Genomic DNA, 230,686 nt, shown 5'->3' on the forward strand with positions numbered 1-230,686 from the left:
CGACCCCGTGAAAATGCAGCAGAACATGGATGCGCGCTGCGACGATACGCTGGCAGCCGAAACGCAGCGCGCTGCCATCCGTCAGGCGATCGCAGCCAAGGTCTATGAATTCGATGCCCACGGCGTCGAAATGAACCAGCGCTATCGCTCGGATGCCGTTCTCGCCGACGGTGAGCCCGAGCCGGCCTTCGAGAAAGATGCGGAGCTGCACTACCAGCCGACCACCTGGCCGGGTGCGCGGCTGCCGCATGCCTGGATCTTTGCCGATGACGGTGCCAAGGCTTCGACGCTCGATCTTTGCGGCAAGGGCCGTTTTACGGTGCTTACCGGCATTGGCGGCCGCGGTTGGGTCGAGGCAGCGAAGCTGCTCGGCCGTGAGCTTCGCCTCGACATCGAGGCCCATATCATCGGGCCGCGCCAGCATTGGCAGGATCTGACCGGCGACTGGGCCAATCTGCGCGAGGTCCGCGACAGCGGCATCGTTCTGGTGCGACCCGACCAACATGTCTGCTGGCGTCGCGAAACCATCGCGCAGGATCCCGTGGCGGAGCTTCGTCGCGCGCTGTCCTTTGTTCTAGCTTTGTGAGATTTTCGCTATGGAAACGCATGAAAAGGGATTTTTCACGGAGGAGAACTCCGTCGAGGTCGTCACCGGGCGCAATGCCAACGCGCGTGATCCGCGGCTGAAGCAGGTGATCGAGGTCATCACGCGCAAGCTGCACGAGGCGGTCAAGGAAATCGAGCCGACGCAGGATGAATGGTTCAAGGCGATCATGTACCTGACCCAGACCGGTCATCTCTGCAACGAGTGGCGGCAGGAGTTCATCCTGCTTTCGGACGTGCTCGGCGTGTCCATGCTTGTCGATGCGATCAACAACCGCAAGCCGTCGGGTGCGTCGGAATCGACCGTGCTTGGACCGTTCCATGTCGCTGACGCGCCCGAATTGCCGATGGGGGCCAATATCTGCCTCGATCAGAAAGGCGAGGATATGGTCATTCATGGCCGCATTCTCGATATCGACGGCCGACCCGTTGCCAATGCCGTGCTCGACGTCTGGCAGGCCAACGACGAAGGTTTCTACGACGTGCAGCAGAATGGCATTCAGCCCGACTTCAATCTGCGCGGCGTGTTCCGCACCGGCGAGGACGGCCGCTACTGGTTCCGGGCGATCAAGCCGAAGTTCTATCCGATCCCCGATGACGGTACGGTCGGCAAGCTCCTGGCGGGACTCGGCCGCCATCCCTATCGCCCGGCCCACCTGCATTTCATCCTCAAGGCCGACGGGTTCGAGACGCTGACGACACATATATTCGACCCCCACGATCCCTATATCAACTCCGACGCCGTCTTCGGCGTCAAGGAAAGCCTGCTGGCCGAATTCAAACGCGTCGACGATGCGGCGCGGGCTCACGAGCTGGAGTTTCCGGGCTGGTTCTGGGAGGTCGAATACGATTTCGTGCTGGCACCCTCGAAACCGGGCTAGGCTTTGCCGGCGACGCGAAAAGGCCGGAGCGCGACAACCTGTGCTTCGGCCTCACGCAGCCGATTGCGGCGACGGCCGCTCGGGCCGGACCCTTTCATTCACGCTCGGCCATGAAAGGGCCGTGGGCCCAGCGGATTTCCTGCTCGTGCTTTTCGACCGACCGGCGCAGCTCGGAGAATTCGCGCCGCAGATGTCCAATAAGCTTGCGGGCGGCCGGATTTGAATAGGGCTTCGTTCTCGTCATAATCCCGAGCGCGCGCTGCGGCTGCGGGATGTCAAGCGGAATGACGCTAATCCTGTTTTCACACCGGAACGAGTGAGCGACGGAAAGCGGCAGGATTGCCAGGGCGTCCGTTCCGACCAGATAGTTCAAGACGCTCATCAGGGAGCCTCCGGCGTAACGGATCGAAACTTCCTCAATTCCCAGCGTGAGCAGAATATTGTGCAGGTCCAGTACCAGCGGCGAGCCGGGGAGAGGAGCGACCCATGGATAATTGAGGATGTCCTCCGTTGCCAGATTGCGTTTGCGCATCAGCGGATGGCCCGCACCGCAGGCCAGCACGTTTCGCGCAGGCAGCAGTGGTTCGAACTGCTGGTCAGCGCGAAGGTCGGTGGAGCCCGTCGGTGTAACCGCGACATCGATCTGGCCGGATTCGAGCTCGCTTACAAGGTCGGAATAGTTGCCGTAGGACTGGTGCACCATGATCCCCGGCTCATCGTGCTGGAACGAGGCGATCATGGGCGAGACAACCGCATCCATGAAGAAAGGAACGCCGCCGATCCGCACGCGGCCGAACGAACCCGACTTGAAGCTGCGGATGATCTCCATCGCCTTGCGCGAGGACGCGAGAATCGCCTTGCCTTGCAGGCCAAGCTGTTCGCCAAGGGGCGTCGGCTGCATCGGCCGGCGCCCGGAAACGAACAGTGGCTCACCTACACGCTTTTCGAGGATGGAGATGGTCCGCGACACGGCCGACTGTGTCATGCCAAGCATGGCGGCGGCCTCCGTCACGCCTCCGGTTTCGATGACGGCGGCAAGCTGAACAAGGTGATGTTCCACAATCTTCATAGCAAAATGCTATAGTATTTATGAAAAATCTCATCAACAGTCGTTTTAGATCGGCTATATTTGCAGGTGTTGAGTGGTTGGCAAGCGGCTGAGAGCCTGATTGCCAATCGACGGGGAGAAAGCGGAGGAGGGCCGCGGCCCGGGACGATCGATTGTTTCACGGGAGGAGAACGATGGCACTTGTCAGCGGCTATCATCACTTGACCCTTTGCACCGATGGCGTGCAAGAGGATTACGATTTTTATACCAAAGCGCTTGGCCTTTATTCGGTCAAACGCACCGTGCTGTTCGACGGCACCATCCCCGTCTATCACCTCTATTACGGATCCCGCAGCGGCGAGGCTTCGACGATCATCACGACCTTTCCGTTCCGCAAGCCCGCCGTTTTTGGCCGCCGTGGAACGAACCAGTCGAAGATCATCCAGCAGGCGATCCCTGCCGGCGCGTCCGGCTATTGGGTCGAGCGGCTCAATGCCCGTGGTATCGAGGCTGAGAAAATATCGCGCTTCGGTATCGCGCGCGTGGCCTTCAAACACCCTTGCGGCATTCCGCATGAACTTGTCGAAAGCCCTGCAGACAACCGGCCGCCCATCGTCAACGAGGCGCAAGGGGTCACGGCGGAGCACGGTATCAAGGGCATTTACGGCGCGGCGATTGCCGTGTTCGATCGCACCGCCATGGATGACTTCCTGACAGTTGGCCTGTCGATGAAAAAGGAGGCTGACAGCAATGAGGGACTGATGTTCTCCGTCCCGAACGCAAACGGTCCCAACAGCATGGTCGAAATCCTGCATGAAGCAAATAGCCCGCAGGGCACCTGGACGCTTGCCGGCGGTACCATTCATCATCTGGCGCTGAACACTGGCGACGAACAGAACCAGCTGCAGCTGAAGGCGCATCTGGAGGGTTTGGGGTTCACGGACGTTTCCGACCAGAAGGATCGTAACTATTTCAAGTCCTGCTACGTCCGCTCACCGGGCGGCGCGCTGTTCGAGATCGCCTGGTCGGTCGAGGGCGGCTGGGCGCTTGACGAACCGGCCGACCGGATCGGTACCACGCTGGTCTTCCCGCCGTGGTTCGAGAACCGTCGCGAAGAGCTGATCGCCGGCCTGGAACCGGCCAACTTCTGAGCCGGAGCGATGGCGATGCATCATGAACCTCTCCTGCTCGGCGCTACGCCCGAGGAGGCTCAAGTCCACTGCGTCTTCATTCATGGGCGTACCCAGTCGCCTGAAGACATGCACGAGCAGGTGATTGGTCGGCTTAAGCCGTGGGGCGTGGCTTTTGTGCTGCCGCGTGCTGCCGGCAGAAGCTGGTACGGAGCGCGGGCGACGGAGCGGCTGACGCCAGCGACGCGAGAGGAACTGGAAGGCTCGCTGGCTTATATTCGCGGCATTGCCGACGAATTGACCCGTCGTCGCCACGCGACGCCTTTGTTGATCGGCGGCTTCAGCCAGGGCGCGTGCCTGGCTTTGGAATATGCGATGAAATATGGGCCATGGCGGGGTGCCATGGTCAATCTTACCGGCTGCCGAGTCGGCACCACGGAGTGCGACAGACCCTTTGCTGACCTTGATCGCATGCCGGTTTATCTGACCGGGTCCGACAAGGATCCTTGGATCCCTGTCGACGCTTTCGCCGATGCTGCCGAAAGTCTCGCGCGGGCACGAGCGAGTTTGCGTTGCGACGTCGTGCCCGACCGCGCGCACGAGGTGTCGGCCCAGGAAATTGGTGAGTTTGAAAACATGCTCTCGCAGATTGCCGGCGGTGATCGCGTAATACTTTAGAATGCGATCTTTCGATCTTCGTCAAGCACCCCTCGCTCAGTACTCTGGTTGATGAGATAGCCGCGCTTGGTCCCTTTATATTCCTTGGCGCTCCAATTGATCTTGGAATTGGAACAAGCCCATGCCTTGCGGGCCTTAGGGAAACTACAAGTTTAGGGAAACTCCAAGGGCGAAAAAGCGTTTTGATGCTGTGACCCTCATCGGAAGGAGACAGCAATGGCGGACAACAGCACCACAACGATCAGAGCCACTTTCCAAACACGTCAGGCAGCCGATCTTGCCGTCGAGCATCTGGTTCAGCAGCATGGAATTTCGAGGCCGGACATTTTCGTTCAGTCGGCAAGCGACCGCAACACTGCAGGTTCAGCGCCCTCGGGTGGAGATGCCTCGCATGATGAGGGGGCTCGCGGTGACGCACTGCTTGCAGGCGAGATCGAGGTCTCGGCGGATATCGCCTCAAGCCAGGCCGCCACCGTCAAACGCAGTCTCGCAGATGCCGGTGCACTGCATGTATGGAGCCGCTGAGCATAGCCGGCAACCCCAATCCAGGGCAGCATCGCTCCTCACCGATTGTTGAGCAGCTTACGTCCTGTCTGTGGATCATTGCTTTTCCTGCATTGGTTTGATGACGACCTCCTCTGCATGACAGCATGTACTCTCGATGACCCAGATCGTATCGCACCCGCGGGACGCTATAGGGTCGAAAGCAGACTGCTGTGGGCAATGTACGGCGACGGCTGGCCTGAAGAGGAAACGCGCGAACGCTTTTAGCCAATCTATTGTGAACTGAAGTGAAAGCACGTTCGTCTGAATGGGGAACGATGCGCCTTTATGACTGGGTTGTTCAAATGGAAGTTGCTCGATTGGAGGGAACAAGCAAGTCGTTCGATGGTTGGTCTTGGTATCGCCGGGAGGGACAATTTATTTCCGCCTGATGCGTGGAGAACAGACTGATGACGTTTGCAGCCGAGTCGGCCGGGGCGTTTAGCCATCCGCGGATCTATTATGTAAATCCGTTGCTCCTAACTGGGCGAGACCAATGGAGCGAAGCTTTTGATCATGCAAGCACGCTCGGTTTCGATATCGTGCTTTCCGCCCCGCCCTTCCTCGACACGAGGAGTGCCGGTCTTTGCTCCACAGAGAATTATAAGCGATCGGATGCAGAGGCCAGACTTGAAGACGAAGTGAAGGAGGGTCTTTTCGCCCTGGCAAAAGATGCGCGCGAGCGGGGTGTAGCGCTTATGCTCGATCTCGCGGTAAAGCCGCGCGATGTAAGAACAGGGGTCTCGACCCCTCTCGACCCCCGGCGATCGCCGGGCTCTCCATCTCAGTCCCGCGCGCCATATTCGAGCGAGGTGACCGGCGAATGGGAAACGCACCTCGCAGACTTCGCGTCCTGCGGGATCATGGGGTATCGGGTCATTGGCCTTGACAGCCTGCCTGCTGAGGGTTGGCGACGATTGATCGCCAGCGCAAAGATCGCCGATCCGGAAACGAGATTCTTTGCCTATACCCCGGGAACTGATTTCGCTTTTCGTTCAGAATTGCAAGACTGCGGGTTCGATGGGGCCTTTTCGTCGCTTGCTTGGTGGGATCTGCGCGAAAGCTGGTTCCTCGAGGAATATCGCCTGCAGCTCCCTTTCGGGCCACAGATTGCCTTTCCGGAAGCGCCGTTTGGAAGGCGACTGGCGCATGGCACCGAAAGCAGGGAAATCCGCGAGCGAAAATCACGCCGTGCTCTCCATCTTGCAGCCGAACTCGGCGACGGATTGCTTGTGCCGATGGGATTCGAATTCGGCGCCACCCTGCCGCTCGATCCGACATATGGTCATGGGAAGGGTTTGCGTGTCCTCAAAGCCGAGGGAGCCTACGATATCTCGGCCGATATACGCGACCTGAATTCCGTTCCACGTGCGTCCACCCGATGGGTGCTCCTTCAATGTGACACAACGAGCCAAGTCACGGTGATCGCGCAGGCCGATCGGTCCACATTGCGGGAGGCAGCGCATGCGCGGCTTCTCGCTGTCAACAGAGATCTGCGTCGTGTCGCGGAACTCCCTGACGACATCATGCATCGCTTGGCCTCGCCTTTCCTGCCTATCGAGGTGTCCGGCGGCCGCAGGATCGCTCCCGGTGCCGTATGTGCCGTTACAACGCAGGCCCACTCTATTGTTACGGCTGACGAAGGGGAGCTGTCCCTCGCAGAAGCGACAGCCTCTCCGCGCATCGCCATCGAAAATATTACGCCGCAAGTGGATGACGGACGTTTTGCGGTCAAGCGCATCGTCGGCGACACCGTGATCGTCGAGGCGGACATCTTTGCCGATGGCCATGATCTGCTGTCGGCCGCCCTTCTTTACCGCGCTCGCGATGAGCTTGAGTGGCGCCGAGCGAGAATGGTCCTTTCCGAAAACGATCGATGGCAGGGGTTCTTCCTGCTCGATCGCCTCGGGCGTTTCGATTTCCAGGTCGAAGCCTGGAAAAATCCCTTCGCTATCTTTCGCTACGAGCTTTTCAAGAAGAGCGAAGCGCGGCTCGATCTGCGGCTGGAGCTGATCGAAGGCGAAGAATTGATCCGGGATGCTGCAGCCGATGACGGCATACCGATGACAGACGAAACCAGGACAGAACTCGCGGCGCTGCTTGCCGAGCTTGAAAGGCGTGATGGGCCAGGCAAGCTTGAATTGCTGCTTGCCACACGAACAAACGAACTCATGGCGCTCGCCGACCGCCGTCCCTTTGCCTCGCACTCGCGGACCTATGGTATCGAAGCCGAACGACGCGAGGCGGCCTTTGCAAGCTGGTATCAGATATTTCCACGCTCGCAGAGCGGGGACCCCAATCGCCACGGCACTTTCGAAGACGTCATCGCACGCTTGCCGGCCATCCGCGATATGGGTTTCGACGTGCTTTACTTCCCGCCGATCCACCCGATCGGCCATACCAACCGCAAGGGCCGGAACAATTCTCTTATCGCCGCTCCAACTGACCCGGGCAGTCCTTACGCAATCGGTTCGGAGGATGGCGGGCATGAGGCAATCCACCCCCTGCTTGGAGGATTCCATGACTTCGAGCATCTGATTACGGAAGCCAAGCGGTTCGGATTGGAGATTGCGCTCGATTTAGCGATTCAAGCCTCCCCTGACCATCCGTGGCTAAAGGAGCATCCGGGCTGGTTCGACTGGCGCCCCGACGGCACGATCCGCTATGCGGAAAATCCACCGAAGAAATACGAAGACATCGTCAATGTCGATTTTTACGCGCCGGAGGCGGTGCCGGCACTTTGGGCCGAACTTCGCGACATCGTCGAAATGTGGATCGAGGAAGGTGTCGACATCTTTCGCGTCGATAACCCCCATACCAAGCCTTTTCCCTTCTGGGAGTGGATGATCGGCGACATCCGCGCGCGTCATCCGAAGGTCGTGTTCCTTTCGGAAGCCTTCACAAGACCGAAGGTGATGTACCGGCTGGCAAAGGTCGGCTTCTCCCAGTCCTACACCTACTTCACCTGGCGCAACACAAGGGCGGAGCTGGAGGAATATCTGACCGAGCTTACTCGAAGTGAGGTCAGAGAATTCTTTCGCCCGCATTTCTTCGTCAACACGCACGACATCAACCCGGACTTCCTGCAGAACGCGCCGCGCTCTGCCTATCTCATCCGGGCCGCGCTGGCCGCCACACTGTCCGGGCTTTGGGGCGTCTATAACGGTTTCGAGCTTTGCGAAGGACGTCCGGATGCCAAGCGCAAGGAATATGCCGATAGTGAAAAATACGAAATCCGCGCCTGGGATTACGACCGACCGGGCAACATCAAGGCGGAGATCTCGATGCTCAACCGCATTCGCAGGGATAATTCAGCGCTGCATTCGCATCTCGGCCTGACCTTTCTGCCCTCGTCGAACCCCAACGTCATGTTTTTCGAGAAGGCAAGCGCCGGACGCCACAACGTTCTGTTTGTCGCCGTGACGCTCAATCCGCATGCGATAGAGGAAAGCAATGTCGAATTTCCGCTCTGGCGGTTCGGCCTGGCAGACGATGGCACAATCGTTTTCGAGGATCTCGTCAGTGGCCAAAGATTCAGCCGTACCGGGAAGTGGCAGATGATCAGGCTCGATCCAGCTCATTTGCCCTTTGCCATCTGGCGCGTCAGGGCAGGGGAGGTCTGAGATGGACACTGTTCACATGGCCGAGAGCGATAAACTTGCCGACGACCCACTATGGTATAAGGATGCGATCATCTACCAGCTGCACATCAAGTCATTTTACGATGCCAATGGCGATGGCATCGGCGACTTCGAAGGCCTGTACCAGAAGCTCGACTATATAGCTGCACTCGGCGTGAATGCCATTTGGCTCCTGCCGTTCTTTCCCTCGCCTCGGCGCGACGACGGTTATGATATCGCCGATTATCGCAACGTCAGCCCGGACTACGGGACACTCGAGGATTTCCGGAAGTTCGTGGCAGCGGCGCATGAACACAATATCCGCGTGATTATCGAGCTTGTCATCAATCACACCTCGGACCAACATCCCTGGTTCCAGCGCGCGCGGCAATCGCCTGCCGGAAGCCCCGAGCGAGACTTCTACGTCTGGTCGGACACCGACCTGAAATTTTCCGAGACCCGTATCATTTTTCTCGATACGGAAAAGTCGAACTGGACATTCGATCCGACGGCGGGCGCCTATTACTGGCACCGCTTCTATTCGCACCAGCCAGATCTCAATTTCGATAATCCGCTGGTTATGAAGGAAATTATCGATGTCATGCGCTTCTGGCTTGAGACCGGCATCGACGGCTTCCGCCTCGATGCGATCCCCTATCTTGTCGAACGCGAGGGCACCAACAACGAAAACCTGCCGGAAACCCATCTGATCCTCAAACAGATCCGCGCGGCGCTCGATGCGACACATTCCGGCGTGCTGCTCCTTGCCGAGGCAAACCAGTGGCCGGAGGACACGCGAGAATATTTCGGCGACGGCGACGAATGCCACATGGCGTTCCACTTTCCCCTGATGCCGCGCATGTACATGGCGATTGCCAAGGAGGACCGCTTCCCGATCACCGACATCATACGTCAAACGCCGGAAATCCCCGAAATCTGCCAATGGGCGATCTTCCTCAGAAATCACGACGAGTTGACGCTCGAAATGGTCACCGACGCTGAACGCGATTATCTGTGGGAGACCTACGCCTCCGACAAGCGCGCCCGCATCAACCTTGGCATCCGCCGGCGGCTGGCGCCATTGATGGAACGCGACCGCCGCCGTATCGAGCTCATGAATGCGCTGCTGCTGTCCATGCCGGGAACGCCCATCGTCTATTACGGCGACGAGATCGGCATGGGAGACAATATTTATCTCGGCGACCGGGACGGGGTACGCACCCCGATGCAATGGTCACCCGATCGCAATGGTGGCTTCTCGCGCGCAGATCCGGCACGGCTCGTATTGCCGCCGGTTGCCGATCCGCTCTATGGCTTCGAGGCATTGAATGTCGAGGCACAGGTGGCGGACGCGCATTCCCTGTTGAACTGGACGCGGCGAATGCTGGCGCTGCGCGGCCGCCACAGCGCCTTCGGCCGAGGCTCATTGCGCTTTCTGACACCGGCCAACCGGCGGATTCTGGCCTATTTGCGTGAATATGGTGACGAGGTCATTCTTTGCGTCGCAAACCTGTCGCGCGTTCCCCAGGCGGTCGAGCTTGATCTGCAGCAGTTCGAAGGGCGGGTTCCGGTGGAGTTGACGGGCATGTCGCCGTTCCCGCCGATTGGGCAACTCACCTACCTGCTCACATTGCCCCCTTATGGTTTCTTCTGGTTCCAGCTGAATGCCGACGCCGACGGACCAGGCTGGCGCACGGCACCGCCCGAGCAACTTGTCGATCTGGTGACGATCGTTATCCGGCGCAGCCTGACGGAGCTTGCCGAGCTGCCGCATCACACTGCGGTGCTGAGCAGGGATATCCTGCCGGCCTATCTTGCGAAGCGCCGTTGGTTCGGCGCCAAGGACCAGGCCCTGCAGGAGGCGAGGCTCGTTTCCGCGACGCCGATACCCTTTGCCGACGGCGTCGTGCTCGGAGAGATCGAGGTCGTGCTGCCGGATCATGTGGAAAGCTATCAATTGCCGCTCGCAGCTGAATGGGACGATACGGCGACCAACGTGCTCGCCCAGCAGCTTTCCCTTGCCCGTATCCGGCAGGGCAGGCGGGTTGGATTCCTGACCGATGGATTTGCCGTCGAGATGATGGCGCGCGGCATCCTTCAGGGCCTGTGCGACCGCTCGACGGTCAGCGGACGCACAGGCATGATCGAATTCATTGGTACCGATCGGCTCGATTGCCTGGCCTTGACCGAGGATATGCCGATCCGCTGGCTTTCGGCCGAACAATCCAACAGCTCGTTGCTCGTGGGCGACTTGGCAATGATCAAGCTGATCCGCCATGTCTTCGTCGGCGTCCATCCGGAAGTCGAGATGACGCGCTATTTGACGGAACATGGCTATGAGCATACTGCGCCTCTTCTGGGCGAGGTCGCTCGGACCGACGGCGAAGGTCGCCGATCGACGCTTATCATCGTGCAAGGCGCGATCCGTAACCAGGGTGATGCCTGGAATTGGATGCTGTCCAATCTGCGCCGCACCGCTGACGAGATCGTGATCACCGAGGCTGCAGTCGAGTCAGCCGATGAGCAGCTGCAGCCTCTTCTGCATTTCATTTCCATGGTCGGCGAACGCCTCGGAGAATTGCATGTCTTGCTGGCGCAGCCGACCGACGACGAAGCTTTTGCGCCACGTCGTGCGGATACACGCGATATCGCCGGCATTCGCAAAACCGTAACGGGCGAGATCACCTATGCTTTTTCCAAGCTGACCGGCCTTGAAGATAATGTCGAGCCGGAGATCGCAGAGCAAATATCCTTGCTGCTTGCCGAACGCGACAGGATCATCGAGCTTGCCAGTGCGCTGGCGGACCAGGCGAAAGGCACTTTGCTGACGCGCGCGCATGGCGATTTCCATCTTGGCCAGATCCTGGTGACCGAAGGCGATGCCGTTATCATCGATTTCGAAGGCGAGCCGGCGCGCAATCTCGCCGAGCGTCGCGCCAAGACGAGCCCGCTGCGCGACGCTGCCGGCCTGCTGCGGTCGCTCGACTATCTCTCGGCAACCGCCATGCTCGAAAACGACGCTATTTCGGATCATCATGATGCCCGCCGCAGACAGGTGATCCAGCGCTTCGCGGAAAATGCGGAGCTCGTTTTTCTGACGTCCTATATCGAGGCATTGGCGGCTTCGCCCGATTTGCCGAAAACGCCCGCCGAGGTGCGGCGGATCATCGATATCTTTCTTCTGGAAAAGGCCGCCTATGAGATCGCCTACGAGGCACGAAACCGTCCGAAGTGGCTACCGATCCCGCTGAACGGACTTGCCGCCATCATAGCCCGACTTTCGGAGAGCCGCTCATGAGCGACGTTGCCGACATTCTCAGCGGAGTGGATGCGGGTTCGATACATGCCCTGGTGGAGGGGAGGCACGGAGATCCCTTTTCGATCCTCGGCATGCACCAAGGTGTGGACGGCCGCTACAGCGTCAAGGCCTATCTTCCGGGGGCTTTGCGCGTTGAAATCCTCGATCGAGACAGCGATCGCGTTCTGGCATTGGCCGATCTCATCCATCCGGCAGGCTTGTTCGGCGCGATGCTTGCCGACCGCAACGCCTATTATCTGAGAATTCAATGGCCCGATGCGGTCCAGGTGATGGCCGACCCCTACAGCTTCGCGCCGTTGCTCGGCGATCTGGATCTCCACCTGATCTCGCAGGGCACGCATTACAATCTCAGCGAAGCTCTCGGCGCCAATCCGATGACGATCGACGATGTCGCGGGCGTGCGCTTTGCGGTTTGGGCGCCGAATGCAAGCCGGGTGTCCGTAGTCGGTGACTTCAACGCCTGGGACGGACGCCGCCATCCGATGAGGCTCCGGCCGCAGGCAGGTGTCTGGGAGATATTCATTCCGCATATCACGGACGGCGAACGCTACAAGTTCGAGATTCTCGATCGCTTCGGCACCCTGCTTCCGCAAAAGGCCGATCCGGTCGCGCGGGCCGCGGAGCCGGCGCCATCGACGGCGTCCGTGGTGGCTTCGGCCGAGCCTTTCCGCTGGAACGATCATGGCTGGATGGACAATGGCCGAAGCACCGATCATTTCGCCAAGGCGCTTTCGATTTATGAGGTCCATGCCGGCTCCTGGCTGCGCAACATGGAAGATGGCGGCCGCGCGCTGGATTGGATCGAACTCTCGCAGCGGCTCATTCCCTACGTCCGCGAAATGGGTTTCACCCATATCGAGCTGTTGCCGATCATGGAGCATCCTTTTGGCGGATCGTGGGGCTATCAGCCACTCGGCCTGTTTGCGCCGACCGGGCGCCACGGCACGCCCGAAGATTTCGCATATTTCGTCGATCGCTGCCACCAGGAAGGGCTCGGTGTCATCCTGGATTGGGTGCCGGCGCATTTTCCGACGGATGTCTGGGGATTGGCGCGTTTTGACGGCACCGCGCTTTATGAGCACGAAGATCCGCGAGAGGGCTTCCATCGCGACTGGAACACGCTGATCTATAATCTCGGCCGCAACGAGGTCAAAGGCTTCCTGATCGCGAGCGCGCTCGAATGGCTTGAGCGCTATCATGTGGACGGATTGCGCGTCGATGCCGTCGCCTCCATGCTCTATCGCGACTATAGCCGCCCGGAAGGCGAATGGATCCCGAACCGCTACGGCGGGCGCGAAAACCTGGAAGCCATCGAGTTCTTCAAGCATCTGAACAGCATCGTTCACGAACGCTGTCCGCATGCACTGATGATCGCCGAGGAATCGACCGCTTTTCCGAACATCACAAAACCCGTAGCGGAAGGTGGGCTCGGCTTCGACATGAAGTGGAATATGGGATGGATGCACGACACGCTCCATTACATGTCCGACGACCCAGTCTATCGAAAGTATCATCATGGTTCGATGACCTTCGGCATGATCTATGCCTATAGCGAGCGCTTCATCCTGCCGTTTTCGCATGACGAAGTCGTACATGGAAAGGGCTCGATGCTCGCTAAGATGCCCGGCGATCAGTGGCAGAAGATGGCCAATCTCCGCTCTCTTTTCGGCTTCATGTGGGGGTACCCCGGTAAGAAGCTTCTCTTCATGGGCGGCGAGATCGGTCAATGGTCGGAATGGAGCCACGACAGTTCCGTGGAATGGGATCTCCTCGATGAACCGTCTCACGCCGGCCTGCAACGGCTGGTGCGCGATCTGAACCGGATCTACGGGTATTTTCCCTGTTTGCAGCATGGCGATACCGTGCCGGACGGCTTTGAGTGGGCGGTTGCAGATGATGCCGAACAGTCGGTTTTCGGAATGCTGCGTTTTGATGCCGGGCGGCGGTCGGCCATTCTGATCGTCTCGAATTTCACTCCGGTTTTCCGGGGCGGATACAGGGTAGGCGTGCCTTTTTCCGGCCTCTGGCGGCGGATACTCGATACCGATGACCCTGTTTATGGCGGAGCAGGTATCGGCTCTGGCGATCGTGTTGCCGGCGATTTTCCTGCGCATGGGCGCCGCCAGTCTCTTCTCCTCGATCTCGCGCCCCTTTCAACGGCGATGTTTGTCTTTGATCCCGAAGAGGCGACGAGGGGAGGTGAACAATCCTGAAAGTCTGCTGTCTTTGGAGGTTGGACAATAGTGTCGCGGAGGCGCATTCGACGGAACTGTCGGGTAGCGGACACCATCTTTCTTCCAATTTGATCTGTCTCTTGTTGCACGAGGAGGTTGCTAATGAAGATCATGATCGTCGAAGACGAGCCCTTGGTGGCACTCGAATTGGAGCGTATTGCTATCGAAGCCGGCCACGAAGTCGTAGGTCCCTTCATGACGGCGGAGCAGGCCCTGGCCTACGCGTCAAAGGCACGGGTGGCTTTCGTGGATCTCGGCTTGGCCGATGGCCATAGCGGAGCGGGACTCGCCCGCCGATTGACGGATCGGTTCGGGATAAAAGTCATCTTTGTGACCGGCAGCCCCGAACGGGTTGGATACGGCCTCGAAGGAGCAGTCGGAATAGTTGGCAAGCCATTTACCGACAAAGTGATCCTCGACGCCTTGGAGAAGGCGGAGCGCCTACAAGTCTAAACTCGCGGACCTCTAAGGTTTTCGAAGAGCGGCGCAAGCTTGTCGTTCAACTTGAACGTGGCTCAGGACAGGCTCCAAACAACGGCCCACGGTCCCAGCCGGTTGTCGGCTGTGCTGCCCGACGAGAAAAATGCTTGTCCCTCGGTCGGTCTTTTCAAAACGACTGGCGCGTTCGACAAGTTGGCTGCCAAATGAAGGTGTGTGGACCCCGTTTGCCAGCGCACTCGGACGGGAGAGGCGTCCGGATCATAGGTGGCCGGGCAACTATGCGCTTCAGCAAGGAGCGGCACGATTATTTCATGTCTGAGCCTTAGCAGCTGCCGGTAATAGTGGCCAATTCCCGGGTTCTCATTCATTTTATCCCAGCGCAATTTCGCGCTTCGGAAGGTAGCTTCGGCCGTCGGGTCGCACACATCCTCCGCTTCGAAGCCGGGCAGGCGCTTCAGTTCCTCCTTGCGGCCAAGCCTGATCTTGGCGTTGAGCTCCTCATCGAAGTCGCAAAAGAAGGGAAAGGGATCGGCAGCGCCCCATTCCTCACCCATGAACAGCATGGGGATCTGCGGCGAGAGAAGATAGATGGCTGCAATGGCCTTTATCGCCTCGATCGGATGGGAGGAAATCATGCGATCGCCGCGTGCCCGATTGCCGATCTGGTCATGGTTCTGGATGAAAGAAATAAAAGCCGATGGTGACAAGCCAGCGCTCGGCGATCCTCTTGGCCGGCCTCGATACTGCATATGCTCCCCCTGAAACGCGAAGCCTTCGGCAAGCGCGCGGCTCAGGCGTGGTCCCCAATCGGCATAGTCTTGATAGTAGCCGAAGATCTCGCCTGTGGCCGCTACATGAAGAGCGTGGTGGATGTCATCATTCCACTGTGCCGTAAAGTGGCGCGGCTTACCGTCTTCGCCGCGAGAGAGGAGAGCCGCGTCATTATCCTCGTTCTCGACGATCAGATGGACATAGCGTTCAGGGAAGGCGCTTCTGACGCGACCGGCAAGTTCGAGAAGGATATGCGGATCGCTGTCGTCCTTCATCGCGTGAACGGCGTCGAGCCGCAAACCATCCATCCGAAACTCGCTCAGCCAGTAGATTGCATTTTCGATGACGAAATCGCGGATGAAACGACTGCCTTCGCCATCGTAGTTCAGGCCCTTGCCCCAGACGCTTTCGTGCCGGTCGCCAAATATCGGCGCGTAGCGGGGCAGATAGTTCCCGTCCGGCCCGAAATGATTGTAGACCACATCGAGAAAGACGCAGATGCCACGCTCATGGGCTGCATCGACGAGCATTTTTAGATGCTCGGGACGGCCGTAGCTGCTATCCGGCGCATAGGGTAAAACACCGTCGTAGCCCCACCCATATCGGCCGCGAAAATCCGAAAGCGGCATGAGTTGAATGGCTGTTATACCGAGGCGTTGCAAATGGTCGAGCTTTTCGACGGCCGCCAGAAATGTGCCAGCTTCCGTGAAGGCGCCGACATGCAGTTCGTAGATGACGATTTCCTCCCAGCGGCGTCCCTTCCATCCCTGCGTTTGCCAGGCGAACGTTGGATCGATCAGCTCGCTCGGGCCGTGAACGTCTTCGGGCTGAAAGCGCGAGGCGGGATCCGGCACGGCAAACCCATCGGCCAGCACGAACTTATAGCGATCGCCGATCTGCGCATCCTTGACTTCGACGGCATGCCACCCGTCCTGGCTCCGCCGCATGGCCCATTCCCCGCGCTGCTCGATGCGGACGAGCGCGCGCTCCGCCAAGGGCGCCCACAGGCGGAACAAGACCGCATTTTCGTTGATTTGTGGTCCAAATGCGAAGCCTTGCTGCATGACACCCTGTCCGTCGATGACGCTGAAATTTTCCTGCATTCCAACACATCTTGACGGGAACGGTTCCTGAGGTGGGAACAGATCTCTTTCAGTTCCGTTCTTCAGAGCCCCCCGACGCAGCGAGGAAGCCATGACCGTCTTAACGTCCACCTATCGCCTGCAGTTTCGCGGAGATGTCACCTTTGACAAGGCAACGGAGCTGGTTCCCTATCTGAAAGATCTCGGTATCAGCCATGTCTATGCCTCGCCGATCCTTGCAGCGAAAAAGGGATCGACGCACGGATATGATGTCACGGATGCGAACGAGATCGACCCGGTGCTTGGCGGTCGCGAGCGGTTCGATGCTTTCTGCATGGCCTTGCAGCAGGCGAGCATGGGCTTGATCCTCGATATCGTTCCCAACCATATGGCCGCTTCCGTGGAAAACGCGTGGTGGCGGGACGTGTTGCAGCGAGGATCGGGCAGTGCCTATGCCGGCCATTTCGATATCGACTGGCGACGCAAGCTTACCTTGCCGCTTCTGGGACACCCATTCGAGGAAAGCCTGGCCGGGGCGGACTTTGATCTTCGCTACGAGCCTGCGGATGGGCGCATCTATTTGGCCTATTTCGACAATCTGCTTCCGCTCTCGGCTGAAAGTGCCGAGCGGCTGGCAGCGGACATAGGAATGGATGCGGAGCGGTTGCGCGCATTTTCGAGGGATGCGGCCGCGATGAGAAAACTGCTCGCGGAACAGCATTGGCAATTGCTCTATTGGAAAGATGCCGCCGAAAACCTCAGCTATCGGCGCTTCTTCGAGGTGGCGGGTCTGGTCGGAATGCGCGTGGAGGACGCGCGGGTCTTCGACGACACGCATCGGCTGATCATCGAATTGGTTCGCGCCGGACAGGTCCAAGGATTACGCGTCGACCATATCGACGGACTGGCCGATCCGAAGGGTTATCTCGAGCATTTGCGGCAAGCTGTCGGCCCGGACACGTTCATCGTAGTCGAGAAAATCCTTGCCCCTGGCGAGACGCTGCCGGCGGATTGGCCGGTGTCGGGAACGACCGGCTACGAATTCATCGCCGCCATGGCCGATCTCTTCGTGAACGAGGAGGGATTGCGCAAGCTGGATGAAGCCTACAGGTCCGTCAGCGAGGAGGATGCCGACTTTGCCGCAGGTTTGCGCAGGGCGAAGCTGTTGATGGTCGAGCGCAATTTCGCCGACGAGACGAGGCGTCTGGCGAGCCTGGCATGTTCGATTTTTCCCGATTTCGACACGGAGGAAATAGCGGCGGCGCTTCGCGAGCTGCTGGTCGCCTTCCCGGTTTACCGTACCTACGGCTATCGGGGAGCTGCATCGTCCGATGACGTGGCGGTCATCGAGAGTGCCTGCGAGAAGGTCCGAAGCCGATTGCCGACCATTGATGCCGTTAATGCGCTTGGCCGCCTTCTGAAAGGGGATGTTGCTGCAGCCGAAGCTCTGGAGTTTCGAGCCAGATTCCAGCAGCTCAGCGGTCCGATCATGGCAAAGGCAGTCGAGGACACGCTGTTTTATCGGTATAACCGCCTGATCGCATTGAACGAGGTCGGAGGCGAGCCGCATACGCCGCCGGGCTCGGTGGCGGCCTTTCATCAATTCATGACCGATCGATTTCGGCGACAACGCCGCGGCCTTTCCGCGACCTCGACGCATGATACCAAGCGGGGAGAAGACGCCCGCGCCCGCCTCTACGGACTGACGCAGGATACTGATGCCTGGATTGCCGGTGTCGAGCGGTGGCGCAACATGAATTCTCCTTTTCGTTCCAGCCTTGCCGATGGACCTGCGCCTGAGCCCAATATCGAATGGATGCTTTACCAGGCGCTTGCCGGCATCTGGCCGCAGGACATCGAGAGGGCCGATCGGAGCGCACTGAAGGAACGGTTTTGCGCCTATGCCTTGAAGGCCATCCGAGAAGCCAAGCTCCGGACGGATTGGATGGATGAAAATCCTTCCTATGAGCATGCGGTCCAGGCCTATGCCGCCGCCTCGTTTTCGGAGGATAGTCGGGAGTTCATCCGTGATTTCGACCGGACGCTGCGCCCTTTCATGGAGTTTGGTTTCCGCAATAGCCTGGCTCAGTTGCTGATCAAGCTCACGGCTCCCGGTATTCCCGATATCTATCAGGGTACCGAGGGTCTTGATTTCAGCTTAGTCGATCCGGACAATCGAAGACCGGTCGGCTATCTATGGACTGACACGGAAGCGGCCGGTCCCCTCGCGTCGGATGCGGCTTCCTTGAAACGGCACGTCATCCGTAAGGTGCTACGCTATCGTAATCAACATCCCTTGCTTTTTCTCGAGGGCGAATATGTGCCCTTGGAAACCAGCGGGCCACGAGCGTCCAATCTCGTGGCTTTCGCGCGCGTTCATGAGCGTGGGATAGCGATTACGATCGTGCCGCGCCTGGTCGATATGCCTTCATCGGATTTCTGGAAAGACACCGCTGTGACGATGCCGCGAGAGCTCAAGGGGCCGCTATACGATCTCCTGACGGATAAGCCTTCTGCAGCCGGCAATCTTCTGGCAGCGCAGCTGTTTGCCGATCATTCCCTATCGCTTCTCGTGGGAGATCGGTGACGATCCCGGCGTCTATACATGTGTAGTCCAGCTTCAAGGCCGGAACAAAGCGCTGCACGGGGTGTTTCTGCTGCGCAGCAACATCACGAGGATTCCATGACGGAAGGCGGCAAGAGGCATGCGATCGAGCCTGGAGATTACACACGCCTGGGAGCGAATTATGATGGACGAGGTGTCAATTTCGCACTTTTCAGCGCCTATGCGGAAAAGGTGGAGCTTTGCCTTTTCGACGAAAGCGGAAAGCAGGAGATCGAGCGGATCGCTCTGCCGGAATATACCCATGAAATCTGGCATGGCTATGTGCCTGGATTGAAGCCGGGTGCCTTGTACGGCTACCGCGTGCATGGCCCGTTCGATCCGTTAAATGGTCATCGCTTCAATGCGAGCAAATTGCTCGTCGATCCCTATGCCCGCGAGCTTGTCGGCAACATCGAATGGTCGCAAGCCCAGTTCGCCTATGGTCTGGATGATGAGCAAAAGGATCTTTCCTTCGACGAGACCGACAGCGCCGGACAAATGCCCAAATGCCGTGTGGTCGACCTCAAGAATGAAGCGCCGGATAAAAGGCCGTCGATCGCGTGGCCTGAGACCATTTTCTATGAGGCGCACGTCAAGGGAATGACGATGCTGCATCCGGCAATTCCGGAGCCGTTGCGTGGCACCTTTGACGGCCTGGGGCACGGGGCGGTCGTCGATTACATCAAGAGCCTCGGCGTCACCTCGATCGAGCTCCTTCCCATCCATTTCTTTCCCGATGACAGTCACTTGCTCGACAAGGGCTTGCGCAACTATTGGGGCTACAACACCCTTGCCTTCTTCGCGCCGGCAACTCGGTATTACGGGCCGAAAGGCCTTGAAGGCTTTCGCGACATGGTGCGTGCCTTCCACGATGCCGGTATCGAGGTCATCCTCGATGTCGTCTACAATCATACCGCGGAGGGCAATGAACTCGGTCCGACCCTTTCATTCAAAGGCATCGACAATTTCTCCTATTACCGCACCCTGCCGGACCAAGCCCGCTACTACATCAACGACACCGGCACCGGTAACACGATCAACACGTCGCATCCGCGCGTGCTGCAAATGGTGACGGACTCGCTGCGCTATTGGGTCGAAGAAATGCATGTCGATGGCTTTCGTTTCGATCTCGGCACCATTCTTGGCCGCGAACCTCAGGGTTTCGATCAGCGCAGCGGTTTCTTCGACGCGGTCGGCCAGGATCCGGTGCTTGCGAAAGTCAAACTTGTCGGCGAGCCGTGGGACATTGGTCCCGGCGGTTACCAGGTTGGGGGATTTCCGCCGGGTTGGGCGGAATGGAATGACAAATATCGCGATACGGTGCGGGATTACTGGAAGGGCACACCCGGCATGACAAGGGATTTTGCCGCCCGCATCTTAGGGTCGGGCGATGTTTATGATCTTCGCGGCCGCCGCTCCTGGGCGAGCGTCAATTTCATCGCCGCCCATGACGGCTTCACGCTCAATGATCTCGTCTCCTATAACGAGAAGCATAATGAGGCCAATGGCGAAGACAACAATGACGGCCATAATGACAACCGCAGCTACAATTACGGCGCTGAAGGTCCGACGAATGATGAAGCCATCAATACCGTTCGAGAGCGCCAGAAGCGCAATTTTCTCGCGACCCTCTTTCTATCGCATGGTACGCCGATGCTGCTCGCGGGTGATGAATCCGGCCGCAGCCAGATGGGCAACAACAATGGCTACTGTCAGGATAACGAACTCAGCTGGCTGCATTGGGACGATCGATATGGCAGCGCTGAAGCGCTTTATACCTTCGTCAAACGGCTGATCGCCTTGCGTCAGGCACATTCCATCCTCAGACGAGAAAATTGGCGCGACGGTCTGGTCGTCACCTGGCTCAATCCGAGCGGCGGCGAGCAGACGGATGAGCAATGGGACGATGAAGCAAATACGGCGATCGGCCTGCGCCTGTCGCGTAAGCAGCCCTTCGAAGAGGGCTGGGATGATGTTCTACTCCTTTTCAACCCCCATGACGGAGATGGCGATTTTACCTTGCCGGATGACAAACGCTGGGCCCTGGAGCTGTCGACATCCTGCCTCGATGAGCAGGGTCGAAGCGCAGTTGAGAAGAAAACTCTAAAACTTGAAGCCCGCAGTCTCTCACTTTTGCGGCCAGCCTGAAACAAGCGTGGGTGAAATGACAATGCACGTCGCAGTGAAGGAGAGATGTGCCGGGCATGTTTCAATGCGCGGCGATCCTCGCTGCCAAGATAGGAATACGACGACAATCGTTAGGAACGTTTCACTCGGCGGCAGCATGACTGGCCGTTGACGGGCGAAAGAAAGCGCCCAGTTCGCCCACTGCTTCCTCGATGCGTTTGGTCAGTTGTCCTGACGAGACGGTGTAGTCAGTGAAATCCCTTTCCGACGCATAGATGGCGGTCGGCAATGTATGTGCCATGAAGCACCCGAAAAGTGGGCGAACGCGGGCAAATCAAAGCGCCACCCCACCGGCAACGACGGAGCAGATCTCGGCGATATCCCTCGTGCCCGGTTGACGACCTTCGAGCGCAAGCCTTGCCGCCGCCTGCTGGAAGGCTGCATTGAGAGGAGCCGCTATGCCATGGATGCGCGCGAGCCTGACGATTTCGCCGTTCAGGTAATCGACCTCGCTTGAGGCGCCACGGGTGAAACTCTGCCAGGTCGATTGCTGGCCGGGCTTTATGCCGCTCTCGGGTGCGACGCGCCAGGACGAAATATCGATCGTCCATTCCGACGGTGCGGCCGGATCATAGCCGGCAGCCACCAGAACGGTGCGTGCCTCTTTCGCCAGGCTTGCTGCCGCCTTTGAATGAAGCTCGGGAGAACCGGCGAACAGCTCGACCGCATTGGTGACGTTATGCTCCAGCTTGGCAGCCTTCCATCGCCGGATGTCCGGACGCGCTTCGGCAAGATAGCCAGCCTTCGCAAGATCGGCGACGATCGACAGGGCCGTATCGTCGAGCCCCGCAGGGTAGCATCCAAGGGCGACGATGCCGACATTCGGCTCGCCCCCAACGACGACCTCGCCCGTGACCGTGTAGCGCGCCGGAATGCGAATACTGGCCGCATAAACGCGATCAAAGCGCCGCAGAGCAGTATCTTCCGCCGCCAGTCCATTCTGCAGCGTCACGAGCGGCAGTTCCGATGCGAAACCTGACCCCTCGACATCCCTCCAGGCCCAAAACTCGGTCGTGGCCTCGACATCCTGCACCTTGACTGCGAGGACGAGGATATCGCCTTGCCGGAGCGCCGGCGGTGCGGCGGTATCGGCGGTGTTGAGCCGCACGATCCTGTTTTCCGCCGCGCGGCAATAGGAAAGGCCGTGCCTGGCAATATGTGCGATCTGGGCGCCGCGCCCGACCAGGACATAGGGGATGGCGTGCGTTTCGAACTCGGCCGCAAGGCTCGCGCCAACCGCACCGGCGCCGATGATGATGTAGCGTGTCATGATCAGGCCGTTTTCAATACGGTGAAATCGAGCGGAGGAGCCGAAGGCGTGTCCTTTTCGCTCTTCCAGCGTTCGAAAGCTGCGCGCCCGAGGATGGAGATGGATGTGTCCTCCTGCGGGGCATGGACGAGCACCGACTGAATGTCACGGAAGTGGCGCTCCAGTCCCAACTCGTTTCCGAGACCGGGATTGCCGATTCCGCGAACGGCAACCTGAACCGCGTCGCGCAGCTGCCGGCCCGCGATCAACCGGGCCCTTATATGCTTCTCGGCATCGGCATGCTTGTCCTTCAGCGCATCGAAAATAATCTGCCGGGCACCGGACACCAGCAGATCGATCTCGCCGGAGAGCGTCACGAAGCGTTCCGTGCGGGCGATCGGATGGCCAAGGTTGGTTGGAACCCGCTCGTGGGCAAAGTGGATGAATGCTTCCTGAGCGGCCTCGGCCACCCCGAGATAAAGCGCAGTCAGTGCCAGCGTGATTGCTGCATGCGCGCGATTGTCCTGCTGTGCAACGGATGGATCGACGAGGTCGATGACGTTCTCGAGCGGGATCTCGACGTCGGTATAGTCGACGTCGTGGGAGCCGGAGGCGCGCATGCCAAGGCTGTTCCAGTTCTCGATGACGCGGATGCCTGGAAGCTTGTTCGGCACGACAAATGTTCCGACGCGGGCCGGCGTTTCATCGGTGTGCGCCCAGACCAGAAAATGCGTCAGCCCGTGGGCACCGGTGACGAACCGCTTGCGGCCGGTGATCGACCAGCCGGAGGCGGTGCGGCGGGCGAGTGTCGCCGGCAGGCCGCCGCGGGCGGGCGAGCCGAGCTCGGGCTCGACGCGTGCGGCGTTGATCAGCAGCGGATGCTCTTTGGCCTGCGCAAGCAGGCGCTTGTAGAGATCCTCCGGCCAATGGCTTTTCGTTGCCTGGCCGAGATGGTTGAAGATCGTCATCGCGCTGATGAGCGCGACCGACGGATCACCCCGGCCGAGCGCCGCGAGAATCGTCGCGACCTCGTATAGGGTTGCGCCGGCGCCACCATATCTCGCTGCGACGGTGCTTTCGAGCAGGCCGCTTTGATGAACCGCACGGATGCCGACCCATGGGAAGTCCCCCGTCCGGTCCGCCTCGGGGGCAGCGTCCGCAAGAGCACGCGTCGTCGCCCTCAGCAGGCCTGGATCGAAAGGCGTGTCATGGGCGATCATCAGGCCGCGGCCTTCTTCTTTGCCTCTTCCCGTTCGCGTATGCCCTCGCGCACCAGCGGCAGGATGTAGCGGCCGTAGTCGACGGCGTCGTTGAAGTTGTCGTAGCCGCGGATAGAGATCAGGTCGGCGCCGAGATCGATATAGTCGAGGATCGAATCGGCAATCGTGCGCGGCGATCCGACAAGCGCGGTGGTTGCCCCGGAGGCATTGGTCGCCGTAACCGTCGGATACCACAGGGCGCGATCATGGACGTCGCCGCGTGCGGCAATGTCGAGAAGCCGCTGCGATCCGACATTGGCGGGGCGAGGGGCGGTGGGCGGCGCGCGATGAAGGCCCCTTTCCCGGTTTTCCTTAAGGCGATCGAGGACCCGGTGAGCTTTTTCCCAGGCCAGTTCGTCGGTCTCTGCAACGATCGGGCGGAAGGTCACCCAGATTCGAGGCCGATCGGTCCTACCGGCCTTTGCTGCCTCGGCATAGATCCGCTCGATCTGCTGCTTGGTTTCCGCCAGAGGCTCGCCCCACAGTCCGAAGATGTCGCAGAGAGAGCCGCCAATGCGGTAGGCGGCGTCCGATGATCCGCCGAGCGAGATCGGGATCAGTCCGTGCGTCGGGCGAACGGCACTGCGAAACTGCTTGAACTGGTAGTATTTGCCGTCGAAATCAAAGGGCTCCGTTGAGCTCCATGCAAGCCGCAGGATACGGATATATTCCTCCTGCCGCTCGTAGCGCTGCTCCTTGTTGAGGAAGTCGCCCTCGCGCGCCTGCTCGTCATCGCTGCCGCCGGCAATGAAGTGGACGACCACGCGCCCGCCGCTCAACTGGTCAAGTGTGGCAAGCGATTTGGCCGCAACTGTCGGATAGACGGTATTGGGCCTGAGCGCGACGATGATCTTGATGTTCTTCGTATGCGCAAGGACGGTGGCGCCAATGGTGAATGGGTCGAAGGAGGAGGACGAGTAGGGGATCAGCGTATAGTTGAAGCCGTAGTCATCGAGCGCGCGTGCATAGCGCTCGAGATAGCTGGGATCGACCGGAGCGTCCGGGATGGGATTGAGATCGTTCGAGGCGTTGGGAAAGCTAACGCTGATGAATTCCGCGGACATGGGAGCTCCTCTGATTGTCGAATGTTGGACAAAGTTAGGCGGCAGCTAAGGAGTAAGGAAGACAGGTCTTTCTATTTCCATTGAAACTATAGAAAATATTCCCTAATCGCTCCCGCGGAAGATCTGGCCGGGCGGCGGCCTTACCAGTCGGGCGACCAACCGAGGCTTGGAGCGACGGTTTCAGCAAGATCGGTGAGCAGCCGGATGTTCTCGGCAAGGTCAAAGGCAGGCGGCAGAAAGAGGACGACTTCGTCGGCCGCGGCAAGGCCGGGATCACTGAGCACCGCTTCGATGACCTGGTCCGGCGTGCCGTGAAAGACCGGTGAGATCTGGCTTCCTGGCGGCTGGTTGGTCCGCGAGCTCGGCTCAAGCGCGCCCTTCGGCCGCGATGCCGCAATGCCTTGGGTGCGACGCTCGAGATCATAGGCGGCGTATTTTTCGCGAAGGTCCGGCGTGGTGCCGACCAGGATCGACGCTGCCACAGCAACAGGCGGCGGCTCGCTTGTCCGTTCCCTCCGCCAGGTGGCTCGGAAAGCCTCGATGCAGCGCGCCTGATAATCTCCGAAGCTCTCACCTTCGGCGTGGTCATGCTGTACGGTTCCGGCGATCAGCCCGATGCCGAGTTCGGCGGCTTGTATCGCCGATCCGAAGCTGGCGGAGCCCTGTCTGATGCGTGAACGAAGGGTCGGACTATGCGGCGTCACTCTGAGTTGGCTGCCCTCCGCGGCACCCTGGCCGGGTCCTGCGATGGTGTGCAGAACTTCGCCTGCGATCGCGGAAAGAAAACGGGCCTGACGGCGCTTGGCTTCCGTCCGGGCATCGGTATCGACCGTGCCGAAGACCGCATCGAAGGCGGCGTTGGAGCCGGTCGAGATCGCCAGTTCCAGCCGGCCGCCGATCAGGAGATCTGTCGTGCCTGCGGCTTCCGCCAGCAGGATGGGATCCTGATAGCGCATCGGAATGACGGCCGAACCGAGAACGATATGGCTTGTGTGCTGGCCGGCTGCGGCAAAGAAGGGGAGCGGCGAGGACAGATAATGGTCGAAATGGCGCTGATAGGCCCAGCCCGACTGGTAGCCCAGGCGTTCGGCCGCCTTGAAAAGTTCGATGCCCTCCCGCAAGCCGTGAGCAGGCCCGGTCTCGTCGTTGAACGAGACGCGCGTGTTGAAGCCAAGCCGCTTCTTCGGACGGAATGACGCGGACGGCGCCGCGGCGGGGGCGATGACGGTCATGCAATCTTTTCCTTGTTGAATATCTGCCGGTGCTGCGGGGGGTGGGTGCGTGTGAAACGTGCAGCACCCGAAGGGATCGATTCCAGCAGCGAGCGCGTATAGGCCTGGCGGGGGGTGTCGAAGATCTCACCCACGGTGCCATGCTCGACGATGCGTCCGCGCTGCATGACCGAGACCGTGTGGGCAAGCTGGCGCACGAGCGCCAGATCATGCGACACGAAAATATAGGTAAGGCCAAGCTTGACCTGCAGCGACAGCAGCACCTCGACAATATCGGCCTGAACGCTGACGTCGAGCGCAGAGGTAGGCTCGTCAAGCACGATCACGTCAGGTTTCAGGACAAGCGAGCGGGCAATGGCGACGCGCTGGCGCTGGCCGCCAGACAAGGCGGCGGGCTTGCGGGACAGGAGATGCTCTCCCAGCCCGACGTCCGCAAACGCCTTGCGCACCGCAAGCGCCCGCTCCTGATGGGTCCCGATCTTGAAGCGGTCCAGCGGCTCGCGCACGAGCCTCTCGATGTTCCAGGTCGGATCGAGCGATGTGAAGGGGTTCTGGTAGACGAGCTGCAGGTGCCGCCAGACAGAGCGCAGCTGTTCGGGTGAGCGACCGTTGACCTGTTCGCCGCCGACCGCGATCTTCCCGGCGTCGGGCTGCTCAAGCCCGAGCAGAAGCCGGATCGCCGTTGTCTTTCCGGATCCCGATTCACCGACCAGCGCATGCGTCGTTCCCGCCTGAACGTCGAACGAGACGTCGTTGACGGCGGTCAGCACCTTGCCGTCGACGGTGAAGGTCTTCGTTACGCCGCTGACCTCGATCTTCGGTGTCTTGTCACGCAGCGCGCCAAGATGCCGGAAACCGGGCTCCCGCAACGGCCGGTACCGGTCCGGGTTGAGTGCCGGCACGTCGCCGTGAAGTTTTCTGGCGTAGGAGGAGGACGGCGCGGAAAATATCGTAGCGGTACTGCCAGCCTCCTGGACGATGCCGTCCTTGAGGACCACGATGGAATCCGCGCGCTCGGCTGCGATCGCCAGGTCATGGGTGATGAGGAGAAGGCTGATCTGCAGTTCCTCCTGCAGCTTCGACAACAGGTCGAGAATACGCTTCTGGATCGTGACATCGAGCGCGGAGGTCGGCTCGTCTGCGATCAGCAGCGACGGCCGCGGCAGAACGGCGAGCCCGATCAGCACGCGCTGGAGCATGCCGCCGGAAAGCTGATGCGGATAGGAGTCGTAGACGCGCTGCGGATTGTCGAGCCCGACCTGTGCGAATGTCTCAAGAACGAGTGCCCTGCGAAGTGCCTTGTCCGCTTCGTCCAGCAGTGCGGCCGCTTCCATTGCCTGCGCGCCGATCGTGCGGACCGGGTTTAGGGAGTTGCCGGGGTCCTGCGGCACGAAGCCGATCCTGCGTCCTCTGAATGGACGGAAGCGGCGCTCCGGAAGCCCCAGGAGCTCCTGGCCCTCGAATTCGACGCGGCCCGTGGCGTGTCCCGCTGCGGGAAGCAGTCGCAGGGCGGCGCGGGCGATGGTCGACTTTCCCGATCCGGATTCGCCGATCAGCGCGAGACCTTTGCCGCGTCCAAGCTCGAAGCCGACATTGCTGACGACCATATGGGTGCCGTAGGCGACCGACAATCCTTCGGCCCGCAGCAGCGGGGTCGATGGGCGGTTTGAAAGCATGGTCAGTCTGTCTTGCGGAGCCATCGGCTGATCCTGTTTACAGAGAGGACGGTTGCGATCGTGACGAGGGCCGGGGCATAAACCAGCCAGGGCCATTTGAGGTAATCCTTGCCGATCGAGATCAGCAGACCCCAGTCGGAAGCCGGCGGCGGATCGCCGTAGCCAAGGAAGGCAAGGCTGGCGATCACCAGAATGGAATCGCCAAACTGCAGGACGGCAAGCGGCAGCACCGATCGCGATGCGTTCGGAAGCACGTGGCGCCATAGAATGTGCCAGCGCGAGCCACCGAGGAGGAAGGACGATTCGACGAATGTGGCCTGTCGGGTCTTGATGACTTCGGAGCGCATCACCCGGGCAAACAGCGCAACGGCTGAGACGCCCGTCGCGATTGCCGCATTGGTCGTGTCGAAACCGATTGCGGTGACGACGATGACCGCCAGCAGGAATTTGGGGATGGCCAGCAACACATCGACGAGACGGGCAAAGACCGTATCCACCCAGCCGCCGAAGAAGCCGGCCAGCAGTCCGATAATTCCGCCGGCGACGACGCCGATGACGACTGCAATCAGTGCGCTCGCCACCGAAGAAGCCGTGCCATAGACGACGCGTGTATAGAGGTCGCGGCCGAGATGGTCAGTACCGAACCAGTGTGCCGAACTTGGGCCGAGCAGCTTTTGGGCGGGAGTGCCGTTCACCGGATCGTAATGGGTAAACAGGCTGGGTGCCAACGACCAGCCGATCGCCAGAGCAACGACCAGGAACGAAAGGATGACGACGGGCGGCACGCGCAGGCCCGTCAGACGGCTGAGCGCGGTCGTGCGGGGGGCGGAGGAAACAGAGGCAAGTGTCATTGGGTCACCCCCTTGGAGATGGGGAGAGAGCTGTCGTCGGCGGTCGTCGGAAGGCGGTCCTGCCCGCCGAGAAGTTTGACGCGCGGATCGAGCAGCGGATAGGTAAGGTCGGCGATCAGGTTGACGACTACAAAGACCACTGCGGCAAGCGAGACGACGGCTTGCAGGACCGGCAGGTCCTGCGTGCTGACCGACCGCTGCACCAGGCTGCCGAGCCCGTTTCGGCCAAACACCGTCTCGGTGATCAGCGAGCCCCCGAGCAATTCGCCGATCGTCAAAGCGACGACCGTGATGACCGGAAGCGATGAGGGCTTGAGCAGGTGCATGACGAAGAGACGCATCTGGCTGAGCCCGCGTCCACGTGCGACGGCGGCATAATCCTGACTGGATTCATGGTCGAGATTGGCAATCAGGACTTCGGCGATCTGTGCCGAGATCGGAATGCCGAGGGCGATCGCCGCGAAAAGCGTTGCCCAGAAACTGTCGGGCTGGATGACGCGAAAGACGCCGAGCTGAAAACCGAAGAGATGAATCAGCACCAGGCCCATCACGAAGTTCGGAACCGACAGAAACAGCGATGGGAAGCCGCGGAGCAGTCCCTGGCCAAACCGCCGGGGCAGAAATTGCGTGCCGTAGGCGATGATTGCCGCCAGGAACAGCGCAACCGCGAGCCCCGCCGAGGCAAGCACGAGTGTCGACGGCAGAACCTCCGCAATCAGCGTCGCCACCGGCCGGTTGGTTCGCATCGACAGACCGAGATCGCCGGTCACGAAGCCGGAGAAGGCGTTCCAGAGCTGCACGGGGACCGGCTTGTCCAATCCCTGCGCGGCGATGATTTCCTTGATCTCATCCGGGGTGAAGCCGTTCTGCGGGTTGTTCAGGACGTTGGTAATCGGATCGCCGGGCAGGATACTGACGACGACAAAGGTGAAGACATAGGACAACAGGATCACGACGATCGCCTGCAGGAGCCGCTTTCCGGCATACTCGAAATAGGCTTTTCTCATGCCCATCACCTCTGTGTCTGTTGAACGGCCGGACTATTCGCTTTTCGTGGCGGTGTAGTAGCTGGCATAGGCGACGCCGTTGTAGACCGCTCCCTTGAGCTTGGGCGACTGCACATAGATGCGCTGGACGATCTGTGTCCGCGGAATGAAATAGCCCTGGTCGAGGACGTATTTCTGCAGTTCGTCGAGCAGCGGTTTGCGCGCTTCGATGGAGGCGGCGCCGGCGATCTTGTCGCGCAGGTCGTTGAGGGTCTTGTCGCTCTCGTCGAGCGCAAACCAGTTTTCGCCATTGTTCGCATTCGTCAGGATGCTGGCGACGGTGCCGGCGTCGATGAAGGAGCGCGTCACCTCATATGCCGGTACGCCCGCGCCGCCATACTTTATCTTCTGCCCGAAGGTGACGACGTCATAGGCACGGATATCGACCTTCCAGCCGATCTTGCCGAGCTGCTGGGCAATCAGTTCGTCGATCGATTTCGATGTCGCGAGGTAGGGGTTGGAATTCAGCGTCAGCGACAGCGGCTTGCCATCCTTGACGCGAATGCCGCCCGTTCCCTTCTTCCAGCCTGCCTCGTCGAGAAGCTTCTCTGCCTTCTCAGGATTATAGGCAAGCAGCGCACTCTGGTCGGTCGCACCCGGAACGTTGCTCTGGATGAACGACGTCGCAAGCTTCCAGTCGGGCGTATAGACCGTGTCGATGATCTCCTGGCGATTGATGCCGGCCTGAAGCGCTTGGCGAACCTTTACATCGTCATAGGGCGCAAGCTTGGTGTTGATCGCCCAGCCGTTGACGAAGCCGAGATAGCGAGGCGTCGCTACCGTGAGGCCTTCCGACTTGAGAGACTCGAGCTCCTGCGGCGATGCGTTGTAGGCAACGTCGGCCTGGCCGGACTGCACGGCTGCGACGCGCAGCGACGGTTCCGAGACGAGCTTGTAGGTGATCGTATCGAGATGGGCGGGACCGGTCTGGCCGACCGCGGCAGGACCCCAGTTGTAATCCTTGCGCTTGGCAAGCTTGACGTAGTCGCCTTCCTTCCAGGACTCGACGACATAGGGGCCGCTGCCGGAGGTCTTGCTTAGATCGGCCTGGCTGCTCGCCGGCGATGCGATGGTCTTCGGGGAGATAAGGATCGAGCCGTGATAGCCGAGCGTCGGAATGAAGCCCAGCGTCGGCTTCTTGAAGAAGACCTTCACGGTTGTCGCGTCGACGGCTTCGGCATGATCATAGGTCTTGGGGAACAGGCCGATCGGGTTGATGCCCTCGCTCTTGCGTCCGGCATACCAGATGTCGAGATTGGCAACGACGGCTGCTGCATCGAGCGGGCTCCCGTCGGAGAAGGTCACGCCGCTCTTGAGATGCAGGGTGAATTCCGTCGCATTGTCGTTCTGCTCCCAGCGCTCGGCGATCCACGGGCTGACCTTGCCGTCGGCATCGACATAAAGAAGCTTGTCGGTGACATGGCCCCAGATATGGCCCTGAAAGCTGGAGATCGCGCTGTTGTTGGGAATCCAGGTGTCGCCCAGCGAATCGATCAGGAAGACGACATCTCCGCCATCATGCGCGCCGTCCTCAGCCAATGCCGGGGTTACATTCGCTGTTGCGACCAGAGCGGCAAATGCCAGCGCAGAGGTGGCGGTCAGCAGACGACGCCGGGAAAGAAGAAGGCGAGGAGAACGGTCGTTCATGAAGCAGTCCTGTTTGGTTGCCGGGCTAATGACGAACAGGAGCCTATGTGAGCGGATCGGTTTCGAGAAAGACTGGTTGTTCTTTTTCTATCAAATTTGTAGATTATTTTGTCAGCGCAATCTGAAGCACGAGGATCAGGATTTCCGCCGGCCGAGTGCCCATCGAGCGAGATTGCGTGACGACGGTCTATCCGACGATAAACGTCATTCCATCGAGAATGCGTACGGGCGGCAGTTCACCGGTAAAGCGCTCGACTTCGACCTTCGTCAGCTGGCCCGTCGAGCCTTGGGAAAGCTGCGATGTGCCGGCGTCACGGGTGAGGATGTTCGGATTTCCATGAACGCACATGGCCATCGCAGCTTCAGCGTTATCGGGCTCGAACCATGCGCCGGTGGCAAGCTGCATGACACCCGGGCTTACATCCCTGCTGATGACAGCGGCGGCGAGGCAACTGCCGCGGGCGTTGAACAGCCTGACGATATCCCGGTCCGAAATGCCACGCTCTGCCGCATCGGCCGGGTGCATGCGCACCGGCTCCCGGCCACCGATCTTGGTGGAACGACTGAAGTCACCATAGTCCAGCTGGCTGTGAAGGCGCGAGTGGGGCTGGTTGCAGACAAGATAAAGAGGATAGGGGCCCTCCGCCGCCTCCGTCTTCGGGTCCGGTCCATACCAACGTGGATGGCCGCGACAATCGTCATAACCAAAGCTCTCTATCGTGTCGGAGAAGATTTCGATCCTGCCCGATGGCGTCGGCAACCGATTGACGTCCGGATCGGTTCGGAATGCGCGCGCAGGCCCGCCATCGTCAGGCCTTACCGGCAGCAGCAGCTCTCCCTTTTCCCAGAACGTTTCGAAATCCGGCGCGGGATGACCGGCGGCGGCGAGTGCTGTTCGCGTGGTCTCGAAGAGCAAAGCGAGCCACTCACGGCTTGACCGGTTTTCGGTGAATTCAGCGCGCTTGCCGAGGCGCTCTGCAATATCAGCGAATATCTCGTAGTCGGAGCGTGCTTCGCCGACCGGCTCGATCAGCTTCTTCATCGCGATCATCATCGGATCGCGGTCGGCCGCACCGATATCGTCGCGCTCGAGCGTCGTGGTTGCGGGCAGGACGATATCGGCGTGGCGTGCAGACGACGTCCAAGCCGTCTCGTGCACGATAATCGTCTCCGGCTTCTTGAACGCCTGGCGAAGCCTGTTGAGATCCTGATGGTGATGGAACGGATTGCCGCCGGCCCAATAGACCAGGCGGATGTCAGGATAATGCAGGGCCTGACCATTGTAGTGGAACGGTTCGCCCGGGTTCAGCAGCATGTCGGCAATCCGTGCGACGGGAATGAAATCCGGCACTGGATTGTGGAACTGCTTGAGCGTCGGCAGGGGCACTGCAAGCTGGCGCTTGCCGATATTGCCGAGGGCGCCGAGCGAATAGGAAAAGCCGCCGCCATCCAGGCCGATCTGGCCGAGCATGGCCGCCAGCACGATCCCCATCCAGACCGGCTGCTCGCCGTAATCGGCGCGCTGCAGGGAATGGCTGACGGTGATCAGCGTTCGGGCATTCGCCATGCTCCGCGCCAGACCCACGATCGTCTCGGCGGCGATACCGCAGATGCCGGCTGCCCATTGCGGGCTCTTCTCGACGCCATCCTCGCGTCCCAGCAGATAAGCCTCGAGGCGTGGATAGCCTGTCGTATAGCGGTCGAGAAATTCCCGGTCATGCCGCCCCTCGGCGACGAGAACGAAGGCGATTGCGAGCATGAGCGCGACATCGGTTCTGGGGATGACTGGCAGCCATTCCTCATCGAGATCGGTGGCAATATCATCCTTGAGCGGGCTTATGAGAACGAAGCGCGCACCACGCGCGTGGGCACCGTTCAGCGCAGGGCGCACAACATGCCGGCTGATGCCGCCGCCATGGACATCGGTGTTCTTGACCGCCATGCCGCCGAAGGCGACGATCAGCTCGGTGCTGCGCTCGATCGCCTCCCAGGTAACGCTCTTTCGGTCGAAATGATCATAGGGGCCGAGCACATGCGGAATGATGACCATCGCCGCGCCCGAGCTGTAGGTATTGACCGATCTTACATATCCGCCGAGCACGTTGAGGAAGCGGTGAACCTGGCTTTGGGCGTGATGAAATCGTCCGGCACTGGACCAGCCGTACGACCCGCCGAAGACGGCCTGCGGTCCGGCCTCGCCGTAAACACGGCGAAGCTCGTTGGCGACCAGATCGAGCGCCTCTGGCCACGTTACCTCGACATAGACGTCGCTTCCGCGCTTTTCCGCATGATCGGGCCTGCCTTCAAGCCAGCCTCGTCTGACGGCAGGGCGCCGGATGCGGGCAGGGCTGCGGGCAATTGCTGGAAGATTGCCGAGCAGCGGAGATGGATGCGGGTCGTCGGGATGGGGACGGATTTCGAGCTCGTTTCCCTCGTGCCGTCCATAGAATGCGCCCCAATGAGAGCTGTGAGGTTTGAAGCCGTCCATCGCACCGTCTCCCGTGGTAAGGGTGGAAAATCGGCAGCACTTACGCCGGCAGGATCGTGCCGGGGTTCATGATGCCTTTGAAATCGATGGCGTGAAGATGTGCAGCCAGCCACTCGGTAGAGATGGGCAAGCCCGGCAGGGAAGGAGACATGGAGAACTCCGGAATACAGCCTGGAGAGATCAAGTGCGCGTTCCGGCGCAGACATGGCTGCGCCGGTCCGACAAGACGGCGATCAGGCAACCAGCTTTTCGCCGTTCAGATGGCGCTCAAGGAACGGCAGGCTGTCCTGTCCCCAATAGAGTTCATCCTCGAAACGGAAGGTCGGAAAGCCGAAGACGCCCGCGGCCTTGGCAATCCCGATGTTCGATGTCCAGATCGATTGAGCCGCAGGGCTCTCAGCAAAAGCTTCGAGCGCTGTGGCGTCCAATCCTGCTGCATCGGCAATCGCCCGGCGAACATCGGCCTTGCCGATGTCCTCGCCGCGCGTCCAGAAAGCCTCCTGAAGGGCGCCGGTGAGTTTCAGCCAGTCGGCGCCTTTTTCGATGGCGGCGATGACCATCATGCCGGCCGGCGTCGGATCGGAAAGGCCTGAGCGATTTTCAAGGTTTAGCACCTTGCCGCGCAGGGCCGCCCAACGTTTCAGATCCTTGGTCCAGTAGGCGCGCCGTGCCTCCGGCCGGTTGCGAGAATAGATCGCTCCATTGTCCTCGATCAGCGAGATCACATAAGGGCGGATCGTTGCATCGTGTCGGGCAGCGAGGGCCGCAAAGGGCTCGAGGCCGATATAAGCCCAGGGAGAGCCGATGCCGAAGAAGTAGTCAATTGTCTTTGCCATGGCCTAAGCTTTCAAGGCTGGGGTCGAGGAAACTGCCGCATCGAATGCGAGGAGGGCGCAGTCACGGGCGGTGAGAACAGCCTGCGGATCGCGCGCCACGGCGACGGTCGCAAGCGCGCCTTCATAGAGAAGGGAAAGATGCGCAGCGATCTGATCGGTCTTGACGTCCGCCTTCGACACGATAGTGCGAAAAATGTCGCCGACCGCTTTCTTATGGGTTTGTGCCACTGCGACGACACGATCGGAATCGCCGTGTTCTGCAACCGCAAGGGCAAATGCGCAGCCTCGAAATTCCGGGCTATCGGCTTTCTCGTGCAACCGCTCGAAGATTAGCTTGATCTGGTTCCGTGGACGCTCCATCGTATCCAGAACCTCGTGCAGCGAGCGGACGACTCGTTCGTGTCTCTCGCGCAGGTAAGCTGCGACAAGATGGTCCTTCGAGGGAAAATGTCTATAGAGGGTTGCCTTGGCAACGTTCGCCTCTTCGATGATCCGATCGATACCGACGGCACGGATGCCTTCACGGTAAAAAAGCGTTCCAGCGGATCTGATAATATGGTCGGATATGGGCTCTTTCATTGAACTGCTTTAGGTTGGAGATCTCGCGGGTCAGCAAGCCTTTTTCAAGGACGGGCGCTGGCAGGCTCGGCTTTTGAAGGGTGGACAGGCTACTCGGCGCTTGAGAAGTCAAGCAGAGGAGGGATATCTGCGCGTGCGCCTCCAGCGAATTGTTTCAATTTTTGTACCTTCTCGCAGCGCGTTTAACTGGCGTCGCCAGTTGTTCCGAAGTCGTTCCGAAACTGCCTTCGACGCTTGAAAGGCTAGATCATCGAGCGCATGAGAGAAAGACAGGTCGTTCCTTTTCTTCAATATTTGTGGAAAATGTTTCGCCGAATATGTTCGGGAAGGATCAACTTTTTTGGGATCGAATAGGGGAGGCGCGAAAATTCAACCATTTGAAAAAGAAATGCGGATTGGCCGCCATCGCACCGCTCTCATCGTGGGCTCGCCCTGGCGCCATCGTCTCGATCCCTTGACGCGGCTCAAGTGAAATCCGATCTCGATCCGAACGGTCGGTGCTGCTTGTCAAGAGCTCCGCCTGGCAGGACAATTACGACGGCGAGCGACCGCTTGAACAGGCGATCAAACGCCTCGGAAAAACACGGCGCGCAGCGTGATCCCGCAAGGATATTTTCAGGCGATGCCATATGGACGAAGCAACGAAGAATACGGCCGAACCACCCGCGCGCGAGGGCGCAACCACGGACCTGCCGCATGATCGGGTGACGGTGGAGCGGTTTCGGCAGGCGTTCCCGCGTGCCCGGTGGAACGACAGGCTCAATGCCTGGTTTGTGCCCGGCAGCACTGCCCAAAAACGCATCGGCCGCTGGTTCGCCGAGATGGAGGCCGAGGCAGACAGGTTCGCGGACGAGAAGGGCAGGGATGCCTTTGCCTTCGAGCCGATCGAAAGCCGGTACCTGGAGGCGGCACCCGCGGCCCTCCAGATCCGGACACCTTACTCACGGGCCGTTCTTGACGAAATCCGCGAGATTCCGCATGCCCGCTGGGACGCCGACCGCCGCCTCTGGACCGTGCCTTACCGTTCGTTTGCGGAACTGCGGCAGCGCTGGGCGGTCATAGAGGCAGCAGCCAAGCGCAGCGAGCCGGAAGCGCGGCGCGCAAGGCGCGAGGCGACCAAAGGGACGGAGGAAGAGGAGGCGTCCAAGGGGAGGATGAGGGAGCGCCGGCAGAAGCGATATCCCGTCCCTGCTGATGATCCGCCACCCTTCGACCGCGCGATCGGCACGCATATCGGGATCGTCTTCTTTACCAGGACTGAGGGTGAACTCGCAGATCCGGCGTCAGTCACCGCTTTCTACTTTGCCGCGGCGGATGGCGAGGATTATGTCTGGGCATCATGGCGGCGCGGCACGCTGGAAGAATTGGTGACGACGTGGCCGGCGCGGACGCCACCCGATCAAGGCGAGAGCAATCGCGGCTGGTGGATGCCAACTCTTGACGAGTTGCGCATCGCCCGGCGCGACGCCAGATCCAGGCGGCGGGCCAAAGAGCGTAAGGAAAAGGACAAGCCATCCAGTGAACGACCAGCAGACAGTGCTTGAGAAATTCCGGCACTTGCCGCCGATCGCGCCGCGCGAACTCGTCGGCCTGTGGAAGGGGCACGGCATACCGGCGAACCATCCATTTGACGGCGTGCTCGAAAATCTCGGCTGGTACGGCAAGCGCTTCATGCCCAATATGCGCGCCGACGCCTTGCTGTTTCGCTCAGGCGAACACCGTCTCACGGCAATTGATCCGAAATATATACCGCTTCATTGGGCTCTGCGTCTCGATCAGCTCGGCCGGACTCGCATGGCGAGGAACCTGTTTTCCTATCTGCAGCGCCGGCTTCGGGCGAACGGGCCGGTCGCAGCCCTGAAAACCCTGCCGTTTGACGGTATCGAAAGTGCTGCCATGGTCTATGACGCTCAACCGATCGTCGATTATTTTCGCCGGCTCGATGAGCTGAGGCTCATGGGTGCGATGACGATCAGGGGTGACGAGCGGATCTATTTCTTCGAGCTTCAGCGTGTCGATGAGCCTTGAAAACCGCTCAGCCACACATCAGTCAGCGTTCACCACCCGTATTGATGATCGCCTTTGCGGCGCAGCCTGTCTTCCGCGCGGTCGCGGCCGATCCTCATGCCGAAAGTCCGGAAACCGCCTTCGTCGGCTTCACCCGACTTCCAGCAGTTGGGATCGAAAGATGAGCTGCTTAAGGTCCCCTCGTGGCCTCGCGCCCCAGCAGGTCCTTGTACGCTTCAAAGTTCTGATCCTGAAACGCTTCAATCTCCGTCCAGATGCGTTCGCGGTCCGTCACGGCTATTTCCGCCGCAGAGAGAACGCGGGACAAAATCGTGCAAAGCCGATTGATCCGAACTATCTGATTTCCCAACTCGTCAGCGGTGACCGCTCGCAACCGCTTGTCGGAGTCCAGGACAATGCTTTCAGGGCCGAAGTCATTTGCTTCCCATTTCGCCATTCAACTCACCTTTCCGTTAGGAATCCATCGCGCGCGAGCGGCGATTTCGTTGCGTTTTCCTTGGCCTGCAACCGACCTTGTTATCCAGGGGCTGACCAGAACCACGGTTTACCGCTTTCGCTGGATTTACGCACATTAAGAGAGATGATGGTATAGGCGAGCATGGAGCGCTGGTGCCCCTCTATCGCAGATGTAAGTTCGCAGGCATTGCGTTCGCTACGGCTGGATGCGGCTGGCTAAAAGTCGGCGATTTGGTCAAGCAAAGGGAGTGAATGGATGGTTTCATTCATCGGAGTTGGGGCGCCCATCACCCGCTTCGCGGTAAAATTTCGCTAGGAAGGGAGCCGGATGACCATCGACGATCAGCATCGCGTACGTGTTCAGAAGGGCGGCCGTATCGTGCTGGCAATCGGCTTACTCCTGCTGGTGCCTGGCATCCTGTCCTTCGTGCACAGCCTGGGTTTCGTGATGCAGGCGCAACGGACTGAGGCCACCTTCGAGGGTGCTATCGAGCGCAATACCAGCTACGGGGTCATGTACTATCCGAGGTTCACCTTTCGCACGACGGATGGCCGGGAGGTGTCGTTCACATCCGGCGTCGGTTCAAGCTCTCAGCAATATGCGCCCGGATCCCGGCTGGCGATCCTCTACGATCCCGCTCAGCCAAACCATGCGCAAGCGGACTCGCTCTTCGGCGTCTGGCTACAGTGTGTCGTCCTTCTGCCGCCGGCATTCCTTGTCATCCTGATTGGGACTGCCATCTTGCTCCGCTGGCACTCTTATTTCCTGAAATAGGGCCTCGCAATTTCTCTTATGCGGTGCGCAGTAGAGGCCGTTTCGGCTGGTCGTAGAGACTAAGCGAACTTCCGAATGTCTTCTGATGTTGTCTTCAAGAAGCTTAAGCAGAGGGTCATGGGTTGGAGCCCTGACTGGCCGCACCTATGCGACCGCGAGCGGCAGTTTCTCCAACCGTGTGCCTGCGTGATCCGCCAGCGGCACAAACGTCACACCACTTTCGTTTGGTTTAAATGGCAAGCGTCATACCAACGACTGCGCATACCGCGTCCGTTGCCGCGGCAGCATGCAATACGGACCGTTATCCCGTTCATGCGTTCCTTAGCGGATAGTTTGAGGGCGTATAGGGCGATCGCGCTCTATCCTCAGGGCTTTAAGAAGTTCGGCCTTTTCGAGCCGTCTGGCGACGTCCCCGGTGGTAATCGGCCGGAAGACTGTTTCAGTCTTCTCGCGAATTGGGCAGGTGAAATGCTTTGGATGTTTGAGCATGATCATATCCAAAGGTGAACTGATGGGAGACTGATGCTCAAAATGGCAGCGGTTCCAGCGACCAAAACGGAAGTTTCAATCAGCATGCGTGTCAACCGGTGGAGTGTGTTGGATAAAATACTATTTTTCATGTTCGCTCCTTGTTATAATTATTTTCTATGGAGTGGGCACGATATCACGGTTCTTTGGAAAAGTTTCATAATTTTTATAAATTATTAATTTATGTATTTCGAAAACTTCGGTTCGCAGCAATATGGGTCTCGTCAGCGATGTCTGCATTGCTTTTGTGGAACAGCGGTAAAAGCCTTAGGTCGAGGTGCCGTGACGGCATGCCATGCTGTTAGAATGGTGCCCGCAGTTGATCGCAGAGCTTTCTGCATGTTCCTTGTTACCGGCGTCATTGCCTGGTCCCAGCGATTGGTTGCGACAAGGAGAGAACTCCTACGCAATTCTCACTTAAAAAGTTTCTCATTGTAAAATCAAAAATTGAGCTTATATGTTGCCTATCGACCATTGCTTGTGATGTCGGCTGGGAGCTTATCGCTCCTCCTCGGATTCCCTCTCAAAAAATCGATCTAATCTCGCAAGGTAACGCGGGAACAACAACGATTGCTTTGAAAGGAAATCGTTATGAACACTGGTACCGTCAAGTGGTTCAATACCGCCAAGGGCTTCGGCTTCATTCAACCCGACAACGGCAGCACGGATGTCTTCGTGCATGCTTCAGCCGTCGAGCGAGCCGGAATGCGTTCGCTCAGCGATGGGCAGAAGATCCGCTACGACATTGTGCAGGACGGCAGGTCCGGCAAGAGCTCCGCCGATAATCTCCAGGCGGCTTGAATTTGTCATTCGCACGCGCTGACCACGGATGTACTGGCAGTGCGAACGGATGATGCTGAGAGGTCGGGGTAACGCCCGGCCTTTTATTTTGCCTAAAAAGGAGAACGGCATGCAGAACCCGCGATACCGGATTGGTGACACGATCATCTTGAAACGTGGTATTCTTGGGAACTCCGGCCCTCTCGGGAGGTGTCAAATCATATCGTACTCACCGGAAGCAGACGGTGCCGCGCAATATCGAGTGCGGTTTGAAGGCGAGAAGTTCGAACGACGCGTTCTCCACACTGACATCGATGTCGAAGCATCGCCGGCGCTACCACCGAACATCGGTTTCCCATCGGGCGCGAAGCCTTCCGGCTGGGTTCATTCGATAGCAATCAGCGCCAGAAAACGATAACAGAAAGAGCAATCTTGCAAGTAGACGTCAGAGATAACAACGTCGATCAGGCGCTGCGCGTCCTGAAGAAGAAGATGCAGCGGGACGGGCTTTTCCGCGAAATGAAGGCTCGTCGAGCTTACGAGAAGCCTTCGGAAAAGCGCGCTCGAAAAAAGGCCGATGCCATCAGGCGCAGTCTCAAGTTTGCCCGCAAACGCGCGCAGCGAGAAGGGCTTCTTCCCGCCCCAAAGAAGAGGGTCGCACAGTCGCGCTGATATCCCTGCCATCGATCACCAGGAAACATTATGACCGTCACAAAAGAGAAATTTTTCAAACAGGGTAGGCAAACTCTTCAGGATAAGGCATCGGCGACTGACACAGCGGCCAAGCAGATCACGGCCACCGAAAATGCCGATCGAGAGAAAAAGACCGAGAAACTCCGCGCGCTTCGATTGGCGCAGCCTGAGGCAGAGCCGATCAAGCCAGCGACGAAACGCCGGCATAAGACGAAATAAGGGAAGCGCTATCGCCAAAACATGGTGCAGTCGGTGAGTGATCCGGTTTTCCGGAGGACATGAATGGCATTGGGTAACCCGATTGACGGAAAGCATGTGCTCGTTGCGGAGGATGATTTCATTCTCGCGATGACGTAGTGGATGACCTTCAAGAGCATGGTGCCTCGGTCGTTGGGCCCATTGCGAGCCGCGCAGCCACCCTCCAGGCATTCGAGATGGAAATCCCATTTGATTTAGCGATCTGGATATAAATCTGCTGGACGCTACGGTTTACGAAGCAGCGGAGTTCCCATGGAAATGCACGTCGGAGCGAGGGAACCACTATTGCACGCGGTGGAATAGTGAACTGCCAAACATGATTATTCAGCTTGCTGATCGTTCGTTGCATCTTGCGATTACGGATCGGGAATGGACCCGGCCCAAGATCCAGGAGCGATCACATGAAACTCTATCACCATCCGCTATCGGGACATTCCCACCGCGCCCGGCTGTTCCTTTCCCTGATTGGGCTCCCCCACGAACTCGTCGAAGTCGATCTCAAATCGGGCGCTCATAAGAAGCCCGACTTCCTGGAAATGAACCCGTTCGGTCAGGTTCCCGTCCTGGCGGATGGCGATGTCTTCATCTCGGACTCCAACGCGATCCTGGTCTATCTCGCCAAGAAGAGCGGTCAGACTGCATGGCTTCCCGAAGACGCGAAGGGTGCGGCCGACGTTCAGCGGTGGCTTTCAGTCGCTGCGGGGGAAATCGCTTACGGTCCGGCCGCGGCGAGACTGGTCACGGTGTTCGGCGCCAAATTCAATCCGGAAGAAGTGATTGGCCGCGCGCATACCATCCTCGGCCGGATCGACAATCACCTCCAAGGCCGTGAGTGGCTGGTCGGCTCGGGTCCCACCATCGCGGACATCGCGATCTACAGCTACGTGGCACGCGCTCCCGAAGGAAATGTCGATCTAGCCGGGTATCCGGCGGTGAAGGCTCTCCTGCACCGGGTCGAAACCCTTCCCGGCTTTGTCGATTTCGCCCGGACGCCGGTCGGCCTTGCCGCATGATCCCAACAATATCGGGTGTGCCGGCCGGCGCGCCCGAATTTTCCCGTTTCCGGAGAACGCAGATGTCCATGAACCTCACGAAGTTGCCGACATGGCATGAAGGCGAGATCTTTATCCAGGAGAAACTTGGGATGAAGGAGCGGATGGCCTCTGTGGGGCAGCGCGTCGTGCGCGATTTCATGCCGGACCAGCACCGCGATTTCTATGCCCAGCTTCCCTTCATCGTCCTTGGAAGTGTCGATAGTCGCGGCGACGCCTGGGCGACGTTCATTGAAGGTCAACCAGGGTTCATGTCGTCACCGTCGCCTGTGGTGCTCGAGATCGCAGCGACAAGAGATCCAAGTGATCCTGCGAGCGAAGGGATGGCGGATGGTCTGCCGATCGGCCTCCTCGGCATAGAGATGCACACGCGTCGCCGAAACCGCATGAATGGATTTGTTTCAACGATCGACGGCGGCTTCCGCGTCGATGTCGACCAAAGTTTCGGAAATTGTCCGCGCTACATTCAGTTGCGGGATTTCTCGTTCGAGCGCCAGCCGGGAGAGCCGTTTGCAGGCACGTCGGAGGATCTGATCGAACTGGACGAGGCGGCCCGTGCGACGATCCGCGGAGCTGACGCGTTCTTCGTTGCCTCCTATGCCGACCGCAAGGAGAGACGACAGGTGGACGTGTCCCATCGCGGCGGGAATACGGGCTTTGTTCGTGTCGGTGACGACGGTGTCCTGACGATCCCGGATTTCGACGGCAATCTCTTCTTCGCAACGCTCGGCAATATCCTTCTCAATGGAAGGGCAGGACTTCTCTTCGTCGATTTCAAAACGGGCGACATGCTGCAGATGACGGGGAATGCCGAAGTCATTTTCGATTCACCCGAGATCGCCGCCTTCCAGGGCGCGGAACGGCTTTGGGCATTCAAGCCGACACGTATCGTTCGTCGCCGTAATGCACTGGCGTTGAGATGGGCTTTTCAGAAGGACGGCTGGTCGCCGAGCTCTCTGATGACAGGGAACTGGCAGCAAGCGGCCGATCGTCTCCACGCCACAGAGATTTCCGCAACCTGGCGGCCAATGAGGATCACCGCGATCGTCGATGAAAGCGCGACGATCAAATCTTTCCATTTGCAGCCAGATGACGGGGTGGGATTGCTGCCGCACAAAGCCGGTCAACACCTCCCGATCCGGCTGAAGCTGCCGGACCAAGAAAAGTCGACCATTCGGACTTACACGCTCTCGGTCGCGCCGTCCGACGGTATCTATCGCATCAGCGTCAAGCGAGACGGTAGGGTGTCGCAGTTCTTGCACGACACTGTTGCCGTCGGCGATGTCATCGAGGCGCGTGCGCCGGCCGGCGAGTTCACCATCGACGCCCGCTCGATCCGCCCAGCGGTTCTTCTTGCAGGAGGCGTCGGCATTACGCCGCTGCTCGCGATGCTTCGGCACGTCGTATACGAAGGGCTTCGCAAGCAGCGTATCCGTCCGGTCACGCTGTTCTACGCGGCTCGCTCGAAGGCTGATCGACCGTTCGACAACGAGATCGCCGACTTAATCGATGCGGCGAAGGGCGTCGTGCGATTAATCAGGATCCTCAGTGACACGACGGATGCTGAAGAGGGCAGGGACTTCGACGCCGCAGGGCGGATCGATATGGCGATGCTGACGCGATTCCTTCCCTTCAACGACTATGACTTCTATCTCTGTGGTCCTGCCCAGTTCACGCAGGCCCTTTACGACGGGCTGCGAAGCTACAGCATCGCTGACGATCGCATCCAGGCTGAAGCCTTCGGTCCGTCGTCGCTGATCCGCACGGGGGATTCCAAGGTCGCTGCTGTATCTCCCGGCGCGCAGCCATCGGAAAAACCGGTGTCGGTCGTGTTCGCGAATTCCTTGAAAGAAGCTCGGTGGACGCCTGGTTCCGGCACTCTCCTGGAATTTGCCGAGGCGCGTGGCCTCGAGCCCGAGTTCAGTTGCCGGGAAGGCAATTGCGGGACGTGCCGGATCAAGCTCGTCAAGGGTGCCGTCGCCTACGTCAAGAAGCCCACGGCGAAGATCGGCGCCGATGAAGTCCTGCTCTGCTGCGCCGTTCCCGCCGAACAGGAAGGCGGCCTGCAGCTCGCCGTTTAAAACCTGGATTGCTGCGGCCAGCGTACCGCCCGCTGCATGACACGACAGTAAGGGCGGCATCAGCTGTGCCATCCCTTATTCCGCGCCTTTCTCACACCAGCTCCAGAGGAGTCATTCAATGTCCCGTCCGCCACTCCCACCATTTACCGAACAAAGTGCCATCGAAAAGGTCCGCCTTGCCGAAGACGGCTGGAACAGTCGTGATCCCGCCAAGGTGGCGCTTGCCTATACGCTCGATACGCGTTGGCGTAACCGCGTCGAATTTGCAAAATGCCGCGCTGAGGCCGAGGCCTTCCTGACCCGCAAGTGGAACAGGGAACTCGATTATCGCCTCATCAAGGAGCTGTGGGCCTTCACCGGCAACCGCATCGCAGTCCGATATGCCTATGAATATCGCGACGACAGCGGCCAGTGGTTCCGCGCCTATGGCAATGAAAATTGGGAATTTGCCGAGGATGGCCTGATGCGCGAACGCCACGCGAGCATCAACGAGCACCCAATCGCCGAAGCGGATCGCAAGTTTCGTTGGCCGCTGGGCCGCCGACCGGACGACCATCCAGGGCTGAGCGATTTTGGTTTTTAGGCGGCCGACCGAGAGGATGGAAAAATGGCCGGCTCGTCAATCGATCCACGGGTAAGGCTCTCGATAGAGCTTGCTCTTACCGCGACAAGCGCCAGCCCGTCCTTACTCGCCAAACAGGAGGAAGCCGGTCGCGCCTTGGGTATGACCGGCGCCGAGATGGATGTTGCTAGGCAAGGCTCCAGCTTCGATTTCAAGACCTCGATCGCGGTCTCGCTTGCGCTGGATGCCCGCCAGGAAAGCCGCCAGCGCGCATTATACGCTGGCCTTTCCGTGGAAGCCTGTGCGGAAATAGAACGCATTGCTCAAGCCATCCACGCCAACCCAATGAACCCTAATGTTTGGCGCGACGCCACTTGAGGCTTCGGTTTCGAGCCCTTAAAGTCCTGGAAACACAAGTGCTTTGGGGGAACGGATGGACCGTTGGCAGGCGATGCGGATTTTTGTGAAGGTTGCTGAAACCGAGAGTTTCGCAGATACCGCTCGCCAGATGTTCATGAGCGCTCCAGCTGTCACTCGTGCCGTCGCTTCTCTGGAAAATCTCATCGGGGCTCGTCTTTTCGTCCGAACAACCCGTTCAGTGAAGATGACTGAAGCGGGAGCGCGTTATTTTGACGATTGTCGGCGGATACTGGCCGATATAGCAGAGGCAGAGGCGGCGGCCGGCGGTTCGTACGCCACGCCGACAGGGACTCTCTACCTCACAGCATCGGTTTTATTTGGTCAGATGTACGTCCTCCCGATCGTGACGCACTATCTCGACACATACTCCACGATGAAGGCAAAAACGCTTTTCGTCGATCGGCCTGTCAATATCGTGGATGAAGGGATCGACGTGGCCATTCGCATTGGTCATCTCCCGGATTCAGGCCTTACCGCTATCAAGGTGGGAACTGTTCGCCGCGTGATGTGTGGCTCGCCCAAGTATTTCGAGCGCTACGGTGTCCCGCAATCGCCAGCCGATCTCAAAGACCATCGCATTGCTGCATCGACAGCCGCTTGGGCATCGCCTGAGTGGCGGTTTGCCGATGATCAGCGTGTGACGGTTGATCCGGTTCTGCAATGCAATACCAACGAAGCTGCTATACATTCAGCACGAGAGGGATGGGGCCTCACAAGAGTTCTTCACTACCAGATTGGACCCGCACTCATGGCAGGAGAGTTACAGATCATACTCAGCGAGTATGAAGAACCGCCCATGCCCATTCACATACTGCATCCCGAGGGCCGGCATGCTCCTGCGAAGGTCCGGACATTTGTTGATATGGCTTCGGCTAGCCTCCGCGAGAACAGGCTTCTTAATTGACCCCTATATGGCAACGGGGTTGGAAAGCGATCCGCCAATCGAAGGTGCCCGGGCGAAAATCCCGCGCGTCAAGTTGGGATGCTCATCGACCTGCTGGTCGAGGAATTTTCGACAGTCAGCCTGCGTAATCGTCGGCGGTGGAAATGCTTCTACCTCGACTGGAATTCATATCGGTCACTGTAACAATCTCTTTCCAATTACATGCATTCTCGTCTCCCGGTGAAAGAGCGATGTTGGCTGCAGGCAATAAGCCTGTCACCCCCACTGAGGAGAAACATCATGGCCCGCGCTCTTGTCACCCTGCTTCTCGCTTCCGCCAGCATCTTCGCCCCCGCTTCCGCCACGATCGCCTTTGCCGAAAAACCCGCAATCGTTCAGCAGGTACCTGCGACGGTCCACTATCGCTCCGTAAAGATCGATGGCGTGAACGTGTTCTATCGGGAAGCAGGCCCCGCAGACGGCCCCGTCGTCGTCCTGCTTCACGGCTTTCCGACATCGTCTCACATGTTCCGCAACCTGATCCCGCTGCTTGCTGACCGCTACCGGGTCATCGCCCCTGATTATCCGGGCTTCGGCCAGAGCGACGCACCCGATCATACGAAGTTCGAATATTCGTTCGGACACTATGCCGATATCGTCGATACGTTGCTGACCAAGCTCGGTGCCGCCAAGTATTCGATGTATGTCATGGATTACGGCGCACCGGTCGGCTACCGGCTGGCGCTCAAGCATCCGGATCGCGTCACCGGACTGATTGTCCAGAACGGCAACGCATATGACGAAGGCATTCGCGATTTCTGGAACCCGATCCGCACCTACTGGAAGTCGGGGGCCAAGAAGGACCGGGACGCGCTTTCTGTTCTCGTTGCACCGGAAACGACCAAATTCCAGTATACCGATGGTGTCAAAGATCTGACGCGGATCAGCCCCGACAATTGGGTTCACGACCAGGCGCTGCTCGACCGGCCGGGCAACAAGGATATCCAGCTCGACCTGTTTTACGACTATCGCACCAATCTGCCCCTCTATCCCCAATTCCAGGCATTCTTCCGCGAACGCAAGCCGCCGACCCTCATCGTCTGGGGCAAGAACGACCAGATCTTTCCGGAAAAAGGTGCGCATCCTTATCTTCGCGACCTTCCCGAGGCCGAAATTCACATGCTCGACACCGGACATTTCGCGCTGGAAGACAAGCTGGATGAGATGGCGCCGTTGATCCGCAGCTTCCTCGACCAGAAGATCGCGAAGTAATGAACGATAAGCTCCCTGCGGCAGCCTGAAGGTCGGCGCAGGGAGCTTTCAACTTGGAAGGAACCTGACGAGCCTCGAAATCCGAGCGTCGATGGTCGAAGACGGCATCTACCCCGCGGTGGGAATAACGGTCAACTGCGTCGGCTTGGAAGTCAATTCCACTTGCCGAAGCGTTCGATGTGAAAGTCCTGCAGCGGAATATCTGTTTTCCCTGTCGCCATGATTTCCGCCATGACGTCGCCAACACCGGGTCCGAGTTGGAAGCCGTGGCCGGAAAAACCGAATGCGTGGAAGAGCCCCGGTGTCGTTGATGACCGTCCCATCACCGGAAGACCGTCCTCGACATAGCCCTCGCAACCCGACCAGGTGCGTATCACGGCAACTTGTTTCAGCGCCGGCAAGATCGGCAGCAGAGAACGAAGCTGGCCCGGCAAGCGCGCCGGGTCCGCCCTGGCGTGGCCGGTATCGAGTGAAACGTCGGTGCGCTCGGCGCCGCCACCGAAGACGATGTTGCCTCGTTCCACCTGCCGCAGGTAGCCACCGCCGTGATCATGGGCCCATACACCGACGACCGGGAGAATGCGATGGGGGAGAGGTTCGGTCACTCCCATTTGCGGGCCTTTGGCAACGATCGGAACCCTCTCTCCGAACAGGCTCGCGACCCGCGCACCCCAGGCACCCGTCGTGTTCAGCAACATCGAGGCTTCATGCGAGCCCTTCGACGTTTCGACCTGAAATCCATAGGCACGTTTTCTGATGGCCCCGATGCCGACATTTTCGACGATATTGGCGCCTAGCTTTCGGGCAGCACTCGCAAAGGCGGGTGCGATCAGACGCGGGTTGCCGCTTCCATCGTTCGGCGAAAAGGATGCGGCGATCGCCTCAGGACCAAGACCAGGAAAGCGCGACCGTACTTCCTTTGCGGTCAGCTCCTCCAGCTCCAGTCCCCATGGCCGGGCATCCTCGATGAAGGATCGCATCGCCACTAGTCCTTCCTGGCTAAATACCAGCCGCAGGTGGCCCGTCGCGCGGAATTCGACGTCGCGGCCGAGCATGGCCTCGGCCTGTCGCCACAGAGCGAGCGAGCGGTGGGCAAGCGGCAATTGCGGAATATATCGGCCGCTTCGCCTGATGTTGCCGAATGACGCCACCGTGGCGCCGCTCCCGACCCGGTTGCGTTCGATCAGCGTCACGCGGACGCCGCGCCGGGCGAGAAAAAAGGCAGAGGCGGCTCCCATGAGCCCGCCGCCCAGCACGATAGCGTCCATCGAGGATCTCCAGAGGCTGAAAACAACCTCCACCTTGTCCGAGCCAGCTTGCCGCTGTCAAAGTCGGGATTACGCTACGCCTATAAGTCCGGCCTATGGGTTTTGCCGATCGTCAGAGCATAAGTCCGGCTTATGACCTCTAGCATTTTCGCTCTTGGACCTTGCCGATCCGTCCATGCCAGTTTCGTCACAGGCAAAGGAAAGGAACGGACATGACGGATGCGGCAAGGCAAGCAGCAGAGGCTTCGCAGCAGGACTGGAAGATCGGTGTCGATATCGGTGGCACCTTCATCGATTTCTGCGCCCTGGAAAGCCGCTCCGGCCGCATTGCTTCGCTGAAAGTGCTGACCACACCCGATGATCCGGGTGCGGAATTGATGACCGGGCTTTCGTTGCTTGCCGAGCGCGAGGGATTGGCGCCGGAGGCGATCAGTCGCTTCGTTCACGGCACCACGGTCGGTATCAACACCGTCATTCAGAGACGCGGCGTATCGCTTGCGCTCCTGACGAATGCCGGTTTTGAAGATGTCATCGAGCTCGCTCGGCTGAGAATGCCTGACGTCTATTCTCTCTTCTGCTCGCGGCCGGAACAGCTGATCGCACGGGACATGATCTTCGGCATCCCCGCTCGCTTGCGGGCCGATGGCAGCGAAGTACAAGCGCCGGATATGAAGGTGGTTGCCACCGCGGTCGCAGCGGCAAAGGCCAAGGGCGCAGCGGGCATCGTCATATCCTTTCTGCATGCCTGGCGCGACGATGCCCAGGAAACCGCGGTCAAGAACGAAATCGAAAAGCTCGCACCCGATCTCTTCGTCTTCACATCCTCGGAGGTGTGGCCCGTCATTCGCGAATACGAGCGGACGACGACCGCGATCCTCAATGGCTACGTCCATCCGAGGGTTTCGGGCTACCTGACGGCTCTCGAAGACAAGCTCGCATCGCGCGGAGTGAAGGCGCCGGCCCTGTTGACGAAATCGAATGGCGGCGTGATGAACGCGGCCGAAGGAAAGCGCTCCTGCGTTCAGATGCTGCTTTCCGGCACGGCCTCGGGCGTGATCGGCGCCGCCTGGCTGGCGCGCCTTGCCGGTGAGAAACATGTTCTTACCCTCGATATCGGCGGCACCTCGGCAGACTTCGCGTTGATCATCGATGGCGAGCCGCAATTCGGGACGGGCGAGCTGATCGGCGAGTTTCCGCTTCACATCCCTTCGGTCTCCGTCAGTTCCATCGGCATCGGCGGTGGTTCCATTGCCAGCGTGGACGCCCATGGCATCTTGCGGGTTGGGCCGGAATCAGCCGGTTCGACGCCTGGTCCCGCCTGTTATGGCCGGGGCGGCACGCAAGCGACCGTGACCGATGCCATGGCGGTCTGCGGCTGGCTGGGGCACAGCGAGATGGCCTACGGTCAGTTGCGGATCGATGTCGGGCTGGCGCGCGCGGCCGTCGCAACGCTTGCCGAGCGTATCGGGCGCTCGGTTGAAGAGGTGTCCCAGGCCATTCTCGACATCGCGATCTCGGAGATGTTCGTCGAGGTGGAAAAGCTGGCGTCGCGTGCTGGAGTCGACTTGCGGGAGTTTACCCTCATGCCGTTCGGTGGCGGTGGCCCCATGCTGGGCGCGTTCCTGGCTCGCGAATTCCGCATGGCAAAAGTCATCGGGCCGCCGCGTCCGGGCGTGGTTTCGGCACTCGGCGGTCTGGTCGCGGATCTGCGCGGCGACTTCATCAAGACGGTCTTCACGCATCTGTCGCCGGAAGCCCTGCCGTTGCTGCGCGGTTCTTCGGAGGCGCTGTCGGATGAAGGGCGAAGCTGGCTCATCAAGCAAGGCCATAAGGGGCCTGCCGAGCTGCGGATTTCCGCCGACATGCGCTATGTCGGCCAAAGCTTTGAAATCGAGGTTCCGCTGCGGGCGGCCTGGGTGGCGGAAGGCGATCTCGCCGCAATGGAAGAGGCGTTCCATGCCATGCACGCTCGCCTCTATGATTTTGCCGACCGGGACGGCAGGATCGAGATCGTCAATCTCCGTCTGTCCGCGATCGGCGCCGGACCGGCGCTGCAAACGACCGTCGGTCTCGAAGAGATTGCCGGGATGGCCGAACCGGAGCGCGAAATACCGGTCTATACCGGCAAGGCGTTCGAATGGATCGGACTATACCGGCGGGACCAGCTGCGTCCAGGCGGCCGGTTCAGCGGCCCTGCCGTCGTGGCCCAGGACGATACGACCTTCGCCATTCCCGCCGGCACGCAGGTGACGATCGATCGCCACCAGAACCTTCATCTCACCTTTTCGGAGTAGTGGCCCATGTTCGACCGTTCGAACCTTCAAGTGTTTGCCAACCATACCAGGGCTGCCGCCGAAAACATGGCCTATACGCTGCAGCGGACGGCCCATTCGGCCTTCGTCAAGGAGACGGAGGATTTCACCGTTATGCTCATCAATCGCAAGGGCGAAACCTTCGGCGTTCCGATGGGCCTCGGCGCGACATGGTATCCCGGGCTTACCTATACCCGAGCCATCGAAATGATCGGGGACTACAAGCCGGGCGACGTTGCCTTTACCAACGATCCCTATTCCTGCTTCGTGGCCACGCATGCGCCGGACACGCATCTCTGGAAACCGGTTTTCTATGACGGCGAGATCATTGCCTGGACCGGCGGGCATATCCACAACACCGACATGGGCGGTGCCGTGCCGGCTTCCCTGTCGCGCGCGCTGACCGAGATCCATCAGGAAGGCATTCGATTTCCGCCGATGAAGCTGGTCAATGAAGGTATCTTCGACGAAGACATCCTGAAAATCATGACCACGAATGTCCGCAAACCAGACCTCAATATCGGCGATATCAAGGCGCTCGTCGGGGCGCTCAACACCGGTGAGCGCAAGATCCTGGCCATGGTCGAGAAATTCGGCAAGCAGGCATTTCTCGAAGGCGCAGACGTGCTTCTCGATCACGCCGAAGCGCAGGCGCGCGATCTCCTGCGGGCAATGCCGGATGGCACTTGGGAATTCGTCGATTATGCCGACGAGGATTCCGTCGAGGCCAATCCTTGCCGCCTGAAGCTGACGTTGACGATCAGGGGCGACGAGGCGATCCTCGATTTCACCGGATCCGATCCGCAGCTCGGCTCGTCGCTCAACGTTCCCTCTGGCGGCGATCCGCGCCACACCATGCTGCTGGTCGGCGTCTATTATATTCTCTACACGCTGAACCCCAAGATCCTGCTCAACACGGGCCTGACCCGTCCCTTTACCTGCATCGCGCCGCAGGGGAGCGTTCTCAATCCGGTATCGCCGGCTGCTGTCGGCATGCGTTCGCTCACCTGCGCGCGCCTGCGGTCCGTGATCTTCGGCGCCTTCTGCCAGGCGGTTCCCGAATTGCTGCCTGCCGCGCCGGCCGGCAACAATTGCATCGTCAACGTCATGACCACTGACGAACGGACGGGCCGCAGCGTGATCGCCGCCGTCAATCCGGTGGTTGGCGGCGGCGGCGGGATGCCGCATCGCGATGGGACCAACGGTTCGGGCGCCGATGCTGCCTATCTGAAGAATACGCCGATCGAAATCACGGAAACCGAAGTACCGATCGAGTTCGTCAAATACGGGCTTGCCAGAGACAGCGGCGGTGCCGGCCGCTGGCGTGGGGGGCTCGCGACCGAAATGGCGTTCCGCGTGTTCGCGCCCGGGAGCCGTATCACGGCCCGCAACCGCGACCGCAGCTTCTTCCGCCCCTGGGGGCTGCTCGGCGGCAAGGCGGCAGGGCTCTCCGATATGGTATTGAACCCCGGGCGCGAGGACTTTCGTCGCCTCGGCAACATCGATACCGCTGTCCTGCAGCCGGGAGATGTGCTCGAGATCCGTTCGGCCGGGGGCGGCGGCCGCGGAAATCCACTTGAGCGCGAGGACTGGCGCGTGCTGCGGGATGTGGAGCGCGGCTATGTTTCCTTGGAAGCGGCCGAGCGGGATTATGGCGTGGTCATTCGCGACGGCAAGGTGGACGAAGCCGAAACGTCCCGTCTCAGGGTATCGCGCACAAGTCCAACCGCCCATTTCCATTATGGCGCGGAGCGAGACGGCTACGAGGCGCAGTGGACACCCGCAGCCTACAACCTGCTCACCGATATTCTTGCCTGTCTTCCCATCCATTGGCGCTTCTTCACCAAGACGGAGATTTTCCGCCGAATGAAGGGACGTGCGGGACGTGAAGGCGTTGCCGCGGCTTTTGCCGATGTTCGCGCCCGGTTCCCGGAAATGCCGGAAGTTCGTCTTCAAATCAAAGAGGCGGCCGAATGAGCAAGGGTGCGCGTCCGCCTGGAGAAACGGGGCGCATCGTCCGCCTCGCCGAACAGGGCCGTGCGCCTGTCCGCTTCCTGCTCGACGGCATCGAACGGGAAGCACTGGCCGGCGACACGGTACTGACGGCCATGCTGATATTTTCTCCCACTCTTCGGCAATCCGAATTCGGGCCGGAAGGGCGGGCGGGCTTCTGCCTGATGGGTGCCTGCCAGGACTGCTGGGTCTGGCAACAGGATGGAACCCGCCTGCGCGCCTGTTCGACCTTCGTCGGCAATGGCATGTCCCTGATGACACAAGCGCCCGGAGGCTGGCCATGACGATGGCGGGTGAACGGAAAGTAACGGTAATTGTCGGCGCCGGTCCGGCGGGCATACGCGCAGCCGAGCTTCTTATGGCAGCCGGTATCCGGCCCGTCGTCATCGATGAGGGAATGAGGGCCGGCGGCCAGATATATCGCCGTCCCCCGGAGAGCTTTACGCGGTCAGCCCAGCAGCTCTATGGATCGGAAGCCGGCAAAGCCCTTGCCCTTCACTCTGTCTTCGATCGCATGGTGGCTCGCGGCGAGGTCGAATATTATGCTCGAAGTTCAGCGATGGCGCTCGCCGACAATATGCTGCAGGTGCTGACGCCCGCCGGCCGCCGGGAATTCGCCTATAACAGGCTGATACTCGCAACCGGCGCGACCGACCGGCTGGTGCCGCTGCCGGGCTGGCAAGCTCCCGGCGTCTATAGTCTCGGTGCAATGCAGATCGCGCTGAAGGCACAAGGGGTCGCCATGGGGCGAAGGATTGTTCTAGCGGGCTCCGGGCCTCTGCTGACCCTCGTTGCGTTCCAGCTTTTGAAGGCCGGGGCAAATGTTGCGGCCGTTCTCGATACCTCTTCTGTTCGAAACCAGATCCTTGCGCTTCCGGGCATGATGGCAAGGCCGGTCCTGGTCTTGCGGGGTCTGGCGATGCGGGCGAAACTCGGCCGCCTATATCGCGCAGGGGTGTCGCTGACGGAAATCGTCAGCGACAAAGGCGGCCCGGTGGCCGTTCGTTGGCGGGATGCCGGCGGGTGCGACCATCATATCGAATGCGATGCGGTCGGCATTGGCTGGCACCTGAGAGCCGAAACGCAGCTTGCAGGCCTAGCCCAATGCAGTTTCGATTACGATCCGGGCTGGGCCCAATGGCTGCCGCAGGCGGATCGGATGGGCCGATCTGCCGATGGCGTCTATCTTGCCGGTGACGGCTTGCGGATTCTTGGCGCCGATGGCGCGGAAGTTGCAGGGCGGCTTGCCGCGAGCGCCTGCCTTGCCGATATGGGATTGCCCTATCCAAATCCGGCACGGGATCTCCGGCGGCTTGCCCGCTACGAACGCTTTGCTCGCGCCATCGCCCGCGCCTTTCCCTGGCCCGCCGGCATGGTCCGATCCATTCCCGATGAAACGATAGTCTGCCGCTGCGAAGGCATCAGCGCCGGCGATCTGCGTGAGAGCGTCGACTATGCCGGAGGTGAGGCAAACCGGGTGAAGTCAATGGTGCGCGTGGGTATGGGACGATGCCAGGGACGGTTTTGTCAGCTCACCGGCGCCGAATTGATTGCGGAGCGTGCGGGAATCCCGGTTTGCGAGGTCGGTCGCCTGCGCGAGCAGGCGCCTGTTCGTCCGCTGCCGATCGGATCCTGGATGGACGACGACACGTGACCAAGCTCGGTTCGGCTATGCCGACGCGATTTTACTCCGGCACGGCTTCGCCATCCTTCAGCGCCCCGGCGCAGGCCTGGCGCAGATAGTCGCGCATCGTCAGGTGGCTGCCCGTCAGGGGACGGTCCCGGCTGGTCAGCAGCGCGATCGGGACGGTCTTTCGCGGCAGAAGCGGCCGGCGCACAAGGCCCGGAAACTGTTCCCACGGCAGCAGACCATCCACGATCGCGACACCAAAGCCGTTGCGGACAAAAGGCAAGGCGGTGATGGAGATATCGATCTCGATTGCGGGATTGAACGCCTGGTTTTCCGAGGCTGCGGCATTGGCAAGCAGTTGGCCGGGGAAGGTATCAGCGCGGTAGGAGATCAGCGTCTCGTTCTGAAGATCGGCGAATGTGATGCTGTCGCGCGGGGCAAGATGGTGTCCCTCCGGTACGATGCAGATGAGTTCGGCATATCCGAGCGTTTCGACATCGATGCCGGGCCGCGCAATGTTGTTCATGACGATGCCGAGCGGAGCATCGCCATTGCGGATCATATCCACGACATTGATCAGCGGTGCGATCAGCGATCGGACGACGATATCCGGATAGGTCGTTCTGAAGGCGAGAAGCGCCTTGGGAACGATCGACATGGCTGGCGGCGTTGTTGCGGCGATCCGGATCAGCCCCGTCCGCCCGAAGCGCATGTCGGTCGTTCGGCGCCGAAGCGCCCCGAGCTCGGAAAAGATGCGCTCTGCTTCCGGATACAGTTCTTCGGCCTCGCGGGTGGGGACCAGCTTGCCGCGCACGCGATTGAAGAGTTTGAACCCCAGCTGGTCTTCCGCATGCAGCAGGATCTGGCTCAGCGCCGGCTGCGTGATGTTGAGCATGGCGGCGGCGCCGGTCACCGTTCCCGATCGCATGAGCATGCAGAAGACTTCGAGCTGACGGGCCTGCATCAGGAAAATCCGTAGTGTCTGGTTCGGTTGCCGGCGAAGTCTAGCACGGGCGGTCCTTTTCAGAAGTCGGCCACCTTGCCCCATGCGGACTGCAGGAAGCGGTCGGGGTGATAGGGTTTCGGGTCGACTATCGGCGTGGCACCGGTGACGATATCGGCGATCAGGTGGCCGGCTCCAGGACCGATGCCGAAGCCATGGCCGCTGAAACCGGCGGCCAGCACGAAGCCTGGAATGGCAGCGATCTCGCCTATGCCGGGCACGCCGTCCGGGGTCGAATCGATGTAGCCGGCCCAGCTTGCGGTAATGCGTCGGTTTGCGATGGCAGGCAGCAATTCGACCGCGCGGTCATAGGTGAGCCGGATCGTGTTTCTGTCGACCGCCGGATCGAGGATGCGCATCCGCTCCATCGGCGTTGGCCGATCCAGGCGCCAGCGCGACAGGTTTTCGTGGCCGCTGCGAAAGCCCTCGAACCCGCCCAGGGAAAGCGCGCGCCATCGGCGAATGAACATCGGCAGAAACTGTGCCCCGAAGCGCATGGTCTGCGGCGTGGGATCGACGCGGCCACGCCCGCTGATCGCGAGCGTATGGCCGCCGTCGCCTCTGCGGGTGACGGAAACATGTGCGGTATGCAGAGCGTCCGGGAGGTCGCCGGCGCCGGCGCTGACCGAAAGGATCGACGAGCGGATCGACGCCTGCGGGAAACGGACGCCAAGCTGTCGGCAGAAGGATGATGCCCAGGCGCCGCCGGACAGGATGGCAATCCTCGTCCTGATCGTGCCTTCTTCGGTCACGACGGCGGAGAGCTTTCCGCCTTCGGTCTCTATGCCGCGAGCCGCGCAATTCTGGCGCAGACAGCCCCCCCGCTTCATCAGGGCGCGAGCGACCGCCGGTGCAGCGTTGGCCGGATCGGCAATACCATCCGTGGGAGAAAAGACGCCGCCTTTCCAGATGCGGCCGGTCGCCTTGCCGCGCTCGCTGGCTTCAGCGCTATCGAGCATATGAGTGGTCACACCGACGCTGCGCGCAAAGTCACGCCAGCGTGCCCATCCGGCGAGTTCTTCCTCGCTATTGCTCAGATAGAAGAGGCCGCAGCGACGAAAGCCGGTGTCCTCTTCCGTTTCTGCGGCGAATTGGTCCCAGAGCTCGAGGCTTTTCGTCGCCATCGGCAGCTCGCGAGCGTCGCGGTTCTGCTGCCTGCACCAACCCCAGTTGCGGCTGGACTGCTCGGCGCCGACGCGGCCTTTTTCGAGGAGAACGACTTTGAGGCCCCGCTTTGCCAGATAATAGGCGGTAAAAACGCCGACAATCCCAGCCCCGATGACGACGACATCGGCGGACGTCGGCAATTCGGGAGTGTTTTCGACAAGGGTAAGCGGTGCGGGCATGGATGCGGGTCTCCTATCGAGCCGACAGCATAGCGAAATGATCGGACATGAAGCTGCCGCACAACTACGCCATTCGGCATAAGATTCTGCTCATGACGAACCAAGCGGCTGATTGTGCCGGCTGTAGTCGTACAGAATGAAATAGACAAGACGAACCATGGTGTTATGCTCGATCTTGGAGAATTCGCGGCATAAAATGCTGCCTCATATGGGAAAGATTTGCCGATGAAGCTCGACCGTATCGACATCAAGATCCTGTACGAACTTCAGAAGAACGGACGCATCACCAATGTCGAATTGGCGGAACTGGTCAACCTGTCGCCAAGCCCCTGTCTGATGCGGGTCAAGAAACTGCAGCAGGAAGGCTATATCGAGGGATATTCTGCCCAGATCAATATCGGTAAGCTGGGTCAGACGCTGACAGTCTTTACGGAAGTCACGCTCAAGAACCACCGGCAGATCGACTTCGCGCGTTTTCTTTCGGCAGTGGAGAAGGTCGATCAGGTCATCGAATGCCACCTCGTCTCAGGTGGCTATGATTATATGCTGAAGTTCGTGACGGCAGGTATCGGGGAATATCAGACGATCATGGAGCGCCTGACCGACCTGGATATCGGCATCGACAAGTATTTCAGCTTCGTGGTGCTCAAGTCGCCGATCGTCAAGGCGCATATGCCCCTGACCAGCCTGTTTCCCATGTAGCGGTGTCCAACGGTATTTCCAGGCTGTATCGGCTAGCCATGGCCATATTCGCGCTTGAGTTCCGGGTCCTGAACGAGATTGTCGAGCCAGGTCGGATCAAGCTTGGGAACAGATCCGAACAGCAGCTGGGAATAGGGATGGCGGGGCGCATCTGCCGCCTCGCGCGTGATCTGCTCAACTTTCTTGCCGCCATACATCACGACGATCTCGTCGCAGATTGCTTCGACCACCGATAGATCGTGGCTGATGAAGATGTAGGACAAATGCAGTTCACGCTGCAGTTCCTTGAGCAGGTCGATGATTGCCGCCGCGACCACCGTATCGAGCGCCGATGTGATTTCATCGCAAATGATCAGGCGCGGCTCGGCTGCGAGCGCGCGAGCGAAATTCACGCGCTGCTTCTGTCCGCCCGACAATTCCGACGGATAGCGATAGCGAAGCGCTCGGGGCAATCGCACCATATCGAGCAACTCATCGACCTTGGCCGCTCGAGTCCTGCGGTCCATACCATGGTAGAAGGCCAGGGGCCGCTCGAGAATATCGGCGATCGACTTTGCCGGGTTGAGTGCGGTGTCGGCATATTGAAAGACGATCTGCATTTCCCGCAATTGATCGCGCGAGCGCAACTTTGCGGCACGGTTCATCTCGCTGCCATTAAAGCCGATAGTGCCTGATACCGCCGGCAATATGCCGGCGATTGCACGCGCCAGTGTCGACTTTCCGCATCCGGATTCACCGATGATGCCCAGATTTCTGCCTTTCTCCACTTCGAGGCTTACGGATTGAACCGCACAAACCGCCGGCAGGCCGTTGGGCTGCATATCGCCATAGCCTGCCACCAGATTGTCGATCCTGAGCACGGATGCAGTCGCCCCGCTTGTTTTGCTGTCGCGAGCAGTCTGTTTCGGCTCGAAGGCGGCCAGCAACTCACGCGTATAGGGATGGCTCGGCTGCGTCAGGACCGCTTCGGTTTTCGCCAGCTCCTGGATTTCGCCGCCCTTGAGCACAGCAATGCGATCGGCGATCTGGGCGACGACCGCCAGATCGTGTGACACATAGACGCCGGCAATATCGCCGGTGCGGATGACCGACTTGAATGCCTTCAGCACATCGATCTGCGTCGTCACGTCGAGCGCGGTCGTCGGCTCATCGAAAATGACAAGCTTCGGTTCGCCGATCAGAGCCATGGCTGCGGCCAACCGCTGCAACTGGCCTCCCGAGACCTGATGCGGATATCGCTCGCCGATGGTTTCCGGGTTCGGCAGCGATAACGCACGGAAGAGCTCGATCGCGCGCCGGCGCGCCTGTTCGGGCGGCATCAGCCGGTGGATGCGAGTGACCTCGATCACCTGCTCCATGATCTTCGTCGCCGGGTTGAAAGCGGCTGCGGCACTTTGCGGAATATAGGCGACTGTTGTGCCGCGGACCTTCGAGCGTTCGTTTTCGGAAAGGGCGGCCATGTCCTGTCCATCGACCTGGATCGTACCGCCGGAGATGCGACAGCCCTCGCGCGCATGCCCCATGAGCGTCAGCGCGATCGTCGTCTTGCCCGAGCCGCTTTCGCCGATGAGCGCGACAATCTCGCCCTTGGCGATATTGAAACTGACGCCCTTGATGATCTCGACGATGCGACCGGAGTCGGTCTTGGCTTCGACTCTCAGATTTCTGATTTCAACCAGATTGTCCATCGTCATGCGCTCCTGTCCCTGATCTTGCGCGGCAGGTTGTCGATCAGCAGGTTGACGCTGATGGTGAGGCTGGCAATGGCAAAGGAGGGCACGATCACGGCAGGTGCTGCGAAGGGCAGGCCGCCGATATTTTCGCGAACCAGGGCTCCCCAGTCGGCATAGGGCGGCTGCAGGCCGAGGCCGAGGAAGGAAAGACCGGACAACAGGAGAACGACGAAGACGAAGCGTAAACCGAAATCCGCCAGAACGGGACGGATAATGTTCGGCAGAATTTCCGAACCGATGATGTAGCCGACCCGCTCGCCGCGGGTGCGGGCAACCGTGATGAAATCCATCGTGTTGATATTGACCGCGAGCGCGCGGGCAAAGCGATAGGCGCCGGGCGTATAGATGACGGCGAGCGTGATGATCAGCACCGGAATGGACGAGCCGACGGCGGCGACGACGACCAGGCCGAAAAGCTTGCTTGGAATCGAGTTCAAGGCGTCAAGAAACCGGCTCAGGATCGTGTCGAACCATCCACCGACAACCGCGGCGATCATGCCCAGCGTCACGCCGCAAAAACAGCAGAGCGCCACCGCGGCCAATGAAATGCCGACCGTATAGCGCGCACCCATCAAAACGCGCGAGAACATGTCACGGCCGAGATAGTCCGAGCCGAGCCACAGTTGTCCGCTTATAGGGCCGAAATAGTCGGTATCGACGATATCGCCGACCGAATAGGGGATGATATAGGGCGCGAACAGGGCGACAATCGTCCAGCCAAGGATGATGGCAAAAGCTACGATGCCAACAAGGCTGACATTGTAGCCGAGAAGGGATGGGGTATGGGAAGCCAAGCTGTTCGTGGTCATCGCAGCCTCGGATTTGAGAGGATTGCGACGATATCGGCCATGGTGATCAGCATGAGATAACCAAGGCAGAAGATCATCGCGCAGCTCTGGATGAGCGGGAGATCGCGGGTCGCGACGGCGTCTACCATCAATTTGGCGATGCCCGGATAGTTGAAGATAGTTTCGACGATGATCACGCCGCCGACGAGATAGGAGAGCGACAGCGCGACTGCGTTGACGATCGGCCCCAGCGCATTCGGCAATGCGTGCCTGAACACCATGCGGCCGCGCGAGGCGCCCTTCAGCAGGGCCATTTCCACATAAGGCGTCTTCAGCGTCTCGATCAGAGCCGCCCTGGTCATGCGGATCATTTGGGCTGAGATGACGAAGGTGAGCGTGATGACGGGCATGGCGTAGATCTTCACAAGATCGAAGACCGTATGCGCCTCGCTGATGGAGGAGAGCGCCGGCAGCCAGCGCAGATAGACGGCGAATAACAGCACCGCAAGCGTTGCGACCATGAATTCGGGCACCGATATGACGCCGATGGAAATGATCGTGACGATCCGATCGTAATAGGAGCCGCGAAGCATGGCCGAAGTAATGCCAAGCAGAAGTGCAAGCGGCACCGAGACGAGCGTCGTGATGGCGGCAAGCTCCAGTGTTGCCAGCAGGCGGCGGCCAATCAGCTCCGCAACGGGCATATTGTTTGCGTAGGACGTGCCGAGATCGCCCTTTACCAGGCCCAGCAGCCATTCCAGGAACCGCAGGATCGCCGGCTCGTCGAGATGCATTGCCTTGCGCAGGCCGGCGACCGCTTCAGGCGTCGCCGCCTGGCCGAGCAGGATGGAGGCCGTGTCTCCCGGCAGCATGCTCGTTGCGAAGAAGACGGCGAATGACACGATCAGCAAGGTGATGAGCGCGATGAAGAGCCGGTTTAGGATAAGAATGGAGACCTCGGATCTCAAAGGCAATGCTCCTGCGGCGATCTACGAAACGAACGGCGTTTGCGAGACGGAGGTCCCTGGACGACTTTGCGCCGTCCAGGGAGGTTCAGCGGCCGCTAGGCATCGAGCCACAGATACTCCGCCATTGCGTAACCCATCATGCCACCGAGCGGGTTGGCTTCCAATCCGTGCACCTTGCTCGAAAACGCATCCACATTCGAGATATAGGCCGGGATGATGGTACCGGCTTCTTCCGCGATCATCACCTGCATTTCGGCGTAGATCTGTTTGCGCTTGGCCTGATCGAGCAAGCCGCGCGCTTCGATGAGCATCTTGTCGAATTTTTCCGACTTGTACTGGCTCTCATTCCAGGGCGCGTTCGAGGCATAGAGGAGCGAAAACAGGATGTCGGGCGTCGGGCGCGGATTGATGTTGCCGAAGTGGATCGGCGCCTTCAGCCAGTAATTATCCCAATAGCCGTCGGAGGGAACGCGCTGAACGTCGAGCTTCATGCCGATATTGGCGCCGGCCGCCTGGATGATCATCGCCATGTCGATCGACGAGGTTGCAGCGTCGGAGGCTATCACCGGAATGGATTGTCCGAGCACGCCGGCCTTCTGGAAATGGAACTTCGCCTTGTCCGGATCAAAGGCCTTCGGCTTCAGATCGTTGTTGTGATAGATATTGGCGGGGGAAACGGGCTGGTCATTGGCAACCTCGCCGAGGCCGCGCAGGGCCGACTTGACGATCTGCTCGCGATTGACGAGCGACTTCATGCCATCGACGAAGTCCTTCTTGTTGCCCGGCGTCATGTCGAGGCGCATGTTGAGATTGGTATAATTGCCGCTCGTGGTCTTCGACAGCGTAAAGCCCGACTGGCCGTCGATCAGCTTCATGGCGCGTGGATTGATCGAAGCGGCGTAGTGGATGTCGCCCGAAAGCAGCGCATTGACGCGGGCATTATCATCGCTGATCGCAAAGAATTCGAACGAGTCGAGATAAGGCTGTCCGGACTTCCAGTAGTTCTTGTTCTTCACCACGACCGAGCGATTGCCCGGGTCGAAGGTTTGGAGAACGAAGGCTCCGGTACCATTGCCCTTGGAGAAATCGGTCGTGCCGTTGGCGACGATCATGAAGTGATGCAGGGCGAGAATGGTCGGCAGGTCGGCATTCGGGTCGGCGAGCGTGATTTCGACCGTCGACTTGTCGACAGCCTTGAAGCCGGTCATCTGCGCGGCGATCTTGGCGACTTTCGAGCCGACACCGGGATCGAGATGGCGCTTGAGCGAGAAGACGACATCATCGGCCGTCAGCTCCTTGCCGTCGTGGAATGTCACGCCCTTGCGCAGCTTGACTGTCCAGGTCTTGGCGTCCTTGCTTTCGATGCTTTCGGCGAGCTCCATCTGCGTCACGCCGGCTTTATCGATGAAGGTCAGGCGATTGTAGAGCGAGCAACAGCGCACATAGTCCGTCGACAGCGATGCCTTGGCGGGATCGAGCGTATCGGCGGTCGAGGACGACCAGCCGGCTGCTTTCAGATTGCCTCCGGATTTGGGTGTTGCCGCGACGGCATTCGATGCCCGGCCGAGCACCAGACCGCCCGCCGACATGGCGACGCCGCCTGCCAGAAGCATGGTGAGAAGTTCGCGGCGGGTGGCGCCTCGACGAATGGCGTTCTCGACCATTGCGTCATCCGAGGCAGTCCAGTTCATGATCTTGTCGTTCATGTCATTCCCCTTTTTCTGGTTGGCAGTCTGTTTTTCTTATTGGATGCGACGAGGATGACGGCTGATCATGCCGCCTCCAGCGCTTTCACCGCTTGGGCAAGCTCGGCCATGGATTTGAAGTGGAAATCCGGCGTGGTGAATTCGGCCGGTTCGATCGTGCCGCCATATCCGGCCTGCGCGTGACGGCGCTGGATCCAGCAATTCGTTATCCCCAATTGCCGGGATACGCCGATATCGTGGTACTGGCTCTGCGCCACGTGAAGAATATCGTGCTTGCTGGCATTCTCGCCGCCCACGAAGTCGAAGACCTTGTGAAAGAAGGCCGGATCGGGCTTTTCGGTGCCTGTGTCGTCGGCGGTGAAGGCAGCGTGGAACGGATGCCCCAGTTCTGCCGAAAAATGTTCGAAGGCCCAGCGGCGGGCGTTCGTCATGGCGATCAGCCGATATTTGCTGGCCAGCTGCGCCAAGGCTTCCGCGCTGTCGGGAAAGGCTTTCCACTGCCTGGCGGAATCGCGCAGGCGCCGACCATAGGCCTCTTCGGCCGGCAAACCGAGTTTTGGGGCGATGGCGAGATAGACACGCACGAGATCGTCGGGAAACAAATCGGCATCGTCGGCGTAGCGCGCGGCGCGATAGAGCGCCAGCGCCTCCTCGCCGTCGATCGTCACCTTCGCTTCAGCTGCAATTTCGCTGAGGCAGGTTTTCAGTCCGCCTTCGAAGTCGATCAGCGTTCCGACAACATCGAAGCTCATATATTTGAATTCTGCCAATGACTTGGTCATGTCTTACCCCAGTCTGCTTGTCGGAGGCGCCGGGCGCCTGCCTTGCGGAAGATTATGCTGTTCCGAGGTCCACTTGTTTTCTGACGCGCCCGAATTTGCCGGGATGGACCTTCATTAAGAATAAGTTTGGCACTTCGACCGCGCCGATTGCGCCGAATCGGACCAGTGATGCGGCACAAAATTCTGAAAAACGCCTGCGCGCGGTATATCGATCCTTGCCTTGGCGGGCTCAATCCTTGAGCGCCCGACGGACGTCGGGATCTTCGAGCGTCTGATCAAGCGTCCTTTCCGTTCGTTCGATGATCGCGTCGATGTCGGCGTCCGTGCAGCAAAGCGGCGGAGCATACCCCAGCACTCCATTGGCGAAGGCGCGGACCACCAGGCCGTTTTCCCAAGCCCGGTCGAAAATCCGGCGTGAAGGCTGTGCCTCCGCCGGCAGCGGCGTTTTTGCCGCCTTGTCCACCACCAGCTCGATCGCAGCCAGCATGCCGCGCCCGCGGACATCGCCCACCAGGGGATGATCTCTCAGGCTCTCGAGGCCCGCCATCAGCCTCGCGCCGGCCTTTATGCCGTTTTCGAGCAGCCCGCCTTCATAGAGTTTCAAGACTTCCAGCCCGACGGCCGCGCTGACGGGATGGGCGGAATAGGTGTAACCGTGCCCCACGGCGGAAGCTCCCGCCCCATCGGCAATGACCTGATAGACGTGATCCGCCATGAAGACTGCGCCCATCGGAACATAGCCGGAGGTGAGCCCCTTCGCCGTTGTTATGAAATCTGGAACGATCTCGTCTTCGGAACAGGCAAAAAGCGGTCCCGTCCGGCCGAAGCCGGTGATCACTTCGTCTGCGACGAAAAGAATGTCGAGTTCCTTGCAGAGGTCTCGCATGGCCTTCATCCATCCTTTCGGCGGGACGATCACCCCGCCCGAACCCTGGATCGGTTCGGCATAGAAGGCGGCGATACGGTTTGCTCCAATCGCGTCGACCTTCGCCCTGAGTGCCGCGAGAGACGCTTGGATGATGGCGTTCGCATCCTGCCCGACGGGATTGCGATAAGGATAGGGCGACGGAATTTTGTGCTGCCAGTCGAGCGGAACGCCGAAGCCGGCATGGAAGTTGGGAAGGGCGGTCAGCCCGGCGCCGACCGTCGAAGAGCCGTGATAGCCCTGCTCGATCGAGATGAACTGATCGCGTTGCGGTTGGCCGCGCGCAAACCAGTAGTACCGGATGAAGCGGACGGTACTGTCGATGGCGTCAGAACCGCCCAGCGTGAAATAGATATGGTTGAGGTCGCCGGGGGCTCGTTCGGCTAGCTCGGCGGCAAGGCGGATGGCCGATTCGCTGCCAAGGCCGAAATAGGCTGTCGCATAGGGAAGCTCGCGCATCTGGCGAGCCGCAGCCTCCACGATCGTTTCATGACCGTAGCCGGCGTTGACGCACCAAAGACCCGCGAAGCCATCTATCAGCTGACGGCCTTGAGCATCGGTGATCGTCGCTCCCTTGGCGGATGAAAGCACCCGCACGCCTTGCTGCTCATGGCCGCGATAGGAGGCGACCGGATGCACCAGATGGGCGCGATCGAGCTCGATGAGGGAATTGCTGTACATGGTCTTCTCCGGATCAGCCGAACGCCTGGTTGGCGAGGGCGAAAATGGTGACTGTCGAGGGATTGCTGCGGTTGATAATGGGGCTCGCCATGGCGATGCCGCCTCCGACATGGACAAGCGAATGGCTGGCGAGCCACGGTCCGAGACCAGTTTCCGCGCCGGTGTCGACGCGCAGGAATGCGCCGGTTTTCCGGCTCATGAAGTGGGACAGGAGCGATTTCGCGTCTTCGATATCCGGTGCGACGACAGGTCCCACGACCTCGCCCCGGCCGAAGGAACGAAGACAGGCGTAGGCTGCGACTTTGCCGTCACGGCGGATAATCGCGAATTCGCCCAGATCCGCTAATCGCGCAATCAGCGCGGAGCGATCGGCGCCGAAAGCCTCGCGGTCGAGCGCTGTGATTGCCGGGATATCGGCCTTGGTCGCCACTTCGGTGTTTGCCGGTTTCGCGACCGCCGCGACGAGGCCTTGGTGCTGAACGACGGCGCCGGTCTGGCGAAACCCCAGCTTTTCATAGAGGGGTAGGCCATCGGAGGTCGCGGTGAGGCGTAAGGGGCGGCCATCCGCCAGAGCCAAAGCGGCCTCCATGAGACGGCGTCCCAGACCGCGTCCGCGCATGCTTGCAGAGACAATCACCATGTTGATCGTCGCGCAGTCCGTTTCGTAAGGTGTCAGGAGCGTGGTGCCGACGACCTCGTCATCAGCGGCGATCGCAACGACACCTTTGCTCAGGTCGAGGGCGACTTTCCAGTCCTCCAGGCGATGAGGCCAGCCGGCCTCCTGCGACAGGCGGACAGCTGCATCCAAATGTTCGGAACGGAAAGGTCTGATTTCTATCTGTCGCTCCCGCATGGCGCTCCTCGAATTTCTTTTGTCCAAGTGTCGGAGCGTCGGGGCCGGAAGATTATCTGAAGGCGATGTCCTTGACGGTATCTTTCGCCGTTGCGGCTCGCCCTTGCCGCATCTTATGCCGTCACCTCGCTAACGGCGGTCGCGAAAGTGTAGGCGGAAGGCGTTCTCATTGGCGGTTCTTGCAAGCAAATGCCAAACGGGCGCCCCTATACGAAACTTTCTGCTCCGAACCTCGCAAAATCAGTAGGCTCCAGTGCCGAAAGCAATCCTATTATCGTGTTCTCCACCAATCGCCTCGAGGGGCAGCACGTAAGGACGAAGCGCATGACCACCTTCCGGCCGAAATATATCACCTTCGATTGCTATGGCACGCTGACCAATTTCCAGATGGCGGAAGCTGCCCGGGACCTCTATGGCGATCGTCTCGATGAGCCGGCCATGTTGCAGTTCATCAAGAATTTCGCTGCCTACCGGCTCGACGAGATCATGGGTGACTGGAAGCCTTATGCGGATGTCGTGCACAATTCGCTCGAGCGGACGTGCAAGCGCAACGGCGTTGCCTTCAGGGAGGAAGACGCCAGGATGGTTTATGAGCGCGTTCCCACCTGGGGACCGCATGCGGACGTTCCGGCAGGCCTTGCCAAAGTGGCGAAGGAAATTCCGCTCGTCATCCTGTCGAATGCGATGAACAGTCAGATCATGTCGAATGTCGCAAAGCTCGGCGCGCCCTTCCACGCCGTCTATACGGCCGAGCAGGCCAATGCCTATAAGCCGCGCTTCCAGGCCTTCGAATACATGTTCGACATGCTGAGCTGCAGCCCGGAAGACATTCTGCACTGCTCGTCCTCCTTCCGCTACGACCTCATGTCGGCTCATGATCTCGGCATCAAGAACAAGGTCTGGGTCAACCGCGGTCACGAGCCGGCCAATCCCTATTACGGCTATGTCGAAATCGCCGACATTTCCGGTCTGCCGGGCGTCGTGGGGCTCTGAGAAAGGGCAGCCAGATGAAATATTCCTCTTATTGGCACGACACGGCGCCCCGCTTTGCGGGTGCGGCGGTCGGCCCTGTCGAAGGGCACTACGACGTCGTCGTGGTGGGCGGCGGCTTCACCGGGCTTGGCGCCGCCCGGCAGCTTGCCATGGCGGGTGCGAAGGTCCTTGTTCTGGAGGCTGAGATCGTCGGCTTCGGCGCTTCCGGTCGCAATGGCGGTCATCTGAACAATGGCCTGGCGCATAGTTACATCGCGGCAAAGGCGGAGTTGGGCAAGGAGCGGGCGATCGCCCTCTATCGCGCACTGGATGCTTCGATCGACACGCTCGAAGCGATTATCGCGGAAGAAGGGATCGACTGCAATTTCCGCCGCGCGGGCAAGCTGAAGCTTGCCTCCAAGCCACAGCATTTCGAAGGGCTCGCCAGGAATTTCGAAGCGGTGCATGCCGAGGTCGATCCCGATACCGCGCTGCTGTCCGCCGCCGATCTCAAGAATGAGATCGGTTCGCCGTTTCATGGCGCGATGCTGTCGAAGAAGAGCGCCATGATGCATATGGGTCGCTATGTTGTCGGATTGGCAGAGGCTGCCAAGCGACGCGGAGCGGTCATCGTGGAAGGCGCTGCCGTGACGGAGCGTAGCCATTCTGGTGGCAGGCACGTGCTGAAGACCGGCAAAGGCACCGTGACGGCAGACCAGGTCATGATTGCGACCGGCGCCTATACGACAGCCAATTTCGGTTACTTCCGCCGTCGCATCATGGCGGTCGGCAGTTTCATCGTCGCGACCCGGCCCTTGACGGACGCGGAAGTTACCTCGGCAATGCCCGGCAATCGCACTTGCGTGAACACGATGAATATCGGCAACTACTGGCGCCTGTCACCGGATAACCGGCTGATCTTCGGAGGGCGGGCTCGCTTCTCCGCAACATCGGACCAGCGTTCCGACGCCAGGAGCGGCGCGATCCTTCGTGAAAGCCTCGCCCGCATATTTCCCCAACTCGCCGAGGTCGAGATCGACTATTGCTGGGGCGGTCTCGTCGATATCACCAAGGATCGCTATCCGCGTGCCGGCTATCATGACGGTATCTGGTACGCCATGGGCTATTCAGGCCACGGCGCGCAGCTTTCCACGCATCTTGGGATGACCATTGCGGATGCGATTCTCGGAAGACCCGACCGCAATCCGCTCAAGGGACTCGATTGGCCGGCCGTTCCCGGCCATTTCGGCAAGCCCTGGTTTCTGCCCTTGGTCGGTCTGTATTACAAAACGCTCGACAGATTTCAGTGATATAAGCAGGCGGCGGGCCTCAACGAAATCGGCAGCATAAAAAGAGGGGCCGCGCTTGCGACCCCTTTTCCGATCTGAGACGCCACACCTCAGTTAAGGCCACCGATGTGGAAGGCCTTTGTTTCCAGATATTCCTCAATGCCGAGCTGCGAGCCTTCGCGCCCGAGGCCCGATTGCTTGACGCCGCCGAACGGTGCGACCTCCGTGGAGATTAGACCGGTATTGAGGCCGACCATGCCGAATTCGAGCGCTTCGCCCACCCGCCATGCGCGCTTCAGGCTTTCGGTGTAGAAATAGGCCGCAAGCCCGTAGGGCGTGCCGTTGGCAACAGTGATCGCCTCTTCCTCCGTCTCGAAGCGGAAGAGCGGCGCAACCGGTCCGAAGGTCTCCTCGGCGGCGAGCTGCATGGCGGTGGTAGCCCCGGTCAGGACGATCGGCGCGGTATATTGCGGGCCGGCCGGCAGATCCCGCTTGGTCGTCACGATCGTTGCGCCCTTCGAAAGCGCGTCTTCGACATGGCGGTTGATCTTGGCGATAGCCGCCTCGTTGATCATCGGACCGATCGCAACGCCGGCTTCGGTGCCCGGCCCGACCTTCATGGCATCGACGCGGGCGGCGAGCTTCTTGGCGAAAGCATCGTAGACGCCTGCCTGGACCAGGATGCGGTTGGCGCAGACGCAGGTCTGGCCGCCATTGCGGAACTTGGAGACGATCGCACCCTCGACGGCAAGGTCGAGATCGGCGTCGTCGAAGACGATGAAGGGAGCGTTGCCGCCGAGCTCGAGGGAAAGCCGCTTGATACTGGGCGCGGCGCCGCGCATCAGCAGCGAACCGACGGGGGTGGAGCCGGTGAAGGAAATCTTGCGTACCGTCGCATTGGCAAGAATCTCGGCCCCGATCTCGGAGGGCATGCCGGTAACGATATTGATGACTCCAGCCGGAATCCCAGCCATTTCTGCAAGCACGCCGAGCGCCAGCGCCGAGTAGGGGGTGAATTCGGAAGGCTTCACCACGACCGTGCAGCCGGCCGCAAGCGCCGGCGCGAGCTTACGCGTAATCATCGCATTCGGGAAATTCCAGGGGGTAATGATGCCGCAAACGCCGACGGGCTCTTTCAACACGAGAATGCGGCGGTCAGGGGTCGGCGAGGGGATGGTTTGGCCGCCGATGCGGCGGGCTTCCTCGGCAAACCATTTGACGAAGGACGCGCCGTAACGGATTTCGCCACGGGCTTCGTCGAGCGGCTTGCCCTGTTCGGTCGTCAGGATCAGCGCGAGATCATCGATATGCTCGAGCATCAGATCATGCCAGGCCTCCAGCCGCGCCGCGCGCTCGGCGTGCGTGCGCTTCTTCCAGGGACCATAGGCCGCCTCGGCCGCCTCGATTGCCGCCCGGGTTTCATCGCTGCCGATATCCGGCACCGTTCCGATGGTGGCCTGTGTCGCCGGATCGATCACGGCAACGGTCTTGCCCGAAGGGGCGGAAAGCCAATCGCCACCGATCAGCGCCTGCTGGCGGAACAGGGATGGCATTTTCAAATTTTGCATGTTCATATCCTCGGTGGGACTTCAGATTGCGGCGAGCAGCGCGGTCGTGATGGCATCGGTCCGATCTTTGCCCGGAACCGTGCCGATGCCGCTTGCAGTTGTCGCTTCGATCGCCGCCATGACGGCATTTGCCGCATCCTGCTCGCCCAGATGTTCGAGCATCATGGCACCGGACCATACCGTTGCGATCGGGTTGGCGATGCCGAGATGGGCGATGTCAGGCGCGGACCCATGCACGGGTTCGAACATCGACGGAGCGTTCCGCTCCGGGTTGATATTGGCCGACGCCGCGAAACCGAGGCCGCCCTGGATTGCTGCGCCGAGATCCGTGAGGATATCGCCGAAGAGATTGGATGCGACGACGACGTCGAGGGTTTCCGGCGCCATCACCATGCGGGCGGCCATGGCGTCGATGTGATAGCTCGTGACCTCGACGTCCGGATAATCTTGCGCGAGCTGCCGCGTGACTTCGTCCCAGAAGACCATCGAATGCTTCTGGGCATTGGATTTCGTCACCGAAGCGAGCTTACCGCGCCTGGCTCTCGCCTGTTCGAAGGCGAAGCGCAGAATGCGCTCGACGCCCTTGCGGGTGAAGATCGAAGTCTCGACCGCGACTTCGTCTGATGTACCTTGATGGATGCGGCCGCCCGCGCCGGAATATTCGCCCTCGGTGTTTTCGCGGATGCAGAGAATGTCGAAAGCCGATGCCTTGAGCGGTCCCTGGACACCCGGCAGCAGCCTGTGCGGGCGGATATTAGCATATTGCACGAAGTTCTTGCGGATCGGCAGCAGCAGCCCGTGCAGGGATACCGCATCCGGCACTTCGGCCGGCCAGCCGACGGCTCCAAGCAGGATGGCATCGAAACCGCGCAGCGTTGCGATGCCATCTGCGGGCATCATCACGCCGGTTTCCTTGTAGAAGGCACAGGACCAAGGAAATTCAGTGTCGTCGAGCAGAAAGCCGCTGTTGCCGGCTGCCTTTTGCAGAACCGACCAGGCAGCGGCGGTCATGTCGCGACCGATGCCATCACCCGGGATCAATGCGATCTTGTAGGTTTTCATGTTCCTCGTCCCTCAAAGACTGATCAAAACGCTCTTGCTCTTGCGATTGGCCTGGAATGCCTCGCGGCCGAGATCCTTGCCGATACCCGACTGCTTGTAACCGCCGGTCGGCAGGATGTGGTCACGTGAGCGACTATAGCGGTTGACCCAAATGGTTCCGGCTTGCAGGCGGCGGGTCAACCGGATGGCCCGTGAGAGGTCGCGGGTAAAGAGGCCTGCGGCGAGCCCGTAGCTCGGATGGTCGGCAAGCTGCAGGGCTTCCTCTTCGTGCTCGAATGTCTGGAGCGTCAGCACCGGACCGAAGATCTCCTCGACGATTGCTGGAGAATTCTGATCGACTCCGGCCATCAGCGTCGGGCTGTAGAAATAGCCCGGTGCGTCCATGCGCGTGCCACCGGCAAGGCATTCTGCGCCGGCTTCGATGGTGGCGGAGACGATCGCATCGATACGCTGTCTCTGCTTCTCCGAGATGATGGGGGAGTAGCGGCTCGCTGCATCCCAGGTGGGACCGGGAGCAACGCCCTTCATCCGCTTCCGGATGGCGTCGATCAGTGCGGCCGCTATATTTTTCTCGACGATGAGACGCGATCCGGCGACGCAGGCCTGGCCGGCATTGCCGACAATACTGGCCGTGATGGCCGCGGCCGCCTTGTCGAGGTCCGCATCGGCAAAGACGATCTGCGGGCTCTTGCCGCCGAGCTCCAGCGTCATCGGCTTTATGCCCGTCCGGGCAATGTTCTCCATGATGGCCGATCCGGCCCGGGTCGAACCGGTAAAGCTGATCTTGGCGATTTCGGGATGGCCGGTGATCGCGTTGCCGGTCGTCACGCCGTCACCCAGCACCACATTGATCAGCCCGGCGGGAAGGCCGGCGCGCACGGCGAGCTCTGCCAGATAGATCGATGAAAACGGCGTCATTTCCGACGGCTTCAGGACGACGGCATTTCCGGCAGCCAGCGCCGGGCCAAGTTTCCATGCAGCCATGTTGATCGGAAAATTCCAGGGCGTGATGGCACCCACCACCCCATAGGGCTCCGTCATGATCATGCCGATATTGCCGTCGTCGGTCGGCACGAGGTCGCCGCCTTCCTTGTCGGCGAATTCGGCGAAGAAGCGGATCTGCTCCGCCGAAATCGCGATATCGCCCTCGACAAGCTGGCCGACGGGTCGCGTCGACGCGACAGCCTCCAGCCTCGCCAGCGTTTCGGCTTCCTCTTCGATGAGATCGGCCCACCGATGCAGGACGTTCAGGCGCTCGCGCGGGCGGACGCCGCCCCAATTGCTTTGCTTCAGCGCGGTCTTGGCCGCCTGAACTGCCTGGTCGACAACGGAAGCGTCCGCGATTGGGCACTCCGCAAAGGCCTTCCCATCGGAGGGGCGATGCATCGGAATGACACCACTCGCAGCCCTGAAGTTCCCGCCGATGAAATGGCCGACAGGAAGCGAAAGACTGTCGGGATCGAAGCTCAGGTCCATAATGATACCTCCGGTCAATTTACCGAGATGCTATAGGATCGGCGAAGTACCTTGATCCGATCGCGTCGGCTGCCACGGCGGAAAACGCCGTTTTGAGATGATCGGGCAGCGTATTCTTTGGCAAGGCTGCACAGCGCGCTCGGAAACCGCGCCGTGCTGGGGATATCAAGGGGTGACGGTCACGTAGATCTTCCGGACCGTTTCGATCGTCTTCCAGATTCCGACGAAGCCCGGTTTCATGACGAAGCTGTCGCCGGCTCTATAGACGACGGGCGCGCCGCCTTCCGGCGTCAATTCGACGACGCCGGAGAGAATATGGCAGAATTCGAAGGTTTCACCCTTGATCGAACGGCTGACACCGGGTGTGGCCTCCCATACGCCGGTGTGCACCGTCTCGTTGCGGGCAACGTCCTGCGCCCAGGTCTTGAGTTTCGGATCGCCCGAAATCAGCCGCTCGGCAGCGACAGTGTTTTCACGCGGCGCAAAGGAGGGGTTGGGATCAATTGTCTTGAGGAGGGACATTGGGTTCCTTTCGGGTTGGCGATCAGTAGCCGCGGCGTCGGTCGACGAGGCCAAACGGGTCCAAGCCCGCGCGGATTCGCTTGATATTGTCGATGACGGCGCGTGCTGCGCTATGGGGCTGAGTGACGCTTGCAACATGCGGCGTCAGAAGTATGCGGTCGTGGCTCCAGAATGGATGTCCGGCCGGCAGCGGTTCGGGATCGGTGACATCGATCACGGCGCCGGCAAGCCGACCGCTGTTGAGCGCATCCAGAAGGTCTTCCGAAATGAGCTGCGGTCCACGGCCGACATGCACGAGACCTGCGCCCCGCGGCAGTTTCTCGAAGAGATCGGCATTGAGAAAGCCACGGGTTTCGTCGGTCAGCGGCAGAAGGCAGATCAGGATATCGGTCGTGGAGAGCATGGCCTGGAGTCCTGCTTCGCCGGCAAAGCAGGCAACGCCTTCCAGTTCGTGTTGGCTGCGGCTCCAGCCGGAAAGCACAAAGCCGAACGGCTTCAATCTTTGGAGCACGGCCTGGCCAAGGCTCCCGAGCCCCAGCACACCGATGCGGCGTTCGGCCGCCTGAACCTGTGGCAAGGCATTCCAGACCTGACGGCGCTGCTGGCTGAGATAGGAGGGCAGATTGCGGTGGAGCGCGAGGACGCCAAGCGTCACATATTCCTGCATCATGCGGGTAATGCCGTCTTCGACCATCCGCACGACTTTTACGTGATCGGGGACATGGGCCGTATCGAACTGGTCGATACCGGCGCCGATTGAAAACAGAACTTCGAGATTGCGGTAGCGCGGCAAGTCGTCCGGAACCGTCCAGGTGATCAAATAGCGCACGGCGTCAGGGTCGACGGACGTCGGATCCATGGAGAAGGCGAGATCCGGCAGCTCGCGGGCGAAAGCTTCCTGGAAGATATGACCTCGACGGGCATCCGAATTGAAGAGGAACGTCATGGGCTTCTATCCTTCGGCTTTGTCCCATCACACCATGCAACGACGGCCGAGAGCCTCGATCATGGCCTGGCAGGAGGTGAGTTCGTGCGTGAGGATGAATTCGTTCGGTTTGTGCGCGCGAGCGATGTCGCCAGGACCGCAAATGATCGCCTCAAGGCCGGCGCGCTGGTAAAGTCCGGCTTCGGTGCCATAACTAACAGCTGCCAGCGGCTCTGTGCCTATCAGCTCCGTCAGCAGACCGGCAAGGGGAGCTGTCTGCGGAAGGGAAAGGGCAGGATAGGAACTCAACTCCTCCCATTGGATCTGAAAACCTCGACGCTCAAGTGCGGCAGCGGCCTCGTGCACCGGCAGGAGCAGTGCTGCCGGGTCTGCACCGGAAATTGCCCGCGCTTCGACTTCGAGCGTGCAGAGATCCGGAATGATATTGAGGGCTTGCCCGCCGTGAATGGTGCCGACCGAGATCGATGAATAAGGCGGCTCGAACTCCGCTTCGAATGGCCCCCGGGCAAGAGAATGCGCGGCCGAAACGGCGGCCTGCAAAACGTCTGCGGCGGCATGGATTGCGTTGAGACCGAGGTCGGGCCGCGAGGAGTGACCGGAGCGTCCTTTCAGGATGATGCGGGCGGCTGATTTCCCCTTGTGTGCGAGGATGGCCCGCATGTTGCTGGGTTCTCCGACGATGACGCCGAGCGGCGTCTCGCAAAGCTCCGGCAGGCGCGCAATGAGATGCGGTACGCCGCGGCAACCTGCTTCTTCGTCATAGGAAAAGGCTAGATGTATCGGCCGGAGGAGAGTGCTTGCCGCGAGCATCGGCACAGCCGCCAGAGATGCGGCCAGAAAGCCTTTCATGTCGCTGGTGCCGCGGCCATACAGTCTCTCTCCATCGGGCCGCAGCACGAAGGGGTTGCTCTCCCATCCCGCCTCGTTGGCCGGCACCACATCCATGTGACCGGAGAGGACATAACCCGGTTCGCCGCGGGGACCGATGGTGGCAAAAAGGTTCGACCGGTCACCCTCGGGGCCAGCGAGAATATCAACCGTGGCGCCGAAGGACTTCAGGTAGGTGCTGATCCACTGCACGATTTCAGCATTCGGCGTCCCGACGATGGAATCGAAGCCTACCAGTCTTGCCAGAATGTCCGCTGCCTGCATTGCTGTTGCCAATCTCCGATTGCCGTCCTCGCCCGTGCAAGGGAGGTTTCGATCAAAGGAAGGGTAAGCCTCCGCCAGAGGAATACCTGCCGAAAGCGCGGCGCATACGGTCAATTCTTGCGCCGGTGTTTGCATACGCAGTGAAATGTTTCGCGCGGTCTCGGCTAAGCTCGCCAAACATGATGCCGGCTTGCGCGAATAAGCAGCAGGAAGATCGAATGGCGGCTGGATTACGAATGGATACAAAAGTACCCGAAAAACTGCATGTCGATGCATTCGAACTGCGCTTTGCCGACATCTCAGAAGTCTCTCTGTCTCAACTTCAAGCTCTCTCGATGTCGGTCGGATGGCCGCATCGATCGCAGGACTGGCAGCATCTACGGGATGTCGGCCGCGGCTTCGTGGCGCTTGACGAAATCGGCAGGGTTTCGGGCTCGACCATGTGGTTTCCACACGGAGAGAATTTCGCCACGTTCGGCATGCTGATCACCGCGCCGCGTCTGCAGACGAATGGCACGGCCGAGTGGCTTGTCACCCGGATGCTGGCCGAATGTCATCAGGAACGATTAAGGCTCAACGCGACAAGAGCGGCACGCCGGATGTGCGCAACACTCGGGTTCATGCCGCAACAGACGGTCTTCCAGTGTCAGGGTGAGGTTCTATCCGTGCCCAAGATCGACAGTATCAAGCCGGGGCTTCAGCTGCGGCGGCTCGAGCGCGGCGATCTGGATGTGGTTGCGGCCCTGGACGAGCCCGCTTTCGGCGCTCCGCGCCACCAGCACCTTCAACGATTGTTTGAAAGCTCCATCTGCTATGGCCTTTATGACGGCGAAAAATTGATGGCTTATTCCATGCGCCGCCGCTTCGGCCGCGGTCATGTGGTTGGTCCCGTCGTTGCTTATTGCGAGGAAGATGCGATTTCCGTCGTTCATCCGCATGTCGTCGCGCATGTCGGCAGTTTTCTCCGGCTCGATACCCATTTCGGTACCGGCCCATTCGCCGGTTTCGTTCAGCAAAGCGGCATGTCCGTCTTCGATACGGTGACAACAATGGTTTCGTCTGAGAGGGCCGCTTATGGGAGCCCGAACACAGGTTCTCCGATCGTATTTGCCCTTGCGTCGCAGTCTTTCGGCTAACCGCAAAGGATCCCCTTAGTTATCAATAGCCCTGCCGGTGGACGATGCTCGCCGACCTCAGGCATATAACGCCGGGATCGAACTTATGAAGTCCATCGACCTCATGTATTTATGCGTTCGTTCCGGGCAGGCTGTAGGCCTGTTGGAAATAACGGCGGAAGGCAAGCATTGGCGGGCTGAATTCGACGTTGGCCCGCCAGGCCAGACCGACATCCATCGGCGGAACCGGATCCTGGATGTTCACGGTCTCGATGCGGCGCCCCTCGAGCGACCAGGGACGATGCACCATATCCGAGAGGATGGCGACGCCGAGCCCATTTGCCACCATCGACCTGACAGCCTCGATCGAACTGGTGCGCAGAAGCACCTTGGGCTGATAGGAGCTTTGGCTCCAGTATCGTAGGGAGGAATGGGCCGCTTCATCGACCGTCAGCATGATGTAGGGCTCTTCGGCGATCTCGCGCAGGCCGATGCCGGCGCGGCGCTGCAGGTCGTGACCCGCCGGAAGCCAGAGGCGTCTCACCGAGCTTAGAAGCGTTTCGGTCGCCAGCATCGGATTGAGGATGTTCGACGTCAGCAGCACCGAAATGTCGTAACGATTGCTGAGCAGACCCTCCTCGATCGATTCGCGATTGACCTCGTAGAGCTGGATTTTCAGTTTCGGATAGAGACGGCGGATGCGCTCGATGTGAAGCGGCAGGAAATAGCCGATGACGGTATAGGTGGCGGCAACGACAAGCTCTCCCTCGATATCGCTGCTGACGAGATTGAGATGGGTCGCCTCATCGACCTTGGCCAGAATTTCATAGGCGTGGGACAGGAATTGTCGTCCGGCCGTCGTCAGTTCCATGCCTTGCGGCGTGCGGTTGAACAGCGACACGCCCACCGTCAATTCGAGATCCTTGATCGCAGCGGTGACGGCAGATTGTGAGATCGACAGGTTTACGGCCGCATGCGAGATCTGCCCATATTCGGCCGTTGCGACGAAGTAGCGAAGCTGCCGTAGGCTCAGGCCCATGATGTCTCCCCCATCGATTTATCTGCAAATTGCTGTACTGAATCAGATTTACGAGACTTAAAACGTGCGGCTTTTCGATTTAAATTTGCGCACGATCTATATCATATTGATAAATTTATATAATTTCTGGCGCCATTTTAAGCTCTGATATCAATTTATCAGATAATGATGCTTTGAAAATTGTATTTTTCAAGAGGCGCCTTTCTCTCTAGCGTCCTCATACCGCTCCTGATCGGACCGCATATATCTGAGGAAATGCATGAAGGAAGCTGTCGATATTAATTGCGACATGGGGGAGGCCTTTGGCCGCTGGCGGATCGGCGACGCGCATGACGAGGAGCTTATCTCGCTCATCAGTTCGGCCAATATCGCGACCGGCTTTCATGCCGGCGATCCCAATCTGATGGATGAGACCGTGCGGATCGCCGCCGCCCACGGTGTCGGCGTCGGGGCTCATCCAGGCTACAACGATCTCCAGGGCTTCGGACGACGCAAGATCAACGGCACCAGCCGCGAGATCGTCAACGATCTGATCTATCAGGTCGGTGCGCTGCGGGAGTTCGCCAGACGCCATGGCGTGCCCGTCCAGCACGTGAAGCCGCATGGCGCCCTTTATATGGAACTGGCGGCGAACACGGATCTCTCGCAGATATTCATACAATATATGCGCACGGCAGCGCCAAACATGTTCGTCTTCTGCATGGACGGTTCGGCGACCTGCCTCGCCGCTGAAGAGGCCGGCCAGCCTGTTGTCCGCGAGTTCTACGCCGATCGCGACTACGGCGACGCGGGCTGGATCGTCTTTACCAGGGATGCGGGTCGCCCCGATCCCAAGGCAATTGCCCGCAAGGTCGTGAGAGCTTGCACCGAAGGCGTCGTGCGCACCGTCAACGGTGTTGATATTCCGATCGCCTTCGATTCCATCTGTTTCCATTCCGATACTTTGGGTGCGCTCGATATCGTGCGCCACATGCGCGAAGCGCTCATTGCCGAGGGTATCAGGATTGCACCCGTTTCGCAGATTTTGAACAGCGACGCAGCGCGGAGGTCCCATGAACAAGCTTGAGATCAGATCACCCCTTCCGGGAACTTTCTACAGAGCCTCTTCTCCGGATACACCGCCCTTCAAAGCCGAGGGCGATGCCGTTGCTGCGAGCGATACGATCGGGCTTATCGAAGTCATGAAAACCTTTCAGCAGATCTCGGCCGGGCTCGACGGCAAGAACATCACCTTCCTCGTCGACAATGAAGAGCCCGTCATGGCCGGCCAGGTCATCGCGGAGGTGGACCCATGACGATCCGCTCTGTGCTGGTCGCCAATCGCGGCGAGATCGCCGTCAGGATCATAAAGGCCGCTAAAGCGCTCGGCATCCGCACCGTGCAGGTTCATAGTGCCGCTGATGCCGACATGTTGGCGGTCAAACTGGCGGACGAGGCGATCAACATCGGCTCGCCGGCCCCTAAGAAATCCTATTTGAACATCGAAGCCATCGTCTCGGCGGCGCGGTCGGCGGGCGTGGATGCCGTTCATCCGGGCTATGGGTTCCTGTCCGAAAACGGAGATTTCGCCGATGCCGTCGAGGCGGCGGGCATGATCTTCATCGGGCCGAGCGGCGAGGCCATCCGGCTGCTCGGCGACAAGGTGGCAGCCCGCGAGATTGCGAAACGGGCCGGCGTCCCGACGGTGCCGGGAAGCGACGGCCGCGTGGCCGACATTGCGGCTGCCGAGGCGATTGCCGAACGCATCGGCTTTCCCGTCATGATCAAGGCGGCAGCCGGCGGCGGTGGACGTGGCATACGTATCGTGCAGTCGCTCGCCGAGCTCAGGGAGCAGTTTCCGCTTGCCTCTGCAGAGGCGGCGGCCGCTTTCGGCGATGGCGGCCTCTACATGGAGAAGGTCATCACCCGCGCCCGCCATATCGAGGTGCAGATTTTCGGCGACGGACGGAATTTCGTCCATTGTTTCGAACGTGAGTGCTCGCTGCAGCGGCGGCGTCAGAAGGTGTGGGAGGAAGCGCAGGCTTTTCTTCTTCCTGATGACATCAGGCAACGCCTTTGCGCCAGCGCCGTGGCCCTTGCCACCGAAGTCGGTTATCGCGGCGCGGGCACGGTCGAATATCTCTACGATGAGGATCGCAGGCAGTTCTATTTCATCGAGGTGAATACCCGCATCCAGGTCGAGCATCCGGTAACCGAAATGATTACCGGCATCGATCTGGTGCAGGAAATGTTCAAGGTGGCGAGTGGCGCTCCCTTGTCGCTGGCGCAGTCCGATATTCGGGCACGCGGTCACGCCATCGAATGCCGGATCAATGCCGAGGACCCGACCAAGGGCTTTCTGCCGGCGCCGGGAACCGTGACGCGGCTTTCCATTCCGGAAGGCGAGGGCATCCGTTTCGATACGATGCTCTATGCCGGCTATACCGTGCCACCTTTCTACGACTCTCTGCTCGGCAAGCTGATCGTTTGGGCAGACGATCGCGATGCTTGCCTCGACAGGCTGCTCGCCGCCCTTTCAAGTCTGACGATCGAAGGCTTGCCGACGACGATCCCTCTGCATCTTGCGCTCGCCCGCGACCCGTCGGTGCGCAAGGGCGCATTCCACACGCGTTTTCTCGAAACCTGGCTGGAGACCGATTTTTCAGCGGTTAACGGCGTATCGGCGGAGGTTGCCTGATGCCTGGTCGCTTTACGTTCGGAGGTGACGAGCATCTCTTCGTCGAATGCAGCGACGAGATGTCCCTCGAAGCCTTCTTCAAGAGCCTGTCGATGACCAAGGGGATACGCGAGAGCGCGATTAAGGGCGTGACCGAAATCTGCCCTGCCAACGCCTCCTTTCAGATCAAGTTCGATCCCGACATAATCAAGCCGAACGATCTCTTGCGCGAGGTCAAGGCGATCGAGGGCGCCGCCGAAAAGGCCGAGCCCGTCATTACCACCCGCATCGTCGAAATCCCTGTTTTCTACAATGATCCCTGGACACATGAGACGCTGATGCGCTTCCGCGAGCGGCATCAGGAGCCGACGGGGACCGATCTCGACTACGCTGCCAGGATCAATGGCTATGATACGGTCGAGGACTTCATTTCGGCTCATGCCGGCTCGCCCTGGTTCGTCTCGATGGTCGGCTTCGTTGCCGGCCTGCCGTTCATGTATCAGATGGTGGAGCGGCAGCGGCAGATCGAGGTGCCGAAATATCTGCGCCCGCGAACCGATACCCCGCGGCTGACTGTGGGCCACGGCGGCTGCTTCGGCTGCATCTATTCGGTGCGTGGGGCAGGCGGCTACCAGATGTTCGGCATCACGCCGATGCCGATCTTCGATCCCGCGCAATCGACGAGCTATCTCCGCGATTTCATGGTGTTCTTCCGTCCGGGCGACGTCGTGAAGTTCCGGCCGATCGATCGCGACGGCTACGACCAGGCGGTCGAGGATGTCGACAAGGGTCGCTTCGCTCCGCCGATCCGCGAGGTCAGTTTCGATCTCAGGCAATACCAGGCCGATATCGACGGCTACAACGCCAAGCTGGAGGGCGCGCTGCATGGCCATTAAGGTTCTTCATCACGGCCTTTCCACAACCGTTCAGGATCTCGGACGGCCCGGCTATTTCCATCTCGGCATTCCCATCGGCGGCGCTATGGATCGTTACGCCATGCGGGCGGCAAATCTTCTCGTCGGCAATGATGAGGGTGCGGCCGGGCTTGAGGCCGTCTTTATGGGTCCCAAGCTCGAATTTCTCGACGATGCGCTGATTGCCGTGACCGGCGCCGACATGCCCGTCAGGATCGGCGGCGAGCTCCAGCCGGGATGGACGGCGCTCAAGGTCAGGGCAGGGCAGACCGTAAGTTTCGACTTTCTGAAGTCCGGTGCGCGGATCTGCATCGCGGTATCGGGCGGCATCGATGTTCCCGAAGCGCTGGGTAGCCGATCGACCTATGTGATCGGCGCCCTCGGCGGTTTCAACGGCAGGCCGATCGCTGCCGGAGATGAGCTTCCCGTTGGTTTCGGCTCCCTGGATAGCGCGGGCAGATCCATTGCAGAGGAACTACGACGCAAGCCGGATACCCCGGCCGAGCTCCGGGTTTTGCCCGGGCTCTATTGGGACCGGTTGACCGAACAGACAAAGAGCAATTTCTTTGCCGACCAATGGAAGGTGGCGCCGGAGGCCGATCGCATGGGGTATCGCTTCCGCGGCGGCCGCAAGCTCGAATTCGTTGAGCGCAAGCAGCCCTTCGGTGCAGGCTCGGATCCGTCGAATATCGTCGACAGCTGCTATCCCTATGGCTCGATCCAAGTGCCGGGCGGAACCGAGCCGATCATCCTGCATCGCGATGCCGTCTCCGGCGGCGGTTATTTCATGCTGGGAACGGTGATCTCGGCCGACATGGATCTGATCGCCCAACTGCAGCCGCATACGCCGACGCAATTCGTGCAGGTCTCCATGGATCAGGCGCTGGCGGCGCGGGCGGACCGGCAGGCATTGCTTGCGCGCCTTCGCGCTGCTCTGGCGTAAGGGATCAAGCGGATGGCTGCCCCTTCGATGCCTCGTTTCCGGCACAGATGGAATAGGTCAGGGGTCGCCTGCATCTCACTCGAGAACGCGGGTCAGGTAGGCGGCCGTCACGCCGGGACCGGGGATGATCGCGACGATCTTCATTTGCGCGATCGTGCGATCGACCGAGGCTTCGAGATGGTTCTCCATCATCGCCGCCGCCGCCTTGACGGCGCCGCGCAGCAGCAGTTCCGCGATCAGGCGGAGCTCCGTAATGATGGCGGGGTCGCCGGGCAGACCGAGGCGCCGCAGCAATCGCTCCGTTGCCGTGACAGGCAGCAGGTTATTGCGGATGGATTCCTTCAGCCGCTCGTTCGGCGTCGCAAGGATGCAAATCTCGATGAAGTCCGCCTGGATCGCTTCGATCGTTGCAAGATGATCCGCCGGTTCGTGGCGCTCCAGCTCGGAGAGGCGCTGGAACAGATCGCCCAGTCGCTCCCGATCGACACGGTTGGCTCCGGCGACCAGTGCCTGCGGCTCCAACATGCCGCGCAGACCGTAATGATCCTTGATCATCTGTGCCGTCAGCGGGCCGGCGATCCAGTGGGACGATTGGTTTTTGCGCACGAGGCCACGCTCGCGCAGCCGCGTCAGCACATCGCGGACGACGGTGCGGCTGACGTTGAAGTGATCGGCAAGCTCGATCTCGATGATGCGGTACTGGCCGAAGACGACGCAGCCGGCGACGTCGGCCTCGACGGTATTGTAGATGCGCTCCCAGGAGGCGCGGCTCTGCAAAGCCTCGTCCGCATGGCGCGGAATGGTCAGGCCGAGGGTCTTGATATCGGTGCGCTTCGGCTCGATGCCCTGGCCGGCTGGACCGACGAGATAGCCGCGTCCGTTGAAGCGATGCACCAGTCCTTCGCTCTCCAGCGTCTGCAGCGCCCTTTGCACGGGCGCGCGCGAAATCTGCAGGATATCGGCGATTGGTCCTTCGAGCAGCACCACGCCCTGCGGCAGCGTGTGGTCCTCGATATTGCCACGCAGAACATCCTCGGCGATCTCGTAGCGCTTTTGTGCATTGGGGCGCGCACGGTTTTCGGTCATCTGATGCAATGGACTCACGTCGTTCTGATGCCTCACTCTTACGCGTTTTGTAACTCTAACATAGCGCAAAAATAAATGACTATTGAATACAAAATATATTTTCGACTCACAAATGCAGTGAATCTCTTTTCGCTGATTGTTGACGCCTAGCGCCCCGGTTGGCGCCTATTTGCTGAATGATATCGGGTGCGGCGCGTTACGCTGTGGCGGCCGCGATAGCTGTTTTGCCGCCAATTCTACGCGTAAGACAAGGATGCTCGCCGATATCGCTGCCTCCGCCAGTCGCCCCTCAATCATTTGTGACATCGGGTTCGGATTTTTCAGAAAAAGTCTATTGAATACAAAAATCATTTATGTAATGCTCCCAACATCAAGGCGCTCGTTAGAAGCGCCGCAGGTGGAACTCTTTGAAACGCCAAGGAACATCTCTTTGACGCGCATGTGATCATGCGCGAACGCAGGTCGACGTCTGAACGTCCGGATCGATGCGATCCAGGCGAAGGCGGAGCTCTGCCCGAAGGATGGTCCTTGCCTTGAAACTGGTGGGAATTCGGTGTCGACCGTTCTTCAGCTCAGCCAAGTCACCAAGTCCTATGGCGCGGCGCCCGCGTTGGACAGGATAGATTTCTCTCTGCCCGACAATGCCTATATCTCGCTGCTAGGCCCGAGCGGCTCGGGCAAGACGACGCTGCTGCGCGTCATCGCCGGCTTCGAGGAGCCGGATGCCGGCTCGATCCTCTTCCATGGCAAACGGCTTGATGGCGTCGAGCCGCATGATCGCGGCATCGGCTTCGTTTTTCAGAACTTCGCTCTGTTTCCGCATCTTTCCGTTGCCGAGAACGTTGCCTTCGGCCTGCGCAATCGCAAGGTCGATCCGGTGACGGATGCGCGCGTGCTGGCAAAGCGGGTTCAGGACATGCTGTCGCTGGTCGGCCTCAAGGGATTGGACGACCGCGCCGTCACGCAGATCTCGGGCGGACAGCGCCAACGCGTCGCTCTGGCACGCACATTGGTGACGGAGCCGAAGATGGTGCTGCTGGACGAGCCGCTCGGCGCGCTCGACGCCAATCTGCGCGGCCGTATGCGCAGCGAACTCAAGATCATCCGCGAACGCTGCGGCGTGACCTTCCTGCATGTCACCGGCAGCGAGAGCGAAGCCTTGGCGATGGGGGATCTGGTCCTCGTGCTCGATCGCGGCCGCATCGCGCAGGCGGCCGCCTCGGATGTGGTCTACAATAGCCCGGCAACGGCCTCGGTCGCCCGCTTTCTCAATTGCTACAACCTCTTTACCGGCGATATCGCCAACGATGCTTTCGTCGCACCGGCGGGCCGGTTTCCACTGAATGCATCGCGCAGGAAAGCCCTGCAACCGGCCTATGCGATCCGCTACGACCGTATTTCGATCCGCGCCCGCGATGCCGCGCTATCGAATGACGAGGTGCGCATCGAGGGTGATTTCATCGCCAGCGAATATTCCGGTGCGGCGGTCAATTCCTTCTTCGCGCTCGATGACGGGCAGGTCTTCGAGGTCGAATCCCATCTGAGCCATGCCCGCCCGCCGGCCTTTGTCGAAAAGGATCGCTATGCGCTCGTCTGGAAGAAGGAGGATGCCCTTGTCTTCGGCTGATGTGACTTTTTCCAACCCTTCCGCCGGCCCTTCCAAGGAGAGCGAGACATGACCATGGCTGCGACAAGCGAGGAAGCCGTGCAGCAAGGCGCAACCGTGCGCCGGAGATCGAGCAAGACATTCTGGCTTCTGGCGCCGGGCATGATCTGGATGATTGCCTTCCTCGTCCTGCCGATGCTGATGATGGTCTATGTTTCCTTCTGGACGCAGACGACCTTCAAGATCGAGCCGACGCTGACCTTGCAGAGCTGGGTCAGCTTCCTGACGAGCCCCACCTATCTCGGCGCGCTCTGGACGACGATCCGCATCTGGCTTCTGGTGCTGGTATCGACGCTCGTCGTCGGCTATCCGGCGGCGCTCTTCGTCGGGCTTCTCATCAAGAACAAGACGCTGCAGACCGTGTTGCTCGTGCTCTGCGTCATCCCGTTCTGGACCTCCTTCCTGATCCGTGTGCTCGCCTGGCGGCCGATGCTCGGCACCGAAGGCGCCATCAATATGATCCTGATGAAGCTCGGCATCGTGCAGCAGCCGATAGAGGTGCTGCTGTTTTCGGAACTGTCCGTCATCATCGGCATGACGCAGATCTACTGCGTCTTCATGGTCGGGCCGATCGCCTTCATGATGGGCCGCATCGACGCCTCGGTCATCGAGGCAGCGCAGGATCTCGGTGCCGGCTTCTGGCGCATCTTCCGCACCATCATACTGCCGTTGTCCATGCCGGGCGTGGTCGTCGGCGCGATCTTCGTCTCCGTCATGGTTCTCGGTGAGTTCGCAACGTCCGCTGCCCTGTCCGGCCGCAAGGTCAATCTGCTCGGCAACATCATCGTCACCCAGGTCGGCTCGCTGAAATGGGCCTTTGCCGCGGTCGCAGGCGTTGTCCTGACGATCGTCATGGGCGCTGTTGTCGCAGCCCTGCTCAAGGTCGTCGACCTCAGAAAGGAGCTCTGATCATGAATGCCGGCGGCATCAAGCTTGGCCTGGGCGTCTATACGACCCTATTCTTGATCTTCCTCTACGGACCGCTCGTCGTCCTGGCGATCCTGTCGTTCCAGACCGGACCGGAGGGCGGTCCGCAATTTCCGATCATCGAATGGTCCACCTACTGGTACCGGCATCTCTTCGGCCTGACGCCGCCGTCGCGTATCGCGCCCCTGCCGATCGACCAGGCGCTGATCCGCTCGCTTTTTCTAGCGCTGATGACCATGATCGTCTCGACGGTGCTCGGCGTCATGTCTGCCCAGGCCTTTCGCCGTAAGTTCCGCGGTTCGGGCGTCGCGTTCTATCTGATCGTTCTCGGCATGATGGTCCCGGGCGTGCTCGTCGGCCTCGGCATGGCGCTTGTCGCCAATGCCTTCGGCATCGACCGTCACTGGTGGAGCACCGCCTTCGTCCTGCACGTCGTCTACACCTTCCCCTTCGCCTTCCTCGTCATGCTCGCCATTTTCAATAGGTTCGATCCGAGCATGGAGGAGGCCTCATGGTCGCTCGGCGTCACGCCGGCGCGCACCTTCCGCAAGATCACGTTTCCGCTGATCTTCCCGGGCGTGCTTTCGGCCATGCTCTTCGCCTTCACGCTCTCCTATGACGAGTTCTCGCGCACCCTGTTTGCCTCCGGCCGCGAGCTGACGCTGCCGCTTGCGATCTACGGCACCTTCTCCGTCGAGGTACATCCGAACGTCTTCGCCTTCGGGGTGCTGACGACGCTGTTTTCCTTCGCGCTCCTCGGCACCTACGCGATCCTGATGGGTCTGTCGGTCAGGCGCGCCAAGCGTGTCCGCATTCAGGAGGATGCATGATGGCTGAGAAGGCTTCCGCCCTGATCTCCGCCCCCCTCTCTGCCATCGTCACCGGTGCCGGCTCCGGGATCGGGCGCGCCATTGCGCTGCGCCTTGCCGCCGACGGCTGTGCGGTTCTGGTCAACGATCTCTCGGGCGAGCGGGCCGAGGCTGTCGCCTCGGAAATCACCAAGGCGGGCGGTGCGGCGGCGGCGGTCGCCGGTGATGTGGCGCGGCCGGAGGATGTGGCGGCGATCCATGCGGCTGCCAAGGGCTCGCACGGCGACGTCGCCCTTCTCGTCAACAATGCCGGCATTGCGCATCAGGCGGCATTCGAGAACCTCGATCTGGAGGATTTCGACCGGATGTTTGCGGTGCATGTGCGCGGCACCTTCCTGATGACCAAGGCCGTCATGCCGTCGATGCTGGCACGCGGCGAGGGCGTGATCGTCAACGTCGCCTCCCAACTGGGGCAGATCGGCGGCATCGAGCTGGTTCATTATTCCGGCGCCAAGGCCGCGATTATCGGCATGACCAAGGCACTTGCCCGTGAGGTTTCCAGCCGCGGGGTGCGGGTCAACGCCGTAGCGCCGGGACCAATCAACACGCCGCTGGTGCGCGGTCTTTCCGAAGAATGGCGCGAACGCAAGAAGCGCGAATTGCCGCTCGGCCGCTTCGGCGAACCGGAAGAGGTGGCGGCGACCGTGGCGTTTCTGGCCTCGCCGGCAGCGAGCCTTTTCGTCGGCCAGACGCTCGGGCCGAATTCCGGCGATGTGATGCTCTGAGGGAGACAAGCAGATGGACAGTGTGGAAAAGCGGATCGTCATCGTCACGGGGGCGGGCATCGGTATCGGCCAGGCGACAGCAAAGGCATTTGCAGCGCTCGGCGACCATGTCGTCGTCACCGACATCCTCGAGAAGGAAGGCGAGCAGACCGTTCGCGATATTCTCGCCGCTGGCGGCTCTGCCGAATTCCATCTCTACGACGTCCGCTCGACGGATACCGCGAACCGGCTTGTCGCCAATGTCGAGGCACGCTTCGGCAAGATCGACGTCATCGTCGCCAATGCCGGCATCGCCCATCGCACGCCCCTCGACAAGCTCACCGATGACAAGTGGGACCTGACCATGGATGTCGACCTGAAGGGCATCTTCAAGCTGGTGCGTGCCGCCGTACCGGGCATGCGAGCCCGCGGATCGGGCAGCATCGTCGCACTCTCCTCGATCATGGGCGTCGCCTATGGCTGGGACGAGCATGTCCATTATTCGGCGGCGAAATCCGGGGTCGTCGGACTGGTGCGCGGGCTCGCCGTCGAGCTGGCGAAGGACGGCATCAGGGTCAACGGCATTGCACCGGGCTATATCCGCACCGCCCAGCTTCTTTCGGAAGAAAATTCGCTCGGCCCCGCCGGCGCGGAGAAGGCGGCCGAGTTCATCCCGATGGGCCGGCTCGGCGAGCCGGAAGACATCGCCGACGTGATCGCATTCCTCGCCTCGAAGGACGCGAGATACATGACCGGCCAGGTTCTGGTCGTGGACGGTGGCCTCCTCGTGGGGCGGTACTGATCGTCATCGTCCCGGCAACGACCGGGTGAAGGGCGATACGGCAATAAAGAGGTCCAGCAAGGGCCAAGGGAACAGCAATCAGCACTGGAGAACAGAAATGTCCAAAATGGAAATGAACAGACGCTCTCTGTTGAAGCATTCCGCCGGCGTGATGGCGCTCGCGATCGGTGGCGGCACGCCGTTCCTGTCGTCGCGGGCGGCCTACGCGCAAGCCGCCAACCTTGCCAAGGAGCAGCTGCGCACCATCGGCCTTTCGGTCACCGTTCAGGAGCGTATTCTCGACAATTTTCGCAAGGCAAGCGGCGTCGGGCAGACCTCCGGCACGGCAGCGACCTTCCCGGATGCACAAACCAAGATCCTTTCCGGCTCCAAGGATTACGATTGCTGGGAGATCATCGGCGAGCGCCTGCCGTCGATCGTCATGACCAACAATGTCGAGCCGGTTCCGGCCGCTTCCTTGAAGAACTGGGCCAATATCCGCGACACCTTCACCACGCCTTCCGACAAGTGGGAGCCGAAGCAGCAGATCGTCGGCCAGATCTGGGCCGATGATGCCAAGACCACGCTGAACATGGTGCCGGCGGTCTATAATTATGATTCCATCGGCTACAATCCGGACGTTCTCTCCGCCGAGGAAGCCAATACCTGGGCGGCGATCTTCGATCCGAAGTTCAAGGGCAAGTCCGGCCTCAACACCGATCCGCTGATCGCTTTCGGTCAGGCGATCATGGCGATGAACACGCTTGGCCTTCTGAACGTCAAGAATCCCGGCAATCCGAGCACGGCCGAAATCGACGAAGCGGCGAAGTTCCTCGTTTCCAAGAAGAAAGACGGGCAGTTCCGCGCGCTGTGGGGTGACTTCGGCGAGCTGGTCAATCTGATGGCATCGGGCGAGATGGTCGTCTGCGACGCCTGGCAGCCGGCCGTCATGGCGGTCAAGGCTCAGGGCAAGGCGTGCAAATATGCCGTCCCGAAGGAAGGCTATCGCGGCTGGGCGATCGGCCCGTCGATGATCGCTGGCACGCCGAACAAGGAAGCCGTGATCGCCTATGCCGATTACTGGCTTTCGGGCGAGCCCGGCATCACCGTTTCCGAACAGGGCTATTATTCGCCGTCGACCAATATTCAGAAGGTCATGGCGCCGGACAAATATGCCTTCTGGTACGAGGGCAAGCCGTGGGTCGGCGCCGCCGAGCGCGGCATCAAGGAAGGCGACCTGCGCGACGGCGGCTCGCTGGTGGAGCGTGCCAAGAACGTCGCCTACTGGCACCAGTGGCCGGACGAATACGACCATCTCGTCCAGAAATGGGATGAATTCCTCAATGCCTGATCCGATGGCTGCTGCCAGCCATCCTATGCCGCGCGGGGAGGCGATGTCCGCCTCCTCCTCCACGCCCGGAGATCTCTCGTGATATATGATTTGGAACTCATCGATGTCGGCAAGGTCTATGACAATGGCACGCCCGCCGTCATCGACTTCAACCTATCGATCAAAAAGGGCGAGTTCATCGCCTTCCTCGGCCCGTCGGGCTGCGGCAAGACGACGACGCTCCGTATGATCGCAGGCTTTGAAAGCATTTCCTCTGGCGACATGATGATCAAGGGCGAGCGCATGAACGATGTCCGGCCGCAGAAGCGGCCGACATCGATGATCTTCCAGAACTATGCTTTGTTCCCGCATATGACCGTGCGGCGCAATGTTGGATACGGTCTTGAGGTCAAGGGCATGGCGAAGGCCGAACGGGATGCCCGGGTCGATCGTATTCTCGCGACCCTCGGGCTGGAGGATATAGCCGAGCGCAAGCCGGACAAGCTTTCCGGCGGCCAGCGCCAGCGCATCGCGCTTGCCCGCGGCCTCGTGGTCGAGCCGGATGTGCTGCTTCTCGACGAGCCGCTGGGTGCTTTGGATGCCAATCTGCGCAAGGCGATCCAGAATGAGTTGAAGCTGCTGCAGAAGAAGCTCGGCGTGACCTTCGTCTTCGTCACGCATGCCCAGTCGGAGGCGCTGGCGCTGTCCGACCGCATCGTCGTCATGAACCAGGGCAGGGTGGAGCAGATCAGTCCGCCGGCTCAGCTTTATACGCGTCCGAATACGCCTTTCGTGGCGCAGTTCATCGGCCGCAACACCATCTTCGAAGGTGAAGTTGCCGGCACACAGGCCGACAACACTTTTGTCTCGACATCCTTCGGCACGCTGTCGGGCTGTGCCAATGGCGGCCCCTCCAGCAAGGTCAACATCGTCATCCCCTCGGAGGCGATCGAGGTTCATGCGGCGGGCGGCTCGGCGCGCGAAAATCTCGCCCGAACTTTCGGCGGCAATGTGGTCGGCGCACGTGTCGAGCGCTTCGACGTGGTCGGCCATATCTCGCAGATCGGCATCAGCCTGCCCGACGGCCGAGGCCTGGCGCTGGAAGCCCATGTCGACAAATACCGGTCCGGCGCCTTTCCCTTAGGCGCCGAGGTCATGCTTACCTGGGATCCGGCCGACGCGACCGTCATCCCGGCTCACTGATTACAGAAAACTCAAATTGAAGGAGGTCATCCCATGGCGAAGGAAATCTTGTGCAGTTTTGGCGTCGACGTTGATGCCGTGGCCGGCTGGCTCGGCTCTTATGGCGGCGAGGATTCGCCCGATGATATCTCGCGCGGCCTTTTTGCCGGCGAAGTCGGCAGCCCGCGGCTAGTGAAGCTCTTCGAGCGCTTCGGCATCAAGACGACTTGGTTCATTCCCGGCCACTCCATCGAGACCTTTCCCGAGCAGATGCAGGCTGTGGCCGATGCCGGCCATGAAATCGGCATCCACGGCTATAGCCATGAAAATCCGATCGCCATGACGCGCGAGCAGGAGACGGAAATCCTCGACAAGTGCATCGAGCTGGTCACCAAGCTGTCCGGCAAGCGCCCGACCGGTTACGTCGCACCGTGGTGGGAATTCTCCAACGTGACGAACGAGCTGCTTCTGGAGCGCGGCATCAAGTACGATCACTCGCTGATGCACAATGACTTCACGCCCTATTATGTTCGTGTCGGTGATAGTTGGACGAAGATCGACTATTCCCGCAAGCCGTCGGACTGGATGGTGCCGCTGAAACGCGGCCAGGAGACCGATCTGATCGAAATCCCGGCCTCGTGGTACCTCGACGACCTGCCGCCGATGATGTTCATCAAGAAATCACCGAACAGTCATGGCTTCGTCAATCCGCATCACATCGAGCAGATGTGGCGTGACCAGTTCGACTGGGTCTATCGCGAGATGGATTATGCCGTCTTCCCGATCACCATCCATCCCGACGTCGCCGGCCGGCCGCAGGTGCTGATGATGCTGGAGCGGCTCTATGCGCATATGGTCAAGCATCCCGGCGTCAAGTTCGTTACGATGAATGAGATTGCCGACGATTTCGCAGTCCGCTTTCCGCGCAAGAAATAGCCGGCTAGGCTGAAGTATCGAAGCATCAGGTTGGAGGCGATTGCCATGTGTTCACTGTGTGGCGTGCTCGGCGGCAATGAGCATTGGACGGATGCCGCGGCACGGCCAGGTGTGTTCACGCGCAATCATGCCAGCTTTGACCGGCGGCGTGAGCGTGCCGAGCGCGTGCGCGCCGCCAATGAGATGCTCTCGGGCTTCGGCCTTGTCCTCTCCGATTGGCAGGGCGCATCCTTCGTCTTGTCGACCAGAACGGGCAGGAGCGAGGTCATCGAGGATCTCGGTCATCTCTGGCCGGCGGCCGAAAGGCTCGTCGGCCGGCCTTGCGATCCGCTCGACGTCACCTTCATCGCCCGGATGGAGGCGCGGCATGTCGATTGAGGTGGGTGGCTTTCTGCCGGTCAATCTTTTGACTGGCTTTCTCGGTTCCGGCAAGACGACACTGCTCAAGCGCATCCTGGCGGATGCGGCCTTCGCCGATACCGCCGTGCTCATCAACGAATTTGGCGAGATCGGGCTGGACCATGATCTCGTCGAAAGCGTCGAAAGCGTCGAGGGCGAGATGGTGCTGCTGCGCTCCGGCTGCGTCTGCTGCACGGTGCGAGACGACCTTGCCACAGCACTCAAGGAACTCTACTCCCGCCGCGAGCGCGGGCTGCTGCCACCATTCCAGCGCGTCATCATCGAAAGCACCGGCCTTGCCGATCCTTTCCCCGTGCTCTCGACGATAAAGGCCGATCCGGTCCTTCGTCATCACTTCTGCGCCGGCAACGTCATTACGACCGTCGACGCGGTGAATGGGCTGCACCAGCTTGACACCTATATCGAATCCAACAGGCAGGCGGCGATTGCGGACCGGTTGATCGTCACCAAGACGGATCTTGAGGTGGATCGTAGCGAAGACGACCTCCAAGCTCGCCTTCGAACGCTCAATCCCGATGCCCCGATCCTGATCGCGGCCGATCCGGATCTCGATCTCTCCTCGCTCGTCGCGGCCCGGAGCAACGTCTCAACAAGCAGTCTATCGCAAAGCGGTTTTTACTGCGAGGACCCGGTGCAGCTCGTCTCATCGGACGGCACTCCGCATCAGGCCGCCATTTCCTCGATTTCGCTCGTCATAGACAGGCCTGTCGATTGGACCGCTTTCGGGCTCTGGCTGACCATGCTCCTCAATCGCCATGGGGAGCGTGTGTTGCGGGTAAAGGGCATCCTCAATCTCAGCGGCGAGGAGCGCCCGGTTGCGGTTCATGGTGTCCAGCATCTGGTTCACACGCCGGTGCATATGGATGGATGGCCCTCGGAAGACCGCATTTCGCGGCTGGTCTTCATCCTGGATGGGCTCGACGGCACTCTCTTGAAACGCTCTTTCGAAGCCTTCACACTGGCGCACGTACCTGCCGCGCCTTACCCGATCGCTGCGGCGCGATGAGACAATCGGTGTCTTTATGAACAAGCATGAATCCGTCGCTAAAAGCATGTCCGCTCCCGCCCTGCATCTGAAGGGCCGGCCGCGCCTGCGTGTGCTCGGCACCGCGATTTCGCTGCTCGAGGAACTGCGCCTGCGCGCGCAGGACGATCTCGGCATCGATGTCACCTTCGACAATAACGACTTCCTGACAACGCAGTACAAGGCGGCCCGCGAGCCGGAAACCTACGATATCTACGACCAGTGCTTCCACAATCTCGATATCGTCTGGCATTGGCGCGCAATCCAGCCTGTGGACACCCAGCGCATCGTGCTTTGGGATGAGGTCAATGATCTCACGAAGACCGGCCATATCGGCCCCAATCCGCGAATGGGACTTGGCGATGTGCCGGCGAAAAAGCTCTTCGTGCAGCCGAACCTCGCTCTCGGCGACACGCCGTCACGCTTCATCTCGATGCTGCCGACGACGCATAATTTCGATAGTTTCGCCTATCGGACCGATCTGGCACCCAATAGCATCGGGATGCATTCCTGGGGCGCGCTTTTCGACGAGCGCTGGGCGGGCAGGGTGGCGCTGGTGGACGAGCCTGCCATTGGCATCTTCGATGCGGCACTGGCGGCGCAGGCGGCCGGCCTCATGTCCTTCGACGATATCGGCAATATGTCCATTCAGGAGATCGACCAGCTGATCGATCTCCTGGAGGAGCGCAAGAAGGCCGGCTTCTTCCGGGATTTCTGGAAGACCGCCGAGGATGCGGCACGGCTGATGATCGCTGGCGAGACCAGCGTCCAGAGCATGTGGTCGCCCGGCATCGGTATCCTGAACTCGAAGGGCGTGCCGGTCGAGCAGGCGGTGCCCGCCGAAGGCTATCGCGCCTGGCATGGCGGCTTGTGCCTTTCGAAACACTTGAGCGGTCGTCTTCTCGATGTCGCCTACGATTATCTGAACTGGTGGATATCGGGCTGGCCGGGTGCCGTCGTGGCGCGGCAGGGCTATTACATTTCGACGCCGCAGCGCTCGCGCCAGTTCATGACGCAGGCTGAATGGGACTACTGGTATGAAGGTGCCGCAGCGACGGAAGACCTGCCCGGTCCCGACGGTCAGATCCGGATCAAAAAAGATTCCGTACGCAGCGGTGGATCCTATTGGCAGCGTGCCAATTGCATTGCCGTCTGGAATACGACAATGGATGAGCACAATTATCTCGTTCGCCGCTGGATGCAGCTAGTCGGCTGAGAAGGAGAGCAGGGACTATGACGCAGACACATCTCGGCAAATCGATCGCGCAGCTCTCGGTCCTGATCCAGTCCGGCAGTCTCGATCCGGTCGCGCTGGCCGAGGAGACCCTCGACGCGATCCGGACCTACAAGGATCAGGCGATCTTCACACGACTGTTGGAAACGCGCGCGAAGGAAGAGGCGGCGGCTTCGTCCCGACGGCTGCGTGAGGGGCGTTCGCGCGGGCTGCTGGATGGTATTCCGGTCGCCTGGAAGGATTTGTTTGCAATCGCCGGCCTGCCGACCACGGCCGGGTCGATCGTGCTTGCGGATGCAGAGCCCGCTCAGGGCGATGCCGAGGTCGTCAAGGCGTTGAAGGCTGCCGGCATGATCGCCGTCGGCCGGGTCAATATGAGCGAGTTCGCCTTTTCCGGCCTCGGCCTCAATCCGCATTACGGCACGCCGCTAAACCCGCTGGCAACAGACGCCGCGCGGATTCCGGGCGGTTCGTCCTCGGGGTCTGCCGTCGCGGTTGCGGCAGGTCTCGTGCCGGTCGCGATCGGCACGGACACGGGCGGCTCGGTGCGCATACCGGCTGCTTTCAACGGCCTTGTCGGCTATAAGGCAAGCCATGGCCGCTACAGCATGGGCGGGGTCTTTCCGCTGTCGACGAGCCTCGACTCGCTCGGTCCGCTGTGCCGCAGCGTCCAGGATGCGATCTGGATCGATGCCGCAATGCGTGGGCGCTTTGTCCCCGAGGTGGAGCACGCCGAAGCCGCCGGGCTTTCCATCGTGGTCCCGACAAATATCGTCATGGATGATGCGCAGGATGGTGTTCTTGCAGCTTTCGAGGCGACACTGGCAAGATTGAGTGCCGCTGGTGTTAAGATCCGGCGAGTTGCCTTTCCAGCTTTCGAAAGGCTCTTTGAGCTGATGGCCGAGTATGGGCCGCTGGTTACTGCCGAGGCCTTCGTGCTGCATCACCGCCGTCTGGCAGGACCGGAAGCCGCTTCCATGGATCGGCGTGTCGTCGCGCGGACACGCCTTGGAGAGAAGACGACGCTGGTCGGCTATCTGGAAACGCTCAAGGTGCGCGAGCAATTGGTGAAGGAGGTTGCCGCAACGCTTGGGCCGAACGAGTTCGTCGCCTATCCGACGGTTGCCCATGTTGCGCCAGCGCTTGGCCCCCTGGAAGCCGATGACGAGCTGTTCGTAAAGATCAATGGCAGAACGCTGCGCAACACGGCAATCGGCAATTTCCTCGATTGGTGCGGCGTCTCCCTGCCTTGCGGCACGGGTGAAGCAGGCATGCCGGTCGGCTTCCTGCTGTCGGCTCCCAAGAACCACGATGAACGATTGCTGGGGGCCGCTCTGGCGCTGGAAGAGGCAATAACGACTGTAGACCGTTCAAAGATATACTAATGAAACAACTGGCGCCGGGACGACCGTGGTGCGATACGTCGCGATCGTCGCTCCAGCTGTGATGTGTTCAGTCTTGGTGGTACAAGCCGCGATCGCCGCGGCCATTGCTTCTGAGCAACATCCGCCTTCACAGCTTCCGTCAGGATTAGCGAAACCGCAACGGGACATCTGCGATCTGCTCGCGCCCTATGCTGCCCGAATAAGAGGACACTGAACATGTCGGCAATTTCTGCTGAGAAACCTGCAAACGGCGGGGTGGTCTCGTTCGACTTCACAACGTTGAGCGCCCATGATCGTTACAAGCTAATGATCGGCACGATCATCCCGCGACCGATCGCGCTTGTGACCACGGTGGACGAAAATGGTCGCATCAATGCCGCGCCGTTCAGTTTCTTCAATTGCCTGTCCGCCGATCCGCCGATCCTTGCGCTTGGCGTCGAGAACAATCCGGACATGTCGTTCAAGGACACGGGCCACAATATCCGAATGACCGAGGTCTTCACAGTCAACATCGTCTCCTTCGCGATTGCCGAGGCCATGCATGTTTGCGGGGCCAAATATCCGCGTGGCGTCGATGAGTTGCAGCAGGCCGGACTGACGGCCATGCCCGGCACGAAAGTCGCATCACCTTGGATCGCCGAAGCGCCGGCATCGTTTGAATGCAAACGACATGTGACGCTGGAGCTCGGCAAGTCGCGCCAGATCATCATGGGCGAGATCGTCTATGCCCATTATCGTGAGGGGGCGGTCGACAACCGACTGCACGTTGATCCCGGAACGATCGACGCTATAGCACGATTGGGCGGCGACACCTGTTCCACGATCCGGGATCGTTTCGACATGCTGACGCCCAAATTGTAGATCGAGCGATGGCTGGTAGAGCACTTCAGTTTTTCACCGAATCTCCGAACCGCTCTCATTCAACTATGCGCGGAATCGCCGGGTATTGGCTGCGCTGCGAGCTTGCAGCTCGGCAGGTCGCCGGGCTTGCGCCGGGGCGACACCATCTCGGTCATATAGTGAAACTATACTATAATACCATGGTCTAGCGTGGCATAAACGAATGTTCGATAGTGGCGATTACTCAATCTGTCCTACTGTTATCTCGTCAATCAACGAAGGATATTGAGAGATGACCTACAATCACCACAGTCATGACCGAAGCCTTTCCATGACGGCCATTTCGGCTGCATCGCGTGTTGCAATCGTGATCATCGCAACAGTAGGGTTGGCGCCGGCGGCGTTCGCTGGCCAAACGTGTGCCGGGCTAAAGCAGGCGATCAACTCGGACGGAGCCTATTTGTATCACTATAGCGATAGGCGGCAGCCGGAGTTGGACCTTTATATCCGCTATGTAAGTTCAGACAGCAAATGCGATCCAGGCGAAGAGCTCCAGTCCCGCCTGGTTCCAAATCTCGAGAACTGCTACGTGCCCACATGCGTTTTGGGACCCGGCGAAGACGACCGGTAATAGCGACGCCAGAGGCGTGAGAGATCACGCCTTTTGAAATCTCGATCGGACGATGCCTCGTACCGCCTTTAGTCGTGCACAGGAAGTTCAGATTGACCAATTGTCACTCACTGCCTGTGACATTCTCACTTGATCGTCAAAATAATGAGACGGCGTTCCCTCCCGTTTCAGTTGAAATCTGGCCGCTGACGTCCGGTAATTTCAAGCGAAATGTATCCCCAACGATCCGATCGACCGAGCTGACGCCCGGCCGGCGATATACTGCGCCGTGCCTTAATGTGGAAAAGACCGTCCCCTTGGACAAGGGGACGGTCTTGGACGGACCGGGTCCGCCGACTTCGATGGAGGGGAGGACATCGAAGCTGAACGACCGGGAGGGCCGTTCGCCTTCGGACGGGGAGGCAATGCTCAAAGTAGCGCTGGAACGTTTTGAGAACCACTATACTTAGGTGTAGCGGGATCTAAACCTGAATGCGAGGAAGTCGATGTAACGCCGCGTCGCGTTGTCGTGCCGGAACACAATCTCCCGGATTCTTTCCCGGCAATTCCCCGGCGCTCGATGTTGCTGATGCAAGGGGCTGCAATATCGAACCTGGCTCGTCGACGGCATCGGCGGGCGGAGTAGTTTCAAGCTCGTCCGATCTCCCCTCGTCAAATGCCAAGGAAGTAGTTGCGGCTGGACGGCGGGCCGCCGGGAGCGAACCAGCGTGACTGCCACTGATCATTCAGGCGAAGGAAGCCCCCGGAGTTGGAAACCGGTTCTTTTCCAGTCGCAATCAGCGCCTTGCGTCTTTCGTCCTCCAACCTCGCGCGCATGACATAGTGATCATAGGTGTCGAGGACATGAACGGCGTAAGCGATCGCGAGCGCCTGGTTGCCGCGGATGATGAGTAAGTTCTCGTCATTCTGGTAGGATGCTTTGTATCCGAGATTGTGGCTGCCGGTGATCACCGTGCAATTGGTCGGATGCAATGGATCGATGACAATGATCTTGTCGTGGATGATTGCATGGCCTGCGCTGAGAAGCTCAGGACGAAGGTCTCCCGTTCGGATTGTCACCGCGGAGGCACGGATCATCGCAACCCGGCTATCATCGCCCCCTGGCCACCAGATGGATGGTTGCGGAAGTTTCTTCTCTTCCCCGGAGGGTGTCTTGTAGGTGGTTGGCGTGCCGGTTTTGGCCGGTGGCAGAGCTTTCGGATTGCTGATTGCCCCCTGCACGAGGAGCTCGGGCCGTTTCGCCGCCAGATCGGCCGCAGTGCCGACGATATTCTGCTCGCCTCGAACACCGGGATAAAACGTCAGGAAGAAGATTGCATTGCTTGCGTGCTCCATGAGCGAATACACTCGGGCGAGATCAATTGGCGTCGGTGAATTTTTATCCTTGGTTGGTTCCTTGGTGTTCGGAGAGAAGAAGATCTCGACTTTCGACCCGCCGGCAACGGCGATCTCCGGCTTGAGTTTCGCGTTGGCGGATCGAAGCGTATCTGACTGCACCGCTTTGTTTGCGGCAAATCCTGTTGCGGTTTTTCTGCCTGCCTTTGCGGTCAGCGGCACTCCTGCGGGCTGTTGGTCGGCCAGAAGGTCGTTCCAGAAACCCAGATATCGCTGGGCAATCGCCTCGTCATCAAGCAGGATCACGTTGTTCGACTGCGTGCAGAGGCCGGTTTCGGTCCAGTTGGTGCTGCCTGTCATAACGGTTTGAGGTTTGCCGTTTTCGACGAAGACTGCGAACTTGTTGTGACCGATATGATCGTCATTATTGAAAAGACGGTCGTGGACGTTCGAGCTGTTGGCCGCATGCAGGCGCAGACGTGCAGGGTAGTTTTCCACGTCCCACACAATCGGCTGCTTCGGAGGCGGCGCGCCCTTCGGATTCACATCAGCTGAGCTCGCCGTGGAGAGGATGACGCGAGCTTTGCCTTTCTTGACGAGGGCTTCCAGGCGGTCGATCAACTCGGGGTCATGAAGCTCATAGAGCGCCAGATACAGTTCGCCGGTCGCGGACTGCTCTGTCCGGTCGATCAGATGCAAAAGGAAACTCAAAACGTCGGCGGTCAGGAAGAGACGGATCTTGTCGTTCTTGATCGGGATATGTTTCTTGAGCGTCGCCAAGATACCCTTGGCCTTGCCATTGTCGATCGGGCCGGCGGCTACCGCCTGCGGTTTCTTGCCCTGGATCTCTTCGAGCTGGCGCAAAAGATTCTGGGTTGAAAGAATTCCGTTCGTGAAGGTCGCCTTGATCGAGCCTCCGGATGGAAAATCATGGGTGACATCGATTGTCGGCGTCGAAATCGCTGGTCCCAGCGCGAACAGCGCTTTTTGTGGTCCGACGTAACGCGGCTTGCCCTGTTCATCGAGGTAAGGTGCGGTCGCCGAAGGCGGCAACTTGTCTTCTGCCTTACCAGCCAAACCGACCGGGACCACCTCGTAATGGACCTTGAAGTCTATCGGCTGGACCTCGGCGGTGTTGCGTGATCGTCTCAGCGTCAGGTCTCGCCACTGATATTGCTGAATTGGCCAGACCGAACTGTCCTGCTCCAGCCAATCGGGATTGGATTGGTCGGTGAAAGCGATCCAGGTTGGCAGAATTCGTTTTGTGCCGGCATCCTGTCCGGTCTCATGGACCCTGGTCACCATGAAGCCGATGCAGCCGGCGATCGGACCGTCGGCCGCCCATGCGACATAGGCAACCTCGCCATTACACCATGCATGCGCTCTCGTCAGTTTGCCCATTGTTCCCCCCAATGATGCGAGCCGATGCGTTGTTCGTCTGATGGAAGCCAACTTCCCATCGGGAAGATCGGCCTCGAAAATTTCAGATAGGGTGTCTCGCCGGATTCAGCGGCAGGCTGTCGATGCAAACAGATCTGCTTGGCGTGATCGGTTATGCAATGATCCAGGCCGCAACACGGTGATCGTGGAAGCGGACCCGAAGGATACAGGCGTGCGCGAGAACTTCGCGTAATACTATATTATCTTACCCTGCTAGGGTTGCAAGAACCTACATTCCAGAGCGACGCTCCGGGCGTAGTCGAGTGTGAATATTATACCTCTGAGGTGTGGCAATGGTATGAAACGGTGTTGCTCGCGAAGAGCGCGTCCTTGCAATATTACGCATGAACGCGGCCTTTCCTCCCCGATGACGGCACATGCAGATAATCGTTCCATCGCCTCATGTCATGTCAAGGCCGCTTCGCCTTCTCACGCTACCTGCGAACGCACGATCTTGACTGGAACGCCCTTGTAGGCGGGCGTCCCTGATCTGTGATCGTAGTGACTGAGCGCAACGATGGCATTCATTTCCGGATAGTATCCGCCGACCGAACCCTGGGGAAGATCGTAGGCGACTGCGGTATATCCGCGGACCGAGCGTTCAGGGCCTGTCGTAACTGCATGGACATCGATGAGATCGCCATCCTCCAGGCCGCGCGCCTTGAGATCTGCAGCACTGATGAAGATGATGTCGCGCCGACCGAAGACGCCGCGATACCGGTCGTCCAGGCCGTAGACCGTCGTATTGTACTGGTCGTGGCTGCGCATCGTTGCCATGACCAGCGTCTCGGGGTCCTTCAGCCTCGGATCCTCGTCCAGGCCGCAGGAGATGAGAAAGTTCGCTTTGCCCGTGGCCGTGTGCCATTCACGATGGGAGGCTGGAACATTGAGCCGGAAGCCGCCGCGTACGCGCACCCGCTTGTTGAAGTCCTTGAAGTCGGGGAAGACGATTTCGATCTTGTCGCGGATCCGATCGTAATTTTCGATCATGCCCGCCCAGTCGATTCCATACCGATCCCCGAGTGTTGCCTGGGCGATGCCGGCCAGGATGGCGGGTTCGGACTTGAGGAAAGGGCTCGGCGGATTGAGGAAGCCACGCGAGGCATGGACCATCGACATGGAGTCCTCGACCGTCACCGATTGCGGACCGGATGCCTGCGTGTCGAGATCGGTTCGACCGAGGCACGGTAGAACGATGCAAGTTTTTCCGGTCAACAAGTGAGACCGGTTGAGCTTTGTTGAAATGTGAACCGCGAGATCAAGCTTGCGCATGCCTGGGAACGTCACCGTCGGGTCCGACATCGCGACCGCCAGATTGCCGCCGAGGCAGATCAGGGCCTTTGAGCGGCCTTCAGCGATCGCTTCGATCGCCTCGATTGCATTGTGGCCCTTTTCGCCCGTCGGACGGAAGCCAAAAGCGCGTTCCATGCCATCGAGAAGCGCGGCATTGGGGATTTCCGTGATCCCGACTGTACGGTCGCCCTGGACGTTCGAATGGCCTCGAATCGGGGAGATACCGGCGCCCTCGCGTCCGAGATTGCCGCGCAGCATCAGGAGATTGGCGGCTTGCTGAACGTTATGCGTGCCATTCGCATGCTGGGTCAGCCCCATGCCGTAGCAGAGGATGACATTCTTGGCCTTCAAATAGACGTCGACAGCGCTTTCAATCGAAGCACGCGACAGGCCGGAATAGTGGAGAATATCGTCCCAGCTTGTCTCTTCGACATCACGGCGCAACTCGTCGATGCCGAGCGTATGTTCAGCGATGAAGGCGCGGTCGAGGACGCCGGCTCCGCCCTTGGCGAGATCCGCGGCATCCCGTTCGAATATCAGCTTCATCATGCCCTTGAGCGCGGCGAGGTCGCCGCCGGTGCGGACCTGATGATAGGCGGATGCGATCTCGGTCGAGGAGAAGGTCGCCATTTCGATCGGATCCTGGGGGGCGGCGAATTTCTCGAGCGCCCGTTCCTTGAACGGATTGAAGACGACGATCGGCGTGCCTCGGCGGGAGGCCTCGTGCAGCGTCGTCATCATGCGCGGATGGTTGGTGCCCGGATTGTGCCCGAAGCTGAAGATCGCGTCGCAATGGTTGAAGTCCTCGAGTGTGACCGTTCCCTTGCCGACACCAATCGATTCCGGCAGCCCGACACTGGTCGCCTCGTGGCACATGTTGGAGCAGTCCGGGAAATTGTTGGTGCCGAAGGCACGCACGAAGACCTGATACACGAAAGCCGCCTCGTTTGAGGCACGGCCAGACGTGTAGAATTCGGCCTGATGCGGGCTTTCGAGGGCGTTCAGCTCCTTGCCGATAAGGGCAAAGGCTTCGTCCCATTCGATCGGCTGGTAGCGGTCGCTCTTGGCATCATAGATCATCGGGTGCGTCAGGCGCCCCTCGTTCTCCAGCTCGTGATCGGTCCATTTCCAGAGCTCTGCCACCGTATGGTTCGCAAAGAAATCGGGGCTGACGCGCTTGGCGGTGGATTCCCAGGTGATCGCCTTGGCGCCGTTCTCACAGAACTCGAAGGATGACGTATGCTTTGGGTCTGGCCAGGCGCAGCCGGGACAATCGAAACCTTCCGGCTGGTTCGCCTTCAACAGGGTCGCCGTGCCCTGAGCGATAACCTGCTGTCTGGCGAGCGTTTCTGCGACGGCCTTCAGGGCCCCCCAGCCACCTGCCGGTTCATTATATGCCTTGATGCCGTCCGGGCGCTTCTTCGTCATCGGGAGTCTCCGCCATTGGTCTCTTGTAAGACTAGCAGCGCGCGCAGGTATCCGAAGCTATACTCAAGCATAGGTACGGCATACGCCGGTTTCATCTCGCTGGACTGGATGACCCGCCTCTTCGTACTTTGAACCTCCTTGTGGAATTGCGGATGAAATGCGCTCAAGCCTGTCGCACGCGGCGACGCAGGGCGTGTCATGGGAAAGGTGCCCCGAGATCACTTCAAACCCGATCGTCGGGTTTCGTGTCCCCTTGCGCCTGATGTTGGAATTCGGGGTGAAGCGGCCCATAGGGCATGGAAACCATGAAGGCCGCAATCAGCAGGCCGAATATTGCCGCCGAACAGGACAGAACGAACAGATCGCTATAGGCAAGGACCATCGCCTGGCTCCGGATCTTGCCGGCGACCGTCGAGAGGCTTTCAACGTGAGCGCGCGTGCCCGTACCGAAAACGTGCTGCAGCTTGCTCAGCAAAACGTGGAGCTGTTGTGATGTCGCGGCTACCGGCCCGTTTAAAATGTCTGAGTGATACTGTTCGCGGTGCCGTTGCAGCGTCGCGAGAGCGCTTGTCGCAAGTTCGACGCTTCCAAGCCGTACGACCTGAATATAAGCGGACACCGCAGTGGAACGAGACGGGTCCGAATTTCCGATCAGATAGACAACCGTGGCAAAGAAAGCAAAGGATTGCCCCGCCGTCTGGAAGATGATGGTCGGAAAGAAATTCCATGGCGCCCAGGCGATCGTCAGCTTCGATCCGAGCTGTGAACCGAGCGCCATCAGCGCCAGGCCGATGACGATACACAAACGCGCATCGAAACGGCGCAACAGCAGCAGCGCCACGGTGATAAACAGAAATACCGGGATCACGGCCCCGACGAGGTATAGGGTCGAGATCGAGATCGGCCGCAGTCCGATTACATTCTGCAGGAAGCCGGGAATAGCGATGGAGGCGCCTGCGCTTGAAAGCGCGTAGCAGACGATAATGGCATAGCCGAGTCCGATGTTCCGGCTCATGATCACGCTGAAATGCGCCCAGGGATGGTCGACCATGCTTTCGTTGATCAAGAAGCCCACCGCGAGGATAAATCCACCCGCCAAAAGCGCGATGATCGTCCCCGACGCAAACCAATCGAGTCGGTTTCCCTGATCCAGCCCGATATACAGCATTGTCATCGACGAGCCGAGCAACATCATCCCACCCCAATCCGCCTGCTTCAGAAGGCCGAAATTGATCTCTTCCTTCGGGGCGGCGATGAAGAGCAGGAGCGCGATCAATGGTGCAACGATCACATCCTGCCAATACATCCATTGCCAGCCGAGATAGTCGCCGTAAACGCCGACAAGGACGAAACCGAGATTCTGCGACAACGGAGCCCGCAACGCGTAGATGGCGATCCCGACCAGCCAGTAGCGTTTGTCGAGGTTGCGGAAGATCACCATAATCGTCGTGGGAATGAAAACCCCCAACAGGAGGCCTCTGATCGCATGCAGAACGAAGAGCAGGGGGCCGTCGTTGACCATCGGGATTTCAAGCGAAACGATGGCATAGACGAGAGCCGCCGGGATCATGATCAGCCGGACGCCGAAAACCGTGGCGAGCCAGGCAACACCCGACGCGATCAGGATCTGAGGCGCGTTAGCGATCGTGCTCAGCCACGATGCTTCGTCGACGCTCAGCGAATAGGCGGCCCGAAGGTCCGGCAGGCCGACCGCAAAGACGCGGGTGTCGAAGCCGACCACGAATGAGGCAAGGAGCAGAGCAGCGACGATCAGCAGTGGCCGGCTGGCCGTCGTGCCGTGCGTGACCGGACCGAACGAGCGAATGGCGGTCGTCATCGGCCTGCTTCACCCGGTGTGTCGATGGTGACGATCGCCGACATGCCCGGGCGAAGTTCGGTCAGCAATGGCTGGTCCGCGTCTATGGCGATTTTCACGGGTATGCGCTGAACGACCTTGGTATAGTTCCCGGTCGCGTTGTCCGGAGGCAGGAGAGCGAAGATCGAGCCGCTTGCCGGTGACAGGTCGACCACCGTACCGCGCAAGATCTGGCCGGGGAAGGTGTCGACCCTGATTTCCGCCTTGTCGCCAGCTGCCATCCGGGACAGCTGTGTTTCCTTGAAATTCGCCGTCACATAGACGTTCGGGAGCGGGACTTCGGAGAAAATGCCTGTGCCGGCGGTGACGAAATCTCCCTCGTGGACGAGGCGTTTGCCGAGCATTCCGTCGAAGGGGGCGTAGATCCGGGTATAGCCCTCGTTGATCTTCGCCGTATCAAGGTTGCCCTGTGCCGCTTCCACCTGAGCGCGCAAGAGCGGTTGCTGGCCTTGAAGCACTTTCAGCTGTGCCTGTTGCTGTGAGGTTGCAGCCGCGGTGGACCGTACGGAGGCTGCCGCTTGGACGGCGGCAGCTTCGGCCTGTTGGACTGCTTGCTGGGTCGTTGCGCCGCCCAGATCCGTCTGGCGGCGATATTCCTCATCCGCTTGTGTCTGTTGCGCAAGAGCAGAGACATGCTGTGCCTCGGCGGCATCGATCACGGCCTTCTGCAGATCGATCTGATTGGCAAGGTTGGCGAGGGTGGCGTTTGCCGATGCAAGATTAGCCGATGCAACCGCGACCGCCGCTTGATAGGTGCGAGGGTCGATTTCGGCGAGCAGCGTGCCCTTGGTGACCTTCTGATAATCAGCGACCGGGACGCTCTTAATGGTCCCGCTGATCTGCGCGCTGAGCGTTGAAATATCGGCGTTGACGATCGCATCGTCGGTCGACTGATGTGCCGCGCCAGCGATCCAGCTATCCCAGTCGATGATGACGGAAGCAACCGCCGATCCGACAATGACAATCGCAAGGAAGGGGATGGTCACACGCCGGATCGTCGCCATGACGGGGGAGGGTGGCGGCGTGGGCACAGCCGAAGCGTTGTTCCCGGTGGAAATCTGGTCGGTCATGGTTATCGGAACCCGTCGTGATCGATGCAAAAAGATTCTGCACGAAGGGTAGCAAGGCGGCTTGAGGCCCGACACTATACGCATGAATAGGTCGAACATCTTCCGGGTTGGTTGCAACTCGGTCGAAGATTTCACAGTGCCGGCTGGACGCACGCCTTCAGCCGGCTCTCGGCAGGTCCGTGCCGGGGGATTTGCGCCGGGAACGAGATAAAATCGGAGTCGCAGCCGATGGACTCATTGGCCAATGCAAGGCTTCTTTCGCCCGACTTCTCCGCATCCGGAGCTTTTATCGCCGTCATTCCGCCACGGGCCAATCGGAGCGTACTTGTTGCGCACCCGTGGGAAACGGAAGCTGTGCCCTGCCGCAGCTCACAAATCAGCAGCGTTCATGGGGTGCCACCCTCTGCCGTCTTATGTCTTGCGCCTATCGACTGCCAGCCCATTTCTTTAAAGGAGACGGCCCTGTTCCCGCCTCTGCTCCGCGCAAGCTTTCCAGCCGGAACGACATTGCGAAGGCCGCAGCGGCGATCACAACAGTAACGGTGGAGGCGATCACGAGGATGCCTGGGCTTTGCGCAAACAGAAATCCCGAAGCGACGGGGCCGCAGGCGAGCCCCAATTTCGAGGCGAAGCCGCCAAGCACGGTGCCGTACCCATCTTCGCCGCTCGTCGCGCATGCTGCCAGCACATAGGGCAGAGCAACGGCCATGGTCAGGTAGATCGCGGTTACACCCAATGCGAAGCCGGCAGGCGTCGTCCCGACCAACACCCCTAGCTTGACCAGACCCGCGATCAACAAGGCCGGCACCACCGGCCGCCAGCCCAGTCTGCGGCTCAACCAGATCATGATCAGCGATCCTGGAACACCCGCAGCCAACCCAAGCCCTACGACAAGGCCTGCAAATGTCTGCGATTGTCCGAGATTCAGGGCAATCCCGATGAGAAAGGCGCCAAGCCCCAGATTAGCGGCCTGAAAAAGGAAAATTCCGATAACTTTCAGCAATAGTGGCTTTGACATCCACCGCGATGTTCGGCCGGACCGAGAGTAGGAAGCACCACCGGGTTGCCGAAAGTCGGGAAGAAAGGGCACGAGGGCAGCGGCGATAAAGCCAAACGCCGCCAGTATGCCGAATACGATACCACGGTGCAGCATGTCGGCGAGCAGCGACGACATGACGATGCCTAGTCCACCGAGGCCGAAGTGAAAGACAAACAACACACCGAAGCTGCGCCGAGCGTCAGGCGTCTGCGACATCAGGGCATAGGTGACGCCGACCACGAGGCCTCCCGCAACCCCGTGAATGAATCGAATGCCGAGCAGCCATGTGTAATCCCGCGCTGCCATTGTTGTGAGATCGGCAACTACCAGCAGTGCGAGCAGGCCAAGCAGAAGGGCTCGCCAGGGGATTCGCGAGACTAGAAACAGCGCCAAGAGTGCGCCAACCATCGAGCCATAGCCGTTGGCTCCGGCCACCAGTCCTGCCTGATCCGGGCGCAGTCCGTACTCTGTACGAAGAGTGGCGATCACGGCAGGCATGATGTCGACGTAGAGAGGCCCCGCCATCGCCACCAACGCAAGAATGATATCGACCGGGAGCGTGCTGCGACGTATCGCGTCTTTTCCAGTCGTCAAGGCAATCGTTGTGGCGCCATTATCGGTCAAGCGGTCATCTCCTATTCACTGCACCTGCGTCGGGACGACTTTTGTGATCTGGCGACGCTCGATCCTACGGTCCGGCTCGAGAGCGACAGGCTCCGTGGTATCGCTTGTTTGGGAGAGCCTCAACGCCGTTTCTCTGCAGCGAATTTGCCAAGCGACCATCTTGTTGCGTTCTGCAATCGCCTGGGCTTGCCGTAGACAGGCAAACGCATCCTGCGGCCGTTCAGGGTGCATCAGCTCCGCCTTAACCCGCAGCAGTTCGGGCAGATGCCATGCCTCACCGCTTTCGGCGCACATCGCCAGCGCGTCGTCGATTCGGAGCAATCCTTCGTCTCCGCGACCGCAGCCCAGCAGAGCCTGGGAGAGAAGGCACAGAAAGAGCGAGCGTCGAACCGGCCATCGGGTACGCTCCAGTTCGTCAAGTCCGCCCGAAAGTTGCTCGACTGCGTCACCATGTGTACCGCGACTAAGGGAAAGGGCGCCGCGAAAGCAACGGCCCCAAGCTCGCCACGGTCCAAACGCTTGCCGCCCAGACGTATATTGCAGCAGATCCACTCGCTCTTCCATCACCGCCAGTGCGCCGGCAAAGAATGGCACCGGGCACCCTGCCTCGGCCAACACGAGCGAAAGGGTGGACGTGTGCCCACGCGCCAGGGCATCATCGACGCAGTTCGCGGCAGATGCGAGAGCCTCCTCCGGCTTACCCAGCAGCCACAACGTCATAGCTTTATAGGCGCTCGCGCTCGCGCCTTGATCGTACTGCATCCGTACGATCGTGCTCAACGCTGGTGGCTGGCTACTGATAAAGCGCTCAAGGCTGTCATACGCCTGGGTGATATGCCCCAGATAAAGTTGCGAAATGCCGATCAGCCGCTCTCCGATCTTTGCTCCCGGGGCTTTCTCCGCCCCGACATATGCCACTTTCCGGAATGATTCGGCGGTCGCCAGCGAGCGGCGATATTTGCCTGCAGCAAGTTCGGAAAGCCAATTGCCATACAAGGCGTCGAGCTTCAGAGATGCATCACCCGAAGCCTCGGCGAGCCGCGCCGCCCTGGTCCACAGCGTCTCGATTTCGGGCCCAGGCCCAATCGTATAGACCAGGGCCGTTCCCAATGAACTCAGCAGCGATATCAGCCGGGCAGGGTCGGCTTGACCGCGTTCCTCAAGTGCTGCTGCTGCACGTTCGAAATAAACACGGGCTTCGCTGACAAGCGAAAGCTCAAACCAGACAGTGGATGATGCTGTCGCGAGTTCCACCCCGAGTTCGGCGTCACCATTCGGACCGAAGCACCAGGCCAAGCAGGCACGAAGATCATCAACCAGGCCCGCAAAACTGCTTGTCCGTTCTGGGCTCTCCGCATGCGCATCATGCCGGTCGAAACTTTCCAACTTCGTCCTGACGTAGGTCGCATGGCGTTTACTCAGACGGTCGAATTCTCCACGTTCGCGAAGTTTGGCCCGGGCATACACCCGCGTCGTCTCAAGCAGCCTATAGCGTGGTACCGCCTGTGTGAAATCGGCGCTGATAAGCGATTTCATAACGAGACTGGCAATGTCTTCGGTCGTACTCCAGATCGGCTCGGCGATGGAAGCGACCTCCGCGCCGGCGTCGAGAGAGAAAAGACCCGGGAATACCGCCAGTCGGGAGAAAGTAGTCTTTTCACTGTCGGATAGCTGGTCATAGCTCCAGTTGAGGGCGGCCTGTAATGTCTGATGGCGCGGTAGCGCGGTGCGTTGGCCGAAGGTCAGCAACTGGAAAGCATCGTCGAGGTGCTGCCCGAGACCGTGGACGCCGTAAGCATCAACGCGTCCCGCCGCCAGCTCGATCGCCAATGGCATTCCATCAAAGCGTCGACAGAGCTCGACAATAACAGGAACGTCCGCCGGGCGCGGGACATAGCTGCCCAGCACAGCCGCAGCCCTTTCCACGAAAAGACGGACAGCCGCAAAGCTGAGAAAGTCGATGGAAGAAGCATCGTGGTCAGCAGGGGGTACCTCGAGGCCGGAAAGGCGGAAGACATATTCACCGGCCGCCCGTAAAGGCTCCCGGCTCGTTGCCAGAACCTTGGCTTGCGGTGAACTTCGCAATAACTCCTCTGCCGCCTGCGCGGTCGCCTCCAGAAGATGCTCGCAATTGTCCAGGATGATTAATGGGTCTTTGACTGGCAGGGGCTCTGACAACGGTTGCTGCGCGATTTTGAGCGTCGTAGCGATCGCCGCCTTTATCGTGCTCTCGACGTGCAAAGTGTCCGAAATCCGGGCAAGATCAACGAGAATCACGGCGCCGTGCAGAGGGAGAGAGCCGCGCCCTACTTCGATTGCCGTTGTCGTCTTTCCGACGCCACCGCTTCCCGCGATCGTGACCAGACGCCTTTCGGCTAAGTGAGCGGCTAATGCGGCGACAACCACGTCGCGACCGATCACGATTTGCAGCGGGCTGGGAAGATTGTGAAACGTCAACAAACTCTTCGGTTGCACCAGCGGCAAAATTTCGGGTGTCGAGACCGTCACCCGGCCCGAGAAGACATATCCTTGTCTCGCGACGTTTTCGATATAGCTCTGCCCCTCTTGACCGTCGCTCAATATGCGCCGGAGAGCCGTAATCTGCACGCGAAGGTTGGCCTCTTCGACAAACAGTTTCGGCCAGGCACTTGCCATCAGATCTTGTTTGGACACGACTTGGCCGGCTTGTTCGACGAGGGCGATCAGGATGTCGAGAGCGCGTCCGCCCATCACAACTTCCTTGCCGTCTTTCGTGAGCTGCTTGGCTCCAGGCGACAGGCAGAAAGGACCGAACGAAATCACGGAGCGATCGACGTTATGATTTGACAAGGGTGGACCCTTAAAGTCGCCACATTATAAAATGCTCTCAATATCTGCACAGAATCACGCGGCTACCCCTCCAGTCTAAAGGGATATTCCGCGTCGGAAACCGAGACTTTCTTGTTCTGCGTTGCAGCAATTTTGCTCTACCCCTCCGTTGAGGTCAAGAGGCGGCGTCGAGCGTTGTATCTCATTGATGCCGCTGAAATCGCTCGACTGTTTCGTACTTGCTTTCACAGGAGCACCTGGCGTTTCCGGGATGTCATTCGGCAGTTTCAAGTCGGGCGGCAAGAAGACGAGCGCGGGCACCATCGCCCAGTTCAACTATTATGCTCGCTCGTATTTTTGAAGGCCGACATTATCGAGGATGCGATGCTTCTCGGCGATAACGTCAAGCCGGATCTCGAAGGCTTTCTGTTCATTGCACCAACGGCATGGAGAAGAAACTCGGCCGCTGGCGCGACGTCCCCTTTACACTCGACATCAAAAATTTTGCAGTTTTTTACACCTTCGTCCGAGATAGATGGGCTATTCCTGTTGCATCCATCCGCGACGGAGAATCCCATGCGCGATACCGACTGCAACAAATTTCACCCGCCTCCGTCAGATGAGGTGGAGAGTTCTGCGGTCATCGATTCGCAAAGTTATCACCTTATCCATCAAGCCCTGATCGAGGCGCTGTCTCTCGGCGTAGACTACGAAGTTGAGCAGATGGTCCGGGCCAAGAATGTTCCTGCCGTACGCCAGCGGGTACAGGTGCAATTCGGTTACGACGGACACGATAGGATTTCAGCGTTACGAGCGACATTCGAGCGGGATGGAGAAGTCGTATGCTGTTGGCTAATCCAGAGCCAAAACGAGATACAACAATTGATTTATAATATAGAAGGAAGGGGCGCGGACGAACTGGCTGATCTCTTCACCGTGATTTGTATTAATGCGCATACAGCGAAGCGGTATGTAAAGCTGGAAAAAGTTCGCGAAACGCAAGCGGTGATAGACAAAATGATACCTAAGCTGAATGATTTTTGGCTTAGATCACAGGACTATATTAGACGACGCAACATTGTGAAATTGCTAATGGGAGCGTCACAAGCACCGACCACCCCGTATAAGCAACGATAATATTCATAGACCTATCCGCGCCACCCGCGAACTGACATCTTTCGGAATATTTATCTGCCGCAATCGGCAATCGCCAGATACAGTACCGGTCGACGCACTCATTTTCTTCTAAGGGCAGTTATCCAGTTGGCCCATCAAGAGTTGCCGCTCCTATCTCGGCGGGGATAAAATACACTGCCTCAGCAATCGCAGACGACCGGCCCTCCGCGGGCGATACGTTACGGCGCGTCCATTCAATCCCGGTTCGTCCGGCGCAGGTGCGCCCGAAAAACCTTCGTACCGGGACGCGACCGGCCAATATCGCGCTCTCAAAGTTCAGTTCGCTCGCGATGTCAGGGCCGTCGCCTCTCAGTTGTGCCCTCGCGGCAGAGAAGGCGCCATGTGCAGCCTACGACGAAGCTATGCGAGCAGACAGCTGCGCCTGGCTGATCGATTTTGTCCCGAGGAGACATTGAGCCAGGCCGTATAACCGCGTTGAGGGCTAATAAGAAGATATAGCTAAGCTATACTTACGTTTAGTTGCGGCTCGGACGCCCTCCAGTGAATGTAATGCAGACGCTCGTCGATGAGCGATCGACATTTTGATCCGCCTTCACTCATTCACGCGAAGGAGAACCTCGATGCTGGGTTTCAGCGCATTGGAACTTGCGCGACTACAATTCGCCTTCACTGTTTCTTTTCATATCATTTTTCCGGCCATTACCATCGGCCTTGCCAGCTATCTGGCGGTACTCGAAGCATTGTGGCTGATCCGGCGCAATCCGGTCTATGTGGAGCTCTATCACTTCTGGTCGAAGATCTTCGCAGTCAATTTCGGGATGGGTGTCGTCTCAGGACTGGTCATGGCCTATGAGTTTGGCACGAACTGGAGCGGCTTTTCGCAGTTTGCCGGCGGTGTTACCGGCCCACTTTTAACCTATGAAGTCCTGACCGCCTTCTTTCTGGAAGCAGGCTTTCTCGGCGTCATGCTGTTCGGTTGGAACAAGGTTGGTCCAGGGCTGCACATGTTCGCAACGGCCATGGTCGCGCTTGGCACGCTGATCTCCACCACCTGGATTCTGGCATCCAACAGCTGGATGCAGACCCCGCAGGGCTTCGAGATCATCAATGGCAGGGTCGTGCCGACCGACTGGCTCGCGGTCATCTTCAATCCCTCATTCCCCTTCCGATTGGCCCATATGACGCTTGCCGCCTATCTTTCGACAGCGCTGTTCGTCGCGGCGGCGGCGGCTTGGCATTTGCTGCATGGCCGTTCGACGCCAGCGATCCGCAAAATGTTCTCGATGGCGCTGTGGATGCTGCTTTTCGTGGCACCGATCCAGATGTTCGTGGGCGACGCTCACGGTCTCAACACGCTCGAACATCAGCCTGCGAAGATCGCCGCCATCGAGGGCCATTGGGAAAACGATCCGAACGCCACAAGCCTGCCGCTTATCGCCTTCGGCATTCCCGACATGAAGGCCGAGGAAACGAAATATGCGATCGAGATCCCATATCTCGGCAGCCTGATCCTCACCCACACCTTGCACGGCAAGATCCCGGGGCTCAAGGAATTTGCGCCGCAGGACCGACCGAACTCGACGATCATTTTCTTCACCTTCCGCATCATGGTCGGCCTCGGCCTTGCCATGCTTCTGCTTGGGGTCTGGGGTGCATATCAGCGCTGGCGCGGCACGCTCTACCAGACCAGGCTTTTCCTGCTATTTGCCCTCTGTATGGGACCGACCGGGCTGGTCGCGGTTCTTGCGGGCTGGATCACCACGGAGGTCGGTCGCCAGCCGTGGGTGGTCTACGGAATCCTGCGTACCCAGGATGCGGTCTCAAACCATTCGGTCCTGACGCTGAGTGTCACGCTCGTCATGTTCATCGTCATGTATTTCCTGATCTTCGGCACTGGCATCGGCTTCATGCTGAAGATGGTTGCGCAAGGTCCCTATGAGGGTCGCGGCAGCACGAGCCCGCCGGATGGTGGCAAGATCCAGCGCCCTGCCAGACCGCTCTCGGCCGTTCCCGACAACATCACACCCACGCCGCTGCGCGAAACCACGGAGGTTTGAGATGGGTATCGATCTTCCGCTCATCTGGGCAGTCATCATCGCCTTCGGCGTCATGATGTATGTGATCATGGATGGTTTTGATTTAGGAATCGGGATCCTGTTTCCCTTCGTCTCCGACCGCCAGGAGCGCGACGCCATGGTCAACACCGTGGCGCCGGTCTGGGACGGCAACGAGACCTGGCTCGTGCTGGGCGGTGCCGCTATGTTCGCCGCCTTTCCGCTCGCCTACGGCTTCCTGCTCAGCGCCCTCTACCTGCCGCTGATGTTCATGCTCGCTGGTCTTATCTGGCGGGGCGTTTCCTTCGAGTTTCGTTTCAAGGCACCCGATAGCCGCAAGCCCTTCTGGGATAGGGCGTTCGCAGGCGGCTCCTATATTGCGACGTTCTCGCAAGGCGTGGCGCTCGGAGCGTTCATCAACGGCTTCGAACTTGACGGCACGCGTTTTGCCGGCACAGCCCTCGAGTGCTTCACGCCCTTCAGCATCTTCACCGGCTTCGCCCTTATGGTTGCCTATGCGCTTCTTGGTTCGACCTGGCTCATTATGAAGACGACCGACGACCTGCAGCGGCGAATGCGCGATCTTGCACAGTGGATCGCCATCGCACTCCTCGTCGTAATCGCCATCGTCAGCGTCTGGACTCCCCTCATGCATCCGCAGGTCGCAGCGCGCTGGCTGAGTTTCCCGAACCTCTTCTACTTTGCCCCGGTCCCCGTACTGGTTCTGGGGGTGACCTGGCTTCACCTGCGGGTGCTGCGAAGCCGCAAAGTTCACGCAGCACCATTCGTACTCGCACTATTGATGATCTTCCTCGGCTATACAGGACTCGCAATCAGCATGTGGCCATACGTGGTCCCGCCATCGATCACGATCTGGGCCGCAGCGGCCCCGCCGGAAAGCATGGGCTTTGCGCTCGTCGGTACGCTCCTGATCATCCCGATCATCCTCGTTTATACGACCTGGTCCTATTACGTGTTTCGCGGCAAGCAGACTGTTGGCGAGGGGTATCATTGATGGTGCTCCAGAGCCTCGTTCACGGACCGGTCAAGCGGCTCGGATGGATGGTTGCCATTTGGTCCCTGTCGGTTGTCACCCTCGGCATCTTCGCCATGGGCTTTCGCATCATCATGTCCCTGGCGGGACTGACTGAATAATCCCGCCACGACGTCCCTCGACCCTACGATCTTTCACGCCGATCGCCGGCGCGAGCATCCCGCGGAACTCACGGCGCTCGACATCTTAAACTAACCATCAAGGAGTGTATCATGGCCAAGAAGGCAGCAGACGTCATCACCGAAGTCCTCCATAGCGCTGGCGTGCGCCGCATCTATGGCGTTGTCGGCGACAGCTTGAACGGGCTGACGGAATCTTTGCGGGTTCGCAAGGACATCGAATGGGTTCATACCCGGCACGAAGAGACAGCGGCCTTCGCCGCCGGTGCCGAGGCTCATCTGACCGGTCAGCTTGCGGTCTGCGCCGGCAGTTGCGGGCCGGGCAATCTTCATCTGATCAACGGCCTCTTCGATTGCCATCGCTCGCGCGTTCCGGTTCTTGCGATTGCCGCCCAGATACCCTCGGCGGAAATCGGACGCGGCTATTTTCAGGAAACCCATCCGGACCAGCTTTTCCGGGAATGCAGCCATTTCTGTGAAATGGTAAGCCACCCGGACCAGCTCCCCGGTGTGCTGGAATCGGCGATACGTGCGGCGGTCGGCAAGCGTGGCGTAGCCGTTATCGTCATCCCGGGCGACGTCGCGCTTTCGGAATTCACGGGCAAGATCTCCCAGCCGGCGGCATTCGCGCTGCCACAGCCGTCCGTTACACCGCCGCCGAGCGAAATTAGCCGTTTCGCCGACATCCTCAATGGCAGCTCGAAGACGACCTTGTTCTGTGGCCGTGGCTGCCAAGGAGCCCATGCCGAGCTGCTGAAGCTCGCCGAACGTCTCAATGCACCGATCGTCCACGCGCTTGGCGGCAAGGAACATGTCGAATGGGACAACCCCTATGATGTCGGCATGACCGGCCTGATCGGCTTTTCTTCCGGCTACGCCGCCATGGAAGATTGCGATACGCTCGTCATGCTGGGCACCGACTTCCCCTATCGCCAGTTCTTCCCCTCGCAGGCCAAGGTCGTGCAGGTCGATATACGTCCGGAAAATCTCGGGCGGCGCGTGCCGCTCGACCTTGCCCTTGTTGGCGACGTCAAATCGACGATCGAGGCGGTCCTCCCGCTGGTCGAGCCAAACTCGAACAAGGCCTATCTCGACTATTGCAAGGAGCGGTACGTCAAGGCGCGGGCCGGGCTGGATGATCTGGCGACCGGCAAGGCCGGCCGAACGATCCACCCGCAATATCTGGCAAAGCTTGTCAGCGATCACGCCTCTGAAGACGCCGTCTTCACCTTCGATGTCGGGACGCCCACGATCTGGGCCGCGCGTTATCTAAAGATGAATGGCAAGCGCCGGATGATCGGGTCTCTCGCCCACGGGTCGATGGCCAATGCCATGCCGCAGGCGATCGGTGTGCAGTCGGCTTATCCCGGCCGGCAAGTCATCAGCCTTTCGGGCGATGGCGGCTTCGCGATGCTGATGGGCGATTTCCTGACACTCGTGCAGCAGGACCTGCCCGTGAAGGTCGTCATCTTCAACAACTCCACGCTTGGTTTCGTCGCCATGGAAATGAAGGCGTCAGGCTTCATTGAAACAGGGACGACGCTGAAGAACCCGAACTTCGCCGAGCTCGCGCGGGCGGTCGGTGTTCATGCGCTTCGGGTTGAGGATCCGTCGGAACTGGAAGGCGCGATCAAGGATGTGCTGGCCCATAACGGGCCGGCCTTGCTTGATGTCGTGACGAACACCCACGAGCTTTCCATGCCGCCGCAGATCAAGGCGGAGCAGGTCAAGGGCTTCAGCCTCTGGGCGTTGAAGACGGTGATGAATGGCCGCGGCGATGAGCTGATCGACCTCACACTCACCAATTTTCTCAAGCGTTGACATGATCCTTGAAGGAGCGCTTGAGCACCTGATCACGATCACAGGATGGACGCTCCGCTCGGAGCGTCTTTCCGTTGCTGGTGCCTGACCTTGGACAATGGCAATGGGAACTAGCGGCGTTGGGAAGACTCCTTGAGCCAAAGGCGCCAGCCACTTTTCGCATTTGGCTGGCAACACCCCTCTTATCGTCCAAAGCATTTGGAACGAATATTCATTCAGACATCCACCTGATCGAGCCACGTTCGACAACGTCTGTGCGAGGGACGGCCGCGTCGCTATCGCTCGCACGCTCGCCGTGGAGCCGGCGGTTGTCCTGTTCAACGAGGTGACGAATATGCTGAACCCGCGCTGATCAAGTGCGTGCTCAATCTTATGGTCGATCTCGGAGATGCGGCGTGAGGATGGTTGTGGTCATGCACCAAGTGGGTCTCACGCCACCGGCACCTAAATCAGGTCATCGTCATGGACGAAGGGCGCGTGGTGAAGGCACGCACCCTGACGCGATAATCGGCAATCCTCAGAGCCCGCGCCAAAGGCGGTTACTTGCCGGAGCGCTCTGGGTAAGGAAAGAAACGGGGATGAACGCCATAATGGCGCGTGCTCGGCTGGGCAAGGACGGTTGCGAAGACCGGTATGTCCGCTATCCAGTCCAGCTCTTGCCTCGGAGTATTGAGCTCGCCCTTAGAACTTCCTCACCGGCCAGGACCGTCGAGCAGCCGATCTCGCGCGGAACATGGAACCCTTCGGTCTGTGGCACGAGGCCAGCGCCCCTTCCGGTCAGTCCGGATGACAAGCGTTCGCAGGTTCTCACGTCGTGGCCGTCTGCCTGCAAGAGGATAGCAGTGAAAAGGCCGGCGAACGAGCCGCCGGCAATATGGAAAAGGTTTGGCGTCGGACACTGTGGCAACGCCGATGATGAAGGCATGCGAAGGCTCACCCCGGCATGATGCCTGGCTGGTTTGCGGGGAATTTCGCCGTGTCCTCGATGCTGATGTTGAGATGCTGGGCCACCAGCGCCGGCGGCGTGTGTGTCAACCAGGAAGACAGGCTGACCTCCTGGTATTCGGCAGTCTTGAAGACCGCGACGAATTGCAGATCGGTATGACCGGTATTTTCGATGATGTGGCCCTGGCTTCTTTTCACGTAACCAATATCGCCTGCACGGAAATCGCCGGTCTGGCTGCGTGGGCCCGCGTCGAACACGGTCATCCGGCCTTGACCCTTGATCCAATATTGCCATTCGTCCGCATTCGGGTGCCAGTGCATCTCGCGCACGCCGCCCGGCTTGATGGTTTCGATAGCAGCGGCGATGGTTTTGGACACTGTAAAGGCGCTACTGTCTGCAAGACGAATAACGCCAGCAGCATTTTCCTTCAGCGGTTTTGATGCCGCAAGTTTATAGGTGAAGGGGAAAGGGGGAAGACCGGCGCCGGCAACGGCTTCCTGATCCTTCGACAATGGGCCTGGTTCCTTGCCCTGGAAAATCCAGAGATCCTGCAGGGGGATATTGCGAAACACATCTTGTGGCACGCCGAAATTCTTGGCGAGCAGTTCGGGTGAGGTGTGGGCCAGCCAGTCCGTCAAAAGCAACGTGCCATATTCGGACTGGTCGCCTTCGTCGAAAACGATGACGAACTCGCATCCGTCGGGACCAAGCCCCTGCAGCGAATGGGGGTAGCCGGCCGGAAAATACCAGAGATCACCGGCCTCGACGTCCTGCACATAGGCGCGACCCTGTGTATCGAGCACGGTGATGCGGCAACGGCCATTGGTCATGATCGCCCATTCCGCGGCACGGTGCCAGTGCATCTCACGAATGCCGCCCGGTCCCAGCCGCATGTTGACGCCGGACACGGCATCCGAAATCGCGAAGTCCGACTTGGTCACCTGACGTGCCCATCCGCCGTTCTGGATACGTTTGGGGGCGTTGTTGAACGAGCCCCAGAAGAGCTGCATGTCGCCCACGTCGGTCGCCGGCGGGCTCTGGAAAGAGGGAAACTGCTCGTTGATCGCCGGGTTCTTCGGGCCGGGATCGCTCAGTCCCGCGGCATTGGCATTGATTGCTCCTTCGGCAGGCTGGTCGGGATTGCCGAAAGATGCTGCTCCTGCTGCGCTGGCGGCAAGGGCGGTGCCGCCGACCGCGCCGATTGCGAGGACTGCGCGTCTGGTGAACGTTTCCATTTCAGAACTCCTTGTTCATGGCGAGTTGGGATGAGGGGTGGATAAAGCGGGTTTGGGAACCGAGCCGCAGCACCTCCATGCGGTAGATCAGTTCAGCATAGAGAAGCCGGCGCTGAAGCTGGCAGAAGGCTTGGGGCTGGAATGGATCGTGCCGATCCGTTTTCCTGCTGGCGCGGGTGGCGATGCAGGAGGCCTTGTCAAAAGCGGGAGGAAGTGCCGTGGCGGCTGTGTCGTCGCTGCCGGCAGGCAAGGGAAGGGCGACATTGCTCGATTGGTCGACCGCCTTCGGCGTCAGAATTCGAAACGCATCGGCTGCGGCCACTTGCTCAGGAGCGGCAAGCGCCGGCTCGGTGGCCCGGATCAGAATGGCACTGCCACCGACAAGGGCGAGCGCGCCCAACGACAAAACGACGGCGATTCTAAGCTTGCGCGGTTTGCGCGGATGCACATTTTTGCTGATGGAGGTCATGCCGTGCCTCGTGAACTGGTGATGGTGTCTTCAGCGCACCTCCCTTGCAGGGAGAGGCTGATCTGGGGAAAAGGCTATGGCGAGATGGAGGTTTCGGCATCTATACAGAGGTCTAGTTTGTCTCTGCAGAAGGTGTTAGCAGCCACTAAGGCCGGCAGCAGGCGGCCCGATATCGGCACCCGCCGGAAGGTGGGAGTGTTGAGAGATCGGGAATGGCGCAAACGTTACAGGAGGGGCGCCGAGACGCGATGCGAACGGCAGATGGTCGCAAGATGCTGACAGCACTTCCGACGGTAATGCTGTCGGCGTTAGGTCTGCCCGGCGAGAGCGGATTCCAGGCATTCCATGAGATTGCCGACATTGACCGGCTTGCGGAGAAAGGCGAAGGCGCCGCCGCTCAGGGCGGCATTGCGGGTACGATCGTCCGCATAGGACGTCACGAAGATCATCGGAGGATGTCGACCGCGCCGATTGAGCTCGCTCTGCAGCTCGATACCGGATAGTCCGGGCATCTTCACATCCACGACGATGCAGTCGATCTGCGCCTGCGTATGGGAGTCCAGAAACTCTTCCGCAGAAGCAAACAGGCGGCTTTCGTAACCGAAGGACATGATGAAGTCATCCATGGCTTCACGGATGGCCTGGTCGTCGTCAACGACGGCAATGATGGGAACGGAGGACAATCAAGTGACCTTTTCTGTTGTTCTTATGTCTCTATGCGCTCATGCCCGCTTGAAAGATACCATACTAAGATACAGGTGGCCGGAGCTTATCGTCGATCAGTTCCGCTTTCCGCACGAGGTCGGCGACCGATCTCGCCTCCATTTTGCGCATGACATTGCCCCGGTGCAATTTCACGGTGACTTCGCTGATGCCAAGCTCGTAGGCGATCTGCTTGTTCATCAGGCCGCGGACAACGGCGCCCATGACCTCGCGCTCGCGTGGCGTCAGCTGCCCGGCAAGGGAGGCGACGGCCTCGTTCTGCGCGTTTTCGCGTCGTCGTGATGCATCCCGCTCCATCGCAGCCGCGACGGCATCGAGAATGTCCTGTTCCTTGAAGGGTTTGGTCAGAAAATCCACCGCGCCCGCTTTCATCGCCCGAACGCTCATCGGAATATCACCGAAGCCGGTCATGAAAATGATCGGCATCCTGTTGCCGACGCGTTCCAGCTGCGTCTGAAAATCAAGGCCGCTTACGCCTGGAAGCCGCACATCGAGCAGAAGGCAGCCGTGCCGGTTCAGATTGGCTTTTTCGAGAAAGGCCGCGGCACTGTCGAAAGCTTCGGCATCGAATTTCATGGAGCGGAAAAGATCGGTGAGTGCCTCCCGCATCGACACATCGTCGTCGACGATGAACACGATGGGCGACGGCGGCTCCTTTGTTGTCTTGCGCGGCTCAGGCATGTTCCATCTCCTGGCTGATCGGCATTGAAATGGTGAAGACCGCCCCGCCGAGAGGATGATTGTCACCGGTTAGCCTGCCGCCGCGTGTTTCCAATGTCGTGCGGCAGATGGAAAGCCCCATGCCCATTCCCGTCGCCTTGGTCGTGAAGAACGGCGAAAACAGCTTTTCCTTCATCTGCACGGGGAAACCAGGTCCACTGTCCTGAACGGTGATATAGATATTTTCCCTGTCTTCGCGTTCCTTCCGCACCGTGATGGTGCGATTTCCGGTACCCGCCTCGTCCATGGCCTGAATGGCATTGGTAAGGAGGTTGATGAGGACCTGCTGCAATTCGATCCTGACGGCCGTTATCGGCGGCGTGGCCTCTTTTTCCACATGAACTGTAACGCCGCTGCGCTCCAGCTCATGTTCGAGAAGGCTCAGCGTTTCATCGATGAACTCATCGAGGTCGAAGGTTTCCATCTTACCCCTCGTATGGGCCAGCAAGTCGCGCGTGTTCTGGATGATTTCACTGGCGCGCTGGCTGTCGCGGATCATGCGCTCGGCCGAGCGGCGGGCGGCGGCAAGATCCGGCGGATCGCGGTCCAGCCAGCGCAGCAATGTCTGCGCATTGACGATGATGGCACCGAGCGGCTGGTTCAACTCGTGGGAGAGAGACGCGGACATGGCTCCCACGGTGGCTGCCTTCGAGGCTTTTGTCAGTTCCGCCTGGGCTTCAGCCAGCGCCTTCAACGCCATTTCGCGCTGGGTGATATCCACCATGCTGACCACCACGCGGTTGAAGGAGGTCGCCTCGGCGGGAAAACTGATGGAAAGAAGTACAAGCTTGTCTTCGCCGCTGTCGGTGCGCACTACCACTTTGTCTTCAAAGACACGCTGATTGTCGATGATCGCCTGCAGCACATCGACGAACTTGCCGGACGAGGAAACGACCGATCGCTGAAGAGTGCCGCGGATCGAGGAGTCGTAACCCAGCATTTCCTTTCCGGCTTCATTCGAAGCAACGACCGTGATGAGATCGATGCATTGCTGCGTAAAACCTGGATTGGCGCGGGCATGGGCCTGCATGTCGGTGATGCCCTGCTGCTTAAGGCTCATCAGCAGGGTATGAAGCTTCGAATAGTCGCGTTCCCAGAGTGCCACCCGCGTGCGGTCGAAGATGGAGCGATAGCGCTCCTCGCTTTCCTTGAGCGCCGTGTTGACGGACAGCAGCGCCAGTCTGTTGGTCTCTGTTTTGACAAGCAGCATGGTCGTGACGGTCAACGCCGCGAGTGCAACGATAAGCCTGAGCCCGGATTGAAGATCGACATCCTGTGCATGGGTCAGGGCATAGGATAACAGGGAAAGAATGGCACAGGCGCAGGAGATCGCGATGAGTCCCGATCGGCTTACCGCCTGCGCGGCCAAGAGCACGGCGACGACATAGAGCACCGCGATCGCGCCTTTTATGTCCGTATAGGTATCGACATAAAATACGACGGCCGCCAGCGAAAACGCCCCAAGACCGAACGCCATATGCGCGCCGCCTATCGGCTCGCGCGCTCGAAATATCATAGACGCAATCGACATTGTTCCCCCGATGCGATTTTTGCCGACAATACGGCTTTTTCGACACCATCTGACCTATACATAGGTCTTAGTTGCCACCGCCGTCGAGGCATCAGGATAACGGCAAATAAAGGCGGCGCTAATGAAAATCCTCACATCCGATTTGGCGCCCACCGGGCCGGCCGGCTACACGCTGTTCGACGGAGCAAAAATCTGCATTCATTGCCTGGGTCTGCACGCCGTACGCGATCCTTTGGCTAAGGATCGTGATCGGAAAACGCCCTCACAGGAGCGAATAGATTGCCTGGATGCCGGAGGCGAAAGAAAAAGGCCGTCTCCTGCGGCAGGAGACGGCCTTGGCGGATTGGGAGGGAATCCGCGGCTCCGGGGGAGGGGATACCGGAGCTTCTGGCTGAGCGCCAATCGCCTTTGGGCAGAGGCGATGGACAAAAGCTAGCTCAAGGCGGAATCTGCCGAAACTACACTTAGGTATCGGGTCGACTGTACAAGCAGCCGATTTCTCCGGCTCCATACTTCTCCCTATCCTCAGCGCCGATCAGACAGCAGCCGCAGGTCGCTCAGCACTGAGCGGCCGGCTGCAACAAGGAGAACGATCATGGATACGACCACCGCTACCAGAAACCGCAAGCTTGCCCTTGCAACGCCGACCGACCTTGGCGCCGAAGCGCCCCGCGACATCGCCGCCGCGCTGACCGCGCTTCTGGCGGATGTTTTCGCGCTCTACATCAAGACGAAGAATTTCCACTGGCATGTCTCCGGCCCGCATTTCCGCGATTACCACCTGATGCTCGACGAGCAGGGTGAACAGATCTTCGCCATGACTGACGATATCGCCGAGCGCGCCCGCAAGATCGGCGGAACAACCATTCGCTCCATCGGCCATATTACCCGGGTGCAGCGTCTCCTGGACAACGACGCGGATTTCGTCACTCCCGACGACATGCTGGCCGAGCTTCGCGAGGACAATCTGCAGCTCGTGGAAATCATGCGCCAACTGCACACGCTGACCTCCTCCCACAACGACCACGCCACCACCAGCATCCTTGAAAACTGGATCGACGAAACGGAACGCCGAGCATGGTTCCTGTTCGAAACGACCCGCCGTGCGCGCTGAGCCCTGTTGCGAAGAGGATCATCCGATGAAAACCACCATCTTTACCATGCTTGCAGCCGGCATGCTCCTGGTCCCCGGCGTTTCCCATGCGGAGCGCGCCGAGGTCGGCCAGCTGGACTGCGACGTTTCCGCCGGGATCGGCGCCATAGTCGGCACCCGGCAGGACCTGGCCTGCACCTTCACCCCGAGCGGAAACGCGCCGGTCCAGCACTACATTGGCAATATTACGGAATTCGGCCTTGATGTCGGAACTGTGGACAAGGGCCGCATGGTCTGGCTGGTCTACAACGCCACCCGCGAACCGGTGGGCGGTTTGCAGGGCACCTATGACGGCGTGACCGCTGGCGCAAGCCTCGGGGTAGGCGCTGATGCCGAAATCCTGGTCGGTGGAAGCTTGAAGAGCCTGTCGCTACAGCCGCTGGCCGTCGATGGCGATACCGGACTTAACCTTGCCGTCGGCGTCACCTCGCTCGAGCTGCGGCTCGCTCCGTAAGCTCTCGCTCGCCGTGCGATGGCCATGCCGTCGCTCGCATTTTTCAAGATCCATTCCATCCTGCATTGAAGGAGCATTCCAATGACCGAATCATTCGTAAAAACCAAGGACGGCGTCGATATCTATTTCAAGGACTGGGGTCCGAGGGATGCCCAGCCGATCGTCTTCCATCACGGCTGGCCGTTGTCCTCCGACGACTGGGATGCGCAGATGCTGTTCTTCGTCCAGAACGGTTATCGCGTCGTGGCACATGATCGCCGCGGTCACGGCCGTTCCCAGCAGGTCGGCGACGGCCACGACATGGATCATTATGCAGCCGACGCATCCGCCGTAGCCGAGTATCTCGATCTCAGGAACGCGGTTCATATCGGTCACTCGACGGGCGGTGGTGAGGTCGCGCGCTACGTCGCCAAATTCGGCGAGCCTCAGGGCCGTGTTGCCAAGGCTGTGCTCGTCTCCGCCGTTCCGCCGCTGATGTTGAAGACCGAAACCAATCCGGGCGGCCTGCCGATCGAAGTCTTTGACAGCTTCCGCAAAGGCGTTGCCGAAAACCGCGCCCAGTTCTTCCTCGACGTGCCGACCGGTCCGTTCTACGGCTTCAATCGCCCCGATGCCAAAATCTATCCCGGTGTCATCCAGAACTGGTGGCGTCAGGGCATGATGGGTAGCGCCAAGGCCCATTACGACGGCGTCAAGGCCTTTTCCGAAACCGACCAGACGGAGGATCTGAAGGCGATTACCGTGCCGACGCTCGTTCTCCACGGCGATGACGATCAGGTCGTGCCGATCGCAGATTCAGCGGAATTGTCGGTCAAGCTCCTGAAGAACGGAACACTGAAGGTCTATAAGGGCTACCCCCACGGCATGCTGACGACCCATGCGGACGTGATCAATCCGGACCTGCTGGCCTTTGTGAAGGCTTGACGGGCTGAAGCGATCCGCCGCCCGCAAAACTCGGGCGGCGGGCCGATCCTTCGAGCATTTCAGGCGAAAACAGCAGTTCCTTCAATGCTCTATCACCTTGTTTTCACGCAATTCCGTACGCAAACCACTTTTGTCGAAGTTGCTTTACCTCAGGAGGTCATGCCGATGAGGTTGCCAGCCCTCCCGAGATGGAAGACCTGCCGCCGGTGGCCGGCTAGTGCCGATCTTGCCTTGCGACATTTCGCGCCAGGAAAGAATGGATCTGCGCAATGACGGCCGCCCCTTCACCGACGGCGGCGGCGACCCGCTTGGTGGAGCCGGCGCGTACATCTCCAACGGCAAAAATGCCAGGGCAGCTTGTTTCCAGCGGCAGTCGCTCGCCATCACCGTTGCGTTCTCCTGTGAGCACGAAGCCGTTTCCATCGGTCGCGACACAGCCGTCGAGCCAGCCGGTGTAGGGATCGGCGCCGATGAACAGAAAGAGGTGGCGCGAGACACATTCCTCGGTCTCTCCGGTCCGGATGTCACGGAAGGTAGCGCCAGTCAGGCCTGTCTCTCGATTACCATGCAGGCCCATAATCTCGATACCCACATGGAGTTCGACATTGGGCAATGCCGCTATCCGGTCGATCAGATATTGGGACATGGTTTGCTCGAGCGGTCGCCGGACCACGAGGTGCAAGCGTCTTACCTGGGGTGCGAGGTAAGCAACGGCTTGGCCCGCCGAGTTTCCGCCGCCGACCAGAGTGATTTCCTCTCCGGCGCAGAGGCGGGCCTCGATCGGAGATGCCCAGTAGGAGACGCCAGCTCCCTCCAGCTCTTCGACATTGGCAATATTGGGCCGACGGTAGCGCGCTCCCGACGCGATCACGATGGAACGTGCGCGTGCAGTACATCCATTGCTAAGCTCAAGGGAGAACGGAGCTGCCGCATCGGTTCCGTGACAGCTCAGCTTTCCGACGGTCAGCGGGATCGCAACCTCGGCGCCGAATTTCGTCGCCTGATTGAAGGCCCGACCTGCAAGAGCCTGTCCGGAGATGCCCGTGGGAAAGCCAAGATAGTTTTCGATCCGGGCGGATGCGCCCGCCTGGCCGCCGAAGGCCCGCGAATCGACAACGAGAACGGACAGTCCCTCAGATGCCCCATAGACGGCAGTGGCCAGCCCAGCCGGGCCCGCACCGACAACTGCCACGTCATAGACATTCTTCGGATCGAGATCCGGCATGATGCCGAGACAAGACGCCGCGTCTGCGTCGCTCGGATTTCTGAGCAGTGTCCCGTTTGGACAGATCATCAATGGCAGATCTTCCGGTGCGATGCCGAGCCGTTCGACCAACTCGCGTCCCTCGACTTCGCATGCGGCGACGAGGGCGTGGGGATAGCCATTCCGGGTGAGAAATCCAGACAATCTCACGATGTCGGGGGCATCCCGGCGCCCGACCAGAATCGATCCGGCGCCCCCGATCCGCCCTTCTTCGATCAGCGCAACGCGACGGAGTATAAAGGCGCGCATGATTGCCTCACCCACATCCGCCGACCCGATCACCAGTGCACGCAGATGCGGCGCATCGAAAGGTATAGCCAATACGCCCTTATCGCCCGCGACGACCGATGCCAGGGTTGCATGGCCAGACAATTGATTGGTCTCGCCGGTGAACTGGCCGGGACCATAGGTGCCGATCACGGATGACCTCCCAGTCGCGCCACGGTGAATTGCATCGGCCGAGCCTTCTAGAACTAGCCAGGCAGGAACGTTGCGAGCGCCGATCTCATAGAGGATATCGCCGGGGCCGAAACAGCGCGGTTCACCGCTCGCGAAGCGCCGCGCCGCGCCGATTTGAAGAGCTGAAAGCGTTGGATATGTTTGCTCCCTCCGAGCATCGCTGATCGCCATGATGTGAACTCCGTATCGGCCTATGCTTGTATGACAACATCCGGAACAGTTCGCCAGTCCACATTGCGATTGCGCACCATCAAAGCCAACTCTTGGGGCTCTGCCAGCGGACATTCATACCTCAATTGCTTCCTCTTGCGCGATACCGGGAAGAACAACCAGGAATTCCTCGCCGGCGTAGCTTGGCGGCCTCTTTTTGCCCGCTTCGCAACCGAGACGGTGGACTTCAGACGGCGATGATTTCATGCTTCGCCAAACTTTTATTGGATCCATCAAACGTGCGGGTTTCCCTGACAGTTTCCAAAATGATGCCGCTCTTCAGCCTGGTGGCTCTCGCCCCCGTGCTCGCCTCTATCGGTTTTGCGACGCAAGACGTCGTCGCACTTCGGCAGGCCGACATGAAAGCCATGGCAGCCGCCGCGAAGACGATGGCGGAGATGTTCCGCGATCCCGGTCGCTATTCGTCGATGGAGTTCGAGAGGGCTGCCGCTGCCATCAGCGCCAGATCGGGTACGGTGCTGGCTGCTCATTTCGCCCGAGGACTGGACGATCCGAGCTCGAAGGCCAGCTCCGAGATCGGAGCGGAACGCGAGCGTTTCGGCGGTCTGGCGAATGATCTCCGCGATTATGCGCGGGCGCTGGAGGCGGCCGCTGTCGAAAACCGCGGAGCCATGACAGAGAGCATGCGGATGAAGCCTGGCGAGGCGATGGGCGGAGGCCCGTTCGGGGTTCACGTCCAGAACAAGGCGCAACTGGCATCCGTTCCTGCCGAGCATATCTTCCACCTGATGCTGCAGACCTGCACGACTTGCCACGCAGGGTTCAGAATGAACCGGTAAGATGTTGGTCGCGACAAGTGGATAGGCTGTAACCTTCCCGGGCCTCCGATCGGCAATCCACTGCCGGTGCTCGACCAGCTTTTCTGCTGACCTCTTGCGAGAGCGCCCTGATTGATGAGGGCGGCACACCCGGAACGGCCAATACTCGTAACGGTCGCCCTTCCTGCAGCCGCCGGTGGACGGCCTCGAGCGGCACATGTCCGTCGAGGTATTGGTCCTCGATAATAGCACTGTGACATCCCTCCAGATCGGCAGGTACGGCCAACCGCTGGGGGTGCCAGCGCGGAAGTCGCCATTGCGACGAAGCTTCTCCCGTGCATCGTCTCCACTCCTCACTCGCTGCCGCCCGGACGTGGATCCGGGCGGCAGGAGTTGGCCTACTTAACTTCAGTGACGGTCAGCTTGCCATTCACACGTTCGGCGACGAACTCGATGCTGGAACCTTCCTTCAGCTTCGTGAGAAGAGCCGGATCGTCGACCCGGAACACCATCGTCATTGCAGGCATATCGAGGTTTTTGAGCTCCTCATGCTTGATGGTGACCTTCTGGGCCTTGGCATCGACCTTGTTGACGACGCCCTTGGTGAATTCCTGCGCGAAGGCGCCCGCGGCTGAGCCGAACGCCAGAGCAGCGGCGAGGGCGATCTTGATAACGTTCTTCATGTTGCTGTTCCAGATGTCGAAAGGTTACTTGGCAGCGACGGTCACGTCGCCGTGCATGCCGGCTTCGTAGTGGCCGGGGATCAGGCAAGCGAACTTGAACTCGCCGTCGGACGTGAACTTCCAGACGATCTCTCCGGATTGACCGGCCGGAAGGCGGATGGAATTGGCGTCGGCATGTTCCATTTCCGGGAACTTCTCCATCACCGCCTTGTGCTCCAGGATCTTGTCTTCCTGGTCGAGCACGAACTCGTGGTCGGTGCCACCAGCATTCTTGATCGCGATCTTCACCGTTTGACCCTTCCGGACGTTGATGACGGCGGGCTGGAACAGCATCTTGCCGTCCTCGGTTTCCTTCATCGTCACCCGGATCGTCTGCGTCACCTTCGTCTTGTCGCCGGGCTCGCCAACGGCCATTTTCTCATCATGGCCGCCAGCGTGATTGCCGGAAGCGAGCGTAGGGGTTGCGAGAGCGACGAATGCCAATGCCAGTATATAATTCTTCATGCGTAGATCCTTTTTGATGTGAGGTATCGAGCTTCAGCCGTTCGTCGGCTTGGGTGTGATTTGCGTCTTTGCATCTTTGACTTTGGTCGCGTCCGGCAGTTCGCCGGTCCATTCCCAGGCCTGCGTTCCGGGTGGGTTCTGGTACCAGCCCGGATCGGAGTAGTCGTCCGCGGAGATGCCTTCGCGGACCTTCACGACAGAGAACATGCCGCCCATCTCGATCGGGCCGTGCGGCCCCCAGCCGGTCATCATCGGGACGGTGTTCTCCGGGATGGGCATTTCCATTTCGCCCATGTCGGCCATGCCCTTGGTACCCATGGGCATGTAGTCCGGCTGAAGCTTCCTGATCTTCTCGGCGAGCTTCGACTTGTCCGCACCGATGAAGGTCGGGATGTCGTGGCCCATGGCGTTCATCGTGTGGTGCGACTTGTGGCAGTGGATCGCCCAGTCGCCGAGATACTTGGCGTCGAATTCGTAGGCGCGCATCGCGCCGACCGGGATGTCGATGCTCACCTCCGGCCACCGGGCTTCCGGGCGGACCCAGCCCCCATCGGTGCACGTCACCTCGAAGTCGTAGCCATGCATGTGGATCGGATGGTTTGTCATGGTCAGATTGCCGACCCGCACCCGTACCCTGTCGTTCTTGGAAACGACGAGGGGACTGATGTCCGGAAACACCCGGCTGTTCCAGCACCACATGTTGAAGTCGGTCATCTCCATGACACGCGGCACGTAGGAGCCGGGATCGATGTCATAGGCGTTGAGCAGAAAGACGAAGTCCCGGTCGACGCGCATGAACGTCGGGTCCTTCGGGTGGACCACGAAGAAGCCCATCATGCCCATCGCCATCTGCACCATCTCGTCGGAATGCGGGTGGTACATGAAAGTGCCCGACTTCACGAGGTCGAATTCGTAGACGAAGGTCTTGCCGACGGGGATGTGCGGCTGCGTCAGCCCGCCGACACCGTCCATGCCGGACGGCAGGATCATGCCGTGCCAGTGGATCGTCGTGTGTTCCGGCAGCTTGTTGGTGACGAAGATCCGGACCCGGTCGCCCTCGACCGCCTCGATCGTCGGCCCCGGAGACTGTCCGTTATAACCCCAGAGATAGGCGGTCATCCCGTCGGCCATTTCCCGCTCGACGGGCTCGGCGACAAGATGGAATTCCTTGACGCCGTTGTTCATACGGTAGGGCAGGGTCCAGCCGTTGAGTGTCACGACCGGCTGGTAATCCGGACCGGATGTCGGATGGATGGGTGGCTGCATCTCCGCCGAGGCCATGGTCGGCGCGTCCGGCAGACCCATGGCCGATGTTTTGGTCCAGGCGCCGGCGGCGAGCAATGCCGCTCCTGCTCCGAACAACTGTCTTCTGTTGAACATGGTGGCTTCCTTTCTCAATGGCCGCCGCTGCTGCCGCGGGAGGCAGCGGCAACTTCGGTCTCTGCCGATGCGTTCGTCGCGCCGCCGCCGTAGATCGCCGGCGCAAGGCTGGCTTCGGCGAGCCAGAAATCGCGCTTGGCGTTGACGGAAAGCAGGATGGAGTTGATCTTGTCCCGGGTGTCGGTGAGCAGCTCGAACGTGTTGGTGATCATGCCGTTGTAGGTCAGCAGCGACTGCTCCTCGACCTTGGTGCGCAGCGGCACGACATTGTTGCGGTAGTGACGCGCGATGTCGTAGTTCGAACGATAGGCCTCGTAGGCGGAGCGTGCTTCCGAGCGGACATTGACGGCCTTCTCGGCAAGCTGGTTCGCCGCCCGCATGTATGCCAGCTCGGCCTTGCGCATTTTCGCCTTGCCCGTGTCGAAGATCGGGATCACGAATTCGAGCTCGACCTGGGCCGTGGTCCTCGTCTTCTTCTCTTTGTCCTCGACTTCCCGTTCCGTTTCGAAGCCCGTCAGGATTTCGAGGTCGGAGACATAGCGCGTCGCCTCCGTGAGCCCGTAGGACCTGGCTGTCGCCTCCAGGTCGAGCTTCGCCACCTGCAGGTCGATGCGGCTCTTCAGGGCCTCGGCCTCGATGGTATCGCGTCTTATAACGGCTTTGGGCAGCGGCGGCAGGCTGTTCGGAACTTGATAGTCCAGGTCGGATCCCCAGAGACCCATCAGCCGCGTCAATTCCTCCTTGGCAAGGCGAGCTGCGAGGCGGGCCTTCGCTGTCTCTCCGGCGAGCTCGGCGACGAACACATGTTCGCGCGCCTGAGCGCCCTTCGTCATCGCCCCTGTCTCCCCGAGCTTCTCTGCCAGCTCGGAAGCGGCGTCCGCCGCCGCCTGGGCGCGCTGTAATTGCCCGACGTTCTCCCACGCCGCCACCGCGCTGATCCAGGCGCGGCGGGTGTCGGCGGCGACCTGAAGCGTTCTTATGGCGGCGGTCAGTTGGGCCTGCCGGAAACGGGTATCGGCGATCGCCATGCCTCGGTTCCGCGTGGCGAGTGCCAGGATGTTCGTTGTGATCATCCCTTCGATGGTCTTGAACGCCTCAAGTTCCGGCGTGCCCATACCGGTCGTCCCGATGGATGCTGTCGGATTGATAAGCATCGTCGTCTGCCAGGCATCGGCAGCGCTGTCGCCAAGATCGGCGTAGGCGGCCTGGAGGCCCTTATTGTTGAGCAGCGCGATCTGGACGGCCGTCTCGGCGTAGAGGACCTTCTTTCGCGCGAGCAGGCTTTTGACCTCAGCGGCGGCCGACCGGGCCTGGTCCTGGTTCTGAATCCAGGCCGTCTGCTTGCCTGTCGCGATGGCGGTCTTGCTGGCAACGGAAGCAAAGCCTGCATCCTTGCCGGAATATTCGGCGCCCGTGACACAACCACTCAGCACCAGTGGGAATACCAGCGCGGCCATCGATTTTCCAAGGCCGATCATGAGGCGCCTCCATCGACTCGAGACTGGAGATCATTCTGTTTACGCCACGACCTGGGATCGACGGGTTGCCTGGGCACATAGCCCGAGATCGGCGACCGGTGTGCGATCGGGTGCAGGGAAGGCTGTTCGACCGCAGGGGAAGACGCCACTACGTCGGGAGGAAACGTGGATGCGCAGCCGCCGACAACAAGCGGCAGCCCCACCACGAAAAGCGAGTGTTTCATTGGAAGAATCCGAATAGGTCACAGTATGACACGCAAGCCCGAAGGTGGGCACGCGGCGACTAAGCTCGACCAAGCGAGCGCTGTGTCACTTAGATATTCGGAGGACGATCAAGGGCCGGTAGCTCTCCGGAGGTTCTCTGATCATCAATGAACTGTCTGATCGAGGTCACGATAGGCCCACCGACATTTTGGCCTTCGTTTACAATTCCAAAACCACCGCAGAAATCTTTGCAGCATTCCTGCTTGACGAGCTTGCCATCGCTGTCAGCAGCACCGCTATGCTCATGACTGCGATCAGAAGCCTTAGTCATGTCATGCTTGCTTTGGTGCGTCAGCGACGAGGCGTCTTTTTCCAGATTGGGAATGATCGTGCCGTGCATCGCTGCGCTAGCGTAGGACACATTGTATCCAGCCAGTGATACCATGATCACCAGCCGCACAAGAAAGAGCATCTTGCTCAGTGCGATTCGATACATTTTGCCCACAGCACCCAGCTACTATCAAAAGTGGCGGATTTCAATATCAACATAACTCCATGCGATTCGCGTCGATTGTGTGACGGTGAAGGCAAGTTGCCCCTTTGATAAAGTCGCCGGAAATCAGGGAATCGGTGTCATGCCGTCACGGGGCACAACCAGAAAAGTCAGCCTGCCCAGCCATTTCATGCCACGTTCGATGATGGAAGGATCTCCAACGATTTTATTGCAGGGTCTACAGCTGCAGATGGATTCGTACATTCAAAATATGGGAGAGTCTTTCGGCCAGGGTAGGTGGATACTTCCTTTGGACCTTTGCTAAGTCCTGTTTGTCGAATTGAGCGATGTGTCGGTGCACCCTAAAAGTTGTGCATGACGAAGCTGTGGATCTCATTTTTTCAAAGGTGTTTCGTGCTTGCCGGCATCTTGGCCATTCTGGCGCTTGCGCTGTATGTGCCCGATGCTCCGTTAGCGCCTGAACACCGCCAACTTTACCGGAGCGCTGCCACAGCCTTCGATCTCGACTCGTCCCGCGATTTTAATCAGTTCAGTCGAGACAAAGCCAAACAAAACCACCACCAACGTGACGACCGAAAGTGCCGCAAAGCGACTAGCTCGGTAGTCGCCGTGTTGAGCGCAAATTTCGATATCCGAAAACCAGATGAACCGGGCATGCCGGTTGCAATGAATTCTCCAGCCCTATTTCCTTCCGACCCGCGAAGCCTTTATCGTCCTCCGAAGAGCGCCTTTTGAATTTGGCGAGCGGTCTTTATGATCGTCGAGTGTTTTGGCGCGATCAAGCATTCCCGCGATCATCAGCGAATTCGAAGTGAGTGTTATAGCTCGCCCGGCCTCCGGCTATCGCTGCGTTGCGAAGATGGCCTCTGGGCAGCTTCCATGGGTTTCCATGCAGCCCGTGAGATAAGACAAATTCCGCTCTGCCACTCGCGTTTTTCCACCCTGATCCAATTCGAGCCCCCTTGCTTTCGTTCCACATAGGAGCTGACGGCACATTTAAAGGAGTTTTCGATGTCGACCACAACGATCGGTTTTGACGCCATTCGTCAGGCGCCTCGGCGCATTTGTCGCACGGTTTGGGAAACGATTCCAAGCCCCGTGCGGCAGACGCCGCTCATGTTCCGTGCCGGACGATACATCTATCGGAAGTTCACCAAAAACACGCAACGTATTCAAACGCACTATACCCATTTCATGCGAAACCCGCCCCTACTGGCTGTCCTTGCTGAACTCGCGTCAAACTACCCGGAGAACAGCAATGTCAAGGTCGCATCCATCGGCTGTAGCACGGGAGCGGAGCTATATTCGGTCCTTTATGCAATGAGGATGGCCCGTGCCGACCTGAATATTGCTGCACACGGTATTGATATCTCAAGCGCTGTCGTGGCAGTCGCGAAAAGCGGAATTTATCGCCCAGACGTTCCGGCCGCAGAACCTGGTCCATACGGGCGAGCGGAAGTCGCGAGTGAAGATGTCCCGCAACTCGCAGATATCTTTGAACCTCTCCCGGACGGGTCGCTGAGGGTTAAAGACTGGCTTAGACAAAACACGACTTGGCTCACGGCTGACGCGACCGGGGACGAGCTGCTCGATCTGATTGGAACGCAGCATTTCCTCCTCGCCAATAATTTCATGGGGCCGATGGAAGACAGGCTCGCCGAACGTTGCCTCAGGAACATGATGCGATTGGTTGCATCTGGCGGCTACTTGGTCGTGGATGGAGTCGATCTTGATGTCAAAACCAAAGTCCTAAAAGACTCGGGCTTCCATCCTGTTTTGATTAATCAGAGCGAGATATGGGCATCGGAAGCGGCGAAACGCGGCTGGCCCTGGTTGAGATGGGCGAGAGAGCCCCTTGATCGCGATGAGCCGGATTGGCCTTGGCGATATTCCGTTGTCTTCCGTTTCGGAGATCGCTGACAAACCAGATTTCCAAGTCCGGCCGCCGATCCAATGACGAGCAGGGTTCGGCGGCCAGAACTGCGACAGCGGATCTATGACGATGGTCTCACCTACAAAAGATACAGCCGCAGGAAACTCTCGGAATCGGCTATCGCCCCGTGAAACCCCGAGGCCTCGATGGATGCCATCGATCATGGCCGATGGCATTTGGATTACAACGGCGAAAATCATCTCACAACTCACCCAAATCGCGGCCTTCCTCCTCGCCGCACGAGTGCTGAGCCCGGCTGAATTCGGGCTATTTGCCTTTGCGTCCGCCATTGCCGTCCTGCTGGTGGTAATCGCGGAAGGAGGATGGGCCGAGTTTATAATGAAGGCTGGTGACGACGAGGATTGCTTCGATCAGGTCGCAACAGTTTCACTTGTCAGCGGTTGCCTTCTGACCACGGCCGGCCTGATCGCAGCGGGAGCCTTCTATCTTTTTACCGAAGATGAAGCACAGAGTGCGCTTGTTGCGTTGTTCAGTTGCTGGATGCTGCCCGCTGCTCTGACGGCGACTTATGACGGGACCCTGGTAGCTCGCGGCCAATTGCGACAGCGGGCAGTAATTCGGATCGTGGCGGAGGCGATTGGTCTCGGTACGGCGGCCGCCTTACTTCTCCTTGATGGGCATGCATGGGCTTTGGTGATAAGCAAAATCGTTTGCCAGCTTGTTCTTCTCCTGGGAGCTGTCTACGTCGTGGCGCATTTGCCGCGTCTGCATTTAACGAAGCATATGTTCGCCTGCGTCATGGAATTTTCCCGACACATTGTCGGAAACCGGCTGGTCGCTTTTATCGGTTCGTATTCCGGTACGCTCGCGGTTGGGAGCTTTCTGGGTATTGCCGATGCGGGCTACTATCGTGCGGCAGAGCGTGTCGTCGCCGCCATTTCGGAGCTGCTGGCCGAGCCAACGCGGTCGTTGAGCTGGATCGTTTTTCGGAGCGCCCAACGACAGTCGAGTGTTTCCGGGGGCGCCGTCGCTCGCGCGGGCGTTCGCTTCATTCTTGTCCTGCTCGCGGTCGCCGTCCCGATGTATCTTGGGTTGATGCAGATATCCGATGCTGCCGTCCGCCTGTTGCTTGGCGACGTCTGGCGCCCTGCGGCCGCTTTAATTCCATTCTTTTGCGTGCGGCAAATACTGTATCTACCGGGCTATATCAACGAGCCGCTGCTCTCCGTGGTGGGGCAGCTCCAGCGTCGTTTACCAGTAACGCTGTTGAACGTAGCTGTCTCGCTCCTCGTTATTGTTGCCGCCGCAGGGTTTGGGCTATGGCAGCTTGCGTTGGCCCAGTGTTTTAGCGCCATGTTTGTGCTGGCGACCGTCATCAGACTGCAGTCGAAGTTCGCGGGGCTGGATTGGCGGGAGATTTCAAAAGGCGTCCTCCTGTTGATTGTACCGGCGAATTTGGCTATGGTGGCAGCTGTGACAATGATACGGTGGCAGGATCTTTTTCCGGAATTGCCGTGGTTTGGGACCGCTGCTCTGCAAGCCATTATCGGTGCAATGATTTATGCTGGTGTCTTGGCTATCGCTGTTCAGGCAGCCCGGCGCCACTATTGGTCGCCAATCCTATGAGCGAGTTGTTAATCGCTACGGCTAACGTATCGTGTGCATCCGCAGCCCTCTTGGTTGCGGAGCGAACGCTGTGATCTCTCGCAAGGTGGGGCTCCGTGCGAGTTCCAACAGATATCAGGTTCCGATCTGAAGGGCCAACCGCTGATGATTCATTTTGGCAAAGTCACGCCTGAGATCTCCTCACAGATGGTAATGAGGCGGTCTTGAAGCGCTGGCTCATGAGCCTGCGGGTTCGCGGTCCGACGCTTCAGATGATAGAAGTATTCTCCCGTGACATCCGCCTTCGGGTCGTCGCCGGCTGCCAGCCAGGCTTGAGTCAGATGGGCCTGTGCCATATCGTCAGGTGCGCCAGGGCCGCCCATCTTGGTCGGAACCCATCCGGGCTCCAGCGAATTCGAGAACACGTCCTTCCAACGTCGCGCGATCGCGAATGCGAGCATTGCATCGTGCAGCTTGCTTTCGGCATAGGCCTCTGATCCGTTCCACCGGCGCTTTTCCCGTAGAATATCGTCGAGATTGGCATCTGCATGATGGTGCATGCCGGATGACAGGTAGACCAGTCGCTTCGGTGGTTCGAGGAGTGCGGTCAGGATGTAGGCCGATAGTGTGTTTATGGCGAAGACATGCGGCAGCCCATCGGAGGTGAGGCGATGAGCTTCGCGATAGCCGACAGCGGCATTGTGGATCACCGCATCGAACCGGCCGAGTCTGTTGACTTCGGCAGCGACATTCTTTGCACCGGCGATGGTCTCGAGATCGCCGATCACGACCGCCTCCGCCTTCGGGAGGGCGCGGCGGGCATCATTGGCGCGAGCCGGATTGCGCGCATGAAGCACGACCTGGTGACCTTGTTCGGCTAGATGTTCAGCCGCCATAAGGCCGAGACCTGTGGACGAGCCGGAAACGAAGATGCGAGACATGGAAATCTCCTTTGGTAGCCGGTGAGCAAGTCTCACAGGCAATGTGGAACAACGGTCAGGATTGTAAAGAGCGGGCGGTCTGGACAAGCGCGGCACCGGCGAGGGCGCAGATCGCGCCGAACAGGTAGACGGCTGCATAGCCGAACTGTCCGGCGATGGTGCCCGCGACCGGACCGGAAATGCCGTAGGCGATATCGAGAAAAGCGACGAAGGCGCCCATGGCGCTGCCGCGATTGGCGGCAGGCACTCGCTTCAGCGTTTCGACGCCGAGAGCGGGAAAGATCAGTGCACAACCGAGCCCGGTGACCAGGGCGCCGGCAAGCGCCATCCATTCATTAGGCGCCACCCAGATCAGCACCTGGCCGGCTGCCTCCATCACCGACGACCAGAATGCAATGCGATAGCCGCTCATTCTGTCGGGCAACGAACCGAAGACGATGCGCACGAAGATGAAGCCAATGCCGAAGGCAGTCATGACCAAACCGGCATTGTCCCAATGGCGGGCTGCGAAGTAGAGGGATGCAAAGGCGGTAAGACCCGACAGACCCACTCCTTGCAGCATCAGCCCAGCCCCTTCGCGCCAGATTTGGCCGATGACCTTGTAAAAGGGCAGACGCGGGCCTGCCAGGCTCGTATAAGAGGTCGACCGAAATGCGATAGCGACTGCGAGAAGCGGAGCAAGGATGCAGGCGATCATTGCGGTCTCCAGGCCATAAGACTGATACAGAACCATGCCGACCGGCGCGCCGATGGCCAGTGCCGCGAACATGGCAATGCCGGTCCACGACATCGACATGCCTGCGCGCTGCGGTCCGACCGAGGCAATCGACCAGGAGACGCAACCGGTGACGAAGAGGCTCTCCCCAAGACCGGCAATCAGCCGGCCGACAACAAGAATTGCAAGGCTGACGTCCGGCGGGAGAATGGGCATGGCCGCCGCCAGATAGAGCAGGCCCGCGGTCATACTGATCGCGGCACCTTGCAGGGCGGAACGCTTACCACCCTCGAGATCGGTCAAGCGCCCCGCATATCCGCGACTGAGCACGGTGGCGAGGAATTGGATGCCGATCGCGAGGCCGACGACCAGATTGTTGAAGCCGAGCTTGTCGTGGATGAAGAGCGGGATAACCGGAAGCGGAAGTCCGACCGCGAGATAGCCACAAAAGAGCGCGGCAATGATCCCCGGGGCAGGACGAGAAAGATATGCGGGAGCGGCCTTCGCTTCGGCCGCATCATTGATGGCAGGTGCTGACATGACAGCCTCCATTCTGAAAGTCTGTGGGGTGGCAGCGCCGCCGAAAAGCGGCGGCACCGATTCAGGCCACTTCCTCGGAGGCGGGTGCGCCGAAGCGGTCCAGGTGATAGCCGCTCTTTTCCAGCAGGTGGTCGCGCGACGCGGTGATATCAGCTGACAGCTTGATCAGATCGGTGCCTACCAGCTTTCCGCCATGCTTGCGGATCTTGCCGGCGACCATGACCGTATCGACATCCGAGCGCTCGACAGCCTGGACGATCGTGCCGACAGCGTTGTTGACCGGCATGACGGCGACACCGTTGGTGCGGACCATGATGATATCGGCCTGCTTGCCGGGCGCCAGCGAACCAACCTCGCTCTCAAGTCCCGCGGCGCGTGCACCGTTCACCGTTGCCGCCTCAAGGACGCGCTCGACGGTGATCGGCAGGGGCACATTATCTTCGTCCCGGAATTTGCGGTAACGTATGGCCGAGCGCTGCTGCAAAAACAGGGCGTGCATCTCGCCGAACATGTCGCTGCCGAAGGCAGTGTCGAGATCGATGCCGACAGCCGGCGTTAAGCCATGGTCGACGGCTTGCTGATAGGCGAAACTCTCGTCATCGAAACCGAAAAGCGCATCGGAACGCGGGTTGACGGTGATGTTCACGCCGGCATTGGCAAAGAGGCGCCACGTCTCCTGCGGAATGCGGGTGCAATGATTGAAGATGTTGTGCGGGCCGAGCACGCCCTCTTCGGCAAATTCCGGGCCGAGCTTGGCGAGATCGCCGATGAACTCGGTCAGAATGCGCATGTCAAGGCCGCGGGCGACCTTCCACCAATCGAGATTAAGCTGGCCGAACAGGCCGACACGCACAAGGCCATCGCCCTGGTTCCAGTTCTCTGCAAGCCGCTTTAGATCGCCCGGCAGGTGGGCGGCAGACGCCTTTTTGTCCATGGCGGCGCCGACCATATGCAAGGCGCGGATGCCGCTGCCGTCGAGGGCGTCGAGCGCTGCGTCCGTGTGTTCGGGGCTGCGGGAGGAATGGCAGGCATCGATGATGGTCGTAATGCCGGCGTCAAGGCAGGCGAGTGCCGTAAGCCGGGTGCTGAGATACATGTCGAGCGGGCGATAATGGCAGCCCAGCGTTTCGGCGACCACATCGATATAGGCAAAGAGGTCGTGCACATCCGGCATCATGCGGCGCATGGCGCCCAGCCACATATGATGATGGGCGTCGATCAGACCCGGCATGACGATGGTGTCAGAGGCGTCGATGATCGTTGCATCGGTAACGGCGAGGTTCGGTCCGATGGCTGCTATCCTGTCGCCTTCCACGAGCAGGTCGCCGCTGGCAAGATTGCCGACCGTTCTGTCCATCGTCAGGATGGTGCCGCCTTTGAAGAGCGTGCGGGAATGGCTGAGATTGCTCATGACTGGGTCCTTTCAGGTTTAAAAGCGCAGGACCGTTATCTCTCTGGAACGCTCTTGAATTAAGTGCGCTTATGTCAGATGCTTCCTGATCAAAAGTCAGGAGTTGATGCATGTCGTTCGATGGACGGATTCTTTCGGGCGTGAGCGTGCTTGCGGCCGTCGTTGAAGGCGGGAGCTTCGTCAAAGGCGCTGAACTGATCGGCATCACCGATTCCGGTGTAAGCCGGGCCATTGGCCGTCTTGAGGCGCGCCTTGGTGTGCGCTTGCTCGATCGAACGACGCGTTCGGTGACTCTAACCGACGAGGGCCGGCGGTTCTATGAGGAGGTGAAGCCGCACTTGAATGCGATCGAGGACGCTGCCGTGGTCGTGTCCGGCTCGGCGTCGGCGGTGCGCGGCCGCTTGAAAGTGGATATCGATCCATTCTTTCTGCCCCTCGTGCTCGCAGGCCGGCTTGGTGGATTCTGCGAACGCTATCCCGATCTGTCCATCGAGTTCGTGACCAGGGAGCATGTCGGCGATCTTGTTGCAGAGGGTATCGATCTCGCAATTCGGTTCGGCCAGCCGCGCTTTGCCAGCCTGGTTGCACGAAAACTGATAGAAGCACCAATTCTGACCGTGGCGTCACCTCGCTATCTGGAGCGCCATGGCCGTCCGGCGCATCCTCGCGACCTCTCCGCTCATCGCTGTCTGCAGTTTGTCGACCCCTACACCGGGAAGCCATTCGAATGGGAATTCATCCGGGGAGACGAGACCATCGATGTTCCGACGAGCGGACCGTTGACGTTCACCGACCCGAAGACAATGCTCGACGAATGCCTCGCCGGAACCGGTATTGCGCAGGTGATCGGTTGGGGCATCGGGCAGGCATTGGCGAGAGGGTCGCTGATCGACCTCTTTCCAGACTGGCACGGTGAGCGTTTCCCGCTCTTTGCTTTCCATCCATCGCGCAAGCACCCGCCAGCAAAGGTGCGCGCATTTGTCGATTTCTGTGCCGACATCACTGACGAACTCGAGCGTTAGGTCGCGGGACGCCGTATGCCGCCAATTGATATTGCGGGCCGCTCAACCGCCAACTCGCCGGTCCGCGCGTCGCAGGCGGTTCTCTTTCAACACACGTTGGAAATTCATATCGGTTTGCGCGTGCTGAGCGAGATCGTCGAGGAATTCGGCGACGTCTCGAACTGTCTCGACGACAATATATCGCAGGCCGCCGCCTGCATCGACGGCATCATAACTGATGCTGACACCAAAGCCACCAGTGACCTTTCGGAACCATGCCGACCGCCATTTCTTGAAACCTGCGGGATCCGCCTGAAACTCCGCAAGCAACGCTTTCTGCTTTTCAATCCGAGCGAGGAATGCCGCAACGGCATCCCTTGGGCCTGCCTTTTGCTTTTCGGCTTTCCTCGCGGCCCATTTTTCAAGGAAGCGCGATTTCGGCGGCAAGGTTGCTACGCTATCGGCAACGATTGCGGGTTTCAGTTCCGATGGAACCGGACCGGGTGCAGGAGCGGCCGAGCGGATCCGCTCTTCGTTCTCCGGTACCAAGCTCTGTTTGAGATCGGACGCGAATGCCCCCCAAATGGATTTCGTCTGTTCGACCAATCCAGCCTTTTTGCGGCGGGAGTTCTTGATTTCGAAGATGAAGGGTTTTGTCTGCTTGGGCATGATTTTCGAGGGTTAGGGTGTGCGGTGTGCCGCTGCCGAAGAATGATCAGCGCCGACGGGATTGGGCAATATTTCTAATATTTCCAGATCTATAAACTGCAATCGTTTGCGATCTATGTAGTCCGTTGATTTATATCAGGCCAGTTGACCAAGCAATATAAAATGCTGAGAGCAATCGTCGTCACGCGATCCCGGCCGTCCTTGATGTTTTGTCGATGAGTGAACGCGATAGTTTTCGGAGTTTATTGGTAACCAGCCTGGAAGCGCGCTTCAGTAGCCAATCATTCGGGCTCTTTATCAGAATGGCGACGCATTATTTGCGGAGCACCTTTTCTTAGCTTTCCGTTATCCGCTTGTCTTTCTCGGACTCGGCCGCCAGCTGCTGCCAGTCCAGGTCCTCTTGCAACTCCAGATACTGCGTCGCGCCAATGAGATCCGCGTCTCTAAGTTCATCGAGGCGCTGGCGCTGAGCTAGGGTCGCAGCGCGCAATAGCCCGCGGCGTCGATCGTCGGACAGGCCGCCCGGGTCCGCTGCGGTCTGGGCATACACAGCAATAAGAGCTGCGGCTTCGGGTCCTTCTTCTGAGGCCAACCTTGCGATCGCAGCTTCAGCAAGGTCGACTCTTGCCGCATCGGTCTCCTTTCGAACCGCCTCCTGGCGCCCTAGCTGGAGAAGATGGATCATCGGAGCCAGAGTTGCGCCTTGGATGACAAGCGTCGCAAGCACAACGGCAAACGCTGCGAGTACGACCAGGTTGCGCTCGGGGAAATCCGATGGGAGAGCGAAGGCAGTCGCGAGAGTGACGAGGCCACGCATCCCGGCCCATCCCACAAGCATAGTCTCTCCATGTCGGAATGGCGCGAGGTAGCCTCCTCTGTCGTGTCGAAAAGTGACTACCGCGTGAAAGAGAAAAGCAATGGCAATTCTGCAAGCAATCACTCCGATGACGACAATCGTGGCAAAGCCGATGGAGCGAGCCAGCTCATCAGGGGACATTGTCTGAACGATGCTTTTCGCCTGCAGGCCCATCAGCAAGAATGCTACCACATTCAGGAGGAAGACCACGGTCGTCCATACAGCAAACGAATGGACGCGCATCCGCGGCGAGTCGTTGACCGTTGCCAGCGTCGCGATCGTCATGGCGCTCGCAACAGTGGCCAAGACCGCCGACAGATGGAGCCTCTCGGCGATTATCCACGTTGCGAACGCATAAACGAACTGGAGAAGCGTTCCGCCTACCGTGTTTTCCGTCAGTGGTCTCACTCTGGACAGAAGATAACCAAATGCGATGCCGAAAAGAATTCCACCCGGTGCCGCAATCGCAATCTTGACTATGGTCGCCGACCCCAGGCCACCACTGGCTTGGATGCTCAGGGCCGCACTGAACAGCAGAAGGGCGGTCGCGTCGTTGAACAGGCTCTCGCCCTTGAGCAGAGTATCCACTCTGCGGTCGACCGGTAGCCCCGACAGAACCGCGGTAGCGGCCGCAGCGTCCGGAGGAGCGACGATCGCGCCGAGAGTAAGGGCGACGATTATAGGCAGACCAACGGTCAAAGCGCTGATGAGGACGACTACGCCGGTTGTAGCGAGAACGGCGACTACTGCGTAAACAAAGATCGGCAGGAGCATGCGTCTTGCCGCCGCTAGAGGAAAATCGTACGCGGAGTCAACGAGCACAGGCGCAATGAAAAGCGCCAATGCCGTGTGGGGATCAATCGGGATGTTAGGCGCTCCGGGAACCATCGCGACCGCTACGCCAGCCGCGGCAAGAATACCTGGATACGGCAGGTGGACTCGCCGGGTGATCTGCAACAGAACCACGGCGACCGCCAGAAGCGCAACGAGGGTTTCGAAAAAGCTCATGATGTACAATAACAAAGATCTTTAGGCGTTATAGTGTCTGTAGCCTGATTCAAGAGCATCCGGCTGTCAATTTCACCAGAATTAACGGAGCGCGTTATGGACTTCGAGGTGGCTATAATCGGCGCTGGGGCGGCTGGGATTTCTGCTGCCCGTATGCTGGCCTCGCTAGGCCGCAAGATAGTCGTCATCGAAGCAAGCAGCCGCATCGGCGGCCGAGCCTGGACGAACGAGATCTATGGTCTTTCGATCGACATGGGTTGTGGCTGGTTACATTCTGCCGAGCGCAATCCACTGGTCGATCTGGCAAGGGCTGAAGGCTTCGATGTCGTCGAAGGTCGCACTGCCTGGCAAGATCAATGGCGGGATCTCGGATTTACTCCCGATGATCGAAAAGCTGCTCTTGAGGCTTGGTCGGTCATGTCCGAACGAATGGAAAGAGCCCCACCAGCCTCGGACCGGGCTTCGGACGCCCTTGACCCAGGTGGGAAGTGGAACGCTTACTGTCAGTCTCTAAGCGGATACCTTAATGGTGCACCGCTCGATCGTCTCTCAGTCGCGGATTTCCTTGCTTACGACAAGGCTGCAACCCAGTCAAACTGGCGGGTGCGTGAAGGATATGGAACGTTGCTGGGAAGGAACATGCCGGCTGTTCCTCTATACGTATCCTGTCCTGCGAGGAAGGTGCGGTTCACCCGGTCAGGCGTTCGGGTCGAGACCGATCGCGGGGCAATCGCTACCCGGGCGGTGATCGTGACTGTCTCGACAGGCGTGCTTGCGAGGGGCCTTATCGAATTCGATCCGGAAATCGACGATCACCTGCAGGCAGCTGCGAACCTGCCGCTTGGCCTCGCGGACAAGCTTTTCTTCCACTTGGATGACAATGACGGTCTGGAGGCCGAGACCCATCTTCTGGGAAACCCCGCCAATGATAAAACGGGCAGCTACTACATCCGACCGCTCGGTCGCCCGGTCATCGAGGGATTTTTCGGCGGGCTCGGCGCAATCGCGATCGAAGACGCCGGAGTTCTCGACGCTTTCGCCTTTGCCATCGAGGAGTTGACAGCGCTGCTTGGCAGTAAGATCCGGACACACCTCAAGCCAATAGCCGCCTCTTCATGGTGCAATGTCGACTGGATCCATGGCTCATACAGCCACGCATTGCCCGGTTGTGCTCGAGACCGCCGGAGATTGGCAAACCCCGTCGGCGAGCGACTGTTTTTCGCGGGCGAGGCGACAAGTCAATCAGACTTCTCGACAGCTCACGGAGCATGGGCAAGTGGCATCAGGGCAGCTCAAGAATTCACGCAATGCCATCCTCGATCGTAGCGGGAATTGCAACGCGCGACATCCCGATATCCAGTTCGTTTTGATGTTTCCGTAGAACTGCGTGTCATTCCGTCTCGAAAAGCTCGCGATAGCGATTGGGCTGGGAGCGAAGATACTGCTTTGGCACACGAACTTTACCCCCTAGCGCCGCAGCAGCGTGCCATGGCCAGTTCGGATCGAATAAAATGGTTCTCGCCAGTGCCACCATGTCGGCATCACCGGTGCCGATGATCATTTCGGCTTGATCGTAGCCGGTAATCAAACCGCCCGCGACGACGGGAACGTCGACAACCCTCCGTACCTCTCGAGCCAACGGACCTTGTAGCTAGCCCTGGTACTCGCCTCGTCTGTAGCCGTCGCCATGTCAGCAGCCTCAGCATCCGCTTGGCGTAACCGTGTCAAATTCTCTTGACAGGTACGCGATTGTCATTGAGTGTTAGTAAAGCGTTTTACTAAAGCGGTTTACAAGCGAAATGGCAAAGGGACACACGCCGGGATTGAAAGATGTCGCGAGGGCTGCCGGCGTGTCGGTGACAACCGTCTCCCGCATGCTGAACGGTTCCTTGGACCTGCCCATGCTCACCAAGCGGCGGATCGAAGACGCGATCGCCTCCCTCAAATATCAGCCGAACCCGCATGCCCGGCGGCTGAGCCGAGGCCGCTCCGATACGATCGGTCTCGTCGTGCCCGATATCGCCAATCCGTTCTTCGCGACCATGGTGGCGGCCGTCGAAGAGGCGGCCAACGACAAGGGCTTGGCCGTATCGCTCTATGCGACCCTCAACCGGACCGGCCGCGAGGTCGCCTATCTCAGGCTGATCGAGCACAATCATGTGGACGGATTGGTCTTCGTCACCAACCATCCCGATAGCGGTGAACTCGCCGCTCTCATCAATCGAACGGGCAAGGTCGTCGTCGTCGACGAGGACGTTCCGCTCGCGACCGTCCCGAAACTCTTCTGCGACAATCGGCAGGGCGGTTATCTCGCGGGCCGCCATCTGGCTGAATTCGGCCATCGCGACGTGCTCTATGTCGGCGGCCCCGATACCATGATCAGCACGCAGCGACGCTTCAACGGATTGCACGAGGGTTTACGGGAGCGCTTCGGCGACGACGTCTCGATCCGGCGCTACAGCGGCGAATATACGATTGCCTGCGGACGGGAGATGGCGCTGCGGTTCCTGGAGGAAGGCATGCCGGCAACCGCGATCTTCGCCAGTTCGGACGAGATCGCCATCGGCATGATCGAAGTCCTGCGCGAGAAGGGGATTTCGATACCGGATGACCTGTCCCTCATCGGCTTCGACGATGTCAGTCCGCTGCATCTTTTTGCGCCGCCCCTGACGGCGATCCGCCAACCGGTGCGCGCCATCGGACAGCGCGCCCTTTCCCTTCTTCTCGAGACAAACTGGCAGGAAAGCAAATCGCTTGCCACCGAGGAACTCGTGCCAGTCGAAATCGTCGTGCGGAATTCCGTTGCACCGCCGTCGACCCATAACAAGCAACGATAACGAAACCAGAGGATGAGAACATGGAACAGATCAGACGTCGGGCGTTCAACGTCGCCCTTGCCTTTACCGCGTTAGCGGGCGTGACCTTTGCAGCTCCGTTGGCGCATGCCGCCGGCAAGACCTACGCGCTGGTGCAGATCAACCAGCAGGCCCTTTTCTTCAATCAGATCAACGAAGGCGCCCAGAAGGCGGCCGATGCCTCGGGCGACAAGCTCGTCATCTTCAACGCCAATAACGACGCTGCCGCGCAGAACAGCGCCATCGAAACCTATGTCCAACAGAAGGTCGATGGCCTGATCGTCGTTGCCATCGACGTCAACGGCATCATGCCGGCCGTCAAGCAGGCTTCGGATGCCGGCATTCCGGTCGTCGCCATCGATGCGATCCTGCCGGAAGGCCCGCAGAAGTCGCAGATCGGCGTCGATAACGGCAAGGCCGGTTCCGATATCGGCGCCTACTTTCTCGACTACGTGAAGAAGAATATGGGTGGCAAGGCCAAGGTCGGCATCGTCGGCGCCCTGAACTCCTATATCCAGAACCTGCGCCAGAAAGGTTTCGAAGACGCGATCAAGGGCGGCAGCATCGAGACGGCTGGCGTTGTCGATGGACAGAATATCCAGGATAACGCCCTTGCCGCCGCCGAAAATCTCATCACCGGCAATCCCGACATGACGGCGATCTACGCCACCGGCGAACCGGCCCTGCTCGGCGCCATCGCCGCCGTTCAGAGCCAGGGCAAGCAGGACAGCATCAAGGTCTTCGGCTGGGACCTAACGGCACAGGCGATCGCCGGCCTCGATCAGGGCTATGTCGTCGCTGTCGTCCAGCAGGACCCGGCAGGCGAGGGCAAGGCCGCCGTCGAGGCCCTAGCGAAGCTGACCGCCGGCCAGAGCGTCGAAAAGAGCATCTCCGTGCCGATTACGATCGTGACGAAGCAGAACGTCGATCCATACCGGGCCGTCTTCAAATGATGACGGAAAACCGGCCTGTTCATGCCGGAGCCGGGGAGGCGCAAGCCTCCCGGCATTCCTCCGGCTCGCCGGCTGTGACCCCGGCGGTATCACTGCGCGGCATCCGCAAGACCTTCGGTTCGCATCAGGCGTTGCGCGGCGTCGATCTCGATCTCTTTCCCGGTGAATGCCTCGGCCTCGTCGGCGACAATGCCGCTGGGAAATCAACGCTCACCAAAATCATCTCCGGCACCTATCTGCCGGATGACGGAACCATCTCGCTGAACGGCGAGGAGGTCAAATTCTCCGGACCCGCCGATGCGCGCGGCCGGCACATCGAAATGGTCTTCCAGGACCTCAGTCTGTGCGATCACGTCGATGTCGTCGGCAATCTTTTCCTCGGGCGCGAAATCACCAGAGGCCCATTCCTCGATCGCCAGAGAATGCTGACCGAGGCCCGCAAGATGCTGGATGCGCTCGAGATCCGCATTCCGCGCCTATCGGCCAAGGTGGAGAAGCTGTCCGGCGGCCAACGCCAGGCGATCGCGATTGCGCGAGCGGCCTCATTCAGCCCCAAGGTGCTGATCATGGACGAGCCGACCTCGGCGCTTGCTGTCGCCGAGGTCGAAGCCGTTCTCTCGCTCATCAATCGGGTCAAGGCGACCGGCGTTTCCGTCGTCCTGATCACCCACCGCCTTCAGGATCTCTTCAGGGTCTGCGACCGGATCGCCGTCATGTACGAAGGCACCAAGGTCGCAGAGCGCGATATCGGCAAGACCAATCTTGAGGATCTCGTCAAGCTCATCGTCGGGGGAGAGAGACATTGACCGTCTACACCGAACGCAGCAAAGGCTCGCCGATATCAGATTTCCTGAGTGAGAACGCTCAGGTCCTGTCGATCGCCTTCTTCTTCCTGGCATGCCTCGTCTTCTTCTCGCTGACGACGACGACCTTCATGACGATGGGCAACATTCTCAATGTCGTGCGCCAGGCAGCTCCCATCCTTGTCGTGGCGATCGCCATGACGCTGGTCATCGTCACAGGCGGGATCGATCTTTCCGTCGGCTCCATGCTGGCGCTCATCAATGCGGTCGCCGCCATTACGCTGGCGACGGGTATACCCTGGCAGTTGGTCTCGATCGGCATGCTCGCCTTCGGCGGCATCGTCGGCCTGCTGCAGGGCTGGTTCATCGCCTACCAGAATATTCCTGCCTTCATCGTCACGCTCGCCGGTCTCTCCATCCTGCGCGGCGTCGCTCTCTATCTGACCCAGGGTTATTCCATCCCGATCAACGGCGATCCGGGCTTCTTCTATATGGGACGCGGCGAACTGGCCGGCTTTCCCGTTCCGGCCTTGATCGCGATCCTGATCGCGATTGCCGGCTATGTCGTCATGGCCTCAACGAAATACGGGCGCCAGATCGTGGCGGTGGGATCGAACATGGAGGCGGCGCGCCGTGTCGGCATGCCCGCCAAATGGATCGTCGCTTCGGTCTATCTGGTCTCGGGGGTCGCATCTGCGCTGGCCGGGCTCTTGATTGCCGCGCGTCTTGGCTCCGGCTCATCGAATGCGGCGGTCGGCTTCGAACTTCAGGTGATTGCCGCCGTCGTGCTTGGCGGCACATCGCTGATGGGCGGGCGGGGCACGATGATCGGCACGGTTCTCGGCACCATGACCATCGCCGTCATCGGCAACGGCCTGATCCTGATGCATATCTCGCCCTTCTTTACCCAGATCGTTACCGGGGCGATCATCCTTGTCGCCATCTGGCTGAACACGCGCATCTTCACCACCAACTTCCGACTGACGGGGAGGAGGAAGAACTGATGGCAACGGATGAACTTTCACCCGGTCACCTCCGGTCCGGATATGTGATGACCGTCTCGGGACCGGTTCCGGTCTCCGACATCGGCATTACCCTGATGCACGAGCATATTCTCAACGATTGCCGCTGCTGGTGGCACGCGCCGAAGACGCCGGACCGGCAATATCTTGCCGAGAGCTTCGTCTGCATGGAAATCCTTGGCGAGCTGCGGCAGGACCCTTTCGTCAACAAGCACAACATCACGCTGGATGACGAAAAGCTTGCCGTGACGGAGCTCGAAGATTTTGCCGGGCTCGGCGGCCGGACGGTTGTCGAGCCGACATGCCAGGGCATCGGCCGCGATCCGCTGGCTCTGCGGCGGATTTCCAAGACGACGGGATTGAACATCGTCATGGGCGCCGGCTTTTATCTCGGTTCGTCGCATCCGGCGAGGGTTGCCGATATGTCCGCGGCTCAGATCGCCGATGAAATCGTGTCCGAGGCAACCGCGGGCGCCGATGGCACCGATGTGAAGATCGGTCTCATCGGCGAGATCGGCGTCTCGTCCGATTTCACGGCCGCGGAGGAAAAATCGCTGCGGGGCGCAGCGCAGGCGCACGTGCGCACCGGCCTGCCGCTGATGGTCCATCTTCCCGGCTGGTATCGCCTCGGCCACAAGGTTCTCGACATCGTAGCAGCGGAGGGTGGCGATCTCAGGCATACGGTGCTGTGCCACATGAACCCGTCGCATGACGATCTCACCTACCAGTCGGAGCTGGCTGCCCGCGGCGCTTTCCTCGAATACGACATGATCGGCATGGATTTCTTCTATGCCGATCAGCAGGTGCAATGCCCAAGCGACGAGGAGGCGGCTCGCGCGCTCGTCAAGCTCGTCGAGAAGGGACACAAGGATCGGCTCCTGCTCTCGCACGACGTCTTCCTGAAGATGATGCTCAAGCATTACGGCGGCAACGGTTACGCCTATGTCCTGCGCCACTTCCTGCCGCGCCTGAAGCGCCATGGATTGGACGATGCAACGCTCGACGTCTTCATGCGCGCCAATCCGAGATCGGTCTTCGAGGCCGACGCAACGCCATAAAAAGAAATGGAAACATCATGACAAAGAAGGTTCTTCTCGTCGGCGAAAGCTGGGTCAGTTCCGCCACGCACTATAAGGGCTTCGACCAGTTCGGAAGCGTCACGTTCCACCTTGGCGCCGAGCCGCTCGTAAAAGCGCTCGCCGGCAGCGAATATGAGCTCACCTATATGCCGGCCCATGAAGCGGTCGAACAACTGCCCTTCGACATGGCCGGGCTGGATGTCTATGACGCCATCATTCTTTCCGATATCGGCGCCAACTCGCTGCTTCTTCCGCCGGCGGTCTGGCTGCATTCGAAGACCGTCCCGAACCGGCTGAAACTGCTCAAGGCCTGGGTCGAAAAGGGCGGTGGCCTGTTGATGGTCGGCGGCTATTTTTCCTTCCAAGGGATCGACGGCAAGGCCCGCTGGCGCCGCACCGCCGTCGAGGACGTGCTGCCGGTGACCTGCCTGCCCTATGACGACCGTGTCGAAATTCCCGAGGGAACGACGCCTGTTATCGTCAAATCCGATCACGCGACCGTCGCCGGCATCCCGAGCAAATGGCCCTTGCTGCTTGGCGTCAACGAAGTCGAGGTGCGCGAGCGGGACGATGTCGAAGTAATCGCTAGCTTGCCCGACGATCAGGGCGGGCATCCGCTCCTGGTGACCGGCCGCTTCGGCAAGGGCCGGACAGTTGCGTGGACCTCGGATATCGGCCCGCATTGGCTCTCGCCCGCCTTCTGCGAATGGGAGGGCTACGGCCGCCTTTGGAAGAATATCCTCGGTTGGCTGACGGAGGAAAAGTAAGCGTCATTCGCCGGCAAGAATGCCGGCGAGATCCGCTTTGCTCGGAAAGGCTGCGCGTGTTCCCCGGCGGCTGACGGTGATGGCAGCGGCCGCTGTTGCGTGATGAATGGCTGGGGCGTCGAGCCTTGTACGCCGCAGTGCCGCCGAGGCGAGAGCAACCGCCATGAAGGTGTCGCCGGCGCCCGTTGTGTCGACGACTTCGGTCGCGAGCGCTGGGACAGTCGCAATCACCTGGCTGCCGCTGGCAAGGATCGCGCCGGCGCCGCCGAGGGTCAGAACAGTCTGCGCAACACCGGCTTCGGCCAGGTGTTGAATAGCGCTCTCGCCGGAGGAACCGGTCAGGCTTTCGGCTTCGCCCTTGTTGAGAAAGGCGACGTCGATCAGCGGCCAAAGCTCGGCAAAGTAGGGCCGCAGCGGGGAGGGGTTGAAGGCGGTCGTCAGGCCACGATGTCTGGCGTCGGCAAGAATGCCGCGGGTGACGCTTTCGCTGAGATTGCCCTGCAGCACGACGAGATCGCCGGCTGTGGCATCCGCGAGTGGAGCAAGCGCCTCGGCAAGGGTCAACGCCTCGGCCGAGGCCGTCGTCGTCACGATGGCATTTTCGCCGTCTGGCGTGGTGAAGATGATGGAGAAGTCGCTGGAGCGGTCGGGATGTCCCACAAGGTGAGCGTCGACCACTTCTCCGGCAAGCTGGTCGCGGATCGTCTGGGCGCGAAAATCCTTGCCGACGGCGGCGACAAGCGTCGTGGAAAGGCCCGTCCGGCCCATTACGACCGCCTGATTGGCGCCCTTGCCGCCAAGGTCGCGGGTCTCCTCGCGGCCGAGGATCGAGGCGCCGGCTTCGGGCATGGACAATACGGATATGGTTTCGTCGATGGCGACGTTACCGATGACATAGGCACGCATGGCAGACTTTCAGAAAGGAAAGAGAAATGCAGCAGATATCGGATAAGGCCTCGAGCGCCATACGGGAAATCTTCGGTACTGACAAGGCGCTGATCGGCATGATCCATTGCCCGCCTTTCCCTGGTGCCCCGCGCTATCGCAGCGCAGCGATGGATTCCATTTATGACACCTGCATGCGCGACGCCGAAGCGCTCGTCAAGGGCGGAATCCATGGCCTGATCATCGAAAACCATGGGGACATTCCCTTTTCGAAACCCGAGGATATCGGCCATGAAACCGCAGCCTTCATGTCTGTCGTGACGGACCGTATTGCCCGCGCCGTCGGCGTGCCACTCGGCATCAATGTGCTTGCCAACGCACCGATCCCCGCCTTTGCGATTGCGATGGCCGGAGGCGCACGCTTCATCCGCGTCAATCAATGGGCAAACGCCTATATTGCCAATGAGGGCTTCATGGAGGGACGCGCTGCCGAGGCCATGCGCTATCGCTCGCTGCTGCGCGCCGAACATATCAGGGTCTTTGCCGACAGCCATGTGAAGCACGGCGCACATGCCATCACCGCCGACCGGACGATCGACGAGCTGACCCGTGACCTCGCCTTCTTCGATGCCGATGTCGTCATCGCCACCGGCCAGAGGACCGGCAACAGCGCGACGATCGAGGAGATCGAGGAGATCGGCGCCGCCACGCATCTGCCGCTGCTGGTCGGCTCCGGCGTCACCAAGGACAACATCGTCGAGATCCTCAAACGCACGAACGGCGTCATCGTCGCTTCGTCACTGAAGGAAGGTGGCGTTTGGTGGAACCCGGTAGAGCCCGCCCGTGTCGCAGCCTTCGTCGAAGCGGCAAAACCCGGCCTGGAGGCGTGAGGACGATGGCACAGACCCTGTCGGAGCAGATGCTTGACGAAAACCGCGATGTCTTTGAGGCGATGGTTCGCCACCACTTCGTCGAGGATATCAAGGCCGGCCGCCTCCCAAGCGAGGTGTTCGAGCGTTACCTCGTCTTCGAAGGCGCCTTCGTCGACACGGCGATCGCGATCTTCTCCTATGCCACTGCGAAGGCCGGGACCATCGCGCAGAAACGCTGGCTGATCGGCGTACTCGACGCCCTCGCGAACCAGCAGATCGCCTATTTCGAAAAGACCTTTGCGGCGCGTGGCATCGATCCAGCCCGATACGACACCGCCCGAGAAGACGTCGCCGCCTTCCGCGAGGGAATGCTGGCGATCGCCCGCGACGGCACGTTTCTCGATACGATCGCCGCCATGTTTGCCGCCGAATGGATGTACTGGACCTGGTCGGTCGAAGCCAACCGGTCGGCGATCCACGATCCCCTGCTGAAGGAATGGGTCAAGCTTCATGCCGAGCCCGAATTCGAGGCGCAGGCGCGATGGCTTAAGGCCATGCTCGACCAGGCGGGCGAAACCATGCGTGCTGACCAGCGCAAGCGGCTGAGCGCCATTTTCGGTGAAGTGCAGCGCCTGGAAATCGCTTTCCACGAGGCCGCCTATCCCTGATCGCTGGCCCGGTTATCTGCTACGAGCAGGGGAGGGGCCGGTCGGGGTTCGAATACATAAAAGAAATGAATCGAACCGGGTCGACCGATTCAAAACACTCGTTGGACCCCGCCGGCTGGATCAAGCATCCTGCCGGCATGCTTAGTCAACCTTATCATCTCTACATCGAACGCACGGATGTCACGCGGAACATGGCGCGTTATTATGCCCTGGAGATATCAACGACTTTGTTCGGCGACACATGCCTGACAAGAAGATGGGGCCGCATCGGGTTCGGCGGGCAGACCATGGCACATCACTTCGCCGATGAAAGCGATGCCGTCAGGATGTTTCTCACATTGGCCCGGCAGAAACGGGCCAGAGGATACCGGCCGCGATCCTAGAGCAATTCCAGGAAAAGTGCGCAGCGGCTTTCCGTTGAACAGGGCTTGCTCCGGCGATCCCCACCAAAAGCGTGGTAACTGAAGCCGTAGCTTTCTTTCCAATCGCCAAGCCTGGGTATCTGGAACGGCAGCTCAACGGAGCGCAACGGACCTATCGCGTTCGATGTGAAAACCCAGCTTCTCCGAAATTTCGTTGGCGGCGGCTGTCAGGCTTTGCAGATAAGTGCTGCGGTTGCGCAGGCCATCCTCGCGCGGTGCGACGAGGCAGAGGGTAGCGATGCAAGCTCCGCCAGCCTGATAGATCGGAACGGCGAAGCAATGGGTGAAATTTTCGACTTCACTGTTGAAAGTAAAGAAGCCGTCACGACCAGCCTGGCGAACCTGGCCGATGAACTCGGACGGCTCCATCTGCCTCCCGTTGGGAAGGAGAAAATCCTCCGGCGGGATCAGATCGATGATTTCCCGATCGGTCAGATGCGACACCAGCAGGCGTCCCGACGCCGTCCAGGGGATCGCAACCGGTTCGCCGACATTTGAGGAAATGCGAAAAGGCCGGACACCCTCGCGCATCATGGCGACCGTATATTTCCTGCCTTCAAGCAGGCACATCTGCGCCGTTTCGCGTGTTTCCTCGGCCAGTCGCACCAGCATGCGGTCACATTCGCGCATCCAATCGAATTGTTCGGCATAGGCTGTTCCCAGAAAATACAGGCGGCGGCCGAGATAAACACGGCCGTCATTCCCCTGGTAATCGAGCATGCCATGGCGGAGTAGAAGATTGACCAGTTCATAGACCGACGACCGAGGCGCCCCGATTTCGGAGGCGATTTCGTTCGGCCGCATGGGCTGTCGTTTCACCCGGAGAAATTCAAGAATCTCGAAGGCGCGGTCCAGTCCCCGGGTGCGTCGCGATACCGCATCGCTTACGGCCTCGGTCATGCTCTCTCCAATCCTTGTCAGGCGCGATCGGCGCGGTAAGCCACGCAATCAACCTCGACCTTGCAGTCGACCATCATGCGCGATTGAACACAAGCGCGAGCCGGCGGGTTCTTGCCGAAATACTCGGCATAGACACCATTGAAGCTCCAGAAATCGCGTGGATCGTCAAGCCACACGCCGATGCGCACGACATCTTCCGAGCTGTAGCCGGCTTCATTGAGGATCGCAATCATGTTTTCGATCGCCTTGCGGCTCTGACCAATGATGCCGCCAGGCACGATCTCGCCCTTTTCCATCGGCACCTGGCCGGACACATAAAGCCATCCCGCAGCTTCGGTGGCACGTGCAAATGGCAGCGGCTGGCCGCCTGCGCCGGTTTCACCCGCACCATAACGCTTGATCGTCATATTCTTCTTTTCCCTTTTAGTTGAAGCTTGAGGTTTTCAGGAATTCGGCAAGCCGCTCGGTTTTGGGCCTGACGAACATTTCCTTCGGCTCGCCCTGTTCGCAAATCACGCCCTGGTTCATGAAGATGACCCGGGACGAGACTTCATAGGCAAAACGCATTTCGTGCGTGACAAGCAGCATGGTCATTCCATCCGCGGCGAGACCCTTGATGACCTGCAGCACTTCACCCACCAGCTCCGGATCGAGTGCGGAGGTCACTTCGTCGAAGAGCATCAGGCGCGGCGACATCGCGATCGCACGAGCGATCGCCACACGCTGTTGCTGACCGCCGGAAAGCTGGCCGGGATAGTGATTGGCGCGCGCCGAAAGACCGACGCGGTCGAGCCAGCGCTCGGCGATGGCACGCGCCGCGGCCTTCTGCATCTTCTTCACCTTGATCAGGCCAAGCATCACGTTTTCGGCCGCGCTCATGTGCGGAAAGAGATTGAACTGCTGGAAGGCCATCCCCGTCAGCGCGCGCTGACGGGCAATCTCCTTTTCACTCTTGCGCCGGCGGGAACTGCCCTCGATGTGATAGCCGATCTCCTCGCCGTCGAGACTGATCGTGCCGTCCTGAAACTCTTCCAGCATGTTGACGCAGCGCAGCATGGTCGTCTTGCCCGATCCGGACGACCCGATGATCGAAATAACCTCACCCTCGGCAACCGAGCAGTCGACGCCTTTGAGAACCTCATGATGACCGTAGGTCTTCCGCAGGCCCTTGATTTCAAGAATTGTCTTGGCCATGGCTTGGCTTCCTCACGATGGAAGAGCGGTCTTGCGCTCGATGAACTGACCGAAGCGTTCGATCCCGAAGTTGACGACGAAATACAGAGCGCCTGCGAGAAAATAGAATTGCAGGCTCATGAAGTTACGGGAGATGATCTCCTGTGAGCGGAGAAGCAGCTCGGCCACCCCGATGACGGACAGCAGGGTCGACGCTTTGACCATCTCTGCGGCGGTGTTGACCCAGGCGGGGAGACATTGGCGCAGTGCCTGCGGCCAGAGCACCGAGGTGAATGTTTGCGAAAAGGTCAGCCCGATCGCCTTGGCTGCCTCGGTTTGCCCTTTCGGGATCGCCTGCAGCGCGCCGCGCACGATTTCTCCGACATGGGATGAGCAGAAGACGGCCAATGCGAGGACACCGGCGGCAAAGGGTCCGAGGTCAAGCCCGACGGCGCTCGACACATAATAGCTTGCAAGCACCAGGACGAGGACAGGCGTTCCACGGATTATATCGGTATAGGCACGTATGATGAAACGGAGGACGGCATTGCCATAAACCAGGCCAAGTCCGACAAGGACGCCAAGGCATGAGCCACTCAGAATTGCCAGCAACGATATGGATACGGTCATTACCAGGCCATTCATGATGACATAGCGGGCGATCCAGAGCTGGTCCAAAAAGGTCTGTGACATCGGCTTACCTCGGCAATGCCAGCCGGCGTTCAACGAAGCGCATGACTGAAGCGATTACGAAACACGTTGCGACATAAAGCGCCGAGGTAACCATCCATGTCTCGATCACGCGGAAACTTTCGACATTGATCTTGCGCGCGGCAAAAGTCAGTTCCGGGACAGCAATGGTTGCGGCGAGCGAGGTATCCTTGAACAGCGATATGACCGTCGACGACAAGGAAGGCAGAACGTTGCGCAGCATCAGCGGCGCGACGATCGATGTACGGATCTGCATTCCGGTGAGCCCGATCGCAAGCCCAGCTTCCGTCAACCCCTTGGGAATGGACAGCAGACCGGCCCGGAATACTTCCGCGAGATAGGCGCCCGAGTACAGGGACAGGACGAGGACGAAGCTTTTTATCTTATCGAGCCTGAAACCGATTTGCGGCAATGCGAAAAAGGCAAACAGCACAAGCACCAGGATCGGCAGATTGCGGATAAGCGTGACGTAGCAGCGGGCCGGCACTGCGGCAATTCGCTGCTTCGAGATGAGCGCAAAGGCCACCAGAAGACCAAGCACGGCACCAATCAACAGCGAGATCGCGGCAAGCCCAAGGCTCAGCATCAATCCGCTCAAAAGAAAATCGAAGTTGCGCCAAACGGCGCCGAAATTCAGCGTGTAACCCACGACAGGCCGCCTCCAGAAGAAGGAACGGGAGATGCTCCCGTTCCTTTTTACCAATTACTTGAATTCGACCGGAAAGCCGATCTGCGGAGGTGTCAGGTCTTTGCCGAACCAGGTTTTGTAGGACTTCGCATAAGTGTCGAACTCGACGCCGGTCATCGCCTCGTGGAGGGCGGTATTGACGAAGTTCAGCCAATCCTGATCGCCGCGCTTGACGCCGCAGGCATAGGTCTGCGGGTTCCATCCATAACCGGCATCCTTATACTTGCCGGGGTTCTGGGTCATGTACCAGGCAAGGGAAGACTGATCGGTAGCAGCGGCATCGGCCCGGCCGGACTCAAGCGCCTGGTAGATCAGGTCGACGGAATCGTACTGGTCGACGGTTGCTTCCGGAAGAGCTGCATGGACCATGGCTTCCGCATAAACATTCTGAAGCACCGAAATCGTCACCGAAGAGCCCGCCGCCTTGAGTGCGGCATAGTCGGCATATTTGCCGTCTGCCTTGAGCATGAGGCCGACGCCCTCGCGATAATAGGGAATCGTGAACGCGATCTGCTGAGCACGCTCGCCTGTCACGGTCATGAACTGGCAGGTGATATCGACCTTGTCTGTCGTGATGTTCGGAATGCGCGCGTCCGACGACTGGTTGACGTATTCGATCTTGTCCGGATCCCCGAAGAGGGCCTTGGCGATGATGTGACCCATGTCGACGTCAAAGCCCTGGAGTTTGTCGTCCGCACTCTTGAAATGCCAGGGCGCGTTGGTGCTGCCGGTTCCCATGACGAGGTGGCCACGGGCGAGCACCTCGTCAAGCTTGCTGCCAGCAGCCAGTGCCGGGCTGCATAGAATTGCGGTCACGGCCAATGAGATCAGGCCGGTTCGAAGTGAAATCGTCATTGTAGTTCCCCTTTTTTGTAGAGCGTCGTTCCCGATGTCCTGTATAGTGGACATGTATCTGCTTTAATGGACTCCTACATCAAGTCCTATGAGGAACAAGTTGTCAATAGGCGCTACCGAAGGCAGTCCGGCGCCAAAGTGCCCGCGAATTGCTGCCCGTCGTGTGGTGTCGCGTTTGTGCAATCGGAAATCGGCGCTCGAGCCAGCGGCTGCACTGACCAGGAGGGAAGGGCAGGGCAGCCCGCCGCCTGCATCGATCGGATAAAATTGTGAAATATCGAGACCAAATCGGCCGCTTTGCGCAATCGGAAGTCGTCAGTTGCCGTCTCGCTTTCGCGCACCGCCCCATCGGCAACGACTGCGAAGGGATGGCTTAGCGTCGGATTTCATCTGATTGGCTTGCCCGAAGTGTCGATCACCTCGATCGAATGAGCGATCAACCGCCGTCGTCCACTGGTGAGCAGCTCGAGATCGCCGCGCTGATTGATGAGATCGCCGACGAAATGACCAAGAGAGGCGTTGGAGCGGCCATAACGGATCGTTACGCCGCACTATCCGACGGCATCCGAGATGAGGAGGATGAGTATAAATTCAATCTGTTCGGTGTCATGACCGCAGTAGCGCCATGGAGATGGTCGCTCATATTCCGGAGATCACGATAAAGTTCATAGCCATATGAAAAGCGCACGAAAGAAGTATTCCACCGCTAAAATATCGTATAATCCCAAGAAAAAATCCAATTAGTGAATAGTCTAAGAATGCCGACAAACTATTAGGAACGTGCGGTATTATGTATAAAACTGTCGTGCAGAAAACGATCAATTTATCGTTGTAGTGATGATTCCGGAGCTTCAGCCATAGATAACCACGAAAAAATAGCTCCTCGCAGATCGGTGCGATGATGCAGGTCGTAAGTATGAAAAGAACGCTTGTAGCCGAAAAGCTGTAGCTTGCCTGGTCCAGACCCTGCCAAGCGGACTTTAAGAGCAGCAAAACAAGGCCCGTCACAAACGCATAGAGCCGCGAGCGATGTTCGCGATCCGGTTGAGCAATCTCTCGAATACGCAGTAGGATCGACCCCAAAAGCACTATGTCAATTGTCAAGATCGGTACGACAATGGCTATTTCTGTTCGTGCCGTCCCGGTAACGTCCGATGCGGACAGGACGACGCCGGCAATATTGGTAATCAGAAAAGCCACGAATACTGCGCTTATGATAATTCCGATGTCACCCGCGCAGACGAGAAAAATCATACGACAGATAGTTGTCACCGCTACGAGAAACCGCTTCCAGAACTGTGCCATGAACTAAAAGCCGCCTAGCCACCTGAATTTCAATGAATGGTTGGGGTCATCGCTGCCTAAACAATGGACTAATGAGGAAGTCCCATATCAAGAATGAGATAATTGGAGAGAGAAAGGCGAAGTAAATGAAATGATCTCCGATTCCCCGTAGGCCGAAGGGGAACAGAAAAATCAACAGGGGATTTATGATGGCAAGGGGTATGAGAATGTTAAGATATTTCAACCGTTACCTCCCCAGTATCGGACATAGACCCCGACGAGAACCAGAATCTATGTCCTTTGCCGCCGGTTCCGAGAACTATCTATGGCTTCCGGAGCTGCTAATGCCTCTACCACCGTCGGATGCGGGGCCTCCACCGTAGTCACCCATCGCGGTATAGCCACCATAGTCGGGTGAGGCTCCGCTGTTAATATTATTCTCTACGGAGTTGCCGATCGCATAGCCAGCGAGCCCGCCGCCTGCAGCGCCGATCCGCCCGCCCATGGGGCCAGCCGCAGATCCAGCCGTTCCCCCGACCACGCCGCCGACAGCAGCACCTATCCGGCCGCCCCATCCGCTGTTTGAACTACTATCAGATGAACCACCCATAAAACTTCTCCTATCTTGCGCTTTGGGTTGAAATTTCATTATGTGATGCATCACAGATAGTATTATCTGTGCCAGATGTGGCTATAATCAACCCTAAAAGTCGCGCCCAATAGGAAAACAACCATTGGATGAAACTCCAGCATCATTTTCCTGGTTCACGAAAACAACCGGGAAATACACTGGCCACATAGTTGAACTTTCAATCATTTCTATTGTCCTGCGCCTTCTCGGGCTTGTTCAACCTTTTGTTTTTCAGGCGCTTATCGACAGAATTCTCCCATTTCAGCGGGAAGATAGTCTTTATATTGTTGTTGCACTGCTCGTTGTCGTCGCTTTGTTTCAGAGTGCATTCAAGTCGGTGTCGACGTATCTCGGCGGTGATCTGGTCAATCAACTGACACGCGAGTTCAGCAGGCGTATTTACGAGCACGTTCTCCATTTGCCGCTCCGCACCCTGCAAAAATGGCAAGTGGGCGAGTTGTTCGCACGCATGGGTGAAATCGAAACTATTCGACGGTTTCTGACTGGAACCATCTCGGGTGTGATCATCGATATCGTGTTCTCATTTGTGTATCTCGGCGCTCTTTTTTCGATCAGCCCATCTCTTACCCTGATCATCGTCGTCATCCTGCCCATGCAGATGGCCGCAATCGCGATAGTCGGTCCGTTCCTGCGTCGTCGCTTGAAGCAGTCGTTCCTCGCAAACTCAGCTCATCAATCCCGTATGATCGAGACCTTCAGGAATGCTGAGACTGTGAAGGCCCAGGCCGCCGAAGAGCGCTATGCCAGGCGTCTCGATGGAACGATGTCCGCTTCCCTCGATCTGGGGTTCAAGATCACCAGGTTGCACATTGTGAACGGAATCATCAGCGATGCGTTCAGCAATGCTTTTGATATCTTGATCGTCTTTTTTGGCGCGATGCTCGTTCTGGATAACTCCATCACCCTTGGACAACTTGTAGCGTTTCATTTGCTGGCCGGACATGTGTCGGCACCCATCCTTGGACTGGCGTCGCTGTGGGAGCACTGGCAGGGCATCAAGATCGCTCGTCTTCGTCTCGGGGATGTCCTAAACGCCCCCTCGGAAGTCAAAACGGGTAAGCAAAACCTCATTTTAAAAGGAGCAGCAACTTTGCGCCTGGAGGCCGTTTCGTTCGGATACACTTCGGAGCGTCTAGTTCTCGACAATCTGAACCTGACGATTTCACCTGGAAAACCGACCATTATTGTGGGGCGCTCAGGCTTTGGAAAATCTACCCTAGCGAAGGTTCTGAGCGGATTGTATCCGCCAGACTCTGGTACCGTCTTCATCGACGATCAGGTGATGGATAGCTTCACCCCCGAAAGTATCAGGACCAACATAGCCTACCTGCCACAGGAAGCGGCATTATTTGCTGGAACGATCAGAGAAAATCTCCTTCTCGCCAAGGAAGATGCCACCGATGATGAGATGCAAACGGCGTTACGGGATAGTGCTTGTGCAGAAATGATCGAGCAATTTCCGGATGGAATGGAGACGAATGTTGGCGAGCACGGATCTTCACTCTCAGGCGGCCAGCGACAGCGATTGGCGCTGGCCCGCCTTCTCCTGCGTAACCCCAACATCCTGATTGTCGACGAACCCACCAGTGCCTTGGATGAGCGGTCCGCGTCCATTATCACGCGAACGCTGAATGACCTCGCCAAGTCTCGCACCGTCGCCATCGTAAGTCACCGGCCAGAACTGTTTGGTGCCGAAGCGGATGTCGTCGATCTCGAAAAACTCCAGGTGCGACCATGACCGGGGTGTCGCCATCTATGGCACGAGCTTCGCCGACGGTCCGAATAACGACTTGGCTTCTTCTTATCCTCTTCGCAGTCATCCTTGGCGGGAGCATCGTTGCCAAGACAGAAGTCGTGGCGCGTGGCTCTGGAAAATTGGTTCCGATATCGCGTGTTCAGGTGGTGCAGCCGCTCGCCGACGGCAAGATCATCGAGTTGAACGTCAATGAGGGGCAGACAGTTGCTGAAGGCGAGGTCCTGGTCAAACTCGATCCCACCGCAGCCCAAAGTGATATTCAACGGATCCAGGCCAATATCGAGCAACAATCGCTCGATGCGGATGTGGCTGATGCCATTGTTACGCCACTTGCCTCACAAGATCCTGCAAATCCCGGCTTCGTCGAGGCTGGCGTCCAGAAATTCCGTCAGGACTGGCCTGCTAGCTCCGAGAAGGAGCCAGAAGGCGAGGCGCTTGTCCGTGCAACACTCGTTGCCTTGCGCGATCAAATTTTGCAGACCGATGCTCAACTGAAACAATTGGAGTTGCAGCAGGAGGCGCAGAATGCCCGCATAGAAAAGGCCAAGACTGATCGTGACATCGTTTCTCAGAAGCTTACCTCGGCGGATACTCTACTGCAGCAGGGGGTCATGAGCCGCAACGAACACCTCGATAGGCTTCGAGAGTTGAGATCAATCGATAGCGATGCGCGGGTAGCCGAAAGCGAACTTTCTGCCCTGGTGGCATCGACGGAAACGACGAGACGTCAGCGGGCATCTGCGATCTCCGACAATCTCGCCACGCAGCGTCGCCGTCTCAGGGAATCGGAGATCGCCCGAGACAGTTCCAATGCTGCATTACGCGCTGCGCAGGAAAGGCTGAACAATCTCACACTTCGTTCACCGGTCGCCGGACGGGTCGAAAATATGACGGTTCACACGGTGGGCGGCTACGTGGAGGCAGGAGCGACCTTGATGGGTGTTGTGCCGACTGACGGTGGCATGGAAGTGGAGGCCTTCTTCGATAACAGAGACGTGGGTTTTTTGCAGAGCGGACAGAAGGCATACGCAAAGTTCGACGCCTTTCCATCTGAGCGCTTCGGCGTCGTTCCTGGCCACGTGACCAGCATCGGGGCGGATGCACGGGAAAACGGCGCATCCAAGTGGGTATATGCCGTGCGCCTCCGGCTCGATAAGTCTGGATTGTTGGTGGACGGCAAGGACATTGGCTTTTCACCAGGGATGACGGTGACCGTCGATGTCGTCACGTCAACACGCAGGCTCATTTCCTACTTTTTCGAACCTATTACGAAGGCGCTACAAAATGGGTTGAAGGAGCGATGACACCAATGGATACGACTTCATCGGTCAGAAAATTGGGTGCGATGGATGCGCTCGGGTGTATGGCGTTCTTGGCACTTCAATCTCCGCTTCACCGACGCTGGTTGGTCGCCGACATGGAAACGAACTTCGTTCCCGCACTCAAGGCGGGCCAATGCAAGATTTACTTTTTTGGGCCGGACAATCCCAAGGCCTTCGTGACATGGGCACTCGTCGACGAAGAAAGGCATCTAAAGCTGATGAGCGATGGCCTTACGCCTCATGAATCAAAATGGGCGTCAGGAGACAACCTTTGGTTCATCGATGTTGTCGCGCCTTATGGCGACGCGGCAATGGTCATTCGGGATATGCGACAAAATCACTTTTCCGGACAGAACGGATATTCGATCAAACGCAACCCCGATGGCTCAATTAATCGAATTAAGAAGTGGCGTAACATTCGTTGAAATTGAGCCTCGTCTCTCGCATGCTTTGCTTTAATCGCCAGCCGGGGAGGTTGCGATGAACCGAAGGAGGGATTCCCCATGACAACATCTGACGCGGAATTCCTTCACCCAAGGTCAACTTGCCGTAATCTAAAGCCTGCCGTGAAACACATTGGAGATCAGCTTATCGGCAGGTTTGCTCCGGCTCCACAGAGAGTGTTGTCAGGGGTAGCCATGTAAGTTCCATAAGATAGATTATCTGATTTTTGCATGCGGAAAGGTACATTCTATTTCCAAGTGCGGCATGCGAATGACGCCAATGGGTTATCACTCGGAAGGAACACGCAATGAGGCGCACCTACTCGCAGATTGGATTGGACGATCGTCGCTTCGCTCACTTGTCCGGCGCGAGGGCCGCCTCCACCCTGCGCAGCAGGCTCTTCAGCTCCGGCTCGCGGACCTGAGCGGCCGCTTCATTGGGCGAAAACCATTGCAGTTGGCGTTGGCCACGCTCTGGAAAGCGATCGGCCAATTCGGCGACTTCGAGAAGGTGGACTTGAACGATAGAGGGCACGGTCTCGCCGGTGCCGAGGACTTTGAGATAGGTATAGTAGCCGAAGCGCTTCTTCCTCGCCTTTCCTCTGACACCCGCCTCTTCCCACGCCTCGCGTTCGGCGACCTGATGCGGAAGCTTCTTGTCCATCGGCCAACCCCTGGGAATGACCCACCGGCCGCTTTCGCGCGATGTGATCAGCAGGATTTCGACATTCTCCCGTCCCTGCGACCGCCGGTAGCAGATCGCGCCATATTGTTCGATGGACCGGCCGGCGAAGAGTTTATCCGCTTCGCCGGCCAGACGGCCGAGATAGGTCTTTTTACTCATTGGCGGTCACGGCCGCCTGCGGCATCGGGCTCGGCGTCCGGCTCTGCAAGAGTTCACCGCGCTCTTCCAGAACGGGATAGGCGGCAGCGGCGACAAGATGGGAGTTGATCTGCTTGAGGTCGCGCAGCAGATCGAGGTGAAGCGAACTGGTCTCGGCGGTCTCGATGCCCCCTTGCCGCAGGCGCTGGAAATGGGCTTCCGTTCCCTCGCGCTCCGCCTTGCGGAAGATGACCTTTTCCTCCGCCAGCATGCGGGCGGCGCTCTCGTTCTGTGTCATGAACAGGGCTGCCGTTGTCCGCAGGTTCGATTGCAATCGGTCGAACAGCCTTGCCAGTTCGAGCTGGCCCTCCTTCGAGAAGCTCAAGCCCCGGCGCAGACGTTTGGCCAGATGCGGCAGCAGGTTCTGGTCGAGAACATCGCCGGCATGCTCCATGTTCATCGAAAACAGCAGGATTTCATTCAAACGCCGCCTGTCGGCTTCGCCGAGTTCGTCGGGATCGATCGAAGTCAGATAGGTCTTAACCGCCGTGTTGAGGCTGTCGAGGATGTTGTCCAGCGACCGCAGCCGCGCCAATGCCCGCCGGTCGGTGTCCGACAGCGCTGATTTCGCGCCGGCGAGCATTTCCGACAAGACGTCGACCAGTCTCAGCGCCTCTCGCGCCGCAGCTCCGAGGGCAACGACAGGCGTCTCCTTGGCGGCCGGATCGAGATATCTGGGGCGTGTCGGATCGGCTTCGTCGATCTTCTGCGGCAGCAGTTTCGTCAAAAGATCGGCATAGGGCCGCAGCAGCGGCATGAAGACCACCGCCAGAACGACATTGAAGGCACTATGAAAATTGGCGACCGCACGGCCGCTGTCGCTGTCGACCATCGCCGACAGGCGCGTGGCGGGCTCCAAGAGGCCGATCACCGCGATCACCCCGACAATGCGTGTCAGCATGTTGCCGATCGGCAGCCGCTTGACGGATAGATCGGCGCCCGACTGCCCTTCGATCAGCGGGTTGATCGCGGTTCCCAGATTGGCGCCGAGAACGAGAGCAAAGGCCTGATCGAGATCGACAAGACCCTTGCTTGCCAGGGACATGATGAGCAGCACCACGGCAACGCTGGAATGGGCGGCCCATGTGAGGATCGCCGCCAGAAGCATGCTGAGCACCGGTGTTGCGGCAATCGCATCCAGCACATAGGCAAGCGCCTTAGACCCTTCATATTGCGTCATCAGATCGAGCAACTGATGCAGCGCCAGAAGCATGAAGCCGAGCCCGATCATGACGCGCCCGAGATCGTGAATGCGCGAATTCGCGACCCGCCGAAACATCAGGACGCCGATAAGGATGAGCGCTGGCGAAGCAGCCGCGACATCGAAGGACAGCACCTGCACGATCAGCGTGGTTCCCACATTGGCGCCCAGCATGACGGCAAGCGCCGGCACGAGATCCACCAGCCCGCCGGCTGCAAAGCCCGACGCCATCAGGCCGGTTGCCGTGCTGCTCTGCAGGATTGCGGTGACGCCGATCCCGGCGAAAAACGCCTTCATGCGATTGCTCAAGGCGCGGCCGAGAAAAGAGCGAAGATCCGGGCCGAAGGCGCGTTGAATGCCTGTCTGGACCATGCGCGTGCCCCAGAGCAACAGGGCAATGTGGCCGGCCAAAGCAACAAGGCCGAAAATAAGCGCCATAGCGGTTCTCCGTATGTCAGCAATGCCCGGACGAATGCCGAACATCAGTATCTCGACTAACCAAACTTTTATTAGCCGACTATGTTTCTTTGCCTTTATGCCTTTTGCAAGACCAGATTGTCATAAAAACGAACGGGAGAACAATTTTACTGTTTAAAATCATGGTGATGAAATGACGTAAATCCCGTCATCATCTAGGATAAATATTCATTTCGTCTGGAAAGGTCCGTCTGAAAACGACGATTTTCGGTCCGCAACGCTATTATCCGATGGCATTGCCGCTTTTTCGATTTGATCCGTCCGACGTCTGGCCAATATAGCATAAAAATCAGCATAGACCTTTGGCGCGCGGGGTCCCCTGCCCGCAAGCCTGGAAGATGGGAAGACAAGCAGCCGAGGGCTTCAAGATGACGTGTTTTATCTGCATCACATGCGGCACGCAGTTCCGCGAAAGCGGCGCACCACCTCCAACCTGCCCGATATGCGAGGACGATCGTCAATTCGTGCCCCAATCAGGGCAGGAATGGACAGATATGGGAGCACTTGACCAAACCCATAGCGTGACCTGGAATAAAGAAGCGGAAGGCGTTCACAGCCTGCAGATCTCGCCTTCTTTCGGCATAGGCCAGCGCGCATTTCTGATCGAAGGTCCGGCCGGCAATATCCTCTGGGATTGCCTCAGTCTCGTCGATGAGCCCAGCAAAACCCGGATTGTCGCCATGGGCGGCTTGAGCGCGATTGCGATCTCCCATCCCCATTTCTATTCGTCGATGATCGAGTGGAGTGCGGCCTTCGATAACGCACCGGTCCATATCCACGCCGATGATGCCAAATGGGTGCAAAGATCCGGCCCCGCCCTGCGCCTCTGGACCGGTGAAACGCTGCGGATCGGCCAGGCGACCATGATCCGCTGCGGCGGTCATTTCGATGGCAGTTCCGTGCTCCATTGTCCCTGGCTCGAGGGTGGCCGAGGCGCCCTTTTCGTCGGCGACACCATGCAGGTCACCATGGACCGCAAATTCGTCAGCTTCATGCGCAGCTATCCGAACCTCATCCCCCTCGCCGCCAAGGCGGTCACGGCAATTTCGCAGGCCGTGCAGCCATACCGGTTCGAGGCGATCTATGGCGCATTCCCCGGCCGCACCGTCGAGAGCGACGGCAACCGCGTGGTGGAACGCTCGGCTGAGAGATATGTCAAGGCGATCGCAGGCTAGAGTGCCCCTACTCCCGATCCGCGTGCGGGATCGATCCGGTACGGATATGCACGTCATCCGGGGATTATCGCCGTCAGCGAAAATCTGCCGGACCGTCCACGCCAGCCGGCGCGGAAGATCATGCCATGATCGTCGAGCGCAGCTTCAATGCGAGATCGGGGCTATCCGAAGTCAGGCTGCCGATCCCCCGCCCCAGCCAATGGCGGAGGTTTGCCTCGTCGTTGATCGTCCAGACGCAGAGCCGTTCCAAAGGCAGCCGATTGCGGATCAGATCCCATTCGGCTTCCATAAGCTCGTGGTGGATGGCGATGATCTTCACCAGCTCATCCACCCGGTCGATGAAGGCGGCAAGCCCGCCCTGCCTTTCAGCCCAGGCGGCGTTGACGGAAACGAGACGCGAGATTTTCGGAGCATGATGGCGGCAATCCTCCAGGACCGAAAGGTCGAAGGAGGTCAGATAGGAGCGCTCCTCGATGCCGAAGCGGGCTAGCTCGCTTGCGACCCGCGCCGCAATATCCGGGTAAGGGGTTCCATTCCCGTCGACCTTGATTTCGACATACAGGTCGATGGCTTCGTTCGGTGCAAGCACCTGCAGCACTTCGGCAAGGGTTGGAATGGCCTCATCCGTGCCCTTCAGCCGCGTCGCCTTGCGGCCCTCGATCGACAAATCCTGTACGGGACCGGCGCTCTCGGTAGTGCGTTCAAGGGTCGGATCGTGAATGACGACGAGCTCGCCGGCCAGCGTCAGATGGACATCGAATTCAACGGCGTTCACACCTAGCTGGGCAGCATTGCGAAAGCCGGTGAGCGAATTTTCGGGCCAGAGGTTGCGGGCGCCGCGATGGCCGGTAATCAGGGTCATGGAGCATGTTTCCTATCGGATCGTGGGATCGAGCTTGTCGCGCAGCCAATCGCCGACGAGCGAAATGGAGAGCGTTGTCAGCATGATGACGATGGCGGGCGCCAGCATGATCCAGGGAGCGCGCGTCAGATACTCCCGGCCGAAGCCGACCATGTTGCCAAGGCTGGTTTCCGGCGGCTGTACGCCGAGGCCGAGAAAGGACAGACCGCTTTCCATCAGGATGATTTCAGGGAAAGTCAGCGTCATGGAAACGATCAGCGTCGAGGCGACATTGGGCAGGATATGGCGCAGGTAAACCCGTGCCGGTGTCGCGCCGAGCTGCACCACCGCGGCGGCATAGCCCTGAGCGCCAGCGGCGATGGCAAGCCCTCGCGCGATGCGCGCATAGCGCTCCCAGCCGTAAAAACCCATGAGACATACGAGCAGCAGCATCGAGGAACCGAAGAAGGCGAGCACCGCCAGCGACATGATGAGGAAAGGCAGCGCCGCCTGGAAATCCGCGAGCATCAGGACCAGATGCTCCACGAAACCACGGAACTGCGCCGCCAGGAAGCCGAGCAGTGTGCCGAAGATCGAAGATAGCAGCGTCGCGCCAAAGGCGATCACAAGCGAGACCCGGATCGACTGAATGAGGCGCGAAAGCACATCGCGGCCGAGTTCGTCGGTGCCGAGCAGATGCTTGGCCCCGCCCGGCGCAGACAGCCGGCTGGTCAGATCCATGGCGGTGATGTTGAAGGGGCGGATATGATCGGCAAAAATTGCGGTCGCGACCATGGCCGCAAGCCATAGCAGGCAAAGAGCGACCGAAAACGGCACGTTGCGACGCAGGAAGGAAACGAGGCCGCCCTGCTTTCGGGAGACCGGCGTTTCGATAAGATCAGCAGTAGCCATCATATTCTCCTCAGTGTCGCGCCGCATGCGAGCGAAGGCGCGGGTCGAGCCAGCCATAGAGCAGGTCGACGACGAGATTCGACACGACCATGGCGGCGGCGATGATGAGCAGGATGCATTGAACGACGGCAAGGTCGCGGTTGCTGACCGAAACCACCAGCAGGCGTCCGATGCCCGGCCAGGAAAAGATCGATTCCACCACGACCGCGCCGGCAAGCAGCGAGCCGACCATGAAGCCGACGATGGTGACGATCGGCACCGCCGCATTCGGCAGGGCATGCTTCCAGACCACATCGCGCCATGTCAGCCCCTTGGCGGAAGCCGTGCGGATATAGGGCTGCCCCATGACCTCGATCATGGCGCTGCGCGAGAAACGCGCGAGGATGCCGATCCCGCCGATGCTCATGGTCAGCGTCGGCAGGATACCGTGCATCCAGGTGTCCTGTCCGCCTGAGGGCAGCCAGCCGAGAATGACGGAGAAGATCAGCACGAGCACCAGCCCCATGACGAAAGAGGGAATGGTAAAGCCGAGCACGGCGGCAAGGATGACGCCGCGGTCCGTAAAGCTCTGGCGATGCAAGGCGGCATAGACACCCGCCGGGATGCCGAGGACGAGCTTGAGAACGAGGGCTGGGATCGTCAGCTGCAGGGTTGCGGGCACGCGTTCCAGCACCAGATGCAGCGCCGAAGCCTTGTCGCGCATCGAGACGCCGAAATCGCCGGTGAAGATCGATTTGATATAGGCGATATATTGAACCCATAGTGGCTGGTCGAGACCCCAGGACTTGCGGAAGGCATCGACCGCTTCCTGCGGCACATCAGGCCCGAGCATCACCAGGGCCGGATCGCCCGACATGCGCAGCACGACGAAAGCGAAGGTGATGACGGCCAGGATCGTCAGTGCGGCACGGAAGAGGCGGACGAGAACAAAGCGAATCATGATGGCCCCTATGCCGCGACCGGCGTGGTTTCACCCGTCACGACGTGACAGGCGGCAGTGCGTCCATCGCCAATCTCGCGCAGTTCCGGTGCGGTGGAGCGGCATATGTCGCGCGCCAACGGGCAGCGGGGATGGAAGGCGCAGCCGGATGGGCGGCTTGCGGGGTTTGGCGGCTCGCCTTGCAGGATGACGCGATCGCGTAGCGGCTTGCCGGGCACGGGAATGCTCGAAACCAGCGCCCTGGTGTAAGGGTGCTGCGGCGAATGGAAGATGACGTCGGAAGAGGCCTCCTCCATGATGCGGCCGAGATACATCACGGCGACGCGGTCTGCGACGTTGCGCACCACCTTCAGATCGTGACTGATGAAGACCATGGCGATGCCGTTCTGCTCCTGCAGGTCCCGCATCATGTTGATGACCTGTGCCTGGATCGACACGTCGAGGGCCGAAACGGGTTCGTCGCACACCAGAAGCCTCGGTCGCGAGGCGAGCGCCCGGGCAATCACCGCGCGCTGCCGCTGACCGCCGGAAAGCTCATGGGGATAGCGCTCCGCCTGGTCGCCACGCAGCCCCACGGCGGCCATGAGCTCCGCCACGCGCATGGCATGATGTTCCTTCGGAATGAGCTTATGGATCTCGAGCGGTTCAGCGATCTGGGCGGCGATCGTCAGGCGGCGGTCGAGGGCTGCAAGCGGATCCTGGAAGACGAGCTGCATTTTCGCCCGCAGTCTGCGCCACTCCGCGCTGCCGCGTTCGGGCATCGGCCGACCTTCGAAATGAATTGCGCCTTCCTGAGCGTCATCGATCCCAAGGAGCATGCGCCCGAGCGTCGACTTGCCGGAACCGGATTCGCCGACGATGCCGAGCGTCTCGCCGGGCGCGACCGCCAGCGACACGCCATCGACGGCGCGCACCGAGCTTGGACGGCCGAAGAGGCCGCTGCGCATGCCATAGATGCGCACAAGGTTGCGAGCTTCGATGAGCGGGGTCATTGCAACAGGCCCTCCGGAATATCGGACCGGATCTCGGAAGCCCCTGCTGCTGGCACGGGCCGCAGACAGGCAAGCTTGCGTCCGTCTTCGAGCGTAACAAGCTGCGGCCGCTCGTTGCGGCAGTCCTCGACGGCACGCATACAGCGCGGCGAGAAGGAACAGCCCTTCGGCAGATGTTTCGGATTCGGCACGGTGCCGCGAATGGGGATCAGCCGTTCGCGGCCACCATCGATGCGGGGAATGGCGTCGAACAGGCCACGCGTATAGGGATGCCGCGGTTCGGAGAAAAGCTGCTCGACACTGCCCTCCTCTACAATGCGCCCCGCATACATGACGCAGATGCGCTCGCACACCTGGCTGACGGCACCCAGATCATGGCTGATGAAGACGGTCGCCATGCCGGTCTCGGCGCGAAGCTCGATCAGCAGATCGAGGATCTGCGCCTGGATTGTAGCGTCGAGCGCCGTCGTCGGCTCGTCGGCAATCAGAAGATCGGGTTGGCCGGCAAGTGCCATGGCGATCATCAGGCGCTGGCACTGGCCGCCGGAAAATTCATGCGGATAGGAATCGAAGCGGCGACGCGCGTCGGGAATGCCGACCATATCCATCAGCCGTATCGCCTCCGCTCTTGCGGCCTCGCCGCGCAGGCCGCGGTGGGCAGCGAGCGCCTCGGCAATCTGCCGGCCGATGCGCAGCACCGGATTGAGGGAACTCGACGGATCCTGGAAGATCATGGCAATGCGCTTGCCACGCACGCTTTCGAGCACGGCACGCTGCCCGCCGATCAGCTCGCGGCCTTCGAGCTTGACGGAGCCGGCAACACCCGCCTTGGCGGGCAACAGGCCAAGTGCCGCCAGCCAGGTCACCGACTTGCCGCAGCCGGATTCGCCGACAAGGCCGAGCGCCTCACCCCTGCCGACATCGAGATCGATGCCGTGGAGAACCTGCACCCCGTCGAAGGCGACCGTCAGATCGCGCAGTTCCACAAGGCTGGAGCCGGTCGTGCCCATGTTTCATCCCCGCATTTCGTTCGAAGCAAAAGACGGCCCGCGGCGGGCTTGCCACCGCCGCGGGCCGAAGCGATGAGCTGGTCAGATCAACCAGTTGGTGGAGCGGAAGTCCATGGCGAAAGCCGGAGCCGCCTTCCACTTCAGCGATGACTTCATGCCGGTGAAGACGGCATTCTGATGCAGGACCTGGTAGGCCGGGTCTTCGCGTTCGCAGATCTCGAGCATGCGGGCGACGGCCTTCTTGCGCAGCTCACGGTCGGTCGAGGTTTCCATGACGACGGAGAGCTTGTTCATCTCCTCGTTGCTCCAATCCTTCTTCTGCTGGACTTCGCCGTTCGGGCCGAACTGCACGACCAGGGGCGTGATCGGGTCGTTGATGCTGTTGCCGGCCGACCAGTCGCGAACGCCCTTGACGCCGGCCGGATCGTGGATCTGGGCCCAGTTTTCCTTCATTTGGATCTCGACGTTGATGCCGACCTGCTTCCACATCTCCACCATGATCTGGCCGTTGGCCGTCTGGTTGGTGTAGTAATTGTTCAGCAGGCGGAACGGTATCGCATCGCCTTTGTAGTTCGCCTGCTTCAGAAGATCCTGGGCAAGCTTCGGATCATATTCCGGAACCTTCCAGCCTTCGATGAACATGTCGCTGGAACGGAAAGAATCGAACTGCAGGCCGGCCGGGACGACGGTCTTTCCGCCCCAAAGCGCGTCGACGATCGCCTGACGATCGATGGCATGCGTCATGGCGCGACGCACCAGCGGGTTGGCAAGGACGGGATTCTGCACGTTGAAGACCGAAATGCGATGGTTCCAGATCATCGAGTTTTGAACTTCATAGCCCGGAGCAGCCTGGACCGTGGCAATCTGGTCCGGCGGCAAGTCGCAGGCGAAGTCGTATTCGCCCGAAAGCAGGCCATTGACGCGCGAGGCGACTTCCGGAACCTCGACGAAACGGATCTGCTCGAGCGGCGGGCGGCCGCCCCAGTATTGGTCGAAGGCGATCAGCGTCAGCGAAACGTCGGGCTTGAATTCGCCGACCATGTAGGGACCGGTGGTAATGGGCTTGCGAGCCCAATCGGCATAGGCGGCGGCCTCATCCCAGCTGCGGCGGTTGGCAATCTGACTGCCGAAGGAATACAGACGGCCTTCCATCGTCACGTCGGGCGTCGCGTTGTGGAAACGAACCGTATATTTATCGACGATCTCGACCCCGGCGAGCGCCGGCCACAGACGGCGGCCGATGCCGGGAATGGTGGCCGGCAATTCCTTGACGGTTGCGGGCTTGTGATCGTCTTCGAAGATCGTTTTGCCGCCTGCGGGCTCGGTATTGCCGAACAAGCGCTCGCGCGAGAAGGAGAAGGCGACGTCTTCGGCGGTGAGTTCATCCCCATTGTGGAACTTCACGCCCTGGCGCAGCTTGAGTTCGAGCGTCCTGTCGTCGAGGCGCTTCCACTCGGTGGCAAGGCCCGGAACCGGCCCCTGGTTGCCCATCCAGTCGCGCAGGATCAGGCCTTCCCAAAGGTTCGGGAAGAAGACGCGCTCGCCGACGTTGGACTGCTCGTTCCATATGTCGAGCGTGTTGTTATTGGTGATCTTCTGGACCGCGATGGTGATGGACGGACGCTTGGCCTGGCTGAAAGCGAAGCGCGGCAGCATGAGCGTGCCGGCGGTTGCGCCGAGCAGGCCGAGCGCGCCGCGTCGATTGATCGAAAGCATCGGAAACTCCTCTTGTGATGACCCACGAGCCCCCCGGAGCCGCGCGGCCTTGCCTATTAAGATCGCTTGCATGTCGCCAGGTTGACGGCTTCATGAAGTTTCGGTTAACGCGCCCACCGCAGATGCGGCGAGGAGCGGTTTCGTCGCGCGAAATATCCGCGCGCCGAGATCATCTGGCGGCCGCATTCCTGGATGCAAAGGCGCCGGGCGCTCCGCTGAAAACGTGCAGGAAGCGACGGTGGACCTCTTCGCTCATGGAGACGCCGGCCTCTTGAAGCGCCCGAGCGAGCGTGCCGCCGGATATTGGCCCGCTGTCGATTGATGCCGTGTCGCAATCGGAAATCAGAAACTCTATCGTCATGCCGATGGCATTACGTTACATATGTTACACCTATGTGATGTTTGTAACTTTTGGGCATGTGGGCAGGCGAAATATGGAAGTGCACGAGATGAAGATCCGGGCGGCATGGCTCTACCACGTGGAAGGCCTGACCCAGGCACAGATCGCGGAGCGGATGACCCTTACCCGCCGGCGGGTGAACGAGTTGCTCGCAGCCGCCGTGGAGGAAGGGATCGTCAGGGTGAGCTTCGCCTCCCCGCTCACCGCCAGCATCGAGCTCGAATCGCGCTTATGCGAGCGCTTCGGCCTCGAAGGCGCTGTCGTGGTTCCGACGCCGGCCGATTCGCGCCTGCTCCATCAGGCAATCGGCCGCGGTGCCGCGGCCTATCTGGGTCGGCTGATCCAGGCACGCCGGCCGCGCTCGATCGGCGTTGGCTGGGGCGCGACGCTGCGCGAAACGGTGAGCCATATGACACCCGCGAGCGAAACGCAGATCGAGGTGCGCTCGATGATGGGCGGGCTGGCGCGCGGCTCTGAAATCAACACGTTTGAAATCGTCCGAGGCTTCGCCCAGGTGCTGAAGGCGGAATGCCACTATTTTCTCGCTCCGATCTACGCGGAAAGTCCGCAATCGCGAGAAGCGATCATCTCCCAATCTGTCTTCGAAGGAATTTTCCGCAAGACCTGCGAAGTGGATATTTCCTTCCTGAGTGTCGGCGACATGACCCGGCAATCGCTCCAGGTGCGCTATGGGCTGCCGGCCGGCACGGATGTCGAAACCCTTGCCATGGCCGGCGCAGTCGGAGATCTGCTCGGCCATTATCTCGACGCGGACGGCGCTCCTGTCGACCATCCGCTGAACGGAAAGGTGATCGCCCCTCCTCTCGCCGATTATCGCGGCATACCCTGTCGCATCATCGCTTCCGGCGGCCTGCACAAGCAGGCGATCCTGCGCGCGGCGATCCGGGCCGGACTGGCGACGTCGCTTGTCACGGACGAGGAGAGCGCAAAGCTGTTATTGTCCGCCTGATGATATCGGGCAGCAAAAGCGTTCCTCGAACGACTTCAGACTTCCGGTGCCATTTGCTTGTCCTTGACCAGTCGCGCCGGCAAAGTGACGGTCACAGACAATCCACCGAGATCGGAGCGGGCGAGCGTCAGCTTGCCGTCATAGGCCTCGGCCAGATCCTTGGCGATCGCAAGACCGAAGCCGGTTCCGGCGATGCTTTCGTCCAGTCGCCGGCCACGGCGGATGAAGGCGATCTCCGCATCCTCGGGCAGGCCGGGACCGTCATCCTCGATGAGCAACCTCACGCCTTCGAGTTCGGGCTGCAGCGACAGACGAACCTCGACCCTTCCCGCTGCCCACTTCCTGGCATTGTCGATCAGGTTGCCGGTAATATCGGCGAAATCCGCTTCGTCCACCGCCAGCCACATCTCGGCGGGTGCCGTGAGCTCGAACTCGATCTCCCGATCCGCCGACAGGCGCCGCATGACGGAGATGATCTTCTGCAGGTCTGCGCTGGCATCCATGACGCCGACCGTATGGGCGGCTGCCAGGCTCGCGCGGGTCTGCGCCAGCGTCCGCTTGATCTGCGCTTCCATACGGCTGACCTCCGCCTGGATTGCCGCGGCACGCTCCGACATGCCCTCCTCCGAAAGCATCCGCGCCGTAGCCTCGAGAGCCGCCAGCGGAGTCTTGAGGCCATGCGCGAGATCGCCGGCGCGAGCGCGCGCCTGGGTCAGCTGCGTCTCGCGGGACGCCAGCAGACCGTTGAGATCGTCCACCAGGGGCTGGACCTCGCGCGGAAACTGGCCCGTGATCTTTCGTGCGGATCGCTCCTGGACCGCCATCAACGCCGTGCGGAGATCGTTCAGCGGCCGCAATCCATAGCGCAGAAATACCACGACCGCCCCGATCAGGGCGACCGATAGCACGCCAAGGGAGGGTGCCATGGCATAGAAGAAGCGCCAGCGCGCCGGCGCAAGCTCACTGTTGTCGAGCGCCATGACGATGTCGACGATCTGGTCACCGGTGGCCGAGGGGATCGAGATGGATCGTTCGACGGCGAGAAGATGGCTGCCGTTCGGCCCTTTCATATCCGTTGCCCGGCCGGCATCGCGGGGACGGGCACGCAGCCAGGGCAGGTTCTGCTCCCAGAGCGATTGCGAGCGTAGTTCGACGGTGCCGTTGCGCCCGACCTGCCAGTAAAAACCGCCATTCGGAATGCCGAAACGGGGATCCGTCGGCGTATCGTCGAGGAAGAGCTGATTGGAGGCATTGATATCGACCGCCGCCAGCAGAACGCGCAGTTCCTCGTCTATCTCGGAAAGTGCAAGCGCCCTCACCGCCAGTCCGGAAATGGCGTTGATGCCGACCCCGGCCAGAAAGGTTGCAACGATGATCGCCACCACGGAACCCAGCAGCAACCGCCCCCGCAGCGAGAACGGTGTCATGACGGCGGCGCCTCGCGCGGGATGATATAACCCTGGCCCCGACGAGTCTCGATGACCGTCCCATCGAATTTGCGCCGCAGGCGCGCGACGACGACTTCGAGCGCGTTCGACAGCAGTTCCGTTTCCTCGTCATAGATACTGTCGGCGATCTGCGACCGCGACAGGACGGTACCGACATTGTGCATCAAATAGGCCAGAAGCCGATATTCAAGGGCCGTGACCTGCACCGGCTGCCCGCGAAACGAAACCGTGCGCTGGCGCGTGTCGAGTTCCAGCACGCCATTGGAAAGTATGGGAGAGGATTGTCCGGCGGCGCGGCGCATCAGTGCGCGCACGCGGGCGAGAAGCTCCTCCATTCGGAAGGGCTTGGTCAAATAGTCGTCGGCACCTGCATCCATGCCGTCGACCTTGTCGCGCCAGCCGTCACGGGCCGTCAATATGATGACAGGCATGCCGCGGCGCTCGGCACGCCAGCGTCGCAATACCGTCAGGCCGTCGAGCTTCGGCAGCCCAAGATCCAGGATAACGAGATCGAAATGCTCGATATCACCGCGATACCATGCCTCTTCGCCGTTGCTCACGGTCGAGACGACATAGTGCTGGTCTTCCAGGCAGCGGCGCATATCCGCCACGATGCTGGGCTCGTCCTCGGCTATGAGAATGCGCATCGTCAGCGTCTCTCGATCACGGCGAGCGTTGCACCGTCGAGCACGATATCGCCGCGCTTGCCGTCGGGTTTCAGCACGCGCACGGCATAGGCCTGATGGCCGGCGCGGCGAACCCGCTTGATTCGCAGCACCCGTCCCGGCATTTCGCGTGCAACGACGGCATAGATGTCGCGCAGTGGCCGCAGCGTACCGGCATCCTCCACCAGCACGCTGCTATGCGGACGGGCCGATGCCTCCATGCCTATGGAACTCAACGAAGCTGCCACCAGGAGAACGGACAGTCGGCGGGGCCTGCCGGCTCTTCGCTCGAATATGCGCAACGAATCAATCCTTCTTCACATGCTCGCAGGTCGCATCCTGCACCGGTAAACCATAACTTTCTCAACATTACAGTTCCCTGACAACCCCCGTAAGAGAGCTGCAAATTGGAGGGTGTATAAGCGTTGACAAATGGCACGCTGATCGTGCTGAGTTTCGTTCCGCAGAAGTTACCATGACTATCCAGATTTCGTCGATTACTTCAAATGCCAGCCTCTCGGTTTCCTCAGGCGGCATCCGACCCGAGTTCGTCCGCAACGAGACGCTCGTAGACATCTTCAAGGCAACGGTCGCGGCCAGCCCGGACAAGACGGCACTGACCCTCATTGAAACCGACGAGGCGATGACCTATGCCGAACTCGACCGGCTCTCCGATGAAGCCGCGCGCGCGCTGAGCCGCCGCGGCATCGGTCCCGGCGATTTTGTCGGCCTGTGGTTCCAGCGCTCCCTCGAGCTCCACGTCGCGCTTCTGGCAATCCTCAAGGCGGGTGCTGCCTACATCCCCTTCGATGCCGCCGCCCCTGCGGATCGTCTCGCTGTCAGCCTTACCGACTGCGGCGCGAAATGGCTGCTGACGCATGAAGAGAAGGCCGCGCTTGCGCCCTCCTTCGATGGCCAGACGCTTCTCCTCAAGAGCCTGCTTTCCGAAGACAATGCGGACATCGTTCCGCGCGTTTCCACTCACGACGATCCCGCCTATGCGATCTATACCTCCGGCTCCACCGGCAAGCCGAAAGGGATCGTCATCACGCACCGGAACATCTGCCATTATCTGCGGGCAGGTAACGATGTGCTTGGGCTTGTCGAATCGGATGTCGTCCTTCAGCAGGCTTCGGTCGCCTTCGATCTTTCTCTGGAAGAAATATTCATCCCCTATCTGGTCGGCGCGACCCTGAAGGTCGCGACATCGGAAGTCATGGCCGAGCTCGACAGGCTGGCCGACATCCTGGAAGCGGAAAAGATCACGGTCATCGACACCGTGCCGACCCTGCTCACCATGCTGGAGCGCGACGTCGAAAGCCTGCGCGTCATCATCGTCGGCGGCGAAGCCTGCCCGCCTGCGATCGTCAGCCGATTCTCCAAACCCGGCCGGCGCCTGATCAACACCTACGGCCCCACCGAGACGACCGTCGTGGCGACCTTTGCCGAACTCGACCCGTCGCGGCCGATCACGATCGGCTGTCCGATCGCCAATACGACCGCCTATGTCGTCGACGAAAACCTGCAGCTTGTTCCGCGTGGCGATGCCGGCGAGCTGCTGATCGGCGGGCCGGGTGTCGCCGCCGAATACAGAAACCTGCCGCAGTTGACCGCCGCCAAATTCATCGCCAATCCCTTCGTGGCCCACGACGATCCGGTGCTTTACCGCAGCGGCGACGCCGTTTTGATGGATGAAGATGGTCAGCTCCATTTCCTCGGACGCATCGACGACCAGGTCAAGATTCGCGGTTATCGTATCGAGCTCGGCGAGATCGAGACCGTCGTCGGCGAGCTTCCGGACGTGAAGGCGGCCTCCGTCGTCGTGCACCGGCCGCCGGATGGCGAGGAAATGCTGGTCGCCCATGTCGTAACGGCTGGCAACAGCTTCGATCGGGAGAAGGCGCGCGCCGTACTGGCGGCCAAGCTGCCGCCCTACATGGTGCCCGCGGCCTGGCACAGCCACGTGTCGCTGCCACGGCTGCCCTCCGGCAAGATAGACCGCAAGACGCTTGCCGCCATCCCGCTGGTGAGCGATCAGGCGACACAAGCGCAGGAGCCGCCGCGCACATGGACCGAGGCGCAGCTGCTGAAGGCGGCGACCGAGGCGCTTCGCCTGCGCTCCATCAATTTCGAGGCGGATTTCTTCACTGAGCTCGGCGGCCATTCCATGCTGGCGGCCCGCTTCGTGTCCGAGGTCCGCAAGATCCCGCTGCTGGCGGGGATCGCATTGCGCGACGTCTATGCCGGCCGCACCCTGCGGGGCATCGCGGCGATCCTCGAGCAACGGACCGAGCGCGCCCCCGGGCAGGAACCCAAGAATTTCGAGCCGGTTCCCTGGCGTCGGCGCTTCTTCTGCGGCCTGGCGCAGGCCGCGGTGCTGCCCTTCATCGTCGCGCTCGCGACGCTGCAATGGATCGGCCTGCTGCTCGCGTCGATCCTGCTGATCGACGACGGCGCGTCCGTCTGGAATGAGATTCTCATCCTCGGCGGCGTCTACCTCGCCCTCAATCTCGGCGAAAAGCTTGTCGTGGTTGCGCTTAAATGGCTCGTCATCGGCCGCACGCGCCCCGGCGTCTATCCGCTGTGGGGCAGCTATTATTTCCGCATCTGGCTGATGCAGCGCATCGTTCAGCTCACGGCTCCGAAATTCCTCAAGGGCTCGCCGCTCATCCGCCTCTACATGCGGGCATTGGGTGCCAAGGTCGGCCAGGATGCGATGATCGATGAGTTCGAAGAAGGCGCAATCGATCTCGTGCGCGTCGGCGCAAGATCCAGCCTCGGCGTCAAGATCAAGCTCGCCAATGTCGAAGTCATCGGCAACGAAATCCATGTCGGCACGATCGACATCGGCGACGGTGTGCAGATCGGCAATGGCTGCGTCATCGGCCACAATGTCAAGATCGGCGATGGCGCCGTCATCGGCGATCTGACGGCGATTGCCGCGGGCACGCATGTCGAAGCCCATACGCGCTGGGACGGTTCGCCTGCTCGCCAGACCGGTCATGCGGAACATGAGGAGATGCCGGCGCATCCGGAGTTGGGAATCGCCGGGCGCGTATTCCAGTTCGCCGCTTACTTCGTCGCCTATAATGTCAGCCTCGTCGTCGGCCTCCTGCCGATCTTCCCGGCCTTCTATCTGTTCTCCGCCGTGCAGCAGATGTTCTCTCCGGGCACTGACGAGCCTCTGTCCTGGGGAATGATCGCCGCGCTCTCCTGGCCGGCCGCCCTGCTGCTGATCATCGTGTCGATGGCTGTCGTCGTCGCGTTCCGATGGGTGCTGCTGCCCCGCGTCGTGCCGGGCCGCTACTCCATCTTCGGCAACCTCTATTTCCGCAAATGGATCGTCGGCTTGACCACCGAGGCCATGCTGGAAACCTTGAATTCGCTCTATGCCACGGTCTTCATGCGCAACTGGTACCGCCTGATGGGCGCCAAGATCGGCAAGGGCACGGAGATCTCCGCCAACTTCGCCGGTCGCTACGACCTCATCGAAATGGGCCGCGACAACTTCATCGGCGACGAAACCATCTTCGGCGACGAGGAAATCCAGAACGGCTGGATGGTGCTCAAGCGCCTGAAGACCGGCGACCGCTGCTTCTTCGGCAATTCCTCCGTCATCTCGCAGGGTGCCGTGATCGAGAGCGATTCACTCGTCGGTATCAAGACCCGCCTACCCGACTCGCTGCATGTCAAGACGGGCGAAACCTGGTGCGGCAGCCCCGCCTTCCAGTTCCCGACGCGCGAGCGGCTGCAGGCTGCTGCCACGAGCACCTATGCGCCGCCTTTGCGCATGCGGCTCGTGCGCATCGCGTTCGAGGCCATGCACACGTCCCTGCCGACCGCCATCCTGATCGTCATGGCACTCGCGATGTCCGATCTGATGGCAAGCGCGATCGACGATGGCGCCTGGGGCAGGCTGTTCTGGACGCTGATGGCTTCCGGCCTGGCAACTTCGGGTATCCTGTATCTGGTTGCGGTCGCCTTCAAATGGACGCTCATCGGCACCTACAAGCCCATGAACCGGCCGATGTGGTCCTGGTGGGCGATGCGCACAGAGGCCGTCGCGGTCTTTTACGGCGGGCTCGCCAGCAAGATGCTGCTCGACTACCTGCGCGGCACGCCCTTCCTGCCCTGGCTGCTGCGCCCCTTCGGCGCGAAGATCGGCCGCGGCGCATGGCTCAACAGCACCGACATTTGCGAATTCGATTGCACTCATATCGGTGACCATGCCGTGCTCAACATGGGATCCTGCCCGCAGACGCATCTTTATGAAGACCGCATCATGAAAGTCGGCCGCATCACGATCGGCAACGGCGTCTCCGTCGGCTCGGGCAGCACGGTCCTCTACGAGGCCAATGTCGGAGATTTCGCCGAGATCGGCCTGTTGACCCTCGTCATGAAGGGCGAGGCCATCCCGGCAGGCACCTCATGGGTCGGCACGCCCGCCCAGGCCGTGCAAGCCGAGCAGGAGCCTGCGCCTGCGGTTCAAAAAGAGATCCTGCCCTCCGCGGCCGCGTGAGCGGCGCCATGACGGCTCCTCGGTTCGAGGTCGTCCTGCGAGTTGCGGATGCGGTCGCCGTCCTTGTCCGCCCGGCTCCAGACGGGCGGAGGGAGCGCGACAGGGCGGCGCAAGCCGCTTTGAGAAGCGCAGCGCAACGGGACGATCTTGTCATCTATCGGCGGCCGAGCGATCGCCCGGCGCTGAATCCTCCCCTTCACGAACTCGGCGTTTCGCTTTCGCATCGGGCCGACCTGCTGCTGGCAGGCTTCTCGCCCGACGCCGCTGTCGGCGCCGATATCGAGATCGAGGATAACAATGGTTTCGACCCGATCGCCTTTGCCGCCGACCATTTCTCCAAAGGTGAGGCAGCCGCCATTGCCGGGCTCGATAGCGGCACGGCACGCGAGATCTGCTACCGCCTTTGGGTGATCAAAGAGGCGGCCTTGAAGATCGGCGGCCGCGGCATTTTCGATGGGCTGGACGAACCGGACCTGGCAAAGCATCTCGATCTCATTCGCATCGACGGCGCAAGCGTCCGCCTTGAAGCCGGATCGCGACTGCCGCCGATTGCGGTGTCGGTCATCCGACTTGCCGGGCCTGCGGATCGGCCGATTTATTGCGCCCTTGCCCGTGATTTGACGCCGAAGGCGCAGATGGCCATTGCCTGACGCCCGCTCTCATTGCGTGATCGGATACGTCCGATTGCTCCGCTTTTCGGAGCGCGATTGCGGATGATTGATCGAAACCTTGTTCATCGATGGCTCTTGGCGCACGTAAAGGGAGAACTACATCTTCAACGACGGACGATGCAGCCGCATATCCTAGGACGAGTAGCCGTTGCGAGCCCACGCCCGCCGCATATGGAGAGTAACCGGATGACGGTCACCGAACCACCACCTATGTCCCGAACAGCTACCATATCCTATGCGATCGGCCTGCCGCTCGCCTTGCTCGCGCTCATTTTTCTGCCGGCCGGCCGCCTCGACTGGGCGCCCGGATGGATCTTTATCCTCTTTCTCTTCGCGGTCTACGGTGTAGCGGTCCTGGTTCTGAAACGGGTAAACCCGGCAATCTTCCGGGCTCGCAATCGCTTTCAGGCCGGCACCAAACGGTGGGATGTGATTCTCGTCTCGCTCATCTGCCTCGGCTTGGTCGCCGAAATTCCGGTAGCGACCTTGGATTCCGGCAGGATGTCGTGGTCGGCGATGCCGATCTCCGTCGTGATCCTCGGCTATATCCTGCTTGGCGCCGGCATCGCGCTTGGCACCTGGGCGCAAGCGGTCAATCGCTTCTTCGAGCCCGGCGTCCGTCTGCAACGCGAGCGCGGCCAGCGCGTCATCAGCACCGGTCCCTATGCGTTTGTGCGCCATCCGGGTTATGTCAGCGCGATCATGGTGTTCGCCGGTCTGGCATTGGCGCTCGCCTCGTGGTGGGCCTTGATCCCGGCCGCCTGGGCAACCGCCCTACTGATCCTGCGCACGAGCTGGGAAGATGCCCTGCTGCATGCCGAACTCGAAGGCTATGCCGACTATGCCCGACGCGTCAGGTTTCGGCTCGCGCCCGGTCTTTGGTGAGGTTCATTTTCAGCGAACATCGGTATTGTCAGACCATAAGGATCGAAGCCCGCCAGCCTTTCCCTTCAAGGGGTCGGTCGCGGGTACGCCAAGCTTTTCGATCCAGGCCCTCTGCTCCGCCGACGGCATTTCGCGACAGAGGTCAGCCTCCTGATCAGGCGGATACCCGCCGATCACGAGGAAATCGCCGCTGGCATCAAGGCGGCAATGTCCTGTTCCGGCTGGCAATAACAGCGCATCGCCGGCCTTGACCTCGATATCCTTGCCGCCCGGCCCGCCAATCATCAGTCGAGCCTGTCCTTCGGCGATACCCAGTATTTCGTGGGCGGTGGAGTGATAGTGATGAAAGTCGTAAACGCCATTTCGCCATAGTCCACCCCATCCGTTCGCCCGGAAGAGCTGCTCGAATCCTTCCGCCCGGTTCCGACCAGCAAGTGCCCCGCGGTAAACGATGACCGGAAAGCGCTGGTTGTTCGGCACCCATTCCCTTGGCTCGAGCCTGATTGCCTGCTCCATGTCTTTCTCCTCTCAGCCACTTCATAACCGCACAGGACAATTCCGGTTCCACGAGAAAATTGGGAACGATCGTCCGCCGCTCCGGTTCGGACAGGGTATCCGATGAATTTCGAAAGGATAAATCATGCCTTCCATCAACTCCGCACATATTCTCATCCTTGCCACCGATGGCTATGAGCGGTCGGAGCTTCGCGTTCCCTTAGACGAACTTCAGAAGCGCGGCGCTAATGTGAAAGTCGCCTCCATCAAGGAGAGCAGCATAAAGAGTTGGGACAAGACCGATTGGGGCGACAGCGTCGACGTCGATCTGCTGGCAAGAGATGTCGACGTGAACCAGTTCGATGCGCTCGTGCTGCCAGGTGGCCAGATCAATCCCGATAAATTGCGCGTCGATGGTGACGCCATGCGTGTCGTCCGTGAATTCCTACGGTCCGGCAAGGTCGTTGCCGCCATCTGTCATGCGCCTTGGCTGCTGGTCGAAGCCGATGCATTGCGCGGCCGTCGGGCAACCTCCTACTGGTCCATCAAGACCGATGTCAAAAATGCCGGAGCCGATTGGCAGGATGAAAAAGTGGTGACCGATCAAGGCATCATCACATCGCGATCGCCCGAGGATCTGGACGCTTTCGTCGACAAAATCGTCGAGGAGGTGCAGGAGGGGCGCCACGAGCGGCGTGTGGCCTAGAACAAAAGCCTTCGAGACCCGGCAATCGCGGTCGGGTCTCTCCTCCACTGTCCCGGAACGACTGGTGACATAACGGTTTCGCCATCATTCGCATATTGACTGACGCGGCCTGCTTTGATCTTTTGGCCGAAATGGCAATGCCTGACATCCGGTCCTTGGAGGCTGGCGGATGTCCGGGAGGAACAGCAGGGCATGATGATGACGGCTGTGCGGGCGGTCAGCCTGAAACAGGTGGCGATTTCGTTTGAAATGGCCGACAAGACGCGGTTCGATGCCGTTGCGGCTACTGACCTCAATGTGGAAGCGCATGAATTCGTGGCAATTGTCGGCCCGACAGGCTGCGGAAAGTCCACGCTTCTCAACGCGACTGCGGGACTTTTGGCGCCTGTATCCGGCACGGTCGAGGTCTTCGGCCAGCCGCTGAAATCGATCAACCGTCAGGCAGGCTATCTTTTCCAGCAGGATTCGCTGATGCCGTGGAAGACGGTGCTGGAGAATGTGGCGATCGGCCTTGAGATTACCGGTATCGGCCACGCGGAAGCAAGGAAGAGCGCGCGAGAATGGCTGGAGCGCGTCGGGCTTGCCGCGTTTGCGGACCGCTTTCCGCGTATGCTGTCGGGCGGCCAGCGCAAACGCGTCGGGCTGGCGCAGGTCCTGATCCGCAATCCGAAATTGCTCCTGATGGACGAGCCTTTCGGCCCACTCGACGCGCAGACCCGCCTGATCATGGGCGACCTCTTACTGAAGCTCTGGTCCGAAGACCGCAAGGCCGTCATGTTCGTCACGCACGACCTCGATGAGGCGATTGCCCTTGCCGACCGCGTCATCATCATGTCGGCCGGACCGAAATCCCGCATCATCGGCGATTTCAAGGTGCCGCTGGAACGGCCGCGCGAGATCGGCGAGATCAGGCACGATCCTGTCTTCATCCAGCTGCATCGCGATATATGGCAGGCATTGCGCGATGAGGTGATGACGGCCTACCGCCAGAGCAGCGGAGAGATCGCATGAACCGCACTCTCCTTCTTTCGCTGCAGATCCTTGTGGCCGTGGCCATCCTGGCTATCTGGCATCTCGCGACGAATACCGGCCTTTTCGGCAACCCGAAGACCATATCTTTCTTCTTCGCCGATCCGCTCAAGGTGGCGCAGCGCGTCATTCAGTGGTTTGCCAGCGGATCGATCTGGTATCATCTCTGGATCACGCTGTCGGAATCGATCCTGGCCTTTCTGCTCGGCGCTTTCGGCGGCGTCGTCTTCGGCTTTTGGTTCGCCCGCAAACCTTTGATCGCGGCCATCTTTGACCCCTATGTGAAGGCGGCGAATGCCCTGCCCCGCGTCGTGCTCGCCCCGATCTTCGCGCTCTGGTTCGGCCTCGGCATCTGGTCCAAGGTCGCGCTCGGCATCACGCTTGTCTTCTTCATCGTCTTCTTCAATGTCTATCAGGGCGTAAAGGAAGTCAGCCAGCCGGTCCTGTCCAATGCCCGCATGCTTGGCATGAACGAGCGGCAGTTGCTGCGCCATGTCTACCTGCCCTCGGCGCTTTCCTGGGTATTTTCCAGCCTGCATACATCTGTGGGTTTTGCCGTGGTCGGCGCTGTTGTGGGCGAATATCTAGGTTCTGCCGCCGGGCTCGGCTATCTCATCCAGCAGGCCGAGGGTGTTTTTGACGTCACCGGTGTCTTTGCCGGCATGGTCGTGCTGACGGCCTTCGTCCTGATCGTGGATTGGGTGATGACTCTGGTCGAACGGCGGCTTCTGGCCTGGCGCGGCCAGTAGCGCCAAGGAAAATAGCGAAGTGGAGGAAAAAGCATGGAGCGCAGGACATTTCTGATCGGGACGGCGAGCTTCGGCATCGGCGCATCGCTCGCAGGCATAATGCCCGCCGTGGCACAGGATGCGAAACCGGAAAAGCCGGACCTGTTGATCGGCGTGGGCGGCAAGCCCCTGCTCTATTATCTGCCGCTGACGATCGCCGAGCGGAAAGGCTTCTTCAAGGAAGAGGGTCTCAATGTCACCATCAATGATTTCGCCGGCGGTTCGAAGTCGTTGGAGGGCCTGATCGGCGGCTCCCTTGATGTCGTCGCCGGCGCTTACGAGCATACGATCCGCATGCAGAACAAGGGGCAGGACATCGTCGCGATCTGCAATCTCGGCCGCTTCCCGGGGATCGTCATCGCCGTGCGCAAGGATCTCGCCGGCGAGATCAAGTCCATGGCCGACATGAAGGGCCGCAAGATTGGCGTGACGGCGCCGGGTTCCTCGACGGCGCTGATGTTTCAATATGCCATGCTGAAGAACGGGCTGAAGACCGACGATGCATCGCTGATCGGCGTCGGCGGCGGGGCCGGCGCGGTTGCCGCGGTCAAGAGCGGTCAGATCGACGGTCTTTCCCATCTCGATCCGGTTATTGCGCAGCTTCAATATGACGGCGACATCACCGTGCTTCTGGATACACGCACCGAGGCCGGTACGCGTGCGCTTTTCGGTGGCCCGAACCCGGCCGCGACCGTCTATATCAAGCGTGAATTTGCTGAAGCCAACCCAATCACGACACAGGGGACGGTCAATGCCTTCATGAAGGCATTGAAATGGATATCGACCGCCAGCCCGGAGGACGTCGCGGGCGTCGTTCCAGAAGAATTTCTGCTCGGCAATCGCGACCTTTATATGCAGGCGTTCAAGAATTCCAAGGAAATGTATTCCCCGGACGGCATGGTCACGATGGAAGGCTATCATTCCATGATGGGTGTCCTGAAGACGCTCGATCCTGAACTTGCCAATGCCGATGTGCCGTTCGAAAAGACCTTCGACCCGACCTTCGCCAAGGCTGCGAAGATCTGAGCAAGGCATCCGGCGTGCTAACCTCCCGCCACGCTATTCCGCATGGCGGGAGGTTGAATGATGCCCGATGAGCCTGCTCTTCAGGCGTTGCCGGATCATCGACAGGTAATCCTTGCCCCCTCGCCGGAAGAGAGCGAAATTCAGCAGCGCTTTCCCATCTTCCCGCAGAACCGGCATGAGGTGCCCCTCTGCACAGCATCGTGGGGTGCCGATGGCAAGCTTTAATGGGAAAGCGACGGCGCCATCAAAGGATCTTCCCTGACGACCTCGATTAGAAAGTCGAGCACGGCCCTGATGCGCAACGGCAGGTTTCGCCGGGACGGGTAAACGACATTGATCGGCAATCGGCTCGGCGGAAAATCCGGCATGAGTCTTACCAGCCGACCGGCCTCGATATCGGGCCTGGCCAATATATGGGAAAGCACGGCAAGGCCGTTGCCGGCGAGTGCGGCGCGGTGGGCAGCGATGGAATTGCTGGCGATCAGGCGCGGCGCGATGCGCACGGCCACGTCCTCGGCGCCATTGGAAAAAGACCATGACCTGCCGTCGCCGGCGCGCTTGTAGCAGATGCAATCATGGGCGCTGATATCGTTAAGTGTTTTCGGAGCTTTTCGCCCTTCCAGATAGGAAGGAGCAGCGACGAGAAATGCTGTCGTCCAGCCGATCCGTCGGCACATCAGGCTGCAGTCCGCAACCACCCCAAGGCGCACCTCGAGATCGATCCCCTCCTCTACCAGGTCGGATGGCTCCTCGCGAAAGAGCAGTTCGACGGAGAGTCCCTGATGCTGCTCAAACAGCGTCCCGAGGCGATCGCTGATGCAAAGCCCCAACGGCGTCGGTAAGGCAAGCCGCACTTTACCCGTCGCGGCCATACCGCCACGACAGGTCGTTTCACTGAGCGCTTCGACCGCCTCGATGACCTTGAGCGCCATCGGGATGATCTGTTCTCCCTCCGCCGTCAGGGCCAATGCATTCGTCGTGCGGTGCAGGAGACGCGTCTTGAGATGCGCCTCCAGCGCCGAAATCTGTCGAGAAACCGCCGGCTGCGTCACGCTGAGGTGAACGGCGGCTGCCGAGAAGGAACCGGTTTCCACCACTCTCATGAACGTTTGCAGCGCACCTACGATGTCCATCCCCACCCCTCATACTTTTGCGCATAAGCCTTATGTGCCCATCTTAATTGCGAAGGGCTTTACTGTCCAGCAATTACGGATATTTTTTATCCATAAGGATATTAAATGTCCTTAATAACGGAGATGACCCATGACGCAACGCGTGAACTATGCCCAGCAATCGCCGGCACTTTTCAAGAAATTGTCGGATCTCAGCATGGCTCTGAAAGACAGCGCCATCGACCAGAAGATTCATGATCTCGTGCAGATCCGCGCCTCGCAAATCAACGGCTGTGCCTTCTGCCTGGACATGCATGTGAAGGAAGCCAAGATCCACGGCGAGAGCGAGCTCCGGCTTTATCACATCGCCATATGGCGCGAATCCAATCTTTTCGTGCCGCGGGAACGCGCCGCCCTCGCCTGGACCGAAGCGGTGACGAAGCTGCCGGAAGGCGGCATTCCCGACGAGCTTTATGAGCGTGTGCGCGGCCAGCTTTCGGAGAGGGAAATTTCCGATCTGACCTTCGCGATCATGGTCATCAATGCCTGGAACCGCGCCAGCATCGCTTTCAAGGCCGTACCGGGCTCGGCTGACAAGCTCTATGGCCTCGACAGGGCCGGCCTCAACTGAACCTTTCTCCCTGAGAGCCCACCAGACGATACGCGTCCGCATGGGCGGCGCGAAGACTACAATTGACAGGAGACAGACATGAATATGAATAACCCCGCACAGCCCGTTAAATCGGGCCCCGACGAACTGGTCCCATCGCGCTACGCGGTGCAGATCGGTGATATCGAAGTGCTCGTGATCAGCGACGGCGTGTTGCCGCTGCCGACCAAGATGCTGGGATACAATGCCGACCCTGCCGATCATGCGGCCTGGCTGAAAGACATGTTCCTGCCGCAAGACGCTTTCGACTGGGCGCTGAACGTGGTCGTGGTGCGCAGCGGTAAGCAGACGATTCTCATCGATGCCGGCCTGGGGCTGGACCCGGAATTGAACCTGCCGCGGGCCGGGCAATTGATCAAGCGACTGGAAGCCGCCGGCATCGACCTTGGATCCGTCACCGATGTCGTGCTGACACACATGCATATGGATCACGTTGGCGGGCTGCTCGTCGACGGAGTGAAGGAGCGGTTGCGTCCGGACCTCAGGATCCACGTGGCAACGGCAGAGGTCAAATTCTGGGAGGCGCCCGATTTCTCGCATGTGTCCATGCCGCCCGGCTTCCCGGACGCGCTTCGGGCGGCCGCCAAGCAATTCAGAAAAGAGTACGACAGTCACCTCAGATTGTTCGATGATGAGTACAAGGTGGCGCCGGGCGTGGTCGTCTCCCGAACCGGCGGGCACACACCTGGCCATAGCGTGGTCCGCGTGGCATCGGGCAAGGATCGGCTGATGTTTGCCGGCGATGCGGTGTTCGCGGTCGGCTTCGATCACCCCGACTGGTTCAACGGTTTCGAACACGATCCGGAAGAAGCTGCCCGCGTCCGCCTCCGTCTTTTGCGCGAGTTGGTGGAGACCGGTGAGCTTTTGGTGGCCACTCACATGCCGTTCCCCTCCGTCGGTCATGTGGCGGCCGACGGCGATCACTTCCGTTGGGTGCCGGTCTTCTGGGACTACTAACCGCCTGGTGAGCTGAGTCGGCGCACGGCCCTTAAGGCCACGCCCCGGCTCGGCCGAGTGGATATGCGGAACCGGCAAGGCCGGCCCGGTCCTCGACCAATCATTCAGAAGCGAATGAACAATGCGGTGCGCGAAGCGGCCGCACATGGAGAAGCACATGAAAATCGTCATCATCGGCGGAACCGGCCTGATCGGTTCGAAGACAGCCGACCGCCTTCGCAAGCAAGACCATGAGGTTATCGCCGCCTCCCCCAATACGGGCGTCAATACGATCACCGGCGAGGGATTGGCCGAGGCACTTGCCGGCGCCTCCGTCGTCATCGACCTTGCAAACTCGCCCTCCTTCGAGGACAAGGCCGTGCTCGAATTCTTCGAGACCTCGGGCCGTAACCTGATGGCGGCGGAGAAGGCGGCCGGCATAAAGCACCACATCGCCCTTTCCATCATTGGCGTTGATCGACTGCCTGGCAGCGGTTACATGCGTGCCAAGGTCGCGCAGGAAAAGGTCATCAGGGAATCCGGCATCCCCTATACGATCGTCCACTCGACGCAGTTCATGGAATTCTTAGGCGGTATCGCCCAATCCGCCACCATCGGGAACGTTGTGCGGCTGCCGACGGCCTACGTGCAGCCGATCGCTTCGGACGACGTCGCCGACGCCATGGCCGCCGTCGCGACGGCGGCGCCCATGAATGGCGTGATCGAAATCTCAGGCCCGGAACGCGTCCGGATGAACGAGCTGGTCGCCCGCTATCTGAAGGCCATGGGTGATGCGCGCAATGTCGAAGGGGATCCCGATGCGCGCTATTTCGGCACCAAGCTGGAGGACGGTTCGCTTGTCTCCGACAACAATCCCCGCCTCGGCCATATCGCCTTCGAACAGTGGTTCGCGACCTCTGCACGGAAATGAATGAACAAGGTGCAGCGCCGCGGGTGCCGCACCTTCAGCTCTCAAGATCTCAAGAAAGGAATTCGAGATGATCAAGTCAATTCTCGGCCTCGCCCTGGCCGCTCTGCTGTCCACCACCGCCGTTGCACACGCTGCAGGCGAGAAGGATGCCAAGGTCACGCTCGTCTACGAGCATGAACTGCCGAACGTTCCTGGCAAGAGCATCAAGGGCGTCCTCGTGGAATACGGCCCTGGAGGCTTCTCCTCGGGTCACACCCATCCGAACTCGGCTTTCATCTATGCGACCGTCCTGGAAGGGGCCATCCGTAGCCAGGTCAATGACGGTCCTGTCAAGGTCTACAAGGCTGGCGAGAACTTCTCCGAGATGCCGGGCGACCGCCACGGCGTCAGCGAGAATGCCAGCAAGACCAAGCGGGCCAAGCTCCTGGCTGTCTTCGTCGTCGACAGCAGCCAGAAGGAACTGACCTTCCCGATCAAGAAATAACTGCCAGGAAATCGCAGAGTTGAGGCGGATGCCGATCGCATTCGCCCCAACTCCACCTGCCCCTCCACCCGTAGGAAATCATCGTCGGTGAGCCCGTCATGTTTGGCGAACATCATTCCCTTCCGCTCGTCCTGATCAATCTGCTTGGGCTGGCCGGCATCGTCATTTGGCATATTCAGGGACGCAGCCGTCCGACCGGGCGCCTGATCGTGCAAATCCTGTTCTTCACCGGCATGAGCCTCGTGCTCTGGCTGGCCGGTATTTCGCCCTATCGCCTCGACGATGCCGAGCTTCAGGAGGCGGGCATGCTGCTCGCCAAATCCGCAAGGGTTCTCTGGTGGCTCCATCTCGCCTGGACGATGATCGGCTTCGTGCAGATCTATATCACGCTCAACCACAAGCCGCGGGAAGCCCACCTGCTGCAGGATCTGATCGTCGGTGTCGTCTATCTCGGCGTGGCTCTGGCGGTCATCGGCTTCGTCTTCGGAGCGCCGATCGGCCCTCTGGTTGCCACCTCCGGCGTGGTCGCCATCATCATAGGCCTGGCGCTGCAGAACACGCTGGCCGATGTCTTTTCCGGGATCGCGCTCACGCTCGGTCGTGCTTACGTCATCGGCGACTGGATCCAGCTTGGCGATGGCACGGAAGGGCGCGTCGCCGAAACCAACTGGCGCTCGACCAACCTGCTGACCGGCGGGCACAATGTCGTCGTCCTACCCAACAGCGTCCTTGCAAAACAGGGAATGACCAATCTCAGCCGCCCCGACGAAACGCACTGGATTGCACTTGCCGTGCATGTTGCCGCCACCCAGCCGCCGTCCGTCATTGAAGACCTCATGCTCGGCGTTCTGCGGAGCTGCGAGCGGATCGTTAAAATTCCGCCGCCGTCCGTGGCGCTCAAGGCGATCGATGCAGTGGCCATCGAGGTCGAGCTGCAGTTTTGCGTGGCAAGCCCGGCGAGCCGAATGCCGGCTAAAAACGAGGTCATTGATCTCGTCTATCGGCACTGCAAGACAAACGGTCTCTCATTGGCGATGCCGGAACAAAGCTTTTTCTGGCTGCCGCCCGCCGATGGTGCCGAGCCCGCTGCAGCGATTGTCAGGCAGCTTTCATCCGGCACGCTCTAGCACCCATTCGAAAGAGCTCTTCCAAAGCTCCGGCGAAACTTCCTGCGATAGGATGCCGACGAGATCCGACAGTTTGACCCCGCGCAATTTTTCCCGCCAGGCTTCGTCAGCCTCCCACATGATGCGCGCGACCGCGCATGGGCTGCTTTCGCAATAGCCCTTTGGCCGGCAGGGGTTGTTGGCCCGGATATTGGTGCAGACAAAGGTACGCTGCCGGCCCTCGACGGCCTCGACGATCTCGAGAAAGGTCAGCTCGGCCGGTGGTTTCGCCAGCCGGTAGCCGCCCGAAGGGCCGAGGGTCGTATCGACAAGCCCTGCCTGCGACAGGCCTTGCAGAGCCTTGGAAAGATATTCCTTGGGAAGTCCATGGAATTCGGCCAATGCTTTGGTGGAAAGATAGCGACCGTCGGGCAGACCGGCTAGAATGGCGCAGCAATGAAGCGCCCATTCGACTTGGCTTTTCAAGATCATGAATTTATTCCACGGGGCCGATCTTCGCTGGCTCCTATCAAGGACAAAGGATATCCTTATTTCGCCAAAGTGTAAACCGAACGCCGCGTATCGCTTGTGCAAGCCGGACACATCTGCGTCACTTGCCGCCAACAAGCAACAATCCGGATTTTCTCGCCGCCGGATTGGACGACTGGGAGTTTAACTTGTCTCCGCTCGGCAACGCGGACGTTACGCAGCTATCAGCATGTTCAGCGGAGTTTGAGACGTGACCGCTCAGGTCATCCATTTGCGGTGCTCGATGAAGCGTTCCGCCAGAAGGTCGATGAACAATCGTACCTTCGTCGGCAGATGACTGCGGTTCGGATACATCGCGCTGATCGTGAACTCCACGGCACGATAATCGGGCATGGCGCGCACGAGGCGCCCGGCAGCGACATCTTCGAAGACGATGAAGCTCGGGGCAAGGAAGATGCCGTGCCCGCTGGCCAGGAGATAACGCAAAGTCTCGGCGCTGTTGGAGACGACATTGCCCGCGATCTTGACGCCTTGCTGCTTGCCGTCGGCATCCTCGAAACGCCATTCGTCGCCATAAGGATAGTGCGTATATTGCAGGCAATTATGCGCCGCGAGATCGGCCGGCACCTTCGGCAAGGAATGCGTGTCGCGATATTCGGGCGAGCAGACGAGCATGTGGCGCCAAGGCGTAAGCTTGCGTGCGACCAGTGTCGAATCCTGGGCAGGCAAGGTGCGGATCATCAGATCGTAGCCCTCTTCGATCATGTCGATCGAGCGCTCGCCGACGTTGAAGTCGATCGAGATCGCCGGGTACTGAGTCATGAATTCATTGATGACGGGAAGCAGGAAACGGACGATGGCGCCGCTGGTATAGATTTTCAGCGTACCGCGCGGCATGGTGCTGAGAGCGCCCGCCGTCCGATCGGCCTCCTCGAGATCGGCAAGGATCTGCGAGGAACGCTCATAATAATATTTGCCTGTCTCCGTCAGGCTGACCCTGCGCGTCGTGCGATTGAGGAGCCGCACGCCGAGACGATCTTCGAGGGATTGCACATGATTGCCCACCATGGTGACGGACATGTTGAGCCGGCGGGCGGCTGCGGAAAAGCCGCCGCAATCCACCACCCGGCCAAAGACTATCAGGCTGGTCAACCGATCCATATCGTCCTCGGATTATCCGCTGTGAGTTGATGATCCTTCCAGATTTGAGGAGATTATCAGAAAGATCGTTCGGACGCATCTTCATCGCATCAAAAAAGGAGCCCATGCAAACGGGCTCGATGCTGAAGGAAACGGACCATGGTCGAACTACCCCGCAACGAGGCGTTCAGAAACGCGAGCCAGGCCGAGGCCGCACCAGCCGGCGAAGTGGCAAAGTCTCCAGCTGCCGAGGCGCCGCAAGGCCCGACCGTCGGCACACCTGCCACCGCCGCTGCTGCCAGGACAGGCCGCAAGCTGGTCAAGCGCGGCATGCTTGCCGCCACGCTGCTGGCCGGCGTCGCCTTTGGCGCCGATTTCGGCTATCGCTACTGGACGGTCGGACGCTTCATCGAATCGACCGACGACGCCTATGTGAAGGCCGACTACACGACCATCGCACCGAAGGTCGCCGGCTACATCAAGGACGTGCTCGTCAACGACAACGACACGGTCAAGACCGGCCAGGTGCTTGCCCGCATCGACGACCGCGATTTCCAGGCGGCTCTTTCCCAGGCAAAGGCTGATCTCAAAGCCGCCGATGCGGCAATCGCCAATATCGACGCCCAGATCCTGCTGCAGCAATCGCTGATCGCGCAGGCCAAGGCAACGGTCGATTCTTCCAAGGCTTCCCTGGACTACGCAGTCTCGGACGCAGCGCGATCGGCACGGCTGATCACCAACGGCGTCGGCACCCAATCGCGTGCCGAAGAGACGCAATCTGCCAGCAAGCAGGCCGCCGCCGCCGTCGAACGCGATCAGGCTGCAGTCATTGCGGCCGAGAACAAGGTGCCGGTGCTGCAGACCCAGCGCGATCAGGCGGTCGCCCAGCGCGACCGTGCCGCGGCCGCAGTTCAGCAGGCAGAACTCAACCTGTCCTATACGAACATCGTCGCGGCCGTCGATGGCACGGTCGGCGCCCGCTCGATCCGCGTCGGGCAATACGTCACCTCGGGCACGCAGCTGATGGCGGTGGTGCCGCTGCACTCCGTCTATGTCGTCGCGAATTTCAAGGAAACCCAGTTAACCTACGTGCGCCCCGGCCAATCGGTCGAGATCAAGGTCGACAGCTTCCCGGATGTGGCCATCAAGGGTCACGTCGACAGCCTCTCGCCGGCAAGCGGACTGGAATTCTCGCTGCTGCCGCCGGACAATGCGACGGGCAATTTCACCAAGATCGTCCAGCGCATCCCGGTGAAGATCGTCATCGATGACGAACACCTGGCAGGGTTGCTGCGCTCTGGCATGTCGGTCGAGCCTGAAATCGATACCAAGGCAGTGCAGACATCGACCGCCAATGCCGAGAAATTATCCAGCGACGCCGGATAACCCTTCCCCTCCTTTGTCGATCATCTGCTCGACACCGTCATGAGATTGTTCCGGCATCAGCCGGATGGAGAAACATCGTGGCCACTCTTCAGATCGCCGCAAACAACAATTCCGCCATACCCGTGAACGCTGCCCTCGCGCCGGCTGCCCGGCCCGCCATGAGCCCTTTGCGCATGTGGACCGCGGTGATCGGCTCCACGCTTGGCGCTTTCATGGCCGTTCTCAACATCCAGATCGTCAATGCCTCGCTCGCCGACATCCAGGGCGCGATCGGCGCCGGAACCGACGATGGCGGCTGGATCTCGACCTCCTACCTGATCGCCGAGATCGTCGTCATTCCCCTTAGCGCCTGGCTGGCGCGCGTCTTTTCGGTCCGCAATTATCTGCTGACCAACGCCATCCTCTTTCTCGCCTTCTCGGTCGGCTGCGCTTTTGCTGCAAACCTGCAGCAGATGATCGTCCTGCGCGCCATACAGGGCTTTTCCGGCGGCGTGCTGATCCCCATGGCCTTTACCATCATCATCACGCTGCTGCCGAAGCCCAAGCAGCCGATGGGTCTTGCGCTCTTCGCCCTTTCCGCAACCTTCGCGCCGGCCATCGGTCCGACCATAGGCGGCTATCTCACCGAGAACTGGGGCTGGGAATACATCTTCTACGTCAATCTCGTGCCCGGCATGCTGATGGTCGGCATGCTCTGGGTCTCGCTCGACCCCGCCCCGATGAACCTTTCGCTGCTCGCCAAGGGCGACTGGCCCGGCATCATCACCATGGCGGTTGGCCTTGCAGCGCTGCAGACCGTGCTTGAAGAAGGCAACAAGGACGACTGGTTCGGCTCGCCGTTCATCGTCCGCCTCTCCGTCATCGCCGCGGTCTCTTTGACGCTCTTTCTCATCATCGAGCTGCGCGCCGCCCATCCACTCCTCAACCTGCGTCTGCTGGCACGCCGCAATTTCGGCTTCGGCATCGTCGCCAATTTCCTGATGGGCGTCGCCCTCTATGGCTCGGTCTTCATCCTGCCGATCTATCTGACGCGCATCCAGGGCTATAATTCCGAGCAGATCGGCATGGTGCTTGCCTGGACCGGCATTCCGCAGCTCATCCTGATCCCGCTGGTGCCGCGGCTGATGAAGCGTGTCGACGCCCGGCTGCTGATCATCGTCGGCTTCGCGCTCTTTGCCGCTTCGAACTTCATGAATATCTACATGACGAGCAACTATGCCAGCGATCAGCTCTTCTGGCCGAACATCGTGCGTGCCATCGGCCAGGCACTCGCCTTCACGCCGCTGACGGCGATCGCCACCGCCGGCATCGAGCAGGAAAATGCCGGTTCCGCCTCGGCGCTCTTCAACATGATGCGCAATCTCGGCGGTGCGGTCGGCATTGCCGCGCTGCAGACCTTCCTGACCAAGCGCGAGCAGTTCCATTCCAACATCCTCACGGATTCGGTCTCGATATTCGAAGAGGCTACCCGCGCCCGCGTCGCCAATCTGACGAATTACTTCATGAACCATGGTGTCAGCGACCAGGCGCTTGCCACGCACAAGGCGATCGTTGCCATCGCCGCCAGCCTTCGCAAGCAGGCCAACATCATGGCTTTCAGCGACACGTTCTTCCTGCTCGGCGTTGCGCTTGTCATTGCCCTCGTCGCCAGCCTGCTTCTCAAGAAACCCGGTCAGCTTTCCGGCGGCGGAGCGCACTGAGCGGTGCACCTCGAAGAGGAGGAAATAACGATGACCTTGCTGCACGACATGCCAAAAGCCACAACAGCAAACCCCAGAGCGCCGCACGGCGGCATCAATATCGGGGCAATCCTGAGTCTCATCGAATGGCTGACCGGCGACGAATGCCACGCCCTCGACGAGGCAGGCCTTGTCGCAGGTCTTGGCCGCCGCCTGCAGGCGCTTGGCCTTCCCGTTGACCGGCTGACGCTGCACCTGACGACGCTGCATCCTGAGTTCATCGGCCGCACCTTTGCCTGGGCGCCGGGCGAGCCGGTCGAGATACATGATCGGGAGCATGGCACGCGCCTCGCTTTGGCCAATACGCCGCTCGTGAAGGCGCAGGACATGCGCGAACTGCTGGTCGTCGGCCCGGGCGAGAGTCCGCATGGGCGCTGGCAGCATATCGACATCTTTTATGGCCGCGGACTGGTGCAGCTGATCGTGGCGCCGCTCTGCAATGCCGACGGGCCGATCAGCACCGCCGCCTTCGGCACGCGCCGCCCCGGTGGTTTCACATCGGCCGAACGGGACGTGATCGAGCGCATTCTCCCGGCGCTGCGCAATACCTGCGAGCTGCGCGTTCTCAGGCAATGCGAACTCAGCCTTCTCGATACCTATATCGGCCCGATGACAGCAAGCCGGATCCTTGCCGGACATATCCGCCGCGGCGAGATCGAATCCATGGAGGCGGCGCTTCTGCTCTGCGATCTGCGCGGCTTCACCGAACTTTCCAACCGGCTGCCCGGCAGCACCGTCCTCAGCCTCCTGAACGCCTATTTCGACAAGGTGGTACCCGCAATTACCCGCGAGGGCGGCGAAGTGCTGAAATTCATGGGCGATGCCGTTCTCGCCTTCTTCCCTGGCGCCGATGCGGCCGGTGCCTGTGGGGCCGCCCTGGCTTCAGCGAAGACAATCCTCGATGAAATAGGCAGCTTCGAATATGATGGCATCCGCGTCAAGGTCGGCATCGCGCTGCATTATGGCGAGGTCAGCTACGGCAATGTCGGCTCCGGCAACCGGCTGGATTTCACCTTGATCGGCCCCGACGTCAATATCGTCAGCCGCATACAGAGTATCTGCAGCGAAAGGGGCGAAGCGCTCCTGACCTCGGCCCCCTTCCGGCAAAAGGCGGGGATCACCGACGCAATTTCGATCGGTCAGCAGCGCTTGAAGGGTTTCGGCGAAACGATGGAGCTTTTCGCGCTAACGCGCGCGGAGTGATCCCGTCTCAATCGAAGACAAGGATCGACGCGCGTTTTTGCATCCGCTCGACATTTCCGAAGGTCGCGGTAGTCGATCCCGATATCGGCAGCGGCGACGACGCCCTTCGGGCGACATAGTTGAAATCATTCAGCAAAAATCCCGTCGCACACTTGGCATAGGATTCCTGTGCAGTCCGCGAATCCTTACAGTCATTCATTTAAGTATTTGAAATTAAAATATAAATATTTCCGAAGTCACGATAGCCTTATGAAGGCCCGGCGCCCTGAGCATGGTTGACAGATGCGCCTGGGTCGCGATAGCCGATAGCATGGAGAATTGAATGAGCATTTTACCGAACGTCTTTTCTTCGCGCTTCGCCGCCCGAAGAGCATCCGCCGCGACCAGTCGATCGTCCGATGAATTTCGGTGGGTGAACTGGATCCTTGCGATATATTTCGCGGTGCAGGCCGTCGTGCGGATTTCTCTTTCGAGCTCGGTGCGAATAGACGAAGCGCAGCAATTCGTGGTCAACCAGTGGCTGGCGTGGGGATATGACGCGCAGCCGCCGCTTTACAATTGGATTCAATACGGAGTGTTTGACGTCTTCGGCACCAGCGTCGCATCGCTTGCCGTGCTGAAAAACATCCTGCTTTTCCTCGTCTATTTCGCCTATCACCAACTGGCGCGACTTCTTTTGGAGGACAAGCGCCTGGCCGCGGTCGCCACGCTGTCGCTTCTGACGATCCCCCAAATGTTCTGGCAGGCGCAGCGGGACCTGACGCACACTGTCGGCACGCTCCTCGCAGTGACCGCTTTCATCTATTTCGTCGTGAAGACCATTCGCAAGCCGACATTCACCTCCTACGCCATGATGGGCCTATGGGCAGGGCTTGGAATGCTCACGAAGTACAATTTCGTACTGATCATCGCGAGCGTCTTTGTTGCGGTCGTTTTTCATCCGCAAGGGCGCTCAAGGCTGCTGGACAAACGCTTTGTGATGACGCTGGCTCTGGCCATCCTCGTGTTCCTGCCGCATGCGGTGTGGATGCTGTCGAACATGGACCTGGTCCTTACCTCCACCGTCGCAACCATGTCGGAACAGGGACAAGGGGGGAAGCTTTCCGATATCGGTCATGGCGTTGTCGAACTGATCAAGACCAGCATCGTCATCATCGCGCCTACCGCCGCGATCTTCCTGATCGTCTTTCGCCGGCCGTTTCTGCAGTCGCTTCGGTTTAAAAGCGAATGGGTGAATTTCTTTGAAAGAATATTCCTGAGCACGGTGGCCATACTGTTCGCGCTGATCCTGGTTACGACGCTCACGGAATTTCGCGACCGCTGGCTTCTGCCCTTTCTGTTTCTGGTTCCGCTTTACTTCTGCCTGAAGCTTGAGGCCGCCGGCGCACAAAACCCGTCCGACATAAAGAAATCCTTTTATGTGCCTTTCGGCCTGATGATCGCCCTCCCCCTCATCCTGACGGCAGGCACGATCTTTCCGAAGCTGTTCGATTCATATCAGCATTTGAACACGCCCTATGGCGCGTTTCTGAAGGAGACGATCGCCGCGGAAGGCAAGCAGCCGGTGGCGGTGGTGACGACAGCATGGCTCAAGGCGGGCAACATCCGCGCCAATATGCCGGATACGGCCGTAATATCCACGGCATATCCCGCATCCGATCTTGACCGCCAGGCTTTGGGGAACGGACCGATCTTGCTGGTCTGGAATGAGCGTGACGGACACGCTTCGTCCATGCCCGATGAGCTCAAGCGGTGGCTGACGGCGAAATTCGGCAACTCGATCACCTTGCCCGCGCAGAACGATGCCGCCATTCCGTATTACTATGGGAAAGATCCGGATCGGTTCCATTTCGGCTATGCGTGGTTCTACCCGGCCGCGGGCTAGGGAACGCGCCTGCCCCATTTCCCGGACCGGCGCCCAGGACACATAATCTCTCATGATTGCCGATGACCTCTTCGGTTCGGTATAGCCGGCCGCATCGCGAAGGCGATGACGCGTAAGCGCGGCATTGAGCCGCCGCGCATTGATTCTATGCTCTCTCTTCCCCGGCATGGCCCCGGACGACGTCACGCGGACACCCATGGCAATTTCTCCTGGCCACCGAAGCCTTTCTCCGATCCATCGGTGCGGCGTCGCAATCAATTTGAATGCAGCTGCTAAATGCGCCGTTCCACGATCACCGCTGACGGATCGCCTGCCCGGTATCGACGATTCCGATCTCTCGCATCTGAACGCCCGAATCGAGGGGAAAATCAGTATAGTTTGTAATAAAGACTTACTATTTGGCGGATTTTTGAGGAAAATAATATACATCTCGTATGTTTATATAGTATATCCTACAAATGTTCTTAAGGCAGACTTATTTATATTTATGGATTCTGATGTATTTTTGCATCTATGACGCTTTTATGTCGTTACTTACAGAAAAATCCGAAACTATTGTATTTCGATGCCGGCGCGGCCTCGCTAGTTTGCGTGCGCGGACATCCTGTGACGTTCCGCAAGAGGGAACAGCCGGATAGATGGAATGTGGCGGGTAGTTACCGACATCGTTCTGATCCGGCAAAGCGATTGGAGAAAAAATGAATATCAAGAGCCTTCTTCTCGGCTCCGCTGCTGCACTCGTAGCAGTTTCCGGTGCTCACGCGGCTGACGCTATCGTTGCTGCTGAGCCGGAGCCCCTGGAATACGTCCGCATCTGCGATGCATATGGCGCTGGCTACTTCTTCATCCCGGGCACGGAAACCTGCCTCAAGATCGGTGGTAAGGTTCGTACCGAAGGCAAGTGGTATGACGCTTATGACCCGGATGCACGCTATGGCACTCTCTGGCACACTCGTGCCGAGCTGCAGCTGCAGACGGCAACCGACACCGAATATGGTCCTCTGAAGACCAACACCGAACTGCGTTGGGACTGGAATGACGGCAACGCCACCTCCACCAACCTGCTGCACGCAAGCATCAGCCTCGGTGGCTTCACCATCGGTAAGGAAGACTCGCAGTTCAACGTCTTCACCGGTTATGCCGGCGACGTCATCAACGACGACGTGATCGGCGATGGCCCGTACGAACTGAACCAGATCACCTACAACTACGACGCCGGCAACGGTTTCACGGCTGTGATCTCGGTTGAAGACAGCAATTCGGGCCCGGGTGCTACCGGCGCCAATGGCGAAGACAGCTCCGACCACTATGCTCCGGACGTTGTCGCAGGTGTTGGCTACAAGGCCGGCGCATGGGGCTTCAAGGTCGTCGGCGGCTACGACTCGATCGTTGAAGAAGGCGCCATCAAGGCTCGCGTTGATGCCGACTTCGGCGTATTCGATGCCTTCGTCATGGGCGGCTGGAACACCGACGGCGACAAGCTGAACAAGTATGCCAATGGCGATTCGATCGGCCAGAGCTGGGGCGACTGGGCAGTTTGGGGCGGCGTTGGCGTACCGGTCAACGAAAAGCTGAAGTGGAACCTGCAGCTCGCCTACACCGACAACAAGACCTTCTCGGCAACCACGAACGTCAAGTGGAAGCCGGTCAAGAACCTGCTCATCGAGCCGGAAGTCACCTACACCAACTGGGATTCGATCAACGAAGACCAGTGGGCTGGCGTTCTCCGCTTCGAGCGTAGCTTCTAAGCCTATCCAGATCTAATCTGATCTGAAATAGACCTCCGATCAGAAAGGGAGGAAGGTTCGGTTTCCCTCCGGACCTTCTTTCTTTTTTGCATTCTGGAGATCATGATATTCCGGCTGGCTCTTCCGAAGCCGGCACCTTTCCCGGGCGCACGGGCGTGCTCAAAAAGGCAGCGGCATGGCCGCAAATTGATGCTTTCCACCGCCACCAACCTTGCCGTATCCGTTGAGCGACGACACGCTGGCGAGAGGATACGGCCATGGCGAAGCCCTTCTATTGGAATGAACTCAACACATATGATTTCGCCGATCTCTCGGCCGACACCACGATCGCGATCCTGCCGATTGCCTCGACGGAGCAGCACGGCCCGCATCTGCCGATCGCAACCGATGTTGCGATCGCTACGGGCATGCTGGCGGAACTGAAAGTCCAGCGCTCCGCCGATCTCGATTTCCTTGTGCTGCCGACGCAGGAAATCGGCAAGGCCAACGAACATATCTACGGTCCCGGCACGCTTTCGCTCAGCGCTGAGCTGTTGATACCGGTCTGGACCGCCATCGGCGCGAAGGTCGCAGAGGCCGGCATCCGCAAGATGGTCATCGTCAACTCCCATGGCGGCAATCTCGATATTATGGGCATCGTCGCGCGCGAGCTGCGCGTGCGTCATCGGATGGCCGTCGTCGCCACGCAGTGGAGCCGCTTCGGCACGCCTGACGGCATGATCGACGACCATGAGCAGCGCTTCGGCATTCATGGCGGCGATGTCGAAACCTCGCTCATGCTGCATTTCCGGCCCGAGCTCGTGCGGATGGACAAGGCTGAGAATTTCGCCTCCAGAGCGGAATGGATGAAGGAACATTCCAAATATCTGCAACCGCTGCCGCCGCATTCGCTCGCCTGGATCGCGCATGATCTCAATCCAAACGGCGTGGTCGGCAATGCCGCGGCCGGCACGGCCGAAAAGGGCGCGCTCATCTGCCGGCACCAGATCGCCGGCTTCATCGAGATGCTGCGCGACCTGCGCGACTATCCGCTCTCCAACCTCTATTCGAAATAGGTGTCCGAACGGCGGCGCTCGGAGGGCGCGATGATATGCCCCTTCGCGTGCAGCTCCTCCACCATTCCGGCAAGTTCCGCCAGCAGGTACTCGGCGAAAAGGCTGGTGGCGGCATCGAGCGGCGCACGCGTCCGGGCGAAAAGCTTCATGGGTTGGGGCCGTGAGTGGGGCTCGGCGATCGGCCGAAAGACCAGCTCCCCGCGGCGACACTCGGTGATAACGTCGAGCGGGTTGAGCAGCGTCAGCCCCGCCCCGCATTTCACGAGTTGCTTGAGCATTTCCGACGCATTGCTCTCCAGCACGGGCTCGACCTGCACGGAGAGGCGCGCCAACGTCAGATTGATGATATCGCGCAGGCTGCTTCCAGGCTGCGCCAGCAGCAGCCGCTCCTCGACGACATCGGCGAGATTGATCGGCCCCGGTCCGATCAAGGGGTGACCGGGAGGCAGCACGACACCGATCGGTATGTCGAAATTGCCGAGCGAGCGGATGCCGGGCGTTGCCGGTATGTTGAAGCCCAGTCCGATATCAACCTCTCCGGCGACTACCGGCGCCATGGTGGTGGAGCCGGCATCGTTGCGCAGCTGGATGAAGACCCTCGGATGTTCCAGGAGGAAGCGGGCGATGATCTCGGGCAGAGGTCCGGCGGCAAGGCCGACCGTCGCGACGATCCTGACCTTGCCGGCCTGCTGCATCTTGAGGCTGCGAATGCGCCCTTCCAGCCGCTCGTAATTCTTCAGCACCTCGCGGATGTGCTCGATGCAGAGCTCGCCTGCCGCCGTCAGCCGCAAGCCACGCGGCAGACGCTCGAAGAGTGGCGCCCCCATTTCCTCCTCCAACGCCAGAATCTGCCGGTTGATCGCCGATGACGCCACGTTGAGCCGCGCCGCCGCCTTGCGGATCGAGCCGCAGCGGGCAATTTCATTGATGTAGAGAAGCCGTCTCGAATGCAGCATATGCGTTCCCATTGCTTAATTTTTGCCCAGGCCGCACAATTTAGGCACAGACCTGGGAAGAGATGCCGAAAAAGCATCAATGCGGACGAATTTTGATGCTTTTCAAAGCGCAAGGCAATCGCTCAAATGCAAGAAATGGGCCTCAACAATGACGTCCCATGGCAGATAAGGGGAACAGTCAGCCATGCATAATACATTGAAGATAAAAGCATTTTTCGCCGCCATGGGTCTGGCCGCAGCAATCGTCTCGGCTGGACCCGCAAACGCACTCGATAAAGTCACCTACGGCACCAACTGGCTTGCCCAGGCCGAGCATGGCGGCTTCTATCAGGCCATTGCCGATGGCACATACAAAAAATATGGCCTCGACGTCACCATCGTCCAGGGCGGCCCCAATGCCGCCAATTCGGCTTTGCTGATTTCCGGCAAGCTTGATTTCTACATGGGCGGCCCGCAGCAAGAGATCGATGCGGTCAAGCAGGGCATTCCGATCGTCGATGTCGCGGCGATCTTCCAGAAGGACCCGCAAGTGCTGATCGCCCATCCGGATGCCGGCGTGGAGAAATTCGAGGATCTCGCCAAGCTGCCGACGCTATTCCTGAGCAAGGACGGCTATATCACCTATTTCGAGTGGATGAAGGCGAATTTCCCGGGCTTCAAGGACGAGCAGTTCAAGCCCTATAATTTCAGCCCGGCGCCCTTCCTCGCCGACAAGCAGTCGGCGCAGCAGGGATATGTCACCTCGGAACCCTATGAGATCGAGAAGCAGGCTGGCTGGAAGCCGAAAGTCTTCCTGATCGCCGATGCCGGCTATTCGCCCTATTCGACGATGATCACCGCGCAGAAGGCGCTGGTCGACAAGAATCCCGATCTCGTGCAACGTTTCGTCAATGCCTCGATCGAAGGCTGGTACAACTATCTCTACGGCGACAACAAGGCGGCCAACGAGCTGATCAAAAAGGACAATCCCGATATGACGGATGGCCAGATCGCCTATTCCATCGCCAAGATGAAGGACTATGGCATCGTTGAATCCGGTGACGCTCTCGACAAGGGCATCGGCTGCCTCACCGAGGCGCATTACAAGAAGTTCTTCGACGAGATGGTGCAGATCAAGATCTTCGATGCCGATATCGACTACAAGAAAGCTTTCGATACGCAGTTCGTCTGCAAGGGCGTCGGCATGTCGCTGAAGAAGTAAGCCTTGACACCTCCCCTTGAGGGGGAGGTCGCCGTAAAGCGGCGGGTGGGGGTGATGTTCTCGGATTTGCAAAAGATCACCCCACCCCGGAGCTTCGCTCCGATCCTCCCCTCAACGGGAGGGTGGATCAACAAAGAGCCGAACAATGACACTATCGGAAACCATTGCGACAAATCGAACGGAAGCACGCAAGCGGCCGCTCGTCATCATGGAGCAGGTCTCCAAGACCTTCTCGAACGGCACGTTGGCGCTGTCGGACATGTCGCTCCATGTGGAGAGCGGCGAATTCATAAGCCTGCTCGGACCTTCCGGCTGCGGCAAGTCGACGGCTTTGCGTATCATCGCCGGCCTCGGCGGTGCTTCCAGCGGCAGGATCGATTGGCCGAGTTCACGCATCAACGCGAAGGGCCTGCCGGAGGGCGATATCGGCTTCGTCTTCCAGGAACCGACGCTGCTCCCTTGGAAGACGGTGTTCGGCAACGTCCACCTGCCCCTGAAGCTAAGGGGAATTTCGAAAGTTGCCGCCCATGAACAGATCATGGAAACATTGGCGACGGTCGGCCTTCAGGACTTCGCCGATGCCTATCCGCGGGAGCTGTCCGGCGGCATGAAGATGCGGGTTTCGATCGCGCGTGCGCTGGTAACGAAACCGAAGCTGCTGCTGATGGACGAGCCCTTTGCCGCGCTCGATGAAATCACGCGCCAGAAGCTCAATGACGACGTGCTGCGCCTCTGGCACACAACAGGCATCACCGTCATCTTCGTCACGCATTCCGTCTATGAATCCGCCTATCTCTCCAACCGCATCGTCGTCATGAAGGCGCGGCCGGGCCGCGTCCACACCGACTTCCCCCTGCAAACCAGCGGCGAACGCGATCCGCTCTATCGCTCATCGGAAGAATACCGGGAGGTGTGCGAAAAAGTATCCCGTTCCCTGATCGAGGCCATCGGCTGGCCGGAGGCCCATTGATGAGCGACAGCACCAGCCTGCCCGCCATTCTTTCCGCTGAAACAATCAATGCGCCGGCTACCGCCGCCAGGCAGCGCAATCTAGAACGCGCGCTCGGCGTCGTCGTACCGATCGCGACCGTTCTCGTGCTTCTCATCCTCTGGCAGCTTCTCGTCGTCGGCACCGGCATTCCGCAATATATTCTGCCGAGCCCGATCGCCGTCGCCAAGGCGCTTGTCTCCGATTGGGGCATTCTCTGGCCGGCGCTGTGGGTGACGACCGAAATCACCTTCATATCCCTCGTCCTGGCGCTGATCGGCGGCGTCGGCTTTGCCATCTTCCTTGTGCAGTCCCGCTGGATCGAACTCGCCTTCTATCCGCTCGCCGTCATTCTTCAGGTGACGCCGATTGTCGCGATCGCACCGTTGATCCTGATCTATGCGCCGACACGCGAAGCAGCGCTTTTAATCTGCGGCTTCCTCGTTGCCTTTTTTCCAATCCTGTCCAACATGGTGCAGGGATTGAAAAGCGTCGACCATAATCTGCTTAATCTCTTTGATCTCTACGGTGCCTCGCGCTGGCAGGCCTTGCTGCATCTGAAGCTGCCGGCAGCCCAGCCCTATTTCATGACGGGCTTGAGGATCGGCGGTGGCCTGTCGCTGATCGCATCGGTCGTCGCGGAATTCGCCGCCGGCTCCGGCGGTCCGAATTCGGGCCTGGCGTTCCGCTTGCTGGAAGCGCAATACCGCCAGAACATGCCGCGGCTCTTCGCGGCACTGCTGCTTCTGTCGGCGCTCGGCGTCGCCATCTTCGCCTTCACCTCCTTCATCTCATGGCTGAGCCTGCATCGCTGGCATGAGAGCAGCCTCAAGCGGGAGAACTGATGTCCCACGCCTTCATGTCGCCGCCGAATGCCGCTCGCTTCGTGCTGAGCAATGCTACCGTTCCCGCCGTGACGCTGTCCGGCTTTCCGGCACCCTCCAGTGAGGGCCTCGTCAAGGCCGATATCGTCGTGGCCGACGGCCTTATCAGCGATATCCGCGCGCCGGGTACATCGCCGGTGGAATATGCCAAGGTCGATATGAGGGAGGGCATGGTCTGGCCGACTTTCGCCGACATGCACACCCATCTCGACAAGGGCCACATATGGGAGCGCCGCTCCAACCCGGACGGTAGTTTCATGGGCGCGCTTGATGCCGTGCGCACCGACCGCGAAGCCAACTGGTCGCCCGATGATGTGCGCAAGCGCATGGAATTCTCGCTGCGCTCGGCTTACGCCCATGGCACAGGCTTGATCCGTACCCATCTGGATTCACTAGCGCCGCAGCACCGCATTTCCTTCGAGGTTTTCGCCTCGGTTCGCGAAGCCTGGAAGGACAAGATCGCGCTGCAGGCCGTCGCTCTCTTTCCGCTCGACAGCATGGTGGACGATGCCTTCTTCGCCGATCTGCTTCGCGTCGTTTGCGACACCGGCGGCTTGATGGGCGGTGTCACTCAGATGAATCCGGACCTTGAGGGCCAGCTGGACAAACTGATCCGCGCAGCCGCCGACAACGGTCTCGACATTGATCTGCATGTCGACGAGACAGAAGACAGGGAGGTGCTGACGCTGAAGGCGATTGCCGAAGCCGTGCTTCGCAACGGCTTCACGGGCAAGGTCACAGCCGGCCATTGCTGCTCGCTTGCCCGGCAGGACGAGGATGTGGCAAGCGCCACCATCGAACTCGTCGCCAAGGCCGGGATTTCCATCGTCTCGCTGCCGATGTGCAACATGTATCTGCAGGACCGTCATGCCGGCCGCACACCGCGCTGGCGCGGTGTCACCCTTCTGCATGAGCTTGCCGCCGCCGGTGTTCCCACAGCCGTTGCCTCCGACAATACCCGCGATCCCTTCTATGCTTATGGCGATCTCGATCCAGTCGAAGTGTTCCGGGAAGCCGTGCGCATCCTGCATCTCGACCATCCGCTGGATACGGCCGCAAGGGTCATCACCACCTCGCCCGCAGAGATACTTGGCCGCCCGGATATCGGGCGGATCGCCGTCGGCAGCCCCGCCGATCTCGTGCTTTTCAGCGCCAGGCGATGGAGCGAATTCCTTTCCCGTCCGCAGTCCGACCGCGTCGTCCTTCGCAAGGGCAAGGTGATCGACCGTAGCCTGCCGGATTACCGTGAACTCGACAGCGTCATTGGAGCCTGACATGCCGGATTACCAGCGCATCAAGAAAGAACTCGAAGGCATCGCCGTCGAAGACAATCCGGCGCTCGTGCGTCAGAAGAGCCGCGACTTCTATTGGTATTCACCGATCCTGAAGGCCCAGCTCGACAATGTCACAGCCGATCTCGTCGTGACGCCGAAGACCGAGGAAGAGGTGATCCGCACTTTGAAGGTCGCCTACGCGCATGACGTACCCGTCACGCCGCGTGGCGCGGGCACCGGCAATTACGGCCAGGCGATGCCGCTTTCCGGCGGTATAGTGCTCAATCTCGCCGCGATGAACAGGATCAAGGAGATCCATCCCGGCCGCGTCGTCTGCGAGCCCGGAATCGTTATTGCCGAACTCGACCGCCAGACCAGGGCCCATTCGGGCCAGGAACTGCGCTTCCATCCTTCGACCGCGCAGACGGCGACGATCGGCGGCTTCATCGCCGGCGGCTCGGGCGGTGTCGGCTCGATCACCTGGGGCGGCCTGCGCGATCTCGGCAACATCCTGCGGCTGCGCGTCGTGACGATGGAAGCAGAACCCCGCACTCTCGATCTCACCGGCTGGGATCTGACCAAGGTCAGCCATGCCTACGGCACCAACGGCATCATCACCGAAATCGAGATGCCGCTGGCGCCGGCCTATGATTGGGTCGATGTGCTGGTCGGTTATGACGACTTCATGGATGCCGTGCGCTTCTCCGATGCGCTCGCCAAATGCAACGGCATTCTGGTCAAGGAGATCGCCCCGATCGCCGCTCCCATTCCGCACGAATATTTTACCCGCCACAAGCCCTATATCCGTCAGGGGCAATCGATCGTGGCGCTGATGATCGCGCCGCACTCGATGGATCCTTTCGTTGCCTTCACCATGCAGCAGAAGGGTGAAATCACCTTCCGCTCCGACAAGGTGGAGAGCATGAAGGGCATTCCGCATGCCTATGAACTCGCCTGGAACCACACGACGCTGCGCGCTATCAAGGTCGATCCGTCGATCACCTATCTGCAGGTGCAGTATCCGGGGCCGGACCACGTCGCCAAAGTCCAGAAGATGGTGGAGATTTTCGGCGACGAGGTGCCCGGTCATCTCGAATTCATCAAGTTCGACGGCCAGATCCAGTGCTCGGGCTTGCCGCTGGTGCGCTATACCTCAGAGGCGCGGCTTGAGGAGATCATTAGGATTCATCAGGACCACGGCTGCCCGATCTTCAACCCGCATCGCTATACGCTGGAGGAAGGCGGCATGAAGCAGACGGACGCCGTGCAGCTTGCCTTCAAGAAGGAAACAGACCCGAAGGGCCTGCTCAACCCTGGCAAGATGATTGCCTGGGACGATCCGAATTTCGATTTCAAATCCGGCAAGAATTACCTCTTCCCCGGCCTTGCAGCGCTGATGGAGGCCTCATGAAGGTTCTCGTCCTTCATTCCCATCCGGTCGAGGAAAGCTATGGCGCCGCGCTGCACCGGCAAACCGTCGAGAGCCTGAAGGGCGCCGGCCACGAGGTCGACGATTGCAATCTTTATGCGGAAGGGTTCGATCCCGTACTGTCACGCCAAGACCGCGTGATCTATCATGACTATCCTGGCAATATCGAGGCGGTAAAATCCTATGTCGAGCGGTTGCAGCGCGCGGAAGCCTTAGTCATCGTCACGCCCGTCTGGAATTTCGGCTTTCCTGCGATCCTCAAGGGTTATTTCGACCGGGTCTGGCTGCCCGGCGTCTCCTTCGAACTCGTTGACGGCAAGGTGCGCTCAAAGCTGCAGCACATCCGCAAGCTTGGGGCGGTGCTGACCTATGGCGCCGACCCGTTCCGCGCCTTCATCGCCGGCAACCCTCCGAAGAAGATCGTCAAGCGTGTCCTGCGCGCCCAGATCAAGCCCTTCGCCCCGGTCGTTTTCCTTGCCCATTACGACATGAACCGCTCGACCGACGAGACGAGAGGGCTCTTCCTTGACAAGGTAAAGCGGGAAATGGCGCGCTTCTGAGATTGAGCGCGCTTGTTATAGCCGATCTCTAAGCCTATCCGCGGTGACGTTCCGGCCACGCCGGAAAACACCCAAAATCATTACCTGATCGCGTTCAACGACGAAAGCAATCGACGTTGTGCGGCGGTAGCCGATAACACGAAGCCCCGGCACCGGCCCTTCGTGAACGGTCCCGCGCTCCGCAAACGTTGCAAGCCCTCAATAAGCTCATAAAATACCGCCGACACTAATTGCCGGCAATCACTGGCCGAAATTGGCAGCCACGTCGTCAAAAATCTGGTCAAGCTCTGCCGGCGTGGATGACTTCGTTACGGTCATGGTAACGGCCAGATTCAAGCTGGCGCTGGATGAACGGCTCGTCGTGATCGGTCAAGGCTTGGCGGTTGCGCATTGTGGTCTCCTTACCCTGATTGTGGGGTGGGAAGCGGATTTCTGCAATGGTTTTGCGGCACCGGCAAACCATCGAGGAGATCGATACGTTATCCCGCTTCGCGCCGCGTTCAGATGCGACATCAAATCATCGACCCGGCGGTGATACCGCCGAGGCGATTTTCCACGCCGACATCTGCCACATTGAACTGATTGCTCATCACTCACATGGCCAGCGCATAGGACGCCTGCTCTACCCGCAGATGCTCGAGCATCCGTGCGATCCCTTCCTCCAGGCTGATCGACGGAGTTAATCCGTAGGAGCGTTGCAGGGCCGTATCGCCGCAGCGGTAGAAGACGCCTTCCGGGTGGCTCGATCGTCCGATGACGGCAGGTTGCCAACCGATCTGCTGGCTGATGGTCTCGGCCAATTGGATGAAGGAGGTGGCGATGCCGGTTGATAGGTTGAGGCTCGCACCATCGGGGAGCAATTCCCGCGTCTGCCAGATGAATTCGATGCAGTCGGAAATGTGGATGAAATCGCGGCATTGACGGCCGGAGCCCCAGACGAAGACTTCCGCCGCGCCCTTTTCCGCCAGCAGCCGGCGACAGATCGCCGGGAAAGGATAGGCGAGATCCTGATCTTCGCCATAGCCGCTGAACGGTCTATAGGCGATGGCTCGCCGGCCATAGCGCTCGACATAGAGTTTCATCAGATATTCGCCGGTGAGTTTCGCCCATCCATAGCTGAGATCGGGCACGCCGACGGCGGCGTCGAAATTGATCATGTCCTCCGCCAGCAGCCGATGATTGTCGACGGTCTGTAGCGAGACCGGATAGGCTGCGCTGGAGCTGAAGAATATCACCGAACCCGGCTTGGCCCGCGACGCCCACTGCCATAGTTCCGCATCGACCGACAGATCCTCGGCGACATCGAGTGCCCGCGTTTCCAGCGTCACCCGGCCGCCGACCAGCGCCGCCAGATGGAAGACATAGTCAAAATGCTCAGGCGCGCGCGTGAAGAACGTGCGGCAGTCTTCCTCATGGAAACTGAAGCGCGAACGCGTAAAGCGCTGCCATAGATCAGGATGAAGCGCCCCTGTTCCTGTAACCAGTGAATCGACGCAGACGACATCCAATCCCTCGGCAAGAAGTCGCTGGATCAGATGTCGGCCGACGAAGCCACAACCGCCTGTCACCAAAGCGCGCATTATTGTTCCCCCCAACCTAATGTTCCGAAAAGCTGCCCCGCCCCATGTAGATATCCACCATGCGGCGTCCCCATTCCGCTCTGCTCGGTGCGATATGCTGGCCGAGGGCCAATGCTCCTTCGCTTAACCGCCGCATCAGGTGGTCGTCATCGGTCTGCGCCAATTTCTCCGCCAGCGACGCGGCATCGCCACTTGTGAAAACCAGACCCGCGCCATGCTTTTCGACCTCTTCTGCAATCAGCGCGTTGCTGCTGACGATGACCGGGATGCCGGACATCAAGGCTTCGGCGGCAACCAGGCCGTAAGGCTCGGGCATGCGCGACGGCATGACGAAAACACGCGCTTCGCCGGCAATCCTCGCAACCTCTTCATCGCTCAGCCAGCCGGGCACGAAGCAATGCGGCAGCGCGCGCTGCATTTCCTCAAGCAACGGCCCCCGCCCGATGAGCGTGGCGGTTCTGCCGGTCTGATTAAGGGCATCCGCCAGCGTCCGCACACCTTTTTCCCAGCACATGCGGCCGAGAAAGACGGTGCGGCGGTTGCGCCACGCCTCCACCGGCGTCCGCGTCAACGGCTCGGTCGGCGTGCGCAATGTCATGAAGTGCTGCAAAGGGCCGGAGCGCAGATGCGCCTCCATGTTTTCATGGGCGAGCACAATACCGACGCGGCTCCAGAATTCCTCGCCGACACCCCGCTGTGTCAGGGTGCGGCGGAAACGCCAAAGCTTATGGAAATAATTGCGCTTGTCGCAATTGGTCGTGAGACACGCGGCAGACAGTGGCTTGATATCGCAAACATCGCCGCTGTGGAAATTGATGAGCCCGCCGTTCGGACAGCTCAGGAAGAAGTCATGCGCCGTGACGATGACTTTGACCTCGTGTTTGGCAAGTGCATAAAAGATCGACGGCGACAGGATCTGGGACCAGCCATGCACGTGGACGACGGTCTCTTCATCCGACTCCCGAAGCAAACCCTCCATCGCCTCATGAGCGCGCCGATTGTAGTTTTTCGCGAGGATATCCCCGAACGCCGGACCTTCTCGAAGGGGTCGTTCGCCAAGCGCAACCGTGCGGATACCGGCGAACCGCGGCTTGAGACCTTCCCCGTCATCGCCGACCAGTATGGCGCAGGTCAGGCCCGCATCCCGGCTTGCATCGAGACATTGCAACGCCACCTTGGTGGCGCCACCGCGAACCGTCGAGACATCATTGACAAGGATGAGACGCATGAGATCGGCAACTCGTCCGCTTGTGTTATCCGGGTTGAACGAAGAAACCGCCCTCTCACGTTCACGCCCGCTACATAAAGCGCCCTAACACAATGACTTTTCAATTCATCCATTCGCACGAGGACATCCCGCTTTCAGATTGAATCCACAGGATTTCATCACTTGAAAGGACAGAAGCGCCGCTGGCGCGCGCTTACCGTTACGCTCGGCTCTGCTGATTCTATATGCCTACGAAATCAAGGCGCTCGTGAACGGGATTTGCGCAATCGCTCGATAGCGGTTGCGCGCATCACAATATGCGTCACCAGTTCCTAGTGGACGCTGGGAATCTTCACGACCGCGGCGAAATCTTCCGCCACCAGTTCGCTGATTGCGATCAGGACCTCCTCGGCCGTGAAGCCGGCGGCGATCGTATCGTCTATCAAATCCCGCAGATCGGGCTCGATGACGTCACGGCAATCTTCGAGCCGCTCATCGGAGACCGTGATATTATTCAATTCTTCCATCTCGCGCCCTCTTCAAAAGATATTCGCGGCCGGCTCGATGCATCGGCCGCCGTTGAGCTGTTATCGAGCAGAAGCCCGGCGCTTGGCAGTCGGCAAGAGCCCCTCGCGCTGCAGCTTCTTGCGCACAGCCTTGCGCTGCCGGGCAACCGCCTGTGCTTTTTCGCGAACCCGGCGCTCGGAAGGCTTTTCATAGGCGCGACGCTCCCTCATTTCCCGAAAGAGACCTTCCCGCTGCATCTTCCTCTTCAAGGCACGCATGGCCTGTTCGACATTGTTGTCTCTGACGATGACCTGCATCTTCTTTCTCCTTGTTGTCGTTGTTGAATTCAGCCGAGCTGATCGGCAATGATGGCCTGAAGCTCCTGCCTCGTGAGAAGGCAGGGATATGGCTTCCAGTTCGTGTCCGGCCGTTTGACGGCTTCGCCGCGCTCGCGCGGCTTTACCGCCGCCGGCACGGCGGCAGTGTTTTGCATGTTCAATCGAAATCCTTGGCCGCCCGAGGCGGCGAAATGGCTCGGCAGCGCTTGACGCGCAAAATTATCGACGTCCTTGAAACGTCTGCCACAGCCGTGTGTGAAATTTGGGTGATGGCCAAAAGATAGGAAGCGCCCTGTCATATTACAAGGCAGCCGCGCGCACAGCTGGAAAACGGGATGTTGTGCCATCCTATATGGGTTTAGATGCTACCGAGCGCGCGGAAGAGACTAACCCAGAGGATTCGGGCCAGTGAAATGGATCTTACATTCTCCCCGCGATCTGCTTAGCTGGAGCATCGGTTTGGTGGTAAACTTCCTACCAGAAAGCGGATGAGGACAGCCATGTCTAATGTCTCAAAGGTCAGCATTGCAGTAACGCCGCAGCAAGCTGAGCTTTTACGCGATGCGGTCGAGAGGGGTGCATATGCCAGTAGCAGCGAAATTGTCCGCGAAGCCATGCGTGACTGGTCTGCGAAATGGGCTAGCCGGAAGGCCGATATTCAGCATCTGCGCGAATTGTGGGCGCAGGGTAAAGCCAGCGGCGCGCCGCAAGCTGTTGATTTCGATGCAACCCGCGAAAAAGCCCGCCAGAAATTGAACGCCGCTCGCGGTCATGGCGGTTAAGCTCGCTTGGTCGCCTCAAGCCGAGGACGACGTTATCAGTATTATGTCGAGATAGGTCTTCACCAACCACAAGCTGCTGAACGCTATTATGAGCAGTTTAGGCAGAAAGTCGGCCTTTTGGCCGATGCTCGATATCCCTGTTCGAAGATGAGAACGACGCACAATCTAGCGGGATAGCCGAGGATTTATCTACCAAAGCAGTAATTGGCTGTGTCGACAATAATCTGACGGGCCGAAGAAGACGATCTCAGGCCCAGCTCGGACATGACCCGGCGTATATGGATTGCCGTCAGCACCATATGCCACTATCTTTGAGCCCAGGCACATTTACTACAAAGGAGGTTGCCTATGTCATCGCGGGACGCCTGATCCAGCAATACCAAAACTTCTGTCTTTCCAAAGACATCGACTTCACACGCATAGAATCCGTACGGCCGCACGACAATACCACGCTTTTCTGCAGCGCTGGGATGCAGCAGTACAAACACCTCTTCTCCGATCCCTCCCACATTGGAACCGTTGCCAACGTTCAGGCCTGCCTGCGAATGGGCGATCTCGACGAAATCGGGGACGGGACGCATTTCCTTCATTTCACGATGCTCGGTCTCTTCTCCTTCCGAGAAATGAGCGTCGGTGACGCGATCGATTTCTGGATCGAGTTTCTCGGCTCGATTGGCCTGGTGCCAGACCATGTCACGATCCATTCGGACCGCCTGGAGGAATGGTCGCCGCTTTATCGAGACCGTATCCCCATCGTACCGGATGACGGATGCATATGGAGCGATGGCAGCGTCAGCGGTTACTGCACCGAGTTCTACAAGAACGGCATTGAGATCGGGAATATCGTCAATCCGCTCGGGACCTGTATCGACGTCGGGTTTGGTGCCGAACGCCTTGACATGATCTTGAACGGCACGCCGCCCAGCGATGCGCTCAGCACGCTAAGCGACACCGTCATGAAGATCGTCGAGAGCGGCTATCGACCGGGAAGCAAGGAGCAAGGATATGTATTGCGAAAACTCCTTCGTCGCATCCATGTGCTCGGCGGAAAACTCGACCATCCTTATTTCGAGCAGGAAGTTGAGCGCCAGGAGCGACTACACTCCAAATATCTGCGCCTTCGCGACAAATATCCTGAGATGAGTCCGGAATGGTGGTTCGATACGCATGGGATCGACCTTTCCGACATGCAGGCAAGGAGGTCGAGCTAGTCTGATCGTTAAGAAAGCGGCGAAGGAGCGCGCGGACGGTTTCATCGCCGCTCCATCGCCTCCGGCCGGCGACCAAATACAGGCCTACGCCGCACCCGGCGGAAATGGTCGGAAGAAAGCCGCCAATTGGTAGGATCATTTAGACGCGCTTGTATTGCCAGCACTGGTTGCTTTGAGATAGACCCGTTCCATCTCACCCGTGTTCAGATTCTCCGGAGCATCCGAAATGCGCCTTCAACCGCAGCAGCGAATTTATGTCTGCTTTTTCCTCTTTGCGGTATCGATGGGCGCATTGCTGTCGCGCCTTCCCGATCTGCAGGACGCCTTGCAGATCGACAAATCCGAGCTCGGCCTGACGTTGATCGGTGCGGCCATCGGCGCATTGATATCGCTGACATTGGCGTCACCGGTCGTAGCGCGCCTTGGCGCGCGCAAAACCGCGTTCGTTACCGTGCTCGGGACATCGGCGATGCTCGCGCTCGTGCCATGGATGGGTGCGGCGCCTCTGGTCTTTGCCGTGCTGTTTTGCGAAGGCTTGCTGGCGGGCGCTCTCGAAATCAATCTTAACGTCGAAATCGATCGCATCGAGGCCCAGCTCGGCCGGGGTGTGATGAACAGGGCGCATGGCTTCTGGAGCCTCGGCTTTTTCGTCACCGCTCTCGTATCCTCCGCGGTCCGTCAAGCAGGCGTGCCGATGCAGCTGCATCTTGCCCTGACATTCGCCTTTGTCCTCATCGTCGGCTTTATCACGATCGCCGGTATGCGAAATGCCCCCGCACGCGCGACGCATGACCATGCAGACGAAGGCCATATCGCACTGCCAACGCTTGGCCTGCTGCCTCTTTGCGTGATCGGGATCGCGGCATTCCTGGTCGAGGGCGCCGGCATCGACTGGTCGGCGATCTACATGCGCGACGTCTTTCACGCCGAGCCGTTCATCGGGGGGCTCGGCCTGACGCTGTTCACCTTTTTCATGGCATTGGCGAGATTGTTCGCCGACCCGTTTGTCGATCGCTACGGCTCCAGGGCCGTTGCGCTCTTCCTGCTGCTTCTGTCGACCGCCGGGCTTTGCGCCGTCTGGCTTGCCCCGCATCCCAATGTGGCTCTCGTGGGATTTGCCTTCATGGGCGCCGGCTGCAGCGCGGTCTATCCGCTGGCGGTTTCAGCCGCCGCACAGCGCACCGATCGTCCGGCACATGTCAATGTTGCCGCTCTCGGGCAAATGTCGTTCGTCGTCTTTTTCCTGGCTCCGCCGTTGCTTGGATTCGTCGCCGAACAGGCGGGCATTCGCACGGCCTATCTCGTGTGCATCCCCGTCATCCTTGCCGCCCTGATGGGTGTCGGTTCGCTCTCGGCGCGCCGCAGCGCTTTTGCGACCTCTTGAAACTCGCGGGTCAAATCAGGCATCGGCTTCACAAGTTCGACCTGCGAAGCCGGCTGTCTGTCGAGGGATACGCCATACCGCTTCCCCTCGCCCGCAGGCGGCTTGAGGCATCGCTCGCCTGCGAGGTTTTCACCAGGCAGGAGGCCGAAACCCCTTAACGCAGCGACCGGAATGCCGCCCTGACTTCATCGGTGAAAATCGCCGGTTGTTCCCAGGCGGCGAAATGCCCGCCATTGTCGGCCTCGTTGAAGTAGATCAGGTTGCCATAACAACGTTCGGTCCAGCTCTTCGGGGCCTGGTAGATTTCACCGGGAAAAACACTGACGGCAACCGGCAGCGTCGGAATCTGAATGGCATTGAAGTTGTTGGAATGATCTTCCCAATAGATCTGGGCCGCGGACGTTCCGGTTTCCGTGAACCAGTAGAGAGAGATGTCATCCAGCATTTCATCGCGGCTCAAGACCTTTTCCGGCTGCTTGTTACTGTAAGTCCAGGTGACGAACTTGTCGTAGATCCAAGCGGCCAGGCCGACCGGCGAGTCGACGAGCGAATAGCCGATGGTCTGCGGACGGGTGACCATCATATTGGCGTAGCCCGAGCTGTCGCGATAGAACGCCGCCAGCTTGTTGAAACAGGCGCGCTCCTTGTCCGTCAGATCAGCCGGAGCGGGATCGCCGGCTGCAAGGATGTGGGCAATCTCCTTCGGGACGATGCCGGGCATGTTGAGATGGATGCCGAGCAATCCCGGCACCTTCTGAAGCGCCATGCGCTGCGAGATGACCGAGCCGCAATCGCCGCCCTGCGAGACGAACCGCTCATAGCCAAGGCGATGCATCAACGTACCCCATGCCCGGCCGATATGATCCGAGCCCCAGCCCATCGTCGTCGGCTTGCCCGAGAAGCCGAAGCCGGGAATCGACGGTACAACGAGATGAAACGCGTCTTCGGCCTTGCCACCATGGGCCGTTGGGTTCGTCAAAGGATCGATCACCTTGAGCATTTCCAGGATCGAGCCCGGCCAGCCATGGGTCATGATCAGCGGCATTGCGTTTTCATGCGGGGAGCGCACGTGAATGAAGTGGATATCCAGCCCGTCGATTTCCGTGATGAACATCGGAAGGGAATTGAGCTTCTGCTCCACCTTTCGCCAATCGTAGCCGTCGGCCCAATATCCAATGAGATCGCGCAAGCGCTCGAGCTGCACACCCTGGGAATCATCGGCGACATTTTCCTTGAGCGGCCAGCGTGCCGTCGCAAGCCTCTGCTTCAACTCGGCAATCGCGCTGTCGGGGACATGAACCTTGAAGGGCTTGACGCCATCGGGCAACGCCTCCGAGCCGGCAAAGGACATCGCAGGCTTGAGCAGCGCCGCTGCACCGACGGCAGCAGCCGCGGTGACGAAGGCGCGTCGATTCAATGAGAAGGATGAAGACGACATCAGGAACTCCATATATTTGGGAGGTTGTTGAATGCCGCGAAGTTCTGCTTTCCGCGTGTATCTGCGTTGTGTCTTCAACCGTATCGAATTGTATCCGTCCGTATCAAGACCGAGGAAGGCTACGATGGATTACAGAAGCCGCGTTTTCAGGCTTTGTCGGCAAAGAGGAAATGCACACAACATGCCTCCAGCCGGATTGGTCGGCGAGAGGATGTCCGCCGGAAAGCCGCAGCCGCATGGGCAAGCGCGCCGCGCCATACGTAGCCTCTGATGGCAAATATTGGGTTCGGTCTGGGGTACAAGACGCAGCGGCGGGAATGCCAAAGTCCGCAAGATCATCGACTTGCCTGGGCTTGTCAGGACCTCCTTCCGCAATAGCGGAATGGCCTCATGGCTGAGCGCCAGGAGCGATAGGAGCGGCTATCCCGGCGGGAGGAGGAGACCGTGGATAGCCGGCCGGCCTGATTTAAAGAAATCGGGCCGGCGATTTCCAATTGCGCAATATCGCCGCACCTTATGGTGCATAGCGCGTGAAGACGTAGTCGTGATCCTTCACATTGCCGACATGGCAGCTGAGACAGGTCTCGTGCTGCGCAATATCCACCGGCTTGCCATCGATGAACCGCCCGAAGCCCCAACCGTGGCTATCGGGATATTTCTTCGAATCCTTCACCATGACCTGCACCGTTGTCGGCGCTCCCGGCACCGTTGCCGGCGCAAACTCCGTCGATTGCTTGCGCTTGTAGGCCAGCTTGACAAGGATCGAACCATCGGGAAAAGGCAGGGTACCCTTCTTATAGGCGTCGACGGCAATATCGTTGCCGAGCACCGCGCGAAGCTCGTCGAGCGGTGGGGCCTCCTGCGCCGGCGCAATGAATTTCCAGTCTCTATAACCTTCCGGGATGTTTACGCCATAAATCGGCGAGGCGTTTTCGGAGGGCGTCGCGGGGTCGGCGGACTGCGAAGCTGCAACGCCGACAGCAAGGCTTGAGACGACAAATGCGCCAAGGAATGCGAGTTTCATTTTGGACTCCTGCCCGACCGATGATTTGACGGGAGGATCGCGCCGAATTGTATCTGCCAGATTTCAGGAAGCAGCCCGATTGTATCGCAATGTAGCCTCGACAAGCGGCGGCGGGCCGTTATCTGTTGGGGAATCGAACATCAGTCCGCCTTCCCGTCGCGCGCGAGGGATGAACGGAACAGCCTTGGCGTCGTTCCCGTTCGACGCTTGAAGATATCGTAGAACCGGCTGCTGGAACCGAAACCGCAGTCATAGGCGATCTGGAGAATGGGCACCTTCGTTTCCGCAAGCTGCTGCATCGCCCGCGCCAGACGATAGCGCGTGAGATATTCGTTGACGGGAATGCCAAGGATGCTGCGGAAGATCTTGTTGGCGGTGCTCGGATGCATGCCGGCAAGCCCAGCCAGTATCGGCAGGCTGACCGGCTCGGAATAACGGGCGTGAATGAGGTCGGTCAGCGTCTCGGCTCGACCTATGGCGGCGCCGCCGCCCAATGCCGAGGATTGGCGGGCGACAGAATGATCGTCGATGGGAGCATCGAGAACGAAGCGCCGTATTCTGAGTTTGACCTCATCCACAATCAGCTGGCGCTTGGCCGCATCGCCAAATTGCCAGTCTTGCACCCACTGAGGCAAAAGGACCGCGTCGGCTGCATAAGCGCGCGCATCCGCGAAAAAACGTCCTTGCATGATCGACTGGCGAACGCCGCGATCGATCGGCAGACCGAGGAAATCAACGAGCGGAAGATAGATGCAAACGAGCGGCGCATTCAGCGTAACCGCGACCGTTCTATGGGGAATGGCCGCCCAAAAGAGCACCAGCCGCCCCGCCTCGACCTGTTCCTGCCTCCCATTGAAGATGTAGGTCATCTGACCATCGAACAGATAGTTCAGCTCGACATGATCGTGCCAATGCGCTGCGTTCATGGCGCCGGCGATGTGACGCTCGATCATGAAATCGCCCTGGGATGCGAGAAGAGCACCCTCCTCGGCGGATATGTGAAGTTTTGGCATGACTACTCGGCACCGCGGCGCGAATCCGGGAATAATCTCCCTATTATCGGGAAGAAATCCGATTTTGAAAGATGCATTCAGCTTCACAGACATCTCTTGTGGAGGCTTTTCCATGCCAAAGATCTGCCTGATCGGTGCTGGCAGCACCGTCTTTGCCCAGAACATCCTGGGCGACGTCCTCTCCAGCCAAAGCGGTGGCGATTATGTCATAAGCCTCTTCGACATCGATCCGGAACGTTTGAAAACATCCGAAATCGTTGCACGGCGCATATGCGAGGCGCTTCATCTCGACAAGGTGCACGTCGAGGCGACGCTAGACCGCAGGCAGGCGCTGCGAGGTTCGGATTTTGTCATTCTGATGATGCAGGTCGGCGGCTATAAGCCGGCCACGGTGACCGATTTCGAAATCCCGAAACGGTACGGGCTCCGGCAGACCATTGCCGATACGCTTGGGATTGGCGGCATCTTCCGAGGGCTTCGCACCATTCCCGTTCTCGAAGCGATCTGCCGCGACATGGAAGAAGTGTGCCCGAATGCCTTGCTCATGCAATACGTCAACCCGATGGCGATCAATTGCTGGGCGATCAAGGAGATTGCTCCGAGCATCCGGACCGTTGGTCTCTGCCACAGCGTACAGCACACAGCCGCCCATCTTGCCGATTGCCTTGGCGAGGATGTCGCCGACATCAATTATCTCTCGGCCGGCATCAACCATATCGCCTTCTTTCTCAAATATGAAAAGCTGCGTGCCGATGGCAGCCGCGAGGACCTCTATCCGCGCCTGCGCACCCTGGCCGAGGAAGGACGCGTCCCTTCGGATGATCGGGTCCGTTTTGATGTTCTCAAGCGGCTCGGCCATTTCGTGACGGAATCGAGCGAGCATTTTTCGGAATATACATCCTGGTACATCAAGGAAGGCCGTAGCGATCTGATCGAGCGGCTCAACATTCCCCTGGATGAATATATCCGCCGTTGCGAGGTGCAGATTGCCGAGTGGCACGAGTTGCGCCGCGATCTTGAAGGCGGCAAGCCGATAGATGTTTGCCGGAGCAACGAATATGCGGCCGGCATCATTCATGCTGCGGTCACCGGCCAGCCCGCGCTGATCTATGGAAATGTTCCGAACGACGGCTTGATCCAGAATCTGGCGAACGAATGCATCGTCGAAGTTCCATGTCATGTCGATCACAACGGCATTCAGCCGATCCGCATCGGACGCATACCCTCCCAACTCGCCGCCGTAATGAACTTGAGTATTTCCGTGCAAGGACTGACGGTCGAGGCGGCGCTGACGAAGAAACGGGATCGCATCTATCAGGCGGCTCTGCTTGATCCGCATACCTCGGCGGAGCTGTCGCCTGATCAAATATGGACGCTTGTTGACGACATGATCGAGCAGCACGGCAATCTCTTGCCCGGTTATCATTAGCCCATTTGGACGTCCCAGACATCATGTGAGCGCGCGGCTTCTTCGCAAGAGGATGCCGCGCGCTCACATTTTGTGGTTTCCGCCGATCAGAAATTAGATCAAAAAAGATCAGAATCATGATTGACATTGATCTTACTGAATGGAAACTTGAGCGAAATAGAAGCCTTCGTGGGACAGGAGTTTTCGTTGAGCCAAGCCGGGGGAGTGAAAGTGGATCGCCTCGACGCTATTCGCAGCCATCTGTATGCGAATGGATTTTCGACCATTCAGGCGCTCGCGGATGCCATCGGTGCTTCCTTGGCAACAGTGCGCAGGGACCTACAGGTTCTCGAACGAGAAGGCGCGATCGACCGCGTGCATGGCGGCGCTCGCATCGCCGAGGGATCGTCGGTGGAGCTTGCCTTTCAGGAGCGGGCCAAGCGCCATCTGTCGGCCAAGCGCGCGATCGCAACGGCTGCCTACAATCTGCTAACGCCGCGCACGGCCATTTTTCTGGATGCTGGCACGACGGTTCTGCAACTGGCACGGCTCATCCGCCTGAACCCGATGCCGCTTCGCATCTTCACCAATGGCCTGACGGTGGCGCAAGAATTTCTCAATATCCCCAATCTGGAAGTCGTCTTGCTCGGTGGGCAGCTTCGCAGCGAAAATGCTTCGCTTGTCGGGCCGCAGGCCGAAGCGATGCTCGAGAGCATCTGGTTCGATCAGCTCTTCCTCGGTGCAAGCGCCATCAGCCCGGATGGCGCGATCTATAGTGTCGACAGCGCCGAAGCGAGCCTCAACAAATGCATGCTCAGCCGTTCAGCGCATCGTTTCGTGCTCGCCGATTCCTCGAAGTTCGGCACGATGGCAACCTATAAGGTCGCTCCCCTGAGTGCCGCCAAGGTGATAACCGATGCGGGCCTTTCCGCGCATTGGCGCAGCGAACTCGTCAATCTCGGTGTCGAGACGACGATCGCGGACCTCGGAGCGCCGGAATGAGCGACGACCTAGTCCTCGGTATCGATGGCGGCGGCAGCAAGGTGCTGGTCGCGCTCGCTGATCGAGCCGGCAACATACTCCAGATGTCGCGCAGCGGCGGCGTCAATCCAATGGACAATCCGAACTGGCGGCGCGAACTGGATCTTGCGCTGTGCCCCTTCCTGGAGCGGGACCAGCCGGCGGCTGTCGCCGCCGCATTGCCGGCCTATGGCGAAGTAGCCCGCCTGTCGGAACAGCAGCGCGAGGCGATCGAGGCCAGCTTTCCCAAGGCGAAGCGGCATATTCTCAACGATGTCGACGCAGCGCATCTTGGCGCCTTTGCCGGAGAGCCAGGTATTCTGATCCTATCCGGCACAGGTTCGATGGCCTGGGCGCGCAACAGCGCTGGGGTTTCTGCACGCGTCGGCGGCTGGGGCGATGTCATCGGCGACGAAGGCAGCAGCTATTGGATCGGGCGGACAGCACTCAGTCTCGTCAGCCAGAGTCTCGACGGGCGTGCAGGCCCGACCGCGCTGGCCAAGGCCATGTTCGAATTCCTGAACCTCGACAGTATCGACCCGGTCAACGCTCTGGGAGGCTGGGTAAGTGAACTCAAAAACCCTCGTGCTGATATCGCTGCCCTTTCGGTTCTCGTCGATCGCGTCGCACGTGCCGGCGACCGAGCGGCAAAGCAGCTGATCGGCGAGGCGGCGTCCGAGCTTGCAAAGCATGCCGAAGCCATAGCGCCGCATTGCGATCCGGCGGCAGACTGGACCTATGCCGGCGGAACATTTGCAAGCCGCGCCCTGCTTGCCGCACTGGAGCGGCGCATCGGCCGTCCGGCTGTGAGCCCCAAACTTCCTCCCATCGGCGGCGCTCTTCTGGCGGCCGCCCGTCTTCTCGATTGGCCGGTGAATGACGGCTGGATCACGCAAATCGCCGCAACGGCAAAGACCGCAGCGGTGCATTCAGGTGAAGCAGACCTCAATAACAAGGAAAGAAGGGAACATGCGTAAATTAACTTTGCCATTCGTCGCCTTGGCGGCGCTCGTTGCCGCCGTTCCGGCTCTCGCTCAGGATGCGAAGCCGCTTGCCGGCCAATCGATCACGGTGCTGATGCCTTCGCCGCAAGCGCCGAATATCGCCGGCGACTTCGAAGCCGAAACCGGCATCCACGTCAACATGCAAACCTTATCTTGGGACGATATCCGCCCCAAGCTCGTCACATCGCTGATCGCGGGAACAGCGCCGGCCGATGTCACCGAATTCGATTGGTCGTGGACCGGCCAGTTCAGCGCCGCAGACTGGTATCTGCCGCTCAACGACGTGATCGACACCGACACGGTCAAGGATATCGGTGTCTCCAAGATCTTCACGGTCAACGGCAATCTGCTCGGCGTGCCCTATACCAACGACTTCCGCGTCATGCTGATCAACAAGAAGCATTTCGCCGATGCGGGCATCACGACAATGCCGAAGACACTCGACGAGCTTGTCACCGCTGCCAAGCAGATCAAGGAAAAGAAGATCGCGACCTATCCGATCGGCCTGCCGCTTTCGGCGACCGAAGGTGCGTCGACGAGCTGGTACCTGCTAACCAAAGCCTTCGGCGGCGAACTGTTCGACAAGGATTTCAAGCCGCTTTTCGTCTCGAAGGATTCCGCCGGCTACAAGGCGCTGGCCTTCGAGCTGATGCTGTTGAAGGAAGGTCTCGTCGATCCCGCCTCCACCGGCCTCAAGGACAGCCAGATCAATGAGAGCATGTTTGCCCAGGGCGTCACCAGCATCATGATCTCGGGTGAGCCGGGCAGGATCGGCCAGATGAACGATCCCAAGCAGTCGAAAGTGGCCGGTCAGATCGAGGCGATCCTGGTGCCGACGGCAAGCGGCGAGACCCGCAGCTTCGGCCTTCCCGAAGCGCTCGCCATCCCCCGCGTTTCGCAGAACAGGGAAGCCGCCATCGCCTTCGTCAAATGGTTCACCAGCAAGGAGTTCCAGAAGAAGAACGCGGCCAATGGTGCATTGCCGACCCGCACTTCGGCATTGTCCGAGCTCAACGCCGCCGGCCAGTTGTTGAGCGGCGATACACTCGTTGCGCAATCGAAGACCGTCGAGCCGCTGTTCCGACAGGGCACGCCCCCCTGGTATCCGGAATTCTCGAGTGCGGTAAATACGGCGATCAATAGCGCCGCAAAAGGCCAGGTCACCGTCGATCAGGCCATGCAGAACATCGCCGAAGCGGCAAAGCAGGCATCGGCGCAATGACAATCGCAATCTCTGCCGGTGGCAGGAGCAAGCGTGGTGCCGGCGTCAAGGCCGACACCATGCTGGGTATCCTGCTTGTCTCGCCGATCCTGATCACGATGACGGCCCTTGTCTTCTACCCGATCGGAAGAACGGTGTGGGACAGCCTGCACAGGGTCAATCCGATGCAGGCGGGAACGCCCTTTGTCGGGCTGGAAAACTACACGCGCATGCTCTCCGACGGGCAACTGGGCACGACCTGGATCAATACGTTTCTCTACGTTGTGCTCGCAGTCGTGGCCGAGATCGTGTTCGGCGTGCTTGCCGCCGCTCTTATCAATCAGGTCAAGGTCGGCCGGCAATGGCTGCTCGCAGCTGTCGTCCTGCCCTGGGCGCTGCCCGGTGTCGTCAATGCGGTGATCTGGCTCTGGATCTACCAACCCGGTGCGGGATTGCTGAACGGCATTCTCTCGGCGGTCGGCTTGCCATTCGAAAACCACGTCTGGTTCAACGATCGCACCAGCGCCATCATTGCAGTCACGGTGGTCCACGTCTGGCGCATGATGCCCCTGACCGTCGTCATCGTGCTGGCCGCCATGCAGAGCATTCCCGCTCATCTCTATGAGGCCGCGCGCATCGATGGTGCGACGCGCACACAGATGTTCGCCCTCGTCACGCTTCCGCTGGTGCGCAGCGCCATTGCCGTTGCCATGACCAACGCGACCGTCAATGCATTCAACCTCTTCGACGAAGCCTGGGTCTTGGCGGGCTCGAGCCTCGAGACGCGACCGGTTCTCGTCCAGATCTATCTCGAGACCTTCCAGAACCTGCGCTTCTCCTACGGCATGGCCTTGTCTCTCGTGATCACGCTGGTCTCGCTGCTGGTCTCGCTCGTCTATGTCCTGCGCGTCTATCGCAACACCCGGTTTGACTAATGAAACAGAGCCTTTCCTATCGTTTGCTGATCTGGGCCGGTGTCGCGGTTCTTCTGATCTGGTCGCTCGGGCCGATCTACTGGACGCTCGCAAGCTCCGTCACGCCGACCGAGGACTTCTCAGCTAGACCCATCCATTTCTTTCCGCAGCATTTCACGCTGGATCATTTCTCGCGCTTGTTCGGTATCGATATCGCTCGAATTGGCGGTGTTCAGGTCTGGTCGCAGTTTCGCGCCGCACTGATTAACAGCATCGTCACCTCGGTGGCTGCAACGCTTCTTTGCGTGGCGATATCGGCACTCGGTGCCTACGCCTTCACGCGGATCCAGTTTCCAGGCCGGGGCTTTCTGTTTGCCGCCGTCGTCGCGACGCTCGCAATCCCCGGTTATGCCGTGCTCATTCCGCTTTATCGGATCATGATCAGCCTGCATCTGGTCGATACCTATGTGGGCGTGGCGCTGATCTATGTGTCTGCCTACCTGCCTCTATCCCTTTGGCTGTTGCGCAGCGTCTTCGAGGCATTGCCGATCGCGCTTGAAGAGGCGGCACAGCTCGATGGCGCCGGCAGGCTCTACATCTTCTTCAACATCGTCCTGCCGCTTGCCGGTCCCGGCCTGACGGCAGCAGCCATCCTGACCTTTCTTGGCGCATGGGGGCAGTATCTTGTCCCGCTCATCTTCTCGCCGCAGGCGACGAAGCCCCTGACGGTGCTGATCCCGGAATTCGTCACCAAGAACTTCATTGACTATGGGCTGATCACGGCAAGCGGATCGATTGCCATCATCATCCCCGCCCTGGTCGTCATCTTTCTCAATCGATACCTCGTCAGCGGTCTGCTGGCCGGATCGGTCAAGTAAATCGGAGCTGATATGAATACGACGGAAAAGGTTATCTTCGAGCAATTCCCTTATTGGGAAAAGGCGATTGGACCGGTCTCCGCCCCGCATGATGCCGAACTGACGGTTTTTCTGGGCTGCGGCACATCCTACAATCTCGCTTTGTCGCTTGCGGCTCACGCCAATCTTGCCGGCTATCCGGCGATTGCCGTACCGGGTGCGGAATGGCTGAACCGGCCGGCCGCCTTCTGGCCGCGCTGGCAGAAGGTCCATCTGGTGGCCCTTTCCCGCAGCGGCGAAACAACGGAAACCGTTGCCGCCGCCAAGGCAAGCCGCAAAGCCGGCGTTTTCGTCACTGCCATCACGGTCGAGCCCGAAAGCTCGCTTGCCAAGAACTGCGACCGGCTGATCGAAGCGACGACCCATGGCGACGAAGGCATCGTCATGACGGTCTCGGCGAGCCTGATGCTGCTTCTGGGGATGCAGATGGTCGGCATGGAGATTCCGCTGTCCATCGTCCAATCGGCGCGCGTCCTGGCTGATCGGCTCGATAAGGCCTTCCCCGGTATAATCGAGGGGCGGTCGCATTTCGTTTTCCTCGGTAGCGGATCGCTCTACGGCATCGCTCTGGAAGGCGCCTTGAAGCTGATGGAGATGAGCCAGATCATCACTCAGGGCTTCCATCCCCTGGAATACCGCCATGGACCGATCAGCCTCGTCGATGAAAAGACCGCTGTTGTCATGCTCTACAGCGCCGACCAGAAGACCGCGGAAACGTTGCTGGTCGAGGAGCTGCGGCAAAAGGGCGCCACCGTCATCGGTTTTGGCGGCCCAGGCGATCTGGAGTTGACTGTCGATTGCGATCCGGCACTTACAGGCCTCTGCGTGCTGCCGGCTCTGCAGATCCTCGGCGAACGGGCAGCGCAGTCGAAGGGTGTCGATACGGTATCGCCCCGCCACTTGACCAAGGTCGTGATGCTCGGATGAACGCGTCCCTCGAACATAATCGCCGTGTGGCGCTGAAAAAACTTCTCGGCGATCGCGTCAAGACATTGCCGCGCGGCATCGCCTCCGTTTGCTCCGCACATCCGCTTGTCATCGAGGCGGCACTGAGGCGCGCAACTTCCGAGGATGCGGCCGCGCTCATCGAAGCGACCTGCAACCAGATCAATCAGGAGGGCGGCTATACCGGCATGACGCCGCGCGACTTCCGGCGTTTCGTGGAAGACACCGCCTCCACGGTCGGCTTTCCGATCGATCGCCTCATCCTCGGCGGCGACCATCTCGGGCCGAACCCATGGAAGAAGCTGCCCGCGGAACAGGCAATGGTGAAGGCCGAGGCGATGATAATGGCCTACATCGAGGCGGGTTTCGAAAAGATCCATCTCGATACATCGATGGGCTGCGCGGGCGAGCCGGTGGCCTTGGCCGACGAGCTGACGGCGGAGCGCGCAGCAAGGTTGGCGCGCGTGGCGGAAGAGACCGCTCGTCGCTCCGGCCGCCGCTCGCCAATCTACATTATTGGCACCGAGGTCCCGCCGCCGGGTGGTGCCACCCATGCCCTCGACGAGCTTGAGGTGACGCGACCCGAGGCGGCGATAAACACGTTGGCAGTGCATCGCGAAGCTTTCGCCAAGGCAGGCGTCGAGAAAGCCCTGGAGCGAGTGATCGCGATTGTCGTCCAGCCCGGCGTCGAGTTCGGCAATGCCAATGTCGCCATCTACAGGCCGGATCGGGCGTCATTTCTGACCGGCGCGCTGGAGCAGATGCCTGGCCTACTTTTCGAGGCTCACTCCACGGACTACCAGCCTGCGGAGGCGCTTGCCGCCCTCGTGAACGACGGATTTGCGGTCCTCAAGGTTGGCCCGGGTCTGACTTTCGCCTTGCGCGAAGCGCTCTACGGCCTCGATGCCATCGCGTCTATTCTCGCCGGTGAGACCTTACCCGGCGCGCTTTATGCCACCATGGAGACCGTCATGCTCGAAAGTCCGGGTCACTGGAATTCCCATTATGGCGGCTTGGTCGAGGAACAGCGCTTGCAGCGCCACTTCAGCTATAGCGACCGCATCCGTTACTATTGGCCGGACGAGCGGGCAGCAGCAGCTGTCGAGACGCTGCTTGCGCGCTTCGACGGTGATATTCCCGAAACGCTGATCAGCCAATACCTCCCCCGGATCTATCCGGCGGTGGTTGAAAAGAAGGTTCCACCTCGCGCGCGGGATCTCTGCATTGCGTCGATCGATGCCGCCCTCGCACCCTATTCCGCCGCAACGATCGCATAGGTCGGCAGGGCGCGGGCGATCAAACAACACGTTTTTCTAATTGGAGATCAATATGGCATCGGTCAGCGTGGCGAATGTCCGCAAGAGCTACGGTCACTTCGAAGTTCTGCATGGTGTGGATATCGATATCGAAGACGGCGAGTTCGTCATTCTCGTCGGGCCTTCGGGCTGCGGAAAATCGACCCTGCTTCGCATGATCGCCGGACTTGAGGAGATCAGCGGCGGCAATGTCGCCATCGGCGGCAAGGTGGTCAACGATGTCGAACCCAAAAGACGTGACATCGCCATGGTGTTCCAATCCTACGCTCTCTATCCGCATATGACCGTCGAGGCGAATATGGGTTTTTCGCTCCGGCTGGCCAAGGCGCCGAAGGAAGAGATCCGGCAGCGCGTACGCGATGCGGCGCAGATCCTCGGCCTGGAAAACCTGCTCGACCGCCATCCGCGCAATCTGTCCGGCGGCCAGCGCCAACGCGTTGCCATGGGCCGCGCGATCGTGCGTCAGCCACAGGTATTTCTCTTTGACGAACCGTTGTCCAATCTGGACGCCAAGCTGCGCGTGCAGATGCGCTCGGAAATCAAGCAGTTGCACCAACGTTTACGCACGACCACGATCTACGTCACCCATGATCAGATCGAAGCCATGACGATGGCGGACCGCATCGTCGTCATGCGCGACGGTTATGTCGAGCAGATCGGTTCGCCTCTGGAGCTATACGACCGACCCGCCAACCTCTTCGTTGCCGGCTTCATCGGTTCTCCGGGGATGAATCTCATTCGCGGCAAGATCAGCAGCGCCGGCCCGCTGGAATTCGTCGCTGATGGCGGCGGACGCCTGCCGTTGCCGCAAGGGCTCGATGTCACGCGAGGAGCCGAGATCATCTATGGTATTCGGCCGGAGAACATCTCGATCAGCGAAGCCGGCATCGATACCGACGTCGTCGTGGTTGAGCCCACGGGAGCAGAGACGCTGATCGTCTCCCGCATGGGATCGGACGATCTCGTGACGGCGTTACGCGAGCGGGTAAGTACGCGGGTTGGAGAGCGTCTCTCGTTAATGCCCGATCTTGGAAGGTTGCATCTTTTCGATGGAGCGACCGGCCGTCGGCTTGAATGAGCCAACCTCTCCCGATCGAAGCTCATCGCAACTCGTGACCGCCTGAAAAAGACGATCAATGGAAAATGCCACGATGGTGCGTGTTCTGAAGCTTCTGATGAAAGGCCATATGCATACTTGACTTATTCATAACTCTTCAGCTATTCATCCAACCAATAGCTGGAGAGTTATGAATTGCCATGGCCAACGGTCACGATCCAATTTTCAGGGCTCTCGCCGATCCGACGCGGCGGGCGATTTTCGAGCGATTGTGCCACAATGGCGATCAGACCGTTGCTGCGCTCACCGCTTATGCCGGGGTATCCCAACCAGGTGTTTCGAAGCATCTTGCCGTCCTGAAACAGGCGGGGCTGGTGGGTGACCGGCATGAAGGACGCCAGACCCATTATAGCGTACGGCGAAACGCTCTTAAGCCGCTGGTTGATTGGGCAAGCCAAATGGCTGGCTTTTGGGAGGACAAGCTCGACGATCTCGAAGATCTGCTCGGCAGGATGGATCAATGAAAGAAGCATCGCCCGAGGTGCGCGCCGTCGTCGTCGAGCGAGACATCGCTCATCCGCCCGAACGGGTCTGGCGCGCCCTAACTCAGCCGCATCTGATGGCGGAATGGCTGATGAAGAACGACTTCGTTCCCGCCTTGGGCCACAGGTTTACTCTTCGCAGCGACTGGGGCGGTGTCTTGGATTGTGAGGTGCTCGTCATCGAGCCGAACAGCAGACTGTCCTACACATGGAATTTCACACATGATGACCCGGCTTTCGATCTGAAGAGTGTCGTGACCTTCACGCTGGCACCGACGGAGAACGGAACCCATCTGCGCGTGGAGCAGCGTGGCTTCCGGCCGGATCAGAAACAGGCCTCCGGAGGCGCCAAAGCTGGATGGCGGCGGTTTCTTGGAAGGCTTGAACAGGTGCTGACGAGCGTAAGTTGAGGCCATCGTCGGCAAGCCGGGGAAGTAATCATGCTTGCACCGTCCTGCCGCTTGCTTTCGTCAGGCCCATTATCCTGTTTCGACGCGTCGAGCAGCAAAATTTGGAAGTGGATGAGGAAATGATTACCGATATCGAGGATTTCTTCAGCAAGGGATGCGGACGCTGCGAACGCTTTGCGACGCCGGACTGTTCGACCAGACAATGGATTGGTGGTCTGAACGACCTGCGTCGAATCTGTCTGGAAGCGGGGCTCATCGAGACGGTGAAATGGGCGCATCCATGCTACATGCATCAGGGCCGCAATATCGTCATCATCGGCGCATTTCGCGGCGATTTTCGCCTCACTTTCTTCAACGCGGCACTGATGAAGGACCCCGAGGGCGTGCTCGAAAAACAAGGGCAGAATACCCGGCATCCCGATATGATCCGCTTCGTGAACAATGCCGCCGTGGCAAAACTGGAACCCATCATCCGCGCCTATCTGAAGGAGGCAATGGGATATGCGGAAGCGGGCATCAGGCCTGCGAAAGAGGTGGCCGAAATCGAATTGCCAGACGAGCTGATCGAGGCGCTGGATTCCGATCCCGAGCTGGCGGAGGCTTTTCACGATCTGACACCAGGGCGAAAGAAAAGCTATGTGATCAACCTCGGCGCCGTGAAGAAGTCCGAAACGCGGGCCGCGCGCATAGTAAAGTTCCGCGATCATATTCTCGCCGGAAAGGGTGCATTGGAGCGGTAGCCGATCCCCTCGACCGACCGGCCAACCTCTTCGTCGTGGGCTTCGACGTCATTTCCCCGAAGCCCGACCTTGGCAAGCTTCACCTTATC

At 59.8% G+C, this 230,686-nt stretch carries 206 protein-coding genes and 4 pseudogenes (1 of these 210 running past the window's edge); 120 read left to right on the top strand and 90 right to left on the bottom strand.

Annotation, left to right across the window (positions count from 1 at the left end; all coding sequences use genetic code 11):
• Positions 1-586 carry the 3' portion of an FAD-dependent oxidoreductase gene (locus PH552_RS02760; RefSeq protein ID WP_145645262.1) on the top strand. The gene continues 1,169 nt to the left of window position 1, outside the view, so the window shows 586 of its 1,755 coding nt (coding positions 1,170-1,755); its start codon lies off the left edge, out of view; its stop codon occupies positions 584-586.
• Positions 587-596: 10 nt separating this feature from the next.
• Entirely contained in the window at positions 597-1,484 is an 888-nt protein-coding gene (locus PH552_RS02765) for an intradiol ring-cleavage dioxygenase (RefSeq protein ID WP_169645264.1), read from the top strand.
• Between the two features lie 94 nt (positions 1,485-1,578).
• Here the strand turns inward: PH552_RS02765 and PH552_RS02770 are convergent, their stop codons facing one another.
• The gene (locus tag PH552_RS02770; protein ID WP_285165458.1) at positions 1,579-2,553 is read right to left on the bottom strand and encodes a LysR family transcriptional regulator; all 975 of its coding nucleotides are present in this window, start codon (positions 2,551-2,553) and stop codon (positions 1,579-1,581) included.
• Between the two features lie 173 nt (positions 2,554-2,726).
• Between PH552_RS02770 and PH552_RS02775 the strand changes: the two genes are divergently transcribed.
• From PH552_RS02775 to PH552_RS02805, 7 genes are all read left to right on the top strand, one after another.
• Positions 2,727-3,683, top strand: a complete 957-nt coding sequence (locus PH552_RS02775; protein ID WP_145645257.1) for a VOC family protein — start codon at positions 2,727-2,729, stop codon at positions 3,681-3,683.
• 15 nt (positions 3,684-3,698) lie between these two features.
• Positions 3,699-4,340: an alpha/beta hydrolase gene (locus PH552_RS02780; RefSeq protein WP_285165459.1), complete on the top strand. Its 642-nt coding sequence runs from the start codon at positions 3,699-3,701 to the stop codon at positions 4,338-4,340.
• A gap of 216 nt (positions 4,341-4,556) precedes the next feature.
• Positions 4,557-4,865 carry a hypothetical protein gene (locus PH552_RS02785; protein WP_169645262.1) on the top strand — a complete coding sequence of 103 codons (309 nt, stop codon included), beginning with the start codon at positions 4,557-4,559 and terminating at the stop codon, positions 4,863-4,865.
• A gap of 428 nt (positions 4,866-5,293) precedes the next feature.
• Positions 5,294-8,506 (top strand): alpha-1,4-glucan--maltose-1-phosphate maltosyltransferase, encoded by a 3,213-nt coding sequence (locus PH552_RS02790; protein ID WP_145646677.1) that lies wholly within the window; start codon positions 5,294-5,296, stop codon positions 8,504-8,506.
• 1 nt (position 8,507) lies between these two features.
• Complete coding sequence (gene treS, locus PH552_RS02795; RefSeq protein ID WP_285165460.1) at positions 8,508-11,801, top strand: maltose alpha-D-glucosyltransferase; 3,294 nt, start codon at positions 8,508-8,510, stop codon at positions 11,799-11,801.
• Positions 11,798-14,035 carry a 1,4-alpha-glucan branching protein GlgB gene (glgB, locus tag PH552_RS02800; RefSeq protein WP_285165462.1) on the top strand — a complete coding sequence of 746 codons (2,238 nt, stop codon included), beginning with the start codon at positions 11,798-11,800 and terminating at the stop codon, positions 14,033-14,035. The genes treS and glgB overlap by 4 nt, the downstream gene beginning before the upstream one ends.
• Before the next feature lie 123 nt (positions 14,036-14,158).
• Positions 14,159-14,509, top strand: coding sequence for a response regulator (locus PH552_RS02805; protein WP_112341918.1), 351 nt, complete (start codon positions 14,159-14,161; stop codon positions 14,507-14,509).
• Positions 14,510-14,571: 62 nt separating this feature from the next.
• On the opposite strand, the gene treZ is transcribed toward PH552_RS02805, so the two are convergent.
• Positions 14,572-16,371: a malto-oligosyltrehalose trehalohydrolase gene (gene treZ / locus PH552_RS02810; RefSeq protein WP_483315462.1), complete on the bottom strand. Its 1,800-nt coding sequence runs from the start codon at positions 16,369-16,371 to the stop codon at positions 14,572-14,574.
• A gap of 91 nt (positions 16,372-16,462) precedes the next feature.
• On the opposite strand from treZ, the gene treY reads away from it, so the two are divergent.
• Both treY and glgX read left to right on the top strand, forming a co-directional pair.
• Positions 16,463-18,937 carry a malto-oligosyltrehalose synthase gene (gene treY / locus PH552_RS02815; RefSeq protein ID WP_183761797.1) on the top strand — a complete coding sequence of 825 codons (2,475 nt, stop codon included), beginning with the start codon at positions 16,463-16,465 and terminating at the stop codon, positions 18,935-18,937.
• Between the two features lie 96 nt (positions 18,938-19,033).
• A complete protein-coding gene (gene glgX / locus PH552_RS02820; RefSeq protein ID WP_285165463.1) occupies positions 19,034-21,103 on the top strand; it encodes a glycogen debranching protein GlgX in 2,070 nt (689 codons plus the stop codon).
• Positions 21,104-21,224: 121 nt separating this feature from the next.
• Here glgX and PH552_RS02825 read toward each other — a convergent pair.
• From PH552_RS02825 to PH552_RS02880, 12 genes and pseudogenes are all read right to left on the bottom strand, one after another.
• A pseudogene (locus tag PH552_RS02825) lies at positions 21,225-21,410 on the bottom strand (FMN reductase); the annotation flags it as partial.
• 6 nt (positions 21,411-21,416) lie between these two features.
• Positions 21,417-22,412 (bottom strand): ketopantoate reductase family protein, encoded by a 996-nt coding sequence (locus tag PH552_RS02830; RefSeq protein ID WP_285165465.1) that lies wholly within the window; start codon positions 22,410-22,412, stop codon positions 21,417-21,419.
• 2 nt (positions 22,413-22,414) lie between these two features.
• Positions 22,415-23,611, bottom strand: a complete 1,197-nt coding sequence (locus tag PH552_RS02835; protein WP_113248740.1) for an acyl-CoA dehydrogenase family protein — start codon at positions 23,609-23,611, stop codon at positions 22,415-22,417.
• On the bottom strand, positions 23,611-24,714 hold the full coding sequence (locus PH552_RS02840; protein ID WP_112345894.1) for an LLM class flavin-dependent oxidoreductase: 1,104 nt from the start codon (positions 24,712-24,714) through the stop codon (positions 23,611-23,613). The genes PH552_RS02835 and PH552_RS02840 overlap by 1 nt, the downstream gene beginning before the upstream one ends.
• 140 nt (positions 24,715-24,854) lie before the next feature.
• Positions 24,855-25,946 (bottom strand): LLM class flavin-dependent oxidoreductase, encoded by a 1,092-nt coding sequence (locus PH552_RS02845; protein WP_112345893.1) that lies wholly within the window; start codon positions 25,944-25,946, stop codon positions 24,855-24,857.
• A complete protein-coding gene (locus PH552_RS02850) occupies positions 25,943-27,646 on the bottom strand; it encodes a dipeptide ABC transporter ATP-binding protein (protein ID WP_113248742.1) in 1,704 nt (567 codons plus the stop codon). Before PH552_RS02850 ends, PH552_RS02845 begins: the two co-directional genes overlap by 4 nt.
• Positions 27,625-28,473: an ABC transporter permease gene (locus PH552_RS02855; protein ID WP_285165466.1), complete on the bottom strand. Its 849-nt coding sequence runs from the start codon at positions 28,471-28,473 to the stop codon at positions 27,625-27,627. The genes PH552_RS02850 and PH552_RS02855 overlap by 22 nt, the downstream gene beginning before the upstream one ends.
• On the bottom strand, positions 28,470-29,480 hold the full coding sequence (locus PH552_RS02860) for an ABC transporter permease (protein ID WP_285165467.1): 1,011 nt from the start codon (positions 29,478-29,480) through the stop codon (positions 28,470-28,472). Before PH552_RS02860 ends, PH552_RS02855 begins: the two co-directional genes overlap by 4 nt.
• Positions 29,481-29,513: 33 nt before the next feature.
• Positions 29,514-31,166, bottom strand: coding sequence for an ABC transporter substrate-binding protein (locus PH552_RS02865; protein ID WP_113248744.1), 1,653 nt, complete (start codon positions 31,164-31,166; stop codon positions 29,514-29,516).
• A 187-nt stretch (positions 31,167-31,353) separates the two neighbouring features.
• The gene (locus PH552_RS02870; protein ID WP_113248745.1) at positions 31,354-33,654 is read right to left on the bottom strand and encodes a molybdopterin guanine dinucleotide-containing S/N-oxide reductase; all 2,301 of its coding nucleotides are present in this window, start codon (positions 33,652-33,654) and stop codon (positions 31,354-31,356) included.
• A 233-nt stretch (positions 33,655-33,887) separates the two neighbouring features.
• Positions 33,888-34,490: a 2-hydroxychromene-2-carboxylate isomerase gene (locus tag PH552_RS02875; RefSeq protein ID WP_113248746.1), complete on the bottom strand. Its 603-nt coding sequence runs from the start codon at positions 34,488-34,490 to the stop codon at positions 33,888-33,890.
• 3 nt (positions 34,491-34,493) lie between these two features.
• Entirely contained in the window at positions 34,494-35,069 is a 576-nt protein-coding gene (locus PH552_RS02880) for a TetR/AcrR family transcriptional regulator (protein WP_113248747.1), read from the bottom strand.
• Positions 35,070-35,440: 371 nt separating this feature from the next.
• Here PH552_RS02880 and PH552_RS33810 point away from each other — a divergent pair.
• The 3 genes and pseudogenes from PH552_RS33810 to PH552_RS02890 all read left to right on the top strand — a co-directional run.
• A pseudogene (locus PH552_RS33810) lies at positions 35,441-35,668 on the top strand (hypothetical protein); the annotation flags it as partial.
• A 30-nt stretch (positions 35,669-35,698) separates the two neighbouring features.
• The gene (locus tag PH552_RS02885) at positions 35,699-36,613 is read left to right on the top strand and encodes a hypothetical protein (RefSeq protein ID WP_113248748.1); all 915 of its coding nucleotides are present in this window, start codon (positions 35,699-35,701) and stop codon (positions 36,611-36,613) included.
• Positions 36,588-37,097, top strand: a complete 510-nt coding sequence (locus PH552_RS02890; RefSeq protein ID WP_113248749.1) for a DUF4334 domain-containing protein — start codon at positions 36,588-36,590, stop codon at positions 37,095-37,097. Before PH552_RS02885 ends, PH552_RS02890 begins: the two co-directional genes overlap by 26 nt.
• Before the next feature lie 169 nt (positions 37,098-37,266).
• Here the strand turns inward: PH552_RS02890 and PH552_RS02895 are convergent, their stop codons facing one another.
• Positions 37,267-37,533, bottom strand: coding sequence for a hypothetical protein (locus PH552_RS02895; protein ID WP_113248750.1), 267 nt, complete (start codon positions 37,531-37,533; stop codon positions 37,267-37,269).
• 348 nt (positions 37,534-37,881) lie between these two features.
• On the opposite strand from PH552_RS02895, the gene PH552_RS02900 reads away from it, so the two are divergent.
• The 10 genes from PH552_RS02900 (at position 37,882) to PH552_RS02945 (ending at position 46,857) form a co-directional block, all read left to right on the top strand.
• Complete coding sequence (locus tag PH552_RS02900; protein WP_113248751.1) at positions 37,882-38,328, top strand: DUF3592 domain-containing protein; 447 nt, start codon at positions 37,882-37,884, stop codon at positions 38,326-38,328.
• A 1,119-nt stretch (positions 38,329-39,447) separates the two neighbouring features.
• Entirely contained in the window at positions 39,448-39,657 is a 210-nt protein-coding gene (locus PH552_RS02905; RefSeq protein WP_112345881.1) for a cold-shock protein, read from the top strand.
• 411 nt (positions 39,658-40,068) lie between these two features.
• Positions 40,069-40,308: a 30S ribosomal protein S21 gene (rpsU, locus tag PH552_RS02910; protein ID WP_113248754.1), complete on the top strand. Its 240-nt coding sequence runs from the start codon at positions 40,069-40,071 to the stop codon at positions 40,306-40,308.
• A gap of 30 nt (positions 40,309-40,338) precedes the next feature.
• Positions 40,339-40,548, top strand: coding sequence for a hypothetical protein (locus tag PH552_RS02915; RefSeq protein ID WP_112345878.1), 210 nt, complete (start codon positions 40,339-40,341; stop codon positions 40,546-40,548).
• A gap of 440 nt (positions 40,549-40,988) precedes the next feature.
• Positions 40,989-41,600: a glutathione S-transferase family protein gene (locus PH552_RS02920; RefSeq protein ID WP_113248755.1), complete on the top strand. Its 612-nt coding sequence runs from the start codon at positions 40,989-40,991 to the stop codon at positions 41,598-41,600.
• 62 nt (positions 41,601-41,662) lie between these two features.
• Positions 41,663-43,720 (top strand): 2Fe-2S iron-sulfur cluster-binding protein, encoded by a 2,058-nt coding sequence (locus PH552_RS02925; RefSeq protein WP_113248756.1) that lies wholly within the window; start codon positions 41,663-41,665, stop codon positions 43,718-43,720.
• 118 nt (positions 43,721-43,838) lie between these two features.
• Positions 43,839-44,303, top strand: a complete 465-nt coding sequence (locus PH552_RS02930; protein ID WP_183761811.1) for a nuclear transport factor 2 family protein — start codon at positions 43,839-43,841, stop codon at positions 44,301-44,303.
• Between the two features lie 24 nt (positions 44,304-44,327).
• Positions 44,328-44,660, top strand: coding sequence for a hypothetical protein (locus PH552_RS02935; RefSeq protein ID WP_285165468.1), 333 nt, complete (start codon positions 44,328-44,330; stop codon positions 44,658-44,660).
• Positions 44,661-44,715: 55 nt separating this feature from the next.
• A complete protein-coding gene (locus tag PH552_RS02940; RefSeq protein ID WP_183761817.1) occupies positions 44,716-45,606 on the top strand; it encodes a LysR family transcriptional regulator in 891 nt (296 codons plus the stop codon).
• Positions 45,607-45,885: 279 nt separating this feature from the next.
• Positions 45,886-46,857, top strand: coding sequence for an alpha/beta fold hydrolase (locus PH552_RS02945; protein WP_183761820.1), 972 nt, complete (start codon positions 45,886-45,888; stop codon positions 46,855-46,857).
• Positions 46,858-47,009: 152 nt separating this feature from the next.
• On the opposite strand, the gene PH552_RS02950 is transcribed toward PH552_RS02945, so the two are convergent.
• On the bottom strand, positions 47,010-48,125 hold the full coding sequence (locus PH552_RS02950; RefSeq protein ID WP_183761823.1) for an NAD(P)/FAD-dependent oxidoreductase: 1,116 nt from the start codon (positions 48,123-48,125) through the stop codon (positions 47,010-47,012).
• A 212-nt stretch (positions 48,126-48,337) separates the two neighbouring features.
• Between PH552_RS02950 and PH552_RS02955 the strand changes: the two genes are divergently transcribed.
• The 4 genes from PH552_RS02955 to PH552_RS02970 are packed head-to-tail and all read left to right on the top strand — an operon-like array spanning position 48,338 to position 54,104.
• Complete coding sequence (locus PH552_RS02955) at positions 48,338-50,419, top strand: hydantoinase/oxoprolinase family protein (RefSeq protein WP_183761825.1); 2,082 nt, start codon at positions 48,338-48,340, stop codon at positions 50,417-50,419.
• Between the two features lie 6 nt (positions 50,420-50,425).
• Positions 50,426-52,414, top strand: coding sequence for a hydantoinase B/oxoprolinase family protein (locus tag PH552_RS02960; protein ID WP_113248759.1), 1,989 nt, complete (start codon positions 50,426-50,428; stop codon positions 52,412-52,414).
• A complete protein-coding gene (locus PH552_RS02965) occupies positions 52,411-52,734 on the top strand; it encodes a (2Fe-2S)-binding protein (protein ID WP_113248760.1) in 324 nt (107 codons plus the stop codon). The genes PH552_RS02960 and PH552_RS02965 overlap by 4 nt, the downstream gene beginning before the upstream one ends.
• Positions 52,731-54,104: an FAD/NAD(P)-dependent oxidoreductase gene (locus PH552_RS02970; RefSeq protein ID WP_113248761.1), complete on the top strand. Its 1,374-nt coding sequence runs from the start codon at positions 52,731-52,733 to the stop codon at positions 54,102-54,104. The genes PH552_RS02965 and PH552_RS02970 overlap by 4 nt, the downstream gene beginning before the upstream one ends.
• A gap of 31 nt (positions 54,105-54,135) precedes the next feature.
• On the opposite strand, the gene PH552_RS02975 is transcribed toward PH552_RS02970, so the two are convergent.
• Positions 54,136-55,044, bottom strand: coding sequence for a LysR family transcriptional regulator (locus PH552_RS02975; RefSeq protein WP_113248762.1), 909 nt, complete (start codon positions 55,042-55,044; stop codon positions 54,136-54,138).
• 59 nt (positions 55,045-55,103) lie between these two features.
• Positions 55,104-56,429: an NAD(P)/FAD-dependent oxidoreductase gene (locus PH552_RS02980; RefSeq protein ID WP_113248763.1), complete on the bottom strand. Its 1,326-nt coding sequence runs from the start codon at positions 56,427-56,429 to the stop codon at positions 55,104-55,106.
• Between the two features lie 225 nt (positions 56,430-56,654).
• Here PH552_RS02980 and PH552_RS02985 point away from each other — a divergent pair, with 225 nt between their 5' ends.
• Entirely contained in the window at positions 56,655-57,131 is a 477-nt protein-coding gene (locus tag PH552_RS02985; RefSeq protein ID WP_015343674.1) for an Lrp/AsnC family transcriptional regulator, read from the top strand.
• A 32-nt stretch (positions 57,132-57,163) separates the two neighbouring features.
• On the opposite strand, the gene PH552_RS02990 is transcribed toward PH552_RS02985, so the two are convergent.
• The 7 genes from PH552_RS02990 to PH552_RS03020 form a co-directional block, all read right to left on the bottom strand.
• A complete protein-coding gene (locus tag PH552_RS02990; RefSeq protein WP_113248764.1) occupies positions 57,164-58,819 on the bottom strand; it encodes an ABC transporter ATP-binding protein in 1,656 nt (551 codons plus the stop codon).
• 2 nt (positions 58,820-58,821) lie between these two features.
• Positions 58,822-59,673 (bottom strand): ABC transporter permease, encoded by an 852-nt coding sequence (locus tag PH552_RS02995; RefSeq protein ID WP_112345864.1) that lies wholly within the window; start codon positions 59,671-59,673, stop codon positions 58,822-58,824.
• Positions 59,670-60,620: an ABC transporter permease gene (locus PH552_RS03000; protein WP_113248765.1), complete on the bottom strand. Its 951-nt coding sequence runs from the start codon at positions 60,618-60,620 to the stop codon at positions 59,670-59,672. Before PH552_RS03000 ends, PH552_RS02995 begins: the two co-directional genes overlap by 4 nt.
• Positions 60,621-60,715: 95 nt before the next feature.
• Entirely contained in the window at positions 60,716-62,326 is a 1,611-nt protein-coding gene (locus PH552_RS03005) for an ABC transporter substrate-binding protein (protein ID WP_113248766.1), read from the bottom strand.
• 65 nt (positions 62,327-62,391) lie between these two features.
• The gene (locus PH552_RS03010) at positions 62,392-63,108 is read right to left on the bottom strand and encodes an HAD-IA family hydrolase (protein WP_113248767.1); all 717 of its coding nucleotides are present in this window, start codon (positions 63,106-63,108) and stop codon (positions 62,392-62,394) included.
• A gap of 229 nt (positions 63,109-63,337) precedes the next feature.
• Positions 63,338-64,714 (bottom strand): aspartate aminotransferase family protein, encoded by a 1,377-nt coding sequence (locus PH552_RS03015; protein ID WP_113248768.1) that lies wholly within the window; start codon positions 64,712-64,714, stop codon positions 63,338-63,340.
• A 13-nt stretch (positions 64,715-64,727) separates the two neighbouring features.
• Positions 64,728-65,567 (bottom strand): GNAT family N-acetyltransferase, encoded by an 840-nt coding sequence (locus PH552_RS03020; protein WP_113248769.1) that lies wholly within the window; start codon positions 65,565-65,567, stop codon positions 64,728-64,730.
• 324 nt (positions 65,568-65,891) lie between these two features.
• On the opposite strand from PH552_RS03020, the gene PH552_RS03025 reads away from it, so the two are divergent.
• Together PH552_RS03025 and PH552_RS03030 are read left to right on the top strand one after the other, a co-directional pair.
• Entirely contained in the window at positions 65,892-66,560 is a 669-nt protein-coding gene (locus PH552_RS03025) for a haloacid dehalogenase type II (protein WP_113248770.1), read from the top strand.
• A 14-nt stretch (positions 66,561-66,574) separates the two neighbouring features.
• Entirely contained in the window at positions 66,575-67,849 is a 1,275-nt protein-coding gene (locus tag PH552_RS03030; RefSeq protein WP_113248771.1) for an NAD(P)/FAD-dependent oxidoreductase, read from the top strand.
• 89 nt (positions 67,850-67,938) lie between these two features.
• Here the strand turns inward: PH552_RS03030 and PH552_RS03035 are convergent, their stop codons facing one another.
• From PH552_RS03035 to argE, 6 genes are all read right to left on the bottom strand, one after another.
• A complete protein-coding gene (locus PH552_RS03035; protein ID WP_113248772.1) occupies positions 67,939-69,396 on the bottom strand; it encodes an NAD-dependent succinate-semialdehyde dehydrogenase in 1,458 nt (485 codons plus the stop codon).
• A gap of 21 nt (positions 69,397-69,417) precedes the next feature.
• Positions 69,418-70,458 carry a tartrate dehydrogenase gene (locus tag PH552_RS03040; protein WP_113248773.1) on the bottom strand — a complete coding sequence of 347 codons (1,041 nt, stop codon included), beginning with the start codon at positions 70,456-70,458 and terminating at the stop codon, positions 69,418-69,420.
• A gap of 12 nt (positions 70,459-70,470) precedes the next feature.
• Positions 70,471-71,934: an aldehyde dehydrogenase family protein gene (locus tag PH552_RS03045; RefSeq protein WP_113248774.1), complete on the bottom strand. Its 1,464-nt coding sequence runs from the start codon at positions 71,932-71,934 to the stop codon at positions 70,471-70,473.
• 165 nt (positions 71,935-72,099) lie between these two features.
• A complete protein-coding gene (locus tag PH552_RS03050) occupies positions 72,100-72,456 on the bottom strand; it encodes a cupin domain-containing protein (RefSeq protein ID WP_069613469.1) in 357 nt (118 codons plus the stop codon).
• 22 nt (positions 72,457-72,478) lie between these two features.
• Complete coding sequence (locus PH552_RS03055; RefSeq protein ID WP_113248776.1) at positions 72,479-73,402, bottom strand: 2-hydroxyacid dehydrogenase; 924 nt, start codon at positions 73,400-73,402, stop codon at positions 72,479-72,481.
• A 27-nt stretch (positions 73,403-73,429) separates the two neighbouring features.
• A complete protein-coding gene (gene argE, locus PH552_RS03060) occupies positions 73,430-74,554 on the bottom strand; it encodes an acetylornithine deacetylase (protein WP_285165469.1) in 1,125 nt (374 codons plus the stop codon).
• Between the two features lie 236 nt (positions 74,555-74,790).
• On the opposite strand from argE, the gene PH552_RS03065 reads away from it, so the two are divergent.
• Positions 74,791-75,690, top strand: a complete 900-nt coding sequence (locus tag PH552_RS03065; protein WP_169645254.1) for a GNAT family N-acetyltransferase — start codon at positions 74,791-74,793, stop codon at positions 75,688-75,690.
• 109 nt (positions 75,691-75,799) lie between these two features.
• Here PH552_RS03065 and PH552_RS03070 read toward each other — a convergent pair whose 3' ends face one another.
• Positions 75,800-76,708 (bottom strand): LysR family transcriptional regulator, encoded by a 909-nt coding sequence (locus PH552_RS03070; protein WP_113248778.1) that lies wholly within the window; start codon positions 76,706-76,708, stop codon positions 75,800-75,802.
• A gap of 259 nt (positions 76,709-76,967) precedes the next feature.
• Between PH552_RS03070 and PH552_RS03075 the strand changes: the two genes are divergently transcribed.
• Genes PH552_RS03075 through PH552_RS03095 form a run of 5 tightly spaced genes read left to right on the top strand, consistent with a single transcriptional unit; the run spans position 76,968 to position 81,221 of the window.
• Positions 76,968-77,774 carry a 5-oxoprolinase subunit PxpA gene (locus PH552_RS03075; RefSeq protein ID WP_113248779.1) on the top strand — a complete coding sequence of 269 codons (807 nt, stop codon included), beginning with the start codon at positions 76,968-76,970 and terminating at the stop codon, positions 77,772-77,774.
• The gene (locus PH552_RS03080; protein ID WP_113248780.1) at positions 77,761-78,003 is read left to right on the top strand and encodes an acetyl-CoA carboxylase; all 243 of its coding nucleotides are present in this window, start codon (positions 77,761-77,763) and stop codon (positions 78,001-78,003) included. Before PH552_RS03075 ends, PH552_RS03080 begins: the two co-directional genes overlap by 14 nt.
• Entirely contained in the window at positions 78,000-79,385 is a 1,386-nt protein-coding gene (locus PH552_RS03085) for an acetyl-CoA carboxylase biotin carboxylase subunit (protein ID WP_285165470.1), read from the top strand. Before PH552_RS03080 ends, PH552_RS03085 begins: the two co-directional genes overlap by 4 nt.
• Positions 79,385-80,260 carry a 5-oxoprolinase subunit B family protein gene (locus PH552_RS03090; RefSeq protein WP_113248782.1) on the top strand — a complete coding sequence of 292 codons (876 nt, stop codon included), beginning with the start codon at positions 79,385-79,387 and terminating at the stop codon, positions 80,258-80,260. The genes PH552_RS03085 and PH552_RS03090 overlap by 1 nt, the downstream gene beginning before the upstream one ends.
• Positions 80,250-81,221 carry a 5-oxoprolinase subunit C family protein gene (locus tag PH552_RS03095; protein ID WP_113248783.1) on the top strand — a complete coding sequence of 324 codons (972 nt, stop codon included), beginning with the start codon at positions 80,250-80,252 and terminating at the stop codon, positions 81,219-81,221. Before PH552_RS03090 ends, PH552_RS03095 begins: the two co-directional genes overlap by 11 nt.
• Positions 81,222-81,296: 75 nt before the next feature.
• Here the strand turns inward: PH552_RS03095 and PH552_RS03100 are convergent, their stop codons facing one another.
• Complete coding sequence (locus tag PH552_RS03100; protein WP_113248784.1) at positions 81,297-82,307, bottom strand: GntR family transcriptional regulator; 1,011 nt, start codon at positions 82,305-82,307, stop codon at positions 81,297-81,299.
• Positions 82,308-82,860: 553 nt separating this feature from the next.
• Between PH552_RS03100 and PH552_RS03105 the strand changes: the two genes are divergently transcribed.
• The 14 genes from PH552_RS03105 to PH552_RS03170 all read left to right on the top strand — a co-directional run bounded on the left by PH552_RS03105 (position 82,861) and on the right by PH552_RS03170 (position 96,236).
• A complete protein-coding gene (locus PH552_RS03105; RefSeq protein ID WP_113248785.1) occupies positions 82,861-83,934 on the top strand; it encodes an ABC transporter ATP-binding protein in 1,074 nt (357 codons plus the stop codon).
• A 48-nt stretch (positions 83,935-83,982) separates the two neighbouring features.
• Positions 83,983-84,882, top strand: coding sequence for an ABC transporter permease (locus PH552_RS03110; RefSeq protein WP_113248786.1), 900 nt, complete (start codon positions 83,983-83,985; stop codon positions 84,880-84,882).
• A 2-nt stretch (positions 84,883-84,884) separates the two neighbouring features.
• Positions 84,885-85,730: an ABC transporter permease gene (locus tag PH552_RS03115; protein WP_113248787.1), complete on the top strand. Its 846-nt coding sequence runs from the start codon at positions 84,885-84,887 to the stop codon at positions 85,728-85,730.
• Positions 85,730-86,494 carry an SDR family NAD(P)-dependent oxidoreductase gene (locus PH552_RS03120; protein ID WP_113248788.1) on the top strand — a complete coding sequence of 255 codons (765 nt, stop codon included), beginning with the start codon at positions 85,730-85,732 and terminating at the stop codon, positions 86,492-86,494. The genes PH552_RS03115 and PH552_RS03120 overlap by 1 nt, the downstream gene beginning before the upstream one ends.
• Before the next feature lie 13 nt (positions 86,495-86,507).
• On the top strand, positions 86,508-87,275 hold the full coding sequence (locus PH552_RS03125; protein ID WP_113248789.1) for an SDR family NAD(P)-dependent oxidoreductase: 768 nt from the start codon (positions 86,508-86,510) through the stop codon (positions 87,273-87,275).
• Between the two features lie 97 nt (positions 87,276-87,372).
• Positions 87,373-88,605, top strand: a complete 1,233-nt coding sequence (locus tag PH552_RS03130; protein WP_112345838.1) for an ABC transporter substrate-binding protein — start codon at positions 87,373-87,375, stop codon at positions 88,603-88,605.
• A 78-nt stretch (positions 88,606-88,683) separates the two neighbouring features.
• Positions 88,684-89,787: an ABC transporter ATP-binding protein gene (locus tag PH552_RS03135; protein ID WP_113248790.1), complete on the top strand. Its 1,104-nt coding sequence runs from the start codon at positions 88,684-88,686 to the stop codon at positions 89,785-89,787.
• Positions 89,788-89,820: 33 nt separating this feature from the next.
• Entirely contained in the window at positions 89,821-90,702 is an 882-nt protein-coding gene (locus PH552_RS03140) for a polysaccharide deacetylase family protein (protein WP_113248791.1), read from the top strand.
• Positions 90,703-90,747: 45 nt separating this feature from the next.
• Positions 90,748-91,080, top strand: a complete 333-nt coding sequence (locus PH552_RS03145) for a hypothetical protein (RefSeq protein ID WP_113248792.1) — start codon at positions 90,748-90,750, stop codon at positions 91,078-91,080.
• Positions 91,070-92,128, top strand: a complete 1,059-nt coding sequence (locus tag PH552_RS03150; RefSeq protein ID WP_285165471.1) for a CobW family GTP-binding protein — start codon at positions 91,070-91,072, stop codon at positions 92,126-92,128. Before PH552_RS03145 ends, PH552_RS03150 begins: the two co-directional genes overlap by 11 nt.
• Positions 92,129-92,144: 16 nt before the next feature.
• Positions 92,145-93,362: an ABC transporter substrate-binding protein gene (locus PH552_RS03155; RefSeq protein WP_113248794.1), complete on the top strand. Its 1,218-nt coding sequence runs from the start codon at positions 92,145-92,147 to the stop codon at positions 93,360-93,362.
• Between the two features lie 17 nt (positions 93,363-93,379).
• Positions 93,380-94,765, top strand: a complete 1,386-nt coding sequence (locus PH552_RS03160) for an amidase (protein ID WP_113248795.1) — start codon at positions 93,380-93,382, stop codon at positions 94,763-94,765.
• 216 nt (positions 94,766-94,981) lie between these two features.
• Positions 94,982-95,626, top strand: a complete 645-nt coding sequence (locus PH552_RS03165; RefSeq protein ID WP_432422053.1) for a flavin reductase family protein — start codon at positions 94,982-94,984, stop codon at positions 95,624-95,626.
• 271 nt (positions 95,627-95,897) lie between these two features.
• On the top strand, positions 95,898-96,236 hold the full coding sequence (locus PH552_RS03170) for a hypothetical protein (RefSeq protein WP_112345830.1): 339 nt from the start codon (positions 95,898-95,900) through the stop codon (positions 96,234-96,236).
• A gap of 651 nt (positions 96,237-96,887) precedes the next feature.
• On the opposite strand, the gene PH552_RS03175 is transcribed toward PH552_RS03170, so the two are convergent.
• From PH552_RS03175 to PH552_RS03200, 6 genes are all read right to left on the bottom strand, one after another.
• Complete coding sequence (locus PH552_RS03175; protein ID WP_285165473.1) at positions 96,888-98,972, bottom strand: phospholipase D-like domain-containing protein; 2,085 nt, start codon at positions 98,970-98,972, stop codon at positions 96,888-96,890.
• 468 nt (positions 98,973-99,440) lie between these two features.
• Positions 99,441-101,732, bottom strand: a complete 2,292-nt coding sequence (locus PH552_RS03180; RefSeq protein ID WP_285165474.1) for an FdhF/YdeP family oxidoreductase — start codon at positions 101,730-101,732, stop codon at positions 99,441-99,443.
• 223 nt (positions 101,733-101,955) lie between these two features.
• Positions 101,956-103,569, bottom strand: coding sequence for an MFS transporter (locus PH552_RS03185; RefSeq protein ID WP_113248798.1), 1,614 nt, complete (start codon positions 103,567-103,569; stop codon positions 101,956-101,958).
• Entirely contained in the window at positions 103,566-104,678 is a 1,113-nt protein-coding gene (locus PH552_RS03190) for an HlyD family secretion protein (RefSeq protein WP_113248799.1), read from the bottom strand. The genes PH552_RS03185 and PH552_RS03190 overlap by 4 nt, the downstream gene beginning before the upstream one ends.
• 424 nt (positions 104,679-105,102) lie before the next feature.
• Positions 105,103-106,341, bottom strand: coding sequence for an MFS transporter (locus PH552_RS03195; protein WP_113248800.1), 1,239 nt, complete (start codon positions 106,339-106,341; stop codon positions 105,103-105,105).
• A 15-nt stretch (positions 106,342-106,356) separates the two neighbouring features.
• Entirely contained in the window at positions 106,357-109,170 is a 2,814-nt protein-coding gene (locus PH552_RS03200) for an ATP-binding protein (protein WP_162736916.1), read from the bottom strand.
• Positions 109,171-109,344: 174 nt separating this feature from the next.
• Here PH552_RS03200 and PH552_RS03205 point away from each other — a divergent pair, with 174 nt between their 5' ends.
• From PH552_RS03205 to poxB, 5 genes are all read left to right on the top strand, one after another.
• Positions 109,345-110,286: a hypothetical protein gene (locus PH552_RS03205; RefSeq protein ID WP_162736917.1), complete on the top strand. Its 942-nt coding sequence runs from the start codon at positions 109,345-109,347 to the stop codon at positions 110,284-110,286.
• Between the two features lie 620 nt (positions 110,287-110,906).
• Entirely contained in the window at positions 110,907-112,343 is a 1,437-nt protein-coding gene (locus PH552_RS03210; protein ID WP_113248803.1) for a cytochrome ubiquinol oxidase subunit I, read from the top strand.
• Position 112,344: 1 nt separating this feature from the next.
• A complete protein-coding gene (gene cydB, locus PH552_RS03215) occupies positions 112,345-113,355 on the top strand; it encodes a cytochrome d ubiquinol oxidase subunit II (protein WP_113248804.1) in 1,011 nt (336 codons plus the stop codon).
• Positions 113,355-113,495 (top strand): DUF2474 domain-containing protein, encoded by a 141-nt coding sequence (locus tag PH552_RS03220; protein WP_113248805.1) that lies wholly within the window; start codon positions 113,355-113,357, stop codon positions 113,493-113,495. The genes cydB and PH552_RS03220 overlap by 1 nt, the downstream gene beginning before the upstream one ends.
• 111 nt (positions 113,496-113,606) lie before the next feature.
• Complete coding sequence (gene poxB, locus PH552_RS03225) at positions 113,607-115,334, top strand: ubiquinone-dependent pyruvate dehydrogenase (protein ID WP_285165475.1); 1,728 nt, start codon at positions 113,607-113,609, stop codon at positions 115,332-115,334.
• A gap of 933 nt (positions 115,335-116,267) precedes the next feature.
• On the opposite strand, the gene PH552_RS03235 is transcribed toward poxB, so the two are convergent.
• From PH552_RS03235 to PH552_RS03255, 5 genes are all read right to left on the bottom strand, one after another.
• Positions 116,268-117,515 carry an oxalate decarboxylase family bicupin gene (locus PH552_RS03235; protein WP_183761840.1) on the bottom strand — a complete coding sequence of 416 codons (1,248 nt, stop codon included), beginning with the start codon at positions 117,513-117,515 and terminating at the stop codon, positions 116,268-116,270.
• A 1-nt stretch (position 117,516) separates the two neighbouring features.
• The gene (locus PH552_RS03240; protein WP_183761843.1) at positions 117,517-117,984 is read right to left on the bottom strand and encodes a hypothetical protein; all 468 of its coding nucleotides are present in this window, start codon (positions 117,982-117,984) and stop codon (positions 117,517-117,519) included.
• A gap of 308 nt (positions 117,985-118,292) precedes the next feature.
• Positions 118,293-118,667 (bottom strand): response regulator transcription factor, encoded by a 375-nt coding sequence (locus PH552_RS03245; protein ID WP_112345816.1) that lies wholly within the window; start codon positions 118,665-118,667, stop codon positions 118,293-118,295.
• Positions 118,668-118,731: 64 nt separating this feature from the next.
• Positions 118,732-119,388, bottom strand: coding sequence for a response regulator transcription factor (locus PH552_RS03250; RefSeq protein ID WP_113248809.1), 657 nt, complete (start codon positions 119,386-119,388; stop codon positions 118,732-118,734).
• Positions 119,381-120,904, bottom strand: a complete 1,524-nt coding sequence (locus PH552_RS03255; protein WP_483315463.1) for a sensor histidine kinase — start codon at positions 120,902-120,904, stop codon at positions 119,381-119,383. Before PH552_RS03255 ends, PH552_RS03250 begins: the two co-directional genes overlap by 8 nt.
• Positions 120,905-121,553: 649 nt before the next feature.
• Here PH552_RS03255 and PH552_RS03260 point away from each other — a divergent pair.
• From PH552_RS03260 to PH552_RS03270, 3 genes are all read left to right on the top strand, one after another.
• Entirely contained in the window at positions 121,554-122,072 is a 519-nt protein-coding gene (locus tag PH552_RS03260) for a Dps family protein (protein WP_113248811.1), read from the top strand.
• Between the two features lie 25 nt (positions 122,073-122,097).
• Complete coding sequence (locus PH552_RS03265) at positions 122,098-122,565, top strand: DUF992 domain-containing protein (RefSeq protein WP_183761846.1); 468 nt, start codon at positions 122,098-122,100, stop codon at positions 122,563-122,565.
• An 81-nt stretch (positions 122,566-122,646) separates the two neighbouring features.
• On the top strand, positions 122,647-123,489 hold the full coding sequence (locus PH552_RS03270; RefSeq protein WP_113248812.1) for an alpha/beta fold hydrolase: 843 nt from the start codon (positions 122,647-122,649) through the stop codon (positions 123,487-123,489).
• A gap of 214 nt (positions 123,490-123,703) precedes the next feature.
• On the opposite strand, the gene PH552_RS03275 is transcribed toward PH552_RS03270, so the two are convergent.
• Positions 123,704-125,383 carry an FAD-dependent oxidoreductase gene (locus tag PH552_RS03275; RefSeq protein ID WP_183761849.1) on the bottom strand — a complete coding sequence of 560 codons (1,680 nt, stop codon included), beginning with the start codon at positions 125,381-125,383 and terminating at the stop codon, positions 123,704-123,706.
• A gap of 308 nt (positions 125,384-125,691) precedes the next feature.
• Between PH552_RS03275 and PH552_RS03280 the strand changes: the two genes are divergently transcribed.
• Complete coding sequence (locus tag PH552_RS03280) at positions 125,692-126,222, top strand: cytochrome c (RefSeq protein ID WP_113249065.1); 531 nt, start codon at positions 125,692-125,694, stop codon at positions 126,220-126,222.
• 109 nt (positions 126,223-126,331) lie between these two features.
• Here PH552_RS03280 and PH552_RS03285 read toward each other — a convergent pair.
• The 7 genes and pseudogenes from PH552_RS03285 to PH552_RS03315 form a co-directional block, all read right to left on the bottom strand.
• Positions 126,332-126,490: pseudogene (locus tag PH552_RS03285) on the bottom strand (DUF411 domain-containing protein); the annotation flags it as partial.
• A gap of 109 nt (positions 126,491-126,599) precedes the next feature.
• Complete coding sequence (locus PH552_RS03290; RefSeq protein WP_145646324.1) at positions 126,600-126,884, bottom strand: copper-binding protein; 285 nt, start codon at positions 126,882-126,884, stop codon at positions 126,600-126,602.
• Between the two features lie 24 nt (positions 126,885-126,908).
• Positions 126,909-127,388 (bottom strand): cupredoxin domain-containing protein, encoded by a 480-nt coding sequence (locus PH552_RS03295; protein ID WP_113248815.1) that lies wholly within the window; start codon positions 127,386-127,388, stop codon positions 126,909-126,911.
• 33 nt (positions 127,389-127,421) lie between these two features.
• Positions 127,422-128,768 (bottom strand): multicopper oxidase family protein, encoded by a 1,347-nt coding sequence (locus tag PH552_RS03300; protein WP_183761852.1) that lies wholly within the window; start codon positions 128,766-128,768, stop codon positions 127,422-127,424.
• 14 nt (positions 128,769-128,782) lie between these two features.
• Positions 128,783-130,246 (bottom strand): TolC family protein, encoded by a 1,464-nt coding sequence (locus PH552_RS03305; protein WP_183761855.1) that lies wholly within the window; start codon positions 130,244-130,246, stop codon positions 128,783-128,785.
• Complete coding sequence (locus tag PH552_RS03310) at positions 130,243-130,470, bottom strand: hypothetical protein (RefSeq protein WP_246698515.1); 228 nt, start codon at positions 130,468-130,470, stop codon at positions 130,243-130,245. The genes PH552_RS03305 and PH552_RS03310 overlap by 4 nt, the downstream gene beginning before the upstream one ends.
• Positions 130,471-130,559: 89 nt before the next feature.
• Positions 130,560-130,946, bottom strand: coding sequence for a hypothetical protein (locus PH552_RS03315; RefSeq protein WP_145646320.1), 387 nt, complete (start codon positions 130,944-130,946; stop codon positions 130,560-130,562).
• Positions 130,947-131,318: 372 nt separating this feature from the next.
• Here PH552_RS03315 and PH552_RS03320 point away from each other — a divergent pair, with 372 nt between their 5' ends.
• The 3 genes from PH552_RS03320 to PH552_RS03330 all read left to right on the top strand — a co-directional run bounded on the left by PH552_RS03320 (position 131,319) and on the right by PH552_RS03330 (position 134,484).
• The gene (locus tag PH552_RS03320) at positions 131,319-131,699 is read left to right on the top strand and encodes a hypothetical protein (protein ID WP_183761858.1); all 381 of its coding nucleotides are present in this window, start codon (positions 131,319-131,321) and stop codon (positions 131,697-131,699) included.
• 276 nt (positions 131,700-131,975) lie between these two features.
• A complete protein-coding gene (locus PH552_RS03325; RefSeq protein ID WP_113248821.1) occupies positions 131,976-132,884 on the top strand; it encodes a CheR family methyltransferase in 909 nt (302 codons plus the stop codon).
• A gap of 175 nt (positions 132,885-133,059) precedes the next feature.
• Positions 133,060-134,484 carry an oligosaccharide flippase family protein gene (locus PH552_RS03330; RefSeq protein ID WP_162736919.1) on the top strand — a complete coding sequence of 475 codons (1,425 nt, stop codon included), beginning with the start codon at positions 133,060-133,062 and terminating at the stop codon, positions 134,482-134,484.
• Between the two features lie 149 nt (positions 134,485-134,633).
• Here PH552_RS03330 and PH552_RS03335 read toward each other — a convergent pair whose 3' ends face one another.
• The 3 genes from PH552_RS03335 to PH552_RS03345 form a co-directional block, all read right to left on the bottom strand.
• Positions 134,634-135,404, bottom strand: coding sequence for an SDR family NAD(P)-dependent oxidoreductase (locus tag PH552_RS03335; RefSeq protein WP_285165476.1), 771 nt, complete (start codon positions 135,402-135,404; stop codon positions 134,634-134,636).
• Positions 135,405-135,459: 55 nt separating this feature from the next.
• Positions 135,460-136,659 carry an arabinose transporter gene (locus PH552_RS03340; protein WP_285165477.1) on the bottom strand — a complete coding sequence of 400 codons (1,200 nt, stop codon included), beginning with the start codon at positions 136,657-136,659 and terminating at the stop codon, positions 135,460-135,462.
• A 61-nt stretch (positions 136,660-136,720) separates the two neighbouring features.
• Positions 136,721-138,070 (bottom strand): amidohydrolase family protein, encoded by a 1,350-nt coding sequence (locus tag PH552_RS03345; protein ID WP_285165479.1) that lies wholly within the window; start codon positions 138,068-138,070, stop codon positions 136,721-136,723.
• Between the two features lie 110 nt (positions 138,071-138,180).
• Between PH552_RS03345 and PH552_RS03350 the strand changes: the two genes are divergently transcribed.
• Positions 138,181-139,092 carry a LysR family transcriptional regulator gene (locus tag PH552_RS03350; RefSeq protein ID WP_113248826.1) on the top strand — a complete coding sequence of 304 codons (912 nt, stop codon included), beginning with the start codon at positions 138,181-138,183 and terminating at the stop codon, positions 139,090-139,092.
• Between the two features lie 15 nt (positions 139,093-139,107).
• Positions 139,108-139,818 (top strand): hypothetical protein, encoded by a 711-nt coding sequence (locus tag PH552_RS03355; protein WP_162736920.1) that lies wholly within the window; start codon positions 139,108-139,110, stop codon positions 139,816-139,818.
• A gap of 256 nt (positions 139,819-140,074) precedes the next feature.
• On the opposite strand, the gene PH552_RS03360 is transcribed toward PH552_RS03355, so the two are convergent.
• Positions 140,075-141,604 carry a cation:proton antiporter gene (locus PH552_RS03360; RefSeq protein ID WP_113249066.1) on the bottom strand — a complete coding sequence of 510 codons (1,530 nt, stop codon included), beginning with the start codon at positions 141,602-141,604 and terminating at the stop codon, positions 140,075-140,077.
• A 96-nt stretch (positions 141,605-141,700) separates the two neighbouring features.
• Between PH552_RS03360 and PH552_RS03365 the strand changes: the two genes are divergently transcribed.
• Positions 141,701-142,930, top strand: coding sequence for a flavin monoamine oxidase family protein (locus PH552_RS03365; protein WP_285165480.1), 1,230 nt, complete (start codon positions 141,701-141,703; stop codon positions 142,928-142,930).
• A 64-nt stretch (positions 142,931-142,994) separates the two neighbouring features.
• Here PH552_RS03365 and PH552_RS03370 read toward each other — a convergent pair.
• Positions 142,995-143,252 (bottom strand): annotated as a pseudogene (locus tag PH552_RS03370) (oxidoreductase); the annotation flags it as partial.
• A gap of 151 nt (positions 143,253-143,403) precedes the next feature.
• Here PH552_RS03370 and PH552_RS03375 point away from each other — a divergent pair.
• The 6 genes from PH552_RS03375 to PH552_RS03400 are packed head-to-tail and all read left to right on the top strand — an operon-like array spanning position 143,404 to position 149,083.
• Complete coding sequence (locus PH552_RS03375; protein ID WP_285165481.1) at positions 143,404-144,441, top strand: LacI family DNA-binding transcriptional regulator; 1,038 nt, start codon at positions 143,404-143,406, stop codon at positions 144,439-144,441.
• Between the two features lie 20 nt (positions 144,442-144,461).
• Complete coding sequence (locus PH552_RS03380) at positions 144,462-145,412, top strand: substrate-binding domain-containing protein (RefSeq protein WP_145646733.1); 951 nt, start codon at positions 144,462-144,464, stop codon at positions 145,410-145,412.
• Positions 145,409-146,218 carry an ATP-binding cassette domain-containing protein gene (locus PH552_RS03385; RefSeq protein WP_113248832.1) on the top strand — a complete coding sequence of 270 codons (810 nt, stop codon included), beginning with the start codon at positions 145,409-145,411 and terminating at the stop codon, positions 146,216-146,218. The genes PH552_RS03380 and PH552_RS03385 overlap by 4 nt, the downstream gene beginning before the upstream one ends.
• Positions 146,215-147,219 (top strand): ABC transporter permease, encoded by a 1,005-nt coding sequence (locus tag PH552_RS03390; RefSeq protein WP_113248833.1) that lies wholly within the window; start codon positions 146,215-146,217, stop codon positions 147,217-147,219. The genes PH552_RS03385 and PH552_RS03390 overlap by 4 nt, the downstream gene beginning before the upstream one ends.
• The gene (locus PH552_RS03395; RefSeq protein ID WP_285165482.1) at positions 147,219-148,295 is read left to right on the top strand and encodes a phosphotriesterase family protein; all 1,077 of its coding nucleotides are present in this window, start codon (positions 147,219-147,221) and stop codon (positions 148,293-148,295) included. Before PH552_RS03390 ends, PH552_RS03395 begins: the two co-directional genes overlap by 1 nt.
• Positions 148,296-148,312: 17 nt before the next feature.
• The gene (locus PH552_RS03400; RefSeq protein WP_112345797.1) at positions 148,313-149,083 is read left to right on the top strand and encodes a glutamine amidotransferase; all 771 of its coding nucleotides are present in this window, start codon (positions 148,313-148,315) and stop codon (positions 149,081-149,083) included.
• 3 nt (positions 149,084-149,086) lie between these two features.
• Here PH552_RS03400 and PH552_RS03405 read toward each other — a convergent pair whose 3' ends face one another.
• A complete protein-coding gene (locus PH552_RS03405; RefSeq protein WP_285165483.1) occupies positions 149,087-149,989 on the bottom strand; it encodes a PfkB family carbohydrate kinase in 903 nt (300 codons plus the stop codon).
• A gap of 26 nt (positions 149,990-150,015) precedes the next feature.
• Here PH552_RS03405 and PH552_RS03410 point away from each other — a divergent pair, with 26 nt between their 5' ends.
• From PH552_RS03410 to PH552_RS03420, 3 genes are all read left to right on the top strand, one after another.
• Complete coding sequence (locus PH552_RS03410; RefSeq protein ID WP_285165484.1) at positions 150,016-150,858, top strand: BtpA/SgcQ family protein; 843 nt, start codon at positions 150,016-150,018, stop codon at positions 150,856-150,858.
• 5 nt (positions 150,859-150,863) lie between these two features.
• Positions 150,864-151,508 carry a TenA family protein gene (locus tag PH552_RS03415; protein ID WP_285165486.1) on the top strand — a complete coding sequence of 215 codons (645 nt, stop codon included), beginning with the start codon at positions 150,864-150,866 and terminating at the stop codon, positions 151,506-151,508.
• Positions 151,509-151,645: 137 nt separating this feature from the next.
• Positions 151,646-151,891, top strand: a complete 246-nt coding sequence (locus PH552_RS03420; RefSeq protein ID WP_350223703.1) for a WGR domain-containing protein — start codon at positions 151,646-151,648, stop codon at positions 151,889-151,891.
• 132 nt (positions 151,892-152,023) lie between these two features.
• On the opposite strand, the gene PH552_RS03425 is transcribed toward PH552_RS03420, so the two are convergent.
• The 7 genes from PH552_RS03425 to PH552_RS03455 all read right to left on the bottom strand — a co-directional run bounded on the left by PH552_RS03425 (position 152,024) and on the right by PH552_RS03455 (position 157,562).
• On the bottom strand, positions 152,024-152,830 hold the full coding sequence (locus PH552_RS03425) for an IclR family transcriptional regulator (RefSeq protein WP_112345792.1): 807 nt from the start codon (positions 152,828-152,830) through the stop codon (positions 152,024-152,026).
• Positions 152,831-152,847: 17 nt separating this feature from the next.
• Positions 152,848-153,237, bottom strand: a complete 390-nt coding sequence (locus PH552_RS03430) for a RidA family protein (protein ID WP_285165487.1) — start codon at positions 153,235-153,237, stop codon at positions 152,848-152,850.
• 16 nt (positions 153,238-153,253) lie between these two features.
• Positions 153,254-154,024, bottom strand: coding sequence for an amino acid ABC transporter ATP-binding protein (locus PH552_RS03435; RefSeq protein WP_113248838.1), 771 nt, complete (start codon positions 154,022-154,024; stop codon positions 153,254-153,256).
• A gap of 12 nt (positions 154,025-154,036) precedes the next feature.
• On the bottom strand, positions 154,037-154,696 hold the full coding sequence (locus PH552_RS03440; RefSeq protein WP_112345789.1) for an amino acid ABC transporter permease: 660 nt from the start codon (positions 154,694-154,696) through the stop codon (positions 154,037-154,039).
• Between the two features lie 4 nt (positions 154,697-154,700).
• Positions 154,701-155,363, bottom strand: coding sequence for an amino acid ABC transporter permease (locus PH552_RS03445; protein ID WP_112345788.1), 663 nt, complete (start codon positions 155,361-155,363; stop codon positions 154,701-154,703).
• A 54-nt stretch (positions 155,364-155,417) separates the two neighbouring features.
• Positions 155,418-156,257, bottom strand: a complete 840-nt coding sequence (locus PH552_RS03450; RefSeq protein WP_112345787.1) for a transporter substrate-binding protein — start codon at positions 156,255-156,257, stop codon at positions 155,418-155,420.
• Between the two features lie 639 nt (positions 156,258-156,896).
• Positions 156,897-157,562: a CPBP family intramembrane glutamic endopeptidase gene (locus tag PH552_RS03455; protein WP_113248840.1), complete on the bottom strand. Its 666-nt coding sequence runs from the start codon at positions 157,560-157,562 to the stop codon at positions 156,897-156,899.
• Positions 157,563-158,275: 713 nt separating this feature from the next.
• On the opposite strand from PH552_RS03455, the gene PH552_RS03460 reads away from it, so the two are divergent.
• From PH552_RS03460 to PH552_RS03470, 3 genes are read left to right on the top strand one after another with little or no spacing between them, the layout of a single operon-like run.
• Entirely contained in the window at positions 158,276-159,931 is a 1,656-nt protein-coding gene (locus PH552_RS03460) for a peptidase domain-containing ABC transporter (RefSeq protein WP_113248841.1), read from the top strand.
• Entirely contained in the window at positions 159,928-161,253 is a 1,326-nt protein-coding gene (locus PH552_RS03465; protein ID WP_113248842.1) for an HlyD family type I secretion periplasmic adaptor subunit, read from the top strand. Before PH552_RS03460 ends, PH552_RS03465 begins: the two co-directional genes overlap by 4 nt.
• 5 nt (positions 161,254-161,258) lie before the next feature.
• A complete protein-coding gene (locus PH552_RS03470) occupies positions 161,259-161,696 on the top strand; it encodes a toxin-activating lysine-acyltransferase (protein ID WP_113248843.1) in 438 nt (145 codons plus the stop codon).
• Positions 161,697-162,069: 373 nt separating this feature from the next.
• On the opposite strand, the gene PH552_RS03475 is transcribed toward PH552_RS03470, so the two are convergent.
• Both PH552_RS03475 and PH552_RS03480 read right to left on the bottom strand, forming a co-directional pair.
• On the bottom strand, positions 162,070-162,558 hold the full coding sequence (locus PH552_RS03475; RefSeq protein ID WP_112345782.1) for an NUDIX hydrolase: 489 nt from the start codon (positions 162,556-162,558) through the stop codon (positions 162,070-162,072).
• Positions 162,551-164,236 (bottom strand): Na/Pi cotransporter family protein, encoded by a 1,686-nt coding sequence (locus PH552_RS03480; RefSeq protein ID WP_113248844.1) that lies wholly within the window; start codon positions 164,234-164,236, stop codon positions 162,551-162,553. Before PH552_RS03480 ends, PH552_RS03475 begins: the two co-directional genes overlap by 8 nt.
• 407 nt (positions 164,237-164,643) lie before the next feature.
• On the opposite strand from PH552_RS03480, the gene PH552_RS03485 reads away from it, so the two are divergent.
• Positions 164,644-165,450 (top strand): MBL fold metallo-hydrolase, encoded by an 807-nt coding sequence (locus tag PH552_RS03485; RefSeq protein WP_113249068.1) that lies wholly within the window; start codon positions 164,644-164,646, stop codon positions 165,448-165,450.
• A gap of 118 nt (positions 165,451-165,568) precedes the next feature.
• Here the strand turns inward: PH552_RS03485 and PH552_RS03490 are convergent, their stop codons facing one another.
• The 6 genes from PH552_RS03490 to PH552_RS03515 form a co-directional block, all read right to left on the bottom strand.
• Positions 165,569-166,312 (bottom strand): glycerophosphodiester phosphodiesterase family protein, encoded by a 744-nt coding sequence (locus tag PH552_RS03490; RefSeq protein WP_113248845.1) that lies wholly within the window; start codon positions 166,310-166,312, stop codon positions 165,569-165,571.
• A gap of 12 nt (positions 166,313-166,324) precedes the next feature.
• The gene (locus PH552_RS03495; protein WP_113248846.1) at positions 166,325-167,203 is read right to left on the bottom strand and encodes an ABC transporter permease; all 879 of its coding nucleotides are present in this window, start codon (positions 167,201-167,203) and stop codon (positions 166,325-166,327) included.
• Positions 167,204-167,213: 10 nt separating this feature from the next.
• On the bottom strand, positions 167,214-168,143 hold the full coding sequence (locus tag PH552_RS03500) for an ABC transporter permease (RefSeq protein ID WP_113248847.1): 930 nt from the start codon (positions 168,141-168,143) through the stop codon (positions 167,214-167,216).
• Between the two features lie 8 nt (positions 168,144-168,151).
• Positions 168,152-169,135, bottom strand: a complete 984-nt coding sequence (locus PH552_RS03505; RefSeq protein ID WP_113248848.1) for an ABC transporter ATP-binding protein — start codon at positions 169,133-169,135, stop codon at positions 168,152-168,154.
• A complete protein-coding gene (locus PH552_RS03510) occupies positions 169,132-170,145 on the bottom strand; it encodes an ABC transporter ATP-binding protein (RefSeq protein WP_113248849.1) in 1,014 nt (337 codons plus the stop codon). Before PH552_RS03510 ends, PH552_RS03505 begins: the two co-directional genes overlap by 4 nt.
• Before the next feature lie 81 nt (positions 170,146-170,226).
• The gene (locus PH552_RS03515; protein ID WP_285165488.1) at positions 170,227-171,861 is read right to left on the bottom strand and encodes an ABC transporter substrate-binding protein; all 1,635 of its coding nucleotides are present in this window, start codon (positions 171,859-171,861) and stop codon (positions 170,227-170,229) included.
• Positions 171,862-172,295: 434 nt separating this feature from the next.
• Between PH552_RS03515 and PH552_RS03520 the strand changes: the two genes are divergently transcribed.
• On the top strand, positions 172,296-173,231 hold the full coding sequence (locus PH552_RS03520; RefSeq protein WP_113248851.1) for a sugar-binding transcriptional regulator: 936 nt from the start codon (positions 172,296-172,298) through the stop codon (positions 173,229-173,231).
• Positions 173,232-173,266: 35 nt separating this feature from the next.
• Here PH552_RS03520 and PH552_RS03525 read toward each other — a convergent pair whose 3' ends face one another.
• Genes PH552_RS03525 through PH552_RS03535 form a run of 3 tightly spaced genes read right to left on the bottom strand, consistent with a single transcriptional unit; the run spans position 173,267 to position 175,580 of the window.
• Positions 173,267-174,658 (bottom strand): sensor histidine kinase, encoded by a 1,392-nt coding sequence (locus PH552_RS03525; RefSeq protein WP_183761876.1) that lies wholly within the window; start codon positions 174,656-174,658, stop codon positions 173,267-173,269.
• Positions 174,655-175,326 carry a response regulator transcription factor gene (locus PH552_RS03530; RefSeq protein WP_113248853.1) on the bottom strand — a complete coding sequence of 224 codons (672 nt, stop codon included), beginning with the start codon at positions 175,324-175,326 and terminating at the stop codon, positions 174,655-174,657. The genes PH552_RS03525 and PH552_RS03530 overlap by 4 nt, the downstream gene beginning before the upstream one ends.
• Positions 175,327-175,328: 2 nt before the next feature.
• A complete protein-coding gene (locus tag PH552_RS03535; RefSeq protein WP_245430540.1) occupies positions 175,329-175,580 on the bottom strand; it encodes a PepSY domain-containing protein in 252 nt (83 codons plus the stop codon).
• Positions 175,581-175,819: 239 nt separating this feature from the next.
• Between PH552_RS03535 and PH552_RS03540 the strand changes: the two genes are divergently transcribed.
• From PH552_RS03540 to PH552_RS03550, 3 genes are all read left to right on the top strand, one after another.
• Positions 175,820-179,863: a Pls/PosA family non-ribosomal peptide synthetase gene (locus tag PH552_RS03540; RefSeq protein WP_113248854.1), complete on the top strand. Its 4,044-nt coding sequence runs from the start codon at positions 175,820-175,822 to the stop codon at positions 179,861-179,863.
• An 8-nt stretch (positions 179,864-179,871) separates the two neighbouring features.
• Positions 179,872-180,513 carry a 4'-phosphopantetheinyl transferase family protein gene (locus tag PH552_RS03545; RefSeq protein ID WP_113249069.1) on the top strand — a complete coding sequence of 214 codons (642 nt, stop codon included), beginning with the start codon at positions 179,872-179,874 and terminating at the stop codon, positions 180,511-180,513.
• A gap of 207 nt (positions 180,514-180,720) precedes the next feature.
• On the top strand, positions 180,721-181,419 hold the full coding sequence (locus PH552_RS03550) for a methyltransferase family protein (RefSeq protein WP_285165489.1): 699 nt from the start codon (positions 180,721-180,723) through the stop codon (positions 181,417-181,419).
• 9 nt (positions 181,420-181,428) lie between these two features.
• Here the strand turns inward: PH552_RS03550 and PH552_RS03555 are convergent, their stop codons facing one another.
• Positions 181,429-181,935 carry a cupin domain-containing protein gene (locus PH552_RS03555; protein ID WP_113248856.1) on the bottom strand — a complete coding sequence of 169 codons (507 nt, stop codon included), beginning with the start codon at positions 181,933-181,935 and terminating at the stop codon, positions 181,429-181,431.
• 124 nt (positions 181,936-182,059) lie between these two features.
• Between PH552_RS03555 and PH552_RS03560 the strand changes: the two genes are divergently transcribed.
• From PH552_RS03560 to PH552_RS03580, 5 genes are all read left to right on the top strand, one after another.
• Positions 182,060-182,620 carry a DJ-1/PfpI/YhbO family deglycase/protease gene (locus PH552_RS03560; protein ID WP_112345768.1) on the top strand — a complete coding sequence of 187 codons (561 nt, stop codon included), beginning with the start codon at positions 182,060-182,062 and terminating at the stop codon, positions 182,618-182,620.
• 192 nt (positions 182,621-182,812) lie between these two features.
• On the top strand, positions 182,813-183,631 hold the full coding sequence (locus tag PH552_RS03565) for an ABC transporter ATP-binding protein (protein WP_113248857.1): 819 nt from the start codon (positions 182,813-182,815) through the stop codon (positions 183,629-183,631).
• On the top strand, positions 183,628-184,398 hold the full coding sequence (locus PH552_RS03570) for an ABC transporter permease (RefSeq protein WP_113248858.1): 771 nt from the start codon (positions 183,628-183,630) through the stop codon (positions 184,396-184,398). Before PH552_RS03565 ends, PH552_RS03570 begins: the two co-directional genes overlap by 4 nt.
• 33 nt (positions 184,399-184,431) lie before the next feature.
• Positions 184,432-185,463 (top strand): ABC transporter substrate-binding protein, encoded by a 1,032-nt coding sequence (locus PH552_RS03575; RefSeq protein WP_285165490.1) that lies wholly within the window; start codon positions 184,432-184,434, stop codon positions 185,461-185,463.
• A gap of 57 nt (positions 185,464-185,520) precedes the next feature.
• The gene (locus tag PH552_RS03580; RefSeq protein ID WP_162736921.1) at positions 185,521-185,688 is read left to right on the top strand and encodes a hypothetical protein; all 168 of its coding nucleotides are present in this window, start codon (positions 185,521-185,523) and stop codon (positions 185,686-185,688) included.
• Here PH552_RS03580 and PH552_RS03585 read toward each other — a convergent pair.
• Entirely contained in the window at positions 185,685-186,596 is a 912-nt protein-coding gene (locus PH552_RS03585) for a LysR family transcriptional regulator (protein ID WP_113248860.1), read from the bottom strand. The two genes, PH552_RS03580 and PH552_RS03585, sit on opposite strands and share 4 nt — an antisense overlap.
• Positions 186,597-186,726: 130 nt before the next feature.
• Between PH552_RS03585 and PH552_RS03590 the strand changes: the two genes are divergently transcribed.
• From PH552_RS03590 to PH552_RS03610, 5 genes are all read left to right on the top strand, one after another.
• The gene (locus tag PH552_RS03590; RefSeq protein WP_112345763.1) at positions 186,727-187,206 is read left to right on the top strand and encodes a carboxymuconolactone decarboxylase family protein; all 480 of its coding nucleotides are present in this window, start codon (positions 186,727-186,729) and stop codon (positions 187,204-187,206) included.
• Positions 187,207-187,284: 78 nt separating this feature from the next.
• Positions 187,285-188,202, top strand: coding sequence for an MBL fold metallo-hydrolase (locus PH552_RS03595; RefSeq protein WP_113248861.1), 918 nt, complete (start codon positions 187,285-187,287; stop codon positions 188,200-188,202).
• Between the two features lie 157 nt (positions 188,203-188,359).
• Positions 188,360-189,112 carry an SDR family oxidoreductase gene (locus PH552_RS03600; protein ID WP_113248862.1) on the top strand — a complete coding sequence of 251 codons (753 nt, stop codon included), beginning with the start codon at positions 188,360-188,362 and terminating at the stop codon, positions 189,110-189,112.
• A 67-nt stretch (positions 189,113-189,179) separates the two neighbouring features.
• Positions 189,180-189,596: a cupin domain-containing protein gene (locus PH552_RS03605; RefSeq protein ID WP_113248863.1), complete on the top strand. Its 417-nt coding sequence runs from the start codon at positions 189,180-189,182 to the stop codon at positions 189,594-189,596.
• 98 nt (positions 189,597-189,694) lie between these two features.
• Positions 189,695-190,723 (top strand): mechanosensitive ion channel family protein, encoded by a 1,029-nt coding sequence (locus PH552_RS03610; RefSeq protein ID WP_113248864.1) that lies wholly within the window; start codon positions 189,695-189,697, stop codon positions 190,721-190,723.
• Here the strand turns inward: PH552_RS03610 and PH552_RS03615 are convergent.
• The gene (locus PH552_RS03615) at positions 190,706-191,194 is read right to left on the bottom strand and encodes an RrF2 family transcriptional regulator (protein WP_113248865.1); all 489 of its coding nucleotides are present in this window, start codon (positions 191,192-191,194) and stop codon (positions 190,706-190,708) included. The two genes, PH552_RS03610 and PH552_RS03615, sit on opposite strands and share 18 nt — an antisense overlap.
• Positions 191,195-191,449: 255 nt before the next feature.
• The gene (locus PH552_RS03620; RefSeq protein WP_113248866.1) at positions 191,450-192,352 is read right to left on the bottom strand and encodes a LysR family transcriptional regulator; all 903 of its coding nucleotides are present in this window, start codon (positions 192,350-192,352) and stop codon (positions 191,450-191,452) included.
• A 138-nt stretch (positions 192,353-192,490) separates the two neighbouring features.
• On the opposite strand from PH552_RS03620, the gene PH552_RS03625 reads away from it, so the two are divergent.
• From PH552_RS03625 to PH552_RS03650, 6 genes are all read left to right on the top strand, one after another.
• The gene (locus PH552_RS03625) at positions 192,491-193,717 is read left to right on the top strand and encodes an HlyD family secretion protein (RefSeq protein ID WP_113248867.1); all 1,227 of its coding nucleotides are present in this window, start codon (positions 192,491-192,493) and stop codon (positions 193,715-193,717) included.
• Between the two features lie 77 nt (positions 193,718-193,794).
• Complete coding sequence (locus PH552_RS03630) at positions 193,795-195,417, top strand: MDR family MFS transporter (protein WP_113248868.1); 1,623 nt, start codon at positions 193,795-193,797, stop codon at positions 195,415-195,417.
• 48 nt (positions 195,418-195,465) lie between these two features.
• Positions 195,466-196,659: an adenylate/guanylate cyclase domain-containing protein gene (locus tag PH552_RS03635; RefSeq protein WP_246698522.1), complete on the top strand. Its 1,194-nt coding sequence runs from the start codon at positions 195,466-195,468 to the stop codon at positions 196,657-196,659.
• Positions 196,660-196,981: 322 nt separating this feature from the next.
• Complete coding sequence (locus PH552_RS03640) at positions 196,982-198,544, top strand: glycosyltransferase family 39 protein (RefSeq protein WP_113248871.1); 1,563 nt, start codon at positions 196,982-196,984, stop codon at positions 198,542-198,544.
• Positions 198,545-199,242: 698 nt separating this feature from the next.
• Positions 199,243-200,292 carry a porin gene (locus PH552_RS03645; protein WP_112345753.1) on the top strand — a complete coding sequence of 350 codons (1,050 nt, stop codon included), beginning with the start codon at positions 199,243-199,245 and terminating at the stop codon, positions 200,290-200,292.
• A 257-nt stretch (positions 200,293-200,549) separates the two neighbouring features.
• Complete coding sequence (locus PH552_RS03650) at positions 200,550-201,347, top strand: creatininase family protein (protein WP_113248872.1); 798 nt, start codon at positions 200,550-200,552, stop codon at positions 201,345-201,347.
• On the opposite strand, the gene PH552_RS03655 is transcribed toward PH552_RS03650, so the two are convergent.
• On the bottom strand, positions 201,335-202,303 hold the full coding sequence (locus PH552_RS03655; RefSeq protein ID WP_112345751.1) for a LysR family transcriptional regulator: 969 nt from the start codon (positions 202,301-202,303) through the stop codon (positions 201,335-201,337). The genes PH552_RS03650 and PH552_RS03655 overlap by 13 nt on opposite strands.
• Before the next feature lie 184 nt (positions 202,304-202,487).
• Between PH552_RS03655 and PH552_RS03660 the strand changes: the two genes are divergently transcribed.
• The 6 genes from PH552_RS03660 to PH552_RS03685 all read left to right on the top strand — a co-directional run bounded on the left by PH552_RS03660 (position 202,488) and on the right by PH552_RS03685 (position 208,639).
• Positions 202,488-203,504: an ABC transporter substrate-binding protein gene (locus PH552_RS03660; protein WP_113248873.1), complete on the top strand. Its 1,017-nt coding sequence runs from the start codon at positions 202,488-202,490 to the stop codon at positions 203,502-203,504.
• Between the two features lie 145 nt (positions 203,505-203,649).
• Positions 203,650-204,474 (top strand): ABC transporter ATP-binding protein, encoded by an 825-nt coding sequence (locus PH552_RS03665; protein WP_113248874.1) that lies wholly within the window; start codon positions 203,650-203,652, stop codon positions 204,472-204,474.
• Positions 204,474-205,337 carry an ABC transporter permease gene (locus PH552_RS03670; protein WP_112345748.1) on the top strand — a complete coding sequence of 288 codons (864 nt, stop codon included), beginning with the start codon at positions 204,474-204,476 and terminating at the stop codon, positions 205,335-205,337. The genes PH552_RS03665 and PH552_RS03670 overlap by 1 nt, the downstream gene beginning before the upstream one ends.
• Positions 205,337-206,650: a cytosine deaminase gene (locus PH552_RS03675; protein WP_285165491.1), complete on the top strand. Its 1,314-nt coding sequence runs from the start codon at positions 205,337-205,339 to the stop codon at positions 206,648-206,650. Before PH552_RS03670 ends, PH552_RS03675 begins: the two co-directional genes overlap by 1 nt.
• 1 nt (position 206,651) lies before the next feature.
• On the top strand, positions 206,652-208,061 hold the full coding sequence (locus PH552_RS03680; protein WP_113248876.1) for an FAD-binding oxidoreductase: 1,410 nt from the start codon (positions 206,652-206,654) through the stop codon (positions 208,059-208,061).
• Positions 208,058-208,639, top strand: a complete 582-nt coding sequence (locus PH552_RS03685) for an NAD(P)H-dependent oxidoreductase (RefSeq protein WP_113248877.1) — start codon at positions 208,058-208,060, stop codon at positions 208,637-208,639. The genes PH552_RS03680 and PH552_RS03685 overlap by 4 nt, the downstream gene beginning before the upstream one ends.
• 280 nt (positions 208,640-208,919) lie before the next feature.
• On the opposite strand, the gene PH552_RS03690 is transcribed toward PH552_RS03685, so the two are convergent.
• The 6 genes from PH552_RS03690 to PH552_RS03715 all read right to left on the bottom strand — a co-directional run bounded on the left by PH552_RS03690 (position 208,920) and on the right by PH552_RS03715 (position 212,426).
• Positions 208,920-209,030 carry a type II toxin-antitoxin system ParD family antitoxin gene (locus PH552_RS03690; protein WP_183761917.1) on the bottom strand — a complete coding sequence of 37 codons (111 nt, stop codon included), beginning with the start codon at positions 209,028-209,030 and terminating at the stop codon, positions 208,920-208,922.
• 202 nt (positions 209,031-209,232) lie between these two features.
• Positions 209,233-210,219 (bottom strand): NAD-dependent epimerase/dehydratase family protein, encoded by a 987-nt coding sequence (locus PH552_RS03695; RefSeq protein ID WP_210260700.1) that lies wholly within the window; start codon positions 210,217-210,219, stop codon positions 209,233-209,235.
• A gap of 16 nt (positions 210,220-210,235) precedes the next feature.
• Positions 210,236-211,447, bottom strand: coding sequence for a glycosyltransferase family 4 protein (locus PH552_RS03700; protein WP_113248878.1), 1,212 nt, complete (start codon positions 211,445-211,447; stop codon positions 210,236-210,238).
• A 311-nt stretch (positions 211,448-211,758) separates the two neighbouring features.
• Complete coding sequence (locus PH552_RS03705) at positions 211,759-211,953, bottom strand: hypothetical protein (protein WP_112345743.1); 195 nt, start codon at positions 211,951-211,953, stop codon at positions 211,759-211,761.
• 60 nt (positions 211,954-212,013) lie between these two features.
• The gene (gene rpsU / locus PH552_RS03710; RefSeq protein WP_112345742.1) at positions 212,014-212,250 is read right to left on the bottom strand and encodes a 30S ribosomal protein S21; all 237 of its coding nucleotides are present in this window, start codon (positions 212,248-212,250) and stop codon (positions 212,014-212,016) included.
• 29 nt (positions 212,251-212,279) lie between these two features.
• Positions 212,280-212,426, bottom strand: a complete 147-nt coding sequence (locus PH552_RS03715) for a hypothetical protein (protein ID WP_169645360.1) — start codon at positions 212,424-212,426, stop codon at positions 212,280-212,282.
• Positions 212,427-212,771: 345 nt separating this feature from the next.
• Here PH552_RS03715 and PH552_RS03720 point away from each other — a divergent pair, with 345 nt between their 5' ends.
• The 3 genes from PH552_RS03720 to PH552_RS03730 all read left to right on the top strand — a co-directional run bounded on the left by PH552_RS03720 (position 212,772) and on the right by PH552_RS03730 (position 215,648).
• Positions 212,772-213,053, top strand: a complete 282-nt coding sequence (locus tag PH552_RS03720; protein ID WP_285165721.1) for a ribbon-helix-helix domain-containing protein — start codon at positions 212,772-212,774, stop codon at positions 213,051-213,053.
• Positions 213,054-213,352: 299 nt separating this feature from the next.
• Complete coding sequence (locus tag PH552_RS03725) at positions 213,353-214,264, top strand: alanine--tRNA ligase-related protein (RefSeq protein ID WP_285165492.1); 912 nt, start codon at positions 213,353-213,355, stop codon at positions 214,262-214,264.
• A 226-nt stretch (positions 214,265-214,490) separates the two neighbouring features.
• The gene (locus tag PH552_RS03730; RefSeq protein WP_285165494.1) at positions 214,491-215,648 is read left to right on the top strand and encodes an MFS transporter; all 1,158 of its coding nucleotides are present in this window, start codon (positions 214,491-214,493) and stop codon (positions 215,646-215,648) included.
• Between the two features lie 154 nt (positions 215,649-215,802).
• Here PH552_RS03730 and PH552_RS03735 read toward each other — a convergent pair whose 3' ends face one another.
• The 3 genes from PH552_RS03735 to PH552_RS03745 form a co-directional block, all read right to left on the bottom strand.
• Positions 215,803-217,086 carry an epoxide hydrolase family protein gene (locus PH552_RS03735; protein ID WP_285165496.1) on the bottom strand — a complete coding sequence of 428 codons (1,284 nt, stop codon included), beginning with the start codon at positions 217,084-217,086 and terminating at the stop codon, positions 215,803-215,805.
• A gap of 514 nt (positions 217,087-217,600) precedes the next feature.
• Positions 217,601-218,110: a cytochrome P460 family protein gene (locus PH552_RS03740; RefSeq protein WP_112345736.1), complete on the bottom strand. Its 510-nt coding sequence runs from the start codon at positions 218,108-218,110 to the stop codon at positions 217,601-217,603.
• 140 nt (positions 218,111-218,250) lie between these two features.
• Positions 218,251-219,123 (bottom strand): helix-turn-helix domain-containing protein, encoded by an 873-nt coding sequence (locus PH552_RS03745; RefSeq protein WP_285165498.1) that lies wholly within the window; start codon positions 219,121-219,123, stop codon positions 218,251-218,253.
• A gap of 112 nt (positions 219,124-219,235) precedes the next feature.
• On the opposite strand from PH552_RS03745, the gene melA reads away from it, so the two are divergent.
• The 12 genes from melA to PH552_RS03805 all read left to right on the top strand — a co-directional run bounded on the left by melA (position 219,236) and on the right by PH552_RS03805 (position 230,597).
• Entirely contained in the window at positions 219,236-220,552 is a 1,317-nt protein-coding gene (melA, locus tag PH552_RS03750) for an alpha-glucosidase/alpha-galactosidase (protein ID WP_285165499.1), read from the top strand.
• A gap of 186 nt (positions 220,553-220,738) precedes the next feature.
• On the top strand, positions 220,739-221,533 hold the full coding sequence (locus tag PH552_RS03755; protein ID WP_285165500.1) for a DeoR/GlpR family DNA-binding transcription regulator: 795 nt from the start codon (positions 220,739-220,741) through the stop codon (positions 221,531-221,533).
• Positions 221,530-222,528 carry an N-acetylglucosamine kinase gene (locus PH552_RS03760; protein WP_285165501.1) on the top strand — a complete coding sequence of 333 codons (999 nt, stop codon included), beginning with the start codon at positions 221,530-221,532 and terminating at the stop codon, positions 222,526-222,528. The genes PH552_RS03755 and PH552_RS03760 overlap by 4 nt, the downstream gene beginning before the upstream one ends.
• Positions 222,521-223,777, top strand: coding sequence for an ABC transporter substrate-binding protein (locus PH552_RS03765; RefSeq protein WP_285165502.1), 1,257 nt, complete (start codon positions 222,521-222,523; stop codon positions 223,775-223,777). The genes PH552_RS03760 and PH552_RS03765 overlap by 8 nt, the downstream gene beginning before the upstream one ends.
• Positions 223,774-224,691, top strand: coding sequence for a carbohydrate ABC transporter permease (locus tag PH552_RS03770; RefSeq protein ID WP_285165504.1), 918 nt, complete (start codon positions 223,774-223,776; stop codon positions 224,689-224,691). The genes PH552_RS03765 and PH552_RS03770 overlap by 4 nt, the downstream gene beginning before the upstream one ends.
• Complete coding sequence (locus tag PH552_RS03775) at positions 224,691-225,548, top strand: carbohydrate ABC transporter permease (RefSeq protein ID WP_145644960.1); 858 nt, start codon at positions 224,691-224,693, stop codon at positions 225,546-225,548. Before PH552_RS03770 ends, PH552_RS03775 begins: the two co-directional genes overlap by 1 nt.
• A 12-nt stretch (positions 225,549-225,560) precedes the next feature.
• Positions 225,561-226,514, top strand: a complete 954-nt coding sequence (locus PH552_RS03780) for an SIS domain-containing protein (RefSeq protein WP_285165505.1) — start codon at positions 225,561-225,563, stop codon at positions 226,512-226,514.
• Positions 226,511-227,809 (top strand): D-tagatose-bisphosphate aldolase, class II, non-catalytic subunit, encoded by a 1,299-nt coding sequence (locus PH552_RS03785; protein WP_112345727.1) that lies wholly within the window; start codon positions 226,511-226,513, stop codon positions 227,807-227,809. The genes PH552_RS03780 and PH552_RS03785 overlap by 4 nt, the downstream gene beginning before the upstream one ends.
• A 52-nt stretch (positions 227,810-227,861) precedes the next feature.
• Entirely contained in the window at positions 227,862-228,926 is a 1,065-nt protein-coding gene (locus PH552_RS03790) for an ABC transporter ATP-binding protein (RefSeq protein WP_112345726.1), read from the top strand.
• Between the two features lie 179 nt (positions 228,927-229,105).
• Positions 229,106-229,429 (top strand): ArsR/SmtB family transcription factor, encoded by a 324-nt coding sequence (locus PH552_RS03795; protein ID WP_112345725.1) that lies wholly within the window; start codon positions 229,106-229,108, stop codon positions 229,427-229,429.
• Positions 229,426-229,857 (top strand): SRPBCC family protein, encoded by a 432-nt coding sequence (locus PH552_RS03800; protein ID WP_112345724.1) that lies wholly within the window; start codon positions 229,426-229,428, stop codon positions 229,855-229,857. Before PH552_RS03795 ends, PH552_RS03800 begins: the two co-directional genes overlap by 4 nt.
• A 119-nt stretch (positions 229,858-229,976) precedes the next feature.
• Complete coding sequence (locus tag PH552_RS03805) at positions 229,977-230,597, top strand: YdeI/OmpD-associated family protein (RefSeq protein WP_285165506.1); 621 nt, start codon at positions 229,977-229,979, stop codon at positions 230,595-230,597.
• Positions 230,598-230,686 lie beyond the last annotated feature (89 nt).

It is taken from the genome of Rhizobium aureum (assembly GCF_030182495.1).
Lineage (GTDB): Bacteria > Pseudomonadota > Alphaproteobacteria > Rhizobiales > Rhizobiaceae > Rhizobium > Rhizobium tropici_C.

Coding starts and splice junctions, on each gene's coding strand:
- PH552_RS02765 (WP_169645264.1), top strand. CDS start 597: ATGGAAACGCATGAAAAGGGATTTTTCACGGAGGAGAACTCCGTCGAG.
- PH552_RS02770 (WP_285165458.1), bottom strand. CDS start 2,553: ATGAAGATTGTGGAACATCACCTTGTTCAGCTTGCCGCCGTCATCGAA.
- PH552_RS02775 (WP_145645257.1), top strand. CDS start 2,727: ATGGCACTTGTCAGCGGCTATCATCACTTGACCCTTTGCACCGATGGC.
- PH552_RS02780 (WP_285165459.1), top strand. CDS start 3,699: ATGCATCATGAACCTCTCCTGCTCGGCGCTACGCCCGAGGAGGCTCAA.
- PH552_RS02785 (WP_169645262.1), top strand. CDS start 4,557: ATGGCGGACAACAGCACCACAACGATCAGAGCCACTTTCCAAACACGT.
- PH552_RS02790 (WP_145646677.1), top strand. CDS start 5,294: ATGACGTTTGCAGCCGAGTCGGCCGGGGCGTTTAGCCATCCGCGGATC.
- treS (WP_285165460.1), top strand. CDS start 8,508: ATGGACACTGTTCACATGGCCGAGAGCGATAAACTTGCCGACGACCCA.
- glgB (WP_285165462.1), top strand. CDS start 11,798: ATGAGCGACGTTGCCGACATTCTCAGCGGAGTGGATGCGGGTTCGATA.
- PH552_RS02805 (WP_112341918.1), top strand. CDS start 14,159: ATGAAGATCATGATCGTCGAAGACGAGCCCTTGGTGGCACTCGAATTG.
- treZ (WP_483315462.1), bottom strand. CDS start 16,371: ATGCAGGAAAATTTCAGCGTCATCGACGGACAGGGTGTCATGCAGCAA.
- treY (WP_183761797.1), top strand. CDS start 16,463: ATGACCGTCTTAACGTCCACCTATCGCCTGCAGTTTCGCGGAGATGTC.
- glgX (WP_285165463.1), top strand. CDS start 19,034: ATGACGGAAGGCGGCAAGAGGCATGCGATCGAGCCTGGAGATTACACA.
- PH552_RS02830 (WP_285165465.1), bottom strand. CDS start 22,412: ATGACACGCTACATCATCATCGGCGCCGGTGCGGTTGGCGCGAGCCTT.
- PH552_RS02835 (WP_113248740.1), bottom strand. CDS start 23,611: ATGATCGCCCATGACACGCCTTTCGATCCAGGCCTGCTGAGGGCGACG.
- PH552_RS02840 (WP_112345894.1), bottom strand. CDS start 24,714: ATGTCCGCGGAATTCATCAGCGTTAGCTTTCCCAACGCCTCGAACGAT.
- PH552_RS02845 (WP_112345893.1), bottom strand. CDS start 25,946: ATGACCGTCATCGCCCCCGCCGCGGCGCCGTCCGCGTCATTCCGTCCG.
- PH552_RS02850 (WP_113248742.1), bottom strand. CDS start 27,646: ATGGCTCCGCAAGACAGACTGACCATGCTTTCAAACCGCCCATCGACC.
- PH552_RS02855 (WP_285165466.1), bottom strand. CDS start 28,473: ATGACACTTGCCTCTGTTTCCTCCGCCCCCCGCACGACCGCGCTCAGC.
- PH552_RS02860 (WP_285165467.1), bottom strand. CDS start 29,480: ATGAGAAAAGCCTATTTCGAGTATGCCGGAAAGCGGCTCCTGCAGGCG.
- PH552_RS02865 (WP_113248744.1), bottom strand. CDS start 31,166: ATGAACGACCGTTCTCCTCGCCTTCTTCTTTCCCGGCGTCGTCTGCTG.
- PH552_RS02870 (WP_113248745.1), bottom strand. CDS start 33,654: ATGGACGGCTTCAAACCTCACAGCTCTCATTGGGGCGCATTCTATGGA.
- PH552_RS02875 (WP_113248746.1), bottom strand. CDS start 34,490: ATGGCAAAGACAATTGACTACTTCTTCGGCATCGGCTCTCCCTGGGCT.
- PH552_RS02880 (WP_113248747.1), bottom strand. CDS start 35,069: ATGAAAGAGCCCATATCCGACCATATTATCAGATCCGCTGGAACGCTT.
- PH552_RS02885 (WP_113248748.1), top strand. CDS start 35,699: ATGGACGAAGCAACGAAGAATACGGCCGAACCACCCGCGCGCGAGGGC.
- PH552_RS02895 (WP_113248750.1), bottom strand. CDS start 37,533: ATGGCGAAATGGGAAGCAAATGACTTCGGCCCTGAAAGCATTGTCCTG.
- PH552_RS02900 (WP_113248751.1), top strand. CDS start 37,882: ATGACCATCGACGATCAGCATCGCGTACGTGTTCAGAAGGGCGGCCGT.
- PH552_RS02905 (WP_112345881.1), top strand. CDS start 39,448: ATGAACACTGGTACCGTCAAGTGGTTCAATACCGCCAAGGGCTTCGGC.
- PH552_RS02915 (WP_112345878.1), top strand. CDS start 40,339: ATGACCGTCACAAAAGAGAAATTTTTCAAACAGGGTAGGCAAACTCTT.
- PH552_RS02920 (WP_113248755.1), top strand. CDS start 40,989: ATGAAACTCTATCACCATCCGCTATCGGGACATTCCCACCGCGCCCGG.
- PH552_RS02925 (WP_113248756.1), top strand. CDS start 41,663: ATGTCCATGAACCTCACGAAGTTGCCGACATGGCATGAAGGCGAGATC.
- PH552_RS02930 (WP_183761811.1), top strand. CDS start 43,839: ATGTCCCGTCCGCCACTCCCACCATTTACCGAACAAAGTGCCATCGAA.
- PH552_RS02935 (WP_285165468.1), top strand. CDS start 44,328: ATGGCCGGCTCGTCAATCGATCCACGGGTAAGGCTCTCGATAGAGCTT.
- PH552_RS02940 (WP_183761817.1), top strand. CDS start 44,716: ATGGACCGTTGGCAGGCGATGCGGATTTTTGTGAAGGTTGCTGAAACC.
- PH552_RS02945 (WP_183761820.1), top strand. CDS start 45,886: ATGGCCCGCGCTCTTGTCACCCTGCTTCTCGCTTCCGCCAGCATCTTC.
- PH552_RS02950 (WP_183761823.1), bottom strand. CDS start 48,125: ATGGACGCTATCGTGCTGGGCGGCGGGCTCATGGGAGCCGCCTCTGCC.
- PH552_RS02955 (WP_183761825.1), top strand. CDS start 48,338: ATGACGGATGCGGCAAGGCAAGCAGCAGAGGCTTCGCAGCAGGACTGG.
- PH552_RS02960 (WP_113248759.1), top strand. CDS start 50,426: ATGTTCGACCGTTCGAACCTTCAAGTGTTTGCCAACCATACCAGGGCT.
- PH552_RS02965 (WP_113248760.1), top strand. CDS start 52,411: ATGAGCAAGGGTGCGCGTCCGCCTGGAGAAACGGGGCGCATCGTCCGC.
- PH552_RS02970 (WP_113248761.1), top strand. CDS start 52,731: ATGACGATGGCGGGTGAACGGAAAGTAACGGTAATTGTCGGCGCCGGT.
- PH552_RS02975 (WP_113248762.1), bottom strand. CDS start 55,044: ATGCAGGCCCGTCAGCTCGAAGTCTTCTGCATGCTCATGCGATCGGGA.
- PH552_RS02980 (WP_113248763.1), bottom strand. CDS start 56,429: ATGCCCGCACCGCTTACCCTTGTCGAAAACACTCCCGAATTGCCGACG.
- PH552_RS02985 (WP_015343674.1), top strand. CDS start 56,655: ATGAAGCTCGACCGTATCGACATCAAGATCCTGTACGAACTTCAGAAG.
- PH552_RS02990 (WP_113248764.1), bottom strand. CDS start 58,819: ATGGACAATCTGGTTGAAATCAGAAATCTGAGAGTCGAAGCCAAGACC.
- PH552_RS02995 (WP_112345864.1), bottom strand. CDS start 59,673: ATGACCACGAACAGCTTGGCTTCCCATACCCCATCCCTTCTCGGCTAC.
- PH552_RS03005 (WP_113248766.1), bottom strand. CDS start 62,326: ATGAACGACAAGATCATGAACTGGACTGCCTCGGATGACGCAATGGTC.
- PH552_RS03010 (WP_113248767.1), bottom strand. CDS start 63,108: ATGACCAAGTCATTGGCAGAATTCAAATATATGAGCTTCGATGTTGTC.
- PH552_RS03015 (WP_113248768.1), bottom strand. CDS start 64,714: ATGTACAGCAATTCCCTCATCGAGCTCGATCGCGCCCATCTGGTGCAT.
- PH552_RS03020 (WP_113248769.1), bottom strand. CDS start 65,567: ATGCGGGAGCGACAGATAGAAATCAGACCTTTCCGTTCCGAACATTTG.
- PH552_RS03025 (WP_113248770.1), top strand. CDS start 65,892: ATGACCACCTTCCGGCCGAAATATATCACCTTCGATTGCTATGGCACG.
- PH552_RS03030 (WP_113248771.1), top strand. CDS start 66,575: ATGAAATATTCCTCTTATTGGCACGACACGGCGCCCCGCTTTGCGGGT.
- PH552_RS03035 (WP_113248772.1), bottom strand. CDS start 69,396: ATGCAAAATTTGAAAATGCCATCCCTGTTCCGCCAGCAGGCGCTGATC.
- PH552_RS03040 (WP_113248773.1), bottom strand. CDS start 70,458: ATGAAAACCTACAAGATCGCATTGATCCCGGGTGATGGCATCGGTCGC.
- PH552_RS03045 (WP_113248774.1), bottom strand. CDS start 71,934: ATGGACCTGAGCTTCGATCCCGACAGTCTTTCGCTTCCTGTCGGCCAT.
- PH552_RS03050 (WP_069613469.1), bottom strand. CDS start 72,456: ATGTCCCTCCTCAAGACAATTGATCCCAACCCCTCCTTTGCGCCGCGT.
- PH552_RS03055 (WP_113248776.1), bottom strand. CDS start 73,402: ATGACGTTCCTCTTCAATTCGGATGCCCGTCGAGGTCATATCTTCCAG.
- argE (WP_285165469.1), bottom strand. CDS start 74,554: ATGCAGGCAGCGGACATTCTGGCAAGACTGGTAGGCTTCGATTCCATC.
- PH552_RS03065 (WP_169645254.1), top strand. CDS start 74,791: ATGGATACAAAAGTACCCGAAAAACTGCATGTCGATGCATTCGAACTG.
- PH552_RS03070 (WP_113248778.1), bottom strand. CDS start 76,708: ATGGGCCTGAGCCTACGGCAGCTTCGCTACTTCGTCGCAACGGCCGAA.
- PH552_RS03075 (WP_113248779.1), top strand. CDS start 76,968: ATGAAGGAAGCTGTCGATATTAATTGCGACATGGGGGAGGCCTTTGGC.
- PH552_RS03080 (WP_113248780.1), top strand. CDS start 77,761: ATGAACAAGCTTGAGATCAGATCACCCCTTCCGGGAACTTTCTACAGA.
- PH552_RS03085 (WP_285165470.1), top strand. CDS start 78,000: ATGACGATCCGCTCTGTGCTGGTCGCCAATCGCGGCGAGATCGCCGTC.
- PH552_RS03090 (WP_113248782.1), top strand. CDS start 79,385: ATGCCTGGTCGCTTTACGTTCGGAGGTGACGAGCATCTCTTCGTCGAA.
- PH552_RS03095 (WP_113248783.1), top strand. CDS start 80,250: ATGGCCATTAAGGTTCTTCATCACGGCCTTTCCACAACCGTTCAGGAT.
- PH552_RS03100 (WP_113248784.1), bottom strand. CDS start 82,307: ATGACCGAAAACCGTGCGCGCCCCAATGCACAAAAGCGCTACGAGATC.
- PH552_RS03110 (WP_113248786.1), top strand. CDS start 83,983: ATGACCATGGCTGCGACAAGCGAGGAAGCCGTGCAGCAAGGCGCAACC.
- PH552_RS03115 (WP_113248787.1), top strand. CDS start 84,885: ATGAATGCCGGCGGCATCAAGCTTGGCCTGGGCGTCTATACGACCCTA.
- PH552_RS03120 (WP_113248788.1), top strand. CDS start 85,730: ATGGCTGAGAAGGCTTCCGCCCTGATCTCCGCCCCCCTCTCTGCCATC.
- PH552_RS03125 (WP_113248789.1), top strand. CDS start 86,508: ATGGACAGTGTGGAAAAGCGGATCGTCATCGTCACGGGGGCGGGCATC.
- PH552_RS03130 (WP_112345838.1), top strand. CDS start 87,373: ATGTCCAAAATGGAAATGAACAGACGCTCTCTGTTGAAGCATTCCGCC.
- PH552_RS03140 (WP_113248791.1), top strand. CDS start 89,821: ATGGCGAAGGAAATCTTGTGCAGTTTTGGCGTCGACGTTGATGCCGTG.
- PH552_RS03145 (WP_113248792.1), top strand. CDS start 90,748: ATGTGTTCACTGTGTGGCGTGCTCGGCGGCAATGAGCATTGGACGGAT.
- PH552_RS03150 (WP_285165471.1), top strand. CDS start 91,070: ATGTCGATTGAGGTGGGTGGCTTTCTGCCGGTCAATCTTTTGACTGGC.
- PH552_RS03155 (WP_113248794.1), top strand. CDS start 92,145: ATGAACAAGCATGAATCCGTCGCTAAAAGCATGTCCGCTCCCGCCCTG.
- PH552_RS03160 (WP_113248795.1), top strand. CDS start 93,380: ATGACGCAGACACATCTCGGCAAATCGATCGCGCAGCTCTCGGTCCTG.
- PH552_RS03165 (WP_432422053.1), top strand. CDS start 94,982: ATGTCGGCAATTTCTGCTGAGAAACCTGCAAACGGCGGGGTGGTCTCG.
- PH552_RS03170 (WP_112345830.1), top strand. CDS start 95,898: ATGACCTACAATCACCACAGTCATGACCGAAGCCTTTCCATGACGGCC.
- PH552_RS03175 (WP_285165473.1), bottom strand. CDS start 98,972: ATGGGCAAACTGACGAGAGCGCATGCATGGTGTAATGGCGAGGTTGCC.
- PH552_RS03180 (WP_285165474.1), bottom strand. CDS start 101,732: ATGACGAAGAAGCGCCCGGACGGCATCAAGGCATATAATGAACCGGCA.
- PH552_RS03185 (WP_113248798.1), bottom strand. CDS start 103,569: ATGACGACCGCCATTCGCTCGTTCGGTCCGGTCACGCACGGCACGACG.
- PH552_RS03190 (WP_113248799.1), bottom strand. CDS start 104,678: ATGACCGACCAGATTTCCACCGGGAACAACGCTTCGGCTGTGCCCACG.
- PH552_RS03210 (WP_113248803.1), top strand. CDS start 110,907: ATGCTGGGTTTCAGCGCATTGGAACTTGCGCGACTACAATTCGCCTTC.
- cydB (WP_113248804.1), top strand. CDS start 112,345: ATGGGTATCGATCTTCCGCTCATCTGGGCAGTCATCATCGCCTTCGGC.
- PH552_RS03220 (WP_113248805.1), top strand. CDS start 113,355: ATGGTGCTCCAGAGCCTCGTTCACGGACCGGTCAAGCGGCTCGGATGG.
- poxB (WP_285165475.1), top strand. CDS start 113,607: ATGGCCAAGAAGGCAGCAGACGTCATCACCGAAGTCCTCCATAGCGCT.
- PH552_RS03235 (WP_183761840.1), bottom strand. CDS start 117,515: ATGGAAACGTTCACCAGACGCGCAGTCCTCGCAATCGGCGCGGTCGGC.
- PH552_RS03240 (WP_183761843.1), bottom strand. CDS start 117,984: ATGACCTCCATCAGCAAAAATGTGCATCCGCGCAAACCGCGCAAGCTT.
- PH552_RS03250 (WP_113248809.1), bottom strand. CDS start 119,388: ATGCCTGAGCCGCGCAAGACAACAAAGGAGCCGCCGTCGCCCATCGTG.
- PH552_RS03255 (WP_483315463.1), bottom strand. CDS start 120,904: ATGGCGTTCGGTCTTGGGGCGTTTTCGCTGGCGGCCGTCGTATTTTAT.
- PH552_RS03260 (WP_113248811.1), top strand. CDS start 121,554: ATGGATACGACCACCGCTACCAGAAACCGCAAGCTTGCCCTTGCAACG.
- PH552_RS03265 (WP_183761846.1), top strand. CDS start 122,098: ATGAAAACCACCATCTTTACCATGCTTGCAGCCGGCATGCTCCTGGTC.
- PH552_RS03270 (WP_113248812.1), top strand. CDS start 122,647: ATGACCGAATCATTCGTAAAAACCAAGGACGGCGTCGATATCTATTTC.
- PH552_RS03275 (WP_183761849.1), bottom strand. CDS start 125,383: ATGGCGATCAGCGATGCTCGGAGGGAGCAAACATATCCAACGCTTTCA.
- PH552_RS03280 (WP_113249065.1), top strand. CDS start 125,692: ATGCCGCTCTTCAGCCTGGTGGCTCTCGCCCCCGTGCTCGCCTCTATC.
- PH552_RS03290 (WP_145646324.1), bottom strand. CDS start 126,884: ATGAAGAACGTTATCAAGATCGCCCTCGCCGCTGCTCTGGCGTTCGGC.
- PH552_RS03295 (WP_113248815.1), bottom strand. CDS start 127,388: ATGAAGAATTATATACTGGCATTGGCATTCGTCGCTCTCGCAACCCCT.
- PH552_RS03300 (WP_183761852.1), bottom strand. CDS start 128,768: ATGTTCAACAGAAGACAGTTGTTCGGAGCAGGAGCGGCATTGCTCGCC.
- PH552_RS03305 (WP_183761855.1), bottom strand. CDS start 130,246: ATGATCGGCCTTGGAAAATCGATGGCCGCGCTGGTATTCCCACTGGTG.
- PH552_RS03310 (WP_246698515.1), bottom strand. CDS start 130,470: ATGAAACACTCGCTTTTCGTGGTGGGGCTGCCGCTTGTTGTCGGCGGC.
- PH552_RS03315 (WP_145646320.1), bottom strand. CDS start 130,946: ATGTATCGAATCGCACTGAGCAAGATGCTCTTTCTTGTGCGGCTGGTG.
- PH552_RS03320 (WP_183761858.1), top strand. CDS start 131,319: ATGACGAAGCTGTGGATCTCATTTTTTCAAAGGTGTTTCGTGCTTGCC.
- PH552_RS03325 (WP_113248821.1), top strand. CDS start 131,976: ATGTCGACCACAACGATCGGTTTTGACGCCATTCGTCAGGCGCCTCGG.
- PH552_RS03330 (WP_162736919.1), top strand. CDS start 133,060: ATGGCCGATGGCATTTGGATTACAACGGCGAAAATCATCTCACAACTC.
- PH552_RS03335 (WP_285165476.1), bottom strand. CDS start 135,404: ATGTCTCGCATCTTCGTTTCCGGCTCGTCCACAGGTCTCGGCCTTATG.
- PH552_RS03340 (WP_285165477.1), bottom strand. CDS start 136,659: ATGTCAGCACCTGCCATCAATGATGCGGCCGAAGCGAAGGCCGCTCCC.
- PH552_RS03345 (WP_285165479.1), bottom strand. CDS start 138,070: ATGAGCAATCTCAGCCATTCCCGCACGCTCTTCAAAGGCGGCACCATC.
- PH552_RS03350 (WP_113248826.1), top strand. CDS start 138,181: ATGTCGTTCGATGGACGGATTCTTTCGGGCGTGAGCGTGCTTGCGGCC.
- PH552_RS03355 (WP_162736920.1), top strand. CDS start 139,108: ATGCCGCCAATTGATATTGCGGGCCGCTCAACCGCCAACTCGCCGGTC.
- PH552_RS03360 (WP_113249066.1), bottom strand. CDS start 141,604: ATGAGCTTTTTCGAAACCCTCGTTGCGCTTCTGGCGGTCGCCGTGGTT.
- PH552_RS03365 (WP_285165480.1), top strand. CDS start 141,701: ATGGACTTCGAGGTGGCTATAATCGGCGCTGGGGCGGCTGGGATTTCT.
- PH552_RS03375 (WP_285165481.1), top strand. CDS start 143,404: ATGGCAAAGGGACACACGCCGGGATTGAAAGATGTCGCGAGGGCTGCC.
- PH552_RS03380 (WP_145646733.1), top strand. CDS start 144,462: ATGGAACAGATCAGACGTCGGGCGTTCAACGTCGCCCTTGCCTTTACC.
- PH552_RS03385 (WP_113248832.1), top strand. CDS start 145,409: ATGATGACGGAAAACCGGCCTGTTCATGCCGGAGCCGGGGAGGCGCAA.
- PH552_RS03395 (WP_285165482.1), top strand. CDS start 147,219: ATGGCAACGGATGAACTTTCACCCGGTCACCTCCGGTCCGGATATGTG.
- PH552_RS03400 (WP_112345797.1), top strand. CDS start 148,313: ATGACAAAGAAGGTTCTTCTCGTCGGCGAAAGCTGGGTCAGTTCCGCC.
- PH552_RS03405 (WP_285165483.1), bottom strand. CDS start 149,989: ATGCGTGCCTATGTCATCGGTAACGTCGCCATCGACGAAACCATATCC.
- PH552_RS03410 (WP_285165484.1), top strand. CDS start 150,016: ATGCAGCAGATATCGGATAAGGCCTCGAGCGCCATACGGGAAATCTTC.
- PH552_RS03415 (WP_285165486.1), top strand. CDS start 150,864: ATGGCACAGACCCTGTCGGAGCAGATGCTTGACGAAAACCGCGATGTC.
- PH552_RS03420 (WP_350223703.1), top strand. CDS start 151,646: ATGCTTAGTCAACCTTATCATCTCTACATCGAACGCACGGATGTCACG.
- PH552_RS03425 (WP_112345792.1), bottom strand. CDS start 152,830: ATGACCGAGGCCGTAAGCGATGCGGTATCGCGACGCACCCGGGGACTG.
- PH552_RS03430 (WP_285165487.1), bottom strand. CDS start 153,237: ATGACGATCAAGCGTTATGGTGCGGGTGAAACCGGCGCAGGCGGCCAG.
- PH552_RS03435 (WP_113248838.1), bottom strand. CDS start 154,024: ATGGCCAAGACAATTCTTGAAATCAAGGGCCTGCGGAAGACCTACGGT.
- PH552_RS03440 (WP_112345789.1), bottom strand. CDS start 154,696: ATGTCACAGACCTTTTTGGACCAGCTCTGGATCGCCCGCTATGTCATC.
- PH552_RS03450 (WP_112345787.1), bottom strand. CDS start 156,257: ATGACGATTTCACTTCGAACCGGCCTGATCTCATTGGCCGTGACCGCA.
- PH552_RS03455 (WP_113248840.1), bottom strand. CDS start 157,562: ATGGCACAGTTCTGGAAGCGGTTTCTCGTAGCGGTGACAACTATCTGT.
- PH552_RS03465 (WP_113248842.1), top strand. CDS start 159,928: ATGACCGGGGTGTCGCCATCTATGGCACGAGCTTCGCCGACGGTCCGA.
- PH552_RS03470 (WP_113248843.1), top strand. CDS start 161,259: ATGGATACGACTTCATCGGTCAGAAAATTGGGTGCGATGGATGCGCTC.
- PH552_RS03475 (WP_112345782.1), bottom strand. CDS start 162,558: ATGAGTAAAAAGACCTATCTCGGCCGTCTGGCCGGCGAAGCGGATAAA.
- PH552_RS03480 (WP_113248844.1), bottom strand. CDS start 164,236: ATGGCGCTTATTTTCGGCCTTGTTGCTTTGGCCGGCCACATTGCCCTG.
- PH552_RS03485 (WP_113249068.1), top strand. CDS start 164,644: ATGACGTGTTTTATCTGCATCACATGCGGCACGCAGTTCCGCGAAAGC.
- PH552_RS03490 (WP_113248845.1), bottom strand. CDS start 166,312: ATGACCCTGATTACCGGCCATCGCGGCGCCCGCAACCTCTGGCCCGAA.
- PH552_RS03495 (WP_113248846.1), bottom strand. CDS start 167,203: ATGGCTACTGCTGATCTTATCGAAACGCCGGTCTCCCGAAAGCAGGGC.
- PH552_RS03500 (WP_113248847.1), bottom strand. CDS start 168,143: ATGATTCGCTTTGTTCTCGTCCGCCTCTTCCGTGCCGCACTGACGATC.
- PH552_RS03505 (WP_113248848.1), bottom strand. CDS start 169,135: ATGACCCCGCTCATCGAAGCTCGCAACCTTGTGCGCATCTATGGCATG.
- PH552_RS03510 (WP_113248849.1), bottom strand. CDS start 170,145: ATGGGCACGACCGGCTCCAGCCTTGTGGAACTGCGCGATCTGACGGTC.
- PH552_RS03515 (WP_285165488.1), bottom strand. CDS start 171,861: ATGCTTTCGATCAATCGACGCGGCGCGCTCGGCCTGCTCGGCGCAACC.
- PH552_RS03520 (WP_113248851.1), top strand. CDS start 172,296: ATGGAAGTGCACGAGATGAAGATCCGGGCGGCATGGCTCTACCACGTG.
- PH552_RS03525 (WP_183761876.1), bottom strand. CDS start 174,658: ATGACACCGTTCTCGCTGCGGGGGCGGTTGCTGCTGGGTTCCGTGGTG.
- PH552_RS03530 (WP_113248853.1), bottom strand. CDS start 175,326: ATGCGCATTCTCATAGCCGAGGACGAGCCCAGCATCGTGGCGGATATG.
- PH552_RS03540 (WP_113248854.1), top strand. CDS start 175,820: ATGACTATCCAGATTTCGTCGATTACTTCAAATGCCAGCCTCTCGGTT.
- PH552_RS03545 (WP_113249069.1), top strand. CDS start 179,872: ATGACGGCTCCTCGGTTCGAGGTCGTCCTGCGAGTTGCGGATGCGGTC.
- PH552_RS03550 (WP_285165489.1), top strand. CDS start 180,721: ATGACGGTCACCGAACCACCACCTATGTCCCGAACAGCTACCATATCC.
- PH552_RS03555 (WP_113248856.1), bottom strand. CDS start 181,935: ATGGAGCAGGCAATCAGGCTCGAGCCAAGGGAATGGGTGCCGAACAAC.
- PH552_RS03560 (WP_112345768.1), top strand. CDS start 182,060: ATGCCTTCCATCAACTCCGCACATATTCTCATCCTTGCCACCGATGGC.
- PH552_RS03565 (WP_113248857.1), top strand. CDS start 182,813: ATGATGATGACGGCTGTGCGGGCGGTCAGCCTGAAACAGGTGGCGATT.
- PH552_RS03570 (WP_113248858.1), top strand. CDS start 183,628: ATGAACCGCACTCTCCTTCTTTCGCTGCAGATCCTTGTGGCCGTGGCC.
- PH552_RS03575 (WP_285165490.1), top strand. CDS start 184,432: ATGGAGCGCAGGACATTTCTGATCGGGACGGCGAGCTTCGGCATCGGC.
- PH552_RS03580 (WP_162736921.1), top strand. CDS start 185,521: ATGATGCCCGATGAGCCTGCTCTTCAGGCGTTGCCGGATCATCGACAG.
- PH552_RS03585 (WP_113248860.1), bottom strand. CDS start 186,596: ATGGACATCGTAGGTGCGCTGCAAACGTTCATGAGAGTGGTGGAAACC.
- PH552_RS03590 (WP_112345763.1), top strand. CDS start 186,727: ATGACGCAACGCGTGAACTATGCCCAGCAATCGCCGGCACTTTTCAAG.
- PH552_RS03595 (WP_113248861.1), top strand. CDS start 187,285: ATGAATATGAATAACCCCGCACAGCCCGTTAAATCGGGCCCCGACGAA.
- PH552_RS03600 (WP_113248862.1), top strand. CDS start 188,360: ATGAAAATCGTCATCATCGGCGGAACCGGCCTGATCGGTTCGAAGACA.
- PH552_RS03605 (WP_113248863.1), top strand. CDS start 189,180: ATGATCAAGTCAATTCTCGGCCTCGCCCTGGCCGCTCTGCTGTCCACC.
- PH552_RS03610 (WP_113248864.1), top strand. CDS start 189,695: ATGTTTGGCGAACATCATTCCCTTCCGCTCGTCCTGATCAATCTGCTT.
- PH552_RS03615 (WP_113248865.1), bottom strand. CDS start 191,194: ATGATCTTGAAAAGCCAAGTCGAATGGGCGCTTCATTGCTGCGCCATT.
- PH552_RS03620 (WP_113248866.1), bottom strand. CDS start 192,352: ATGGATCGGTTGACCAGCCTGATAGTCTTTGGCCGGGTGGTGGATTGC.
- PH552_RS03625 (WP_113248867.1), top strand. CDS start 192,491: ATGGTCGAACTACCCCGCAACGAGGCGTTCAGAAACGCGAGCCAGGCC.
- PH552_RS03635 (WP_246698522.1), top strand. CDS start 195,466: ATGCCAAAAGCCACAACAGCAAACCCCAGAGCGCCGCACGGCGGCATC.
- PH552_RS03640 (WP_113248871.1), top strand. CDS start 196,982: ATGAGCATTTTACCGAACGTCTTTTCTTCGCGCTTCGCCGCCCGAAGA.
- PH552_RS03645 (WP_112345753.1), top strand. CDS start 199,243: ATGAATATCAAGAGCCTTCTTCTCGGCTCCGCTGCTGCACTCGTAGCA.
- PH552_RS03650 (WP_113248872.1), top strand. CDS start 200,550: ATGGCGAAGCCCTTCTATTGGAATGAACTCAACACATATGATTTCGCC.
- PH552_RS03655 (WP_112345751.1), bottom strand. CDS start 202,303: ATGCTGCATTCGAGACGGCTTCTCTACATCAATGAAATTGCCCGCTGC.
- PH552_RS03660 (WP_113248873.1), top strand. CDS start 202,488: ATGCATAATACATTGAAGATAAAAGCATTTTTCGCCGCCATGGGTCTG.
- PH552_RS03665 (WP_113248874.1), top strand. CDS start 203,650: ATGACACTATCGGAAACCATTGCGACAAATCGAACGGAAGCACGCAAG.
- PH552_RS03670 (WP_112345748.1), top strand. CDS start 204,474: ATGAGCGACAGCACCAGCCTGCCCGCCATTCTTTCCGCTGAAACAATC.
- PH552_RS03675 (WP_285165491.1), top strand. CDS start 205,337: ATGTCCCACGCCTTCATGTCGCCGCCGAATGCCGCTCGCTTCGTGCTG.
- PH552_RS03680 (WP_113248876.1), top strand. CDS start 206,652: ATGCCGGATTACCAGCGCATCAAGAAAGAACTCGAAGGCATCGCCGTC.
- PH552_RS03685 (WP_113248877.1), top strand. CDS start 208,058: ATGAAGGTTCTCGTCCTTCATTCCCATCCGGTCGAGGAAAGCTATGGC.
- PH552_RS03690 (WP_183761917.1), bottom strand. CDS start 209,030: ATGCGCAACCGCCAAGCCTTGACCGATCACGACGAGCCGTTCATCCAG.
- PH552_RS03695 (WP_210260700.1), bottom strand. CDS start 210,219: ATGCGCGCTTTGGTGACAGGCGGTTGTGGCTTCGTCGGCCGACATCTG.
- PH552_RS03700 (WP_113248878.1), bottom strand. CDS start 211,447: ATGCGTCTCATCCTTGTCAATGATGTCTCGACGGTTCGCGGTGGCGCC.
- PH552_RS03705 (WP_112345743.1), bottom strand. CDS start 211,953: ATGGAAGAATTGAATAATATCACGGTCTCCGATGAGCGGCTCGAAGAT.
- rpsU (WP_112345742.1), bottom strand. CDS start 212,250: ATGCAGGTCATCGTCAGAGACAACAATGTCGAACAGGCCATGCGTGCC.
- PH552_RS03715 (WP_169645360.1), bottom strand. CDS start 212,426: ATGCAAAACACTGCCGCCGTGCCGGCGGCGGTAAAGCCGCGCGAGCGC.
- PH552_RS03720 (WP_285165721.1), top strand. CDS start 212,772: ATGTCTAATGTCTCAAAGGTCAGCATTGCAGTAACGCCGCAGCAAGCT.
- PH552_RS03725 (WP_285165492.1), top strand. CDS start 213,353: ATGCCACTATCTTTGAGCCCAGGCACATTTACTACAAAGGAGGTTGCC.
- PH552_RS03730 (WP_285165494.1), top strand. CDS start 214,491: ATGCGCCTTCAACCGCAGCAGCGAATTTATGTCTGCTTTTTCCTCTTT.
- PH552_RS03735 (WP_285165496.1), bottom strand. CDS start 217,086: ATGTCGTCTTCATCCTTCTCATTGAATCGACGCGCCTTCGTCACCGCG.
- PH552_RS03740 (WP_112345736.1), bottom strand. CDS start 218,110: ATGAAACTCGCATTCCTTGGCGCATTTGTCGTCTCAAGCCTTGCTGTC.
- PH552_RS03745 (WP_285165498.1), bottom strand. CDS start 219,123: ATGCCAAAACTTCACATATCCGCCGAGGAGGGTGCTCTTCTCGCATCC.
- melA (WP_285165499.1), top strand. CDS start 219,236: ATGCCAAAGATCTGCCTGATCGGTGCTGGCAGCACCGTCTTTGCCCAG.
- PH552_RS03760 (WP_285165501.1), top strand. CDS start 221,530: ATGAGCGACGACCTAGTCCTCGGTATCGATGGCGGCGGCAGCAAGGTG.
- PH552_RS03765 (WP_285165502.1), top strand. CDS start 222,521: ATGCGTAAATTAACTTTGCCATTCGTCGCCTTGGCGGCGCTCGTTGCC.
- PH552_RS03770 (WP_285165504.1), top strand. CDS start 223,774: ATGACAATCGCAATCTCTGCCGGTGGCAGGAGCAAGCGTGGTGCCGGC.
- PH552_RS03775 (WP_145644960.1), top strand. CDS start 224,691: ATGAAACAGAGCCTTTCCTATCGTTTGCTGATCTGGGCCGGTGTCGCG.
- PH552_RS03780 (WP_285165505.1), top strand. CDS start 225,561: ATGAATACGACGGAAAAGGTTATCTTCGAGCAATTCCCTTATTGGGAA.
- PH552_RS03785 (WP_112345727.1), top strand. CDS start 226,511: ATGAACGCGTCCCTCGAACATAATCGCCGTGTGGCGCTGAAAAAACTT.
- PH552_RS03790 (WP_112345726.1), top strand. CDS start 227,862: ATGGCATCGGTCAGCGTGGCGAATGTCCGCAAGAGCTACGGTCACTTC.
- PH552_RS03795 (WP_112345725.1), top strand. CDS start 229,106: ATGGCCAACGGTCACGATCCAATTTTCAGGGCTCTCGCCGATCCGACG.
- PH552_RS03800 (WP_112345724.1), top strand. CDS start 229,426: ATGAAAGAAGCATCGCCCGAGGTGCGCGCCGTCGTCGTCGAGCGAGAC.
- PH552_RS03805 (WP_285165506.1), top strand. CDS start 229,977: ATGATTACCGATATCGAGGATTTCTTCAGCAAGGGATGCGGACGCTGC.